Annotated in this window: 205 protein-coding genes, 3 pseudogenes and 1 riboswitch (2 of these 209 running past the window's edge); of the genes and pseudogenes, 92 read left to right on the forward strand and 116 right to left on the reverse strand. The window is 72.7% G+C overall.

The genetic code is table 11. The features are described from left to right. Window positions 1-9 carry the 3' end of a hypothetical protein gene (locus ACZ58N_RS05775; protein ID WP_471156039.1) on the forward strand. It extends 177 nt beyond the left edge of the window, so 9 of the gene's 186 nt are visible here — the last part of the coding sequence; the start codon falls outside the window, past its left edge; it ends in the stop codon at window positions 7-9. A 137-nt stretch (window positions 10-146) separates the two neighbouring features. Beyond that, window positions 147-572, forward strand: a pseudogene (locus ACZ58N_RS05780) (peptidylprolyl isomerase); the annotation flags it as partial. Here the strand turns inward: ACZ58N_RS05780 and ACZ58N_RS05785 are convergent. Continuing rightward, complete coding sequence (locus tag ACZ58N_RS05785) at window positions 509-1594, reverse strand: LysR family transcriptional regulator (protein ID WP_471156042.1); 1086 nt, start codon at window positions 1592-1594, stop codon at window positions 509-511. The pseudogene ACZ58N_RS05780 and the gene ACZ58N_RS05785 sit on opposite strands and share 64 nt — an antisense overlap. A 109-nt stretch (window positions 1595-1703) precedes the next feature. On the opposite strand from ACZ58N_RS05785, the gene ACZ58N_RS05790 reads away from it, so the two are divergent. Then, window positions 1704-2195 carry a nitroreductase/quinone reductase family protein gene (locus ACZ58N_RS05790; protein ID WP_471156044.1) on the forward strand — a complete coding sequence of 164 codons (492 nt, stop codon included), beginning with the start codon at window positions 1704-1706 and terminating at the stop codon, window positions 2193-2195. 11 nt (window positions 2196-2206) lie between these two features. Here ACZ58N_RS05790 and ACZ58N_RS05795 read toward each other — a convergent pair whose 3' ends face one another. The 3 genes and pseudogenes from ACZ58N_RS05795 to ACZ58N_RS05805 form a co-directional block, all read right to left on the reverse strand. Next, complete coding sequence (locus tag ACZ58N_RS05795; RefSeq protein WP_471156047.1) at window positions 2207-2563, reverse strand: hypothetical protein; 357 nt, start codon at window positions 2561-2563, stop codon at window positions 2207-2209. Window positions 2564-2734: 171 nt separating this feature from the next. Next, window positions 2735-3139, reverse strand: coding sequence for an SgcJ/EcaC family oxidoreductase (locus ACZ58N_RS05800; RefSeq protein WP_471156049.1), 405 nt, complete (start codon window positions 3137-3139; stop codon window positions 2735-2737). A gap of 33 nt (window positions 3140-3172) precedes the next feature. Then, a pseudogene (locus ACZ58N_RS05805) lies at window positions 3173-3529 on the reverse strand (macro domain-containing protein); the annotation flags it as partial. A gap of 166 nt (window positions 3530-3695) precedes the next feature. On the opposite strand from ACZ58N_RS05805, the gene ACZ58N_RS05810 reads away from it, so the two are divergent. From ACZ58N_RS05810 to ACZ58N_RS05820, 3 genes are all read left to right on the forward strand, one after another. Next, window positions 3696-3968 (forward strand): hypothetical protein, encoded by a 273-nt coding sequence (locus ACZ58N_RS05810; RefSeq protein WP_471156052.1) that lies wholly within the window; start codon window positions 3696-3698, stop codon window positions 3966-3968. Window positions 3969-4194: 226 nt separating this feature from the next. After that, complete coding sequence (locus ACZ58N_RS05815; RefSeq protein ID WP_471156054.1) at window positions 4195-5406, forward strand: pyridoxal phosphate-dependent aminotransferase; 1212 nt, start codon at window positions 4195-4197, stop codon at window positions 5404-5406. A 100-nt stretch (window positions 5407-5506) separates the two neighbouring features. After that, a complete protein-coding gene (locus ACZ58N_RS05820) occupies window positions 5507-5899 on the forward strand; it encodes an SCO4983 family protein (RefSeq protein WP_471156057.1) in 393 nt (130 codons plus the stop codon). A gap of 134 nt (window positions 5900-6033) precedes the next feature. On the opposite strand, the gene ACZ58N_RS05825 is transcribed toward ACZ58N_RS05820, so the two are convergent. Together ACZ58N_RS05825 and ACZ58N_RS05830 are read right to left on the reverse strand one after the other, a co-directional pair. After that, a complete protein-coding gene (locus tag ACZ58N_RS05825; RefSeq protein WP_471156059.1) occupies window positions 6034-6600 on the reverse strand; it encodes a hypothetical protein in 567 nt (188 codons plus the stop codon). Window positions 6601-6938: 338 nt separating this feature from the next. Further along, window positions 6939-7388 carry a hypothetical protein gene (locus tag ACZ58N_RS05830; protein WP_471156062.1) on the reverse strand — a complete coding sequence of 150 codons (450 nt, stop codon included), beginning with the start codon at window positions 7386-7388 and terminating at the stop codon, window positions 6939-6941. A gap of 116 nt (window positions 7389-7504) precedes the next feature. Between ACZ58N_RS05830 and ACZ58N_RS05835 the strand changes: the two genes are divergently transcribed. Genes ACZ58N_RS05835 through ACZ58N_RS05850 form a run of 4 tightly spaced genes read left to right on the forward strand, consistent with a single transcriptional unit; the run spans window position 7505 to window position 12072 of the window. After that, complete coding sequence (locus ACZ58N_RS05835; RefSeq protein WP_471156065.1) at window positions 7505-8632, forward strand: hypothetical protein; 1128 nt, start codon at window positions 7505-7507, stop codon at window positions 8630-8632. Beyond that, window positions 8629-9822, forward strand: coding sequence for a toxic anion resistance protein (locus ACZ58N_RS05840; protein WP_471156068.1), 1194 nt, complete (start codon window positions 8629-8631; stop codon window positions 9820-9822). Before ACZ58N_RS05835 ends, ACZ58N_RS05840 begins: the two co-directional genes overlap by 4 nt. A gap of 59 nt (window positions 9823-9881) precedes the next feature. After that, window positions 9882-11480, forward strand: coding sequence for a substrate-binding and vWA domain-containing protein (locus tag ACZ58N_RS05845; protein WP_471156565.1), 1599 nt, complete (start codon window positions 9882-9884; stop codon window positions 11478-11480). After that, window positions 11467-12072, forward strand: coding sequence for a hypothetical protein (locus ACZ58N_RS05850; protein WP_471156070.1), 606 nt, complete (start codon window positions 11467-11469; stop codon window positions 12070-12072). The genes ACZ58N_RS05845 and ACZ58N_RS05850 overlap by 14 nt, the downstream gene beginning before the upstream one ends. 88 nt (window positions 12073-12160) lie before the next feature. On the opposite strand, the gene ACZ58N_RS05855 is transcribed toward ACZ58N_RS05850, so the two are convergent. After that, complete coding sequence (locus ACZ58N_RS05855; protein WP_471156071.1) at window positions 12161-14029, reverse strand: phosphoenolpyruvate carboxykinase (GTP); 1869 nt, start codon at window positions 14027-14029, stop codon at window positions 12161-12163. 253 nt (window positions 14030-14282) lie between these two features. Here ACZ58N_RS05855 and trhA point away from each other — a divergent pair, with 253 nt between their 5' ends. Next, a complete protein-coding gene (gene trhA / locus ACZ58N_RS05860; RefSeq protein WP_389704493.1) occupies window positions 14283-14993 on the forward strand; it encodes a PAQR family membrane homeostasis protein TrhA in 711 nt (236 codons plus the stop codon). Window positions 14994-15069: 76 nt separating this feature from the next. Here trhA and ACZ58N_RS05865 read toward each other — a convergent pair whose 3' ends face one another. Together ACZ58N_RS05865 and ACZ58N_RS05870 are read right to left on the reverse strand one after the other, a co-directional pair. Then, complete coding sequence (locus ACZ58N_RS05865; RefSeq protein ID WP_471156074.1) at window positions 15070-16275, reverse strand: glycosyltransferase; 1206 nt, start codon at window positions 16273-16275, stop codon at window positions 15070-15072. 302 nt (window positions 16276-16577) lie between these two features. Then, on the reverse strand, window positions 16578-18647 hold the full coding sequence (locus ACZ58N_RS05870; RefSeq protein ID WP_471156075.1) for a thioredoxin domain-containing protein: 2070 nt from the start codon (window positions 18645-18647) through the stop codon (window positions 16578-16580). Window positions 18648-18859: 212 nt separating this feature from the next. Here ACZ58N_RS05870 and ACZ58N_RS05875 point away from each other — a divergent pair, with 212 nt between their 5' ends. Continuing rightward, complete coding sequence (locus tag ACZ58N_RS05875) at window positions 18860-22234, forward strand: tetratricopeptide repeat protein (protein WP_471156077.1); 3375 nt, start codon at window positions 18860-18862, stop codon at window positions 22232-22234. Between the two features lie 230 nt (window positions 22235-22464). Here the strand turns inward: ACZ58N_RS05875 and ACZ58N_RS05880 are convergent, their stop codons facing one another. Together ACZ58N_RS05880 and mca are read right to left on the reverse strand one after the other, a co-directional pair. Further along, on the reverse strand, window positions 22465-22707 hold the full coding sequence (locus ACZ58N_RS05880; protein WP_471156079.1) for a hypothetical protein: 243 nt from the start codon (window positions 22705-22707) through the stop codon (window positions 22465-22467). Between the two features lie 2 nt (window positions 22708-22709). Continuing rightward, entirely contained in the window at window positions 22710-23591 is an 882-nt protein-coding gene (gene mca / locus ACZ58N_RS05885; protein WP_471156080.1) for a mycothiol conjugate amidase Mca, read from the reverse strand. 107 nt (window positions 23592-23698) lie between these two features. Here mca and ACZ58N_RS05890 point away from each other — a divergent pair, with 107 nt between their 5' ends. Both ACZ58N_RS05890 and greA read left to right on the forward strand, forming a co-directional pair. Continuing rightward, window positions 23699-24115, forward strand: coding sequence for a DUF4307 domain-containing protein (locus tag ACZ58N_RS05890; RefSeq protein ID WP_471156082.1), 417 nt, complete (start codon window positions 23699-23701; stop codon window positions 24113-24115). Between the two features lie 173 nt (window positions 24116-24288). Continuing rightward, the gene (gene greA, locus ACZ58N_RS05895) at window positions 24289-24786 is read left to right on the forward strand and encodes a transcription elongation factor GreA (protein ID WP_389704358.1); all 498 of its coding nucleotides are present in this window, start codon (window positions 24289-24291) and stop codon (window positions 24784-24786) included. Window positions 24787-24867: 81 nt separating this feature from the next. Here greA and ACZ58N_RS05900 read toward each other — a convergent pair whose 3' ends face one another. The 3 genes from ACZ58N_RS05900 to ilvA all read right to left on the reverse strand — a co-directional run bounded on the left by ACZ58N_RS05900 (window position 24868) and on the right by ilvA (window position 28183). Further along, window positions 24868-25746, reverse strand: coding sequence for an ABC transporter permease (locus ACZ58N_RS05900; RefSeq protein ID WP_471156084.1), 879 nt, complete (start codon window positions 25744-25746; stop codon window positions 24868-24870). Beyond that, entirely contained in the window at window positions 25743-26774 is a 1032-nt protein-coding gene (locus ACZ58N_RS05905) for an ATP-binding cassette domain-containing protein (protein ID WP_471156087.1), read from the reverse strand. The genes ACZ58N_RS05900 and ACZ58N_RS05905 overlap by 4 nt, the downstream gene beginning before the upstream one ends. Window positions 26775-26950: 176 nt before the next feature. Further along, on the reverse strand, window positions 26951-28183 hold the full coding sequence (ilvA, locus tag ACZ58N_RS05910) for a threonine ammonia-lyase (RefSeq protein ID WP_389704252.1): 1233 nt from the start codon (window positions 28181-28183) through the stop codon (window positions 26951-26953). A gap of 246 nt (window positions 28184-28429) precedes the next feature. Between ilvA and ACZ58N_RS05915 the strand changes: the two genes are divergently transcribed. The 3 genes from ACZ58N_RS05915 (at window position 28430) to ACZ58N_RS05925 (ending at window position 29756) form a co-directional block, all read left to right on the forward strand. Then, entirely contained in the window at window positions 28430-28951 is a 522-nt protein-coding gene (locus ACZ58N_RS05915) for a MarR family winged helix-turn-helix transcriptional regulator (RefSeq protein ID WP_471156090.1), read from the forward strand. Between the two features lie 62 nt (window positions 28952-29013). Continuing rightward, entirely contained in the window at window positions 29014-29511 is a 498-nt protein-coding gene (locus ACZ58N_RS05920; protein WP_471156093.1) for a sigma-70 RNA polymerase sigma factor region 4 domain-containing protein, read from the forward strand. After that, the gene (locus ACZ58N_RS05925) at window positions 29508-29756 is read left to right on the forward strand and encodes a hypothetical protein (protein WP_471156095.1); all 249 of its coding nucleotides are present in this window, start codon (window positions 29508-29510) and stop codon (window positions 29754-29756) included. Before ACZ58N_RS05920 ends, ACZ58N_RS05925 begins: the two co-directional genes overlap by 4 nt. 93 nt (window positions 29757-29849) lie before the next feature. Here the strand turns inward: ACZ58N_RS05925 and ACZ58N_RS05930 are convergent, their stop codons facing one another. After that, window positions 29850-31007, reverse strand: coding sequence for a cystathionine gamma-synthase (locus ACZ58N_RS05930; protein ID WP_471156096.1), 1158 nt, complete (start codon window positions 31005-31007; stop codon window positions 29850-29852). Between the two features lie 148 nt (window positions 31008-31155). On the opposite strand from ACZ58N_RS05930, the gene ACZ58N_RS05935 reads away from it, so the two are divergent. From ACZ58N_RS05935 to ACZ58N_RS05960, 6 genes are all read left to right on the forward strand, one after another. Further along, a complete protein-coding gene (locus tag ACZ58N_RS05935) occupies window positions 31156-32274 on the forward strand; it encodes a hypothetical protein (RefSeq protein WP_471156097.1) in 1119 nt (372 codons plus the stop codon). Window positions 32275-32526: 252 nt separating this feature from the next. Further along, a complete protein-coding gene (locus ACZ58N_RS05940; protein ID WP_471156099.1) occupies window positions 32527-33558 on the forward strand; it encodes a DUF4034 domain-containing protein in 1032 nt (343 codons plus the stop codon). 66 nt (window positions 33559-33624) lie between these two features. Then, the gene (locus ACZ58N_RS05945) at window positions 33625-35223 is read left to right on the forward strand and encodes a M48 family metallopeptidase (RefSeq protein ID WP_471156100.1); all 1599 of its coding nucleotides are present in this window, start codon (window positions 33625-33627) and stop codon (window positions 35221-35223) included. After that, a complete protein-coding gene (locus ACZ58N_RS05950) occupies window positions 35220-36389 on the forward strand; it encodes a hypothetical protein (RefSeq protein ID WP_471156103.1) in 1170 nt (389 codons plus the stop codon). The genes ACZ58N_RS05945 and ACZ58N_RS05950 overlap by 4 nt, the downstream gene beginning before the upstream one ends. Window positions 36390-36509: 120 nt before the next feature. Continuing rightward, window positions 36510-37184 carry a peptide-methionine (S)-S-oxide reductase MsrA gene (gene msrA / locus ACZ58N_RS05955; protein ID WP_471156105.1) on the forward strand — a complete coding sequence of 225 codons (675 nt, stop codon included), beginning with the start codon at window positions 36510-36512 and terminating at the stop codon, window positions 37182-37184. Continuing rightward, window positions 37177-37638, forward strand: coding sequence for a hypothetical protein (locus tag ACZ58N_RS05960; RefSeq protein ID WP_471156107.1), 462 nt, complete (start codon window positions 37177-37179; stop codon window positions 37636-37638). The genes msrA and ACZ58N_RS05960 overlap by 8 nt, the downstream gene beginning before the upstream one ends. A gap of 20 nt (window positions 37639-37658) precedes the next feature. Here ACZ58N_RS05960 and ACZ58N_RS05965 read toward each other — a convergent pair whose 3' ends face one another. After that, window positions 37659-39833 (reverse strand): sulfatase-like hydrolase/transferase, encoded by a 2175-nt coding sequence (locus ACZ58N_RS05965; RefSeq protein ID WP_471156110.1) that lies wholly within the window; start codon window positions 39831-39833, stop codon window positions 37659-37661. Window positions 39834-40017: 184 nt separating this feature from the next. Between ACZ58N_RS05965 and ACZ58N_RS05970 the strand changes: the two genes are divergently transcribed. After that, on the forward strand, window positions 40018-40413 hold the full coding sequence (locus tag ACZ58N_RS05970; RefSeq protein ID WP_471156113.1) for a hypothetical protein: 396 nt from the start codon (window positions 40018-40020) through the stop codon (window positions 40411-40413). A 188-nt stretch (window positions 40414-40601) separates the two neighbouring features. Here ACZ58N_RS05970 and ACZ58N_RS05975 read toward each other — a convergent pair whose 3' ends face one another. Then, window positions 40602-41648 (reverse strand): NAD(P)-dependent alcohol dehydrogenase, encoded by a 1047-nt coding sequence (locus tag ACZ58N_RS05975; protein ID WP_471156115.1) that lies wholly within the window; start codon window positions 41646-41648, stop codon window positions 40602-40604. 201 nt (window positions 41649-41849) lie between these two features. Between ACZ58N_RS05975 and ACZ58N_RS05980 the strand changes: the two genes are divergently transcribed. Further along, window positions 41850-42770, forward strand: coding sequence for a helix-turn-helix transcriptional regulator (locus ACZ58N_RS05980; protein ID WP_471156118.1), 921 nt, complete (start codon window positions 41850-41852; stop codon window positions 42768-42770). A gap of 82 nt (window positions 42771-42852) precedes the next feature. Here the strand turns inward: ACZ58N_RS05980 and ACZ58N_RS05985 are convergent, their stop codons facing one another. The 3 genes from ACZ58N_RS05985 to ACZ58N_RS05995 form a co-directional block, all read right to left on the reverse strand. Then, window positions 42853-43827 carry a GNAT family N-acetyltransferase gene (locus ACZ58N_RS05985; protein WP_471156119.1) on the reverse strand — a complete coding sequence of 325 codons (975 nt, stop codon included), beginning with the start codon at window positions 43825-43827 and terminating at the stop codon, window positions 42853-42855. Window positions 43828-44021: 194 nt separating this feature from the next. Continuing rightward, on the reverse strand, window positions 44022-45266 hold the full coding sequence (locus ACZ58N_RS05990) for a L,D-transpeptidase (RefSeq protein WP_471156121.1): 1245 nt from the start codon (window positions 45264-45266) through the stop codon (window positions 44022-44024). Between the two features lie 159 nt (window positions 45267-45425). After that, on the reverse strand, window positions 45426-45710 hold the full coding sequence (locus ACZ58N_RS05995) for a hypothetical protein (protein WP_471156123.1): 285 nt from the start codon (window positions 45708-45710) through the stop codon (window positions 45426-45428). A 164-nt stretch (window positions 45711-45874) separates the two neighbouring features. Here ACZ58N_RS05995 and ACZ58N_RS06000 point away from each other — a divergent pair, with 164 nt between their 5' ends. After that, window positions 45875-46300, forward strand: a complete 426-nt coding sequence (locus ACZ58N_RS06000) for an LPXTG cell wall anchor domain-containing protein (protein WP_471156125.1) — start codon at window positions 45875-45877, stop codon at window positions 46298-46300. Between the two features lie 85 nt (window positions 46301-46385). Here the strand turns inward: ACZ58N_RS06000 and hutH are convergent, their stop codons facing one another. From hutH to ACZ58N_RS06025, 5 genes are all read right to left on the reverse strand, one after another. Further along, complete coding sequence (gene hutH, locus ACZ58N_RS06005) at window positions 46386-47927, reverse strand: histidine ammonia-lyase (RefSeq protein WP_471156567.1); 1542 nt, start codon at window positions 47925-47927, stop codon at window positions 46386-46388. A gap of 125 nt (window positions 47928-48052) precedes the next feature. Next, window positions 48053-49168 carry a GGDEF domain-containing protein gene (locus ACZ58N_RS06010; RefSeq protein WP_471156128.1) on the reverse strand — a complete coding sequence of 372 codons (1116 nt, stop codon included), beginning with the start codon at window positions 49166-49168 and terminating at the stop codon, window positions 48053-48055. 63 nt (window positions 49169-49231) lie between these two features. Then, the gene (locus ACZ58N_RS06015; RefSeq protein WP_471156570.1) at window positions 49232-50035 is read right to left on the reverse strand and encodes an enoyl-CoA hydratase/isomerase family protein; all 804 of its coding nucleotides are present in this window, start codon (window positions 50033-50035) and stop codon (window positions 49232-49234) included. A gap of 29 nt (window positions 50036-50064) precedes the next feature. Then, on the reverse strand, window positions 50065-51222 hold the full coding sequence (locus ACZ58N_RS06020; RefSeq protein WP_471156130.1) for an adenylate/guanylate cyclase domain-containing protein: 1158 nt from the start codon (window positions 51220-51222) through the stop codon (window positions 50065-50067). A 228-nt stretch (window positions 51223-51450) separates the two neighbouring features. Continuing rightward, complete coding sequence (locus tag ACZ58N_RS06025) at window positions 51451-52317, reverse strand: biotin--[acetyl-CoA-carboxylase] ligase (protein WP_471156131.1); 867 nt, start codon at window positions 52315-52317, stop codon at window positions 51451-51453. Window positions 52318-52448: 131 nt separating this feature from the next. Between ACZ58N_RS06025 and ACZ58N_RS06030 the strand changes: the two genes are divergently transcribed. From ACZ58N_RS06030 to ACZ58N_RS06045, 4 genes are all read left to right on the forward strand, one after another. Beyond that, window positions 52449-54044, forward strand: a complete 1596-nt coding sequence (locus tag ACZ58N_RS06030; RefSeq protein WP_281205635.1) for an acyl-CoA carboxylase subunit beta — start codon at window positions 52449-52451, stop codon at window positions 54042-54044. Between the two features lie 21 nt (window positions 54045-54065). Then, on the forward strand, window positions 54066-54278 hold the full coding sequence (locus ACZ58N_RS06035; RefSeq protein ID WP_389704213.1) for an acyl-CoA carboxylase epsilon subunit: 213 nt from the start codon (window positions 54066-54068) through the stop codon (window positions 54276-54278). Window positions 54279-54392: 114 nt separating this feature from the next. Next, the gene (mmpB, locus tag ACZ58N_RS06040) at window positions 54393-54527 is read left to right on the forward strand and encodes a morphogenic membrane protein MmpB (protein WP_389704212.1); all 135 of its coding nucleotides are present in this window, start codon (window positions 54393-54395) and stop codon (window positions 54525-54527) included. A gap of 23 nt (window positions 54528-54550) precedes the next feature. Continuing rightward, entirely contained in the window at window positions 54551-55183 is a 633-nt protein-coding gene (locus ACZ58N_RS06045) for a nucleoside triphosphate pyrophosphatase (RefSeq protein WP_471156135.1), read from the forward strand. Here ACZ58N_RS06045 and ACZ58N_RS06050 read toward each other — a convergent pair. Continuing rightward, entirely contained in the window at window positions 55164-55649 is a 486-nt protein-coding gene (locus ACZ58N_RS06050; RefSeq protein WP_471156137.1) for a hypothetical protein, read from the reverse strand. The genes ACZ58N_RS06045 and ACZ58N_RS06050 overlap by 20 nt on opposite strands. Window positions 55650-56006: 357 nt before the next feature. Here ACZ58N_RS06050 and ACZ58N_RS06055 point away from each other — a divergent pair, with 357 nt between their 5' ends. Next, a complete protein-coding gene (locus ACZ58N_RS06055) occupies window positions 56007-57770 on the forward strand; it encodes an acetyl/propionyl/methylcrotonyl-CoA carboxylase subunit alpha (RefSeq protein ID WP_471156140.1) in 1764 nt (587 codons plus the stop codon). A gap of 225 nt (window positions 57771-57995) precedes the next feature. On the opposite strand, the gene ACZ58N_RS06060 is transcribed toward ACZ58N_RS06055, so the two are convergent. After that, window positions 57996-58955: a DeoR/GlpR family DNA-binding transcription regulator gene (locus tag ACZ58N_RS06060; protein ID WP_389706192.1), complete on the reverse strand. Its 960-nt coding sequence runs from the start codon at window positions 58953-58955 to the stop codon at window positions 57996-57998. A gap of 186 nt (window positions 58956-59141) precedes the next feature. Then, complete coding sequence (locus ACZ58N_RS06065) at window positions 59142-60581, reverse strand: NAD(P)H-quinone dehydrogenase (protein ID WP_385585437.1); 1440 nt, start codon at window positions 60579-60581, stop codon at window positions 59142-59144. Window positions 60582-60754: 173 nt separating this feature from the next. Here ACZ58N_RS06065 and ACZ58N_RS06070 point away from each other — a divergent pair, with 173 nt between their 5' ends. From ACZ58N_RS06070 to ACZ58N_RS06080, 3 genes are all read left to right on the forward strand, one after another. Next, complete coding sequence (locus ACZ58N_RS06070) at window positions 60755-61192, forward strand: gamma-glutamylcyclotransferase (protein ID WP_281205642.1); 438 nt, start codon at window positions 60755-60757, stop codon at window positions 61190-61192. Between the two features lie 141 nt (window positions 61193-61333). Beyond that, entirely contained in the window at window positions 61334-62140 is an 807-nt protein-coding gene (locus tag ACZ58N_RS06075) for a purine-nucleoside phosphorylase (protein ID WP_471156143.1), read from the forward strand. A 28-nt stretch (window positions 62141-62168) separates the two neighbouring features. Beyond that, window positions 62169-63830, forward strand: a complete 1662-nt coding sequence (locus ACZ58N_RS06080) for a phospho-sugar mutase (RefSeq protein ID WP_471156145.1) — start codon at window positions 62169-62171, stop codon at window positions 63828-63830. A gap of 57 nt (window positions 63831-63887) precedes the next feature. Here the strand turns inward: ACZ58N_RS06080 and ACZ58N_RS06085 are convergent, their stop codons facing one another. The 3 genes from ACZ58N_RS06085 to afsQ1 are packed head-to-tail and all read right to left on the reverse strand — an operon-like array spanning window position 63888 to window position 66662. Then, entirely contained in the window at window positions 63888-64508 is a 621-nt protein-coding gene (locus ACZ58N_RS06085; RefSeq protein WP_471156147.1) for a hypothetical protein, read from the reverse strand. Then, window positions 64492-65988: a sensor histidine kinase gene (locus tag ACZ58N_RS06090; RefSeq protein WP_471156149.1), complete on the reverse strand. Its 1497-nt coding sequence runs from the start codon at window positions 65986-65988 to the stop codon at window positions 64492-64494. Before ACZ58N_RS06090 ends, ACZ58N_RS06085 begins: the two co-directional genes overlap by 17 nt. Then, complete coding sequence (afsQ1, locus tag ACZ58N_RS06095) at window positions 65985-66662, reverse strand: two-component system response regulator AfsQ1 (protein WP_180291024.1); 678 nt, start codon at window positions 66660-66662, stop codon at window positions 65985-65987. The genes ACZ58N_RS06090 and afsQ1 overlap by 4 nt, the downstream gene beginning before the upstream one ends. A gap of 175 nt (window positions 66663-66837) precedes the next feature. Between afsQ1 and ACZ58N_RS06100 the strand changes: the two genes are divergently transcribed. Further along, window positions 66838-67533, forward strand: coding sequence for a SigE family RNA polymerase sigma factor (locus tag ACZ58N_RS06100; protein WP_471156152.1), 696 nt, complete (start codon window positions 66838-66840; stop codon window positions 67531-67533). A gap of 168 nt (window positions 67534-67701) precedes the next feature. On the opposite strand, the gene ACZ58N_RS06105 is transcribed toward ACZ58N_RS06100, so the two are convergent. Continuing rightward, window positions 67702-68337 (reverse strand): uridine kinase family protein, encoded by a 636-nt coding sequence (locus ACZ58N_RS06105; protein ID WP_471156153.1) that lies wholly within the window; start codon window positions 68335-68337, stop codon window positions 67702-67704. A gap of 154 nt (window positions 68338-68491) precedes the next feature. Here ACZ58N_RS06105 and ACZ58N_RS06110 point away from each other — a divergent pair, with 154 nt between their 5' ends. Next, window positions 68492-68842: a hypothetical protein gene (locus ACZ58N_RS06110; RefSeq protein WP_471156155.1), complete on the forward strand. Its 351-nt coding sequence runs from the start codon at window positions 68492-68494 to the stop codon at window positions 68840-68842. Between the two features lie 80 nt (window positions 68843-68922). Here the strand turns inward: ACZ58N_RS06110 and ACZ58N_RS06115 are convergent, their stop codons facing one another. Genes ACZ58N_RS06115 through deoC form a run of 3 tightly spaced genes read right to left on the reverse strand, consistent with a single transcriptional unit; the run spans window position 68923 to window position 72253 of the window. Further along, on the reverse strand, window positions 68923-69828 hold the full coding sequence (locus ACZ58N_RS06115; RefSeq protein WP_471156158.1) for an aldehyde dehydrogenase family protein: 906 nt from the start codon (window positions 69826-69828) through the stop codon (window positions 68923-68925). Beyond that, the gene (locus ACZ58N_RS06120) at window positions 69828-71285 is read right to left on the reverse strand and encodes an aldehyde dehydrogenase family protein (protein ID WP_471156160.1); all 1458 of its coding nucleotides are present in this window, start codon (window positions 71283-71285) and stop codon (window positions 69828-69830) included. Before ACZ58N_RS06120 ends, ACZ58N_RS06115 begins: the two co-directional genes overlap by 1 nt. Window positions 71286-71290: 5 nt before the next feature. Continuing rightward, window positions 71291-72253, reverse strand: coding sequence for a deoxyribose-phosphate aldolase (gene deoC, locus ACZ58N_RS06125; RefSeq protein ID WP_471156573.1), 963 nt, complete (start codon window positions 72251-72253; stop codon window positions 71291-71293). Window positions 72254-72382: 129 nt separating this feature from the next. Between deoC and ACZ58N_RS06130 the strand changes: the two genes are divergently transcribed. From ACZ58N_RS06130 to ACZ58N_RS06140, 3 genes are read left to right on the forward strand one after another with little or no spacing between them, the layout of a single operon-like run. After that, window positions 72383-73009, forward strand: coding sequence for a PH domain-containing protein (locus tag ACZ58N_RS06130; protein WP_471156162.1), 627 nt, complete (start codon window positions 72383-72385; stop codon window positions 73007-73009). A gap of 39 nt (window positions 73010-73048) precedes the next feature. Beyond that, entirely contained in the window at window positions 73049-73615 is a 567-nt protein-coding gene (locus ACZ58N_RS06135; RefSeq protein WP_471156164.1) for a VanZ family protein, read from the forward strand. Between the two features lie 52 nt (window positions 73616-73667). After that, on the forward strand, window positions 73668-73883 hold the full coding sequence (locus ACZ58N_RS06140) for a PspC domain-containing protein (RefSeq protein WP_471156166.1): 216 nt from the start codon (window positions 73668-73670) through the stop codon (window positions 73881-73883). A gap of 9 nt (window positions 73884-73892) precedes the next feature. On the opposite strand, the gene ACZ58N_RS06145 is transcribed toward ACZ58N_RS06140, so the two are convergent. From ACZ58N_RS06145 to ACZ58N_RS06155, 3 genes are all read right to left on the reverse strand, one after another. Continuing rightward, window positions 73893-74660, reverse strand: a complete 768-nt coding sequence (locus ACZ58N_RS06145; protein ID WP_471156168.1) for a hypothetical protein — start codon at window positions 74658-74660, stop codon at window positions 73893-73895. 124 nt (window positions 74661-74784) lie between these two features. After that, window positions 74785-75048 carry a hypothetical protein gene (locus tag ACZ58N_RS06150; RefSeq protein ID WP_281205656.1) on the reverse strand — a complete coding sequence of 88 codons (264 nt, stop codon included), beginning with the start codon at window positions 75046-75048 and terminating at the stop codon, window positions 74785-74787. 139 nt (window positions 75049-75187) lie between these two features. Next, a complete protein-coding gene (locus ACZ58N_RS06155) occupies window positions 75188-76336 on the reverse strand; it encodes an adenosine deaminase (protein ID WP_471156170.1) in 1149 nt (382 codons plus the stop codon). Between the two features lie 114 nt (window positions 76337-76450). Here ACZ58N_RS06155 and ACZ58N_RS06160 point away from each other — a divergent pair, with 114 nt between their 5' ends. Next, a complete protein-coding gene (locus tag ACZ58N_RS06160) occupies window positions 76451-77170 on the forward strand; it encodes an alpha/beta hydrolase (protein ID WP_471156172.1) in 720 nt (239 codons plus the stop codon). A gap of 107 nt (window positions 77171-77277) precedes the next feature. Here ACZ58N_RS06160 and ACZ58N_RS06165 read toward each other — a convergent pair whose 3' ends face one another. Further along, window positions 77278-78555: an ATP-grasp domain-containing protein gene (locus ACZ58N_RS06165; RefSeq protein ID WP_471156175.1), complete on the reverse strand. Its 1278-nt coding sequence runs from the start codon at window positions 78553-78555 to the stop codon at window positions 77278-77280. Between the two features lie 168 nt (window positions 78556-78723). Between ACZ58N_RS06165 and ACZ58N_RS06170 the strand changes: the two genes are divergently transcribed. Beyond that, the gene (locus ACZ58N_RS06170; protein WP_471156178.1) at window positions 78724-79776 is read left to right on the forward strand and encodes a helix-turn-helix transcriptional regulator; all 1053 of its coding nucleotides are present in this window, start codon (window positions 78724-78726) and stop codon (window positions 79774-79776) included. A 50-nt stretch (window positions 79777-79826) separates the two neighbouring features. Here the strand turns inward: ACZ58N_RS06170 and ACZ58N_RS06175 are convergent, their stop codons facing one another. Then, window positions 79827-80765, reverse strand: coding sequence for a LysR family transcriptional regulator (locus tag ACZ58N_RS06175; RefSeq protein WP_471156180.1), 939 nt, complete (start codon window positions 80763-80765; stop codon window positions 79827-79829). Window positions 80766-80863: 98 nt separating this feature from the next. Here ACZ58N_RS06175 and ACZ58N_RS06180 point away from each other — a divergent pair, with 98 nt between their 5' ends. The 3 genes from ACZ58N_RS06180 to ACZ58N_RS06190 all read left to right on the forward strand — a co-directional run bounded on the left by ACZ58N_RS06180 (window position 80864) and on the right by ACZ58N_RS06190 (window position 84121). Further along, on the forward strand, window positions 80864-82180 hold the full coding sequence (locus ACZ58N_RS06180; RefSeq protein ID WP_471156182.1) for an MFS transporter: 1317 nt from the start codon (window positions 80864-80866) through the stop codon (window positions 82178-82180). A gap of 144 nt (window positions 82181-82324) precedes the next feature. Then, window positions 82325-83032: a L,D-transpeptidase family protein gene (locus tag ACZ58N_RS06185; RefSeq protein ID WP_471156184.1), complete on the forward strand. Its 708-nt coding sequence runs from the start codon at window positions 82325-82327 to the stop codon at window positions 83030-83032. A gap of 84 nt (window positions 83033-83116) precedes the next feature. Further along, on the forward strand, window positions 83117-84121 hold the full coding sequence (locus ACZ58N_RS06190) for a sigma-70 family RNA polymerase sigma factor (protein WP_471156185.1): 1005 nt from the start codon (window positions 83117-83119) through the stop codon (window positions 84119-84121). On the opposite strand, the gene ACZ58N_RS06195 is transcribed toward ACZ58N_RS06190, so the two are convergent. From ACZ58N_RS06195 to ACZ58N_RS06250, 12 genes and pseudogenes are all read right to left on the reverse strand, one after another. Then, window positions 84017-84352, reverse strand: coding sequence for an STAS domain-containing protein (locus tag ACZ58N_RS06195; RefSeq protein ID WP_471156188.1), 336 nt, complete (start codon window positions 84350-84352; stop codon window positions 84017-84019). The two genes, ACZ58N_RS06190 and ACZ58N_RS06195, sit on opposite strands and share 105 nt — an antisense overlap. 146 nt (window positions 84353-84498) lie before the next feature. Next, entirely contained in the window at window positions 84499-85776 is a 1278-nt protein-coding gene (locus tag ACZ58N_RS06200; protein ID WP_471156191.1) for a thymidine phosphorylase, read from the reverse strand. A 106-nt stretch (window positions 85777-85882) separates the two neighbouring features. Continuing rightward, window positions 85883-86281 (reverse strand): cytidine deaminase, encoded by a 399-nt coding sequence (locus ACZ58N_RS06205; RefSeq protein ID WP_471156193.1) that lies wholly within the window; start codon window positions 86279-86281, stop codon window positions 85883-85885. Further along, window positions 86278-87543, reverse strand: coding sequence for an ABC transporter permease (locus tag ACZ58N_RS06210; protein ID WP_471156195.1), 1266 nt, complete (start codon window positions 87541-87543; stop codon window positions 86278-86280). Before ACZ58N_RS06210 ends, ACZ58N_RS06205 begins: the two co-directional genes overlap by 4 nt. Next, on the reverse strand, window positions 87540-88655 hold the full coding sequence (locus ACZ58N_RS06215) for an ABC transporter permease (RefSeq protein WP_281205671.1): 1116 nt from the start codon (window positions 88653-88655) through the stop codon (window positions 87540-87542). Before ACZ58N_RS06215 ends, ACZ58N_RS06210 begins: the two co-directional genes overlap by 4 nt. Beyond that, the gene (locus tag ACZ58N_RS06220; protein ID WP_471156576.1) at window positions 88652-90376 is read right to left on the reverse strand and encodes an ABC transporter ATP-binding protein; all 1725 of its coding nucleotides are present in this window, start codon (window positions 90374-90376) and stop codon (window positions 88652-88654) included. Before ACZ58N_RS06220 ends, ACZ58N_RS06215 begins: the two co-directional genes overlap by 4 nt. A 204-nt stretch (window positions 90377-90580) precedes the next feature. Then, window positions 90581-91645, reverse strand: coding sequence for a BMP family lipoprotein (locus tag ACZ58N_RS06225; RefSeq protein WP_471156199.1), 1065 nt, complete (start codon window positions 91643-91645; stop codon window positions 90581-90583). A gap of 352 nt (window positions 91646-91997) precedes the next feature. Next, window positions 91998-93254, reverse strand: a complete 1257-nt coding sequence (locus ACZ58N_RS06230; protein WP_471156579.1) for an amidohydrolase — start codon at window positions 93252-93254, stop codon at window positions 91998-92000. Between the two features lie 137 nt (window positions 93255-93391). Then, window positions 93392-94582, reverse strand: a complete 1191-nt coding sequence (locus ACZ58N_RS06235; RefSeq protein WP_471156581.1) for a hypothetical protein — start codon at window positions 94580-94582, stop codon at window positions 93392-93394. Beyond that, window positions 94579-95490, reverse strand: a complete 912-nt coding sequence (locus tag ACZ58N_RS06240) for an N-acetylneuraminate synthase family protein (RefSeq protein WP_471156584.1) — start codon at window positions 95488-95490, stop codon at window positions 94579-94581. The genes ACZ58N_RS06235 and ACZ58N_RS06240 overlap by 4 nt, the downstream gene beginning before the upstream one ends. Window positions 95491-95862: 372 nt before the next feature. Next, window positions 95863-96288 (reverse strand): annotated as a pseudogene (locus ACZ58N_RS06245) (acylneuraminate cytidylyltransferase family protein); the annotation flags it as partial. Further along, window positions 96285-97673 (reverse strand): DUF6716 putative glycosyltransferase, encoded by a 1389-nt coding sequence (locus ACZ58N_RS06250; protein ID WP_471156201.1) that lies wholly within the window; start codon window positions 97671-97673, stop codon window positions 96285-96287. The pseudogene ACZ58N_RS06245 and the gene ACZ58N_RS06250, both read right to left, overlap by 4 nt. 155 nt (window positions 97674-97828) lie before the next feature. Between ACZ58N_RS06250 and ACZ58N_RS06255 the strand changes: the two genes are divergently transcribed. Together ACZ58N_RS06255 and ACZ58N_RS06260 are read left to right on the forward strand one after the other, a co-directional pair. Further along, on the forward strand, window positions 97829-98830 hold the full coding sequence (locus ACZ58N_RS06255; RefSeq protein WP_471156202.1) for a glycosyltransferase family 2 protein: 1002 nt from the start codon (window positions 97829-97831) through the stop codon (window positions 98828-98830). Next, entirely contained in the window at window positions 98827-100191 is a 1365-nt protein-coding gene (locus ACZ58N_RS06260; RefSeq protein ID WP_471156205.1) for a polysialyltransferase family glycosyltransferase, read from the forward strand. Before ACZ58N_RS06255 ends, ACZ58N_RS06260 begins: the two co-directional genes overlap by 4 nt. Window positions 100192-100213: 22 nt before the next feature. Here ACZ58N_RS06260 and leuE read toward each other — a convergent pair whose 3' ends face one another. Then, the gene (gene leuE / locus ACZ58N_RS06265) at window positions 100214-100864 is read right to left on the reverse strand and encodes a leucine efflux protein LeuE (RefSeq protein WP_471156207.1); all 651 of its coding nucleotides are present in this window, start codon (window positions 100862-100864) and stop codon (window positions 100214-100216) included. 231 nt (window positions 100865-101095) lie between these two features. On the opposite strand from leuE, the gene ACZ58N_RS06270 reads away from it, so the two are divergent. Continuing rightward, entirely contained in the window at window positions 101096-101953 is an 858-nt protein-coding gene (locus ACZ58N_RS06270) for a L,D-transpeptidase family protein (protein ID WP_471156209.1), read from the forward strand. 215 nt (window positions 101954-102168) lie between these two features. Here the strand turns inward: ACZ58N_RS06270 and ACZ58N_RS06275 are convergent, their stop codons facing one another. After that, complete coding sequence (locus ACZ58N_RS06275; protein WP_471156212.1) at window positions 102169-103236, reverse strand: hypothetical protein; 1068 nt, start codon at window positions 103234-103236, stop codon at window positions 102169-102171. Continuing rightward, window positions 103236-103946 (reverse strand): RNA polymerase sigma factor, encoded by a 711-nt coding sequence (locus tag ACZ58N_RS06280; protein ID WP_471156587.1) that lies wholly within the window; start codon window positions 103944-103946, stop codon window positions 103236-103238. Before ACZ58N_RS06280 ends, ACZ58N_RS06275 begins: the two co-directional genes overlap by 1 nt. Window positions 103947-104354: 408 nt before the next feature. Here ACZ58N_RS06280 and ACZ58N_RS06285 point away from each other — a divergent pair, with 408 nt between their 5' ends. The 10 genes from ACZ58N_RS06285 (at window position 104355) to ACZ58N_RS06330 (ending at window position 111764) form a co-directional block, all read left to right on the forward strand. After that, the gene (locus ACZ58N_RS06285; protein ID WP_471156214.1) at window positions 104355-104981 is read left to right on the forward strand and encodes a 2-oxo-4-hydroxy-4-carboxy-5-ureidoimidazoline decarboxylase; all 627 of its coding nucleotides are present in this window, start codon (window positions 104355-104357) and stop codon (window positions 104979-104981) included. Window positions 104982-105133: 152 nt separating this feature from the next. Beyond that, complete coding sequence (sdhC, locus tag ACZ58N_RS06290) at window positions 105134-105514, forward strand: succinate dehydrogenase, cytochrome b556 subunit (protein WP_385585528.1); 381 nt, start codon at window positions 105134-105136, stop codon at window positions 105512-105514. A gap of 5 nt (window positions 105515-105519) precedes the next feature. Further along, the gene (locus ACZ58N_RS06295) at window positions 105520-106002 is read left to right on the forward strand and encodes a succinate dehydrogenase hydrophobic membrane anchor subunit (RefSeq protein WP_389706361.1); all 483 of its coding nucleotides are present in this window, start codon (window positions 105520-105522) and stop codon (window positions 106000-106002) included. A 23-nt stretch (window positions 106003-106025) separates the two neighbouring features. Beyond that, a complete protein-coding gene (gene sdhA, locus ACZ58N_RS06300; protein WP_471156218.1) occupies window positions 106026-107780 on the forward strand; it encodes a succinate dehydrogenase flavoprotein subunit in 1755 nt (584 codons plus the stop codon). Further along, the gene (locus tag ACZ58N_RS06305; protein ID WP_388888328.1) at window positions 107780-108547 is read left to right on the forward strand and encodes a succinate dehydrogenase iron-sulfur subunit; all 768 of its coding nucleotides are present in this window, start codon (window positions 107780-107782) and stop codon (window positions 108545-108547) included. The genes sdhA and ACZ58N_RS06305 overlap by 1 nt, the downstream gene beginning before the upstream one ends. A gap of 127 nt (window positions 108548-108674) precedes the next feature. Further along, window positions 108675-109196: a hypothetical protein gene (locus tag ACZ58N_RS06310; protein WP_471156220.1), complete on the forward strand. Its 522-nt coding sequence runs from the start codon at window positions 108675-108677 to the stop codon at window positions 109194-109196. Between the two features lie 76 nt (window positions 109197-109272). Further along, the gene (locus ACZ58N_RS06315; RefSeq protein WP_471156223.1) at window positions 109273-110040 is read left to right on the forward strand and encodes an alpha/beta fold hydrolase; all 768 of its coding nucleotides are present in this window, start codon (window positions 109273-109275) and stop codon (window positions 110038-110040) included. 147 nt (window positions 110041-110187) lie between these two features. After that, on the forward strand, window positions 110188-110592 hold the full coding sequence (locus tag ACZ58N_RS06320) for a hypothetical protein (protein ID WP_471156225.1): 405 nt from the start codon (window positions 110188-110190) through the stop codon (window positions 110590-110592). A 3-nt stretch (window positions 110593-110595) separates the two neighbouring features. Further along, window positions 110596-111021: a thiol-disulfide oxidoreductase DCC family protein gene (locus ACZ58N_RS06325; protein ID WP_471156227.1), complete on the forward strand. Its 426-nt coding sequence runs from the start codon at window positions 110596-110598 to the stop codon at window positions 111019-111021. An 11-nt stretch (window positions 111022-111032) separates the two neighbouring features. Further along, complete coding sequence (locus tag ACZ58N_RS06330) at window positions 111033-111764, forward strand: TetR family transcriptional regulator (protein WP_471156230.1); 732 nt, start codon at window positions 111033-111035, stop codon at window positions 111762-111764. Between the two features lie 52 nt (window positions 111765-111816). Here ACZ58N_RS06330 and ACZ58N_RS06335 read toward each other — a convergent pair whose 3' ends face one another. Beyond that, a complete protein-coding gene (locus tag ACZ58N_RS06335; protein ID WP_471156233.1) occupies window positions 111817-113142 on the reverse strand; it encodes an MFS transporter in 1326 nt (441 codons plus the stop codon). A gap of 104 nt (window positions 113143-113246) precedes the next feature. Here ACZ58N_RS06335 and ACZ58N_RS06340 point away from each other — a divergent pair, with 104 nt between their 5' ends. Further along, window positions 113247-113759, forward strand: a complete 513-nt coding sequence (locus ACZ58N_RS06340; RefSeq protein WP_471156236.1) for a MarR family winged helix-turn-helix transcriptional regulator — start codon at window positions 113247-113249, stop codon at window positions 113757-113759. 37 nt (window positions 113760-113796) lie between these two features. On the opposite strand, the gene ACZ58N_RS06345 is transcribed toward ACZ58N_RS06340, so the two are convergent. The 3 genes from ACZ58N_RS06345 to ACZ58N_RS06355 form a co-directional block, all read right to left on the reverse strand. Further along, window positions 113797-115353, reverse strand: a complete 1557-nt coding sequence (locus tag ACZ58N_RS06345) for an ABC transporter substrate-binding protein (RefSeq protein WP_471156238.1) — start codon at window positions 115351-115353, stop codon at window positions 113797-113799. A gap of 99 nt (window positions 115354-115452) precedes the next feature. After that, entirely contained in the window at window positions 115453-116853 is a 1401-nt protein-coding gene (locus ACZ58N_RS06350) for a metallophosphoesterase (RefSeq protein ID WP_471156241.1), read from the reverse strand. Continuing rightward, entirely contained in the window at window positions 116850-117095 is a 246-nt protein-coding gene (locus tag ACZ58N_RS06355) for an SCO4848 family membrane protein (RefSeq protein ID WP_389706381.1), read from the reverse strand. The genes ACZ58N_RS06350 and ACZ58N_RS06355 overlap by 4 nt, the downstream gene beginning before the upstream one ends. A gap of 178 nt (window positions 117096-117273) precedes the next feature. On the opposite strand from ACZ58N_RS06355, the gene ACZ58N_RS06360 reads away from it, so the two are divergent. After that, window positions 117274-118476, forward strand: a complete 1203-nt coding sequence (locus ACZ58N_RS06360) for a D-alanyl-D-alanine carboxypeptidase family protein (RefSeq protein ID WP_471156589.1) — start codon at window positions 117274-117276, stop codon at window positions 118474-118476. Window positions 118477-118532: 56 nt separating this feature from the next. On the opposite strand, the gene ACZ58N_RS06365 is transcribed toward ACZ58N_RS06360, so the two are convergent. The 4 genes from ACZ58N_RS06365 to ACZ58N_RS06380 form a co-directional block, all read right to left on the reverse strand. Beyond that, the gene (locus tag ACZ58N_RS06365; RefSeq protein WP_471156243.1) at window positions 118533-119498 is read right to left on the reverse strand and encodes a YhjD/YihY/BrkB family envelope integrity protein; all 966 of its coding nucleotides are present in this window, start codon (window positions 119496-119498) and stop codon (window positions 118533-118535) included. Between the two features lie 157 nt (window positions 119499-119655). Then, window positions 119656-120252 carry a 2'-5' RNA ligase family protein gene (locus ACZ58N_RS06370; protein WP_471156244.1) on the reverse strand — a complete coding sequence of 199 codons (597 nt, stop codon included), beginning with the start codon at window positions 120250-120252 and terminating at the stop codon, window positions 119656-119658. A 139-nt stretch (window positions 120253-120391) separates the two neighbouring features. Next, window positions 120392-121405, reverse strand: coding sequence for a tryptophan--tRNA ligase (gene trpS / locus ACZ58N_RS06375; RefSeq protein ID WP_471156246.1), 1014 nt, complete (start codon window positions 121403-121405; stop codon window positions 120392-120394). Between the two features lie 301 nt (window positions 121406-121706). Beyond that, window positions 121707-122975 (reverse strand): serine hydroxymethyltransferase, encoded by a 1269-nt coding sequence (locus tag ACZ58N_RS06380; RefSeq protein ID WP_471156248.1) that lies wholly within the window; start codon window positions 122973-122975, stop codon window positions 121707-121709. Between the two features lie 36 nt (window positions 122976-123011). Beyond that, window positions 123012-123102, reverse strand: a riboswitch (ZMP/ZTP riboswitch). Window positions 123103-123212: 110 nt separating this feature from the next. Between ACZ58N_RS06380 and rocD the strand changes: the two genes are divergently transcribed. Continuing rightward, window positions 123213-124418 carry an ornithine--oxo-acid transaminase gene (rocD, locus tag ACZ58N_RS06385; RefSeq protein WP_471156250.1) on the forward strand — a complete coding sequence of 402 codons (1206 nt, stop codon included), beginning with the start codon at window positions 123213-123215 and terminating at the stop codon, window positions 124416-124418. A 69-nt stretch (window positions 124419-124487) separates the two neighbouring features. On the opposite strand, the gene ACZ58N_RS06390 is transcribed toward rocD, so the two are convergent. Both ACZ58N_RS06390 and ACZ58N_RS06395 read right to left on the reverse strand, forming a co-directional pair. Continuing rightward, window positions 124488-125690, reverse strand: coding sequence for a glutathionylspermidine synthase family protein (locus ACZ58N_RS06390; RefSeq protein ID WP_471156252.1), 1203 nt, complete (start codon window positions 125688-125690; stop codon window positions 124488-124490). Between the two features lie 4 nt (window positions 125691-125694). Further along, the gene (locus ACZ58N_RS06395; RefSeq protein ID WP_471156254.1) at window positions 125695-125997 is read right to left on the reverse strand and encodes a hypothetical protein; all 303 of its coding nucleotides are present in this window, start codon (window positions 125995-125997) and stop codon (window positions 125695-125697) included. Between the two features lie 138 nt (window positions 125998-126135). Between ACZ58N_RS06395 and ACZ58N_RS06400 the strand changes: the two genes are divergently transcribed. The 3 genes from ACZ58N_RS06400 (at window position 126136) to ACZ58N_RS06410 (ending at window position 128945) form a co-directional block, all read left to right on the forward strand. Beyond that, the gene (locus tag ACZ58N_RS06400; RefSeq protein ID WP_471156592.1) at window positions 126136-126978 is read left to right on the forward strand and encodes a DMT family protein; all 843 of its coding nucleotides are present in this window, start codon (window positions 126136-126138) and stop codon (window positions 126976-126978) included. Window positions 126979-127071: 93 nt separating this feature from the next. After that, the gene (locus tag ACZ58N_RS06405) at window positions 127072-128460 is read left to right on the forward strand and encodes a serine hydrolase domain-containing protein (RefSeq protein WP_471156255.1); all 1389 of its coding nucleotides are present in this window, start codon (window positions 127072-127074) and stop codon (window positions 128458-128460) included. A 134-nt stretch (window positions 128461-128594) separates the two neighbouring features. Further along, window positions 128595-128945, forward strand: coding sequence for a hypothetical protein (locus ACZ58N_RS06410; protein ID WP_453439818.1), 351 nt, complete (start codon window positions 128595-128597; stop codon window positions 128943-128945). 20 nt (window positions 128946-128965) lie between these two features. Here ACZ58N_RS06410 and pdxR read toward each other — a convergent pair whose 3' ends face one another. Further along, a complete protein-coding gene (pdxR, locus tag ACZ58N_RS06415; protein WP_471156258.1) occupies window positions 128966-130369 on the reverse strand; it encodes a MocR-like pyridoxine biosynthesis transcription factor PdxR in 1404 nt (467 codons plus the stop codon). 46 nt (window positions 130370-130415) lie between these two features. Here pdxR and ACZ58N_RS06420 point away from each other — a divergent pair, with 46 nt between their 5' ends. Then, entirely contained in the window at window positions 130416-130922 is a 507-nt protein-coding gene (locus ACZ58N_RS06420; RefSeq protein WP_471156595.1) for a carboxymuconolactone decarboxylase family protein, read from the forward strand. A gap of 75 nt (window positions 130923-130997) precedes the next feature. Here ACZ58N_RS06420 and ACZ58N_RS06425 read toward each other — a convergent pair whose 3' ends face one another. The 3 genes from ACZ58N_RS06425 to ACZ58N_RS06435 form a co-directional block, all read right to left on the reverse strand. After that, window positions 130998-131996, reverse strand: coding sequence for a hypothetical protein (locus ACZ58N_RS06425; protein WP_471156260.1), 999 nt, complete (start codon window positions 131994-131996; stop codon window positions 130998-131000). A gap of 132 nt (window positions 131997-132128) precedes the next feature. Further along, window positions 132129-133118, reverse strand: coding sequence for a malate dehydrogenase (locus ACZ58N_RS06430; RefSeq protein ID WP_471156263.1), 990 nt, complete (start codon window positions 133116-133118; stop codon window positions 132129-132131). A gap of 193 nt (window positions 133119-133311) precedes the next feature. Continuing rightward, window positions 133312-133932 carry a short chain dehydrogenase gene (locus ACZ58N_RS06435; protein WP_471156265.1) on the reverse strand — a complete coding sequence of 207 codons (621 nt, stop codon included), beginning with the start codon at window positions 133930-133932 and terminating at the stop codon, window positions 133312-133314. A 71-nt stretch (window positions 133933-134003) separates the two neighbouring features. On the opposite strand from ACZ58N_RS06435, the gene ACZ58N_RS06440 reads away from it, so the two are divergent. Continuing rightward, on the forward strand, window positions 134004-134918 hold the full coding sequence (locus ACZ58N_RS06440) for a LysR family transcriptional regulator (protein ID WP_471156268.1): 915 nt from the start codon (window positions 134004-134006) through the stop codon (window positions 134916-134918). Window positions 134919-134971: 53 nt separating this feature from the next. Here the strand turns inward: ACZ58N_RS06440 and ACZ58N_RS06445 are convergent, their stop codons facing one another. Together ACZ58N_RS06445 and ACZ58N_RS06450 are read right to left on the reverse strand one after the other, a co-directional pair. After that, a complete protein-coding gene (locus ACZ58N_RS06445; RefSeq protein ID WP_471156270.1) occupies window positions 134972-135655 on the reverse strand; it encodes a DUF3017 domain-containing protein in 684 nt (227 codons plus the stop codon). Further along, window positions 135645-136505 (reverse strand): bifunctional methylenetetrahydrofolate dehydrogenase/methenyltetrahydrofolate cyclohydrolase, encoded by an 861-nt coding sequence (locus tag ACZ58N_RS06450; RefSeq protein ID WP_319188830.1) that lies wholly within the window; start codon window positions 136503-136505, stop codon window positions 135645-135647. The genes ACZ58N_RS06445 and ACZ58N_RS06450 overlap by 11 nt, the downstream gene beginning before the upstream one ends. A 247-nt stretch (window positions 136506-136752) precedes the next feature. Between ACZ58N_RS06450 and ACZ58N_RS06455 the strand changes: the two genes are divergently transcribed. Continuing rightward, window positions 136753-137334, forward strand: coding sequence for a hypothetical protein (locus ACZ58N_RS06455; RefSeq protein ID WP_389706404.1), 582 nt, complete (start codon window positions 136753-136755; stop codon window positions 137332-137334). Window positions 137335-137406: 72 nt separating this feature from the next. Here ACZ58N_RS06455 and purH read toward each other — a convergent pair whose 3' ends face one another. Then, complete coding sequence (gene purH / locus ACZ58N_RS06460; protein ID WP_471156598.1) at window positions 137407-139002, reverse strand: bifunctional phosphoribosylaminoimidazolecarboxamide formyltransferase/IMP cyclohydrolase; 1596 nt, start codon at window positions 139000-139002, stop codon at window positions 137407-137409. Between the two features lie 14 nt (window positions 139003-139016). Then, on the reverse strand, window positions 139017-139640 hold the full coding sequence (purN, locus tag ACZ58N_RS06465; RefSeq protein ID WP_471156273.1) for a phosphoribosylglycinamide formyltransferase: 624 nt from the start codon (window positions 139638-139640) through the stop codon (window positions 139017-139019). Between the two features lie 247 nt (window positions 139641-139887). On the opposite strand from purN, the gene ACZ58N_RS06470 reads away from it, so the two are divergent. Then, window positions 139888-140562, forward strand: a complete 675-nt coding sequence (locus tag ACZ58N_RS06470; RefSeq protein WP_471156275.1) for a hypothetical protein — start codon at window positions 139888-139890, stop codon at window positions 140560-140562. A gap of 67 nt (window positions 140563-140629) precedes the next feature. On the opposite strand, the gene ACZ58N_RS06475 is transcribed toward ACZ58N_RS06470, so the two are convergent. Beyond that, window positions 140630-142294, reverse strand: a complete 1665-nt coding sequence (locus tag ACZ58N_RS06475) for a cell division protein PerM (protein ID WP_471156277.1) — start codon at window positions 142292-142294, stop codon at window positions 140630-140632. A gap of 120 nt (window positions 142295-142414) precedes the next feature. On the opposite strand from ACZ58N_RS06475, the gene ACZ58N_RS06480 reads away from it, so the two are divergent. Further along, window positions 142415-144067: a helix-turn-helix domain-containing protein gene (locus ACZ58N_RS06480; protein ID WP_471156279.1), complete on the forward strand. Its 1653-nt coding sequence runs from the start codon at window positions 142415-142417 to the stop codon at window positions 144065-144067. A gap of 288 nt (window positions 144068-144355) precedes the next feature. Here ACZ58N_RS06480 and sucD read toward each other — a convergent pair whose 3' ends face one another. The 5 genes from sucD to ACZ58N_RS06505 all read right to left on the reverse strand — a co-directional run bounded on the left by sucD (window position 144356) and on the right by ACZ58N_RS06505 (window position 151611). Further along, complete coding sequence (gene sucD, locus ACZ58N_RS06485; protein WP_356870875.1) at window positions 144356-145246, reverse strand: succinate--CoA ligase subunit alpha; 891 nt, start codon at window positions 145244-145246, stop codon at window positions 144356-144358. A gap of 21 nt (window positions 145247-145267) precedes the next feature. Then, window positions 145268-146446 (reverse strand): ADP-forming succinate--CoA ligase subunit beta, encoded by a 1179-nt coding sequence (sucC, locus tag ACZ58N_RS06490; protein WP_385579966.1) that lies wholly within the window; start codon window positions 146444-146446, stop codon window positions 145268-145270. 288 nt (window positions 146447-146734) lie between these two features. After that, window positions 146735-147925: a VWA domain-containing protein gene (locus ACZ58N_RS06495; protein ID WP_471156281.1), complete on the reverse strand. Its 1191-nt coding sequence runs from the start codon at window positions 147923-147925 to the stop codon at window positions 146735-146737. 195 nt (window positions 147926-148120) lie between these two features. Continuing rightward, window positions 148121-150508, reverse strand: a complete 2388-nt coding sequence (locus ACZ58N_RS06500; RefSeq protein ID WP_471156284.1) for a DUF5682 family protein — start codon at window positions 150506-150508, stop codon at window positions 148121-148123. Continuing rightward, window positions 150505-151611: an ATP-binding protein gene (locus ACZ58N_RS06505; protein WP_385691948.1), complete on the reverse strand. Its 1107-nt coding sequence runs from the start codon at window positions 151609-151611 to the stop codon at window positions 150505-150507. Before ACZ58N_RS06505 ends, ACZ58N_RS06500 begins: the two co-directional genes overlap by 4 nt. 134 nt (window positions 151612-151745) lie before the next feature. Between ACZ58N_RS06505 and ACZ58N_RS06510 the strand changes: the two genes are divergently transcribed. Together ACZ58N_RS06510 and ACZ58N_RS06515 are read left to right on the forward strand one after the other, a co-directional pair. After that, entirely contained in the window at window positions 151746-153092 is a 1347-nt protein-coding gene (locus tag ACZ58N_RS06510) for an SWIM zinc finger family protein (protein ID WP_471156286.1), read from the forward strand. A gap of 180 nt (window positions 153093-153272) precedes the next feature. Further along, on the forward strand, window positions 153273-154862 hold the full coding sequence (locus ACZ58N_RS06515; protein WP_471156288.1) for a DUF5691 domain-containing protein: 1590 nt from the start codon (window positions 153273-153275) through the stop codon (window positions 154860-154862). 58 nt (window positions 154863-154920) lie between these two features. On the opposite strand, the gene ACZ58N_RS06520 is transcribed toward ACZ58N_RS06515, so the two are convergent. After that, window positions 154921-155322 (reverse strand): cobalamin B12-binding domain-containing protein, encoded by a 402-nt coding sequence (locus ACZ58N_RS06520; RefSeq protein WP_281209601.1) that lies wholly within the window; start codon window positions 155320-155322, stop codon window positions 154921-154923. A gap of 210 nt (window positions 155323-155532) precedes the next feature. On the opposite strand from ACZ58N_RS06520, the gene ACZ58N_RS06525 reads away from it, so the two are divergent. Together ACZ58N_RS06525 and ACZ58N_RS06530 are read left to right on the forward strand one after the other, a co-directional pair. Beyond that, window positions 155533-156477: an esterase/lipase family protein gene (locus ACZ58N_RS06525; protein ID WP_471156290.1), complete on the forward strand. Its 945-nt coding sequence runs from the start codon at window positions 155533-155535 to the stop codon at window positions 156475-156477. Window positions 156478-156725: 248 nt separating this feature from the next. Further along, complete coding sequence (locus ACZ58N_RS06530) at window positions 156726-158369, forward strand: M23 family metallopeptidase (RefSeq protein ID WP_471156292.1); 1644 nt, start codon at window positions 156726-156728, stop codon at window positions 158367-158369. Window positions 158370-158396: 27 nt separating this feature from the next. Here ACZ58N_RS06530 and pcrA read toward each other — a convergent pair whose 3' ends face one another. The 3 genes from pcrA to ACZ58N_RS06545 form a co-directional block, all read right to left on the reverse strand. Next, window positions 158397-160937, reverse strand: a complete 2541-nt coding sequence (gene pcrA, locus ACZ58N_RS06535) for a DNA helicase PcrA (protein WP_471156295.1) — start codon at window positions 160935-160937, stop codon at window positions 158397-158399. A 164-nt stretch (window positions 160938-161101) separates the two neighbouring features. Continuing rightward, complete coding sequence (locus ACZ58N_RS06540) at window positions 161102-162595, reverse strand: peptidoglycan DD-metalloendopeptidase family protein (protein ID WP_471156297.1); 1494 nt, start codon at window positions 162593-162595, stop codon at window positions 161102-161104. Between the two features lie 219 nt (window positions 162596-162814). Next, complete coding sequence (locus ACZ58N_RS06545) at window positions 162815-164257, reverse strand: C40 family peptidase (protein ID WP_471156300.1); 1443 nt, start codon at window positions 164255-164257, stop codon at window positions 162815-162817. A gap of 922 nt (window positions 164258-165179) precedes the next feature. On the opposite strand from ACZ58N_RS06545, the gene ACZ58N_RS06550 reads away from it, so the two are divergent. After that, entirely contained in the window at window positions 165180-165536 is a 357-nt protein-coding gene (locus ACZ58N_RS06550; RefSeq protein ID WP_471156302.1) for a hypothetical protein, read from the forward strand. A gap of 109 nt (window positions 165537-165645) precedes the next feature. Further along, window positions 165646-166704, forward strand: a complete 1059-nt coding sequence (locus tag ACZ58N_RS06555) for a C40 family peptidase (protein WP_471156303.1) — start codon at window positions 165646-165648, stop codon at window positions 166702-166704. Window positions 166705-166719: 15 nt separating this feature from the next. Here ACZ58N_RS06555 and ACZ58N_RS06560 read toward each other — a convergent pair whose 3' ends face one another. The 3 genes from ACZ58N_RS06560 to ACZ58N_RS06570 all read right to left on the reverse strand — a co-directional run bounded on the left by ACZ58N_RS06560 (window position 166720) and on the right by ACZ58N_RS06570 (window position 169909). Further along, window positions 166720-167832, reverse strand: coding sequence for an alpha/beta hydrolase (locus tag ACZ58N_RS06560; protein ID WP_471156305.1), 1113 nt, complete (start codon window positions 167830-167832; stop codon window positions 166720-166722). Between the two features lie 98 nt (window positions 167833-167930). Further along, on the reverse strand, window positions 167931-168620 hold the full coding sequence (locus ACZ58N_RS06565) for a LuxR C-terminal-related transcriptional regulator (protein WP_281209609.1): 690 nt from the start codon (window positions 168618-168620) through the stop codon (window positions 167931-167933). After that, window positions 168617-169909, reverse strand: coding sequence for a PspC domain-containing protein (locus ACZ58N_RS06570; RefSeq protein ID WP_471156307.1), 1293 nt, complete (start codon window positions 169907-169909; stop codon window positions 168617-168619). Before ACZ58N_RS06570 ends, ACZ58N_RS06565 begins: the two co-directional genes overlap by 4 nt. 131 nt (window positions 169910-170040) lie before the next feature. Between ACZ58N_RS06570 and ACZ58N_RS06575 the strand changes: the two genes are divergently transcribed. Beyond that, the gene (locus ACZ58N_RS06575; RefSeq protein ID WP_471156310.1) at window positions 170041-171354 is read left to right on the forward strand and encodes a PspC domain-containing protein; all 1314 of its coding nucleotides are present in this window, start codon (window positions 170041-170043) and stop codon (window positions 171352-171354) included. Further along, the gene (locus tag ACZ58N_RS06580) at window positions 171341-171595 is read left to right on the forward strand and encodes a hypothetical protein (protein ID WP_471156312.1); all 255 of its coding nucleotides are present in this window, start codon (window positions 171341-171343) and stop codon (window positions 171593-171595) included. The genes ACZ58N_RS06575 and ACZ58N_RS06580 overlap by 14 nt, the downstream gene beginning before the upstream one ends. Here the strand turns inward: ACZ58N_RS06580 and ACZ58N_RS06585 are convergent. The 4 genes from ACZ58N_RS06585 to guaA all read right to left on the reverse strand — a co-directional run bounded on the left by ACZ58N_RS06585 (window position 171511) and on the right by guaA (window position 175961). Continuing rightward, the gene (locus tag ACZ58N_RS06585) at window positions 171511-172044 is read right to left on the reverse strand and encodes a DoxX family protein (protein ID WP_471156315.1); all 534 of its coding nucleotides are present in this window, start codon (window positions 172042-172044) and stop codon (window positions 171511-171513) included. The genes ACZ58N_RS06580 and ACZ58N_RS06585 overlap by 85 nt on opposite strands. 24 nt (window positions 172045-172068) lie before the next feature. Then, window positions 172069-173334 carry a hypothetical protein gene (locus ACZ58N_RS06590; RefSeq protein WP_471156317.1) on the reverse strand — a complete coding sequence of 422 codons (1266 nt, stop codon included), beginning with the start codon at window positions 173332-173334 and terminating at the stop codon, window positions 172069-172071. Window positions 173335-173436: 102 nt separating this feature from the next. Next, a complete protein-coding gene (locus tag ACZ58N_RS06595; protein WP_471156319.1) occupies window positions 173437-174216 on the reverse strand; it encodes a class II aldolase/adducin family protein in 780 nt (259 codons plus the stop codon). Window positions 174217-174368: 152 nt separating this feature from the next. Then, window positions 174369-175961: a glutamine-hydrolyzing GMP synthase gene (guaA, locus tag ACZ58N_RS06600; protein WP_471156321.1), complete on the reverse strand. Its 1593-nt coding sequence runs from the start codon at window positions 175959-175961 to the stop codon at window positions 174369-174371. Window positions 175962-176217: 256 nt separating this feature from the next. Here guaA and ACZ58N_RS06605 point away from each other — a divergent pair, with 256 nt between their 5' ends. Next, entirely contained in the window at window positions 176218-176523 is a 306-nt protein-coding gene (locus ACZ58N_RS06605) for a chorismate mutase (protein ID WP_471156324.1), read from the forward strand. A gap of 334 nt (window positions 176524-176857) precedes the next feature. Here ACZ58N_RS06605 and ACZ58N_RS06610 read toward each other — a convergent pair whose 3' ends face one another. The 7 genes from ACZ58N_RS06610 to ACZ58N_RS06640 form a co-directional block, all read right to left on the reverse strand. Then, window positions 176858-178612: a hypothetical protein gene (locus tag ACZ58N_RS06610; protein ID WP_471156326.1), complete on the reverse strand. Its 1755-nt coding sequence runs from the start codon at window positions 178610-178612 to the stop codon at window positions 176858-176860. A 165-nt stretch (window positions 178613-178777) separates the two neighbouring features. Beyond that, window positions 178778-180628, reverse strand: a complete 1851-nt coding sequence (locus tag ACZ58N_RS06615) for a GMC oxidoreductase (protein WP_471156329.1) — start codon at window positions 180626-180628, stop codon at window positions 178778-178780. A 75-nt stretch (window positions 180629-180703) separates the two neighbouring features. After that, on the reverse strand, window positions 180704-182335 hold the full coding sequence (locus ACZ58N_RS06620) for a succinic semialdehyde dehydrogenase (protein ID WP_471156331.1): 1632 nt from the start codon (window positions 182333-182335) through the stop codon (window positions 180704-180706). 104 nt (window positions 182336-182439) lie between these two features. Further along, window positions 182440-184074 carry a serine/threonine-protein kinase gene (locus ACZ58N_RS06625; protein WP_471156333.1) on the reverse strand — a complete coding sequence of 545 codons (1635 nt, stop codon included), beginning with the start codon at window positions 184072-184074 and terminating at the stop codon, window positions 182440-182442. 125 nt (window positions 184075-184199) lie between these two features. Beyond that, window positions 184200-186968 carry a serine/threonine-protein kinase gene (locus tag ACZ58N_RS06630; protein WP_471156336.1) on the reverse strand — a complete coding sequence of 923 codons (2769 nt, stop codon included), beginning with the start codon at window positions 186966-186968 and terminating at the stop codon, window positions 184200-184202. A 92-nt stretch (window positions 186969-187060) separates the two neighbouring features. Beyond that, entirely contained in the window at window positions 187061-189625 is a 2565-nt protein-coding gene (locus ACZ58N_RS06635) for a serine/threonine-protein kinase (RefSeq protein WP_471156339.1), read from the reverse strand. An 890-nt stretch (window positions 189626-190515) separates the two neighbouring features. Then, window positions 190516-192222, reverse strand: a complete 1707-nt coding sequence (locus ACZ58N_RS06640; RefSeq protein ID WP_471156341.1) for a glycerol-3-phosphate dehydrogenase/oxidase — start codon at window positions 192220-192222, stop codon at window positions 190516-190518. Window positions 192223-192490: 268 nt separating this feature from the next. On the opposite strand from ACZ58N_RS06640, the gene ACZ58N_RS06645 reads away from it, so the two are divergent. The 4 genes from ACZ58N_RS06645 (at window position 192491) to ACZ58N_RS06660 (ending at window position 197312) form a co-directional block, all read left to right on the forward strand. Continuing rightward, entirely contained in the window at window positions 192491-193720 is a 1230-nt protein-coding gene (locus tag ACZ58N_RS06645) for a nucleotide sugar dehydrogenase (protein ID WP_471156343.1), read from the forward strand. Between the two features lie 191 nt (window positions 193721-193911). Beyond that, entirely contained in the window at window positions 193912-194400 is a 489-nt protein-coding gene (locus ACZ58N_RS06650) for a hypothetical protein (protein WP_471156345.1), read from the forward strand. Window positions 194401-194563: 163 nt separating this feature from the next. Further along, window positions 194564-195532, forward strand: a complete 969-nt coding sequence (locus ACZ58N_RS06655) for a hypothetical protein (protein ID WP_471156347.1) — start codon at window positions 194564-194566, stop codon at window positions 195530-195532. Window positions 195533-195542: 10 nt separating this feature from the next. Then, a complete protein-coding gene (locus ACZ58N_RS06660; protein WP_471156348.1) occupies window positions 195543-197312 on the forward strand; it encodes a M16 family metallopeptidase in 1770 nt (589 codons plus the stop codon). A 70-nt stretch (window positions 197313-197382) separates the two neighbouring features. On the opposite strand, the gene ACZ58N_RS06665 is transcribed toward ACZ58N_RS06660, so the two are convergent. From ACZ58N_RS06665 to ACZ58N_RS06680, 4 genes are all read right to left on the reverse strand, one after another. Further along, a complete protein-coding gene (locus ACZ58N_RS06665) occupies window positions 197383-198507 on the reverse strand; it encodes a GuaB3 family IMP dehydrogenase-related protein (protein WP_471156351.1) in 1125 nt (374 codons plus the stop codon). A gap of 157 nt (window positions 198508-198664) precedes the next feature. Further along, window positions 198665-200173 carry an IMP dehydrogenase gene (gene guaB / locus ACZ58N_RS06670; RefSeq protein WP_471156354.1) on the reverse strand — a complete coding sequence of 503 codons (1509 nt, stop codon included), beginning with the start codon at window positions 200171-200173 and terminating at the stop codon, window positions 198665-198667. A 131-nt stretch (window positions 200174-200304) separates the two neighbouring features. Continuing rightward, window positions 200305-200934: a sigma-70 family RNA polymerase sigma factor gene (locus ACZ58N_RS06675; RefSeq protein ID WP_471156356.1), complete on the reverse strand. Its 630-nt coding sequence runs from the start codon at window positions 200932-200934 to the stop codon at window positions 200305-200307. Between the two features lie 392 nt (window positions 200935-201326). Next, the gene (locus tag ACZ58N_RS06680; RefSeq protein WP_003948568.1) at window positions 201327-201938 is read right to left on the reverse strand and encodes a response regulator transcription factor; all 612 of its coding nucleotides are present in this window, start codon (window positions 201936-201938) and stop codon (window positions 201327-201329) included. Window positions 201939-202317: 379 nt separating this feature from the next. Here ACZ58N_RS06680 and ACZ58N_RS06685 point away from each other — a divergent pair, with 379 nt between their 5' ends. Further along, window positions 202318-202644 carry a WhiB family transcriptional regulator gene (locus ACZ58N_RS06685; protein ID WP_471156358.1) on the forward strand — a complete coding sequence of 109 codons (327 nt, stop codon included), beginning with the start codon at window positions 202318-202320 and terminating at the stop codon, window positions 202642-202644. A gap of 137 nt (window positions 202645-202781) precedes the next feature. On the opposite strand, the gene ACZ58N_RS06690 is transcribed toward ACZ58N_RS06685, so the two are convergent. After that, a complete protein-coding gene (locus ACZ58N_RS06690; protein ID WP_471156360.1) occupies window positions 202782-203681 on the reverse strand; it encodes a LysR family transcriptional regulator in 900 nt (299 codons plus the stop codon). A 182-nt stretch (window positions 203682-203863) separates the two neighbouring features. On the opposite strand from ACZ58N_RS06690, the gene ACZ58N_RS06695 reads away from it, so the two are divergent. Both ACZ58N_RS06695 and ACZ58N_RS06700 read left to right on the forward strand, forming a co-directional pair. Next, window positions 203864-204637: an SDR family NAD(P)-dependent oxidoreductase gene (locus tag ACZ58N_RS06695; protein ID WP_281204266.1), complete on the forward strand. Its 774-nt coding sequence runs from the start codon at window positions 203864-203866 to the stop codon at window positions 204635-204637. Between the two features lie 85 nt (window positions 204638-204722). Then, window positions 204723-205436 carry an ester cyclase gene (locus ACZ58N_RS06700; RefSeq protein ID WP_471156363.1) on the forward strand — a complete coding sequence of 238 codons (714 nt, stop codon included), beginning with the start codon at window positions 204723-204725 and terminating at the stop codon, window positions 205434-205436. A gap of 68 nt (window positions 205437-205504) precedes the next feature. On the opposite strand, the gene groL is transcribed toward ACZ58N_RS06700, so the two are convergent. Together groL and groES are read right to left on the reverse strand one after the other, a co-directional pair. Then, window positions 205505-207133, reverse strand: coding sequence for a chaperonin GroEL (groL, locus tag ACZ58N_RS06705; protein ID WP_471156365.1), 1629 nt, complete (start codon window positions 207131-207133; stop codon window positions 205505-205507). 132 nt (window positions 207134-207265) lie between these two features. After that, the gene (gene groES / locus ACZ58N_RS06710; protein WP_055418319.1) at window positions 207266-207574 is read right to left on the reverse strand and encodes a co-chaperone GroES; all 309 of its coding nucleotides are present in this window, start codon (window positions 207572-207574) and stop codon (window positions 207266-207268) included. Window positions 207575-208061: 487 nt separating this feature from the next. Here groES and ACZ58N_RS06715 point away from each other — a divergent pair, with 487 nt between their 5' ends. The 4 genes from ACZ58N_RS06715 to ACZ58N_RS06730 all read left to right on the forward strand — a co-directional run bounded on the left by ACZ58N_RS06715 (window position 208062) and on the right by ACZ58N_RS06730 (window position 212994). Then, entirely contained in the window at window positions 208062-208742 is a 681-nt protein-coding gene (locus ACZ58N_RS06715) for a response regulator transcription factor (RefSeq protein WP_471156367.1), read from the forward strand. Continuing rightward, window positions 208735-210231 carry a sensor histidine kinase gene (locus ACZ58N_RS06720; protein WP_471156370.1) on the forward strand — a complete coding sequence of 499 codons (1497 nt, stop codon included), beginning with the start codon at window positions 208735-208737 and terminating at the stop codon, window positions 210229-210231. Before ACZ58N_RS06715 ends, ACZ58N_RS06720 begins: the two co-directional genes overlap by 8 nt. A 121-nt stretch (window positions 210232-210352) precedes the next feature. After that, window positions 210353-211594, forward strand: a complete 1242-nt coding sequence (locus tag ACZ58N_RS06725) for an LCP family protein (protein ID WP_471156373.1) — start codon at window positions 210353-210355, stop codon at window positions 211592-211594. Next, complete coding sequence (locus ACZ58N_RS06730; protein ID WP_471156376.1) at window positions 211582-212994, forward strand: FtsW/RodA/SpoVE family cell cycle protein; 1413 nt, start codon at window positions 211582-211584, stop codon at window positions 212992-212994. Before ACZ58N_RS06725 ends, ACZ58N_RS06730 begins: the two co-directional genes overlap by 13 nt. 524 nt (window positions 212995-213518) lie before the next feature. Here the strand turns inward: ACZ58N_RS06730 and ACZ58N_RS06735 are convergent. Beyond that, a complete protein-coding gene (locus ACZ58N_RS06735; protein WP_471156601.1) occupies window positions 213519-214262 on the reverse strand; it encodes a GntR family transcriptional regulator in 744 nt (247 codons plus the stop codon). 187 nt (window positions 214263-214449) lie between these two features. Here ACZ58N_RS06735 and ACZ58N_RS06740 point away from each other — a divergent pair, with 187 nt between their 5' ends. Then, complete coding sequence (locus tag ACZ58N_RS06740) at window positions 214450-214584, forward strand: hypothetical protein (protein ID WP_471156379.1); 135 nt, start codon at window positions 214450-214452, stop codon at window positions 214582-214584. After that, the gene (locus ACZ58N_RS06745) at window positions 214577-214816 is read left to right on the forward strand and encodes a hypothetical protein (protein ID WP_471156381.1); all 240 of its coding nucleotides are present in this window, start codon (window positions 214577-214579) and stop codon (window positions 214814-214816) included. The genes ACZ58N_RS06740 and ACZ58N_RS06745 overlap by 8 nt, the downstream gene beginning before the upstream one ends. Window positions 214817-215288: 472 nt before the next feature. On the opposite strand, the gene ACZ58N_RS06750 is transcribed toward ACZ58N_RS06745, so the two are convergent. Both ACZ58N_RS06750 and ACZ58N_RS06755 read right to left on the reverse strand, forming a co-directional pair. Continuing rightward, window positions 215289-216173 (reverse strand): polysaccharide deacetylase family protein, encoded by an 885-nt coding sequence (locus ACZ58N_RS06750; RefSeq protein ID WP_471156383.1) that lies wholly within the window; start codon window positions 216171-216173, stop codon window positions 215289-215291. After that, window positions 216170-217117, reverse strand: coding sequence for a polysaccharide deacetylase family protein (locus ACZ58N_RS06755; protein ID WP_471156386.1), 948 nt, complete (start codon window positions 217115-217117; stop codon window positions 216170-216172). Before ACZ58N_RS06755 ends, ACZ58N_RS06750 begins: the two co-directional genes overlap by 4 nt. A gap of 90 nt (window positions 217118-217207) precedes the next feature. Here ACZ58N_RS06755 and ACZ58N_RS06760 point away from each other — a divergent pair, with 90 nt between their 5' ends. Beyond that, window positions 217208-218392, forward strand: a complete 1185-nt coding sequence (locus ACZ58N_RS06760) for a class I SAM-dependent methyltransferase (protein WP_471156389.1) — start codon at window positions 217208-217210, stop codon at window positions 218390-218392. Window positions 218393-218420: 28 nt separating this feature from the next. On the opposite strand, the gene ACZ58N_RS06765 is transcribed toward ACZ58N_RS06760, so the two are convergent. The 5 genes from ACZ58N_RS06765 to tsaB form a co-directional block, all read right to left on the reverse strand. Further along, window positions 218421-219083, reverse strand: coding sequence for a hypothetical protein (locus ACZ58N_RS06765; protein ID WP_471156392.1), 663 nt, complete (start codon window positions 219081-219083; stop codon window positions 218421-218423). A 191-nt stretch (window positions 219084-219274) separates the two neighbouring features. After that, entirely contained in the window at window positions 219275-219547 is a 273-nt protein-coding gene (locus tag ACZ58N_RS06770) for a hypothetical protein (RefSeq protein ID WP_471156395.1), read from the reverse strand. After that, window positions 219544-220695 carry a tRNA (adenosine(37)-N6)-threonylcarbamoyltransferase complex transferase subunit TsaD gene (gene tsaD / locus ACZ58N_RS06775; protein ID WP_471156398.1) on the reverse strand — a complete coding sequence of 384 codons (1152 nt, stop codon included), beginning with the start codon at window positions 220693-220695 and terminating at the stop codon, window positions 219544-219546. The genes ACZ58N_RS06770 and tsaD overlap by 4 nt, the downstream gene beginning before the upstream one ends. Beyond that, a complete protein-coding gene (rimI, locus tag ACZ58N_RS06780) occupies window positions 220688-221170 on the reverse strand; it encodes a ribosomal protein S18-alanine N-acetyltransferase (protein ID WP_471156603.1) in 483 nt (160 codons plus the stop codon). The genes tsaD and rimI overlap by 8 nt, the downstream gene beginning before the upstream one ends. A 26-nt stretch (window positions 221171-221196) precedes the next feature. Beyond that, entirely contained in the window at window positions 221197-221859 is a 663-nt protein-coding gene (tsaB, locus tag ACZ58N_RS06785; protein ID WP_471156400.1) for a tRNA (adenosine(37)-N6)-threonylcarbamoyltransferase complex dimerization subunit type 1 TsaB, read from the reverse strand. A 137-nt stretch (window positions 221860-221996) separates the two neighbouring features. On the opposite strand from tsaB, the gene ACZ58N_RS06790 reads away from it, so the two are divergent. Beyond that, window positions 221997-222554 carry a hypothetical protein gene (locus ACZ58N_RS06790; protein ID WP_471156402.1) on the forward strand — a complete coding sequence of 186 codons (558 nt, stop codon included), beginning with the start codon at window positions 221997-221999 and terminating at the stop codon, window positions 222552-222554. A gap of 80 nt (window positions 222555-222634) precedes the next feature. Here ACZ58N_RS06790 and ACZ58N_RS06795 read toward each other — a convergent pair whose 3' ends face one another. From ACZ58N_RS06795 to alr, 4 genes are all read right to left on the reverse strand, one after another. Next, entirely contained in the window at window positions 222635-222820 is a 186-nt protein-coding gene (locus ACZ58N_RS06795) for a hypothetical protein (protein ID WP_471156404.1), read from the reverse strand. A gap of 194 nt (window positions 222821-223014) precedes the next feature. Then, a complete protein-coding gene (gene tsaE / locus ACZ58N_RS06800) occupies window positions 223015-223563 on the reverse strand; it encodes a tRNA (adenosine(37)-N6)-threonylcarbamoyltransferase complex ATPase subunit type 1 TsaE (RefSeq protein WP_281204276.1) in 549 nt (182 codons plus the stop codon). Then, a complete protein-coding gene (locus tag ACZ58N_RS06805; RefSeq protein ID WP_471156406.1) occupies window positions 223520-224707 on the reverse strand; it encodes an alpha/beta fold hydrolase in 1188 nt (395 codons plus the stop codon). The genes tsaE and ACZ58N_RS06805 overlap by 44 nt, the downstream gene beginning before the upstream one ends. A gap of 17 nt (window positions 224708-224724) precedes the next feature. Continuing rightward, a protein-coding gene (gene alr / locus ACZ58N_RS06810) for an alanine racemase (RefSeq protein WP_471156407.1) crosses the window boundary here: on the reverse strand, window positions 224725-225418 show its 3' portion. The gene runs 455 nt beyond the window's last position; 694 of the gene's 1149 nt are visible here — the last part of the coding sequence; the start codon falls outside the window, past its right edge — the gene reads right to left on this strand; it ends in the stop codon at window positions 224725-224727.

Genomic DNA, 225418 nt, shown 5'->3' on the forward strand with positions numbered 1-225418 from the left:
CTGCCGTAGCCGGCCCCGCCCCCCGCGGGCGACCGATGGCGCTGTTGTGGGTCCCGGCCCGGGGTGCACACCCCGGGCCGTGGCCTTCCGGTCACCCTCTGCGATGCTGTGTGGCACGTTCCAGCCCCAGAAGGGACCCGACCCGCATGCCTCAGGTGAAGCTGACCACCAGCCTCGGCGCCTTCGTCATCGACCTCTACGCGGAACAGGCTCCGGCCTCGGTCGCGAACTTCCTCGCGTATGTGGAGAGCGGCCACTACGACGGCACGGTCTTCCACCGGGTGATCCCCGGCTTCATGAACCAGGGTGGCGGACTGACCGCGGACATGCGGCAGAAGCCGACCCGTGAGCCCGTCCGCAACGAGGCGGACAACGGGCTGCGGAACACCCGGTACACGGTCGCCATGGCCCGTACGAGCGCACCGCATTCGGCGACCTCGCAGTTCTTCGTGAACACCGCGGACAATCCGGCGCTGGACCACACCTCGACCACCCCCGGCGGGTACGGCTACGCGGTCTTCGGCGTGGTCACGGAGGGCCAGGACGTGGTGGACTCGATCGCCGCGGTCCGCACCGGCCGGGCCGGCGGGCACGGCGACGTCCCGCTGGTCCCCGTCGTGATCGAGAAGGCCGCCGCACTGGGCTGACCCCCGGCCGCGGCCCCCCGCCCGGTCGCGGGGGCCGTCGCCGAGGCCGATCTGGCCAGTGCGTCCGCGTGCGCGGCCCGGGCGTGCTCCAGTACGGCCGCGGCCCGGGTCGCGGCGGGCGCCGCCGGATGCCAACCCAGCAGGTGCCGCCACACCAGCGGGCTCCCGGCGAGCGGCCGGGTCAGCACCCCCGGGGTCACCGGGAACGTGGCCCGGCACAGTCCCACGGCCCGCCCCACCTGGACGAGGTGCACGCACGACGCGGTGTCCGTCTCGTACACGCAGGCGGGCGTGAACCCGGCGCGTACGCACGCCGCCGAGAAGCAGTCCCCGAAACAGCCGTCGCCCGGCACGTCGGCCCAGGCCTCGGCCGCCAGCTCCGCCAGCTCGATCTCCGCCCGGTGGGCCAGGGGATGGTCCTCGGCGAGCATCACGTGCACCGGGTCGCGCGCGACCTCCATCCAGGCGAGCCGCCCCGGCTCCGGCGGCGGGCTCTCCCCGCACACCCCGACCAGGGCGAAGTCGAGCCGCCCGGCTGCGACGCCCGCCGCGACCTCGCGCTCCGACCAGGACGTGTACGTCGTGACGGAGACCCCGGGCTCCCGACCGGCGATCCGGTCGACGAGCCCGCCGAGCAGCGGCCCGTGCGTCCCTCCGAGCCGGTAGCCGGCCGCCCCCTGCCGGGCGAACCGCACCGCTTCCTCCTGCAACTCGCACACCGCCGGCAGCACCACACGGGCCCGCTCCAGCACGAGCTCCCCGAGCGCGGTGACCCGTACGCCGTCCCGCCCGCGCAGGAACAGCGCCCCGCCCAGGGCCCGCTCGATCCGCTTGAGCTGCGCGCTCAGCGCGGGCTGCGCGAGCCCGAGCGCGGTGGCGGCGCGGGTCAGGCTCCCGGCGTCGGCGACGGCCCTGACGATCTTGAGGTGCCTCAACTCCAGATCCATGGTCCGAGCTTGGTCCAGACCTGTGCGCATGCGCTACGGGTGTGCCGCATCCAGAATCGAGGGAGGCTCGTTAGCCGTCCGGGGGGCCGCCCTACGGAGGTCAGGAAAGATGAACAGCGTCACCGTCGCAGTCGACTGGGACCACCCCACGGACCCGCGCCCCGGACCGCGGCTCGACCACGTGCGCACCTACGTGAACAGCGGCGGCGCCGACGGCCACCTCTGGCACGGCGTCCCCACCCTCCTCCTGACCACCGTCGACCGCGCCACCGGTCGCACCGCGCGCACCCCGCTGATCTACGGACGGGACGCCGGCCGGTACCTCCTCGTGGCCGCCGCCTCGGGCGGCCCGCACCACCCCGCCTGGTACGAGAACCTCACCGCGCACCCGGAGGTCCGCCTCCAGGTGGGCCCGACCGTCCTCGCCGGCCCGGCGCGCACGGCGAACCGGGCGGAGCGGGAGACGTACTGGGAGGCCATGACCGCCCTGTGGCCCCTCTTCGACGACCACCAGGACACGGCGTGGCCGCGCGAACTGCCGCTGGTGATCGTCGAGGGCGTCCGGGTGCGCGCGGCCGGGCTTCAGGCGGCCGGGCTTTAGGCAGCCGGGCTTCAGGCGGCCGGGGCGTCGAAGCGCACCGAGCGCACCTCCAGCTGGTCCGTGGTCGGGCTGCCGTTCGCCCGGAGCCGCCACTCGCGACCCGTGCAGAGCGCGCCGGAGTAGACGGTCACCGGGGTGTTCGTCCGGTTGTGCGGGCCGTAGCCGGGCGGCACGTCGTCGTCGCCGACGGCGAAGAGGTTGATGCACTTGCCGCTGTGCGGGTCGTGCAGGGTGACGCGCTCCTCGTGGCCGAGGTCGGTGACGTACTTGTAGCTGAACTCCCCCGTGGCGGCGAGGGCCGAGCCGGGCAGCGAGAGCACGAGGACGAACGCGCCGAGGGCGGCGGCGACGGTGTTGCGGAGCTTCATGACGGGTGGATCCCTTCCGGGGACGAGCAGGCGGGGAAATGCTGCGGCCCGACCCTAGGAGGGCCCACCCGCGGCGAATCGATCCGCCGCCGACATCCCGCCCGGCGCGCCCCCGCCCACCACCCGTTCGGCCGGGGGCGCGGGGCGGTCACGACATGCGCCGGGCACGACCTAGTCGGCTACGACGCCCGTGTTCTGGCAGGCGGTCAGGAGCCAGCGATCGTCGTCCTGCTTCGAGACCACGTACAGCGGGGCGCCCCGGCTCTCGCCGTCCGCGGACCGGTAGGTCTGGGTGACCTTGACGGCCGCCACGTCCGGTCGGATGAACAGGACGTGGGCGACCTCGTAGCTGACCTCGCCGTCCCAAGCGGCGGCCGGCAGCACGCTGCGGGTGAACTCCGCGATGGCGTCGAAGCCGAGCAGGATCTTGCCGTGGGCCGTCGTCCAGATCGCCTCGGGGTGGAAGAGGGAGAGGAACTCCTCGGGGTCCTTGTTCCGCTGGGAGTGCTCGACGGTGGCGACGAGCCGGTGGATCGCTTCGATGTCCGTCACGCGCGACGTGGATTCCGTGGTCATGACCGAATCCTCTTACCTCAAGCCGAGTTGAGGTCAAGGGCCGTGGTCGTAGACCGTCACCTCGACGTCACGGGCGCACAGTTGGCCGGTGATCAGAGGCTCGATCCGGGACCACTTCCCGCCCGCCAACCCGCACCCGATGCGCGGCATGTGCACGCTCGCCCCCAACGCCGGCGCGTGGCCGGCGAGCGCCCCGAGACACCGCTCGACGGCGTCGTAACGGATCGGCGGCCCACCGGTGCCCGTGCGCATCCCCCGCTGACCGACCATGTTGGCCACCCACACGTCGGGCCGCACCCGCACCAACCGCACGGCGCCGAGACCGAAGTCGTTCCCGGACCGCTCCCGGTGCCAGGCCCGGTACGAGGCCTCCGGCTCGGGCCACCGGCGCCCTGAGCAGGGAGGACGTCGCGACGGAACGCGGGAACGTCGGGTCAGCGGGTGCGTGCGGCAGAGGGCTGTTCTAGCGTCGAAGGCAGGGGGAAAGCCTGTCGAGCCGGATCCGGCGCCTCCAGGTCCCGGGCCGCTCGACGATCCCGGAGAGCAGGTGCGTCCCATGCGCACGTCCACCCGTATCGCAGGTGTACTCGGCGGGCTGGCCCTCGCGGTCGGCGGCGTGGCCTTCACCGCCCCCGCGGCCCACGCGGACGTCACGGCCTGCATCAACCAGGTCGAACGGGAGCTGCAGGGCGGCGAGGCCCCCGACTCCATCCGCATGGCGTGTTACGTCGGTCTGACCGGCGACCAGGCGAAGTGCGTCACCGGACTGACCGACAGCGGCGTGACCAACGGAACCGCAGCGTCCGCCTGCCGCGTGGCCCCCAAGTAGGCCCGACCCCGACGGGCTCCTCGCCCCCCGGGGTGACGAGCGCAACACCGCCGTCGCTCCCGCTCCCCCCTCCTTCCATTCCGTAGGCCGTGGCCGTCGCCCGGTCGCCGTTTCCAAGGGGGGAGCGCGGCGCCACCCTCCCATTGCGCGAAACGGGACAATTACCTCCCCCCGTCCGCGGCGGAAAGGTCGAGCGGGGTGGCGCGGAGCCCCGTAAGCTCCCGTCATGCAGGTGATCCAGTCAACGAAACTCGCCAATGTCTGCTACGAGATCCGCGGACCCGTCCTCGAAGAGGCGATGCGGCTCGAAGCGGCAGGTCATCGCATCCTCAAGTTGAACACCGGCAACCCCGCGGCCTTCGGCTTCGAGTGCCCGCCGGAGATCCTTGAGGACATGCTCCGCAACCTGGGCACCGCCCACGGCTACGGGGACGCGAAGGGGCTGCTCTCCGCGCGCCGCGCGGTCATGCAGCACTACCAGACCAAGGGCATCGAGCTGGACGTCGAGGACATCTACCTCGGCAACGGCGTCTCCGAGCTGATCCAGATGTCGATGCAGGCGCTGCTCGACGACGGCGACGAGGTGCTGGTCCCCGCGCCGGACTACCCGCTGTGGACCGCCTCCGTCTCGCTGGCCGGCGGTACGGCCGTGCACTACCGGTGCGACGAGCAGTCCGACTGGATGCCGGACCTCGCCGACATCGAGCGCAAGATCACCGACCGCACCCGCGCCATCGTGATCATCAACCCGAACAATCCGACCGGCGCCGTCTACGACGACGAGATGCTGCGCGGGCTGACGGACATCGCGCGCCGCCACAACCTGGTCGTCTGCTCGGACGAGATCTACGACCGGATCCTCTACGACGGCACCACCCACACGAACACGGCCGCCATCGCGCCCGACCTGCTGACGCTGACCTTCAACGGGCTGTCGAAGAACTACCGCGTCGCCGGCTTCCGGTCCGGCTGGCTGGCGGTCTGCGGCCCGAAGAAGCACGCCTCCTCGTACATCGAGGGCCTCACGATCCTCGCGAACATGCGCCTGTGCGCGAACATGCCGTCCCAGCACGCCGTGGCCACCGCCCTCGGCGGCCGGCAGTCGATCGAGGACCTGGTCCTGCCGGGCGGACGGATCCTGGAGCAGCGCAACGTCGCCTACGACCTGCTCACCCAGATCCCCGGTGTGACCTGCGTGAAGCCGAAGGGCGCGCTGTACGCGTTCCCGAAGCTCGACCCGTCCGTCTACAAGATCAAGGACGACCGGCAGATGGTCCTGGACCTGCTCCGGGCCGAGAAGATCATGGTCGTGCACGGCACGGGCTTCAACTGGCCCGAGCCGGACCACTTCCGGATCGTGACCCTGCCGAACGCGAAGGACCTGGCGGACGCGGTCACCCGGATCGGCAACTTCCTGGACGGATACGGCCAGCCGTAGCGGCCTTCCCGGCCCGGACCCGAACCCCGTTCCGGATTCAGCTCAACTTTAGAACGGATCCAATGTAGGATGGTCTCCTGACCACGCAGGAGGCCTCCTCATGTACGAGCCGAGCCGCACGAAGCCGGTCGTCCACCGCATGGGCGCCGACCGGTCCGACTACCCGCACAGCAGTCGGGGCGAAGCCCTCGACACGCAGCTGGCCGGCCACCTCGCCGCCCTGCTCGCCGTCACCGACGAGCTCGGCCTCGACGAGAGCGCCACGCGCATCGCCGACCAGGTGGCACGCCTGCGCGGGTCCCGGCCCACCCGGGCCGCGCACGGTTCCCCCGAGAACTCCCCCGCACTGCACCGCCGGGCCCATGACCTCGCCGCCCGCGCCCTCCTCGTCGCCGCGTCCCGCGCCGACACCACCGCCGCGATCCTCGCCGCCCAGCGGATGGACGCGCACGCCGCCGCCCTCGACTCCGTCGACCTGGCCGGCGCCCACTGACGGCCCCGGTCCGGGGCCGCGGAGGCTCCGGACCGGGTGCCACGAACCCTTGCGGGGAACCTCCGGCCGCCCCCGGACCGCCTCGCGGGAGGGTGCCCGCCGCTCGAAGTCGACGGACACCCAACCCGTACCGGTCAGAAGCTCCTGACGAGCACAGCCACCGCGAACGGCAGCACGACGATCAGGAAGTCGAGCAGCCCGAAGTGGACCATCTCCCGGCCCGCCGTCGCCCCCGACCCATGGGCGCTACTCGGAGAAGCCCTCCACTCGGCGAGGACCTTCTTCGCCGATCGGGTGGACCGGTGTCCCATCCAGCTCGGCGAAAACGCCCATATCGCTCGTTCCGCGCCGTCCTCGCCGGTCAGCCACAGCCCTCCGCTCCTGCTCACAACGGATCGGATCTCCGAGGACGGAATGCTCCTCGTCCCCACGGGCTTCACCTCCCGGACGATGCCATCGGATCCCAACACGAGGCGGGGAGAGAGCGCGGCGCGACGGGCCACCATCCCGAACATGCAACCGGTCACCATGAGCCCGAGCCCTTCGGTGAGGTCGTCGTCGGCCGAACTCGCTCCCATCAGCGTCAAGAACGGCACCAAGAGGGCGATCAGGATCCAGGCCCCAACGACCGTACCGAACCGTCGCAGATGCAGTGAACCGTCCCTCTTGCGGGAGACGAGCAACCCGTCGCGCCCTCTCACGGGCAGTACCCCGCATTGTTGCCCAGGGCGGCGGACCCTCCGCAGGTGGCGCCGGCCAGTGTGCCGTTCAGCATGTAGTTGTTCACGGTCGGCCCTCCTTGTGTCTTGCTGCGTGCCGCATGGGGTGAACGTCCCGCCGCGTGCCGGGGACCGGGCACCTTCGTCGTCACCCGGGGTGACTTGAACCAGGCTCGGCTCCAACGCGCAGCGTTGGCTCGCCTCCGGTCTGGAATCGCCGCTGGCCGGACCGGTCTGACCGAACGGCGTCCGGCACGTCCCGGCCCCTCCCCCCGCCTCCGCGGGAGGAGGGGCCGGTGTCGTTCCCCCGGCCCCTCCCCCTACCGGCCCGGAGCCGGTTCCGCGGAGGGTGGTGGGGTGGCCGGTTCGGCCGAGGCCACGCCGCACCAGGGGACCGTCGCCGGGGGCCAGACCGGGCCGAGGGCCTCGCCGCGTTCCGTGGCGCCGGGGGCCACCCCGGGGATCTTCACCAGCGCCTGGGCCGCCCGCCCGCCCGGCTCCTCCCGATCGCGGAACTCCACCGTGACGACGTAGCCGCCCGCACCGGCGTCCCGGCGGCCCGTCACCTCGACGACGGCCAGCACGCGCCGGCTCGTCGGATCGACGCGGCACGCGGTGACCCGTACGTCCTGGAGGACCGGGCCCGGGGCCGGCGGGGCGGGGCGGTCCTCGCCGCTGGCCCATACGTAGAGCCCCAGCGGGGCGAACACCAGCAGCCCCGCCAGCCCCACCAGACCGACGAGCCAGCCCTGCCACTTCAATGCCGTCACGCCCATGGGTCGATCCTCCCGGCAGGCAGCCCCGCCCACCAGCACCCGCGGGCCCACACAGCATTTCGAAGTGGGACCGCCCGGACACCCGGCGTTCACCCGACGCCGCGCGGAATGTGGGTTTCCGCGAGCACGCTGCACCCGTGAGACGCATCCTGGGAATCGCTCTGGCGGTCCTCCTGATCGGCGGCGTGATCGCCGTCATCGCCATCGGGGGACGCGCAGCAGAGGGCACGGCAACGAAGACCGTGCGTGGCGTCATCGGATCGGAGAAGTCCGACTTCTTCCGCGATCCGGACGTCGTCAAGGCCCTTGCCGCCAAGGGCTGGACCGTGAGGACGGAAACCTCGGGCTCCTGGGCCATGGACCAACTGGACCTCAAGGAATTCGATTTCGCGTTCCCCGGCAGCAGTGAACCCGCGAAGGAGATCGAGGTCGCGGCCGGCGTCACGGGCGCGCAGACCAGCAAGCCCTTCTTCTCGCCGCTCGTCGTCATCGCCCGCGCCGACGTCGCGAAGGTGCTGGCCGACAGCGGGCTCGCGAGGATGACCGGGAAGAACTCCGGCACCCTCCTGATGGGCCCCTACCTGAAGGCGGCCGGCGAGGACCGGACCTGGCAACAACTGCCGGGCGCCGCCGCCCACGCCGAGCTGACCGGCACGGTGTTCATCAGGACCACCGACCCGGCCACCTCGAACTCGGGCGCGCTCTTCCTCGCCGCGGCCTCCAACGTCGCCAACGGCAACACCGTCGTCGCCGACGACGCGGGCATCGCCCGGACCGCCCCGCTGATGCGGAAGCTGATCTCCGTGCAGGGCGCCCTGGAGCAGAGCACCGACGACCCGTTCCGGGCGTTCATCAGCGGCAGCGGGGAACCGCTGATCCTGGCGTACGAGTCCCAGGTCGCCTCGCTCATGCTCCGGAAGCAGGCGGTGGGCAACGCCGCCGACATGGTCGTCCTCTACCCGGACACCACGGTCAACTCCCCGCACACCTTCGTACCGATCAGCGAGGCGGCCAAGGACCTCGGGACGCTCCTGGTCGACGATCCGAAGCTGCGCGAACTGGCCGTGCGCCACGGGTTCCGTCCGCAGCAGGGCGTCGCCGAGTTCACCGCCGCGACCGCTCCGCACTCCGGCTTCCTCAACCCGGGGCTGACCGGCATCCGTCAGGTCGGCACGCCGACCGTGAAGGTCCTGATGGCGCTGGCCGCCCGCGCCAAGGGGCAGGGGGACACACCGTGACGCTCACACCACCCGTCGGCGACGACGCCCCGCTCGTCCTCACCGCACCCGGGCCCGTCGCCCCCGTCCGCCGGGAACAGGCCTCCGGTCTCGTCCCGCTGCGGGACGGGGTCCGCGAGGAGATGGCCCGCCGGGCCGGGGAGTACGTCGACTCGCTCGCCGCGATCGACGCCCGCTCCCCCGAGTTCGCGGTGCGGATCGGGGAGATCGCCGGGCTCGGTTCCGCCGACGTGCGCGGCGCCGCCCAGCAGTCGAACCGGATGCTGGAGCGGGCCGTGCGCTCGCTCGGCCGGGACGGCGACGGCGACGCCCCGGGCCGCGTCGCCTCCTCGCTCGTCGAGCTGCGTCGCACCGTCGAGGACCTCGACCCGCGGGACACTCCCGCCAAGGGGGCCCGCCGGCTGCTCGCCAAGCTCCCTGGCGGCAACAGGCTGCGCGACCACGTGGCCCGGTACGCCTCCTCGCAGACCTCCCTCAACCGGATCGTCGGCGCGCTGCGCGGCGGCCAGGACGAGCTGCGCCGCGACAACGCGGCGCTGCACACGGAGCGGGCCCGGCTCTGGGAGACGATGGGCAGGCTCCAGGAGCACGCCGTCCTCACCGAGGCCTTGGACGCGGCCGTCGAGCAGCGGATCGCCGAGGTCGGGCACGCGGATCCGGGAGCGGCGGACGTCCTGCGGGCGGACGTGTTGTTCCCGGTGCGGCAGAAGCACCAGGACCTGCTGACCCAGTTGGCCGTGTGCGCGCAGGGTTATCTCGCGATGGACGTGGTGCGGCGCAACAACGACGAGTTGATCAAGGGTGTCGACCGGGCCGCGACGACGACGGTCTCGGCGCTGCGGATCGCGGTGATGCTGGCGTCCGCGCTGGACAACCAGCGTCGGGTGACGGAACAGGTCGACGCCCTGCGGGGGACGACGGAGGACCTGATCCGCGGCAACGCGGACATGTTGGCGACGCAGAGCGGGGAGATCCAGCGGATCTCCGCTGATCCGGCGGTCGGCGCGGAGACGCTGCGGGCGGCCTTCGCGCAGATCCACCGGACGCTCGACGCGATCGACTCCTTCAGGGTGACGGCGACCGAGAACATGGCGGCGACGGTGGAGTCCCTGACCGGGGAGTTGCAGTCGGCGTCGGCGTACCTGGCCCGTACCCGTACGGCAGGCGCGCTGGAGGGCGGGGACCGGTGAACGGCCGTACGGGAGGACAGCGCGCCGCGCACCTGCGTGCCGCGCACCTGCGCAGGCGGATGGCGGCGGTGGTCGCGCTCGCCGCGACCCTGCTGGGCGCGGCGGCGTGCACGTCGGACGATTCCGGCGGAGGGCCCGGTGGTTCCGGCGGGTCGAAGCCGACGGCGTACCGGGAGGGCCGGCTGCGGGTGCTGGCCTCCAGCGAGCTCGCCGACATGGAGCCGGTCCTGAAGGCGGCGAGGGCGGCGACCGGGGTGTCGGTGGACTTCACCTGGTCGGGGACGCTGGACGCGGTCGAGGAGGTCGCCTCGGGGAAGGCCGACGGGCGGTACGACGCGATCTGGCTGTCCTCCAACGACTACCTGCGGCTGCGGCCGGAGGCGTCCGCGAAGCTCGCCAACGAGACCCCGGTGATGTCCTCTCCGGTGGCGGTCGGGGTGAAGCCCCAGGCCCTGGCGCGGCTGGGGTGGAAGCCGGAGGACGTGACCTGGTCGGCGGTCGAGGAGGCCGTGGCCACCGGGAGGCTGACGTACGGGATGACGGACCCGGTGCGCTCCAACTCGGGTTTCTCCGCGCTGGTCGCGGTGGCCTCGGGACTGTCGGGGGCGCAGGCGGCGCTGACGGAGGAGGACGTGCGCAAGGCGCAGCCGAGGCTGAAGGGGTTCTTCAAGGGGCAGAAGCTGACGTCGGGTTCCTCGGGCTGGTTGGTGACGGCGTACGCGAAGCGCGGCGACGTGGACGCGCTGGTGAACTACGAGTCGGTGCTGCTGTCGATGAACGACCGGGCCGAGCAGCCGTTGACGGTGGTCCGCCCGAAGGACGGCGTGGTCACGGCGCACTATCCGCTGACGTTGCTGACGTCGGCCCCGGCGGGGGCGCGGGAGTCGGGGAGGGCCCTGACGGAGCACCTGCGGAGCGCCGGCGTGCAGGAGGCGATCACCACGGGGACGTTCCGGCGTCCGGTGGCGGCGGGGGTGGCGCCCGCGGCGGGGTTGGATCCGGCGGTGCGGCGGGAGTTGCCGTTCCCCGGTTCGCGGGCGGTCGCGGACGGGCTGCTGGCCTCGTACGAGAACGAGCTGCGGCGGCCCTCACGGACGGTGTACGTGCTCGACACCTCCGGGTCGATGGCGGAGGGGGACCGGATCGGGCGGTTGAGGTCGGCGCTCACCGACCTGACGGGTACGGGGAGTTCGGGTCCGGGTCGAAGATTCAGGGACCGCGAGGAGGTGACGCTGCTGCCCTTCGGTGACAAGGTGAAGAAGGTGTTGACGCACGTCGTCGAGCCGGGGAGCCCGGGGGCCTCCCTGGACGCGATCCGTGGTGACGTGGCGTCCCTCCGGCCGGAGGGGGGCACGGCCGTGTACGGCAGTCTGAAGGCCGCGTACCAGCACCTGGGGCAGGGGAACGCCGACGCGTTCACCTCGATCGTCCTGATGACGGACGGGCGGAGCGGTGACAAGGTGCAGGATTTCGACTCCTTCTACGCCGGCCTTCCGGAGGGCCGCCGGCACACGCCCGTGTTCGCGGTGCTGTTCGGCGACTCGGACCGCAAGGAACTGACCCACATCACGGAGCTGACCGGCGGGCGGCTGTTCGACGCGACCGACGGGAACGGCTCGCTCGACGGGGCCTTCGAGGAGATCCGTGGCTACCAGTAGGGCGCTCGGCTGGCTGGAGTCGAGGAAGAACCTGGCCGGCTCGGCCTGCGGGCTGCTCGGGGTGGGGCTCGCGCTGGTGGGGGTGGCCGGCCCGTACTGGCCGGTGGTGGTCGCCGGGCTGTACGCGGCGGGTGCGCTGATCGCCCCGCCGGCGCGGGTGCCCCTGCCGACGGTCCCGGACCCGGCGGAGCAACTGGACGTGCTGCGGGAGGATTTCGGGCGGCTGCGGGAGTACCTGGCGGAGGTGGGGCTGCCGGCCGCGGCCGGGGGGAGGCTGTCGGAACTGACCGGACTGTACGGGGCGCTGCTCGCGCCGGGTTGGGTGGCCGAGGTGCTGGCGGGTGATCCGGAGGCGGTGCACGCGCTGTCGCGGGCGATCCGTACGGACGTCCCGGAGTGCGTGGACACCTACGGCCGGACCCGGTGGTGGACCCGACCGGCGGCGGGCGGTGAACCGCCGGAGCGGCACCTGGAGCGGCAGCTGTCGGTGCTGGTCGACGAGGCGGAACGCCTGACGGCGGACCTCCGCGAAGCAGAGGCCCGCCGTCAGCAGACGCACACGACCTATCTGGAAGAGCGCGGACGCTCCTGACAGACCAGGCAGGTCGGTGTGCAGCGGTGGGAACCGCTTGGTCGGGGGCTCCCACGTTCGTGGCCCCGGCAGTGGCGGGGCGGGGCGGTCAGCCCAGGCGCTCGACGAGCGCGTGGTACTGGTCCCACAGTTCCTTGGGGGTGTGGTCGCCGTAGGTGTTCAGGTGCTCGGGGACCAGGGCGGCCTCGTCGCGCCAGATGTCCTTGTCGACCGTGAGGAGGAACTCCAGGTCGGCGGCGGGCAGGTCCAGGCCGTCGGTGTCGAGGGAGCCGACGGTCGGCAGGACGCCGATCGGGGTCTCGACGCCTTCGGCGGTGCCGTCGAGGCGGCCGACGATCCACTTCAGGACGCGGCTGTTCTCGCCGAAGCCGGGCCACACGAACTTGCCCGCGTCGTTCTTGCGGAACCAGTTCACGTAGTAGATCTTCGGGAGCTTCGCCTGGTCCTTGCCCTTGGCGACGTCGACCCAGTGGCCCATGTAGTCGCCCATGTTGTAGCCGCAGAACGGCAGCATGGCGAAGGGGTCGCGGCGCAGTTCGCCGACCTTGCCCTCGGCGGCGGCGGTCTTCTCGGAGGCGATGTTCGAACCGATGAAGACGCCGTGGTTCCAGTCGAAGGACTCGGTGACCAGCGGAACGGCGGAGGCGCGGCGGCCACCGAAGAGGATCGCGGAGATCGGGACGCCCTTGGGGTCCTCCCACTCGGGGGCGATCGTCGGGCACTGCGAGGCGGGGACGGCGAAGCGGGCGTTGGGGTGGGCCGCCGGGGTGTCGGACTCGGGGGTCCAGCGGTTGCCCTTCCAGTCGACGAGCTCGGCGGGGGCCTCCTCGGTCATGCCCTCCCACCAGACGTCGGAGCCGTCCGGGGTGAGCGCGACGTTGGTGAAGACGGTGTTGGCGTACATCGTCCTCATGGCGTTGGCGTTGGTGTGCTCGCCGGTGCCGGGGGCGACGCCGAAGAAGCCGGCCTCGGGGTTGATGGCGTAGAGCCGGCCGTCCTCGCCGAAGCGCATCCAGGCGATGTCGTCACCGACGGTCTCGACGGTCCAGCCGGGGATCGTGGGCTCCAGCATGGCGAGGTTCGTCTTGCCGCAGGCGGAGGGGAAGGCGGCGGCCAGGTACTTGGCGGCCTCGGCCCCGCCCTCGGCGGCCGGCGGGGTGAGCTTGAGGATCAGCATGTGCTCGGCGAGCCAGCCCTCGTCGCGGGCCATGACGGACGCGATGCGCAGGGCGTAGCACTTCTTGCCGAGGAGGGCGTTGCCGCCGTAGCCGGAGCCGTACGACCAGATCTCGCGGGTCTCGGGGAAGTGCGAGATGTACTTGGTGGTGTTGCAGGGCCACGGCACGTCGGCCTGGCCCTCGGCGAGCGGAGCGCCGAGGGTGTGGACGGCCTTGACGAAGAAGCCGTCGGTGCCGAGCTCGTCGAGGACGGCCTTGCCCATGCGGGTCATGGTGCGCATGGCGACCGCGACGTAGGCGGAGTCGGTGATCTCGACGCCGATCGCGGAGAGCTCGGAGCCGAGGGGGCCCATGCAGAAGGGGACGACGTACATCGTGCGGCCCTTCATGGAGCCGCGGAAGATGCCCTGCTCGCCCTGGCCGTCCTGGCCGTCCTTCGCGCCGATGAAGAGTTCCTTCATCTCGGCGGGGGCCTTCCAGTGGTTGGTCGGGCCCGCGTCCTCCGCCTTCTCGGAGCAGATGAAGGTCCGGTCCTCGACGCGCGCGACGTCGGAGGGGTCGGACGCGGCGTAGTACGAGTTCGGGCGCTTGGTCTCGTCGAGCTTCTTGAACGTGCCCTTGGCGACGAGCTCCTCGCACAGGCGCTCGTACTCGGCCTCGGAGCCGTCACACCAGACGACGCGGTCCGGCTGGGTGAGGGCCGCGATCTCGTCCACCCAGGAGATCAGCGCCTCGTGATTCGTCGGTACGGAAGTGGGAGCCGCGTTGTCGCGCGCCACGATTGCTCCTTGTTGAGGGGTTTGTTTGGTGTTTGCCCCGTGGGGGCTGCGACCCGGACGCTTCGCGCTCCGCTCATCCGGTGCCGACCGCACTCATCTGATCATCCGGTGGATGTGCGCATATGTCCAGGGGGCCTCTCACGTGAGCATGGCCACTCCCGTCAATCTTCCGTAAAGACGGGGTTCCGAAGATCGTGGGAAGACGGTCGGACGACTACCGGCTACCTACGGACCCGTAGGTAGCATGTGGGCCATGACTTCAGACGCCGCTGTTCCGGCCGCCGAGCCCTCCCCGGTCGTCGAGGCCGTGGAGGCGGTCGAGTCCGCCCTGGAGGCCAAGCCGTTGCTGCGCGGCTGGCTCCACCTGGGCATGTTCCCCGCCGTGCTCGTCGCGGGGCTGGTGCTGATGGCCTTCACCGACACCACCGAGGCGCGGGTGGCCTGCGGGGTGTACATCCTCACGGCCTGCCTGCTGTTCGGCGTCAGCGCCGTCTACCACCGCGGTACGTGGGGTCCGCGCGGCGAGGCCATCCTGCGGCGCCTCGACCACGCCAACATCTTCCTGATCATCGCGGGCACCTACACCCCGCTCACCGTGCTGCTGCTGCCGCCGTCCACGGGACGGACCCTGCTGTGGGCGGTGTGGATCGCGGCCGCGGCCGGCATCGCCTTCCGCGTGTTCTGGGTCGGCGCCCCGCGCTGGCTCTACACCCCCTGCTACATCGCGATGGGCTGGGCGGCGGTCTTCTTCCTGCCCGACTTCATGCGGACCGGCGGCATCGCCGTCCTCGTCCTGGTGATCGTCGGCGGACTGCTCTACAGCGTGGGCGGCGTCATCTACGGGATGAAGCGCCCCAACCCCTCCCCCCGCTTCTTCGGTTTCCACGAGGTCTTCCACTCGCTGACCCTGGCCGCCTTCGTCGCCCACTACGTCGGCATCTCCATGGCGGCCTACCAGCACTGACGGACGGCACGTGCGGGGGCCCGGTCGCGTGGTCGCGGCCGGGCCCCCGTCGTCCCGCGCTCCCTTCCGTCGCGGCTCAGCTCCTGGTGGGGGGCGCCGCGCGACGGCCCCGCGGCAGGTAGACGAGCGCCTCGGTGGCGACGAAGCGCAGGACGAAGGTGGTGGCGAGGGCGAGGGCGGTGGCGGGCAGGACCGCCAGGCCGAGCCGGCCGACGAAGAGCGCGATCAGCGGGATGCGCAGCAGCAGGTCGGCGTTGGCGAGGAGGGCGAACCGGCCCAGCCGGTCCGCCCAGTGGCGGTGCCGTCGGTCACGGAAGAGGAGTTGCTCGATGAGGAGGAAATTCCACAGGACCCCGGCCTGGTTGGCGACGATCTCGGCCGGGAGGTAGTGCATGCCGGCGTGGGTCAGCAGCCACAGCGCGAACAGGTTGGGGACGAACCCGGAGAGCCCGATGAGGCCGAAGCCGACCATCCGGGCGAGGGGGGCCGCCGAGCGCAGGAGGGCCAGGTGCGCGAGGAAACGCAGCCCCGCGCGGACGGCGCCCGTGGACTCCCCCGCGTGCCGGTCCTGGAGGACGTAGGACACCTCGGCGGTCCGCGCGGGGCGGCAGCGGACGGCGAGCTCCAGCAGGATCCGGTGGCCGAAGGGTCGCAGGGCCTCGGCGGTCACGGCGGTGCGGCGCACCGCGAAGAAGCCGCTCATGGGGTCGCCGATGCCGCGCAGGGCGCGCGGGAAGAGGCCCTTGGCCAGCCACGTCGCGCCGCGGGAGACGGCGCCGCGGTGGCCGCCGGCGAGTCCGGCACGGCTGCCGTCGGGGAGACGGCGGGAGGCGACGACGAGGTCGGCGCCGGTGCGCTCGCCCTCGCCGACGAGTTCGGCGACCAGGTACGGCGGGTGGGGGAGGTCGGCGCCCATGACGACGATCCAGTCGGAGGCGGCCCGTCCGATGCCGGCGACGACGGCCCCGCCGAGGCCGCCGTCCGGGCTCGTCCGGTGCAGGACCCTGACGGGGAACGGGCAGTCGGCGGCGGCCTTCTCGATCACGGCGGGGGTGCCGTCGGTGGAGTCGTCAGTCGAGTCGTCGGTCGAGTCGTCGATGAACAGGACCTCGCAGGGCGGGTGGGCGGGCAGGGACGTGGCGAGCCGGGCCAGCAGCTCCGCGATGGTCGCGGACCCGTCGGAGGTCGGGATGATCAAGGTGACGCCGCCACCACCGGAAGCCCCTGGAGCAGGAGCTTCCGGTTCGTCCAGGGCGTGCGGGGGCCCCAGGTCCTCGCTCATGGCGCTTCAGCTCCCACTCTCGGCGTCGGTGCGGCGGATCTCGATGCGCTGCTCCCCGGCGCCGGGGGACGGCCACCGCGGTCGAGCGCTCCGGTGCGGCCCTCGCGGTGGGGGGCCGTGGCGTCGCGACGCGCGCACCACGGGTCCGCTCCGACGCGCGAGAACCGGAATCGACGGGCGGAACTCCGGTTGCCCCAGGTGCTCCTAGAGCTCCAGGTGTTCCTGGAGCCATGGGGATCCAGGAGCCCTGGGGATCCCCAGGACCCCCAGGGGCCTCAGGAGCCTCAGGAGCCTCAGGAGCCTCAGGAGCGAAGCGTTCCCACCTGCTCGGCCAGCTCGCCCGGTTCGGTCGTGGGTCGGGCGCAGACGAAGTGCCGGCACACGTAAGCCGTCGGAAGGTCGTCGACGAGGGTGCGGTCGGCCAGCAGGGGGAACTCTCCTCCGCTGCCGTCCGCCGCGCGCGGCATGCCCGTCGCCACCACCGCCCCGGGCGCCGTACCCAGCAACGCCGTCCGGTGCAGCACGGCCCGCGCCCGGTCCTCCGGATGTCCGACGACGGCCACCTCCCGCGGCCCGTCGACGAGCGCCTCGGCGACCGCCAGGCCGTGCCCGATGAAGCGCGGGGCGCGCGGCCCGAGGGCGTGCACCACCCCGAGCGCCCGCTCCGCCGCCGTGCGGTGGGGCTCCGAGCCGGTGTGCGCGGCGTACGACAGCAGCGCCCCCGCGGCGGCGGTCCAACCGGAGGGGGCCGCCGTGTCGGTGGGGTCCTGCGGACGCCGGATGAGCTGCTCGGCGTCGTGCGCGGTGTCGTAGAGCGAGCCGTCCTCGGCGGTGAACCGGTCCAGCACCAGGTCGACGAGGAAGCCGGCGAATTCCAGCCACACCCCCTCGCCGGTGACGGCGGCCAGCGTCAGGAAGCCCTCGGCGACGTCGCCGTAGTCCTCCAGCACCCCGGCGTTCGGGCCGACCTCACCGTCCCGACTGGTCCGGGCGAGCCGGGCCTTGCCGTCCATGTGGACCCGTACCAGGAGGTCGGCGGCCTCGGTGGCCCGTTCGATCAGGTCCGGGCGCTCGAAGTACGCCCCGCACTCGGCGAGGGCTGCGACGGCCAGGCCGTTCCAGGCGGCCACGACCTTGTCGTCCCGCCCGGGCGCGGGCCGTGCGGCGCGGGCGGCGAGCAGCCGCTCCTTGATGCCGGCCAGCCGATCGGCGTCCACGTCGGGCCCGCCCTCGGGGAACTGCAGGACGGAGGAGCCGTGCTCGAAGGTGCCCTCCTCGGTCACCCCGAAGTACGCCTGCGCCAGAGCCCCGTCCTCCTCGCCGAGCACCTGCGCCAACTGGGCGGGCGTCCAGGCGTAGTACACCCCCTCGACGTGCTTGCCGGTGATCGGGTCCGCGCTGTCCGCGTCGAGCGCGGAGGCGAAGCCGCCCTGGTCGGTGCGCAGTTCGCGGACCATGAAGTCGGCGGTCTCCAGCGCGACGCGGCGGGCCAGGTCGGATCCGGTGCTGCGCCACAGGTGTGCGTACGCGCGGCACAGCAGGGCGTTGTCGTAGAGCATCTTCTCGAAGTGCGGGACCAGGGCCGCGCCCGGCCGCGGGCGCAGCACGTAGCGGTGGAAGCCGCCTCCCACCTGGTCGAACAGGCTGGAGCGGACCATCGCCTCGCAGGTGCCCTCCGCCATCTCGCGGGCGCCGTCGGAACCGGTGCGGGCGTGGTGGCGCAGGAGGAACTCGACGACCATGCTCGGCGGGAACTTCGTGTCGCCGCCCCCGAACCAGCCGCTCTCCGGGTCGTAGTCCCGGGAGAGCTGGAGCAGGGCGTTGGCCTGGGACTCGGCGGTCGGCAGGCCGGATCCGGCGCCCGAGCCGAGTTCACGGTCCGCCAGGTCGCGGGTGATCTTCTGCGCGACCTCCGCGACCTCGTCGCGGCGGCCGGTCCAGGCGGCCCGCACCCCTTCGAGGACCTGCATGAAGGAGGCCATGCCGTGGCGGGGCTCGGGCGGGAAGTAGGTGCCGAAGTAGAACGGTTCGCCGTCGGCGGTCATGAACACGGACATGGGCCAGCCGCCCTGTCCGGTGGCCGCCTGCACGGCCTCCATGTAGACGGAGTCGACGTCCGGGCGTTCCTCCCGGTCGACCTTGACGTTGACGAAGTGCTCGTTCATGTAGGCGGCCGTCAGCTCGTCCTCGAAGGACTCGTGCGCCATCACGTGGCACCAGTGGCAGGAGCTGTACCCCACGCTCAGGAACACGGGCACGTCGCGCCGGCGTGCCTCCTCGAACGCCTCGGGCTCCCAGGGCCGCCAGTCGACGGGGTTGTCGGCGTGCTGGAGGAGGTACGGGGACGTGGCGTGCGCGAGTCGGTTGGACATGTGCACATCCTTACGCACGCCACCGTGCCCCGCGTGGGTGCCACGAGGGGACGGCGGGGCGGAGGGGATGTGCGGGGCGGACGGTGCGGTTGCCCACCGGTGTGATCGGTTGCACGCCAACTCCCTCTGAACTAGCTCAGATTCACTCGCGTTCGGGATCGTCGAGCAGGACACTTGGCGCACGTTTGCGGAGCTCTCCGAGGAGGATGCCGATGCGGGACAGCCATCGTGTCGAGGCCGAGCGCCTGCTGGCCCGGGCCGTCGACGAGGAGGCCCGGCGCGGTGCGGCGGGCGCGCCCCTGTCGCCGGCCGACAAGGAGGCGCTGTTGGCGCGCGGGCTGGAGGCCCTGGACTCGATGGCCGCGGCGGCGGCCGAGGAGTACGGGACGTACGTCCGCGCGCTGGACGAGGCCGCGGCCGGCGAGCTGTCCCTGGGGGAGGCCTTCCGCCGGGGGAACACCTCGACGGCCCTGCTGGTGACGGCGGTCGCCGCCGTCGCCGCCGCGGGCGCGGACCTGGCCCTCGGGGTCCCGTCCGGGACGGCGCTGAGCGCGGGACTCGTCGTGGGCGTCGCGGGGGCGGCCACGACCGTGGCGAAGGTGACCGCGCTGCACGTACCGGCCGCGAACCGGCGCGCCGGCGCCGCCGGCCGCCCGGGCGGCCCCGAGCAACTGCGGCTCCAGTGGCTGTCGGTGTTGGAGGTGCGCGGGGTACGTCCCTTCCTGGAGCGGGAGCGCGCCGCGGCGGCGGCCGTACGGGTTCCCCCGCGCGGCCGGGCCACGATCGGCGGCGGGACCTCGGCCGGGGCGGGGGCCGGTCCGGGGGCGGACTTGAACGGCAGCGGCACCGGCAGCGGCACCGGACCGAAAGCGGGACCGGGCACCCGGGCCGGTGCGGGTGCGGGCGTCGGTCGCGCGGGACTCGGGGTCGGGGCGTCCCTCGGCAAGCAGCCCGCCGGCGGGGTCGCCCCGCTGCGCGGCACGGACCGCAGCGCGGAGGCCCGTCGGCGCAGCATGCTGGAGCAGTCGTTCGGGCAGCTCCCCGACTCCGGGGCCCTGTTCACGGGCCGGCGCGCGGAGCTGACCCGGATCGCGCAGTGGGTGCAGGCGGCCCGCGCGAGCACCGAGACCCGGCCGGTGGTCGTGGTGCTGCACGGCGAGCCCGGATCCGGGCGCACGGCCCTGGCGTTGCGGGCGGCGCACGCGCTGCGGGACCAGTTCCGGGGTGCGTGCCTGGTGGACCTGCGGGGCGGATCGGCGGCGCCGGAGGCCCCGCTGCCCACCCGGGAGGCGCTGCTGCACCTGCTGAACCGGCTCGGCGCCCCGCGCGAGCAGCTGCTGTTCCGGGAGGGGGCCTCCGCGGACCAGCAGGTGCGCCGGCTCGGCGAGCTGTACCACCAGCACCTGAGGGGGCTGCCGGTGACGGTGGTGCTCGACGACGCGGTGGACGCGGCGCAGGTGCGCACGCTGGTGCCGGAGCGCTCCGAGAGCCTGGTGCTCGTCACCGCGCGGGAGCCGTTGGAGCTGCCCGAGGACCTGTCGGCGTGGGTGCACCAGCTCCCGGTGGCGCGGCTGGCGGAACCGGAGGCGGCCCAGGTGCTGCGGGAGGGGGCGCGGGCGGCGGGCGAGGCGGCGCCGGGCCCGGAGGCCGAGGCGGGACTGCTGGAGCTGGGGGCGGGGCTGCCGTTGGCGCTGCGCGTGCTGGCCCCGCTGGGGGCGGCGCGGGCCTCCGACAGCGGGGACGGCTCGCTGGCGCACGCCCTGGACCTGGCGTACGTACGGCTGCCGCAGGAGCGGCGCCGGCTGCTGCGGCGGCTCACGCTGGCCGGGCGGACCTCGCTCGGCGCGTCCGCCGCGGCGGCCCTGACGGGCTCGGACCGGGCCGAGGCCGGGCGGCTGCTGCGCGAGTTGGCGCAGGCGGGCCTGCTGGACCTCGTGCGCGGGGAGCGGTACCGGATGCACGACGCGGTGCGCGCGTTCGCGGCGGCGCGGCTGGCGGCGGACGAGGACCGGGCGGAGGCGGTGGCCGCCCAGGAGCGGCTGATCCGGGACTACGCGCAGCTCGCGGACTCGGTGATCCGGATGGTCGACGGGAAGATGTCGACCCGGGCTAACCACTTCGGCGGGCACGGCTTCGCCTCCCTGGACGCGGCGCTGCGCTGGCTGGACGAGGAGTCCAGCTTCATCACGGCGGCGCTGCGCCACGCGCAGGACGTGGACCAGCAGGCCGTCCTGGACCTGTTGGGCGCGCTGTGCGACTTCTGCCTGCTGCGCGGGGACCTGTACCGGCTCGGGGAGATCAACGAGCTGACGCGGGCCGTGGACGAGGGGCGGGTGGCGCGTTCGGTCCAGTGGCGCACCGGTATCGCGGCGCGTCAGCTCGGCGAGCTGGACAAGTCGCGGACGACGCTGACCTCGCTGGTCGACCAGTACCGGGAGGCCCGGCAGGAGGCGGGGGCGGGAATGGCCCTGGTGTCGCTCGGGATCACCCTGCACCACCAGGGCAACCTGCCGGAGGCCGCGACCCGCATCCGGGAGGCACTGGCCCTCCAGGAGGCGCCGGAGCTGGCGGGCGACCGGGCCTGGGGGCTGCACGCGCTGGCGGCGGTGGAGCGCGACCGGGCGCACCTGGCGGAGGCGCTGGCCCTGCTGGAGCGTTCGTTGGTGCTGCACCGGGAGAACGAGAGCGTGCACGGCGAGGCGTGGGCGCACTTCCAGTTGGGGCAGGTGCACCTGCGGCTCGGTGACGTGCCGCGGGCCGAGGCGGAGCTGGGTCGGGCGCTGGACCTGTACGGGCGCACGCGGGACGACCGGGGCCGGGCGTGGGCGCTGACCCAGCTGGGCCGGGCCCGGGTGGTCGACGGGGATCCCGGTCCGGCGCAGGAGCGGCTGCGCGACGCCCTGGCCCGGCACCGGCTGGCGGAGGACACGCGCGGGGAGGCGTGGACGCTGTACTACCTCGGGCAGGCGCTGGAGGAGGGCGGCGAGCGGGACCGGGCGGTCCGCGAGCTGGAGCGGGCGCGGACGATGTTCTCGCGGATGCGGGACGTGTACGGGCTGGCGCACGCCCGGCACCACTCGGGCCGGGTCACCCGCGACCAGCGGGCGGCGCAGACGGGGAACCTGCGGAACTCGGGCTTCGCCCGTCAGCTGCTGATGGACGCGAGGGCCGATTTCCGGCGGATCGGGCTCGCCCACGGCGAGGCGTGGACCTGCCTGGAGCTGGCGGTGGTGGACGCGGGCAACGCGCGGACCGCGCAGGCGGTGGGTCTGTGCGAGGAGGCGGCCCGCCTGTTCGTCTCGTACGGGGACCTGCGGGGCGAGGACTGGGCCCGCTTCCTGCGGTGCACGCTGCTGCCGTACGCGGACCCCGCCGACCCGGACGGGGCGCGGGCCGAGCTGTCCCGGCTGGTGGCGGCCCCGCATCCGCTGCGCGACGGACGGCTGGACGACTGCCTGGAGACGTACGGGGTGATCCTGGGGCGGGGCGTGGATCCGGCGGAGGGCTGGCAGGCGTGGCGGTTGGGCATGGTCCCGAACCTGCGCTCGCGCGAGGTCATGGGGGTTCCGGTCCCACCGCCCGCGTGAGCGGACCGGACACACCGTCCGCGGGCCGGCTCCACCCGCGTGCGCGGACCGGACGCCGTCCGCGGGCCCGCTCCACCCGCGTGCGCGGGTCGCCGCACCGACGCGGGAGCCCGACCGGCCCGGCCGGCACGAACGGTTCCGCGGGTCGGGACCCGGCCGGCAGGGGTCACCGGCGCGGGACGCGCCGCCCCACCGGTGCTCCGGGCGGGGCGGCGTTCGCGTGCGGGGTGTCAGCCCGTGCTGTCCGGCTTGGCCGTCGGCGTGCCCTTGGGGCCCGCGGCGGCGGGCTCCGGGGCCTCCTGGAAGTCCACCCGGCCCATGTGGCGGTTCATCGACTTCATCAGGAACCACACGCCGAGGGCGAGGGCCGCGAACACGATGAAGCCCAGGATTCCGGGGGTCACCTTGTTCTTGTCGAAGGTGTCGCCGGCCAGGGGGAGGAGCTGGGTCAGGGCTGACTGCGTAGCGCTCATAGCTACGCATTCTCCCGGATGCCCGCGAAGAGGTCGGACTCGGGGAGGGAGGTGTCGACGAACGACTTCGCCAGCTCGTACTCCTCGGTCGGCCAGACCTCCCGCTGGACCTCCATCGGGACGCGGAACCAGCCGCCGTCCGGGTCGATCTGGGTGGCGTGCGCGAGGAGGGCCTTGTCACGGATCTCGAAGAAGTCCGCGCAGGGCACGTGCGTGGTCAGGGTCCGCTCGGTGCGCTCGAACTCCTTCCAGCGCTCCAGCCACTCCCCGTACGGCGATTCCAGGCCGCGCGCGAGGAGCGCCTCGTGGAGGGCGACGGTGCGCGGCTTGTTGAAGCCCTGGTTGTAGTAGAGCTTCTGCGGCTGGTACGCGGCGCCGTACTCGGCCTCGGGGAACTTCTCGGTGTCGGCCGCGCCGTCGAAGGCCACCATCGTGATCTTGTGGGTCATGATGTGGTCGGGGTGCGGGTAGCCGCCGTTCTCGTCGTAGGTGGTGATGACCTGCGGCTTGAAGGCGCGGATCTTCTTCACCAGCTCGCCGGCGGCCTCCTCGACGTCCGCGAGGGCGAAGCAGCCCTCGGGGAGCGGCGGCAGCGGGTCGCCCTCGGGCAGGCCCGAGTCGACGTAGCCGAGCCACTCCTGGTCGATGCCGAGGATCTCGCGGGCCTCGTCCATCTCCTTGGCGCGCACCTCGTGGATGTTCTCCTCGATGTACTTGTCGCCCTGGAGCTTGGGGTTCAGGACGGAGCCGCGTTCGCCGCCGGTGCAGGTCACGACGAGGACGGGCACCCCCTCGGACACGTACTTGGCCATGGTGGCCGCGCCCTTGCTCGACTCGTCGTCGGGGTGGGCGTGGACGGCCATCAGTCGGAGCTGCTCGGTCAAGGCGGGATCCTCTGTGATTCGGCGCGACGGTCGGCTTCTATAGTGACCGAACGGGGGGTCGGAAAATTCCAACGGGTGCCTCACCCTCCCCACTGAGAGGAACGATCATGAGCGCGGTGCGCGAAGGGCTCCCCGAAGGCCGGTACGGCCGGTCCGAGGACGAGCGTGCGGACCGCCGGCTCAAGGTGGTCGGTTCGGTGCTGGGCGTCGGCCTGCTGGCCGTGGTCGGCTGGATCGGCTGGGACTACGTCGGTGGGCAGACCGTGAGCGCCGAGATGATCAAGTTCCAGATCCTGTCGGACACCGAGGTCAAAGTGCACCTGGAGGTCCGCAAGGACGCCGGGGTGACCGGTGTCTGCACCCTCAGCTCCCAGGACGAGGGGCACGGCGAGGTGGGTCGTGCCGACTTCACGTTCCCGCAGCGCGACACGCGCGTGGACGAGGTCGTCACCCTGCGGACGACGGGGCGCGCGACCGCGGTCGAACTGGTGGGCTGCCAGACCGCCGCGACCCCGGCCGGCTGACCCGGGCCCTCTCGAACGCCCTTCCTTCGGTTCCTGATGCCCGGCGGGTATCCGGAACGCGATGACACACTTCACCCACCGGGTGTCCTCCCCCTTTTCTTCCCGAATTGTTAGGCTCGTGGTTTCGCCCGCCGCCGGCGGCTTGTATTCCCCTGTACCGACGAGGAGCACCCGTGACCCAGACGAGCGATAACGTCACCTGGCTGACGCAGGCGGCGTATGACCAGCTGAAGGCCGAGCTGGACTACCTCTCTGGTCCCGCACGCACGGAGATCGCCACGAAGATCGCAGCCGCCCGCGAGGAGGGCGACCTGCGTGAGAACGGCGGTTACCACGCGGCCAAGGAGGAGCAGGGCAAGCAGGAGCTCCGGGTGCGCCAGCTCACGCAGCTCCTGGAGAAGGCCAAGGTCGGCACCGCCCCCGCGTCCGACGGCGTGGCCGCTCCCGGAACCCTGATCACGATCGCCTTCGACGGCGACGAGGACGACACCCTGGAGTTCCTGCTCGCCTCCCGCGAGTACGCGTCGTCCGACTTCGAGACCTACTCCCCGCAGTCCCCGCTGGGCAGCGGCGTGAACGGCAAGAAGATCGGCGAGGACGCCCAGTACGAGCTGCCGAACGGCAAGCAGGCGACCGTCAGGATCCTGGCGGTCAAGCCCTTCAACGGCTGATCCCCCGCGCGCGGGCGCGCACGCGCACGGGAGCCCCCGTCCGGAACGGTCCGGACGGGGGCTCCCGCACGTGCGGCGGCCTCAGACGGTGGCCGAGCGGTACTTGCGGACCGCGAGGGTGCGGAAGACCACGATGATCAGCACCGACCAGATGATCGACGCCCACACGGGGTGCTGCATCGGCCAGGCGTCCGCGACCGGGTAGCCCTCCGGCAGGTTGCCGAACAGTTCCCGGGACGCCTGGACGGTGGCGCTGAAGGGGTTCCACTCCGCGATGTGCCGCAGGAACGTCGGCATGTTGTCGGAGGGGACGAAGGCGTTCGAGATGAACGTCAGGGGGAACAGCCAGATCAGCCCGCCCGAGGTGGCCGCCTCCGGGGTGCGCACGGACAGGCCGATCAGGGCGCCGATCCAGGAAAAGGCGTAGCCGAGCAGCAGCAGCAGCGCGAAGCCGCCGAGGACCTCGCCGATGCTGGTGTGGGTGCGCCAGCCGACGAGCAGGGCCACGACCGCCAGGACGACGAGGGTGAGCGTGGTCTGGACGAGGTCGGCGAGGGTACGGCCGGTGAGGACCGCGCCGCGGGCCATGGGCAGCGAGCGGAACCGGTCGATCAGGCCCTTGTGCATGTCGTCGGCGATGCCCGCGCCCGCGCCGGCCGTGGCGAAGGTGACGGTCTGGGCGAAGATGCCCGCCATCAGGAATTCGCGGTAGTCCGCCGGGGAGGTGCTGCCGCCGACGCTGATCGAGCCGCCGAACACGTAGCTGAACAGGACGACGAACATCACCGGCTGGATCACACCGAAGATGATCATCTCGGGGATGCGGGACATCCGGATGAGGTTCCGCTTGGCGATCACCAGGGAGTCGTTGACGCCCTGGACGATGCCGCCCCGCGGCCGCGGTGCCGCGAGCTCGGGGGTGGTCGGGGAGGTACCCGGGTTCGGGGACGTGAGGGTCACTTGGCCGTCTCCTTACGCGCCTTGCGGCCCTTGGCGCCGGTGTCGCCCTTGCCGTCGGCCGGCGCTGCGCCGTCCTCCTCCGCGGCGAGTTCGGCCGCGTGTCCGGTCAGGGAGATGAACACGTCGTCGAGGGTGGGGCGGCGCAGGCCGATGTCGTCGATCTCGATGCCGCGGCCGTCGAGTTCGCGGATGACCTCGGCGAGCAGCTTGGCCCCGCCCGCGACGGGAACGGTCAGCTTGCGGGTGTGCTCCTCGACCGTGGCCTCCCCCTTGCCGAAGCCCGAGAGGACCTCGCGGGCGGTGGCGATGTGGGCGCGGTCGTGGACGACGACCTCGACGCGCTCGCCGCCCGTGCGGGCCTTGAGCTGGTCGGAGGTGCCGCGCGCGATGACCTTCCCCTGGTCCACCACGCAGATGTCGTGCGCGAGGTGGTCGGCCTCCTCCAGGTACTGGGTGGTGAGCAGCAGGGTGGTGCCACCGGCGACCAGTTCCTGGATGATCCCCCACAGTTGCTGGCGGTTGCGCGGGTCGAGGCCGGTGGTCGGCTCGTCCATGAACATCACGGGCGGGCTGACGACGAGGGCCGCCGCGAGGTCGAGCCGCCTGCGCATGCCGCCGGAGTAGGTCTTGGCGGTACGGTCGGCGGCGTCGGCGAGGTTGAAGCGTTCGAGGAGTTCGTCGGCCCGGGCCTTCGCGGCCTTGGCCTTCATCTGGTAGAGCCTGCCGACCATCCGGAGGTTCTCGCGGCCGGTCAGGTATTCGTCGACGGCGGCGAACTGGCCGGACAGGCCGATGGCCCGGCGGACTTCGTTGGGCTGCTTGAGGACGTCGATCCCGGCGACGACGGCCCTGCCGCTGTCGGGACGGAGGAGGGTGGTCAGGACACGGACGGTCGTGGTCTTGCCCGCGCCGTTGGGGCCGAGGAGCCCCAGCACGGTGCCTTCGGGGACATCGAGGTCCACGCCGTCCAGAGCCCTTACGTCGCCGAAGGTCTTGACGAGTCCTTCGGCATAGATGGCGCCTGGCATACGGATTCTCCCAGAGCAATTCAGGCCGGATGGTTTCGGGCCAGAAGAATCAGGACTTTCCTGCACGAATCCTAGGTGACCTCGGATCGGCGGTGTTCCCGACGGCCGTCACACTATCGCGTTATATCGCGTCCCGCCATGCTTTTTCCCGGACCCCGAGCGGGCGGCCCCCGCGCTCAGCCGATGACCGCGTACCCAGCACTGTGCAGGGAACGCGCCACCTCCGCACAGTGTTTGGGCCCCTTGGTCTCCAGGTGCAGTTCCACCTCGACCTCGGTGAGCCCCAGCCGCGGGTCGGTGCGCACGTGGCTGACGTCCAGCACGTTCGCGTCCAGCGCGGACAGTACCCCGAGCAGTCCCGCCAGCGCGCCCGGACGGTCGGTGACCCTCAGCCGCAACGACAGGTAGCGGCCCGCGGCGACCATGCCGTGGCGCAGGATCCGCTGGAGGAGCAGCGGATCGACGTTCCCGCCGGACAGGACGGCGACCACGGGGCCGCCGCCGTACAGTTCCGGCTCGCTCAGCAGCGCCGCCACCGGACTGCACCCGGCCGGCTCGACGACCAGCTTCGCCCGCTCCAGGCACAGCAACAGGGCGCTGGAGAGCGCGTCCTCCGAGACCGTACGCACGTCGTCGAGGAGCTCGCCGATGATTTTGAAGGGGACGTCTCCGGGGCGGCCCACCTTGATCCCGTCCGCCATCGTCGTCGGGTTGTCCACCGACACCGGGTGACCGACCTTGAGCGAGGGCGGGTAGGCGGCCGCGCCCGCCGCCTGCACCCCGATCACCTTGACGTCGGGGCGCAGGGCCTTCACCGCGACCGCGACGCCCGCGGCCAGCCCGCCACCGCCGATGCCGACCAGGATCGTGCGGACCTCGGGGCACTGCTCCAGGATCTCCAGGCCCACCGTGCCCTGGCCGGCGATGATGTCCCGGTGGTCGAACGGGTGGATGAACTCCGCGCCGGTGCGGTCCGCGTACTCCTGGGCGGCGGCCAGCGTCTCGTCGACCACCTCGCCGTGCAGGCGCACCTCGGCGCCGTACTCCTGCGTCGCGGCCACCTTCGGCAGCGGCGCCCCGACGGGCATGAACACCGTGGAGCGGACCCCGAGGAGCGAGGAGGCCAGCGCCACGCCCTGCGCGTGGTTGCCGGCGCTCGCCGCGACCACGCCGGCCGCCCGCTGCTCCGGGCGCAGGCCGGCGATGCGCACGTACGCGCCCCGCAGCTTGAAGGAACCGGTCCGCTGGAGGTTCTCGCACTTGAAGTGGACCGGGGAGCCGGTGAGGGAGGAGAGGTGCCGGCTGCCTTCCATCGGCGTGACCCGGGAAACCCCCGACAGCATCTTCTGGGCCCCCCGGACGTCGTCGAGGATGACCTGGGGGACGGGCTGGGGCACGCGGTAGTTCATACCGCCAGTCTCGCAGCCCCCGCAGGTCACGGCGCAGGGACGACCAGGGGGCGGACAGCCGCCCCACCCGCTCCGCGGAGGTCGCGGGTCCCTGCGGACAGGGGCGGGATCTCGCCATCCGGGACGTGCCCGGGGCGGCAGGACCGATGGGCCGCACCAGTTCTCGTACGCGGCGTACGGGCCGCCGCACGGCCGCGTACTCTGTCCCCCATCCTTGTCGGCCCCACGCGAAGAGAGCCCACGGCCATGCCCTCCATCCCGGCCAGTTCCGACCTGCCCACGGCGGCCGAAGCGCCCGCCGGAGCCGGTCTCCTCGACTCGCTCCAGCACCAGGTCGCGGTGTTCGCCCGCCGGGCGGAGCAGACCCGCCTCGGCGGCGTCGGCCAGGCGCGCAACTCGATGGACCGCGCCGCGTACCTGCTCCTGAACCGGCTCGACCTGGAGGGCCCGATGGGCGTCAAGGCGCTGGCCGGCGGAATGGGCATCGACTCGTCCACGGTCACCCGCCAGGTCGCCCCGCTCGTCGACACCGGTCTCGTCAAGCGGACCTCGCACCCCGAGGACGGCCGGGCCGTGGTCCTCGCGCTGTCCCCGCGCGGGCTGGCCCGCCTGGAGGAGGTGCGGTCCTCGCGGCGCGAGTTGATGGCCCGGGTGACCGAGGACTGGGCGGAGGAGGAGCGCGAGTCCTTCACGGTCCTGCTGACCCGCTTCAACCTCTCCCTGTCGGAGCTGATGGCGGCCGCCGTCGAGGGCGGCCCCGCCTCCTGACGTCCGCGCTCCGATCCCGGCCCGTCCGACCCCTTGACCGGGGTGGTGGCACCGGCCGCAAGATGTGGGCTGTGGACCGGCGTTCGGGGCGCGACCCGGAGTTCGAGGCCTTCGTCGCGGGCGCGGCGGGGCGGCTCCTGCACGTCGCCGTCCTGCTGACGGCAGAACCGCCGTCCGAGGCCGGTGCGGCCCGTCGGCTGCTCGCCGGGGCACTGGCCCGTACGTACGCGCACTGGAGCCGGGTCCGCGACGACGACCCGTACGACCACACCCGCCAGGAACTGTGCGCGGCGTACGCCCGCACGGCCTGGCGGCACCCCGGCGGCACCGGGGTCCTCGCGCGGTTGAGCCCGCTGGAGCGGCTCGTGCTGGTCATGCGGGTCCACGAGGGCGTCGCGGAGGAGGTCACGGCCGCGCAGCTGGGGCTGCCGCCCGAGCGGGTCGAGGCCGTCTGCAACCGTGCCGTCGCCACGATGCGGGCGGCATCGGGGACGGGTCGGGACGCGGGGCCCGGGCGGCGCGCGGCGCCGGGTGCCGACTCCGGGCGGGGGGCCGCGTGAGCCCCGACCGCAAGGAGGAGCAGGTCAGGAAGATGCTGGAGGGCCCGCACCCGATGGTGCCGGCCGGGCTCGCGGCGGCGGCCGCCACGCACGGAAGGCGGCTGCTGCGCCGCAGGCGGGCCCTGCGCCGGCTGGGCTGGTCGGTGCTGTTCGCGGCGGCGGTCGCCTTCACGGTGTGGGCCTCGCTGACCCGGCCGTGGGTGACTCCGTCGAGCGGCATCTCCCCGCCCCTGGAGGGCTGGTAGCGCTCCGGGGACGGGGAGATCGCGGCCGTGACGGGCCGGGGTGCGGCCGTACGGGCCGGGGTCGGACGGCCGTGCGGGCCGTGCCGGCCGGGACTAGCCGAGGGCGCGGGTCAGGTCCGCGATGAGGTCGTCGGCGTTCTCGATGCCGACCGAGAGGCGGATCAGGTCCGCCGGGACCTCCAGGGCCGAGCCGGCCACCGAGGCGTGGGTCATCCGACCCGGGTGCTCGATGAGGGACTCGACGCCGCCCAGGGACTCGGCGAGGGTGAAGATCTTCGTACGACCGCAGACCGCGACGGCCTCCTCCTCGCCGCCCTCGACGCGGAAGGAGATCATCCCGCCGAAGTTGCGCATCTGCTTCGCGGCGACCTCGTGGCCCGGGTGCTCGGGCAGGCCCGGGTAGAGGACCTGGCTGACCTTCGGGTGGCGGGTGAGCACCTCCACGATCTTGGCGGCGTTCTCCGCGTGCCGGTCCATGCGCACGGCCAGCGTCTTGATGCCGCGCAGCACGATCCAGGAGTCGAAGGGCCCGGCGACCGCGCCCATCGCGTTCTGGTGGTAGGCCAGTTCCTCGCCGAGGGCCGCGTCGGCGGTGACCAGGGCGCCGCCGACGACGTCGGAGTGGCCGCCCATGTACTTCGTCAGGGAGTGCACGACCACGTCCGCGCCGAGCGCGAGCGGCTGCTGGAGGTAGGGGGAGGCGAAGGTGTTGTCGACGACCAGCTTGGCGCCGGCCGTGCGCGCGATGTCGGCGACCACGGCGATGTCGGTGATGCCGAGCAGCGGGTTGGAGGGGGTCTCGACCCAGATGACCTTCGTCTTCGGGGTGATGGCGGCGCGCACGGACGCCGGGTCGGAGGTGTCGGCCACCGACCACTCCACGCCCCAGCGGGACACGACCTTCGCGAAGAGCCGGAAGGTGCCGCCGTACGCGTCGTTGGGGATGACCACGTGGTCGCCCGGCGCGAGCAGGGTGCGCAGCAGGCAGTCCTCGGCGGCGAGACCGGACGCGAAGGCGAGGCCGCGTCGGCCGCCCTCCAGCGCGGCGAGGTTCTCCTCCAGCGCGGTCCGGGTGGGATTGGCGCTGCGGCTGTACTCGTAGCCGCCGCGCAGCCCGCCCACGCCGTCCTGCTTGTACGTGGACACCTGGTAGATCGGGGGTACGACCGCGCCGGTCTGCGGGTCCGCCGTGTTGCCCGCGTGGATCGCACGGGTCTCGAAGCTCTGGTGCTCGTGGCTGTCGTCGCTCATGGGCAGATGCTATGCCCCGTCCGGGCTTCGGTCCTCTTCCGGCCTGACGGGTGGACGACGGGCCGCTGACCTGCCTTCCTGACCTGGAGCGCGGCCCGGAACGCAGACCATTGGCCATGGCCCCGGTGTGTCTGGTTCGCTTGGCGGCATGGAGATTCTCGTGGTCCTGATGGCCGTGGTCCTGCTGGTGGCCGTCGTGATGCCGTACGTGCGCCGCAGGCGGGGTGGTTTCTCGGGCGGCATCCGCCAGGTGGCGCCCGGCAGCCCCGACGCCGCCGACCCCGCCGACTACGGGTTCGTGCGGGAGGAGCAGCTGGACATCCGGGTGCCCGGGCCCGACCAGGACCTGATGGACGCCCTGGGCAACGTCCAGCGCAGCGGTCACTGGCAGGCCGCGTCGGCCCTGCTCGCGGGGACCCCGAAGGAGGGCGAGCAGCGCTGGCAGCGGGTGCAGTCCTTCGGCGGGGCGGCGGCGCTGGAGCTCGTACGGGAGCCCGGGGCCGGGGCGCGGTGGTTGAAGTCGTGGCGGCTGGAGGCGGAGAAGGACGCGGGCGGCGCGCAGGTCCACGCGGAGCTGCTGGTGCAGCAGGCGTGGCGGCACTCGGGCGGCGTGGGCTCCACCGACCACCGGATCATCCTGGAGGAGGCCCGCGACGCGTGCCGCCGGGCGACGCTGCTGGCCCCGGGCGACCCGGTTCCGTACATCACGGAGCTGGCGGTCGCGCGGGCGCTCGGGTACACGGAGGCGGACTTCGACATCCTGTGGGCGCGGATCATCGACCTGGCGCCCCAGCACATGGGCGCGCACCTGGCGGCGCTGCACTACTGGTGCGAGAAGTGGCACGGTTCGCGGGAGAAGGCCGACGCCTTCGCGCACGCCGCGGCCGCCCGCGCCCCGCAGGGCTCGCTGCTGGCGGCGCTGCCGCTGTTCGCCGTCTACGAGCACCTGCCCGAGGTCAACCTGGTGCAGAGCTTCTACCGGAGCGCGGTCGTGACGCGGGCGGTGGAGGGCGCGATGTACGCGGTGCGCACGGCGCGCCAGGACGACCCGATGCTGGCGCACGTACGGCACCTGCTGCTGGTGTTCCTGGTGAACATGGAGCGCTGGGCGGAGGCCATGGAACAGGTGCGTCACGTGGACGGGTACGTCGGCGCGCTCCCCTGGTCGACGGCGCCGGACCCGGCCGCGACGTACGCGGTGTACCGGGCGCTGGCGGTCGCCGGGTACGAGGCGAACGGCGGGTCCCCGGCGACGCTGCCGCACTGATCCGGCTCCGGCCGCGGGGCGGGCGGGAGCGGTGGGTGGCCGGGTCGGGGGATGGCCGGGTCGGTGGGTGGCCGGGTCGGTGCGTGGCCGGGTCGGTGCGTGGCGGGCGGGTCCCGTGGGCGGGCGGGGCTCCGGAATCTCCGGCGGTCGGCGGAAAAGTCCCCGCCGGGTGCGGGGGCGCACCGCCCCGCACCCCTGACCGTTGGCCAATAGAGTTGCCGTAAGTGATGATCAGGCCGCATGATTCCGGCCGTGATCGTCAATCGCGCCGCACGCGCGCTCGCCACCCGCTGGGCCCGTACGCGCTTCGACCCGGCGGCCTTCGGCCTCCTCCCCCGTGAGGCGCTCGACCCGCGCACCGCCGGCCCCGAGGCCGATCCCGGGCGCGCGGCCGAGCGCCGCCGCGTCATCGCCGCCGCCCACGAGGGCGAGTGGCGGCCCGCCGCCGCGCACGTCCGCGCCGCCGGCGCGGACTGGGACGAGCGCTGGACCCGGCTGGAACTGCTGATCCGGCTCGCCGACGCCGACGACCGCTGGCTCACCGACTGGCGCACGGCCGAACCCGCCGACGGCGACGCCGGCACCGTCCACTCCCACCTGCTGGTCAGCCGGGCGTGGGCGGTGCGCGGCTCGGCCGTCGCCCGCGAGGTGCCGGACGCCGACATGCGCGCCTTCCACGCCCAACTGCCCGCCGCCGTGGCCGCCGCACAGCGTGCCGCCGACCTGGCCCCCGAGGACCCCGGCCCCTGGGTCGTCATGATCACGGCCGCGCGGGCGCTGTCGTACACGCACAGTCAGTTCTCCGACCTGTGGCGCAACCTCACACTGCGGGCACCCCACCACACGGCCGCCCACTGGCAGGCCATGCAGTACTGGTGCGCCAAGTGGCACGGCTCCGACGAGCTGATGACCGAGTTCGCCGCGCGGGCCGTCGCCCAGGCCCCGGCGGGCAGCCTGCTGCCCGGCGTCTACCTCCAGGCCCTGGACGAACTGCGCGGATCGCGCGCCTCCCGTACCGCCCGCTCCGATGCGCACCGGGCCCTGCTCGGCGCCGTCGCGCAGCGGCTGGAGTCCGTACGGGCCGACCACGAGGGCCTGCCCCGGCTGCGCCACCTGCTCGCGCACCGCCTGGGCGAGGCCGGCATGCACGCGGCGGCCCTCGACCAGTTCCGCGCCATCGGCCCGCACTGCGGCGCCGCGCCCTGGAACGCCGACGCGGCCGGTCCCGTCGCGGCCTTCGACCTGGCCCGGGGCCTCGCCGCACACGGCGCACGCCGCGACTGACCCCGCGCGGGGCGGAGCCCCGCGCCCGTCACCACACGCACCACATCCCTGGGGGGACACGTCCTGATGGGCGCTTCACTTCGCGCGCTGCGCGCGCTCGTCCTGCTCGCCGGCTTCCACCTGCTCGGCCTGATCCTGCTCGGCGTCCTCGGGCTCCTCGACCTGGCCGCCATGACCTGGGTGTCGGGACCCGTGGCGGCCAAGGTCGTCATCGTGTCGGTGGTCCTCGCGATCCCGATCGTGCGCGGCATGTTCATGCTGCGCACCCCCGAGCCGGAGCCGCTGCCGGGCATCCCGGTCACCGAGGCGCGGGAACCGGCGCTGTGGCGGGCCGTGCGTGACATCGCCGCCCGGGTCGGCACCCGCGCGCCCGACGAGATCCTGCTGACCGACGAGGTCAACGCGGCCGTCTCGGAGGACTCCCGGATGCTGGGCCTGCTGCCCGGCACCCGCCGCCTGCACCTCGGCCTGCCCCTGATGAGCGGCCTCGACGAGATGCAGCTGCGCGCCGTCCTCGCCCACGAGATGGGCCACTACGCCAACCTCGACACGCGCCTCACCCCGCTGATCGCCCGCGGCCGGGCCCAACTGATCCGTACCATCGGCCACTTCAACGACCGCGCCGACACCAAGGTCGCCAAGGAGCGCGCCAAGCAGGAGAAGCGCGCCGCGAAGCGGACCGCCAAGGGCAGGAAGGCGAAGGAGGTCGACACCACCGGCGAGGGCTTGACCTACCGCGCCATGGCCCACGTCTACACCGCCTACGCGAAGTTCTACATGCGGGCCACCCTCTCGGCGTCCCGCCGCCAGGAATTCGCCGCCGACCTGGCCGCCGTCCGCGTCGCGGGCCGCGACTCCACGGCCTCCGCGCTGCGCGAGCTGAACGCGCTGGGCAACGCCCACGACTTCTACATGGAGTCCTACGCGACCCTCGGCGTCAATGCCGGGCTGCTGCCGCTGCCCGGGCAGGTCTTCGGCGGCTTCCGCCACCTCCTCGACGCCCGTTCCGAGCAGTTGGACGAGCTGCGCACCGAGCTGTCCACCGAGCCCGCCTCCCCGTACGACTCGCACCCCGCGCTCGCCGAACGCGTGGCCCGCATCGAGGCCCTGCCCGATGACGGGCGGGCCGAAGGGGCCGTCCGCCCGTCGATGGCACTGCTGTCGGACGCGGACGCGGCCATGGTCGCCCTGGAGCCCGTCGTCCTCAGCCCGGAGGCCCTCGCCCTGAAGCGGCTGGACTGGCCCGACCTCGTCCACGAGAGCATGACGCTGTACGTGGGGCAGGGCTCGCGGGAGATCCGCGAGGCCGTGGCCGCCGAGGGCGCGGGCGACGGCCTCGCCCCGCTGCTGGACGCCGTCGACGCCGACCCCCCGCTGCGGTGGCGGCTCGCCGCGCACTTCCCGACCTCGGAGCAGGCGGCGGCCGCCACCGGCCGCGCGGCCCGCGAGTTCGCCCGCCCGGCCTTCCGTCGGATCCTGAACCAGCTCGTCACCACCGAGCTGACGGCCCGCGGCACCGCCCGCTGGCAGCTGTCCTGGTCCGACCCGGCCGGCCTGGCCTACCCGGCCGGAGACTTCGAGGACCGTCTTGAGGCCGCCCTCGACGCGGCCGTCGCCGACCCGTGCGCCACCGAACCTCTGCGGAAGCTGGTGTTCAACCCGTGATCGTCCTTCTCCTCGTCCTCGGCACCCTGCTCCTCGCGGGCGCCCTCTGGGTCGCCCGCGGCTTCCTCATCATCCGCAAGGCGCGGAAACTGACCGAACGGATCGAGGGCCTGGAGTCGGCGGGCGCCGAGCTGCGCGCCCGCACCGACGCCCTCAAGGCCGACGGCAGGGCCGAGGAGGCGGCCGCGGTCGTCGCCCTGGGCTTCGTACCGGAGGAAGCCCTCGACACCGACCACCCCGCGCCCGTCCCGGCCGCGCGGACGGCCGCGCTGGCCGCCGTCCGGTCCGGGGACTGGGAGACGGGGGCCGCCCACCTGGAGGCCGCCGGCACCGACTGGGAGGAGCGTTGGCACCGCGTGCGCGCCCTCGCCGAGGCGGCCGTCGAGGACGACGCCTGGCTGATGGCCTGGCGCGCCGCCCGGCCCGGGGACCCGGCCGCGGCCCTCGTCCTCGCCGACAACGCCGTCCTCGTCGCGTGGGAGGTCCGCGGCTCCGCCTGGGCCCGCCACACCTCGGAGGAACAGTTCGACCTGTTCCACAAGCTGCTGCGCGGCGCACAGGCCGCCGTGCACGAGGCGCAGCAGGTGGCGGACCCGGCCGACCCGGTCCCGTACATGGTCGAGCAGGCCGTCGCACTGGGTCTGATGTACCCGCACGAGCGGTACGAACGGTTGTGGACCGAGATCGTCTCGCGCGCCCCGAAGCTGCTGAGCGCCCACACCAACGCCGTGCAGTACTGGGCCCGCAAGTGGCGCGGCTCGCACGAGGAGTGCCTCTCCTTCGCCCGGAAGGCGACCGCCGGCGCCGCCCCCGGTGAGCTGCTGACGCTGCTGCCGCTGCTCGCGTACGTGGAGCAGGAGAACTACGAGGAGGACCTCGCGGCGGAGACCTTCTTCGCGCGGGAGGAGGTGCGGACCGCAGTCGACGAGGCACTCGTGGACCTCGCGGCGGCCGACCCGGCCGACACCCGGGCGGTCCATCTCCGGCACGTGCTGGCGTACCTGCTGTTCTGGCAGGACCGGGACGCGGAGGCCGTCGAACAGTTCCGGCACGTCGACGGCCACATCGGGGCGGTGCCCTGGTACTACGCCGGCAATCCGAAGCAGCGCTACCTCTACGCCCGGAACTGGGCGGTCCGCGTAACCCTGCTGAAAACCGAGGACTGATCCCGCCGGACGACGGCGGGCCCGGCACCGGACAGCGGATCGGGGCGGGGCCGGTCGGGGACGGGTCCGGGGAATCCCGGCCCGCCCCCGGCCGTTGTCAGGACTACAAGGAGGGAATCCATGTTCTCGTACCGCCGCACGCCCGAGCTGCCCACCCGCGAGGAGGCCCTGAAGGGCCGCGCGCACCCGCTGTTCTCCCTGCCGGAGCGCCACACCGTCCTCGGCAACCCCCTGACCGGCCCGTTCCCCGCCCACCTCGAAACCGCCGACTTCGGCCTCGGCTGTTTCTGGGGCGCGGAGCGCAAGTTCTGGCAGACGCCCGGGGTGTGGACCACCCTGGCCGGCTACCAGGGCGGCTTCACCGAGAACCCGTCGTACGAGGAGGTCTGCTCCGGCCTGACCGGGCACACCGAGGTCGTCCGTGTGGTCTTCGACCCCGCGCTCGTCTCCTACGAGACCCTCCTCAAGGTGTTCTGGGAGGCCCACGACCCCACCCAGGGCTTCCGGCAGGGCAACGACGTCGGCACCCAGTACCGCTCGTCGGTCTACACCCACTCCCCCGCCCAGCAGGCCACGGCCGAGGCCTCCCGAGCCGCATACCAGCGCGTCCTCACCGCCTCCGGCCACGGTGAGATCACCACGGCCGTCCTGCCCGCCGCGGAGCGCCCCTTCTGGCCCGCGGAACCGGAGCACCAGCAGTACCTCGACAAGAACCCCGGCGGCTACTGCGGCATCGGCGGCACGGGCGTCTCCTGCCCGATCGGCGTCGCGGCGGCGCCGTCGCCGGATGCCTGACGGTCCCCGCACCGTCCTCCACCGGGTCCTGCGGGGCCCGTGGGGCATCCGGATCGAGCTGACGGCGTCGGCGGCCGTCGGCGCGGCGCCGCCCGACCGGGGCGAGCGGGTCGCGGACGGGGTGTGGCTGGACACCGCCCCCGTCCGCACGCATCCGCCGTCGGACCGCCGGGGCAAGCGGCTCGACGCCGCCGAGGCCGGATGGCTGCGCCACGGCGCGGCGGTGGCGGCGCCGGCCGTCGCCGCCCGGCACCCGGGCGCGCACGTCCTGGTCACGGTGGACCGCGTGCTGTTCCCGGAGGCGCACTTCCAGCCGGAGGGCCTGGCCGCCGCGGTGCTGCGCTGGGCGGAGGAGGAGTTCTCCCTGCCCGCGCACCCCGTCGACATCACCTTCGACCGGCCGGCCGGCCGGTACGCCTACGCGTGGCCGCCGGCCCGACCCGACACGGCCTGAGCGCCCGCCCGGCCGGGCGCTCAGCGCACCGTGACGTGGGGGCGGGCCCACGAGGTGTGGTCGAAGGCGGAGTTCCCGTTGGCGTCCTCCACCACCAGGTGCAGCAGGCGCACACCGGTCACGTCCAGGTCGATGGCGGTGGGGCCGGTGGCGCCCGTGAGGGTGGACGTGGTCAGCAGGGTGCGGCCGTCGGCGCGGACCACGGCCCGGGTCGCCCCGGCCGCCGACTGCCGCGTCGAGAAGTCGTCGATGCCGACCAGGGCCGTGAAGCGGGCCGCCCGCCCACCCAGGTGGTAGACGACCTGCGACGGGGCGTGGACGCCGAGGCCCTTGGCGTGCGTCACCCCGCCGAACGCGATCGGGGTGCCGTCGCCGGCCTCCTTGCGGCCGTTGGACCGGTCCACCTCCACGGGGCCCCAACCGTTGACCGCCGAGACCCACGGCAGGTCGCTGAGGTATCCGTCCCGGGTCGGCGGGGCCGGGAGCGGGGCGAAGCGCACGGGCGCCGAGAAGCGGTACGCCGATGTCGTCGCGGACGCCGTGAGCAGGGCGGGGGCCGCCGCGGCGGGCCCGGTCACCGTCCAGACCGTGGTCAGGGTCCCTCCCGGGGCCAGGGAGGCGGCCGTCACCGGGCCGGCCGGGGTCGCCGTCCAGCCGGCCGGGACGGCCAACGCGACCCGGGCGTCCGGCCAGGCCCGGGCGGTGCCGTTGGACAGCCGGGTCGTGACGGTCGCCCCGTCCGCGTCCGGGGTCGCCGCCAGCCCCCACGCCCGGCGCGGGTAGGTCGGCGCCCAGGACCCGCGCAGCAGCGCCGTCAGGGAGGCGACCACCGACGGGTTGGCCGCCGCCACGTCGCGCTGCTCGCCGATGTCGGCCGTCAGGTCGTACAGCTCGAACTGCCACTGCGCGTCGGGGGCGTCGCGGTCGCGTCCGGGGGCGAACCGGACGCCCTTCCAGCGGTCCTTGCGGATGGCCTCGGCGACCCGCTTGGCCCGGCCGCCGTCCTGGGCGTCGGCCCGGGCGGTGACGCCCTGCTCGTCCCGGTACCAGTACAGGTGGGAGTGGATCGGGGCGAGTCCCGGGGTGCCGGCGAGCACGGTGGCGGCGGAGAGGCCGTCGATGTCGGAGGGGGCCGGGGCGCCCGCCAGGTCGGCGAGGGTGGGCAGCAGGTCGTGGAGCGGGGTGGGGCGGGAGCTGGTGGTGCCCGCCGTGATCCGGCCGGGGCCCCAGGCGATCAGCGGGACCCGTACGCCGCCCTCGTAGAGGTTGCGCTTGTAGCCGCGCAGCGGGCCGTTGGCGTCGAAGAGGTCGGGGTCCACGCCGCCCTCCTCGTGGGGGCCGTTGTCGGAGGCGACGAGGACGACCGTGCGGTCCGCGATACCGCGCGCCCGGAGCCGGTCGACGACCGCGCCGACCTGCGCGTCGAGCAGCCCGATCTGCGCGGCGTGCGCCTTGTTCGCCTTGGTCCAGGGCTTCGAGGCGTACGCCCCGAGGTCGGGGACCTCACTGGGCGCGTGCGGCAGGTTCGGGGTGAGCAGGAGCAGGAAGGGGTCGGGCCCGGCGGCGTGCGCGTCGATGAAGTCGAGGGCTCGCGCGGCGATGGCCTCGGGGGCGAAGGTGCCCGCCGCGACCGGCTCCTTGGCGTCGTTGTGCCAGAGGTACGACGGGTAGTACTGGTGGGCGTGGCCGTGGTCGATGTAGCCGTAGAACTCGTCGAAGCCGCGCGACAACGGGTGGCTCGGCTGGTCGGCGGCCTCCGGCCCGAAGCCCCACTTGCCGAACAGGCCGGTGCGGTAGCCGCGCGCCCTCAGCACCTCCGCGAAGGTCGTGTCCCCGGCACCGAGTCCGGCCTGGCCGCCGCTGCCCGGGTTGGCGCGGACGGGGGCGTGCCCGGTATGCAGGCCGGTCAACAGCGCGGCACGGGACGGGGCGCAGACGGCGGCGGCCGCGTACGCGTCGGTGAACCGCAGCCCCTCCTCGGCAAGTCGGGCGATGCGCGGGGTACTGATCAGCTTCTGGCCGTACGGGGAGAGGTCCCCGTAGCCGAGGTCGTCGGCCAGCACCACCACGAGGTGCGGGGCGCCCCCGACCTCGACCCCGGCGGCGGAAGCCGGGGCGGCGGCGGGCAGTTGGGGCAGCGCGGCGAGTCCGACGGCCGCCGCGGATCCGGCGAGGAAGTGGCGGCGGCTGGGCATGGTGAACTCCTCGGCAGCGGCGGGGCGATGAGGAGATCATCAACAGCCGGGCCACGCGAAGACCATGCACGGGACGTGAAGAACGTGTGACACGGGCCGGCCGCACGGCGTCGGCGGTCGGGGTGGCCCCAGGTGATCATCCAGGGCATACGGTGAGGCCGTTGACAGCCGGGGGAGGTAACAAGTGGAGTTCAAGCGTGCACGGTTGTTCGATGGTGTCGCCCCGGAGTCCGGGCCGTACTTCGATGAGTCCAGGCCACGCATCGTCGATCGATCCGAGCGGGACCGCCTGCTCGACTTCCTCTCGCACGGTGGCGCCGCCATCGAGCGGGCCGCGGGATTGGCTCCGGATCAGCTCGATGCGTCCAAGGGCAAGGTCGTGCCGGTCGTGACGATGACGGATGGGGTCTGGATCTGGACGGCTGCACACGCCTACTACCTGGAGCACTACGGCTTTGCCCCGGATTCGGAGTTCTACGAGTACATCAAGTCGCGGGACTATCGAGCGGATGGGCCGGACGAGGAAATCCAGAGTGCCGCTCTGGAGTTCCTGCGCCGCAACCGGACCACTCGCCGATGAAAGGGGCGGAGCAGGAGGCGGTCACGACGTCCGGGACCGTCGCCTTCTCGGGCGCACCCGCCTCGGGCACCTAGGCCCGGGGTCGGCGCGAGGCCGGCGATGAGGAGGCCGGAGCGCGCATTTCGGCGCCGGCCGCTCGGCCCGATCCCGGGCGGTGGCCCGGGGCCGGGTGCCGGTGGCGCCACCCGTCAGATCGTCGACGTGTCGATCACGAAGCGGTAGCGGACGTCGCTGGACTGGACCCGCTCGTAGGCCTCGTTGATCCGGTCGGCGGAGATGAGCTCGATCTCCGCGCCCAGGCCGTGCTCGGCGCAGAATTCGAGCATCTCCTGGGTCTCCGGGATGCCGCCGATCATCGACCCGGCGAGGGTCTTGCGGCCGCCGATGACGGAGAACAGGTTCAGCTCGACCGGCTCCTCGGGCGCGCCGACGTTCACGAGCGCCCCGTCGACCTTCAGCAGGGCGAGGTAGCGGTCGAGGCCGAGCGGCGCGGAGACGGTGGACACGATCAGGTCGAAGGTGCCGGCCAGCTCCTCGAAGGTGCTCGGGTCGCTCGTCGCGTAGTAGTGGGCGGCGCCCAGCTTCAGGCCGTCCTCCTGCTTGCGCAGGCTCTGCGACAGGACGGTGACCTCCGCGCCGAGCGCGGAGGCGATCTTCACGCCCATGTGCCCGAGTCCGCCGAGGCCGACGATCGCGATCTTCTTGCCGGGGCCCGCCCCCCAGTGCCGGAGCGGGGAGTAGAGGGTGATGCCGGCGCACAGCAGCGGCGCGGCGACGTCCAGCTCGACGCCGTCGGGGATGCGCAGGGTGTAGTTCTCGTCGACGACGATGTGGGTGGAGTACCCGCCGTAGGTGGGCTCGCCGTTCTTGTCGAGGGCGTTGTAGGTGCCGGTCATGCCCTTGACGCAGTACTGCTCCTGGCCGCGCAGGCAGTACTCGCACTCCCGGCAGGAGTCCACGAAGCAGCCGACGCCCACCCGGTCCCCGACGGCGAACTTCGTCACGCCGGGACCGACCTCGGCGACGATCCCGGCGATCTCGTGACCCGGGACCATCGGGAAGATGCCCTCGCCCCAGCCGTCGTTGGCCTGGTGGATGTCGGAGTGGCAGATGCCTGCGTACTTGATGTCTATGAGGACGTCGTGCTCACCGACCGGGCGGCGCGGGACGGTGACGCGCTCCAGCGGGGCCTTCGCGGCGGGGGCGGCGTAGGCGGGGACCTGGGTGACGGACATGGGGGTGATCTCCTCTGACGAGGACGTCGGGCTGTGACGTCGTGGTGACGCCGAGTTCGACGTCCGTACTGCGGTACTTCCACCCTGCCCCGCTCCGGGCCGCCCACCCAGACCCCTGCCGTGCCTAGGACTGGCGAACCTACCCCTGGTGGGGTCAGGCTCACCGCCGCGTCCGGTGTCCCGCCCGGGGATACTGGCGGTATGGACCAGCTTGATCAGCGAGCCGAACTCGGCGAGTTCCTGCGCAGCCGCCGCGCCCGGCTGCGCCCCGAGGACGTGGGCCTGCCCGACTACGGCCGGCACCGGCGGGTTCCGGGGCTGCGCCGGGAGGAGCTGGCGCAGCTGGCCGGGGTCTCCGTCGCCTACTACACCCGGCTGGAACAGGGGCACGGGCAGAACGTGTCGGCGGAGGTCCTGGACGCCATCGCGCGGGCCCTGCGACTGGACGGCACGGAGTCGGACCACCTGACCCACCTGGCACGCCCCCGTGCCCGCGGGCGGAGCCGGTCCCGGCGTCCGCAGCAGGTCCGCCCGGAGCTGCGCAGCCTGATGGAGGCGATGGAGGGCGTACCGGCGTACCTGGTGGGGCGGCGGCAGGACGTCATCGGGTGGAACCGGCTGGCCGCGGCCGTCTTCGGGGACTTCGGGACGCTGCCCCCGGCGGAGCGGAACCTGGTGCGGATGGTGTTCCTGGACCCGGCGACGGCCGAGCTGTACGCGGAGTGGGAGTGCCGGGCCTGCGAGGTCGTGAGCAACCTGCGGATGTACGCGGGCCAGTACCCGGACGACGAGCAGCTGTCCGTGCTGGTCGGTGAGCTGTCCGTGAAGAGCGAGGAGTTCCGCAGGCTGTGGGCGGCCCACACGGTGGCGGACAAGAAGACGCACGGGGTGAAGCGGCTGCGGCACCCCGTGGTGGGCGAGCTGGTGCTGCCGTTCGAGACGCTGGCCCTGCCGGACGATCCGGCGCAGTTCCTGGTGACGTACCACGCCGTGCCGGGCTCCCCCTCGGCGGACGCCCTGCGGCTGCTGTCGTCCTGGTCGGCGCCGGCCCACGAGCCGACGCCGACCACCCCCGCGCCGCCCTCCGGGTCGGGGACGGCCCGCACGGAGGAGACCGCCTGAGCGGTGCGGCGGGTACGGATCGGGCCACGCCACGCCACGGCAGGCCCGGCCGGCGCCGGCCGGGCCGCTCGGCGCCGCCCGGTCAGAGCGTCAGCTGGAAGACGGCCGCACCGCGCTCGCGTCGGTGGCCCAGGGCCTCGTTCACGGCCAGCATGGGGGTGTTCTCGTCGGCGACGGTCGTACCGATCCGGCGCAGCTCCGGGTACCGTACGGCCGCCTCGGCCCGCATCCGGAGTTTGACGGCGCGGCCCAGGCCCCGGCCCCGGTGCGCGGGGACGACGACGGTGTCGTACTGGAGGGCCCGCGGCCCGTCCGGGTCCGGGAGCACCAGCGTCGTGTACGCGGCGATCTCGCCGGCGGGGGTGACGGCGGCGACCATCAGCAGCTTCCCGCCGCGGTCCAGCACGAGCCGCTGCGCGGCGATCACCCGCTCCGGCGTCCAGGCGGTGAACCGCTCGTCGGCGTCGCCGGAGGGCGCGTCCTCCATCGCACCGTGGGCGGCCGCGGCGGCCGGGGCCCAGGCGTCGGGGACCAGTCCGGCCCAGGTGAGGAGCTCGTACCCGGGGACGTCGGGGTGGGCCTCCGCGGCCGGGTCCTCCCCGAGTTCCTGGACGTACCAGGCCATCGGCAGCACGTTCTCGAAGCCGACGGATTCCAGGAAGGCCTGTCCGGGCCCGCCCGTGTCGGCGACGGTGGAGACCGAGGTCCGGCCCCGGTCGAGCAGCTCGGCGCGGACCCGCTCCCACAGGGCGGTGCCCACGCCCCGGCGGCGGGCGTCGGGGCGCACCGTCAGCTCGTCGAGGAAGGCGGTGTGGGTGTTGGCCTCCTCGGTGAACAGCAGCAGGGCGGCGTGGCCCTCGCCGGCCGCCCCGGCCCAGTGGACGAACCGGCCGCGGGCGGGCGGCACGCGCAGCCGGCCGGCGACCTCCGCCCGGGTGGGCGCGGGTACGTCGGGCAGGGCGGCGGTGTCGGCGGCGTGGGCGGAGACCTGCACCGCCCACCAGGTGTCCACCTCGTCGTCGGTCGGGGGCACGGTCAGCGTGTCGATCTTCGTCATGCCACGACCCTAGGGCCTGTCGTCAAAGTCCCGTCGTCGCCCGGAGGGCGGCCTCGCGGCGTCCCGACCCCGCGGCGTCGCACCGCCCCTGCGTCGCACCGTCGCGGAACGCACGGACGGCGGGGAGCCCGTCGTGGGCTCCCCGCCGTCCGGGGTTCGGTGGGCGGCGCCGCGGGCGGCGCTCACCGGGGGTGTCAGGCGGCCGAGCCGGCCTTCCACTCCGCCCAGTCCATGTTCCAGCCGTTGAGGCCGTTCTCCGGCTTGATGGTCTTGTCCGGGGAGTTCTGCACGGTGACCACGTCGCCGATCAGCGAGTTGTCGAAGAACCACGCGCCGGGCTGGTCCGGGTCGTTCGCGCCCTTGGCGTCGTTCAGGCCGACACAGCCGTGGCTGGTGTTCACCTTGCCGAAGATCGAGTCGGCGCCCCAGTAGTTGCCGTGGATGAAGGTGCCGGAGGTCGACAGCCGCATCGCGTGCGGGACGTCCTTGATGTCGTACTCGCCCTTGCCGTCGTTGCCCTTGAAGCCGACGGTGGCGCCGTCCATCCGGGTCTCCTTGAACTTCTCGGAGATCACCATCTGGCCGTTGTACGTGGGGTTCTCCGGGGAGCCCGCCGAGATCGGGATGGTCTTGAGGACCGCGCCGTCCCGGGTGACCGTCATCGTCTTCGCCTTCACGTCGACCGTGGAGACCTGGCTCCGGCCGACCTTGAAGGTGACGGTCTTGTTCTGCACGCCCTGGATGCCGGGTGCGCCCTGCACGCCCTGGAGCGCGAGCTTCAGGGTGACCGTGGAGTTCGCCTGCCAGTACGCCTCGGGGCGGAAGTCCAGGCGCTGGTTGCCGAACCAGTGGCCGACGACTTCCTGGTTGCTGCTGGAGCTGACCTTGATCGCGGCCTGGACGGCCTTCTGGTCCTTGATCGGCTTGTTGAACGTGATCGACACGGGCATGCCCACGCCGACCGTCTGGCCCTCGTCCGGGACGAACGAGCCGACGAAGCTGTTCTCCGGCGAGAGGGTGGTGAACGAGGCGTTCTCGTGCGCCTCGCGGCCGGCCTCGTCCTTCGCGGTCGCGGCCAGCGCGTACTTCGTGGAGCGCTTGAGGGCCGCGTCCGGCTTCCAGCTCTTGCCGTCGGCGGCTATCTTGCCCGCGACCACGGCACCCTCGGAGCTCTTCAACTCGACCTGGGTGAGCTTCCCGTCGCTGACGGTGACGTTCGCCGCGTCGTTCAGCGCTATGTTGGTGGAGCCGTCCTTCGGCGTGATCTCTATCTTCGCCTTGGACGCGTCCTTGGCCGCCGCCGCGTCCACGTCCGCCTGTGCCTTGCCCGTTTCGGCGCTGCCCTGAGGCTTCTCGGTACCCCCGTCATTGCAGGCCGAGAGCATCAGTACGCCGCCGAGCACGGCGGATACGGCCACCAGGGACCTTCTCCGCCGCATGCTGTACGTCCTCACACGTCACTCCATCGTTGCCGGAAACCCCGAGGCTGCATTCCCGGGATTGGGCCGGGCAGGGGGCATCACCCCCTGCTCGTCCTGACAACGCGTTAACGACGCGGGTCGGTTCCACACTCCGTTCGAATGTGTGCAACCCCACGGTCAGGCGTTGTCCGCCTCTTCCTCGAAGTCACCATCTTCCTCGTCCAGGTCCCACTCCAGTGACTCGGGGTCGTATTCGACCGGTTCGCTGCTCCAGGAGGCCTGCGCCAGCTCGATTCCGGGCAGTTCCGCGACCAGGTCCGTGGGGTCCACCAAGTAGGCCAGCGCCTCCGATTCGTCCTGTCGGACGGCGGCTTCCGCATGGCCGCGCTCCTCGTCCGGCATGAACTCGTCGGCCTTGATGTGACCGAGGGCCGCGCCGATGAGTGCGTCGGAGTCCGACACTTCGAGGATCAAATCCACCCGAAGTCGTACGAATCGTGATGTCTCAGAAGGGTTCATACGACGGAGAGTAAGCCCGTGACAGCCTCGACTTTCCCACGACCCGCCCTGTTCACTAGCATCGGCGCACACGGCCAATTCGCTGCTGCCACAAGGGGGATCGCACCGTGTCCGCACGTCGACCGCTGCTCACCGCTCTCGGAGCGACCACCCTCCTCGCCGTCCTCTGGTTCGTCCCCTCGGCGAACGCAACCGCACCCGGTCAGGACGCGACGAGGTCCTCCGGCGGCCCCGCCGCCGCCAACACCGGGACCGTGAACGGCGTTTCCGCCCAAGAGGCCGCACGTTCCGGTTCCGCCCGCTCCGACACCGCGGATCCCGCCGCCGCCGACTCCGGTTCCCCGGAATCAGCCGGCGGCGACACCCGCTCCTCCGACGGCGTGTCCGCCGGGGACCGCGCCTCGATGGTCACCCTCACGCTCGCCGACACCGGCAGCGCGGACACCACCCCCTACGTCCTGGGCGGCACGCTCTGCCTGGGTCTGGGCGCCGGGTTCGTCGCCTTCTCCGTACGCCGCTCCCGCACCCAGTAGCGGCGTACGGAAGAACGCGGAAGGGGCCGGGCCCCGGGGAGCGATCCCCGGGGCCCGGCCCCTTCCGCGTCGGGTGCGCCGTCCGTCAGGCGAGGGGACCCGTCACCGGCTCCACCGCGGCGACGAGCCCGCCCGCGCGGACGAACGCGTCGGCGGCGGCCAGGTCGGGGGCGAGGAAACGATCCGGCCCGGGGCCCTCCACGCCCGCCGCGCGCGCCGCCCCGATGGCGGCCCGGCTGGCCGGCGCCGGGGTCAGCCCGTGGCGGAGCTCGATGGCCCGGGTGGCCGCGTAGAGCTCGATCGCGATGATCCGGGTCAGGTTGTCGATCGCCGTGCGCAGCTTGCGCGCGGCCGACCACCCCATCGAGACGTGGTCCTCCTGCATGGCGGAGGAGGGGATCGAGTCGGCGGAGGCCGGAACCGCGAGCCGCTTCATCTCGCTGACCAGGGCCGCCTGCGTGTACTGGGCGATCATCAGGCCGGAGTCGACACCGGCGTCGTCCGCGAGGAACGGCGGCAGGCCGTGGCTGCGGTTCTTGTCGAGGAGCCGGTCGGTGCGGCGCTCGGCGATCGATCCGAGGTCGGCCGCGGCGATGGCCAGGAAGTCCAGCACGTACGCGACGGGCGCGCCGTGGAAGTTGCCGTTGGACTCCACGCGCCCGTCGGCCAGGACCACCGGGTTGTCGACGGCGGCGGCCAGCTCGCGGGAGGCGACCAGGGCGGCGTGCGCCATGGTGTCCCGGCCCGCGCCGGCGACCTGCGGGGCGCAGCGCACCGAGTAGGCGTCCTGGACGCGCGGGGCGGACTCCTCCTGGAAGTGCCCGGTCAGCCCGGAGCCCTTCAGCACGGCGGCCATGTTCGCGGCGGAGGCGCCCTGGCCCGGGTGCGGGCGGATGGCGTGCAGCTCGGGCTGGAGGACCTTCTCCGTACCGAGCAGCGCCTCCAGGGTGAGGGCGGCGGTGATGTCGGCGGAGGTGTACAGCGTGCCCAGGTCGGCGAGGGCCATGATCAGCATGCCGAGCATGCCGTCGGTGCCGTTGAGGAGGGCGAGGCCCTCCTTCTCGCGGAGCTCGACGGGCTCGATGCCGGCCTCGGCGAGCAGCTCGCCCGCGGGGCGGACGACGCCGTCGGGACCCTCGGCGTCGCCCTCGCCCATGAGCGCGAGCGCGCAGTGGGAGAGCGGCGCGAGGTCGCCGGAGCAGCCGAGGGAGCCGTACTCGTGGACGACGGGGGTGATCCCGGCGTTCAGCACGTCGGCCATGGTCTGCGCGACGGAGGGGCGGACGCCCGTGTGCCCGGAGGCCACGGTCTTCAGCCGCAGGAACATCAGGGCGCGCACGACCTCGCGTTCGACGCGCGGGCCCATGCCGGCGGCGTGCGAGCGGACGATGTTGCGCTGGAGCTGGGCGCGCAGCTCGGGGCTGATGTGCCGGGAGGCGAGGGCGCCGAAGCCGGTGGAGACCCCGTAGACGGGCTCGGGCTTGGCGGCCAGCGCGTCGACGACGGCGCGGGCGCGGGCGAGGGCTTCGAGCGCCTCGCCGGACAGCTCGACCCGCGCGTTGCCGCGGGCCACGGCGATGACGTCCTCGGCGGTGGTTCCGGACGTCCCCACCACGACAGTGTGCATATCCATATTCAGCACCCTACGGACTGAATCTCTTCATGTCACCACCCGGAATCGTCACGATCGAGCCGCACGACCGCCCCTTACTTCCGTGCCCGCCCCGCGGTCGCCCCCGCCGCCCCCCGCCGTCACCCCCTGCCGCGGAACCGGCGCCGTTCGCCCGGGCCGTCCTGCGGGGCCGTGTCCGCGAGACGCACCACGGCGGTGTCGCGACCCGCGACGACGGGCTGCGGCGAGCGGGCCGCCTTGGCCTTGTACTGGGCGGCGTCGGCGAGCCGGAACAGCCGCCGGGAGGACTTGACGAGCCCGATGGGGTCCCCGGTGGAGGCGACCCCGCAGGCCACGCCCTCCCCGAGTTCGAGCGCCGCGGCCCGCCGGCACACCTCCTCGGTGACGCGGACGACGTCGTCGGCGGACGGGCCGACGCTGACGAGGCAGAACTCGTCGCCGCCGAGCCGCGCCACGAGGGTGCCGGCGAGCATCGCGCCGCACAGGCTGAGGACGGATCCGAAGCGTTCGAGGAGCCGGTCGCCCATGGCGTGGCCGAGCGTGTCGTTGACCTTCTTCAGCCCGTTGAGGTCGCACACGACGAGGCTGACGACGACCCCGGTCCGCCGGTGTTCCTCCAGGGCCTCGTCCAGGCGCATGTCCACGGACCGGCGGTTGGCGAGACCGGTGAGGGGGTCGGTGAAGGCCAGTCGCCGCGCCTCCTCCAGGCGTTCGTTCTGCGCGAGCCCGGCGGCCACGACCGCGGCGAGCACGGTCGCGAACTCCGCGTCGTCCTCGTCGAAGTCGGGCAGCCCTTCGTCCCGGGCGACGTACAGCTCCCCCCAGGCCCGGCCGCTGAGCACGATCGGCGCGACCACGCAGGTCCCGCGACCGCGGCGGCGCAGCGCCGCGCCGCGCCGGCCGGGTCGCTCGCCGACGGCGCTCTCGACCCAGGCGTGCGGCCCGCCGCCGCCGACCCAGCGTTCGTGGAGGAACTCGGTGATCTCCGGGAAGTCGTGCACCGGGTAGGACTCGTCCTCGGGGAACTCCTCCTCCCCGGCCCGCCGCTCCCCCTCGTTGACGAGGACGCGCAGGCGGCCCCGCTCGCGTTCCCAGGCGGAGATCGCGGCGAAGGAGCCGTCCATCGCCAGGCGCGCGCCCCTCGCCGCCGCCCGGACGCTGTCCCGCGGCGCGCAGGCGGCCGCCATGGCCTGCGCGAGGCCCACGACGGCTCTCAGCCGCCCGTCAACTCCCATCACTCCAGATTAGGGAGTTTTGTCCGATTCGGTGATGGTCGGTGCGTCATTCGGCTGCGTCGGCTACCGCCCGGGCCAGTTCGGCTTGCGCTTCTCGTTGAACGCGGCCACGCCCTCGGCCCGGTCCCCCGAGAAGGCGACCGTCCGCCAGGCCGCGTCCTCGATCTCCAGTCCCGCCGCGAGGTCCATCCCGTGTCCCAGCCGCAGCGCCCGCTTGGCCGCGCGCAGCCCGACCGGCGAGTTCGCCGCCATCCGGGCGGCCAGCGCCAGGGCCTCCGCGCGGTCCTCGCCCTCCGGGGCCAGCGAGTCCACCAGGCCCAGCGAGAGCGCCTCGGCGGCCTCCACCCGGCGCGCGGTGAAGATCAGCTCGGCGGCCCGCGCCGCCCCGACCCGGCGCGGCAGGAGCTGTGTGCCGCCGCCGCCCGGGATCACGCCCACCGACACCTCGGGCAGGCCGACCACGGCCGTCGCGTCGGCCACGATGACGTCGCAGGCCAGCGCCAGCTCGAAGCCGCCACCGAGCGCGAAGCCGTGCACCGCCGCGATGGTGGGCATCGGCAGCTCCAGCACGCCCCCGTACGCGCCGCGGGTGGTGGGACGCTGGCGCACCAGCTCGGCGTCGGAGAAGGAGTTGCGCTCCTTGAGGTCGGCGCCGACGCAGAAGGCCCGCTCGTGCGTCGAGGACAGCACCACGACCCGCACGGAGGCGTCGGCGGCCAGCGCCGCGCACGCGGAACCGATCGAGCGCGCCATCTCCGTCGACACGGCGTTCATCGCCTTGGGACGGTCCAGCACCAGCTCGGCGACGGCACCGCCGTCGCCGTGGCGCCGCACCGCGACGAACTCCCCGAACCGGACCTCGTCCACAGCCACGCCACCCTCCCGGTTAACGAACGTTACCCGGGGATCTTAGGCTTCCGCCGCGTCAACGACCAGGGCTCCACGACGCCCAGTCCGCGGACGGGCCGCTGCCACATCGGTTGGAGCGCGAACCGGTAGGCGCCGCCGCCCTCCTCCAGCTCCGCGGACTTCTCCGAGAGCGGCGCCGCTCCGGTCCGGCCGAGTTCCTCGGCCATCGCCCCGTCGACGAGGACGGCGTCCTTCGGCGCTATGGAGGTGAGCCGGCTCGCCAGGTTCACCGTGGTCCCGAAGACGTCGCCCATCCGCGTCGTCACCGTGCCGAAGGCGATCCCCACCCGCAGCTCGGGCATCTGCGGATCGGCCTCCATCGTCTCGATCAGCCGCAGCGCGATCTCCGCGGCCGTCGCCGCGTCGTCGGCGCAGTACAGCACCTCGTCGCCCAGGGTCTTGATCAACCGGCCGCCGTGCGCGGCCACCAGGTCGGCGGCCGTCGTCTCGAAGGCCTCGACGAGCTCACCGAGCTCCTCCTCCTCCAGGCGCCGCGTCAGCCGGGTGAAGCCGACCAGGTCCGCGAAGCCCACCGCCAGGCGCCGGTCGACCATCTCCTCGTCGTCCGCGACCTGCACGACCCGCCCCGTCGCGGCCGCCAGCTGGCGCCGCCACACGTAGACGAGGAACTCCTCCAGCTCCGGCAGCAGCAGCTCGACCAGCGGGTACGTGACCTCGGTACGGGTCATGCCCGGCTCGGGCGGCTCCGTCAGCCCCTCCAGGAAGGAATCGATCTGCCATTCGGCCAGTCGGGCGGTCGTCTGCCCCGTGGACCGGGCCACCTGCACCGCCATCGGCTCGGACAGCAGCCCCGCCTCCACCAGACCCGCGAGCCGCCGCAGGGCCAGTACGTCGGCCTCCGTCAGCGCCTTGGCCTGGCCGATGTCGGCGAATCCCATGGCCCGCCAGAAGCGCGAGGCCAGCTCCATCGACACACCGGCGCTACGGGCCGCCTGGAAGGGCGTGTACCGGCGCTCGGCGCCGAGGATCAGCTGCTCCAGCCGGATGGCCAGCGGATCGGCCGTCGGCTGCGCCGTGTGGTCGACCTCGTGGAGCGGCGTGTGCCGGTCCCGCCCGATGGGGGTCCCCGGGCCGCTCGCGGAGCCGGCCCCGGACGCGCCGGACGTAGGGTCGTCGACGGTCAAGGGCCGCCTCCTGTCCATTCCGTGCGCACTGCCGAACCGGGTGATCACCGGGAGGACCGGGATCGCCTAAACCATACGGCAGGTGTGCCGTAGCTCACTCCCCCACTTCCCGGCCCCCCACCGCCGGCGTCCGGGGCGCGGGGGTCCGGGGGCGTCGCCCCCGACGACCCGGCCGCGCCCCGCGGCCCGGCGGGCCGGGAGCGGGCCCCCGCCGCCGCCGGGTCGGGGTCAGTGCACCGACCTCAGGTGCACCACGTCGCCCGCGCCCACGGCCTCCCGCTCGCCCTCGACCGTCCGGATCACCAGGCGCCCGTCCGCGTCCACCGCTTCGGCCGTTCCGGTGAGGGTCCGCCCTCCCGGCAGGTCGGCCCGGACGTGCTTGCCGAGGGTCGCGCAGCCCGCCGCGTACGCCTCCTGGAGCCCGCTGGCCCCCGGGTCGCCCGCCGCCTCGCGCCAGTTCCCGTACCACTGCTCCAGCGAACGCAGCACGGCCTTCAGCAGCGGGTCCCGGTCCGTCGCCGACGCCTTGGCCAGCAGCAGCGAACCGGCCGTCGGTACGGGCAGCTCGTCCTCCGTGAGGGTCACGTTCAGGCCGATCCCGATGACCACCCCGTCCGCGACGCGCTCCGCGAGGATGCCGCCGGTCTTGCGCTCCTCGCCGTCCACGACGACCAGCAGGTCGTTGGGCCACTTGAGCCTGGTGTCCACGCCCGCCGCCCGGGACAGGCCGGTGGCCGTGGCCACGCCGGCCAGCAGGGTCAGCCACCCCCACTGCTCCTCCGGCACGCCCGGCCCCGGCTTGAGCAGGACGGAGAAGAACAGCCCGGACCGGGCCGGCGCCGTCCAGCTGCGGTCGAGGCGACCGCGCCCCGCCGTCTGCTCCTCGGCGACGAGGACCGCCCCCTCGGGCGACGAGGCGGCCCGCGCCGCGAGGTCGGTGTTGGTCGACCCGGTGGCGGGGACGATCTCCAGGGAGGTCCACAGGCCCCCGTCCGTCACGAGGGCGCGTTGCAGGGCTGCGGTGTTGAGGGGAGGACGGTCCAGGCTCGACCAGCGTCCCGCGGAAGCTCCGGTTGGAGCATCTGATGGCGTCATGCAAGTCAATGTAGGTGTGTCAAACGCCGCACTGCCGAGCGCCATGCCCGCCGATACGCTACGCACCAGTAGCCAGCAGCAGTCAATCAATTGACCAGGCAGTTGACACCACACAGGGAGCCGCGACCCCGATGTCCCAACCCTCAGAGCCGATCGACATCCACACGACCGCGGGCAAGCTCGCGGATCTGCGGCGCCGCGTCGAGGAGGCCACCCACGCAGGTTCCGAACGCGCCGTGGAGAAGCAGCACGCCAAGGGCAAGCTGACGGCACGCGAGCGGGTGGCACTGCTGCTGGACGAGGGGTCCTTCGTAGAGCTCGACGAGTTCGCCCGGCACCGGTCCACCAACTTCGGGCTGGAGAAGACCCGGCCGTACGGCGACGGCGTCGTCACCGGCTACGGCACGGTGGACGGCCGCCCGGTGGCCGTGTTCTCGCAGGACTTCACCGTCTTCGGCGGAGCCCTCGGCGAGGTCTACGGCCAGAAGATCATGAAGGTCATGGACTTCGCGCTGAAGACCGGATGCCCGCTCGTCGGCATCAACGACTCCGGCGGCGCCCGCATCCAGGAGGGCGTCAGCGCGCTCGGCATGTACGGCGAGATCTTCCGCCGCAACGTCCACGCGTCCGGCGTGATCCCGCAGATCAGCCTGGTCGTCGGCCCCTGCGCGGGCGGCGCCGTCTACTCGCCCGCCATCACCGACTTCACCGTGATGGTCGATCAGACCTCGCACATGTTCATCACCGGCCCGGACGTCATCAAGACCGTCACCGGCGAGGACGTCGGCTTCGAGGAACTCGGCGGAGCCCGTACGCACAACAGCACCTCCGGCGTCGCCCACCACATGGCGGGCGACGAGAAGGACGCCATCGAGTACGTCAAGTCCCTGCTGGCGTACCTGCCGTCGAACAACCTCTCGGAGCCGCCCGCGTTCCCGGAGGAGGCGGACACCGAGGTCTCCGGCACCGACCTCGAACTCGACACGCTGATCCCGGACAGCGCGAACCAGCCGTACGACATGCACACCGTGATCGAGCACGTGCTCGACGACGCGGAGTTCCTGGAGACGCAGTCGCTGTTCGCGCCGAACATCCTCACCGGCTTCGGCCGCGTCGAGGGACATCCGGTGGGCATCGTCGCCAACCAGCCGATGCAGTTCGCCGGCTGCCTGGACATCAACGCCTCCGAGAAGGCTGCGCGATTCGTCCGTACGTGCGACGCTTTCAATGTGCCCGTGCTGACGTTCGTGGACGTGCCCGGCTTCCTGCCCGGCACCGACCAGGAGTACAACGGCATCATCCGGCGCGGCGCGAAGCTCATCTACGCCTACGCCGAGGCCACCGTCCCCCTGATCACCGTCATCACCCGCAAGGCCTTCGGCGGGGCGTACGACGTCATGGGCTCCAAGCACCTCGGCGCCGACCTCAACCTGGCCTGGCCGACCGCCCAGATCGCCGTCATGGGCGCCCAGGGCGCGGTGAACATCCTGCACCGGCGGGCCATCGCCGAGGCGGAGCAGGCCGGCACCGCCGACGAGACCCGCGCACGGCTCATCACCGAGTACGAGGACGCCCTGCTCAACCCCTACACGGCGGCCGAGCGCGGCTACGTCGACGCGGTGGTCATGCCGTCCGAGACCCGCGCGCACGTCGTGAAGGGCCTGCGGCAGCTGCGCACCAAGCGGGAGTCCCTGCCCCCGAAGAAGCACGGCAACATCCCCCTGTAAGCCCCCGAGGAGGTCTCTGTGGTGATCAAGGTCGTCAAGGGCAATCCGACCCCCGAGGAGCTGGCCGCCGCACTGGCGGTGGTCCAAGCGCGCGCGGCGGCGCTGGCCTCGGCCCCGTCGGGCGCGCCCCGGGTTCCGGACGAATGGGCCGCGCCGGGCCGGGTGGCCCGCCACCGGCTGCCGCGGCCGGGGCCCCGCGCCTGGGGTCGTACGTACTGGCCCGGCCAGGGCTGAACCCCGTCCCGGACCCGGCCGCGGGACGGGTCGGGCGAGGATGACGTGAACGCACGGTGGCGCCTGAGTACGAGTACTCAGGCGCCACCGCCGTACCGGCGCCAGGATCGAAGCATGCTCTGGTCAGACCCGAAGGACGAGCCGCCGAAGGACATGCGCGACGCGCAGGCGATGCTCCGGCGACTGCTCGTGCTCCTCGTCCTCGCGATGGTGGTGGGCGTGTACGTGCTGGGCGTCGCCCCGTTCTAGGCGGTCCCCGGGGCCGCCCTACGATGGCCCCCATGACCGCAACCCCGCTCCCCGCGAGCCCGCGCCGCACGCTGGTCCTCGCCTCCGCCTCCCCCGCCCGGCTGAACCTGCTGCGGCAGGCCGGCCTCGCCCCGCACGTGATCGTCAGCGGCTTCGACGAGGACACCCTGGACCACGACGAGCCCGCCGCCCTCGCGCTGGCCCTCGCCGAGGCCAAGGCCGCCGTGGTGGCGGCCCTCCCGGAGGCCGCGGGCGCCCTGGTGATCGGCTGCGACTCGGTGCTGGAGCTGGACGGGGAGGCGCTCGGCAAGCCGGCCGACGCAACGGAGGCCACCGCCCGCTGGAAGTCCATGCGGGGCCGGTCGGGCGTGCTGCGCACGGGCCACTGCGTGGTCGACACGGCCGCCGGCCGTCAGGTCTCGGCGACCGCCTCCACCACGGTCCGCTTCGGCGAGCCCACGGACGCGGAGGTCGCCGCCTACGTGGCGAGCGGGGAACCGCTGCACGTCGCGGGGGCGTTCACCCTGGACGGCCTGTCGGCGCCCTTCATCGACGGCATCGACGGCGACCCGGGCAACGTCATCGGCCTGTCGCTGCCGCTGCTGCGTTCCCTGCTGGGCGAACTGGACGTGTCCATCACGGACTTGTGGGCCTGAACTCCCCCACCGGGCCCGGCGGCGCCTTCGGCCGGGCACCGGGGGCGTCCCGGTCGGTCCTGGCGTAGAGCAGCAGGCACAGGACGAGCAGGCACAGGACCAGCATCAGCGCTCCCCAGACGGGCCAGCCGGCCAGTCCGACGGCCAGCGTGCCGAGCAGCGCGTGCACGACGGCCGCGACGATGAGCAGGATGCGGCCCGCACGGCCCGGCGGCCGGTCCCGTACGGCGGCGACGGCGAGCACGACGGCGCACAGCAGCAGGAACACGCCGATGCCGGCGCCCATCGCGTAGGTGGCCGTGGACATCAGCTCCGGGTCGCTGCCCGCGATGGACATCGACTGGTTCTCGGTGGTCCGGCCCAGCACCAGGTGGACGAGTACGAGCAGCGCCGCCTCGGCGGCGAGCACGACCGCGGCCAGCCCGGCGACGAATCTGCGCAGCACGACGTCCCCATCCCCCGACACGGCACAAGCGTGTTCGACGTCGTGGAGGCTACTAACGAGTAAACCTGCGGACAAGGGGTCGGGGCGGCTTCGTTACGGAGGCCCTCCGTGACGGCTCTCACGCAAAGAATGCATAGGCCGTTCGTAGGGACTCCACAAAGAATCAGCGGGGGCGGCTGACCCGCCGAACAGAGACCTTCGCCGTCCATCAGGGTTACTGTGCAGTCTGGGATCTCCCTGACCTGGGGCGACACAAGGGTTTTCGGACTAGAGCCTGCCTCGAATCACGCTCCGTGTGGGCAAGCTCACCTCCGGGAAAGGGTCGAAAGGCCGTGTCGACTATCCCTAAACTCAGCTTGTTTCAAGGAGGGAGCCATCGTGCGCAAGGTGCTCATCGCCAACCGTGGCGAAATCGCTGTCCGCGTTGCTCGGGCATGCCGGGATGCAGGGATCGCGAGCGTAGCCGTCTACGCCGATCCGGACCGGGATGCCCTGCACGTCCGCGCGGCAGACGAAGCTTTCGCGTTGGGCGGTGACACCCCGGCCGCCAGCTACCTCGACATCGCGAAGGTCCTGCAGGCCGCCGCCGATTCCGGGGCCGACGCCATTCACCCCGGCTACGGCTTCCTGTCGGAGAACGCCGACTTCGCGCAGGCCGTCCTCGACGCCGGACTCACCTGGATCGGTCCGCCGCCGCAGGCCATCCGCGACCTCGGTGACAAGGTCGCCGCCCGCCACATCGCGCAGCGCGCCGGGGCACCCCTCGTCGCGGGCACGCCCGACCCGGTCTCCGGGTCCGACGAGGTCGTCGCGTTCGCCGAGCAGCACGGTCTGCCGATCGCGATCAAGGCGGCGTTCGGTGGTGGCGGCCGCGGCCTGAAGGTCGCCCGCACCCTCGAAGAGGTGCCCGAGCTCTACGACTCGGCCGTCCGCGAGGCCGTCGCCGCCTTCGGCCGCGGCGAGTGCTTCGTCGAGCGCTACCTCGACAAGCCGCGTCACGTCGAGACCCAGTGCCTCGCCGACTCCCACGGCAACGTGGTCGTCGTGTCGACCCGTGACTGCTCGCTCCAGCGCCGCCACCAGAAGCTGGTGGAGGAGGCCCCGGCCCCGTTCCTCTCCGAGGCCCAGAACGCCGAGCTGTACGCCGCGTCGAAGGCCATCCTCAAGGAGGCCGGCTACGTCGGCGCCGGAACCGTCGAGTTCCTCGTCTCCGCCGACGGCCTGATCTCGTTCCTGGAGGTCAACACCCGCCTCCAGGTCGAGCACCCCGTCACCGAGGAGGTCGCGGGCATCGACCTGGTCCGCGAGATGTTCCGGATCGCCGACGGCGAGGAGCTCGGCTACGGGGACCCCGTCCTGCGCGGGCACTCCTTCGAGTTCCGCATCAACGGCGAGGACCCGGGGCGCGGCTTCCTCCCCGCCCCGGGCACCGTCACGAGGTTCGACGCGCCGTCAGGCCCCGGTGTGCGCCTCGACGCCGGCGTCGAGAGCGGTTCGGTGATCGGCCCGGCCTGGGACTCCCTCCTCGCCAAGCTCGTCGTCACCGGCGCCACCCGCGAGCAGGCCCTCCAGCGGGCCGCCCGCGCGCTCGCCGAGTTCAACGTCGAGGGCATGGCCACGGCCATCCCCTTCCACCGCGCGGTCGTCGCCGACCCGGCGTTCGCCCCCGAGGGCGGCAACCCGTTCACGGTCCACACCCGGTGGATCGAGACCGAGTTCGTCAACGACATCAAGGCGTTCGTCCCGCCCGCCGCCGAGGAGACCGAGGACGAGCCCGGCCGCGAGACGGTCGTCGTCGAGGTGGGCGGCAAGCGCCTGGAGGTCTCCCTCCCGTCCTCGCTGGGCATGACCCTGGCCCGTACGGCCGCCGCCGGCGGGGCCAAGCCCAAGCGCCGCGCGGCGAAGAAGTCGGGCCCGGCCGCCTCCGGTGACACCCTCGCCTCCCCGATGCAGGGCACCATCGTCAAGGTGGCCGTCGAGGAGGGTCAGCAGGTCAACGAGGGAGACCTGGTCGTCGTCCTGGAGGCCATGAAGATGGAGCAGCCGCTGAACGCGCACCGTTCCGGCACCGTCGTCGGGCTGAACGCCGAGGTCGGCGCGTCCATCACCTCCGGCGCCACCATCTGCGAGATCAAGGACTGACGTCCGCGACACGCCGTACGCGAAGGCCCCGCCCGGTCCGCCCGGGCGGGGCCTTCGCGCGTCCGTGGGGGCGCGTCCGGGGCGATCGCCCGCGCAGGGCGTGCCGGTGTGCCGTGCCGGCGCCCGGCCGGGCTCCGGCGCCACCCCGCGCACCGGACCCTGCCGACGTTCCGGTCCGGGTCGCCCGGCCGCCGCTTCGGAGCGGCGGCCGGGCGACCCGTCCGGTCAGCGTCGGCGCAGGTCCGCGACCCTCGCCCGCTCGCTCGGCTCGGCCATCGCGGCCGATCGGAGCGTGCCGGGGCCGCCGCGCCGCTGGACCGGGAGCGGGGAGTCACGCCGGGGCCTGCGCCCCTGCATCCCGTCGCCGCCCGCCCCGCCGCCGGGACCTCCGCCCGAGGCCACGGCCGCTCCGGCCACGGTGATCTGGACACCCTGGTCGGCGAGGGCCTGGAGCTCGGTGCCCGCCCGGTCGTCGTGCGGCGGGGGCTCGTCCGTGACCAGCCGGGTCATGACGTCCGTCGGCACGGTCTGGAACATGGTGTCGGTGCCGAGCTTCGTGTGGTCGGCGAGGACCACCACCTCGGCCGCGGCCTGCACCAGGGCCCGGTCCACGCTCGCGGAGAGCATGTTGGAGGTGGAGAGACCGCGTTCGGCGGTCAGGCCGCTGCCGGACAGGAAGGCCCGTGAGACCCTCAGCCCCTGGAGGGACTGCTCCGCGCCACTGCCCACGAGGGCGTAGTTGGAGCCCCGCAGGGTTCCGCCGGTCATCACCACCTCCACCCGGTTGGCATGCGCCAGCGCCTGGGCGACGAGCAGCGAATTGGTGACCACGGTCAGGCCGGGCACCCGCGCGAGCCGGCGGGCCAGCTCCTGGGTCGTGGTGCCGGCACCGACGACGATGGCCTCGCCCTCTTCGACGAGTCCGGCCGCGACATCGGCGATGGCGGTCTTCTCGGCCGTGGCGAGATGGGATTTCTGCGGAAAGCCGGATTCCCGCGTGAAACCACCCGGCAAGACCGCACCGCCGTGCCGGCGGTCGAGGAGTCCTTCTGCCTCCAGCGCCCGCACGTCCCGCCGTACGGTCACTTCGGAGGTCTGGACGACGCGGGCGAGCTCCCGGAGCGATACCGCTCCGTTGGCCCGCACCATTTCGAGGATCAATTGGCGACGTTCTGCAGCGAACACGAAACTGACAGTAACCCGGGTGACCGTCTGCTTTCAGCTCCTTGCACCGGAATACCGAAGTTGTCCGTAAAACCGGTCGACAAGTGGTATACGCCGCCGGACGGGACCGCGCCCGCCCGGCGGAAATCCGGACCACCGCTCCGCGTTCACCCCAACCTCCATGTGAGGAGGGGTGGTTGGCGGTTCCTACGCCTCGCCCGCCGCCTTGCGCGTGTGCAACTGACGGGCGACCTCGGCGATCGAACCGGACAGCGAGGGGTACACGGTGAACGCGTTTGCGATCTGCTCGACCGTCAGGTTGTTGTCGACGGCGATCGAAATCGGGTGGATGAGCTCGCTCGCGCGGGGCGCGACGACCACGCCGCCGACGACGATGCCGGTGCCCGGCCGGCAGAACATCTTCACGAAGCCGTCGCGGATGCCCTGCATCTTGGCCCGCGGGTTGCGCAGCAGCGGAAGCTTCACCACACGGGCGTCGATCTTCCCGGAGTCGACGTCGGCCTGGGTGTAGCCGACGGTGGCGATCTCCGGGTCGGTGAAGACGTTCGAGGAGACCGTCTTGAGGTTGAGCGGGGTCACCGCGTCGCCCAGGAAGTGGTACATCGCGATCCGGCCCTGCATCGCCGCCACGGACGCCAGCGCGAAGATGCCGGTGACGTCGCCGGCCGCGTACACGCCGGGCGAGGAGGTGCGGGAGACCTTGTCGGTCCAGATGTGGCCGGACTCCTTGAGCCGGACCCCGGACTCCTCCAGGTTCATGTCCTTGGTGTTCGGGATCGCGCCGACGGCCATCAGGCAGTGCGTGCCGGTGATGACGCGCCCGTCGGACAGCGTGACCTCCACCCGGTCGCCGACCCGCTTCGCGGACTCGGCGCGCGAGCGGCCCACGACGTTCATGCCGCGGCGCCGGAAGACGTCCTCCAGGACGGCGGCGGCGTCCGGGTCCTCGCCCGGCAGCACGCGGTCGCGGGAGGACACCAGGGTCACCCGGGAGCCGAGGGCCTGGTAGGCGCCGGCGAACTCGGCGCCGGTGACGCCGGAGCCGACCACGATGAGCTCCTCGGGGAGCTCTTCGAGGTCGTAGACCTGGGTCCAGTTGAGGATCCGCTCGCCGTCGGGCATCGCGTCCGGGATCTCACGGGGGTGCCCGCCGGTGGCGATCAGGACGGCGTCGGCGGTGAGGATCGTCTCGGTGCCGTCGGCCGCGGTGACGATGACGTCGCGCGTCCCGTCGATGCCCTGCGGCCCGCCGAGCTTGCCGCGCCCGCGCAGGACGCGGGCGCCGGCCCGGGTCACGGAGGCGGTGATGTCGTGGGACTGGGCCAGCGCGAGGCGCTTGACGCGTCGGTTCACCTTGCCGAGGTCGACGCCGACGACGCGCGCGGCCTGTTCTATGTGGGGGGTGTCGTCCGCGACGACGATCCCGAGCTCCTCGTACGACGAGTCGAAGGTCGTCATGACCTCGGCGGTCGCGATGAGGGTCTTCGATGGCACGCAGTCGGTGAGTACCGACGCCCCGCCCAGACCGTCGCAGTCGACGACGGTCACCTCCGCGCCGAGCTGGGCCCCCACCAGGGCCGCCTCATACCCGCCGGGTCCGCCGCCGATGATCACGATCCGGGTCACGAAAAGTCCGCCTCACGTCTACCCGGCCGGCTGCCGCCCCGGCCGGTGTTCCGGGGGGTCTCCCCGGGGGATGCATTCCGTGCCCCATTGTCCCGCACGCTTCACGGTGCTTCGCGCCCGGTCCCGCCATCCGGGCACGCGCGGCGGGCCGGCCCTCCCGTACCCTCGACCACATGTCGCTCTACGCCGCGTACGCCGGCAACCTCGACCCGCGGCTGATGACGCGCCGCGCTCCGCATTCGCCGCTGCGCGGCACGGGCTGGATCAACGACTGGCGGCTGACCTTCGGCGGCGAGCAGATGGGGTGGGAGGGCGCCCTCGCCACGATCGTCGAAGCCCCCCGCCACCAGGTCTTCGTCGCCCTCTACGACATCGCGCCCCTGGACGAGGACTCCATGGACCGGTGGGAGGGCGTCGGGATGGACATCTACCGTCGGATGCGGGTGCGCGTGCACACGCTCGACGGCGAGGAGGCGGCCTGGGTGTACGTCCTCAACGGATACGAGGGCGGACTGCCCTCGGCGCGCTACCTGGGCGAGATCGCCGACGCGGCCGAGGCCGCGGGCGCCCCGCACGACTACGCGATGGAACTGCGCAAGCGCCCCTGCTGATCCCGGACCGGATCCCGGCCCCGCCTCGACCCGCTCCCGACCGCGCCCGGGACGATTCGGCGGAAACGACAAGGCAACGATCCGAACACCGTGAGCTGTGCCATCTACGCGCGTAGGCCGAGAGCGGTTACGCTCGTCCGCGTGAACGCATCTGTTACCGACCCCTTCGCCGCCGCCGACGCCGCCGCCACCCGCCTGCGCGAGCTGACCGGCGTCGATTCCCACGATGTCGCCCTCGTCATGGGCTCCGGCTGGGCCCCCGCCGCAGAGGCCCTGGGCGCCCCCGAGGCCGAGTTCCTCGTCACCGAGCTGCCCGGCTTCCCGCCCGCCGCGGTCGAGGGCCACGGCGGCAAGATCCGCTCGTACAAGATCGGCGAGAAGCGCGCCCTGGTCTTCCTCGGCCGGACCCACTACTACGAGGGCCGCGGTGTCGCCGCCGTCGCCCACGGCGTGCGCACCGCCGTGGCCGCCGGCTGCAAGACCATCGTCCTCACCAACGGTTGCGGCGGTCTGCGCGAGGGCATGAAGCCCGGCCAGCCCGTCCTGATCAGCGACCACCTCAACCTGACGGCCACCTCGCCGATCGTCGGCGCGAACTTCGTCGACCTCACCGACCTGTACTCGCCGCGCCTGCGCGCGATGTGCAAGGAGATCGACGAGAGCCTGGAAGAGGGCGTCTACGTCCAGTTCCCCGGCCCGCACTACGAGACCCCGGCCGAGATCAACATGATCCGCGTGATGGGCGCCGACCTGGTCGGCATGTCCACCGTGCTGGAGGCCATCGCCGCCCGTGAGGCCGGCGCCGAGGTGCTCGGCATCTCGCTGGTCACCAACCTGGCCGCCGGCCTGTCCGGCGAGCCGCTGAACCACGAAGAGGTCCTCCAGGCCGGCCGCGACTCGGCTGCCCGCATGGGCACGCTGCTGACGCAGGTCCTCGCCCGCATCTGATCGACGTACGAGAGGTAAGGCGGAAGCAGTGCAGGAACAGGCACAGGACGACCTGATCACCCGGGCGCGGGCCTGGCTCGCCGAGGACCCGGACCCGGAGACGGCGGCCGAACTCGCCGGGATCATCGAGGCGGGCGACACCGCCGAGCTCGCGGACCGGTTCGCCGGGACGCTCCAGTTCGGCACCGCCGGACTGCGCGGCGAGATCGGCGCGGGCCCGATGCGGATGAACCGCGGTGTGGTCATCCGGGCCGCGGCGGGCCTCGCCGCCTACCTGTTGGCCCAGGGCCACACGGACGGCCTCGTCGTCATCGGTTACGACGCCCGCTACAAGTCGGCGGACTTCGCCCGCGACACCGCGGCCGTCATGACCGGCGCCGGGCTCCGCGCGGCCGTCCTGCCGCGCCCGCTGCCCACGCCCGTCCTCGCGTACGCCATAAGGCACCTGGGCGCCGTCGCCGGCGTCGAGGTGACCGCGAGTCACAACCCGCCCCGGGACAACGGCTACAAGGTGTACCTCGGCGACGGCTCGCAGATCGTCTCCCCGGCCGACGTCGAGATCGCGGCGCAGATCGACCGCGTCGAGACCCTCGCCTCCGTGCCGCGCCCGGAATCGGGCTGGCAGGAGCTCGGCGACGACGTCCTGGAGGCCTACCTGGCCCGTACGGACGCCGTCCTGACCCCCGGCTCCCCCCGGGGCGTGCGGACCGTCTACACGGCCATGCACGGCGTCGGGAAGGACGTCGTCATGGCGGCCTTCGCCCGGCACGGCTTCCCGGAGCCGGTCCTGGTCGCCGAACAGGCGGAGCCGGACCCGGCCTTCCCGACGGTCGCCTTCCCCAACCCGGAGGAACCGGGCGCGATGGACCTGTCCTTCGCGAAGGCCGCCGAGGTCCGCCCCGACATCGTGATCGCCAACGACCCGGACGCCGACCGCTGCGCGGTGGCCGTGCCGGACGCGTCCACCCCCACGGGCTGGCGCATGCTGCGCGGTGACGAGGTCGGCGCGCTGCTGGCGGCCCACCTGGTCCGCAAGGGCGTCAGCGGCGTCTTCGCCGAGTCGATCGTCTCGTCCAGCCTGCTGGGCCGGATCGCCGAGGCCGCGGGCGTCGGCTACCAGGAGACCCTGACGGGCTTCAAGTGGATCGCCCGCGTCGAGGGCCTGCGCTACGGCTACGAGGAGGCGCTCGGCTACTGCGTGGACCCCGAGGGCGTCCGCGACAAGGACGGCGTCACCGCCGCCCTGCTGGTGGCGGAGCTGGCCTCCGAGCTGAAGGAGCAGGGCCGCGGCCTGACCGACCTGCTGGACGACCTGGCGCTGGCCCACGGGCTGCACGCCACCGACCAGCTCTCGGTCCGCGTCTCCGACCTGTCGGTGATCGCCGACGCGATGGCCGCGCTGCGCGCGGAGCCCCCGGTCTCCCTCGCGGGCCTGCGGGTCGTCTCGGCCGAGGACCTCACGGTCGGTTCGGCCGCGCTGCCGCCCACGGACGGCCTGCGCTACCACCTCGACGGCGACCACAAGGCCCGGGTGATCGTCCGCCCGTCCGGCACGGAGCCGAAGCTGAAGTGCTACCTGGAGGTCGTGGTCCCCGTGGCGGGGGCCTCCGACCTCGCCGCGGCCCGAACCCGCGGCCAGGGCGTCCTGGACGCGATCAAGAAGGACCTCTCGGCGGCTGCCGGGATCTGACCCGCCGCCCCGTCCGACGGCCCCCCGAGCTCCGGCCCGGGGGGCCGTCGGCGTCCGTCAGGAGGGCGAGGGCCGGACCAGCTCGCCGAGCGTCGGCACCGACTCCGGGCGGGAGCGGACGGCCTCCGTGCACTCCCAGGCGCGCGGCGGGTCCGCGTCCGGCCCGCCGAGGACCACCGGCCCCGGCCCGGCCGAGATCGCGTCGCTGCCGGCCAGGGTGCACACGATCTGCGACAGCGCCACCGGCGGCAGGTCCTCGGGCCGACGGGTCAGCCGGACCGTCCCGGCCGGGTCCCCGGTCCGCGGCGGGGCGACCGCCAGCCCGCCGCTCACCCCGGTGGTGAACCCGGCGCTCCGCTCGTCCGCCGTGGTCCGTTCCAGCTGCTCCAGCAGCGCCTGCGCCACCAGGACCTCGGTCTCCTTGGCCGGCCTCTTCTCGGGCACCGGAACGATTCGCTCCACGCCCACCAGCTGTGATCCGCAGACCAGTTCCACCGTGGCCCGGAACCCCTGCACACCGCTCTGTCCGGCGGGTCGCTCCGGGGTTTCGCACGACACCCGGGACGGGGCCGCGCCCACGTCCACGGGCACGGTCGTCGCCCTGATCCCGCACGCCGAGGTCCCGCACAGCAGCACCGCCGCCACGACCTTCGGCAGGGCCCTACGCGTCCACGTCACCGGTGATCACCTTTCCCACGTCCCCCGGCAGCCGCAGGGTGAAGACGGCCCCGCCGTCCGCCCCGTTCTCGGCCGTGATGTCACCGCCGTGGATGTGCGCGTTCTCCATCGCGATCGACAGGCCCAGACCGCTGCCGTCCGACTTCGGCCGGGACGCGCTCGCCTTGTAGAACCGGTCGAAGACGTGCGGCAGGACCTCCTCGGGGATGCCCGGCCCGTTGTCCCGGATGGTCACCACCAGCCAGTCGGCGTCGGCGCTCTCCACCGCCACCGACACCCGCACCGGCGAACCGCCGTGCTTGAGCGCGTTGCCGATCAGGTTCGCCAGGATCACGTCGAGGCGCCGCGGGTCCAACCGCCACACGATCCCCCGCCCGGCGTCGAGTTCCACCGCGTCCAGCCAGGCGCGCGCGTCGATGCACGCCGTGACCTGGTCGGCGACGTTCACGTCGTCCAGCACCAGGCGCGCCGTGCCCGCGTCGAAGCGGGTGACCTCCATCAGGTTCTCCACCAGGACGTTCAGCCGTCGCGTCTCGCTCACCACCAGCCCCACCGCGGGCGCGATCATCGGATCGAGGTCGTCGACCTCCTCCTCCAGCACCTCGGCCACCGCGGTCAACGCCGTCAGCGGCGTGCGCAGTTCATGGGACATGTCGGCGACGAAGCGGCGGCTGGCCTCCTCGCGGGCGCTCATGTCGGCGACCTTCTTCTCCAGCGCCTCGGCCGTCTTGTTGAACGTGTGGGACAGGTCGGCGAGTTCGTCCGTGCCCGATACGTCCAGCCGGTGGTCGAGTTCGCCCTCGCCGAGCCGGCGCGCGGCGTCACCGAGGCGCTGGATCGGCTTCAGCACGGTCCGCGCCGCCGCCTGCGCCAGCAGCGCCGACCCGAGCAGGGCCAGCCCGGTGGCGATGGTCAACGACCAGCCCAGCGCGTTGAGGTCGTCCCGCTCGGTCGCCAGCGACTTGTACATGTAGCCCGTCGGCCCGCCGCCCACGATCCGCGTGCCGCCCACCAGGTACGGATTGCCCTGCGGCTTCGTCCGCTGCCAGTACATGTGGTACTCGGCGTCGTTGGCGGCCGTGGTCTTCTGGCGGTCGTTCACGGCGTCCTGGAGGGACTTCGGTACGTCGTCCAGCCCGAAGGTGGCCGCCCCGGCCGCGCCGAACACCTTCCGGCCGTCCTTGCGCTCGTGCACCAGCAGCACGCTGTACCCGGGGCTGCTGCCCGCCATCAACTCGGCGGTGCGCTGCATCTCCTGGGGCGTCGGCTCGGTGGGCAGCCCCGCGGCCCGGAGCTGCATCTCCTGACGGAAGTCGCCGAGGGCCGCGTCCTGGGTACGGGTGAGCACGGCCTCGCGGTTGAGCCAGTAGGCGATCCCGGAGGCGGAGACGGCGGCCGTCAGCGCGACCAGGCAGAACACGACCAGGAGCCGCAGCCGCAGGCTGGTCCAGCGCCTGCCCGCGAACAGGGCTCGGATCATTGCGGCGAGTCCAGCCGGTAGCCGACGCCCCGGACGGTGCGGATCAGGGTGGGCGAGGACGGGACCTCCTCGACCTTGGCGCGCAGCCGCTGCACGCAGGCGTCGACGAGTCGCGAGTCACCGAGGTAGTCGTGCTCCCAGACCAGGCGCAGCAACTGCTGGCGCGACAGGGCCTGGCCGGGCCGGCGGCTGAGTTCGAGCAGCAGCCGCAGCTCGGTCGGGGTGAGCTGGAGGTCCTCGCCGTTCTTCGTCACGGTCATCGCGGCCCGGTCGATGACCAGGGACCCGAAGACGGCGGAGTCGCTCGCCTCGCGTTCGCCCCGGCGCAGCACGGCCCGGATCCGGGCGTCGAGCACCCGGCCCTGGACGGGCTTGACGACGTAGTCGTCGGCTCCCGACTCAAGGCCCACGACGACATCGATGTCGTCGCTGCGCGCGGTCAGCAGGATGATCGGCAGCTGGTCGGTGCGGCGGATCCGCCGGCACACCTCGAAGCCGTCGATACCGGGCAGCATCACGTCGAGCACGATCAGGTCCGGCCGCTGCTCGCGCAGCAGTTTCAGGCCGTCCTCGCCCGTCGCCGCGGTGGCCACACGGTGGCCTTGGCGGGACAGGGAGAGTTCGAGGGCCGTGCGGATGGCGTCGTCGTCCTCGATCAGCAACAGGAAGGGCACGCGCTCATTCTGTCCCATCGGCCGTTGGGACTTCGACCGTCGGGCACCCCGGATCCGGCCGCGGTCCGCTGTGACAGGCCTGTGACAGTCGAAGGACACCCCGGTTATGTCCGGCGGGCAGGCTTCTGTCATCGCAACACGGACCGAAGCCAGACTCCACGACGGGGGGCGCGAGATGAACACGCTGCACAGCACCACGACCAGCGCGGTTGTCACGCGGCTGCACGATGTGAACCGCCGGGCGGGTGTCCGTACGGCGCCGGTCGCCCGTCCGCGGCCGGTGCACGTCACAGCCATTGACGCGAACCAGTACCGGACGGTTCCCGCACCGCGTACTCCTTCCTCCGCCTCGGAGGCCGAGTTCACGGCGTACGTCCAGGAGCGCCGCGCGGCCCTCTTCGCCACCGCCTTCCACCTCACCGGTGACCGGCACGAGGCCGAGGACCTGTTGCAGAGCGCCCTGTTCTCCACCTACCGGGCCTGGGACCGGATCAGCGACAAGGCGGCCGTCGGCGGCTACCTGCGGCGCACGATGACGAACCTGCACATCAGCGCGTGGCGCCGGCGCAAGCTCAACGAGTACCCGACCGAGGAACTGCCGGAGACGGCCTCCGACACGGACGCGATGCGCGGTACCGAACTGCGCGCCGTGCTGTGGCAGGCGCTGACCCGGATCCCGGAGCCGCAGCGCACGATGCTGGTGCTGCGCTACTACGAGGGCCGCACCGACCCGGAGATCGCCGAGATCCTGGGCATCAGCGTCGGCACCGTCAAGTCGAGCATCTGGCGGTCGCTGCGGCGCCTGCGGGAGGACGACGCACTGAGCTTCGGACGTGACGAGGCGGAGTCCTTCGGGGAGCTCGTCGCGTAACCGATGACCATGGGCCACGGGGGCCGTCCTACGGGGGTGGGACGGAGGCCTGCGGGGGGAGAAGGGGCGGGATCAAGCGGCCGGGGGTCCGCGTGATCCCGCCTTTTCGTGCGCCCGGGCCCTGCGTGGGCCCGGGCCTTTTCGTGTGCCCGGGCGCGGGGCTCCGGGTCAGGCCGGGGTGGTCGCGGTGCGGTGGCGGCCCGCCGCGGCGGCGGCCAGCCGGCCGAGGGCCTCGTCACGACCGCAGGCGTGGGCGCCGAGGGCGGTGTGCCGGGCGACGATGCCGCGTTCGGCCCGCATCAGGCGCCAGCCGCGGCGCAGCAGGAAGGGCAGGGACTTGCGGCCCTCGCGCAGGTCGCGGGCCAGGCGCCGACGGAAGGTGGTCGAGGGTCGGCCGCGCAGGCAGAGCGCGTCGGCGAGCAGGCCGAGTTCCTGGCAGCGGGCCACGACGTCGGCGGCGAAGATGCCCTCCGCGATGAACAGCGGGGTCCGCGCTATGTCGAGGGTCTCGGTGCCGGTGCGCGAGGACAACGCGAGGGAGTACTCCGGGACCTCGGTGCGGCCCGTGGAGCAGAGTTCCGCGATGGCGGCGACGGCGGCTGCCGCGTCCCACGACAGCGGGGAGTCCCAGTCGATGTCGGAGCTGCCCTCGACCAGCGGGAGGGTCGGGTCCGTCCCCTCCTTGTAGAAGTCGTCCAGGCGCAGGACGGGCAGCCCGGAACGGGCCGCGAGCGAGGACTTTCCGGATCCCGAGGGACCGGTCAGCAGCACGACGCGCGTGGGAAGAGGAGATGAACAGCTCACGGGACACCAGTGTGAGGCATGACCGGCCGTAAGGGCACACCCGCGACGGCGGCTGCGACGACCCTCACACGGGGCGCGGTCCGCCGGTTGGAATCGGGGAAGCCGGCTCGACTACCCTGTGTGCGCACGCGACTACGACCACAGGCGGGAACCCATGGCACGTCACGCAGCTCCCACCCCTCCGAAGCGCCTCCGCGCCGCCGGGCTGACCCTGTCCATGGCCGGTGCGGCCCTGGCCATGGCGGCGGGCGGGGCCCAGGCCGGTGAACTCTCCGTCCCCGCGGCGCTGGCGGGGGTGACCGACCCGATCGCGAACCTGAAGGTGAACCCGCTCGCGAACACCGGCGTGGATCCCCTCGACAACGGGGTCGCCACGCAGGTCGCGGACTTCCCGTCCGTCGGCACGGGCATGGTGACGGGCACCCTGACGCGGGGTCCGTCGGTCGGCGAACTGCCCACCGCGGCGGTGTCCTCGCTGCTGGGTCCGGTGCTCCCGAAGGCGTAGGCGCACCGCGGGACCCGGGGTACGGGAAGGCCCCGACAGCGCGGGGGTCGCTGCCGGGGCCGGTCCATGGGCGGGTGTTCCTAGTAGGAGGAACCGCCCGCGCCGAGCGAACCCGTCGGGTGCCAGACCGTCTTGGTCTCCAGGAAGGCGGTCATGCGGGCCGTCCCCGGGTCGGCGGTCCAGTCGTCCACAGGCTGTGGACGCAGGACGCGCTTGAGGTTGTCGGCCGCCGCGATCTCCAGCTCCTTGGCGAGGTCCGCGTCGGCGCCCGCCAGGTCGATCGCGTTGACGTCCTGGTGGGACGCCAGGTGCGGGCCCATCTCGGAGGCCTTGCCGGACAGGATGTTGACCACGCCGCCGGGCAGGTCGGAGGTGGCCAGCACCTCGCCCAGCGACAGGGCGGGCAGCGGGGCCTTCTCCGAGGTGATCACGACGGCCGTGTTGCCCGTCGCGATCACGGGGGCGATCACCGAGACCAGGCCCAGGAAGGACGAGTCCTGCGGGGCCACGACGGTGACGACACCGGTGGGCTCCGGGGTGGAGAGGTTGAAGAACGGGCCCGCGACCGGGTTGGCCCCGCCGACGATCTGGCCGATCTTGTCGGTCCAGCCCGCGTACCAGACCCAGCGGTCGATCGCCGCGTCGACGACGGCCGCCGCCTTCGACTTGGACAGGCCCTCCGCCTCGCCGACCTCGCGGACGAACTGCTCGCGGCGGCCCTCCAGCATCTCGGCGACGCGGTAGAGGACCTGACCGCGGTTGTAGGCGGTGGCGCCGGACCAGCCGCCGAACGCCTTGCGGGCGGCGACGACCGCGTCACGGGCGTCCTTGCGGGACGACAGCGGGGCGTTGGCCAGCCACTTGCCCTTCGAGTCGGTCACTTCGTACACCCGGCCGCTCTCGGAGCGGGGGAACTTGCCCCCGACGTACAGCTTGTAGGTCTTGAAGACGTTCAGACGGGTCACAGCGGACTCAACCGTTCCCATTAGCGCTCACCCTTCGGGCTCGACGGGGCGAGGTAGCCCTCCAGGCCGTGGCGACCGCCTTCGCGGCCGAAGCCCGATTCCTTGTAGCCGCCGAAGGGCGAGGTCGGGTCGAACTTGTTGAACGTGTTGGCCCAGACGACGCCGGCACGGAGCTTGCTCGCGACCGCGAGGATGCGCGACCCCTTCTCCGTCCAGATGCCGGCGGAGAGGCCGTACTGGCTGTTGTTGGCCTTGGCGACGGCCTCGTCCGGGGTCCGGAAGCTCAGTACGGACAGCACCGGGCCGAAGATCTCGTCACGGGCGACGGTGTGCGCCTGGGTGACGTTCGTGAAGAGCGTCGGGGCGAACCAGTAGCCGGCGGACGGCAGCTCGCAGGCCGGGGACCAGCGCTCGGCGCCCTCGGCCTCGCCGGTCTCCGCGAGCGCGGTGATCCGGGCGAGCTGCTCGGCGGAGTTGATCGCGCCGATGTCGGTGTTCTTGTCGAGCGGGTCGCCCAGGCGCAGCGTGGACAGGCGGCGCTTGAGGGAGTCGAGCAGCTCGTCCTGGATGGACTCCTGGACCAGCAGGCGGGAGCCCGCGCAGCAGACCTGGCCCTGGTTGAAGAAGATGCCGTTGACGATGCCCTCGACGGCCTGGTCGATGGGGGCGTCGTCGAAGACGATGTTGGCGCCCTTGCCGCCCAGTTCCAGGGTGGCCTTCTTGTCGGTGCCGGCGATCTGGCGGGCGATGGCCTTGCCGACCGCGGTCGAGCCGGTGAAGGCGACCTTGTCGACGTCCGGGTGCGCGACGAGGGCGGCGCCCGCGTCGCCGTGGCCGGTCAGGATGTTGACGACGCCCTTGGGCAGGCCCGCCTGGCGGCAGATGTCCGCGAAGAAGAGCGCCGACAGCGGCGTCGTCTCGGCGGGCTTCAGGACGACGGTGTTGCCGGTCGCGAGCGCCGGGGCGATCTTCCACGCCAGCATCAGGAGCGGGAAGTTCCAGGGGATGACCTGGCCGGCCACGCCCAGCGGGCGCGGGTCGGCGCCGAAGCCGGCGTGGTCGAGCTTGTCGGCCCAGCCCGCGTAGTAGAAGAAGTGCGCGGCGACGAGCGGAAGGTCCGCGTCGCGGGTCTCCCTGATCGGCTTGCCGTTGTCCAGGGTCTCCAGGACGGCCAGCTCGCGGCTGCGCTCCTGGATGATCCGGGCGATGCGGAAGAGGTACTTGGCGCGCTCGGAGCCGGGCAGCGCGGACCACTTCTCGAAGGCCTTGCGGGCCGCCTTCACGGCGCGGTCCACGTCGGCGGCGCCCGCCTGGGCGACCTCGGCGAGCACCTCCTCGGACGACGGCGAGACGGTCTTGAAGACCTTGCCGTCGGCGGCGTCGGTGAACTCGCCGTCGATGAAGAGGCCGTAGGAGGGGGCGATGTCGACGACCGAGCGGGACTCGGGGGCCGGTGCGTACTCGAAAACAGAACCCATGGTGATCAGTCCACCGTCACGTAGTCGGGACCGGAGTAACGTCCGGTGCTCAGCTTCTGCCGCTGCATGAGCAGGTCGTTCAGGAGGCTGGAGGCGCCGAAACGGAACCAGTGGTTGGACAGCCAGTCATCGCCGACGGTCTCGTTGACCAGGACGAGGAACTTGAGGGCGTCCTTGGTGGTGCGGATGCCGCCGGCGGGCTTCACGCCGATCTGGATCCCGGTCTGCGCCTTGAAGTCGCGGACGGCTTCGAGCATGAGCAGCGTGTTGGCGGGGGTGGCGTTGACGCCGACCTTGCCGGTGGACGTCTTGATGAAGTCCGCGCCCGCGAGCATGCCGATCCAGGAGGCGCGGCGGATGTTGTCGTAGGTCGACAGCTCGCCGGTCTCGAAGATCACCTTGAGTCGGGCGGCCGTGCCGTCCTCGCGGACGCAGGCCTCCTTGACGGCCTTGATCAGCTCATACGTGTCCAGGTACCGGCCGGCGAGGAAGGCACCCCGGTCGATGACCATGTCGATCTCGTCGGCGCCTGCGGCGACGGCGTCACGGGTGTCGGCGATCTTCACGGGCAGGGCGGCACGGCCCGCCGGGAAGGCGGTGGCGACGGAGGCGACCTTGACGTCGGCGCCGTTCAGGGCCGCCTTGGCGGTGGCCACCATGTCGGGGTAGACGCAGACCGCGGCGGTCATCGGCGTCGTGCGGTCGGTCGGGTCGGGGTGGACGGCCTTCGTGGAGAGCGCCCGGACCTTGCCCGGGGTGTCAGCACCCTCAAGCGTCGTCAGGTCGATCATCGAGATGGCCAGGTCGATGGCGTACGCCTTGGCCGTCGTCTTGATCGAGCGGGTGCCGAGGGAGGCCGCACGGGCCTCCAGGCCGACTGCGTCTACGCCGGGCAACCCGTGCAGGAAGCGGCGCAGCGCGCTGTCGGACGTCGTCACGTCAGCGAATGCGGTGAGGGTGGTGGGCATGGTCACCAGAGGAGCATATCTACGCGCGTAGCTGCCTGTCACCCCCCACGGTGCACATATGGGCGTGACATCCGTCATCGGTGCGGAGCCCTTGTCGCGCTCGCGCGTGCGTACGGCACAATCGGCGGCATGACTACGCCCTCCCCCCACGAGCCGGTCTACGACGACCGCGTCTACCGCTCCCCCATGGCCGTCGTCACCGGGGTGCTCATGCTCGCCGTGATCGCCTGGTTGTGCGGGGACGCCGTCGTGCGGGGCGAGGGCCCGGGCCGCTGGATCGGGCTGGCCATCGCCCTGTTCGCGGTGCCGCTGACCGTGGCCTTCACCATCCGGCCGGCCGTCTTCGCCAATGACGACCGGATGCGGGTGCGCAACCCGTTCCGCGTCATCGAGCTGCCCTGGGCCGCCGTGGACGCGGTGCGCGCCGGGTACTCGGCGGAGGTCCTGGCGGAGGGGTCGAAGTACCAGCTCTGGTCGGTGCCGGTGTCGCTGCGCGAACGCAAGAAGGCCAGTCGGCAGCTCAGCCGGCGCGAGGCGCTGAGCGGCAGGGGGCTGGAGAAGGACGGCGCCGCCGTGCCGAAGGGGCCGGAGCGGGCCGCGGCCGACAAGGTCGTCGACGAACTCCGCGAGCTCGCGGAGCGCGGTGCGGCCAGGCCCGGCGCACAGGGTTCCGTCAGCGTCACGTGGTCCTTCGAGATCATCGCGCCGGCCGTCGCGGGCGCGGTGCTGCTGATCGTGCTGCTCGTCACCGGCTGAGGCGGAACCACCGCCACCGGGGGGCGCGTCCTCGCAGGTGTGCACCGTCATGAGGGCAGCGGCAGCGCCGCCACCGCCACACAGCTCCCGCTCCGGCCCCGAATCCTGAGCGGGGCCCTGCTGGCCGCGCATCTGGTCCTCGTGGCATGGCTGACCCTGCGTCCGCTGGACGTGCCCTGGGCCGCCGCCGCCAATCTGACCCCGCTGGAGGGGATCCGGGCGGACCTGGCGTACGGACCGCTGGAGGCGGCCCGGCGGATCGGTGAGGGGCTGGCCCTGCTGGCCCCGCTGGGGGTGCTGCTGCCGCTGATCGGGGGGCGGCTCGCGCCGACACCGCTGTCCGCGTGGTCCTCGCTGGCCCGGACCGCGGCCGCCGGCGTGCTGGTCTCCCTCACCATCGAGATGTTGCAGACGGCCGTCCCCGGGCAGGTCGTGGACGTGGATTCCGTGCTGCTGAACACCGCCGGAATGGTGCTCGCGCACCTCGCCGTCGTACCGGCCCTGAGGGCCAGGATGAGGCGGTCTCAGGGGCCCACCCCGAGAATTACCAGGGTCGGGCTCGGCCGCTGGACCGAGGTTCTTTCCGCGGTGCCGCGCGAGTATTGAGGCATCGCGCAGGGGCTTCCCGGGGCGCGATCACCCTACGAAGGAGAAAGCCATGAGCGCGATTGCCCGCCCCCGTGACGGACGGATGATCGGTGGCGTCTGCGCCGGTCTCGCGCGACGTTTCGGCATGAAGGCGAAGACGATGCGGATCATCTTCGTGATCTCGTGCCTGCTGCCCGGCCCGCAGTTCCTGATCTACCTCGCGCTGTGGCTGCTGCTGCCCAACGAGAAGTACGCGACCACGGGCGCCGCCGGCACCGCCTGGTAGTTCCGCCGGTCAGCCGGCCTTCCCCACCTTCTCCAACTGCTTGTCGGCGACCTCCTGCGGGACGGTCGCCTGCTGACCGGCGCCGGTGACGTTGAGCGCCATCAACCGGACGACGGTGTCGCCCTTCCGCGCGACGACCAGGTGGACCTGGGCCGAGACCCCGCCCGCGGCGGCGACGGTCGTCCAGCTGACGGTCTCGTCCGCGGCGGTCCTGTACGGGACCGCCTTCACGTCCCGGTAGCTGCCGGTCTGCTTCTCCACCGTGGCCGCGAATCCGGTGCCGCAGGCGGCGACGGCGTCGCGCAGCCGGGAGACGAGCCGCTTGGCGTCGCCCTCGGAGTAGGAGCTGACGGAGGCGGAGACGGCGAGGCCGACCTGCTTCTGGGAGCCGATGCCCCGGTTCACGGTCTCCCGCGCGGCCGGGTCGGGCTTGTCGCCCATGATGTCGGCGAGGGGCTGGCAGGCCTTCTTGTCGGCCTGCGGCTGGCCGTCGGGGGCGTTGGGGTTCTTGCCCTGGGCGGACACCTGGTAGCCGGGCAGGTCGCCCTGGACGAGCGCGGCCCGCTCCAGTCCGACGGGCGCGGCGCCGGACGGGGTGGAGCCGGACGCCGACGCGCCGGGCGCACCCGGGGCGGGGGCCGCGGCGGAACCCTTGGGATCAGGGACCTTGTCGGACGCGGGGGAGTCCGCGCTGCTGCATCCGACGGCTGCGAGGAGCAGCGCGGGAAGCAGCGCGATCGTCGTCACCGGCGCTGTGAATCGAGTCTTGATGCGCATGACGGAACCTCATACCCCGTACGTCGAGCGGCAGTTAGGGGCGATCGTGGCACACCGCGCGGCGCGACGCACACCTCCTCGAAGAGGCGTGCGCCAGCCGCACACGTGTACGCGTCGCAGCAGGTCAGCCGCCGACGGGCAGACCGCCGGCCAGCGCGGGGAGACCGCCGAGGAGACCGGTGACGGGGGCGGCGGGGTCGGACGACTGGCCCTCCTGACCCTCCTGGGTCTGGTTGGTGACCGAGCTGGTGGCGCTGGTGACGGCGCCGAGGGCGTCCGTCAGGTTCGCGGCCGGAAGACCGGCGGCGGAGGCGGTGCCGGCGGCACCCGCGGCGAGGGCGGCACCAATGACAGCGACACCGAGGGACTTGGCAGCAGACTGCTTCATGAAAGATCGTCCTTGCGACGGGGAATTGAGCGGCTCCGCAAACTAGTCACTTGAAACCCCCGACCGCAAACATCATCAAATACGAGAAAGCGCCCGGGAATTGCTCCTCCCGGGCGCTTTCAGTACGTCATGTCGTGGCCTAGGCCGAGACGGAACCGCTGGTCGAGACCGTCTGGCGGAACAGCCATTCCGACTTCAGCTCCGCGTAACCGGGCTTGATGACGTCGTTGATCATGGCCAGTCGTTCATCGAAAGGAATGAACGCGGACTTCATCGCATTGACGGTGAACCACTGCATGTCGTCGAGCGAGTAGCCGAAGGTGTCGACCAGGTGCTCGAACTCGCGGCTCATGCTGGTGCCGCTCATCAGCCGGTTGTCGGTGTTCACGGTGAGCCTGAAGTGCAGCTTCCGCAGCAGACCGATCGGGTGCTCGGCGTACGAGGCGGCCGCGGCCGTCTGGAGGTTCGAGGTCGGGCACATCTCCAGGGGGATGCGCTTGTCCCGGACGTACGAGGCCAGGCGGCCCAGCGTGACCGAACCGTCCTCGGCGACCTCGATGTCATCGATGATCTTCACGCCGTGGCCGAGCCGGTCGGCGCCGCACCACTGCAGGGCCTGCCAGATCGACGGCAGGCCGAAGGCCTCGCCCGCGTGGATCGTGAAGTGGTTGTTCTCGCGCTTGAGGTACTCGAAGGCGTCGAGGTGACGGGTGGGAGGGAACCCGGCCTCGGCGCCGGCGATGTCGAAGCCGACGACGCCGTTGTCCCGGTAGCGGTTCGCCAGCTCGGCGATCTCCAGCGCGCGGGCCGCGTGGCGCATCGCGGTCAGCAGGGCGCCGACGCGGATGCGGTGGCCGTTGGCCTTGGCCCGGCGCTCGCCCTCGCGGAAGCCGTCGTTCACCGCCTCGACGACTTCTTCGAGGGTCAGGCCGGCCTCCAGGTGCTGCTCGGGGGCGTACCGGACCTCGGCGTACACGACGCCGTCCTCGGCCAGGTCCTCGGCGCACTCGGCGGCGACCCGGAAGAGCGCCGCCTTCGTCTGCATGACGGCGCAGGTGTGCGCGAACGTCTCCAGGTAGCGCGGGAGGGAGCCGGAGTCGGCGGCTTCGCGGAACCAGACGCCGAGCTTGTCGGCGTCGGTCTCGGGGAGGTTCTCGTAGCCGACCTCGCGGGCCAGCTCGATGATGGTCCCGGGGCGCAGACCACCGTCGAGGTGGTCGTGCAGGAGCACCTTCGGGGAGCGGCGGATCTGGTCCGGCGTGGGCAGGGTGGGGGTCTCGCTCGTCATCTGCGCACTCTAGCTCCTACGCGCGTAGAGCGTAGCCCCGGCAACGGTCGCCGATATGTAACAGTGACCGTCCGGACGGGTGGCGTACACCTGACGGTCTGAGACTGTTCCGCCATGGCACAGCATGCGCCGCCGGCGCGCGGGGCCCGCCTGGGGCGGCCCGCCGGAGCGAACGGTTCGGTTTCGACGGTCAGTGGTGTGGTGCTCCTGCTCCCCGGGGCGTCCAGATTCTCCCCCGGTCCGCTGCGCCCGCTCGCGCGGGCGCTGGCCCGGGCGGGCGGGACCGACGGCCTGGTCGCACACACCGTCCAGCACGGGTCGGGGCCGCAGGAGGAGGCCGCCGGCTGGGCGGCGGACGAGGCCCTGCGGAGGTACGGGGACGTCCCCGTGTGCCTGGCCGGGTTCGGGGCGGGCGGCCGGGCGGCGCTGCGCGCGGGGGGCCACGACGCCGTCAACACCGTCCTGGCGCTCGCCCCTTGTCTCGGGAACGCGGGAGGCGAGGACTCCCCCGAACCGGTGAAGCACCTCGCGGGGCGCCAGGTGCTGATCGTGCACGGGACGAACGACGCGCGCAGCGACCCGGAGTCGTCCTTCCTGCTGGCGGTCAGGGCGAAGAAGGCGAACCGTTCGACCTGCCGCTTCGAGGTGCACTCCGACGGGCACGGGCTGCGCGAGCACCAGGCCGAGGTGGTCGCCCTCGGGGTGGACTTCGTGATGGGCGCGATGGTGTCGGGGCGGTACTCGCGACCGGTGACCGACGCCCTCGCCGCGCCGCCCCCGCTGGGCCTGCGGATGCCGCTGGCGTCGGGCTTCGGCCGGTCCCTGCGGGGCTGACCGGGCCGGGCCGCGGCGGTGGCGCGTCCGGGCGGTGGGTCGCTGGGCGGGGTGCGGGGAGCGGCGCGGGCAGGTGGCGCGGGCCCGGTCCGGACGGGGTCCGGGGTCTACGCCGAGCCGCGGTCGGTCCGCAGGGGCGGCCGGCAGGGCCTCGGAACCGGGGCGTGCGGGTCCCGCGGGTCCCCCGCGAGCAGGTCCGCGGCGTCGTCGAGGGTGCTCCTCAACAACGCGGCCGTCGGCGCGGTGGCCAGGAGTTGGGCGTGGTGCCGGCCGCCGGTCGGGGCGGCCCGGACGATCGTGTCCGGCGGCACCGTCAGCCGGGCCCGGACCACGCCGGGGACGGCGCGGGCCGCCGCGAGGCGGAAGCCGGCCTCGGCCGGGCTGCGACCGGGCGGGAAGTCCACGTACCGCAGGCCCGCGTGGGCGGCGCGGGGTCGGCGCACCGGCTCCGGGAGGCCCAGCCCCTCCGCGAGCGCGAGGGCGAGCACGTCGGTGCCGTGTGCGAGGCGCAGCAGCTGCGTCAGCTCCTCGGAGCCGGGCCGGGCGTGGGCCTCGATCAGGCGGGGGCCGCGGGGGGTGAGGACGACCTCGGTGTGGGAGGGCCCGTCGTGGTGGCCGGTGAGGTCCAGTACCCCGCGCACGAGGGCCCGTACGGCCCCGGCGGTGGGCGGGTCGAGGGCGACCGGCAGGTCGTGGCCCGCCGCGGTGAGGCCGGCGCCGGGACCGGGAAGGCGCCGGGTCCAGCCGAGGATCCGGTGGCGACCCGCGCGGGAGAGGGCCGCCACCGCGAGCTCGGGGCCCTCCAGGTACTCCTCGACCAGCAGGTCGGTGATCTCCGGGTAGTACGGAGCGGCGGCCTCCGCCGCGGCGGCGTCACCGACGAGCCGCACCCCTTCTCCATCGGCGCCCGCGCGGGGCTTGATGACGCAGGGGTATCCGATGAGGGTGGTCAGGAAGGGGAGCAGCGCGGCCCGGCCGCAGCGGACGAAGGAGACCGGCCGGTCGGGGTGCAGGGCGTTGGAACGGGCGCGGAGGGCGGCCTTGTCCATGAGGGCGGTGACGGCGGTGGTGGGGGTGCCCGGCAGGCCGAGGGCCTCGTTGGCGCGGGCCGCCGCCAGGGTCGCGGCGGGGCCGAAGCCGAAGACGCGGGCCCGGCCGTCGCGGACCTCCGCCAGCCGGCCGACGTCCTCGACGAGGCGGAGGTGGTCGCGCCAATCCGTTCGTACCCGCCGCTCCGCCCCCTCACGGTCGGATGGCACCGATGGATCCGGCGCGACCACCACGGTGCGCACGCCCGCGCGGCGGGCGGCGGCGACCTCGGCGGGGCGCGGGCTCAGCAGGACTGCCACGGGCTGGTGCCGTTGGCCGGTCGGTCCTTGCCGCATACCGCGCTCCCCCCGTCACGCCGTGCCCCCACTGTGCCGGTTCGGCATATGCCGGGAGCGCCCGCGCACGCGTCGAGTTGCCGCCTTGCGGGAACACGAGGGGTTTATAAACGGTCACATGCAGGGACGAATACGCATATGCCAGCCGATGCCGACGGAGTCGATGGGGTGAACGGGACCGAGGACCTCCACGGAGGACGAGGGGACCACCGTGACCACCGGGATCGCCGGGACCACCCGGGCGATCTGAGTCCCGCCGCACGGCGCGTGTACGCGTACGCCGTGGAGCGGCACGCCTTCACGGCGGCGGAGGCCACCGCGGCGCTGGGTGCCCGGGCGGGCGCGGCCATCACCGAGCTGGCCGCGGCGCAGTTGCTCCAGCGGGCCCCGGGCGGCGGGCCGGAGCGGTGGAGCGCGGTGGCGCCCCGGGCGGCGGCGGCGCGGGTGCTGGCCCCGCTGGCCCTGCTCGTACGGGAGACCCACGACGAGATGGACCGGCTGCGCGGGCGGCTGGAGGCGCTGGTGCCGGCCTACGAGGCGGGCGCCGCGTACCGGGAGCTGAGCGGTTCGGGGCACCTGGAGCTGGTGACGGACCTGGGAGCGGTGCGGGGGCTGATCACCGAGCTGGTGGCGGGGTGCGAACAGGAGCTGCTGACCTCCCAGCCGGGCGGGGGCCGGCCGTTGGAGACGCTGGAGGACGCGGTCGGGCGGGACGAGTCGCTGCTGGCGCGCGGGGTGCGGATGCGGACGATCTACCAGCACACGGCCCGGTACTCGCGGCCGACTGCGGCGTACGTCGAGCGGGTGACGGCGCTGGGGGCGCAGGTGCGCACGCTCGGCGACGGGCTGATGCGGATGCTGATCTTCGACCGGCACACGGGGCTGATGGCGGTGCCGGACCGGACCGGGGCGGCGTTGGTGGTGCGGGAGCCGAACGTCGTGCACTTCATGACGGCGGCCTTCGAACGTTCCTGGCTGGGGGCCGAGCCGTTCCCGACGACGGTGGGCCCGGACGCGGCCCGGTCGATCTCGGACGAGCTGCGGCAGACGATCGTGCGGCTGCTGTCGGAGGGGCTGGAGGACAAGGTGATCGCGCGTCGCCTCGGCATGTCCGAGCGGACCTGCCAGCGGCACATCGCGGAGATCATGCGGGCGGTGGGCGCCAAGTCCCGTTTCCAGGCCGGGTACTTGTTGTCCCCGACGGCCACGCCGCCCCGGTAGGCGGGCTGCCGTCGGGGCCCGACCGGGGCCGGCCGCAGGGCGTCGGCCGGTCAGGCCGGGGGCTCCGGCTCCACGATCAGACGGCCGCGCCGGGACAGCAGGAAACGCTTGAACTCCGCGACGGGCGGGGTGTCCGGGTGCCCGTCGAGCCAGGCGACGCCGATCTCGCGCACCGCACGCGGGGCCGTGACCGTCAGCTCGACCACACCCGGCCGGGGCACCGCCGGCGGGGGCAGCAGGGCCACCCCCAGGCCGGCCGCGACGAGGCCGCGCAGGGTTTCGGCCTCCTCGCCCTCGAAGGCGACCTTGGGGGCGAAGCCGGCCTCCGCGCACAGGTCGTCGGTGATGCGGCGCAGGCCGTACCCCGCTTCGAGGGTGACGAAGGTTTCCTCGGCGGCCTCGGCGAGCCGGATGCGCTTGCGCCCGGCGAGGCGGTGGTCGTCCGGGACGACCAGGCGCAGCCGCTGCTCGTCGAGCCGGCGGGCGACCAGGTCGGGGGCGTCGGGCAGCGGTGAGGTGAGGCAGAGGTCGAGTTCACCGGCCCGGAGCTTCTCCAGCATGGCCTCGCCGTAGTTCTGCACGAGGGAGAACCGCACGCGGGGGTGGTCGGACCGGAAGGCGCGGATCAGTCCGGGCACGGTCTCCGGCCCCAGGGTGTGCAGGAACCCGAACGCGACCTTGCCGTAGGCCGGGTCGGCGTCCTGCTGCACGGACTCGGCGGCCCGCGCGATCCCTTCGAGGGCCTGTTCGGCGGAGGCCAGGAAGGTGCGGCCGGCCGTGGTGAGGGCGACGGTGCGGCCCTTGCGGGCGAACAGCGTGACGCCCAGGTCCTGTTCGAGGCGGACCATGGCCCGCGACAGGGTGGACTGGGGAACGCCCAGCTCGTGCGCGGCGCGCGTGACGTGCTCGTGCCGGGCGACGGCCACGAAATGGGCGAGCCGGGGGGCCAGCAGGCGTGTCACGGCCATGTCTTCTTCGTAACGGTTCATTGACATCCGCCGCCCTGAGCTGTGGTGATGCGTGAGTGGATCGATTATGGCGAATCTGTGCATTGGACGCATGAAAAAGTCGGGCCTACGGTTTTCGTATGCCTCCCGCTCATACCGGGGCACCCGTCACCTCGGGTGCCTCCACTCCGTCGTCCCCGCTCGCGCCCGCACCCGGCACCTCCGCCGACACCGCGGACGGGCCCCTCTCCCCCGGCCGCCCCGGCTACCGCCGGATGAGCCTGGCGCTCTTCGCCGCGGGACTGGCGACCTTCGCCCTCCTCTACTCCACCCAGGCCCTGCTGCCCGCGATCTCCGCCGGGTTCGGCGTGACGGCGGGTCGGGCCAGCTGGACGGTGTCCGCGGCCACCGGCGCCCTCGCCCTGTTCGTGCTGCCGCTCAGCGCGCTGTCCGAGCGGTTCGGGCGGACCCGGATGATGACCTGGTCGATGGTGCTCGCCGTCGGCGTCGGCCTGCTGGTGCCGTTCGCGCCGAACCTGGAGTGGCTGGTCGTGCTCCGCGCGGTCCAGGGTGCGGCGATCGCCGGCATCCCGGCCTCCGCGATGGCGTACCTGGCGGAGGAGGTCCGGCCGAAGGCGCTGGTCGGCGCCATCGGCCTGTTCGTGGCGGGCAACTCCATCGGCGGGATGAGCGGTCGCATCGTCACCGGCTGGGCGGCGCAGCTGTGGGGTTGGCGAGCCGGGCTGTTGACCGTCGGTCTGATGGCGCTGGCCTGCGGGGTGGCCTTCCTGGTGCTGTTGCCCCGGGCCCGGTTCTTCCGGCCGGCCTCGCTGAACCCGCGCGCGGTGGGACGTACCGTCGCCGATCACCTGCGCGATCCGCTGCTGCTGCGGCTGTACGGGATCGGCGCACTGTTCATGACCGTCTTCGGCGCGGTGTACACGGTGATCGGCTTCCGGTTGGTGGACGCGCCGTTCTCGCTGGGGCAGGGCGTCGTCGGCTCGGTGTTCCTCGTCTACCTGGTCGGTACGGTCTCCTCGGCGGCCGCCGGGAAGCTGGTGGCCCGCACCGGGCGGCGCGGCGCGCTGTACCTGGCCGTCACGACGACGGCCCTGGGCCTGTTGCTGTCCCTCGCGGACTCGCTGGCCGCGATCGTGATCGGTCTGGTGCTGATCACGGCGGGGTTCTTCGCGGGCCACGCGGTGGCGTCCGCCGCGGTCAGCCGGACGGCGCGGACGGGCCGCGCCCAGGCCTCCGCCCTCTACCAGTCCGCGTACTACCTGGGATCCAGCGCCGGCGGCACGCTGGGGGCGCTGGCCTACCACGCCTCCGGATGGGCGGCCACGGTCGGCATCGCGCTGCTCGCGGTGGTGGGCGTCGCCTCGATCACCCTCTACGGGTCCCACAAGGCCCGCGTCGAGCGGCGCATCTCGCTCTCGGCGGCGACCGCCCGCTGAGGCGGGAGGCACCTGGAGGGGCCAGGAGGAGACAAAAGGGGTCCCGGTGCGGTCGGCGCCGGGAAATCCCAGGTCGTTACACAACTTCCCCTGTCATTGCGGCCCCGCATCCCCCAATATGCGGTGCAGGACAGGGGAGGGCGAATGGCCGCGATACACACGCGTGCGAAAAGACGGGCTGCAGTGGTGTTCGGTGGGGCGTTGGCACTGGCCGCGCCGCTGGTGGTCGCGGGCGGTGGGGCGGCACAGGCCGCTTCCTGCAACGTGACCACGGGGCCGTACCAGAAGCAGGTGGAACAGTTCCTGGGCAGGCCGGTGGACGGCGTGCAGTCGGCGGCCGACTGCAATGCCATCAAGTCCTTCCAGGCGACCCACGGAATCACCCCCACCGCGGGGTACGCGGGACCGCTGACCTGGCAGACGATGAACACGATGCTGGCCCAGCGGGCGGCGGGGAAGAACCCGAACGCCGACCGGAAGTGCCCGACCAATCTGGGTCGGATCGCCTGCGTCGACCTGACCCGGCAGCTGACCTGGATCCAGGACGGCGCGACGCTGAAGTACGGGCCGGTACCGGTGCGCACGGGCAAGGCCGAAACCCCGACGCGGACCGGCCTGAAGAAGATCTACTACCGCAGCATCAACCACTGGTCGACGCTCTACAACGTCGCGATGCCGTACTCGCAGTTCTTCGACGGCGGGATCGCCTTCCACTCCACGCCGAAGAGCATGTGGAACCCGCCGGGGTCGGGCGGCTGCGTCAACATGACCACCGCCGACGCCAAGGCGTACTGGAGCATGCTGACCAACGGCGAGGACGTGTACGTGTACGGGCGCAAGCCCGGAACCTGATCCGCCGGTCCGCTCGCGGCTGCCGTTGTCGGTGCCCTCGGGTAGTTTCCGAAGCATCGGAATCCTTCTGGGGAAACGGCAGCCATGAGTGACCTCGCGACGACACCACCGGAAGCGGACCTCGACGCCGCGATGGACCGCTACCGGGTGGAACTGACCGGATACTGCTACCGGATGCTCGGCTCGTCCTTCGACGCCGAGGACGCGGTGCAGGACACGTACATCCGCGCCTGGCGCGGCTTCGCCACCTTCGAGGGCCGCTCCTCGCTGCGTTCGTGGCTGTACCGGATCGCCACGAACGTCTGCCTGGACCTGCTGAGCGCCGGGAACAAGCGGGCCCGCCCGATGGACCTCACCGCCCCGCAGCACCAGGCCTCCGCCGTGCTCGGCGAGCGGCCCGAGGTGACCTGGTTGGAGCCGGTGCCCGACGGGCGGGTGCTGCCGCAGCACGCCGACCCGGCGGAGATGGCGCTGGCCAAGGAGTCCGTCCGGCTGGCGTTCGTCGCGGCGCTCCAGCACCTGCCGGCCAAGCAGCGCGCCGTGCTGATCCTGCGCGAGGTGCTGGCGTGGAAGGCCGACGAGGTCGCCCGGCTCCTGGACACCACGGTGGCCTCGGTGAACAGCGCGCTCCAGCGGGCCCGGGCGACGCTGGCCGACCTGCGGGTCCGCGAGACCGAGTCGGTGGACCCCCTGGACACGGACCAGGCGAAGCTGCTGGCGCAGTACCTGTCCGCCTTCGAGGCGTACGACATCTCCCGGCTGACCACTCTGCTGCACGAGGACGCGGTGCTGTCGATGCCGCCGTTCGACCTGTGGCTCCGGGGGCCCGCGGAGATCGCCGCGTGGCACCTGAACCAGGGCATCGGCTGCAAGGGCTCCCGGCTGATACCGACCACGGCGAACGGCATGCCGGCGTTCGGCCAGTACCGGCCCGACCCCTCGGGGAAGGGGCACGCTCCGTGGGCGCTCCAGGTGCTGGAGGTCTCACAGGGGCGGATCGTCGGGCTGAACGCCTTCCTGGACACCGCCAGGTGGTTCCCGCTCTTCGGGCTCCCCGAGCAGCTCGACGAGACCGACGAGGCCCAGTAGACCGCGCAGCGGCGGGCCCGCCCCGGTGACACGGAACGGGCGGTCGCGGGCGGTGAGCCGCAGCCGGGCCAGGGCCTCGACGGCGCCCAGGCCCGGGGCGGTGACGGCCGCGGCGTCGCACACCACCGCGGCGGCCCCTGCCTCGTACAGCAGCTCCAGGCGGGCGCACAGCCCGGCCACGTCCTGCGGGTCCGGGCCGGGGCCGGGCAGGACGATACGCATGATCTCCACGCAGGGGTGACTGCCGGGGCCGGCCGAACTCATCGGCGGCGGGCCCCCGGTTCGCGGCGCGGGGAGGGCGGAGCCGCGCGGGCCGAAGCCGAACGGGACCGGTGGGTGTCCACCGGTCCCGTTCACCCGAAGAGGGAAGCCGCAGGTCAGGCGATGCGGTCCAGGACGATCGGGGTGGCCTGGAAGGCCGTGCCGGCCGGGGCCACGTCGTAGGAGCCCTCCAGGGAGGCCAGGGCGTACTCGAACTTCTCCGGGGTGTCCGTGTGCAGGGTCATCAGGGGCTGGCCCGCGGTGACCGTGTCGCCGGGCTTGGCGTGCAGCTCGATGCCGGCGCCGGCCTGGACCGGGTCCTCCTTGCGGGCGCGGCCGGCGCCCAGGCGCCAGGCGCCGACGCCGACGGCGTACGCGTCGAGGCGGGTCAGGACGCCCGAGGCGGAGGCGGTGACGACGTGCTGCTCGCGGGCGACGGGCAGGGCCGCGTCCGGGTCGCCGCCCTGGGCGGAGATCATCCGGCGCCACACGTCCATCGCGGAACCGTCGGCCAGGGCCTTCGCCGGGTCGGCGTCCTTGATCCCGGCGGCGTCGAGCATCTCGCGGGCCAGGGCCAGGGTCAGCTCGACGACGTCGGACGGGCCGCCGCCGGCGAGGACCTCGACGGACTCGCGGATCTCCAGGGCGTTGCCGGCGGTGAGGCCGAGCGGGGTGGACATGTCCGTGAGCAGGGCGATCGTCCTGACGCCGCTGTCGGTGCCGAGCGCCACCATCGTGGACGCGAGCTCGCGGGCGTCCTCGATGTTCTTCATGAAGGCGCCGGAGCCGACCTTGACGTCGAGGACGAGCGAGCCCGTGCCCTCGGCGATCTTCTTCGACATGATCGAGGAGGCGATCAGCGGGATGGCCTCGACGGTGCCGGTGACGTCGCGCAGGGCGTAGAGCTTCTTGTCGGCCGGTGCCAGGCCGTCGCCCGCCGCGCAGATGACGGCGCCGGTGGTGTCGAGGACGTTCAGCATCTCCTCGTTGGACAGCAGCGCGCGCCAGCCGGGGATGGACTCCAGCTTGTCGAGGGTGCCGCCGGTGTGGCCGAGGCCACGGCCCGACAGCTGCGGTACGGCCGCGCCGCAGGCGGCGACGAGCGGGGCGAGCGGGAGGGTGATCTTGTCGCCGACGCCGCCGGTGGAGTGCTTGTCGGCGGTCGGGCGGGAGAGGGAGTCGAAGTTCATCCGCTCGCCGGAGGCGATCATCGCGGCGGTCCAGCGGGCGATCTCGGCCCGGTTCATGCCGTTCAGCAGGATGGCCATCGCCAGCGCCGACATCTGCTCGTCGGCGACGACACCGCGCGTGTACGCGTCGATGACCCAGTCGATCTGCTCGGGGCTCAGCTCACCGCGGTCCCGCTTGGTCCGGATGACGGAGATGACGTCCATGAGGTGACTTCCTTCTACGCGCATAGAGATGAGGGGTTGGAACGAGGAGGAGGAGGAGAAACCGACGGCCCTCCGCCCCGGCGGGGGCGGAGGGCCGTCGGCTCGGCTATCTCAGGTGGTCGGGCCCGAAGGCCTGCGGGAGCATCGCGCTCAGCGGCAGGATGCCGGCCGGCGTCTCCACGAGCAGCTCCGGCCCGCCGAACTCGAACAACAGTTGGCGACAGCGCCCGCACGGGACGAGGATCTCGCCCTTGCCGTCCACGCACGTGAAGTGCGTGAGCCGGCCGCCGCCCGTGGCGTGGAGCGAGGAGACCAGACCGCACTCGGCGCACAGACCGAGGCCGTAGCTGGCGTTCTCGACGTTGCAGCCGGTCACGACGCGGCCGTCGTCCACCAGGGCCGCGACGCCGACCGGGAAGCCCGAGTAGGGGGCGTAGGCCCGGGTCATCGCTTCCCGGGCGTAGGTCCGCAGGGCTTCCCAGTCCGCTGCCTGGGGCGGGGTCACTTGCCCTGACCCTTGCGGTACGGCATGCCGTCCGCCTTGGGCATGCGCAGGCGCTGCGCCGACAGGACGAGCACGAAGAGCGTCGTCAGGTACGGGGCGGCGTCGACGAACTGGCTGGGCACCTGGTCGGTGAAGGCGTACCAGAGGTACAGGAGCACGGCGAAGGCACCCGAGATGCCGGCCTGGACGTACTTCTTCTTGTACAGCTGCCAGACGAGCAGGAGCGTGAGCAGGATCGCGACCAGCAGCAGCATGGCGTGGACGTTCTCCGCGCCGCCGCGCAGCTTGAGGCTGTCGGTGAAGCCGAAGAGGCCCGCGCCCAGCGCCATGCCGCCCGGCATCCAGTTACCGAAGATCATCGCGGCGAGACCGATGTAACCGCGGCCGCCGGTCTGCCCCTCCTGGTAGATGGGGCTGGCGACGATCGACAGGAACGCGCCGCCGAGGCCGGCGAGGCCGCCCGAGACGATCACGGCGATGTACTTGTACTTGTAGACGTTGACGCCGAGCGACTCGGCGGCGACGGGGTTCTCACCGCAGGAGCGCAGCCGCAGGCCGAAGGTGGTGCGCCACAGCACCCACCAGGTGCCGGGGATCAGCAGCAGCGCGACGACGGTCAGCAGCGACAGCTCGGTGACCAGGCCGCCGATGACGCCGGCGAGGTCGGAGACGAAGAACCAGTGCTTGCCCTGGAGGTCCTTCATCCAGTCGGACAGCCCCGGCACCGTGATCTTGTAGATCTCCTCGACGCGCGGCGACTGCTTGGAGGAGCCGCCCTCCGCCTCGGCGAACGTGAAGTTCGACAGGTACTGGGTGAAGCCCAGCGCGAGGATGTTGATGGCCACACCGGAGACGATGTGGTTGACGTTGAAGGTGACCGTGATGATCGCGTGGAGCAGGCCGCCGATGGCGCCGCCGGCGATGCCGACGAGGACGCCGGTCCACGGGCCCCACTGGTAACCGGCCCAGGCACCGAACCAGGTGCCGAGGATCATCATGCCTTCGAGGCCGATGTTGACGACGCCCGCGCGCTCGGCCCACAGGCCGCCGAGGCCGGCGAGGCCGATCGGGACCGCGAGGGAGAGGGCGCCGGAGACCTGACCGACCGAGGTCAGGTCGTCGGCGCCGCTGATGAGGCGGACCAGGGAGACCAGCGCGAGCCCGCCCGCGATGATCAGCATGATCCAGGGCAGGGTGAGCTTCTTGCGGCCGCCCGGCTTCTTCGGGGCGGCGGATTTCGCGGAAACGGTGCTGGTGCTCACGCCGCGACCTCCTTGTCGGTCTTGATGGCGTGGCCCGCGGCCAGTTCCGCGCCGACCTTCTGCTGCTGGCGGCGGATTCCGTAGCGGCGGACGAGTTCGTACGAGACGACGACCGCGATCACGATCAGGCCCTTCATGATCGTGCCGATCTCCTTCGCGTATCCCTCGGTGTCGAGCGAGGCCGAGGCCTTGTCGATGAAGGCCATCAGGAACGCGGCGAAGAGGATGCCGACCGGGCTGTTGCGGCCGAGCAGCGCGATGGTGATGCCGGTGAAGCCGACGCCCACCGGGAAGGACAGGTTGTACGTGTGGGTCTCGCCCAGCAGCTGCGGCATGCCGGACAGGCCCGCGACCGCGCCCGAGATGAGCATCGAGGTGATGATCATCTTCTTGGCGTCCACACCGGAGGCCTGGGCGGCGGACTCGCTGGCGCCGGTGGCGCGCAGGTCGAAGCCGAAGCGGGTGCGGTTGAGGACGAACCAGTAGACGATGCCGAGCGCGAAGGCGACGAACGTGAAGCCGTAGACCTCCAGGCCGTCACCGATCGTCAGGGCCGGGAACCAACCGGACTGGGCGATGTCGCCGGTCGTCAGGTCGTTGGAGCCCTCGGGCTGGACGCCCAGGTTCGTCGGCAGGATCAGCCAGGCGATCAGGCTGGTCGCGATGGCGTTCAGCATGATCGTGGAGACGACCTCGCTGACGCCGCGCTTGGCCTTGAGCACGCCCGCGATGCCGGCCCAGAACGCACCGGTGAGCATGGCGACGACCACGATCAGCAGGATGTGCAGCGGACCGGGCAGCGCGACGGCGGTGCCGACCACGGCGGAGACCATCGCGGCGAGGCGGTACTGGCCGTCGACGCCGATGTTGAAGAGGTTCATCCGGAAGCCGATGGCCACGGCCAGGGCTGCCAGGTAGTACGTGCCGGCCTGGTTCAGGATCAGGACCTGGACGTCCTCGTAGCCGGCGTTCTCCACCATGAGGCGCAGCGGCTCGATCGGGTCGATGCCCGTCGCGGCCAGCACGATCACGGTCAGCAGGAAGGCGCTCACCAGGGCGAGCACGGGCCCGGCGAAGCCGAGGAGCAGCCGGTCCTTGTCGAATTTCTTCATCGGGCCTCGTCCTCCGGTGCAGCGGTACCCGCGTCGGTACCGGTGGCGGAGTGGTTGTCGGTGGCTTCCAGGTGCCCGGAGGCGGCGCCCGTCATGGCGGTGCCGAGCTCTTCCGGGGTGACGGTAGCGGGGTCGGCGTCCGCGACCAGGCGGCCGCGGTAGATCACGCGCAGGGTGTCGGACAGGCCGATCAGCTCGTCCAGGTCCGCGGAGATCAGCAGGACGGCGAGGCCCTCGCGTCGGGCCTCGCGGATCGCGTCCCAGATCTGCGCCTGCGCACCGACGTCCACGCCACGGGTGGGGTGGGCGGCGATGAGGAACTTCGGGTTGTGGCTCATCTCGCGGCCGACGATCAGCTTCTGCTGGTTGCCGCCGGAGAGCGAGGAGGCGGTGACGTCGATCCCGGGCGTGCGGACGTCGTACTCGCGCACGATCCGCTCGGTGTCCTTGCGGGCGGCCTTCGGGTCGAGGATGCCGTTCTTGGAGTTCGGCGCCTCGGTGACGTGGCCCAGGATGCGGTTCTCCCACAGCGGGGACTCCAGCAGCAGGCCGTGCCGGTGGCGGTCCTCGGGGATGTAACCGATCCCGCCCACGCGGCGCTTGCGCACCGTGTCCTTGGTGATGTCCCGGCCGTCCAGGGTGATGACGCCGTTGTCGGCGGTGCTCATGCCCATGAGCGACTCGATGAGCTCGGTCTGGCCGTTGCCCTCGACGCCGGCGATCCCGAGGATCTCGCCCTTGTGGATGGTGAAGCTGACGTCGTCCAGCAGGAGGCGTCCCACCGCGGTGTGCTCGCGCAGGGCGGAGTCCTCCGGGTCCGCGCCCGTCATGGTCTCCGGCTCGGCGGTGACGACGTCGCCCGCGGCGACGGTCAGGTTCGACACCGTCAGCATCGGGACGGTCGTCACGGTCGACTCGCGGGTCTCCGGCGAGGGCAGTTCCGCGCCGACCATCAGCTCGGCGAGCTGCTTGGTGGTGGCGGTCTTCGGGTCGGCGGTGCCGACCGTGGTGCCGCGCCGGATGACGGTGATGTCGTCGGCGACCTTCTTGACCTCGCCCAGCTTGTGCGAGATGAAGATGACCGTCAGGCCCTCGGACTTGAGCTCGCGCAGGTTGTCGAAGAGGGCGTCCACCTCCTGCGGCACGAGCACGGCGGTCGGCTCGTCGAGGATGAGGATCCGCGCGCCGCGGTAGAGGACCTTGAGGATCTCCACGCGCTGCCGGTCCGCGACGCCGAGGTCCTCGACGAGGGCGTCGGGGCGCACGCCGAGGCCGTAGGCCTTCGAGATCTCCAGGATCTTCTTGCGGGCCTTGGAGCCGATGCCGTAGAGCTTCTCGCCGCCGAGAACCACGTTCTCCAGGACGGTGAGGTTGTCGGCGAGCATGAAGTGCTGGTGCACCATGCCGATCCCGCGCGCGATGGCGTCGCCGGGGCTGGAGAAGGTGACCTGTTCCCCGTCGATCGCGATGGTTCCCTCGTCCGGCTTCTGCATGCCGTAGAGGATCTTCATCAGGGTCGACTTGCCGGCGCCGTTCTCGCCGATCAGGGCATGGACCGTGCCCTTGCGAACGGTGATCGCGATGTCTTTGTTGGCGACGACGCCGGGGAAACGCTTGGTGATGCCGTGCAGTTCTACGGCGGGGGGCGGGCTGGACGCGTTGATGACGCACTCTCCTTGGCGCGGAAGGAGCTGGAGGCAGGGGGGGACAGGGCGGTCGATCGGCCGAGCGGGTGGGCGGGAGCTGGACGGTATCGCGTCCCCGATGCCTCTACGCGCGTAGCACTGTCGAAAGTGAAAACTTGCGACCAACTGGCCACGAGTGAACACGGAACGTGTCCGACGCGGTGCGGGGCCCGGGAGCGGCAGAAACCGCTTCCCGAACCCCGAGCACCACAACGAGCTGTCGGACTGTCGGACGGAACCCTACGGGGTGGTCTTGACGGTGATCTTCTTGGCGATGATGTCGGCCTTGGCCTTGTCCACCGCGGAGATGACCTCGGTCATCTTCTTGTACTCCGGGTTGGAGTCGGCCAGGCCGACGCCGTCCTTGTCCAGGCCGTAGCGGATCTCACCGGTGGTCGGCTTGCCGTCCTTGACCGACTTGATCAGGTCGAAGACGGAGTCGGAGACGTCCTTCGTGACCGAGGTCAGGATGGCGTTCTTGTACTTCGACAGACCGGCCTGGTTGTACTGGTCGGAGTCGACGCCGATGGCCCACTTGCCCTTGGCCGAAGCGGCCTCGATGGCACCGGAGCCGGCGAGGCCCGCGGCCGCGTAGACCACGTCGGCGCCGCCGTCGATCTGGCCCTGCGCGGCGGCCTTGCCCAGGTCGGGCTTGGCGAAGCCGTCGAAGTTCGGCGGCTGGGTCAGGTAGGTGGAGAGCACCTTGGCGTTCGGGTTGGTGTCCTTGACGCCCTGCTCGAAGCCCGCCTGGAACTTCTTGATCAGCGGAACCTCGACGCCGCCGATGAAGCCGACCGTGCCGGTCTTCGAGACCTTGGCGGCGGCGACGCCGGCCAGGTAGGAGCCCTGCTCCTCGTTGAAGACCAGGTTGGCGACGTTCTTGTCCTGCACCGAGGTGTCGTCGATGATGCCGAACGTGGTGTTCGGGAACTTCGGGGCGACCTTCTTGATGGCCGGACCGTAGGCGAAACCGACGCCGATGACCGGGTTGTTGCCCTTGCGGGCCAGCTCGGTGAGGCGCTGGACCTTGTCGGCCTCGCCCTCGCCGTCCGTGGGCTCCGCCTCGGCGCCCTTGATCTTCAGTTCCTTCTCGGCCTTTTCGAGGCCCGCGAAGGCGGCGTCGTTGAACGACTGGTCGCCGCGGCCACCGATGTCGTACGCGATGGCGGCACTGGCCTCGGCGGAGCCGGAGCTCGACGAGGGGGAGGTGCTGTCCGAGGACTTCTTACCGCCACAGGCGGTGGCCGAGAGGGCCAGCGCCGCGGACGCGATGCCCACGGTGGCGATCCTGGTGATCCGGCGCAAGGGGAGGCTCCTTCAAAACCTGACCGAAGCGCCACGACCGGCGCTGGTTTCGCGGCGATCGTAACGCGCGTAGATGTCAGTTAAAGGCCCGTTCATGAGTCGTTATCGGATCGTCGCGAACCGGACAGTGACCGATCGGTAACTGAGTCGTGGCCCAGCCCTTGCGTACCAAGGGCTGGACACCTCCACCGGATCTCCGGCGGTTGTTGTAGGGACCTCCGTCGGTCATCGAGCCGGCCGGGGCCGACGGGCGATCGACGGCCCCGTCGAGCGGGTTCGGCGACCGCTCCGGAGCCCGGTCCTTCGACCGCTGCGGCGACCGGCCCTTCGCCGCTTCCTTTCGGCCGGCCGGCTAGCGGGTCGCGCCCGTGGCCGTCCCCGCGCGCAGGCCGTCGAGGAGGACGGCGGCGGTGAAGAACTCCACTCCGACACCGATCGCGGACTCGTCCACGTCGAAGTCGCCCCGGTGCAGGTCGCGCTTGGTGGTGTCGCCGGGCTTGCGGGTGCCGAGGCGGGCCATCGCGCCGGGGACGTGCTCCAGGTACCAGGAGAAGTCCTCGCCGCCCAGGCTCTGCTCGGTGTCCTCGACCGCGTCGGCGCCGCGGCGGACCGCCATGGCCTCGCGCAGCAGCTCGGTGACCACCGGGTCGTTGACCACCGGCGGCACCCCGCGGACGTGGTTGATCTCGAACTTGGCGCCGTGCATGGTCGCGACCTCGTCGATCGCCGCGTGGATCATGTCGGGGGCCTCGTGCCAGGCACCCAGGTCCAGGCAGCGAACGGTTCCGGACAGTTCGGCGTGCATCGGGATGACGTTGCAGGCGTGCCCGGCCTCGATCCGGCCCCAGGTGACCGACATGCCCGAGCGGGCGTCCATCCGGCGGGTGAGCAGCGCCGGGACGTCGACGGCCACGCGGGCGGCGGCCGTGACCAGGTCGGTGGTCAGGTGGGGGCGGGCGGTGTGGCCGCCGGCGCCGGAGAGGCTGACCTCCAGGCGGTCGCACGCCGAGGTGATCGGGCCGGGGCGCAGCCCGATCCGGCCCGCGTCGACGCGGGGGTCGCAGTGCACCGCGATGATCTTGCCGACGCCGTCCAGCACGCCGGACTCGATGGCGTCGCTCGCCCCGCCCGGCAGCACCTCCTCGGCGGGCTGGAACAGCAGCCGCACGGGCCGGGGCAGCAGACCCTGCCGATCGAGCTCGGCGAGCACCAGGCCGGCGCCGAGGACGACGGCGGTGTGGACGTCGTGGCCGCAGGCGTGCGCGCGGTCGGGAACGGTCGAGCGGTACGCGACGTGCGTCTTGGCATCGGGAATGGGCAGGGCGTCGATGTCCGCGCGCAGGGCCAACATGGGCCGTACGCCGTCCCACGTCCCCACGTCACAGATCAGTCCGGTGCCGGACTTCAGCACGCGGGGGCGCAGGCCGGCCTTCTCCAGCCGGGCCTTGATCGCGGCCGTGGTGCGGAACTCCTGGTGTCCTAGCTCGGGATGCATGTGCAAGTCCCGTCGGAAGGCGATCAGTTCGGCACGCAGGTGGTCCGGAAGTTTGCCGGGCAGCTCGGGCCGGTCGGGCGTGCCGGGCAGGGCGGTCTGGGACTCGCGGGACATCAACTGGTTCACCCGTTGAAGGGTAGGCCCACGAACGGGTCAACTGGCTGGAGATCACAAAAAGTTCATGCCGTCAGGGGAAAGAATCCCCGCCTCTGGACGCATGACCGGATGCGCCCGGGGGTAAACTCGCGCGCTCATCCGGCGGCGGGAGCGGCCTGCGCGGGCAGTCTGCGCACATCGCGGGCGGTGTCGGTGACCCCGGCGAGGAAGCCGCGGGCCCTGGGCGAGGCGGTCCCGGTGAGCCAGGCCGGATCGACGGCGCGGACGGCGACCGTCACCCCGGTACCGGCCAGGGCGTACGGCAGCGTGTGGACGACCGTGGACGGAAAGCTGACGACGGTCCGGGCGATCGGACCCCGCCGGGCGATCAGTTCCAGCGGCAGGTCCGGCCGTACGATCTCCAGCCCGGCCGCCTCGCTCAGCGCGCGCAGCTTCTCCGGGGACTCCCGGCGGTGCGCGAAGTAGCGGGTCACGCCGTGTTCGCGGGTCAGGGCGCGCACCGCCTCCAGGTAGCGGTCCGGGTCCACCACGCCGGTCTCCACCAGGGAGGTGCCGACCAGGTCGGTGCCCCTGGTCAGGCGCGGCGGCCCGAACCGGGAGCGGGTCCAGGCGAAGTCGTTGACCCGCAGGTCCATGCCGGGGAGGGCCTCGACGGGCATCGACGTGAACACCTCGACCCGGCGGTGCTTCCCCGGGGTCAGCCGGCGGCGGGCCGCGCCGGACACCGGGGCGTGGACGAGCTCGCGCGCCCGGGCTGCGGGGCCGCCACCGGCCCGGTGCCAGCGGCGCAGTCGTTCGCCCCGCCCCAGTTGGGCGACGAACTCCATGGTGGCGGTGCCGTCGTCCACGACGACGAGTTCGGTGGCCCGGGCCGGGGCCAGGAGGAGCTGTACGAAGCGGGAGAACGGGTCGCCCACGACGATCCGCTCGGCGCCGCGCACGGCGGCGGCGAGCGAGGCCAGGGCCTTCAGGGGGGCACCGGAGCCGCCGCGGGCCTCCTGCCAGTGGACGTCGTACCCCTCGTCGCGGGCGAGGGAGGCGACGCGGCGCAGCTGGCCCCGGGACATGGGGTCGGTGGGGGGCAGCACCACGATCCGCGGCGGGTCGGCGGCCGGGGTCGGGCCGGGGCGGCGGTCGCGCTGGGGCGGTACGCCGTCGAGCAGCGGGGCGGCGCCGGTCGGGCGCACGCCGGGGGCGGCGTCGTGGGCGTACGCCCACTCCAGCACGTTCAGGAGCTGGACGGGACTCTCGACGAAAGCCAGGGTGGGGGCTGAGCGGGACACCACGTACTCCTCGTCAGGGTGCGGGGTCGGAGCGGAGGTCAGACGGCTGCGGGGACCGGGGCCTGGACCCGGCGGAGCTTCTTCATCGGGGCGTGTTCGGAGTCGTAGACGCGCTTGACTCCGTCGCCGAGGGCGGTCTCGATGGTGCGGATGTCGCGGACGAGGCGGGTGAGGCCGCCGGGTTCGACGGAGGCGGCCTGGTCGGAGCCCCACATGGCCCGGTCGAGGGTGATGTGCCGTTCGACGAAGGTGGCGCCGAGGGCGACGGCGGCCAGGGTGGTCTGGAGGCCGGTCTCGTGGCCGGAGTAGCCGATGGGGACGTTCGGGTACTCCTCCTGGAGGGTGTTGATGACCCGCAGGTTGAGCTCCTCCGCCTTCGCCGGGTAGGTCGAAGTGGCATGGCAGAGCAGGATGTTGTCGCTGCCCAGTACCTCGACGGCGTGCCGGATCTGCTTCGGGGTGGACATGCCGGTCGACAGGACGACGGTGCGACCGGTGGCGCGCAGGGTGCGCAGCAGTTCGTCGTCGGTGAGGCAGGCGGAGGCCACCTTGTGGGCGGGGAGGTCGAACTTCTCCAGGAAGGCGACGGCCTCGGTGTCCCAGGGGGAGGCGAACCAGGCGATGCCGCGCTGGGCGCAGTGCGCGTCGATGGCGAGGTAGTCGGCCTCGCCGAACTCGACGCGGTGGCGGTAGTCGATGTACGTCATCCGGCCCCAGGGGGTGTCGCGTTCGATGTCCCACTGGTCGCGGGGGGTGCAGATCTCCGGGGTGCGCTTCTGGAACTTGACGGCGTCGCAGCCGGCTTCGGCGGCGGCGTCGACGAGGGCGAGGGCGGTGCCGAGGTCACCGTTGTGGTTGATGCCGATCTCGCCGACGACGTAGACGGGCCGGCCGGGGCCGGCGGTCCGCGAACCGAAGGCGCGGAGGCGGGAGTCGGGGGTGACGGTCATGGCGGGGGATGCCCTTCGTTCGGTGCGCGGGGTCCCGGCGGGCGCCGGGGGTGCGGGGAGCTCGGCCGCAGCCGTGGGAGTGGTGTCGAAGAGGGGGGCGAGGAGGCGGGCGCGGGCGAGGTCGTGGGGGTCGTCGATCTCCAGGACCCGCGCCGGGTCGGTGGTGACGGGGAGGATCCGCCCGAAGAAGCGGTGCCCGGCGGCGCGGAAGCCGGGCACGGACATCGCGTAGGCGGCGCCGGTCTCCAGCAGTTCCGCGGACCGGTCCTGACGGCGGGGCCGGTGCGCGGCGTCGTGGTTGACCCCCGTCCCCGAACCGTCGGGTCCGCGCCGCCAGAGGAACCCGTGGAACGGGGCCGCGGTCAGGGCCGAGTCGGCCGCCCCGGACGCGACGGCGGCGGCCACGGACTCGACGTCCGAGGGCGTCAGGAACGGGCTGGTGCACTGGACCAGGACGACGACGTCGACGGGGGCGGAGCGGCTCCCCTCCACGCCGTCCGCGTCGTTCGCCGTGTCGAAGGCGTCGAGGGCGTCGAGGGCGTGCAGGACCGCGGCCTCGCTGCTCGCGGTGTCCCCGGAGATCGCGGCCGGGCGGCGGATCACCCGGGCCCCGGCGGCGCGGGCGGCTTCGGCGACCGCGTCGGAGTCGGTGGAGACGGCGACGTCGGTGACGGTGGGCGCGGCCAGGCAGGCGCGGACGGCGCGGGTGACGAGCGGTACCCCGCCGACCGGGGCGGTGTTCTTCCCCGGCACCCCCTTGGAGCCGCCCCGGGCCGGGATCACCGCGAGGACCCTCACAGCTCCCCCAGCCTGCGGATGACGGGGGCGACGCGCTGGACGCCGTGCCGGTAGGTGCCGCGGGCGGTCTCGCGGAGTCGGGCCCGGACCCAGCGGCCCGGCCCGGACCCGGTGGACGCCTGTCGGGCGGCCCCGGGCAGCGGGGTCCCGTCGACGTCGAGGTGGTGGCGGGCCAGGATGCCGGGGAGGTACCCGGGCGCGGTGGCCGCGGTGTAGTAGGGGGCGACGGCGGGGAGCCGGTCGTGGGACAGCAGCTCGGCGAGGCGGGTCCGGGCGGCGGCGTGGGCGTCGGGGGCCCCGTCGGACGCGGGGACGGGACCGGGCGGGCCGGCGGTGACTCCCTGGGCGGCGAGCCAATGCGGGTCGGCCCGGGGCAGCAGGCCCTCGTCGAGGCGGTCCCACGAGGTCAGGCAGCCGGAGCCGAGGAAGTGGTGGTTGCCGAGCGCCTCACGGATCCCGAGGTCGGTCAGGACAGCGGTCGGGATGCCCCGGTGCAGGGACTCCAGGGCCGCGGTGGAGGACACCGTGACCAGCAGGTCGGCGCCGTCCAGGACCTCGCCCATGTTCCCGTGGACCGGGCGGCAGTTGGCCGGCAGCCCGCCGGGGAGCCGGTCGGCGAGGCGCTGGTACGGGTGCTCCTCCAGATGCGTGGTGTGCTCCCCCGGCCTGCTGCGCAGTTTGATCAGCACCTCGCGGTCCGGGTGGAGCCGGGCGTGCCCGGCGGCCCGCCGCAGGAGGTACGTACGGTCGGCGCGGGACTCGGGGACGGAGGGCTGCACGGCGAAGACGACGGTGTGGGCGCGGCTGCCCGCGGGGGCGTACGGGGCCCCGCCGAGGAAGGGCAGGGCGGTCTCGGTGACGGCGCCCGGATCGGCGCCGACGCCCTCGTACACGGCGCGGAAGCGGCCCGCGTCGTGGCGGGAGTTGGCGAGGACGAGGTCGGCGCCGTGGCGCAGCAGCAGTCCGTCGGCGAGCTTCTCGTAGACGACCCCGACGTACCCGGTGACGAGGACGGGGCGGGCGGCCGGGCCCGGCCACAGGGCGCGGGCCCCGTGCAGGACGGCCTGGACGGCGCCGCCGACGAGGGCGAGGACGACCACGTCGAACCGTTCGCGCCCGAGGACGTCGAGGAACTCCGCGCAGGTCACCTCCGTCGGCAGGCCGTCGACCGCGACGCCCACCTCGTCGAGTTGACGTGGTGTCGGGGTGGCCCGGCCGCGCAACAGGTAGCCGGTGACCCGGCGGTGTTCCGGGTCGGGGGCGAGACGGCGGGCCGTGAGCGCGCCCCATTTCCACCGCGTGTCGGAATCGGCGATGACGGCGATGCGGAGATCGGCTCGGCTGCTGCTGAATGGCACTGGCACCCGGCAGAAGCTATTCCGCATTTCCGGTGTTCGGCCCAACGAGCGCACAACGGTGGGTTAACAACCCGTCGACGAAATGCGAAAGCGCGCGGGTTAACGCGCCCGCCGCTCTTCGTTCACGTGGAATCCGCGTACGAGCCACGGCGAATGACGCACCGCCCCCTAAGGTCTCACAGGTGCCCAAGCTCTCTGTCGTCGTGCCGTTCTACAACGTGCAGACATACGCACCGGATGCCCTGAAGAGTCTCGAACTGAACGCCCGTGAGGATTTCGAATTCCTGCTGGTCGACGACCGCTCCACGGACGGGACACCCGAGCTGCTGGAACGGGCCGCCACCGCGCTGCCCGGGGCGGTGCACCTGAGACGGGACCGCAACGGCGGGCTGGCCGCGGCGCGCAACACCGGCCTCGACGCGGCCCGCGGGGAGTACGTGACGTTCCTGGACGGCGACGACTGGCTGGAACCGGGGCACCTCGCCCGTACGTTGGCCGCCATCGAGGCCCTGGGCTGCGACTTCGTCCGGACCGACCACGTGCAGGTCACCGGCCGGACCCGGAGCGTGCAGCGTGTTCCGTACGGGCCGCAGGGCGTGCCGGCCGATCCGCGCGCGGCGATCCTGCCGGTCTCACGGGCCACCGGGGTGGACTACGCGTACGCCTGGGCCGGGATGTACCACCGGCGGCTGTTGGACCGGGGGTTGCTGCACTTCACGGACGGGTTGCGGACGGCCGAGGACCGGCCGTGGATCTGGCGGCTGCACCGGGAGGCGCGCTCCTTCGCCGCGGTCGGAATGCCCGGGATCTTCTACCGGCGCGGCATTTCCACGTCCTTGACGCAGATCGGTGACGAACGGCAGCTCGATTTCATCCGCGCATTCGATCAGGTCCTCGCGGACACCGCCACCGATCCGGAATGCGACCTCTTGATCCACAAAGCGGTTCGAACGTATTGCGCGATCATCGCGCACCATATCGGGTCGATCGAAAAATTCGAACCGGCCGTGGCCGGAAAACTCAGGGCCATGAGCGCGGACGCGCTCGACCGCATGCCCGGGCCGGTGCTGGACCGGGCGCTCGACTCGATGGACGCGGAACGTTCGGCCCTCCTGCGCAGACTGCGCCGCCGCGCCTCCGTACGCCCCGGGCGCACCGCCCGGACCGCGGGAGCCGCCGCGTGAACGGCACCGGCGTGACCCAGGTGTTCCTCGCCTCGACCCTCTACGGGACGGCCACGCTCGCCGCCGCCCTGGACTCCGGCGCCCTGCCCCCGGCCGCCCGCCGGATCCTGCTGACCAGCAACCACTCCCCCACCCCCGAGATCAGCCCGGGCCTGCCCGCCCGGCCCGGCTTCGCCGCGCTGCGCACCCGCTTCGACGAGGTGCTCGACTGGAACGCCGTCATCGCCCCGCAGCACCCCGGCACCTGGGCCCCGCGGCCCGAGGACGTCCCGATGTGGGAGCGGCAGTTGCGCGCCCTGTGGGGGCTCGGCGAGGACCGGGTCGAGCTGATCGTCGAGTCCCTCCAGGTGCCGCCCGCGCAGAGCCTGTGCCGGCTCTTCCCGGGCGCCGCGGTCGAGGTCTACGCGGACGGGCTGATGTCCTACGGACCGACCCGCTTCCGGCTCGACCCGCAGATCGGGATGCGGGTGCGGCGCGTCCTGCACCTGGACCTCGTACCCGGTCTGGAACCGCTGCTGCTGACCGAGTTCGGGGTACCGGCGGAGGTGGTCCCGACGCCGGCCGTCCTCAAGGTGCTGGCGGAGCTGGCGGAGGAACCGGGCCCGCCGCCGCCCGGACCGGCCGCCGCCGAGGACGGCGGGGGCCCCGCGCTGCTGCTGGGCCAGTACCTCTCCGCGCTGGAACTGCTGTCCCCCGCCGAGGAGGAGGAACTGCACGCGGAAATGGTGCGGGGAGCCTTCGCCCGGGGCCACCGGGACCTGGTCTTCAAACCGCATCCCAGCGCCCCCGCGGCCTACTCCCGGCGGGCGGAGGCGGAGGCCGCGCGCCTCGGGGCGCGCCTGACGGTGCCGGACGCCCCGGTGCTGGCCGAGACCCTGTACCAACGGCTGCGCCCGGCACTGGTGGTGGGGTGCTTCTCGACGGGGCTGCTGACCGCCCGGGCGCTGTACGGGATCCCGGTGGCCCGCACCGGGACGGAGGCGGTGCTGGCCCGCCTGAGCCCGTACCAGAACAGCAACCGGATCCCGCTGACGCTGGTGGACGCGCTGGTGCCGGACCTGGCGGCCGGGTCGACGGCTCCCGCGGCGGCCCCCGCCGATCTCGCCGGGCTCGTCGCCGCGGTCGGGTTCACCATGCAGCCGAAGGTGCTGGCGGAGCGGCGCGCGGACGCCGAGCGCTACCTGGCCCGGCGCCTGGACGACACCACCCGGCGGTACTTCGGGCGCCGCCGGCTGACCGCGCTCGGTCTGCCGGGAGGGATCCCCGCCCGGCTGGCCTTCCTGCCCCGCAGTCCGGCCGTGCGCCGGGTGGCGCACCGCCTGCGGCGCCGGTTCGGGGCGCCGGCCGGGGGCCGTTCGTAGCCGGGGTGCCCGAGGCGCCCGGTCAGCTGGTGGCGAGCTTGGCGGCGAAGCCGAGGAAGAGCACGCCCGCCGCCGAGGTCGCCCCGGCCGAGAGGCGCTTGCGGCGGCGGAAGGCGGCCGACAGCCGGGTCCCGGTGAAGATCAGGGTCGACAGGTAGAGGAGGCTCACCAGCTGCGACACCACGCCCAGCAGCAGGAACGACAGCGCCGGGTACGCGTAGCCGGGGTCCACGAACTGCACGAAGAACGACAGCAGGAACAGGATCGCCTTGGGGTTGACCAGACTGACCACCAGCGCCCGCCGGTAGGGCCGCTCGGCGATGCCCGCCGGCGCCTCGCCGGACAGCAACTCCTCCTGGTGGACCTTGCGGTCCTTCCACATCCCCCACGCGGCCCGCATCATCCCGACGGCCAGCCAGCCCAGGTATCCGGCGCCGAGGAACTTGACGACGGTGAACACCAGCGGGCTCGCCTGGAGCAGCGCGCCCGCGCCGGCCGCGGTCAGCACCATGAGGACGGTGTCCCCGGTGAACACCCCGGAGGCCGCCTTGTAGCCCTCCTTCACCCCGCTGCGCGCGGCGACGGACAGCACGTAGAGCGAGTTCGGCCCCGGCAGCAGAACGATCAGCACCAGGCCGGCGAGGTACGTAGGAAGGTCTGTGACACCCAGCATGGGCAGGAGTGTCGCACAGGTACGCACCTGTACCGCCAGTGGGTTTCACGGGTTGGTACGAGGCCCCGTGAGGGCCGTCGGGGCGCCGCCGCGCCGACGGGTGCGGAGGCTGGTACAACCGTCCCTCGACGGCCTCTGGTCACAATGGCGCAACATCCGGGAACCCTCCGCAACTCTCCGCGCCCCCGAAGCATCACTTGCATACACAGACGTTGAAATCGGGGGACCGCGATGTACCGCCAGAAAGTCATGATCCGCACGCTCGGCCTGGCCGCGTCGGTCGTGCTCGCCGCGACCGCTTGCAGCCCGCAGGGCTCCGCACCGGCCGCACCGGGCTCGTCCACGTCGGGCCCGGCGGCCTCCCCGTCCGGGCCGGACAACAAGCCGGGCGGCGGCGGGTCCTCGCCGGCTCCGGGCACGTCCGCCTCGGCCGGGCAGCCCTCGGCGCAGGGCGGCGCGAAGCCGATCATGGCGAACGGCGACGAGAGCGACCGGATCCGCGAACTCCAGGCCAGGCTGCGGCAGCTCAAGCTGGTGTCGGTGGCCCCCACCGGCTTCTACGGGTCGAAGACCACGGCCGCCGTCAAGACGTTCCAGTCGAACAACGGGCTCCCCGCGACGGGCGCGGTCGACGAGGCCACCTGGCAGAAGGTCCAGAGCCTCAGCAAGCCGCCGACCGAGCAGGAGCTGCGCCCGCCGACCAGCAACGAGCCGGCCGCCCCGGACCCGCGCTGCATGGAGGGCCGGGTCATGTGCATCAGCAAGGAGAGCCGCACCCTCGTCTGGATGGTCGACGGCAAGGCGGTCTCGTCGATGGACGTGCGCTTCGGGTCGGAGAACACCCCGACCCGCGAGGGCCTGTTCAAGGTGGACCGCAAGGAGCGGACGTGGAAGTCGACGCTCTACCACACGGACATGCCGTACTCGATGTTCTTCAGCCACGGCCAGGCCGTGCACTTCTCGCAGGACTTCGCGAACCGCGGCTACAGCGGTGGCTCCCACGGCTGCGTGAACGTCCGGGACATGGCCAGGCTGTCGGCCCTGTTCGACCAGGTGCAGGTGGGCGACAAGGTCGTCGTCTACTGGTGATCGACGCCCGGTGATCCACCGGGCGGAAGTTGAGGGCGCGGGCAGGGCCGGGGGAACGTGCCCCGCCCGCGCCGGTTGCGCAGAGCCCAGGGGTACGGGGGGAACCCCGGCTCATGCGCGGCCGATGACCAGTCGGCTCGTTATGTACTGCGCCGGCGGTTCGAAAAGTGTTACTGGGGGGTGTGCCGAGCCGTTCCCGGCGGCGCCCCGGCGGTTCAGCGGCGGTGGCGGGAGCCGAGCGAGACGCCCGGAGCCGGGGTCGGGGTCGGGGCCGGAACCTTCAGGACCTCGCCGCCCACCCCGTCCCAGCCGCCCTGCGGGAGACCGTCACGGGGACCGTCCAGCACGAACTCGCAGTACCGGGGGATCTTCGCGAGGGCCCCGGCGAGCTTGCTGAGGCGCGAACGCCGGTCGTCGTTCATCCGGCCCGCGCGGTAGTCCTCGCACAGATCGGCGGCCCGCGCCTGCCTGTCACGGTCGCGGTCCTTGCCGCTGCCGCCGCCGCTGCCGTCCGCCTTGTCCGTCCGGTCGTTGAACAGTTCCCGGCCACCGTCGGCCGTCTCGTTCGCGCCCGATCCGGTACTGGTGCTCATGCCGGTGCCCGCCCCGCCGGTGGGGAAGTGGGATCCGGATCCGCTGCCCGAGGTGGTGCCGGGAGTCGTACGGCTGTCCGTGCCCGGCATCCGCGAGGTGCCCGGGGAGGTGGCGAAGCCGTCGCCGCCGCGCTGCGGGCTGGTGGGGTCCGGGCGCGGGATGAGCGGGGCCGGGCCGTCGCTCGCCCCGCCGGCCGGGCCGTCCGTGTCGGCGCTGACCGAGACGGCCGGGGCGGGGGCCGCGGTGTGTCCGGCCTCACGGTCCAGCAGGCCACTGCTCGCGACGGCCGCGATCCCACCGACGGCGACGCCCGCCAGGGCCGCCGCGAGGCCGAAGCGGACCGGGGCGCTCGCCCGCCGCTGCGCCGGGATCCGTACGGTCGCCGCCGGGGTGAGGGAGACCAGCTGTTCGTGGGCGGCGGGTTCGTGGGCGGCCGGCGCGGCCGTGGGGCGCCGCGGGGCCGGGGCCGTGCCGCGCGCCGCGCGGAAGGCGGCCAGGGCGGCTTCCTCGCCGGGCAGTTCCCGGTCGGGCCGCGGGGTCACGCCAAGGGACTCCAGGGCGGCGCGCAGCCGGGCCTCCCCGGCACGGTCCCGCGGATCGGCGCCCGGTCCGGCCGGGTCGGCGGGTTCTCCGCGCAGCAACCTGTCCGCCGCGGCTGCGTCCAGCCACCCGTTGTGCTCGTCGGCCATCACATGTCCTTCTGCGTCCGCCAACGTGAATGCGTCACACCGGTTTGTTCTACGAGGCCCCCGGCGCGGCCGCGTTGCGCCGGTACGGCGTCCAGATCGCGCTCCCGTGCCTGGTCATCGGCATTATGGCCGACGCAGGGGCCGGGTTCCGCTTCGTTTTCGGCACTGCCCAGCAGTTCCGCGAGTCTCTTCAGCCCCCGGTGTGCGGCGGTGCGGACCGCGCCGGGCCGCTTCCCCAGGGTCTCGGCGGCGCTCTTCGCGTCGAGGCCGACCACCACGCGCAGCACGACGGCCTCGGCCTGGTCCTGCGGGAGCTGGGCTATCAACGCCATGGTGCTGCCGGTGGACAGGGCCTCCATGGCGGCGCCCGCGGTGTCGCTGTCGGCGGCGTGGCCGGTGAGTTCGCTGTCGTCGCCGCCGATGGCGGGCCGGCGACCGCGCATCCGGATGTGGTCGAGGGCCCGGTTGCGGGCGATGCGGGCGGCCCAGCCGCGGAAGCGGTCGGCGTCACCGGTGAAGGAGTCGAGGTCGCGGGCGATCTGCAGCCAGGCCTCGGAGGTGACGTCCTCCGCGTCGCCGTCGCCGACGAGCGTGCGTACGTATCCGAGCAGGCGCGGGTGCACGGCGCGGTACACAGTCCGGAACGCGTTCTCGTCGCCGTCCTGTGCCGCGAGCACCGCGGCGGTCAGCTCCGCGTCGTCCCCCAGCAAAGTCCCCAACCCGTTCACTGTCCTGTACGTGTGGCGCAAATCCGCACGTTACGGCTTTCAAGCACCTCTCGTCCACGAGTTGTACAACCTGCAACCAACCCTGCGCGGAGCGGGGTGTGACACAAAACGCACTCGCGGCGCTGACAGGGGTACGGGCTTGTCGCACGAGTCCGTATCGGATGGCGACCGGGGCCTCTCCTGTGGGGGGTGGCGGCCTCGGTCGTCCTCCTCTTCGCACATCCTCCCGCGCAGCCTGCCACGCACCGGCCCGATCCGGCCACGGGGCATCGCGGGACATCACCGGACACCGGCGGACGGCCGGGCCGGCGCGACACAACTCATCCTTTCGGCTCACTTCCGGGTGAAATCCCCTCACGGGTACGACACTCCCCGCCCGAGGTGACTAGCGTGGCGGTACACCCCCGCCACGCCCCGAGGAGACCTCCGCTGTCCAGCCACCTTCCGGCACAGGTCCGCGGCACGGCCTCCGGCTCCGGGCCGGCGCGGTTCAACGCGCTGGCCCCCGAAGCCGCCCAGGCGGCCCTGCTGCACTGCTGCGGCAGTCGCCGCTGGGCGCACCGGGTGGCCACCCACCGCCCCTACCCGGACACCGCCTCGCTGCTCGCCGCCGCGGAGGAGGCCTCGTACGACATGTCGCAGGCCGACCTGACCGAGGCGCTCGCCGCGGAGACCTCGGCCGAGCTCGGGCACGGGGCCCCGTACGCGGCGATGCTGGCCCTGGACGCGGCCCGCGCCGAGTACGAGCGCACCTTCCGACACGCCTTCGTCATCTGCCTGGACGGCCACCCGCCGGAGGAGCAGGTGGACCAGCTGCTCGCCGCGATCCGTCGGAGAATGGCTCACGAGATCGACGAGGAACGCTCGATCTCGGCCGAGGAACTGCGCCTCGTCGCCCGCGGCCGGCTCGTCCGCCTGTTGGACAGGTTGCCCTCACTGCCGGAGGGCGCGACCGGGGCGGCCCCCGACGGTGGACCATATGAGGCCGATTTCGGGCTATTCGCCCCTGTGGGATAGTCCGTCCGTGCCTGTTTGATCACACCGATGGCCCCCGCGCAAGGGAACCGACAAAGCGTCGCTACGATGTCCGGGGCCGGAGGACCGTACCCGGCCGGGCCCGACCGACAAAGAAGCCGGCTGGCCCCCGCCCCGCTTCCGGAGGGTTTTCCGTGCCGGCTGGAACGTTGTACCGCGGCCGGGAAGGAATGTGGTCCTGGGTGGCTCATCGAGTCACCGGCGTCCTCATCTTCTTCTTCCTGTTCGTACACGTCCTCGACACCGCTCTCGTCCGCGTCTCCCCCGAGGCGTACGACGATGTCGTGGCTACCTACAAGACTCCGATCGTCGCGCTGCTGGAGTACGGCCTCGTCGCCGCAATCCTGTTCCACGCGCTCAACGGTCTCCGTGTCATCGCTGTGGACTTCTGGTCCCAGGGCCCCCGTCACCAGAAGAAGATGCTCTGGACCGTCGTGGGCATCTGGGTCGTACTGATGGTCGGGGCGCTGTACCCCGTCCTCGGCCACGCCTACCTCGAACTGTTCGGGAAGTGACACGCATGTCTTCTGACACTTCTTTCGAAAAGGGCATCGGCGACGTCGAGGGCGTGTCCCTCTACGACGTCGACAACCCGGCGCCGTACATCGAGGCCCCGCGCAAGCGGACCGGCAAGACCCCGCGCTCGACGCGGGGGAACTTCGAGATGGTCGCGTGGCTCTTCATGCGCCTCTCGGGCATCGTCCTGGTCGTGCTCGTCATCGGCCACCTGCTCATCCAGCTGGTGCTGGACGGCGGCGTCTCCAAGATCGGCTTCGCCTTCGTGGCGGGCCGCTGGGCGTCACCGTTCTGGCAGATCTGGGATCTGCTGATGCTGTGGCTGGCCATGCTGCACGGCGCCAACGGTCTGCGTACCGTCATCAACGACTACGCGGAGCGCGCCAACACGCGGCTGTGGCTGAAGGGCCTGCTCTACGCCGCCACGGTGTTCACCATCCTTCTGGGCACGCTGGTGATCTTCACCTTCGACCCGAACATCCGCTAGGCAACGGGGCTGAGGCGAATCCCATGAAGATCCACAAGTACGACACCGTCATCGTCGGCGCAGGTGGCGCCGGCATGCGCGCCGCCATCGAGGCGACGAAGCGCAGCCGCACCGCGGTGCTGACGAAGCTCTACCCCACCCGCTCCCACACGGGCGCCGCGCAGGGCGGCATGGCCGCCGCGCTGGCCAACGTGGAGGACGACAACTGGGAGTGGCACACCTTCGACACGGTCAAGGGCGGTGACTACCTGGTCGACCAGGACGCCGCCGAGATCCTGGCGAAGGAGGCCATCGACGCGGTCCTGGACCTCGAAAAGATGGGCCTGCCGTTCAACCGCACCCCGGACGGCACCATCGACCAGCGCCGCTTCGGCGGGCACTCCCGCAACCACGGCGAGGCGCCGGTCCGCCGGTCCTGCTACGCCGCGGACCGCACCGGTCACATGATCCTCCAGACGCTGTACCAGAACTGCGTCAAGGAGGGCGTGGAGTTCTTCAACGAGTTCTACGTCCTGGACCAGCTCCTGGTCGAGGAGGACGGCGTCACGAAGTCGGCCGGCGTGGTCGCGTACGAGCTCGCCACCGGCGAGATCCACGTGTTCCAGGCGAAGTCCGTCATCTACGCCTCCGGCGGCACCGGCAAGTTCTTCAAGGTGACCTCCAACGCGCACACCCTCACCGGTGACGGCCAGGCGGCCTGCTACCGCCGGGGCCTGCCGCTGGAGGACATGGAGTTCTTCCAGTTCCACCCGACGGGCATCTGGCGCATGGGCATCCTGCTGACGGAGGGCGCCCGCGGTGAGGGCGGCATCCTCCGCAACAAGGACGGCGAGCGCTTCATGGAGAAGTACGCGCCGGTCATGAAGGACCTCGCGTCCCGTGACGTCGTCTCGCGCTCCATCTACACGGAGATCCGTGAGGGCCGCGGCTGCGGTCCCGCCGGTGACCACGTGTACCTGGACCTGACGCACCTGCCGCCGGAGCAGCTCGACGCGAAGCTCCCGGACATCACCGAGTTCGCCCGTACGTACCTCGGCATCGAGCCGTACACGGACCCGATCCCGATCCAGCCCACCGCGCACTACGCCATGGGCGGCATCCCGACCAACGTCGAGGGTGAGGTCCTGCGCGACAACACCACCGTCGTCCCCGGCCTGTACGCGGCCGGCGAGGTCGCCTGCGTGTCGGTGCACGGCGCGAACCGTCTGGGCACGAACTCGCTGCTGGACATCAACGTCTTCGGCAAGCGCTCGGGCATCGCCGCGGCGGCGTACGCCCACGCGCACGACTTCGTCGAGCTGCCGGAGAACCCGGCGCAGCAGGTCGCCGACCTGGTCGAGCGCCTGCGCAACTCCACGGGCCACGAGCGGGTCGCCGACCTGCGTCTGGAGCTCCAGGAGACGATGGACGCCTGCGTGATGGTGTTCCGCACGGAGCAGACCATCAAGACGGCGGTCGACAAGATCGCGGAGCTGCGCGAGCGCTACAAGAACGTGTCCGTGCAGGACAAGGGCAAGCGCTTCAACACGGACCTGCTGGAGGCCATCGAGCTGGGCAACCTGCTCGACCTGGCCGAGGTCATGGCCGTGTCCGCGCTCGCGCGCAAGGAGTCCCGCGGCGGTCACTACCGCGAGGACTACCCGAACCGCGACGACGTCAACTTCATGCGCCACACCATGGCGTACCGCGAGGTCGACGCCGACGGCAAGGACTCCGTCCGGCTGGACTACAAGCCCGTCGTCGTCACCCGCTACCAGCCGATGGAGCGTAAGTACTGATGGCCACCCCGACCCTGTCCAAGACGGACCAGATGGAGGCGGCGGCCGCCGCCTCGCCGTTCATCACGGTGACGTTCCGGATCCGCCGGTTCAACCCGGAGGTCTCGGAGGAGTCGACCTGGCAGGACTTCCAGGTCGAGATCGACCCGAAGGAGCGCGTGCTCGACGGTCTCCACAAGATCAAGTGGGACCTCGACGGCACGCTGACCTTCCGTCGTTCGTGCGCGCACGGCATCTGCGGTTCCGACGCGATGCGGATCAACGGCAAGAACAGGCTCGCCTGCAAGACGCTGATCAAGGACATCAACCCGGAGAAGCCGATCACCGTCGAGGCCATCAAGGGCCTCACGGTGATGAAGGACCTCGTCGTCGACATGGAGCCCTTCTTCCAGGCGTACCGGGACGTCATGCCGTTCCTGGTCACCAAGGGCAACGAGCCGACGCGCGAGCGCCTGCAGTCCGCCGAGGACCGCGAGCGCTTCGACGACACCACCAAGTGCATCCTGTGCGCCGCGTGCACGTCCTCGTGCCCGGTGTTCTGGAACGACGGCCAGTACTTCGGCCCGGCGGCGATCGTCAACGCCCACCGCTTCATCTTCGACTCGCGCGACGAGGCCGGTGAGCAGCGGCTGGAGATCCTGAACGACAAGGACGGCGTGTGGCGTTGCCGCACGACCTTCAACTGCACCGACGCGTGCCCGCGAGGCATCGAGGTCACGAAGGCGATCCAGGAAGTCAAGCGCGCCCTCATCACGCGCCGCTTCTGATCCCCGATCGACGTGACGGAGGCCCGCACCCCTCGGGGGGTGCGGGCCTCCGTCACGTCGCGGCGAGCGGCGAAGCCGGCCTCCGGGCGGGTACGGGGGCACGGGCCGCTGTGGAAAGATCGGCCGTATGAGTGAGCAGCAGCCGAATCCGTATGCGGGCGGGCCGGGCGGGCAGCCCGGACCGGGTGACTACACGTGGGGCCCGGGCGAGCCCAGTTACGGTTACCCGCAGCCCTATCCGACCACGCCGCCGCCGTACCAGCCCACCATGGGCGCGGGCCTGCCCGCTCCCCTTCCCGGCCCGATGGGCGGCATGTTCGCGCTGGGCGACATCACCATCTCGGGCGACCAGATCATCACGCCCTCGGGGACGATGCCGCTCCGGGGCGCGGTGTGGAACGCCACCGACTTCTCCCGGACGGAGGAGAAGATCCCGACGCACGCGATCGTGCTGGCCATCGTCTTCGCCCTGTTCTGCCTGGTCGGCCTGCTGTTCCTGCTGATGAAGGAGAAGGTGACCACCGGCTACATCCAGGTCACGGTCACCAGTGGCGGCCGCCATCACTCGACGATGATCCCGGCGACCGACGCGTACGCCATGCAGTGGGTCATGGGGCAGCTCAACCACGCCCGGTCGCTGAGCATCTGAGGCCGGGCCGGCCCGACCGCCGTGCCCGCGCGCAAACGCGGTGGCGGCGGGGTCCCGGCCACGGGAGGATCGCGCCATGATCCTTTCCCATGACGTGACCGGGCCCGTCGGCGCGCCCGCCGTGGTCCTGCTGCACTCCTCCGTCTGCGACCGGCGCATGTGGGACCCCCAGTGGGTGCCGCTCGCCGAGGCCGGTTTCCGGGTCGTCCGCGCGGACTTCCGTACCTGCGGGGAGTCGCCCGCCGCCGACGCCCCCTACAGCGACCACGGCGACGTGCTGGCCCTGTTGGACCGACTCGACATCCACCGCGCCGCGTTCGTCGGCTCCTCCTACGGCGGCAGGGTCTCCCTGCGGATCGCCGCCCTGCACCCGGAGCGGGCCTCTCGCCTGGCACTGCTCTGCCCGGGCCGGCCGGGGCTGTCGCCGGACGGACCGGAGGTGCGCGCGTACGGCGCGGCCACGGACGCCCTCCTGGCCGCCGGGGATCTGGAGGGCGCGGCGGAGTTGAGCGCCCGCACCTGGCTCGGCCCGGAGGCCGACGCGGCGGCGCACGCCGCCGTCCGGGACATGGAACTGGGCAACATCAAGGGCGCCCTGGCCGACACCGGGGACCACGAACTCCCCGAACCCGGGATCGACCTGGGTGCCGTCACCGCACCGGTGCTCGCGATCGGCGGCGCCCACGACCTCCCCGACTACCGCCGCATCCCGGCCGACCTGCCCGCCCTCGTCCCGGGCGCGGAGCACCGCGAACTGCCCTGGGCGGGGCACCTGCCGTCACTGGAGCGGCCGCGGGAGATCACCGCCCTGCTGCTCGACTTCCTCGGCGACGCGGGCCGGTAGGGCCGCTCCGGCCGGAGGCGCCGGCGTCGTGGGCGCCTCCACCCACCCATAACCCTGAACCCGTTCAAAATTTAGCTTGAACCTGTTCAAAAAGAGGTCTACAGTCAACGACGTCAGCAGTTGAACACGTTCAAAGGGGCTGGGGCAATGGACCTCACCGTGGTCGCGTACGTCATCTACCTGCTCATCAGCATCGGACTCACCGTCTGGGTGGCCCGTACGCTCAGCCGCAACGGCCGGGTCTTCATCGGCGACGTCCTCCAGGGGAACGAGAAGCTCGCCGACGCCGTCAACCAGCTCCTGGTGGTCGGCTTCTACCTCGTGAACATCGGGTTCGTGACCCTGTACCTGCGGTCGAGCGAGGACATCACCGCGGCCCGCGACCTCTTCGAGGCGCTGTCGGTCAAGCTCGGCGTCGTCCTGCTCGTGCTCGGCGTCATGCACCTCGGGAACGTGTGGGTGCTCAACAGGATGCGCCGCCGGGGCGTCATGGAGCGCCAGCACACCCCGCCGGTCGCCCCGCAGGGTTGGACCCCGCAGGCCGGGGTCTGAGCGATGGGACCGTCGTCGGCGCCCGTCCGGCACCTGACCGTCCTCTACGACGCCAACTGCCCGGTCTGCGTCCACATCCGGCACTGGCTGCTGTCGCAGCGGTGGCTCGTACCGCTGCGGCTGGTGCCGGCCGCGTCCTACGAGGCGCGGCACCGCTTCCCGCGACTGGACCACGCGGCGACCCTCCGGGACATCACGGTGGTCGGTGACAGGGGACAGGTGTGGAGCGGCACGGACGCCTTCATCGTCTGCCTGTGGGCGCTCGCCGAGCACCGGCCGAAGGCGAACTGGCTGGCCACACCGGCCGGCCGGCCCTTCGCCAAGGCGGCCATGCACACGGCAGCCGCCGTACGGCACGCGGTACGGACCGATCCCGGGGCGGAGCCCGGAGGCGCACTCTGTGACGAGCAGTGCCCCACACCCCGATAAGGTCGGACACCGTGACAGATCAGAAGGCGCCCAAGAGCGAGCAGACCCGGACGCTCATCCTGGAAACCGCGCTCCGGCTCTTCCAGGAGCGCGGGTTCGACAAGACGACCATGCGGGGCATCGCCAAGGAGGCGGGGGTCTCGGTCGGCAACGCCTACTACTACTTCGAGTCGAAGGAACACCTGGTCCAGGGGTTCTACGACCGGATCGGCGCCGCCCACCAGGCAGCCGTCCGGCCGATCCTGGACCAGGAGACCGACCTGCAGAAGCGGCTCGCCGGGGTACTGACGTCGTGGTTGGACATCGCCGCGCCCTACCACGAGTTCGCCTCCCAGTTCTTCAAGAACGCGGCGGACCCCGAGAGCCCGCTCAGCCCCTTCTCACCGGAATCCGAGCCGGCGCGCAAGGCGGCGATCGACATGCACCGCGAGGTGCTGGCCGGCGCGAAGACGAAGGTTCCGGACGAACTGGCCGACGTCCTGCCCGAGCTGATGTGGCTCTCGCAGATGGGGCTGGTCCTGTACTGGGTCTTCGACCGCTCGCCGGACAGCCGGAAGACCAGGCGGCTCGCGGAGCGCGGCGCGCAACTGACGACCCGGGGCATCGTCCTGGCCCGGTTCCGGGTGCTGCGCCCGCTGGTGCGCGAGGTCCACGAGTTGTTCGCGGACTTTCTGCCGGGCATGGCCCAGACGGCCGTTTCGCGCGGCAAGCGGGCCTCGGACCCGTACCCCGACGAGGCGTAGCCGCCGAGGCACGGCCGATCCGGGAGGGTCGGGGCCCCGGGACCCGGGGACTTCACGCCCCGAGCACCAGAAGACCTGCGGCGGCCGGGCCGAAGGCGCCGCCGAGCTGGTAGGCCAGGGTGAACAGGCCGATGGCCGCGGGTCGTCGCCCCGCGTCCGGGGCGGCGGCCACCGCGTGCGTGGACAGGACGGCGTTGGCGGCGGTGGCGGTGAACACGCCCGCCGCCGTGGCGGCCAGCAGCAGGGGGCCGGAGTCCGCGAGGACCGCCGTCAGGGCGGAGGCGGCCCCGGTCGCGGCCAGCACCGTGCGGACGGCCGCGCGGCTCATGCGGGCCGAGGCGGCGGCGAGCGGCCAGGACAGGGCGGATCCGGCGAGCAGCGCGAGGAGTTGCCCGGTCCCGACGGCGCCCGGATCCCAGCCGGCGCGGTCGGCGAGCAGCCGGGGCACCGACAGGAGCACCGTGAAGTAGGACGTCGACACGGTGAGGGCGAGCAGCGCCGAGACCACGAAGACCGGCCTGCGGAGCAGGGCGACCGGTACGAAGCCCTCGGGGCGGCGGCGTACGTGCAGGACGAGCAGCACGGCGGCGACGAGGGCCGCGCCCAGGGCGGCGAGCGGGGCGGTCGCCAGCAGCGCGAGGGCGGTGACGAGGGCGGTCAGCAGGGCGGCGCCGCGGGCGTCGAAGCGGCCGGGGGCGGGCGCGGACGCGGCCCGCACCTCGGCGGCGCGGCGGCCGACGGCCGGGACGGCGAGCAGGGCGACCACCGGCAGGGCGAGGGCGAGCCGCCAGGAGGCGTTGTCCGCGAGGGCCCTGCCGAGGAGCGGCCCGGACGCCCCGAGCACGCCGAAGCCGGCGCTGACGACGCCCATCCGGCGGGCGGTTCCGGCGAGGCCGATGGCGACGGCGACGAACCCGGCGCCGCCCGCGGCCTGGGCGCAGCGGCCGAACAGGGTGAGCGGCAGCCACGGGGAAACGACGACGACCAGGGCTCCGACCGCGACCAGGGCGGCGGACAGCCGCAGCAGGGCGGACGTGCCGCGGTGGCGCGACAGTCCGGCGAGGAGCGGCGTGGCGACGGCCACGGCCCAGCCGAAGGCGGTGAGCAGTTGGGCGACGGCGCCCGCCGGGACGCCGAGGGAGCCTGCGATGTCGGGCACGATCAGCACCGGCGCGTTGGCCCCCGCGGCCAGGGGTGCGGCCAGCAGGGCGAGCAGGAGCGCGGGAACGGGGCGGCCGGCGGGAGTGGTTGCGGTGGGCGCGGCAGCCGCGACCGGGGCGGTCCCCGCGCCGCGGGCGCCGGGGATGGCCGGTGCGGTGTCCGGGGAGTGGGTGGCGGGGGTGGCCGCTGCGGTGCGTGGGCAGTGGGTGGCGGACATGGCGCCGACCTCGCTTCTCTCAACATTGATCATCTCAACGTTGAGATAAAAACAGACCCACTACCTCAACGTCAAGTCTCTTAACGTTGAGGTATTCTTCGGGCATGGAGAACGACATGGTGGCCCACGTCATCGACCAGTGGACCGCGGAGCGCCCCGACCTGGCGGACGACCTGTGGCCGGTGGAGGCGGTGGGGCGGATCCAGCGGATGACCCGGATCATCGACAAGCAGCTCAAGACCTTCATGGCGGAACACGGCCTGGAGGTCGGCGAGTTCGACGTGCTGGCAAGTCTGCGCCGGTCGGGCCCCCCGTACGCGCTGACCGCCGGGGCCCTGCTCCCCGCCGCCATGGTGACCTCGGGCGCCATCACCAACCGCATCGACCGGCTGGAGGCCAAGGGGCTGGTCGAGCGGGTGCGCGACGACGCCGACCGGCGCTCGGTGCGCATCCGGCTCACGGAGCGGGGCCTGGAGACCAGCGGCAAGGTGATGGAGGCCCACCTCCGGCACTACGCCCGACTGCTGGACCCCCTGGGCCGCGACGGGACGGCCGCCCTCGCCGAGGCCCTGCGCACCCTCCTACTGGCCCACGGGGACACCCCGGCGCTCGACTGACCGGGTGCCGTCCGGGACCCGCCCGGGAGCCGGCCCGTCAGAGCCGGTTCAGCTCCCACAGGCGCCACACGCCCGTGCCGTCGGAGAGGTACTGCGCGCCGGCGACCGCCTCGCGGGACAGGACGTAGTCCTTCTTCTGCCAGATCGGCAGCATCGGGACCTGCTGGGCGACGACCTTCTGCAACTCGCGGAAGTCCGCGGCGGCCCCGGCCCGGTCCGAGAAGGACTGGGTACGGGTGATCAGGTCGTCGACGGCCTTGTCGGAGAAGCCGTTGTTCATGCTGGACCCCGCGCCGACGAGCGGCGCGAGGAAGTTGTCGGCGTCCGGGAAGTCGGCGATCCAACCGATCGTGTAGGCGTCGTACTCCCCCGCCGCGTAGCCCTTCTGGAAGTCGGCCCACGCCTCGACCGGCTTGACGGTCACCTGGAAGAGGCCGGTGGCGTCCAGCTGCCGCTCGATCTCCGCGGCCTCGGCCACGTTCGCGCCGCGCGCGTTGACGCCCAGCGTCAGCGGGACGGGCGCGGTGATCCCGGCGTCCTTGAGGAGCTTGCGGGCGAGCGTCCCGTTCGGTGAGGGGTACGCGTCGAAGAAGGGCGTGCTGTGCGCCGCGATGCCCGCCGGGACGAGGGAGTACAGCGGGGTGACGGTGCCCTTGTGGACGTCCCCGGAGATCTTCGAGCGGTCCAGCACGGCGGCCACGGCCTGGCGCACGGCCGGCTTGGCCGCCGCCGAGCCCGGTCGCACGTTGAAGACCACACCGCGGGTCTCCGTACCGCCGGAGGCCTGGTAGCGGGTGTCCTTCATGCCCGGATCGAGGCCCGCGAGGACCTCGGGCGGCATGTCGCGGTGCGCGACCTCGACCTTCCGCTCCCGCCAGGCCTTGTCGAGGTCGGCGGAGTCCTTGAAGTACCGGACGGTGACGTTCGCCCGCGCGGGCCTGCCCTGTCCCTTGTACGCCCGGTTCGGCTTCAGCTCGGCGCTCGCGCCCGGCTCGTACGCGCCGAGGGCGTACGGGCCGCTGCCGTCGACCGCGTCACCCTCGCGGAGCGCGTCGGCCGGGTACTTCTCGCTGTCGACGATCGAGGCCGCACCCGTAGCGATCTTGAAGGGGAAGGTGGCGTCACGGGCGGACAGATTGAAGGTGACGGTGCGCCCCTCCGCGTGGACCGACGCCAGGGTGTTGAAGAGCGGGGCCGGTCCCTGCTCGGAGTTGATCCGCTTGATCCGGTCGAACGAGAACTTCACGTCCTCGGCGGTGATCGCGCGCCCACCGAAGAACGTCAGGTCCGGGCGGAGTTCGCACTGGTAGGTCGTCAGCTTCTGCCCGACGAACTTGCAGGAGGAGGCGGCGTCCGGGACGGGGATGTCGGAGCCCGGCTTGATGGTCAGCAGCGACTGGTACACGTTGCTGAACAGGGCCCAGGAGCCGGCGTCGTAGGCGCCGGCCGGGTCGAGCGCCGACACGACGTCGGTCGTCCCGACCCGGATCACCGCCTTGCCGTCGTCCCCGGTGGGCAGCAACTGCCACCCGCCGACGCCCGCGGCGGCCAGGACCAGACCCGCCGCAATCACCTTCGAGCGGACAGACCGCATCCCTTGAACCCCGCTATTCGAACCAGGTATCCGACTATCGGTCACCCAATCACGGAAGATCAACGGGCGGAAGGGTCGCGATGAACCGATCGGCCCTGGTCAGGCCTGGTATGAGGCGAGTTCGACGACGGTGATGTCGGACGGCGCCCCGACCCGGACGGGCGGGCCCCAGGCGCCTGCGCCGCGGGACACGTACAACTGGGTGTCGCCGTAGCGCTCCAGGCCCGCGACGGTGGGGTTGGCCAGCTCGGCGAGGTACTTGCCGGGCCAGAGCTGTCCGCCGTGGGTGTGACCGGACAGCTGGAGGTCCACCCCGTGCCGTACGGCGTCGTCGATCACGATCGGCTGGTGGGCGAGGAGCACCGAGGTCCGGGAGCGGTCGCGGTCGCCGAGCGCCGCCACGAAGTCGGGGCCCTGCCCCTCGGTCTCCCCGGCGATGTCGTTGACCCCGGCGAGGTCGAAGTACGGCAGTTCGCGACGGGCGTTCTCCAACGGGTTCAGGCCGAGTTCGCGGACGTGGTCCACCCACTGCTGGGCGCCGGAGAAGTACTCGTGGTTCCCGGTGACGAAGAAGGTTCCGTGCCGGGACGTCAGTCCGCGCAGCGGCTCGGCGGCGGGGCCGAGGTCCGCGACGTCACCGTCGACGAGGTCGCCGACGATCGCGATCAGGTCCGGCTGCGTGCGGTTGACGGTGTCGACGATCCGCTGCGCGTGGGCCCGGCCGAGGACGGCCCCGAGGTGGACGTCGCTCACGACGGCGATGCGGAAGCCGTGCGCGGCGCGGGGCAGCCGGGCCAGCGGCACCTGGACGCGCTTCACGCGCGGCCCGCGGAGCACCCCGTACGTGCCCGTGCCGACGGTCGCGGCGGTGGCGACCAGGGCCGCGCCGCCGAGCGCCCGCGAGACGAACAGTCGGCGGGTGACCCCGTCGGGCCCCTCGCCCGGGGCGCCCCCGGTGACCGGCGAAGGGGCCGTGGCCACGTCGCCCGGCCCGGATCCGGCGGCGCCGGTGTCACCCGAGGCGGAACCCGTGCCCGTGCCCGTGGCGGCACCCGTTCCCGCGCTCGTGCCCGTGGCGGCACCCGTTCCCGCACCGGTTCCCGCACCCGTGGCCGCGTCCTCGCGGACCAGGGGCTCCGGGTCCTGCGGGGAGGCGGCCGGGGCGGTCGGGGCAGCGGTGCGCGCGGGGCGGCGCAGCCAGACGCGCCGCACCACCTCGGCCACCAGCATGGACAGCGTCAGGTACAGGAGGACCGCCAGCCACATGAAGCCCGGCCAGGCGACCAGCTGCTGGAGCCAGAAGGGCGCGCCGGCACGGCCGGCGGTGAGGGCGGCCACCGCCAGCACGGGCAGGACGAAGGCGGCGACGGTGCCCGCGCGACGGACCGCGGACCCCGGGCGGGTCGTGTCGCGGACCAGCCGGACCCAGAGCCAGCGGTGCACGGACGCCAGCAGCGCGAGCACCGCCAGGACGATCAGCACAAAGACAAATACGGTCATCTTGATTCCCGACGCAGAGTCATCACGCTACGCAACCCGATCACACCAACGGCCGTCCCCAGGAGAAAGGAGGCCACAGCGAGGAGAAGGTGGACCCAGAAGTACCCCGTAGGGTCACCGGCCGTGTCGAAGGACAGGCCGCTGCCGTTCTTCCACAGGTTCCGGACGAAGGAAATCCAGATGAACCAGCTCCACACTCCGAAGGCGAGCAGGAACCAGGAGGAGGTTCGGCTGAGTTTCATGACCCCAGTATCGGTTCGGTACCCAGGACGGACGCGCCGGGGTGGGCTGTCCCGGCGGTGGTTGCGGCGGGTTGGCCGGTCCACGACGGCAGACAGTCCATCAGGATGTACTTTCACCTGCGTGTCTGCCAAGAAGACCGCGCTGACGGTCCTGTCCGCCGCGCTGCTGGTGCCCGCGATGCTCGCCGCCCCCGCCCACGCCACCCCGCAACCGGCACCGCCGACCGCGGACGGCAAGGGGCGTCCCTTCAGGGCCAAGGCCGCTCCCGCGCCCCCCGCGTCGATGTCCACCGTCGGCGGGGCCTCGCTCGGGCAGCCCGGCACCCAGGTGAACCTGCTGCCCGGCGCGCCCGCCCTGCCGGCGAACCTCACCGGACGGTCCTGGATCGTGGCCGACGCCGAGACCGGCGAGGTCCTGGCGGCCCACAACGCCCACTGGCGGCTGCCGCCGGCCTCGACGATGAAGATGCTCTTCGCCGACACGGTGCTGCCGAGCCTGCCCAAGGAGCAGGTCCACAAGGTCACCTGGGAGGACATGGCCGACGTCGGGCCGGGCAGCAGTCTCGTCGGGGTGAAGGAGGAGCACGAGTACACGGTCCACGACCTGTGGCTCGGGGTGTTCCTGAAGTCGGGCAACGACGCCGTGCACGTGCTTTCGGCCATGAACGGCGGCATCGACAAGACCGTCAAGGACATGCAGGCGCACGCCGAGGAGCTCCAGGCGCTGGACACCCACGTGGTGTCGCCCGACGGGTACGACGCCCCGGAGCAGGTTTCGAGCGCCTACGACCTCACCCTCATCGCCCGCTCCGGCCTGCAGAAGCAGGACTTCCGGGAGTACTGCGGCACGGCGACGGCGCAGTTCCCCGGTCGGCAGGAGGGCGGCAAGCCCCGCGAGTACTTCGAGATCCAGAACAGCAACCGGCTGATGACGGGCGCGGGCGGCATCAGCCCGTACAAGGGCATCGCCGGGGTGAAGAACGGCAACACCACCATGGCGGGCTCCACCTTCACGGGCGCCGCCCAGCAGGGGTCGAAGAAGCTGCTGGTCACGGTCATGAACCCGGACACCGGCGGAGCCAACTCGGTCTACGAGGAGACGGCCGCGCTCTTCGACTGGGGGTTCTCGGCGGCCGGGAAGGTCAAGCCGATCGGCGAGCTGGTGCCGCCGAAGAGCGCGGACACCAAGTCGCACGGCTCCCCCGCCCAGTCCCACGAGAACAACCCCTCCGCGGGCGGCGACGACTCGGGGAGCAGTGGGATCGGTACGGCGATGGGCATCGCGGGCGGGGTGCTGGCCGTCCTCGCGGGCGGGGCCTTCGTGGTGAACCGCCGCTGGCCGCGCGGACGCCGCGGCCCGGGCGGCGGCCGGAGCGCCTGAGCCCCGGCCGGGCGGGAGACGGTGGGCGGGGCCCGGGCGGTCGGGCGGTCGGGTGGTCAGGTGGTTCGCGGCGTGGGCCGGGAGCCGGGATCCGCGACCGGTGTCGGTGCCGGGTCCCCCTCGCCGTCCCCGGCCGTGTCCTCGCCACCGGCGCCGGCCTCGACCGGGTCGTCGCCGTCGCGGGTCGCGGTCCAGGCGGAGCAGTAGAGCAGCAGCTTGGCCATGAAGTTGATCCACAGCAGCAGGGCGATCGGCACGCCGAAGGCCCCGTACATGCTCTTGCCGGCGACTTCCCGGATGTAGCCGCTGAGCAGCAGCTTCAGCAGCTCGAACCCGGCGGCGCCGATCAGGGCGGCCTGGATCAGACGGGCGCGCGGGGGTTCGACGCCGGGCAGCAGGGTCAGGACGTAGAGCAACAGCAGGAAGGCCGCGACGACGCCCACCAGGAAGGCGGCGGTGCGCAGCAGCACGCCGCCCGCGCCGGCGGAGGACAGGCCGAGCGCCTCGCCGGACTTGCCGACCGCGCTGGCCCCGATGATCGACGCGGCGGCGGAGGCGAGGCCCGCGCCGCCGAGTCCGAGGAGGACGAGGGCGTCCTTGCCCTTGCGGGCGATGGGGTTGCCCTCGTCCTCGTCGTCCTTCTCCCAGACCGCGCGCAGGCAGTCCCGCATCGAGCCGACCCAGCCGATGCCGGTGAGGAGCAGCAGGGCGGCGGCGACGAGGCCGACCGTCCCGGCGTTGGCGACGAGTCCGTTGATGTCGAGCTGGTCCGAGATGCCGGGGACCTGGTCGGAGAGGTTCTTCTGGAGCCGGTCGAGCTGTTCCTGGCTGAGCAGGCCGGCGCCGACGGCTGCCGCCACGGTGATCAGCGGGAAGAGCGCGAGGAAGCTGATGAAGGTGATGGCGGCAGCGAGCCTGGTCCAGTGCACGCGGTCGAGCCGTTCGTACGAACGCCACGCGTGCGTCCGCATGGCGGCGGACACCAGGGGCCCGATCACCGGGAGTTTCGTCAGCCAGTCCATGGGGCCACCGTAATTGAGCTGCCGGAAATAGCGGGGATTGCCCGTTTCGGGTACTACGGTCGTCGATTGTGACTTTTTGCCCGACGGCCCGTCCGTTCCACGTCCTGGTCCTGCGCAGCCTCAGGTTCCGCACCGTCCAGGCCCTGCGACCGCTGCGTCAGGAGCGACGGCCCGTCGCCTCGGCGGCCGCGCCGGCGGGTGACCCGGACTGCGCGGGGATGCCCGTCGGGCCCGTTCCGAACGGGTACTCGCGCAGCTTGCGCCACACGCCGTCCGAGCCCTGCTCGTAGAGCGCGAAGCCCTCGCACAGCCACTCGGCGGCGTAGTCGGCGAGCTCCGTGTGGGCCCGGTCCATCGCCTCCTCGGAGATCCCGTGGGCGACGGTGACGTGCGGGTGGTACGGGAAGGCCAGCTCGCGGCTGATGGGGCCGTCGGGGTCCCGGACGCACCCCTGGAGGCGGGTGCAGCCCGCGGCGCCCTCGGCGAGCTTGACGAAGACGACCGGCGAGAGGGGACGGAAGGTTCCCGTCCCGGCCAGCCGCATCGCGAAGGGCCGGAAGGACAGCGCGACCTCGGCCAGGTGGGCCCGGATCTGCGGCAGCCGGTCCGTGTCCACCTCGGTGGGCGGTACGAGGGTGACGTGCGTGGGGATGCCGTGCGCGGCGACGTCCCCGAAGCCCGCGCGCAGCGCCTGGAGTCGGCTGCCGTACGGCTCCGGGACCGCGATCGAAACGCCGAGCGTTGCGGTCCCCACGTGTGTCTCCTCCGTATGTCTGCGGGCGCGGTGGCCGGACGGTGCGAGCGCCGGTCGGGCCGGTGCGGCACCGCCGGTCGTGCGGTGCTGCCGCCAGTGTGGCGGCAGCACCCCCCCTACCGCCAGGGGCGTCGGCGCGTCAGTGCTTGGCGGGCAGGAAACCGAGGCGGTCGTACGTCTGTGCCAGGGTCTCGGCGGCGACCGCCCGGGCCTTCTCCGCGCCCTTGGCCAGCAGGGAATCCAGGGTCTCCGGGTCGTCCAGGTACTCCTGGGTGCGCTGCTTGAAGGGTGTGACGAAATCGACCATCACGCCGGCCAGATCGGTCTTCAGCGCGCCGTACCCCTTGCCCTCGTAACGGGCCTCCAGGGCGGGGATCGTCTCGCCGGTGAGGGTGGAGTAGATGGTGAGCAGGTTGCTGACGCCGGGCTTCTCCACGGCGTCGAAACGGATCTCCGCCTCGGTGTCCGTGACCGCGCTCTTGATCTTCTTCTCGGTGACCTTGGGCTCGTCGAGGAGGTTGACCAGGCCCTTGGGGGACGAGGCCGACTTCGACATCTTGATCGCCGGGTCCTGGAGGTCGTAGATCTTCGCGACCTCCTTGACGATGTGCGCGGCGGGCAGCGTGAAGGTCGGGCCGAAGCGGGTGTTGAAGCGCTCGGCGAGGTCGCGGGTCAGCTCGATGTGCTGGCGCTGGTCCTCGCCGACCGGGACGGCGTTCGCCTGGTACAGCAGGATGTCGGCGACCTGGAGGATCGGGTACGTGAACAGGCCGACGGTCGCGTTGTTGACGCCGCCCTTGGCGGACTTGTCCTTGAACTGCGTCATCCGGGAGGCCTCGCCGAACCCGGTGATGCAGTTCATGACCCAGCCGAGCTGGGCGTGCTCGGGCACGTGGCTCTGGACGAAGAGCGTGCAGCGCTCGGGGTCCAGGCCGGCCGCGAGGAGCTGGGCGACGGAGAGGCGGGTGTTCGCGCGGAGGTCCTTCGGATCCTGCGGCATCGTGATCGCGTGGAGGTCGACCACCATGTAGAAGGCGTCGTGCGTCTCCTGCAGGGCGACGTACTGACGGATGGCTCCGAGGTAGTTCCCGAGGTGGAACGAACCGGAGGTGGGCTGGATACCGGAGAGCGCGCGAGGACGATCAGAAGCCATGGCCACATTCTCTCAGGTGCGGGGGCACGCTCCGGCCCCGCGCCGGCCGGAACCGGTCCGCGGCGTTGGCGTGCGGGCGACGGTCGGGGCACCCCCGCCCTGACGTGCGGCGGGGCCCGTCCGGGTACCGGGCGGTAGCGGGGCGGCCGGATCCCGCCCCGGCCGAGCGACCGCTTTGCGCCGCCGGTCTGCGCTGCCCGCACCGGCCGGACGACCGCTCCCGCCGCCCGCACGCCCGCCCCGTTCCCGGGCGGGCGGCGGACGGGACGACGGCCGACCGGGGAACGGGGCGGGCGGTCCGTCAGGCGGTCGGCAGGCCCGGCGCCGGGAAGGCCGCCATCAGGTCGGTGACCTCCGCGCGGACCGCCGCGAGGGCCGCCCCGTCGCCCTTCGCCGCGGCGTCCACCGACCGGGCGATCCACTCCGCGACCAGCGGCATGTGCCCGGTCGACAGGCCGCGCGAGGTGAGCGACGGGGTGCCGATGCGGATGCCGGACGGGTCGAACGGCTTGCGCGTGTCGAACGGGACGGTGTTGTGGTTGACGACGATGCCCGCGCGGTCCAGCGCCTTGGCCGCGACCTTGCCCGGCACCTCGCGCGAGGTCAGGTCCATCAGGATCAGGTGGTTGTCCGTGCCGCCGGACACCAGGTCGAAGCCCCGGGCCGACAGTTCACCGGCCAGCGCCTTCGCGTTGGCCACCACCGCGTGGGCGTACGCGGTGAACGACGGCTGGGCGGCCTCGTGCAGGGCCACCGCGATGCCCGCGGTCGTCTGGTTGTGCGGGCCGCCCTGGAGGCCCGGGAACACGGCCTTGTCGATGGCTTTGGCGTGCTCCTCGCGGCACATCAGCATCGCGCCGCGCGGACCGCGCAGGGTCTTGTGGGTGGTCGTGGAGATCACGTCGGCGTGCTCCGCCGGGGAGGGGTGCGCGCCGCCGGCGATCAGGCCCGCGATGTGGGCGACGTCGGCGACGAGGACCGAGCCCGCCTCCTTCGCGATCGAGGCGAAGGCCTCGAAGTCGATCGTGCGCGGCAGGGCGGTACCGCCGCAGAAAATGATCTTCGGGCGCTCGGCGAGGGCCAGTTCGCGCACGGCGTCGTAGTCGATCCGGCCGGTCCCGGCGGAGACCCCGTACTGCACGCCCCGGAACCAGGAGCCCGTCGCGGAGACGCCCCAGCCGTGGGTGAGGTGCCCGCCCATCGGCAGGGCCATGCCCATGACGGTGTCGCCGGGCTTCGCGAACGCCAGGTAGACGGCCAGGTTCGCCGGGGATCCCGAGTACGGCTGCACGTTGGCGTGGTCCACCCCGAACAGGCCCTTCGCCCGCTCGACGGCGAGGGCCTCGACACGGTCGATGTTCTGCTGGCCCTCGTAGTAGCGGCGGCCCGGATAGCCCTCGCTGTACTTGTTCTGGAGCACCGTGCCGGAGGCTTCGAGCACGGCGGCGGACACGTAGTTCTCGCTGGGGATCAGGCGCAGGGTCTCGGCCTGCAGCGCTTCCTCCGCCTCGACGAAGGACGCCAGTTCGGGGTCGGTCGAGAAGAGGGCGGGGTGGCGGCGCGCGTTCATGGCGGCTCCTCCGGGGTCGATGTCGACATCTCGTCCCCGCGAGGCCCAGGCGAGCGGCCCTGTGTGCGGTCGTGCGCGCACGACTCCCCCGGAGTCCGTTCTCCGTGCGCCAGTCGCCGTGCGTGCCGCCCACCTTAGCGGGCGCGCCGCAAGAAAGGTTTCTCCGTCCGGTCCGCGAGCGAGGATGGACAGTGACGCCACCCTCGTCACAGGCCCTGACGGACGATCGGAGACCCCGTGTCGACTACTGCTGATGCCATCCGCTCCGCCGACGCGCACAGCGCGCACAACTATCACCCCCTGCCCGTCGTCATCGCCTCGGCGGAGGGCGCCTGGATGACCGACGTGGAGGGCCGCCGGTACCTCGACATGCTCGCCGGGTACTCGGCGCTCAACTTCGGTCACGGCAACCGCCGGCTGATCGACGCCGCCCGCGCCCAGTTGGAGCGGGTCACCCTGACCTCCCGCGCCTTCCACCACGACCGCTTCGCCGACTTCTGTACGGAGCTGGCGGCGTTGTGCGGCAAGGAGATGGTCCTGCCCATGAACACGGGCGCCGAGGCCGTGGAGACGGCGGTGAAGACCGCCCGCAAGTGGGGCTACCAGGTCAAGGGCGTGCCGGACGGCCACGCCAAGATCGTGGTGGCCGCCGACAACTTCCACGGCCGCACGACCACCATCGTGTCCTTCTCCACCGACCACGAGGCCCGCGACCACTTCGGCCCCTACACGCCGGGCTTCGAGATCGTCCCGTACGGGGACCTCACGGCACTGGCCGACGCCGTCACCGAGAACACCGTCGCCGTGCTGCTGGAGCCCGTGCAGGGCGAGGCCGGGGTCCTGGTGCCGCCCGCCGGATACCTGCCGGGCGTACGGGAACTGACGCGCGAACGGAACGTCCTGTTCATCGCGGACGAGATCCAGTCGGGCCTCGGTCGGACGGGGAAGACCTTCGCCTGCGACCACGAGGGGGTCGTGCCCGACATGTACGTCCTGGGCAAGGCGCTCGGCGGCGGCGTCGTGCCCGTGTCCGCGGTGGTGGCCGACCGCGACGTCCTCGGGGTGTTCCGGCCCGGCGAGCACGGGTCCACCTTCGGCGGGAACCCCCTCGCCTGCGCGGTCGCCCTGGAGGTGGTCGCGATGCTCCGTTCGGGCGAGTACCAGCAGCACGCCGCCGAACTGGGCGACCACCTGCACCGGGAGCTGAACCTGCTGGTCGGCGGCGGCGCGGTGACCGCCGTGCGGGGGCGCGGGCTGTGGGCCGGTGTGGACATCGACCCGGCCCGCGGGACGGGCCGGGAGATCTCCGAACGGCTGATGGAACTGGGGGTCCTGGTGAAGGACACGCACGGCTCCACGATCCGCATCGCGCCGCCCCTGGTGATCTCCAAGGAGGACCTGGACTGGGGGCTGGACCAGCTCAGGTCCGTCCTCGCCGGCTGACCGGCCGACCCCGCCGACCGGCCCACCGGTCGGCGGGGCGCGGTGCCCGCCGACCGGCCGGCCGACCGGTCAGAGGATGACGTGGGGCAGGAAGCGGGCGTACTCGTCCGTGACCGGCCCCGCCGATTCCCGGATGCCGAGCCCCGCCGACTCCTCCTCGACGACCCACGCGCCGAGGACGACCCGGTTGCCGTCGAAGTCGGGCAGCGGCGCCAGCGCCTGGAAGACGTACGTCTCCCCCTCGGTCGGGACGAACGGCTCGCCCTCCGCGCCCGCCTCGTGGAGCGTGACCCCGGCGCCCTCGCGGCCCAGCAGCGGCTTGGCCACGTAGCCGGTGGAGCCCGGTTCGGCGAGCTCGCGGGGGCCGTCGAGGTAGGCGGGGAGGAGGTTCGGGTGCTCGGGGAACAGCTCCCACAGGATCGCCAGGAGCGCCTTGTTGGCGAGCAGCATCTTCCACACCGGCTCGATCCAGGCGGTGGTACCGGAGCCGCCGCCGTGGTCGTAGGTGCCCAGCACCTGCGGGCCGAACTCGTCGGTGGCCAGCCACTCCCACGGGTAGAGCTTGAAGCAGCCCCGGATGAACCGGAGCTTGTCGTCGACGAAGCGGCCGGACAGGCTGTCCCAGCCGATCTGTTCCACCGACAGGGCGTGCGTGTCGATCCCGGCCTGCTCGGCGGTCTCCTGGAGGTAGGCGACCGTCATGAGGTCCTCGCCCAGCTCGTCCGTCTCGGAGTGCGCGAAGTGCAGCGTGCCGGGCGGCAGCAGTTCGGCCTGGCGGCGCCAGGCCTCGACGAGCCGCTCGTGGAGGGAGTTCCACTGGTCGGCCCCGGGGAAGCGCTCCTCCATCCAGAACCACTGCGGGCTCGCCGCCTCCACCAGGGAGGTGGGGGTGTCGGCGTTGTACTCCAGCAGTTTCGCGGGGCTGCCGGAACCGTCGTAGCGCAGGTCGAAGCGGCCGTAGAGGGAGGGCTGCTCGGCCCGTCGCCGCCAGGACTCCTTGATGAGCGCGACCAGCTTCGGGTCGGTGAGCCCGAGGTCGGCGAAGCGGTCCCGCTCGACGATGTGCGCGGCCGCGGCCAGGCACATGGCGTGCAGTTCCTCGACGACCCCCTCCAGCGCCTCCACCTCGGGAAGCGTGAAGGAGTAGTAGGCACTCTCGTCCCAGTAGGGGCGCAGGGAGTCGTCCGGGAACCGGGTGAGGGGATAGATCAGGCCCTGCTCCTCGACGGTCCTCTGCCAGTCGGGGCGGGGTTCGATGGTGTGGCGTTCCACGGGATCAGCCGCCGCTGGAGCCGGAGTTGCTGTGCCCGCCGATGCCGCCGCGGGTGACGGCCGACTTCTCGAAGCTGCCGCCGGCCACCTTGCCGGCGCTGACGTAACCGCCGTAGTAGTACGAGCCGGACCCGCCGGTCTTGCAGTCCTTGTTGTTCAGGTGCTTCAGCGTGGTGCGGGACGCGCAGCGCTTGTCGGGCTCGTCGCTGCTTCCGCAGGCCACGAGGGTGGCGGCGAGCAGACCCATGCCGCCCAGGGCGACCGCTCCCGACCGCATCCGGCGCCGGGTGGTGTTGCTGGTGTCCATGTGAATTTCGCTCCCCCTGTGTGACGTGTACTGCCGAAGGCTGCCGACAGCGTAGAGCGGGGGCGCGCGGGGATGGAATCCGGCCGCCGTCACACCCTTGTCACGGTCGTGACCTAGAGTCGCTTCGTGCTGATTGGGATGATTTGCGCACCGGGTGCGGCGGTCTGCTTCGGTACGGCGTCGGTTCTCCAGGCGGTGGCGGCGCGGGCGGCGGAGCCGGGTACCGGCTCCGGTGTGGACGCCGCGCTGTTCCTGCGGGCGGTCCGACAGTGGCGGTACCTGCTGGGGCTCGGGCTGGACGGGGCGGGGTTCGTGCTCCAGATCGTGGCCCTTCGGCACCTCCCGATCTACGCGGTGGGGGCGGCGATGGCCTCCAGCCTGGCGGTGACGGCGGTGGTGGCGGCGCGACTGCTGCACGTGCGGCTGTCGGGGCGGGAGTGGGGTGCGGTGGCCGTGGTGTGTGCGGGGCTGCTGATGCTGGGCCTGGCCTCGGGGGCCGAGGGCTCGGGCACCGGGTCGACGGCGCTGGCGTTCGGACTGCTGGCCGCGGCCGCGCTGGTGCTGCTGGTGGGCGCGGCGGCGGGCCGACTGCCGGACGGGCCGCGCGCGCTGGTGCTGGGCCTGGCGGCGGGTACGGGGTTCGGGGTCGTGGAGGTGGCCGTCCGACTCATCGATTCCCTGTCGCTCCGCGAGTTCGCGAACCCGGCGTCGTACGCCCTGCTGCTGGGCGGGGCCGCCGGGTTCCTGCTGCTCACCTCGGCCCTGCAACGCGGCTCGGTGACGGCGGCGACGGCCGGGATGGTGCTGGGCGAGACGATCGGTCCGGCGCTGGTGGGGGTGATCTGGCTCGGCGACCGGACCCGGGAGGGGCTGACCTGGGCGGCGGTCCTCGGCTTCGCGGTGGCGGTGGCGGGTTCGCTCGCGCTGTCGCGCTTCGGGGAGCCCGGGCCGGCGGCTGCGGCACCGACCCCGACGAACTGATTTCACTTAGTTCAACAACCCTCTTGCACTTAGTTCAAGGAGCGGGCTAACTTCCTCTTGAACAAAGTGCAATTCCAGAGGAGGGGACGGAACATGTCGCAGGTAACACTGGCCGGTTTCATCGCGGACGCAGCCGCGGAGTTCGGCGTTCCGGGAGCAGCCGTCGGGGTGTGGCACGGCGGCCGGGAGACGCTCGCCTGCCACGGCGTGACCAGCACGGAGAACCCGCTGCCCGTGGACGGCCGCACGCTGTTCCAGCTGGGGTCCGTCACCAAGACGTACACGGCGACCGCCCTGGTGCGGCTGGCCGAGGAAGGCCTGGTCGACCTCGCCGCCCCCGTCCGCCGCTACGTCCCCGAACTCGCGCTCGCCTCCGAGGAGGTCGCCGGGCGGATCACCGTGCGGAACCTGCTCAACCACACCGCCGGGCTGGACTGGAACCTCGTCGACGACACCGGCGAGGGCGACGACGCGCTCGCCGCCTTCGTCGCGGGCCTGGCCTCCCTCCCCCTGATCGCCGCCCCGGGCAGCCGGGCCTCGTACAGCCAGGCCGGGTACAACCTCGCCGGCCGGATCATCGAGAACGTCACCGGCGTGACCTACGAACAGGCCGTCACCCGGCTCGTCCTCCAACCACTGGCCCTGGACGACACCCTCTTCGCGCCCGGTGACGTCATGACCCGCCGCTTCGCCGTCGGCCACGAGCTCGACGCCGACGGCGCCCCGACCGTCACCCGGCCCTGGAAGGGCACCCGCGGCAACAACCCGGGCGGCGGCATCAGTTCCTCGGTCGTCGACCAACTGCGCTGGGCCCGCTTCCACCTCGGGGACGGCCGCGGCCACGACGGCGCGCCCGTCCTGCCCGCCGCCGCCCTGCACCGGATGCGGCAACCCACCGTCCCCCTGGTCGCGAGCACCCTCGGCGACGCCATCGGCACCGGCTGGTTCCTGCGCGACGTGGACGGCGTGCGCACCGTCGGACACGGCGGATCCGGCTTCGGCCAGTTCGCCGAGCTGCTCATCGTCCCCGAGCGGGACTTCGCCGTCGTCGTGGCCTCCAACGCCGGTCCGGACGCCGGCCTGCTGTTCAACCGGGCCGTCGTCCGGTGGGTCCTGGAACACCGCCTCGGGGTCGTCGACCGCGATCCGGAGCCGCTGCCCCACGACGCCGAACGCGCCGGCGAGATCCTCGGCGACTTCGAGAACGACGTCATGGCCCTGACCATCACCACCGACGGACGGTCCCTGGCCCTCGACGTCCGGATCAAGCCCGCGATCCGCGCCGCCTCGGACACCGACCTGCCCCCCGACCTCCCCCCGGCCGACCTCGGTCTCCTGCCCGGCGACGCGGACGAGTACGTCCTGACCAGCGGCGGCCTCAAGGGACAGCGCGGCTGCTTCACCCGCGACGGGAGCGGCGCGGTCATCGGCGTCGACCTCGCCGGCCGCCTCTTCACCCGGACCGGCCCCACCGCCGGGTGACTCCCCCGCCCGGCACGCCGGGCGGGCTCCCCGGCCCCGTTCATCCGGCCGGCCGCGCACCGGATGCCGGCCGCGGCCGGCCGGTGCAGGCTGCGGGCAAGGACAGCCATCACCGCACAGACGAGGACCGTGCCATGTCCCACCTCCGGCGCATCGGCGTCATCACCGGGGCGGCCGCGCTGCTGCTCACCGCCACCGCCTGCTCGGGCCTCGGCCGGAGCACGGTCGGCACCCTCACCTTCCGCGGCCACGACTCCCCGCTCGAAGTGACCTACACCAACACCCCGGTCAAGGGCTGCCACCGCATCAAGGTGCCGGACGGCGCCACCCACGTCGAGAACAACACCCTCGTCGACGTCGTGCTGTACCGGACGCCGGACTGCAAGAAGCTGGAAGCGGAGGGCGGCATCTACGTCGCCACCACCCTCTCGAACGTCACCGCCCCCCACAGCCTGCCCTGGCGCAGCTTCAGCGTCATCCACTGAGCCCCGGCCGGCCGGGACGCTCAGGGGAGGGTGGCCAGCAGGGCGGCGAGGGCCGGGGCCCAGGCGCTGTCGGACGGGGTGCCGTACCCCACCACCAGCGCGTCCCGCGCGGGCAGGTCGGAGTCCGGGTGCCGGTAGCGCGCGAGGCCCTCCAGGGCCAGGTCCTGCCAGGCCGCGGCCTGCACCAGCGAGCGTTCCGCCCCCGCCGGGAGGTCCAGGACCGCGTGCAGCCCCGCCGCGATGCCGGACACCGGGACCCGCCCGGCCAGGGCGGCCACCAACTCGTCCCGGCGGCGCCGGTAGCGCAGCCGCATGCCGCGCACGTGACGGTCGTAGGCCCCCGAGGTGATGAACCGCGCCAGCGTCAGCTGGTCCAGGGCGCTGGAGGTCCCGTCGGCGGGACCCTTGGCCGCCAGTACCTCGTCCAGGAGGCCGGGCGGGACCACCATCCAGCCCATCCGCAGCGCCGGGGACAGGGACTTGCTCGCCGTGCCCAGGTACACCACCCGGTCGGGGTCCAGTCCCTGGAGCGCTCCGACGGGCTGGCGGTCGTACCGGAACTCCCCGTCGTAGTCGTCCTCCAGGATCAGCGCGCCGCTCGTGCGCGCCCAGTCCACCGCCGCCGCCCGCCGGCCCGGGGTGAGGGCCGCCCCGGTCGGGAACTGGTGCGCGGGGGTGAGCAGCACCGCTCCGGTGCGGGCGCCGAGGTCGGCGAGGTCCGTGGTGCGGGCACCGTCCCCGTCCAGTCGGAGCGGGCGGGTGGTGAGGCCGGCGCCGGTGAGGAGGTCGCGGTGGATGTCCAGGCCGTACCCCTCGACCGCCACGTCCCGGACCCGCCTCCCCCGCAGCACCCGGCCCATCAGCGCCAGCCCGTGGGAGAAGCCCGCGCACAGCACGATCCGGTCCGGGTCGGCGTACACCCCGCGCGCCCGTGCCAGGTAGCCGGCGAGCGCCTCGCGCAGCTCCACCCGGCCGCGGGGGTCCACCGCGTACCCGAAGGCCTCGTTCGGGGCGTCGGTCAACGCCCGCCGGGCCGCCGCCGCCCAGGCCGTACGGGGGAACCCGCCCAGGTCCGGCGAGCCGGGCAGCAGGCTGTACGCGGGCCCACCGCGCGCGGGGCGGCGGGCGCGGGCCGTCGCGGCCGCCCGGCGCGGTCGGGCCCGCTCGGCGACCCGGGTGCCGGAGCCCTGCCGGGCCGTCAGCCAGCCCTCGGCAACGAGTTCGGCGTACGCCTCCGCGACCGTGTTGCGGGCGATCCCGAGATCGACCGCGAAGGACCGGGAGGACGGCAGGCGGGTGCCGGGTGCGAGCCGTCCGCTGCGCGCCGCCTCCCGCAGCGCCTCGGTGAGGGCGGCGCGCAGACCCCGTCCCGCCGCGAGGTCGAGGTGCAGGTCGGCACCGAAAGTGGCCCATGATCCCGTCATGAACATGGACCATAGCGGCGGGCCGCCCGATGCCTACGGTGGAGACATGAACAACCGCACCGGTACCACCGCACTCGCCGCCGAACACGCCCCCCGCATGCAGATGGCCAAGCTGGCCCCCGAGGTCCACAAGGCCGTCCTGGGTCTGGAGATCGCCGCGCGCAAGGGCCTGGACCCGTCCCTGGTCGAGCTGGTGAAGATCCGCGCCTCGCAGGTCAACCACTGCGCCTTCTGCCTCGACATGCACACCAAGGACGCCCTCGCGGCGGGCGAGAGCGTCGAACGCGTCGTACAGCTCGCCGCCTGGGAGGAGTCGCGGCACTTCTACACGGAGAAGGAGCTGGCGGCGATCGAGCTGACCGAGGCCGTCACCGTCCTGACGGACGGCTTCGTGCCCGACGAGGTGTACGCGCGGGCCGCCGCGCAGTTCGAGGAGGCGGAACTGGCCCAGCTGATCGCCGTGATCGCGACGATCAACGTCTGGAACCGGATCGGCGTCACCACCCGCATGACCCCGGGGCACTACACCCCGGGTCAGTACAAGCAGGGCTGAGGAACTCCCGGCCCGGGACGCCACGGGGCGCCCCGGGCGGGGTCGGCGGGTCCGACGGCGGGTCCGTCCGGCGGGTCACTCCGGCCGGAACGACTCCACGGCCGCCGTCAGGTGCGCCCGTACGGTCCCGCCCTCGGCGGCCGGACCGGCCGCCAGCAGCGCCCACCGGTCGCCGCCCGGCGTGGTGACGATCCGCTCCACGCCCCGGCGGCGACCGCCGCTCTCCGCGCTGTCGTACTCGTAGACCAGCTCGCAGGCGCCGCCGGCGACCGGTTCGAGGGAGACCTGCCGGTAGCCCGGGTTGGCGCCCAGCGTCCGGGAGGACGTCCGCAGCAGCTCGCACGAGCCCGTCGAGGCGGGCTCGGTGACCCGGAAGACCTGGAGCAGGGCGCTGCGGTCGCCCGGCGGGCGGTAGAAGGTGCCGCTGCCCATCTCGTCGTGGCTGCGCTGCCAGCCGTCGGGGACGGCGACCGAGAAGCCCGCGCCGTCGCGCACCACGCCGCGGCCGCTGGCGCCCGCGGACGGTTCGGCGCCCGCGCCCGGGGCGGCGCCCGGCGCCGGCGTCGCGCTCGCGGTCGGCGCCCGGCTCGCCTCCGGGTTCGGGTCCGTGCTCGGGGCCGTGCTCGGAACCGCGCTCGGCGCGGGAGCGGCACCGGTCGGGGCCGCCGACGGCTCCCCGGAGGTGGTGAGCGAGACGGCCGGGCCGGGTCCCGCCGCGTTCCCCGACTCCCCCTGCCCGGTCAGTACGTACCACCCGGCGGCGAAGGCCCCGGCGGCCACGACGGCCAGCGCCCCGACCAGCAAGGGACCCCGCGGCCTCGAAGCCGCCCGGGCCCGCGGCGGCGGCGCGGCGACCACGGGCGGCTCGGGGGCCCAGGCCACGTACTGGGGCAGGGGCGGAAGCGGGAGTCCGGGCGGCGGCGCGGCGGACGCGGCATCGGCCCCCGCCGGCGGCACGGGCGGCAGCGACGGGTACGGGGGCTCGGGGTGCGCGGATCCGGGGTGCGGGGGCTCGGCGGGCCGCGGGCCCCAGTCCCACCGCTGCGACTGCCGGTTCCGCTCGTCCTCGCTCACCGGGCGACCCTATTTTCGTCCCGCGTGCACCCGACAGCCGAATTCACGCCAAAGCGCCCCGACCAGGTTTGGCCGGGGCGCTCGGACGTTCGAGGGATCGGCGGTCCGGACGAACCGGACCGACCGATCGGATCAGATCAGGCCGAGCTCGCGCACCGCGTCGCGCTCCTCGACGAGCTCCGCCACGGACGCGTCGATGCGCGCACGGGAGAACTCGTTGATGTCCAGGCCCTGGACGATCTCGTACCGGCCGTCCTTGGTGGTGACGGGGAAGGAGGAGATGATGCCCTCCGGGACGCCGTAGGAGCCGTCCGACGGAATGCCCATCGAGGTCCAGTCGCCCGCGGCGGTGCCGTTGACCCAGGTGTGCACGTGGTCGATGGCGGCGTTGGCGGCCGAGGCGGCCGAGGACGCGCCACGGGCCTCGATGATCGCGGCGCCGCGCTTGGCGACGGTCGGGATGAAGGTGTCGGCCAGCCACGCCTCGTCGCCGACGACCTCGGCGGCGTTCTTGCCGGCGATCTCCGCGTGGAAGATGTCCGGGTACTGGGTCGCCGAGTGGTTGCCCCAGATGGTGAGGCGCTTGATGTCGGTGACGTCGGCGCCGGTCTTCTTCGCGAGCTGCGAGATCGCCCGGTTGTGGTCCAGACGGGTCATCGCGGTGAAGCGCTCGGCCGGTACGTCCGGAGCGGCGGCCTGCGCGATGAGCGCGTTGGTGTTGGCCGGGTTGCCCACGACCAGGACCTTGATGTCGTCCGCGGCGTGCGCGTTGATCGCGGCGCCCTGCGGCTTGAAGATGCCGCCGTTGGCGGAGAGCAGGTCACCGCGCTCCATGCCCTTGGTGCGCGGGCGGGCGCCCACGAGCAGCGCGACGTTGGCGCCGGCGAAGCCCTGGTTCGGGTCGTCGAAGATGTCGATGCCCTTGAGCAGCGGGAAGGCGCAGTCGTCGAGCTCCATGGCGGTGCCCTCGGCGGCCTTCATGCCCTGGGGGATCTCCAGGAGGCGGAGCTTGACCGGCACGTCCGCGCCGAGCAGGTGGCCGGAGGCGATGCGGAAGAGCAGCGCGTAACCGATCTGGCCGGCAGCGCCGGTCACGGTGACATTCACGGGAGTGCGGGTCATGGCCTTCTCCGTTAGACAGCTGGCGGTGGGGCGTCCCTGCCCCATGTGCTGGGACCCCGCTTGCGGGGAGGACGCCGCTTCGCAGCCTGTGAATCTTGACGTGAAGAGACATCCGCCGTCAGGCTATCCGACCCGCGGGGCCCCCAACCCCCGACCCCGTGTGGTCCACGGCACACGGGGCCCGGTTCCGGGGCTATTCCACGCGGAAGACCTCGCCCGTCCGGTGCCCCTCCACGGACCTGACGTAGGCGTTGGCCGCGCGGGCGACCGGGACCGGATCGAATCCGGCGAAGGTGTCCCCGTAGACGTCCATGGACTCGGTGAAGACGGTCGGGCTGACCGCGTTGATCCGCTGCCGGCCGGGCAGCTCGATCGCGGCGGCCCGCACGAAGGCCTCGACCGCGCCGTTGACCAGGGAGGCCACCGAGCCGGTCAGCAGGGGCTCACGCGCCAGGATCCCGGTGATCAGCGTGTACGAGGCGTGCGCGGGCAGCCGGGGGGCGCCCTGGCGGACGAGCTCGATCTGGCTCACGACCTTGCCCTCCAGCCCGGCGCGCACGTCCTGGACCGTCAGTTCTCCCAACGGGCGCCACGGCACGCTGCCCGCCGCGCACGCCACCGCGTCCACGGATCCGACCGCGTCGTACATCGCCCGGACGGATTCGGGGTCGGTGATGTCGACGTGGACGTCCGCGCCCTTGCGGGAGGCCGTCACGACCTCGTGGCCGCGCTCGCCCAGCGCCGCGCGCACCGCCCGGCCGAGCGTGCCGTCCGCACCGATCAGGAGCACCTTCTGGTGGTTCGCAGTGTTCATGGCCCGAGCATCCCCGCACCGGGAAGGTTAAGTCCAGCTACCTCTCCTACATGGACCCTTAAGATGAACTCATGCTTGATGTGAAGCGGATGGTCATCCTGCGGGACCTGGCGGAGCACGGGAAGGTGACCGTCGTCGCCGACCTGCACCGGGTCACCCCCTCCGCCGTCTCCCAGCAGCTGCGCGCCCTGGAGGCCGAGGCGGGGGCGGTCCTCGTCGAGCGCGAGGGCCGCGGCCTGCGGCTCACCCCGGCCGGAGCCGCTCTGGCCGCCGCCTGCGGGCCGGTGCTCGCGGCCCTGGAGCGTGCCGAAGGGGCCGTACGGGCCCTGGACGACGGCCCGGTCGGGGAGGTCCTCGTCGGCTGCGCCCCGAGCGCGCTGGCCACGGTCGCCGCCCCGCTCGTCGCCGACCTCGCCGCACGCCACCCCGGACTGCGCCCGCGCGTCGTACAGGCCGACCCGGAGGACGCCCTGCCCCTGCTGCGGCAGCGCCGCCTGGACCTCGCCGTCACGTACGCGTACCCGCTGCTCGGCGCCCCGCCCGCGAGCGGTACCACCGCGCTGCCGCTCTTCGACGACCCGCTCTGCCTGGCACTGCCCCGGGACCTGCTCCCCGCGTACCGCCGGGACGGGTTGGCGGCGCTGCGGGAGGCCGACTGGGTCTCGGCACCCGCCCCGAGCAGCTGCCGGGAGATGCTCGTGCACGCCTGCCGCAACGCCGGCTTCACGCCGCGCATCGCGCACGAGTGCGCGGACCTGCGGGCCGGGCTGTGGCTGGTCGACACCGGGCGGGCCGTGTCGATCCTGCCGAAGCTGCTGTGCGACGCGCCGCCTCCCGGCACGGCGGTGGTGGAGCTGCCGGGCCGCGGGCGGACCCTGGAGGTCCAGGTCAGGACGGGCACGGAAACCCGTCCCGCCGTCGCGGCGACCCTCGGCGCCCTGACGGGCCTCACCGCGGACCGGGGCCCGGCGGCGCGGCGAGGGTGACGGCGGGAAGGCACCGCGGGCACCGCGACCTCGCCGCGGCCGAGCCGGTCCGCTCAGCGGACGGTGAAGCGGACCGCGGTCTCCAGGAACGGGATCGTCAGCCACGGGCTGGGCTCGATGACCATCGCGAGCAGCGTGATCGCCACGCCCAGCAACCCGTACGTGACCATGTCCGTGAAGCGGGAGCGCACCGCCAGCATGCCCACCGAGGGCAACGCGCGCCGCATCACGGCCGCCGCGATCAGGGCGATGCCGATCGCCAGGCAGCCCGCGCGGGGACGGCCCGTCGCCGTCAGCAGCAGCCCCACCGCGGTCGCGGCGAGGACGCCGAGCATCGGCCACTGCCGGGCGGGAGTGGACACGGCTCCCGGTATGGCACGGCCGCCCCCCTCGGGGCGGGCCGTGTCCTGGGTGACGGCGGGAAAGCGCCGCGACCTCGCCGCGGCGGCGCCGGCCCGCGCCCGGTCCGTCGCCGGGCCGTCGACCCGCTCGGGCCCGGCACCCCCGGACCCGGGCTCCACGGCCCCGGCCGCCGACCCGGGGCCGCCGTCCGCGCCCGTTCGCACGCTCCCGTCCGCATCCGCACCGGCACCCGCGTCCGGACCCGCACCGGCACCCACACCCGCACCCACACCCGCCGGAGCGTCCGGGCCCGGGGCCGGACCGTCGCCCGGGCCGGCCTGCTCCGGCTTGCTCCCGGCGGCCGGGCCGCCGTCCGCGTCCTGCTCAGCCCGCACTGGTGATCCGTTCCGCCGCCTCGACCACGTTCACCAGCAGCTGTGCGCGGGTCATCGGACCGACGCCGCCCGGGTTGGGGGAGATCCAGCCCGCCACCGCGGCGACGCCCGGGTGGACGTCCCCGACGATCTTGCCGTTCTCGTCGCGGCTGACGCCCACGTCGAGCACCGCCGCGCCCGGCTTCACGTCCTCCGGCTTGACCAGGTGCGGCACGCCCGCCGCCGCGACGATGATGTCCGCCTGGCGCAGCAGCCCGGACAGGTCGCGCGTACCGGTGTGACACAGGGTCACGGTGGCGTTCTCCGACTTGCGGGTGAGCAGCAGGCCGATGGACCGGCCGACGGTGATGCCGCGGCCCAGGACGACGACGTGCGCGCCGTTGATCGCGACGTCGTGGTGGCGCAGCAGCTCGACGATGCCGTACGGGGTGCAGGGCAGCGGACCCGGCTCGTTGAGCACCAGGCGGCCGAGCGACATGGGGTGCAGGCCGTCCGCGTCCTTGGTCGGGTCCATCAGTTCGAGGACCCGGTTGGTGTCGATGCCCTTGGGGAGGGGGAGTTGGACGATGTAGCCGGTGCAGTCGGGGTTGGCGTTGAGCTCCCGCACGACCTCCTCGATGTCCTCCTGCGAGGCGGTGGCGGGCAGTTCGCGCTGGATCGAGGCGATGCCCACCTCGGCGCAGTCCTTGTGCTTTCCGTTGACGTACCAGCGGCTGCCCGGGTCGTCGCCGACGAGCAGCGTGCCGAGGCCGGGGGTGATGCCCCGGTCCTTCAGCGCCGCCACCCGGGCGGTCAGTTCGGACTTGATCGCGGCTGCGGTGGCCTTGCCATCGAGAATCTGGGCGGTCATGTCGCCATCCTCCCGGATGGAGTGGCCCCGGTTCCAGTCAAGGTGCTCGGCGGTGGTCCTCCGTTGATTGCACTTGCACAACAAGTAAGGGGCCCCGCGGCAACCGGCTGGACAAGGAACCACCCGCCCGACGACGATGCAACGACCAGAGTGCCGCGGGCAGTGCCGGGGGGCGGACCGCAAGTTGCAGAGTTCCTCCGCGCGTGTTGCCGTGCGTCCCCGCACTTCCACGGAGGAACACCCAAAGATGAGCTTCGGCGACCCGAACAACCCGTACGGACAGCAGCCCCAGGCCCCGCAGGGTCAGCCCGGCTACGGCTACCCGCAGCAGGCCCCGCAGGGCGTCCCCGCCCAGGCCGGCTACGGCTACCCGCAGGGCACCCCCGGCGGTGGCTACCCGGGCACGCCGCTCACGATGCCCGGTGGCGTGACCGCCTCCCGCGTGCTGCTGTTCGTGATCGCCACGCTCCAGATCATCGGCGCGGGCATCTTCATGGTCGCCGGTGCGGCCGTCCAGAAGCTCAAGGACGACCCGACGCTCCAGGCCGACGCGCAGTTCGAGCAGCTCCAGGACTTCCCGACCGGGGCGCTGTACGCGTTCGCCGTGCTGATCCTGGCCTGGGGCATCCTCGCGATCGTCCTCGGCGTCAAGTTCGGCAAGGGCGGCAACGGCATCCGCGTGACGACGATCGTCTTCGCGTCGATCACGGCCATCGCCGGTATCTGGCCGTTCGTCGGAATCGGTCTGCTGCACACCATCCTCGCCATCCTGATCATCGTCTTCGTGGCGAAGTCGGACGGCGCGGCCTGGTTCAACCGCCAGCGCTGATCCTCCCGCTCCACGGCGAAGGCCGCGTCCCGCAGTGCGGGGCGCGGCCTTCGTTTCGTGGCGGGTGCGGGATCAGTGGAAGAAGTGGCGGGTACCGGTGAAGTACATGGTCACGCCGGCCTTCTTCGCGGCCTCGATCACCTGCTCGTCGCGCATGGAACCACCCGGCTGGACGACGGCCCTGATGCCGGCGGCGGTCAGGATCTCCAGCCCGTCCGGGAACGGGAAGAAGGCGTCGGAGGCGGCGTACGAGCCCTGCGCGCGCTCGGCCCCGGCCCGTTCGACGGCCAGCTTCGCCGAGTCGACGCGGTTGACCTGGCCCATGCCGACGCCGACCGAGGCGCCGTCCTTGGCGAGCAGGATCGCGTTCGACTTGACGGCCCGGCAGGCCTTCCACGCGAAGGCGAGCCCGGCCAGTTCCTCGCCGGACAGGGCGTCACCGGTGGCCAGGGTCCAGTTCGCCGGGTCGTCGCCCTCGGCCTGGAAGAGGTCGGACTGCTGGAGCAGCGCGCCGCCGCTGATCGGCTTGAGGTCGCCCGGCTGGTGGGGCGTGCCGTCGACCTTCAGGACGCGGATGTTCTTCTTCTTCGCGAGGACCTCGACGGCGCCGTCCTCGTAGGCGGGCGCGGCGACGACCTCGGTGAAGATCTCCGCGATCTGCTCGGCGAGTTCCACGGTCACCGGACGGTTCACGGCGATGACGCCGCCGAACGCCGACAGCGGGTCGCAGGCATGCGCCTTGCGGTGGGCCGCGGCCACGTCGGTGTCCACGGCGATCCCGCACGGGTTGGCGTGCTTGATGATCGCGACGCAGGGCTCGTCGTGGTCGTAGGCGGCCCGGCGGGCGGCCTCCGTGTCGACGTAGTTGTTGAAGGACATCTCCTTGCCGTGCAGCTGCTCGGCGTTGGCGAGCCCGCCCGGCTGACCGTCCGTGTAGAGCGCGGCGGCCTGGTGCGGGTTCTCGCCGTACCGCAGGGTCGACTTGCGCTCCCAGGCACCGGCGAGGAACTCGGGCAGCGCCGCGTCCTCCGACTCGGGCGCGTACGCGTTCGTGAACCACGAGGCGACGGCCACGTCGTAGGCGGCGGTGTGCTGGAAGGCCTCGGCCGCGAGCCGCTTGCGGGCGGTCAGGTCGAAGCCGCCGTTCTTCGCCGCGTCGAGGACGTCGGCGTAGCGGGCGGGGCTGGTGACGACGGCGACCGACGGGTGGTTCTTGGCCGCGGCGCGGACCATCGAGGGGCCGCCGATGTCGATCTGCTCCACGCACTCGTCGGGCGTGGCGCCCGACTGGACGGTCGCGAGGAAGGGGTAGAGGTTGACGACGACCAGGTCGAAGGGCTCGACGCCCAGCTCGGCGAGCTGGTTGCGGTGGTCCTCCAGGCGCAGGTCCGCGAGGATGCCGGCGTGCACGCGCGGGTGCAGGGTCTTGACGCGACCGTCGAGGCACTCGGGGAAGCCGGTGAGCTCCTCGACCTTGGTGACGGGCACCCCGGCCGCGGCGATCTTCGAGGCCGTGGAGCCGGTGGAGACGAGCGCGACGCCCGCCTCGTGCAGGCCGCGGGCCAGCTCTTCCAGTCCCGTCTTGTCGTAGGCGCTGACGAGCGCACGACGGATCGGCCGCTGGGTCGTGGTCGGTTCGTTGCTGTTCGCGCTGGCTGCGGGCTCCACGCGCTCTGCGGCGGTCACTGGATCGTTACCTTTCGTCCCTCAATGCGATAGCCGTGCCGGGCCAGGCGCCCCACGACGTCGACGAGCAGCTGGCGCTCGACTTCCTTGATCCGCTCGTGCAGAGCGGATTCGTCCTCCGCGTCCCTGATCTCCACGACACCCTGGGCGATGATCGGCCCGGTGTCCACGCCGCCGTCCACGAAGTGGACCGTGCAGCCGGTGACCTTCGCGCCGTAGGCGAGGGCGTCCCGTACCCCGTGCGCGCCGGGGAAGGCCGGGAGGAGGGCGGGGTGGGTGTTGATGAACCGGCCGCCGAAGCGGTCGATGAAGCTCTCCCCCACGATCTTCATGAACCCGGCGGAGACGACGAGGTCGGGCTCGTGGGCGGCGGTCGCCGCGGTCAGCGCGACATCCCACTCCGCACGGGTGCCGTAGGCCTTGACGGGGCACACGAAGGTGGGGATCCCGGCCTTCTCCGCACGTTCCAGGCCGGCGATGTTCTCGCGGTCCGCGCCGACGGCGACGACCTCGGCGCCGAAGCCGTCGGCTCCGCCGGGGTGGGCTTCGATGGCGTCGAGCAGGGCCTGGAGGTTGGTGCCGGAGCCGGAGACCAGCACGACCAGGCGGGAGGCGGGCATGGGAGGCCCTTTCTTACGGGAATGCCGTTGTTGGTCTTGTGTGGTCGTACGAAACTACGACGTGCCGACTCATGGGCAACCGTACGAAGCCACCGACCGCCTGCAACGATACCTGTACACCCGACCGCCCCCGAGGGACGGGGGGACGGGCGGGCGGTAGCGTCTGCATTGAGCCGCGCATGCCGCGGAGCGCGCCGCCGGACGCGGCACGGACCGCGTCCACGACACAGGGGAAGTAACGCACTCGATGCCGGACCGCCGTCAGCCCGACTCCTCGACCGACGACAACCCCTTCGCGGCTCCCCCCGAGGGCCGGCCCGACCAGCCGTGGAAGCCGCGCGGCGGCGGTCCGGGTGACGCCCCCGGCCAGGGCCCCGGGCAGGGTCCCGGCCCCGGTGGCGGCCCCGGCCAAGGCCCCGGTGGGGGCCCCGGCGGCTCCCCCGGCGGAGCCGGCGGCCCGGCGCGCTGGGACCCGATGGACCCCTTGCAGCGCCGGGCGCGGTACGCGCTCCTGGCCGGCATGTGGGGCTTCTTCTTCGGCATCTTCGGCATCCCCTCGATGGGGCTGCTGCTGGGCGCGCTCGCCATGTACTGGGGCATCAGCGCGCTCCGGGGCGGACCCGCGCCCGAGTCCGGTGCCGCCCGGGCGGCCGGGGCGGGGACCGGCACCGGCGTCGCGGGGAAGCCCGACCGCCTCGCCGCCCTGGGCCCCGCGGCCCGGCCGCAGCGGGCGGCGGCCGTCAGCGGCCTGGTGACGGCCTCACTGGCACTGCTGCTCGCGGCCAGTTCGTACGCGCTGCAGATCGCGTACAAGGACTTCTACGTCTGCCGCGACGACGCCCTGACGCGCACCGCGGAACTCCAGTGCAACACCCTGCTCCCGGACAACGTGGTGGGCGACATCCTGAAGGTCCAGCGCTGACGCTCCCGCCCGAACGCACGCGGCCGGCCCCATCGGGGCCGACCGCGTGCGTTCGGGCGAGGTGACGTCACTCCTCAGGGGGGCGCCGCGACAGGATCCGCGCACCGCCCACCGGCGGGAGCAGGGGCACCGGGGGCACCGGGCCGGCGGGAATCCGCGGCGGCGACGGAGCCGCGGCCTCGAACACCTCCGCCGCTCGCGCGCCCGGCGCGGGATCGGCATCCGTGCGGGACGCCGAGGTCGCCGGGGCCGCCGGGTCCAGCGGGGGCACGGCGGCCGGCGGGGCCGTCGTGCCCGGGGCGGGCGCCGCGGCCGGGGCGGTCTGCGGGACGGGCGCCGGGACGGGGGTTCCGCCTCGGGTCGGGGGCGTGACCAGGGGCTGCGCCGCGCCGCGCAGGGCCTGCCAGCGCAGTTCCCGGACCCCCGAGTCGTGCCAGGCGTCGGCCGCCACCTCCTCGGCGGCCCCCCGCGCCGGTCGCGTCCGCCACGCGTGCACCCCGACCGCCAGCGGCACGGCCAGCACCAGGGTCCAGGCGGTGGCCGCGGCCCCGACGGCCCACCACACGGGCCCGAAGCTCGCCAGCGCGGCCGTGCCCATCGGGCCGCCCGACACCGCCGCCAGGGCGGCCATCGCCAGCCCGCACACCACCGAGCCCAGGGCCGCCGTCAGCGCGGTCTCCCCGTACGGGACCTCCCGCGCCCGCCGGACCGCGAACCATCCCACCGCCAGCCCGGCGGCCACCGGAACCCCGGCCGCCGCCCAGGTGACCGGCGTCCCCGCCCCTTCCGGCGGCAGCGCCGCCAGCAGCGGGAACCTGGGCAGCGCCGCCGCGCCCTCGAAGCCGAGCGGGGTCGCCGTGGCGCCCGCGCCCAGCGCGAAGCCAGGGCCGAGCCCGTAGGCCGCGCCCCACACCATCGCGTTCGGGATCAGGGCCACCGCCAGCAGCAGCACCGCGAACCGCCCCGACCAGACCCCGGTCAGCGTCAGGAACGACGCCTGCACCTCCGACCCGTGCCAGGCCAGGGAGGCACCGACGAGCAGCGTCCCCCCGCCCAGCAGGACCAGCACCCCGGCCGTCCCGGAACGCAGCGCCAGCGCGTACCGGGGGCGCGTGATGGCCTTGCGCACGCCCCTCGGAACCCAGTCCGGCAGGGGTCCCAACGGCCGGCCCTTGGCCGCCCACACCCCGCCCGCCGCGGCGAGCGCCGCCACCAGCGGCAGGTGCCAGGCCGCACTCAGCGGATCGGCCGGCATCGGCCCGCCGGCGGCGTACACGGTGGCCATCGCACCGACGGTGAGGTAGCCGCAGAGCACCGCGGAGAACACGGCACCGGCCGGCAGGACCTCCTCGCCGTCAGCCCCCGCGGCGTCCCCGGAGGCGCTGCCCAGGCGGGCGGCGCGCCGCATCAGCAGGGCGGGCAGGGCCACCAGGAGCAACGGCGTCACGCCCACGGGCGCGGGCACCCCGGACAGGGTCTCGTAGCGCACGAGCTCCGTCCCGTGGGCCATCAGCCACAGGCCGGCGGCGAGGTGCAGCGCACCGCCCGGCCCGCTGTCCGGATAGGGGGAACTGATCCACAACACGATCACGAGCACGGCGAGGAAGCCGAGCCCCAGTCCGGCGGCCACGACGCCGCCCAGCACACAGGCGGCGGCGGCCGGTGAACGGCGCCGCACGCCGGGGCGAAGGGCCGCCGGCAACGGGGTCCCGAGTTCAGTCACTTGGGTCACCCCGCCCATGGTGCCAACGACACGCGCTATGGGCGGGTAACAGGCGAATGCCCGTGGTGTCGCTCAATATACGTTTATGTACTTTATCGCCCAAGGCTGCCGGGTCGCGGGGAGTGTGGCATGACACAAGGCGTCGATACGACCTCCGGCTCGGAACTGGGCCTGCCCTCCCCCAAGGAGCGCCGCAGGCTCCGCGAGGCGGGCGAATTGAGCCACGAGCAGGTCGCGGAGGCCATCGGGGTCACCCCGGCCACGCTCCGCTCGTGGGAAACGGGCCGCACCGAGCCGCGCGGGCGCAAGCGCGAGGTGTACGCCGAGATCCTGGCCCGCCTCGCCGCGGCCGACGCCGTCCCGGACGCGGACACGCCGGACGTACGGGTCACCCCCGCCGCGCCCCCGCGGCCCGCGCACCCCCCGGAGCCCCACGCGCGCGAGCCGGAACCGGAGCACGCCCCGGCCGCGCCCTTCGCCGGGTGGGCCCCGCGTGCCTCCGGGGGCACGCGGGCGAGCGCCGGCGGTGGCCAGGGAAGGCCCGGCGGGCCCGGTACCCGGCCCAGGTCGGCCGCCAAGCGCGCCGCCAAGCCGCCGGTCGGCGCGGCCCGCCACGACACGAAGACGCCCGTCCGCACCGGGAGCGGCGGCTCCACCGCGGGCCCGGGCCCGCACGCCGCCCCGGGCGGACCTGCCGGCCCCACCCCTCCCCCCGAGCCCGCCGGGCGCCCGGCCGGCCCCGACGCGCCCGCCGTCGGTGCCCGCACCCCCGAACCGACGGACCCCGCACCGGGCGCGGCACAGGACGCGGTAGCGGCCGGTGCGACGGCCGAGCCGGCACCGCCCCCGGCCGCGACCCCGTCGCGGGCGACCGGACCGGAGGTGGAGGTGGCCGAGCCCGAGGCCGCCGACGCGGCAACGGCACCGGCGGCGCCCGAACCGGCGCCGGAGCCCGCCGACGCGCCCCCGGACGATCCCGTCCAGGCCTTCGAGGCCCTCTACGCCTACGCCGCCCCGGCCCTCACCCGGCAGGCGTACCTCCTCACGGCCCGCCGCGCCCTCGCCCACGAGTCGGTGGAGCGGGCCTTCCAGCAGGCCTGGGACCGCTGGCCCGAGGTCGCCACCGACCCCGACCCCATCGGCTGGGTGCGCGCGGCCGTGTACGAGTACGCGCTCTCCCCCTGGCACCGGTTCCGCCGAGCCCACCGCCACCCCGACAAGCCGCCGGCGGACCCCGCCGACCGGGTCCTGCTCGACGCCCTGCTCGCGCTGCCCCCGGTGCACCGCCGGACGGTGCTCCTCTACGACGGCGTCGGCCTCGACCTGCCCGACACCGCCGCCGAGACCGAGGCCACCACCCCGACCGCGGGCAGCCGCCTGCTCCGCGCGCACGACGAACTCGCGGACCGCGTGCCCGAGCTGGCCGACGTCCCGCCGGAGAAGCAGTCGGCCGTGCTGCGCGAACTGCTCGGGGCGGTCCGGCCCTCCGTACGGCTGGAGCCCCGCCCCGCAGCCGTCGTCCGCGCCGCCGGGGAGCACCGGGGCCGGCGGTGGACCCGCGCCGGTCTCGTCATGACCGCGCTGATCGCCATCGCGACCGCCTACACCACGGCCACCGCGCCACGGGAGTACGAGCCCCCCAGCTCCCCCGGGACGAGCGTCTCCGGCGTTCCCCCGCACAGCGGACCGCAGCGGCTGACCGAGCAGAGCCGGGAACTCCAGGACAAGCTGCGTGCCGACCCGGCCGCGGGACCCGCCCGGGTCTCGCCCGGACTGGAGTGAGCCGACCGGCGGAACGAGCACGGAAACGGGCGTGGGGGGGGGGGGGGGGGGGGGGGGGGGGGGGGGTGGTGGGGGAGGGGGGGGGGGGGGGGGGGGAGAAGCGAACCACCAACAAAACCACATCCCCCTCCCCACCCCCCCCCCCCCCCCACAAAAAACGAGACCCCACCACACCCCCCCCCCCCCCACCCCACCCCCCCCCCCCCCCCCCCCCCCCCCCCCCCCCCCACGCCCGTGCTCGCCGCGCGCACCCGCGCACTCGCGTGCGCACGTGCCGACGGCGACTGCCTACTTGGCGGCGTTCAGGATCTCGCGCGCCAGCTTCGCGGTCTCGGTCGGCGTCTTGCCGACCTTGACGCCCGCGGCTTCGAGGGCTTCCTTCTTGGCCTGTGCGGTGCCGGAAGAACCCGAGACGATGGCGCCGGCGTGGCCCATGGTCTTGCCCTCGGGGGCGGTGAAGCCCGCGACGTAACCGACGACCGGCTTGGTGACGTTCTTCGCGATGAAGTCCGCCGCACGCTCCTCGGCGTCGCCGCCGATCTCACCGATCATGACGATCAGCTCGGTGTCCGGGTCGGCCTCGAAGGCCTCCAGGGCGTCGATGTGCGTCGTGCCGATGACCGGGTCGCCACCGATGCCGACGGCGGAGGTGAAGCCGATGTCGCGCAGCTCGTACATCATCTGGTAGGTCAGCGTGCCCGACTTGGACACGAGACCGATCTTGCCGGGCTTGGTGATGTCGCCCGGGATGATGCCGGCGTTGGACTGGCCGGGGGTGATCAGACCCGGGCAGTTCGGGCCGATGATCCGGGTCTTGTTGCCCTTGGCGGTCGCGTACGCCCAGAAGGCGGCGGAGTCGTGCACCGCGATGCCCTCGGTGATGACGACGGCCAGCGGGATCTCGGCGTCGATGGCCTCGACGACGGCGGCCTTGGCGAAGGCCGGCGGCACGAAGAGGACGGAGACGTTGGCGCCCGTCTTCTCCATCGCCTCGGCGACGGAACCGAAGACCGGTACCTCGGTGCCGTCGAAGTCGACGGTGGTGCCGGCCTTGCGCGGGTTAACGCCGCCGACGATGTTGGTGCCGTCAGCCAGCATCAGCTTGGTGTGCTTCATGCCCGTGGCACCGGTCATGCCCTGGACGATGACCTTGCTGTCCTTGTTGAGGAAGATAGCCATGTGAGTCTGTGACCTCTGCCCTTACTTCGCAGCCGCGAGCTCGGCGGCCTTGTCGGCCGCGCCGTCCATGGTGTCCACGCGCTGAACCAGCGGGTGGTTGGCGTCCGACAGGATCTTGCGACCCAGCTCGGCGTTGTTGCCGTCGAGGCGGACGACCAGCGGCTTGGTGACCGCCTCGCCCTTGTCCTCAAGCAGCTGGAGCGCCTGGACGATGCCGTTGGCGACCTCGTCGCACGCGGTGATGCCACCGAAGACGTTGACGAACACGGACTTGACGTCCGGGTCGCCGAGGATGATCTCCAGGCCGTTCGCCATGACGGCGGCGGAGGCGCCACCGCCGATGTCGAGGAAGTTGGCGGGCTTGACGCCACCGTGGTTCTCACCGGCGTACGCGACGACGTCGAGGGTGCTCATCACGAGACCCGCGCCGTTGCCGATGATGCCGACCTCACCGTCGAGCTTGACGTAGTTGAGGTTCTTCGCCTTGGCGGCGGCCTCAAGCGGGTTCGCGGCCGCGTGGTCCACGAACTCCTCGTGGCCGGGCTGGCGGAACTCGGCGTTCTCGTCGAGCGAGACCTTGCCGTCGAGCGCGATGATGTCGCCGTTGGCGACCTTCGCGAGCGGGTTGACCTCGACGAGGAGCGCGTCCTCGGCGATGAAGGTCGCCCACAGGGTCACGAGGACCTCGGCGACCTTCTCGGCGACCTCGGCCGGGAACTTCGCCAGGGCGACGATCTCGCGGGCCTTCTCGATCGTGACGCCCTCGTTGGCGTTGACCGGGACCTTCGCGAGGGCCTCGGGGGTCTTCTCCGCGACCTCCTCGATGTCCATGCCGCCCTGCACCGAGGCCATGGCCAGGAAGGTGCGGTTGGTCCGGTCGAGGAGGTACGAGACGTAGTACTCCTCAAGGATCTCGGGAGCGGTCTCGGCGATCATCACCTTGTGGACCGTGTGGCCCTTGATGTCCATGCCCAGGATGTCCGTCGCACGGGCGACGGCCTCGTCCGGGGTGGCGGCGAGCTTGACGCCGCCGGCCTTGCCGCGACCGCCGACCTTCACCTGCGCCTTGACTACCGACTTGCCGCCCAGCTTCTCGGTGGCCTCGCGAGCCGCCTCAGGCGTGTCGATGACTTCACCGGCCAGCACCGGTACACCGTGCTTGGCGAAGAGGTCCCTCGCCTGGTACTCGAACAGGTCCACGCGCGTCCGTCCCTTGTCTTCAAAGATTCGCAGTGATTCGCGGTTGTCTGCTATCTGCGTGGGCGTGCCGCGGAGGGCAACGTGACGGCGCTGTCACAAGGAAGGCGCACACGGTGACCGTGGACGCGGCATGTCCGTCCCGCAGGTTATCCCCGTGGGCCGTGGGTCCCTAAATCGCAGATCACACCTGAGCGGTGATACCTGTCACAGATCGCCTCAGGGTTGAACTGCGTCTTCGTGTGATCTGCCGATTTACGACCGCACGGTGCGCGACCGCGCCCGGTCCCCTCAGGGGACCGGCAGGGGCCGCTTCTCCAGTGCCGCCGCCATCACGTCCGGGAACAGGTCGGGGGTGCAGGCGAAGGCGGGCGCCCCGAGGGCGGCGAGCGCCGCCGCGTGTTCGCGGTCGTAGGCGGGGGCGCCTTCGTCGGAGAGGGCGAGCAGGGTCACGAACTCCACCCCGGCACCCTTCATCGCGGCGACCCGCTTGAGCATCTCGTCACGTATGCCGCCCTCGTAGAGGTCGCTGATCAGGACGACGACCGTGTCGGCCGGCCGAGTGATCTTCGAATGGCAGTAGGCCAGCGCCCGGTTGATGTCGGTGCCACCGCCCAGCTGGGTGCCGAAGAGCACGTCGACGGGATCGTCCAGTTGGTCGGTGAGGTCGACGACCGCGGTGTCGAAGACGACCAGCCGGGTCGCGATCGACCGCATGGAGGCGAGGACCGCGCCGAAGACGGAGGCGTAGACGACGGACGCCGCCATCGAACCCGACTGGTCGATGCAGAGGACCACCTCCTTCTTCACCGACTGCGCGGCCCGGCCGTGGCCGACGAGCCGCTCCGGGACGACCGTGCGGTACTCGGGCAGGTAGTTCTTCAGGTTGGCCCGGATCGTCCGGTCCCAGTCGATGTCATGGTGGCGGGGCCGGTTGATCCGCGCGGACCGGTCCAGGGCTCCGGTGAGCGTGGCCCGGGTGCGGGTGGCCAGGCGCTTCTCCAACTGCTCGACCACCTTGCGGACGACGGCCCGGGCCGTCTCCTTCGTGGTGTCCGGCATGGCCTTGTTGAGCGAGAGCAGGGTGCCGACCAGGTGGACGTCCGGCTCGACGGCCTCCAGCATCTCCGGCTCCAGCAGCATCGACGCCAGTCCCAGCCGCTCGATCGCGTCCCGCTGCATGACCTGCACCACCGGGGACGGGAAGTACGTACGGATGTCCCCGAGCCAGCGCGCCACACTCGGCGCGCTGCCGCCGAGGCCCGCCGACCGCGCCCCCGAACTCCGCCGGGCGCCGGCGGAGCCGCCGCCGTACAGCGCTCCCAGTGCGGCGTCCATCGCGGCGTCCTGCCCGGTCAGGGTGCGGCCGGTGCCGTCGGCCTCGCCGCCGCCGAGCACCATCCGCCACCGCCGCAGCCGCTCCGCGTCCGCGCCGCCGTCCCCGCCGCCGGCGCTCTCCGCCGGACTCTCCACTGCCCTCATGTCCCCGTCCCCTCCCACTCGTTTCCCCTTCCTTGCGTACTCCGCCTCCGGAGTCGAACCGGGCCGTCCGGCCCGTGCCGTCCCCTCCTGGCTCCGCGCCCGGGACGCACCCGGGTGCCCCGACCGTGCGGCGGGGCGCCGTACCCGACGGCGCGGGCCCGGCGGGATCCGGAAGCGACCCCCCAGGACCTGTCGTCAAACTCCCGTCTGCTGGCGACGACGGGACTTTGACGACAGGCCCTGGACCGGCACCGGAGCGGGCTCCGTGTCGGCCGGTGTCGCGGACAGCAGCAGGCGGACCAGTTCGGCCGCCGCGTCCGCCCGGACCGGGTCGAGTTCGGGGGCGAAGCCCGCCGGGGCGCCGCCCGGTGCTGCGTCCTCGGCCCGGCCTCCCGATCCGCGCCGGACCAGCTCGCCCAGGGTCCGCCTCACCCCCGGCTCGTACGCCCCGAACGTCCGCCGCAGCAACGGCAGTACGTCGATGAAGGCTCCCTCCGGCACCGAGATCAGCCAGGCGTCGATCAGCCCCAGCAGGCGGTCGTCGTGGACCAGCAGCGTGCCGCCGCCCGCGCTCCCGCCGACGAACCCCTCGATCCAGCCCGCCGCGTCGGCCGGGGCGGACGCCGGGGACAGGGCGAGCCCCATCAGCCGCGCCGTCTCCTCGGCCGCGAGCCGGCCCTCGTCCAGCAGCAGCCGCGCGGCCCGGCCGCGTATCAGCCCGGGCACGCCGTCCCGCCCGGCCAGGGCCCGCAGCACCGCCGCCCAGCGCTCGCGCAGCCCCCCGGCCTCCTCCGCGTCCGCCAGCAGGGCGACCGCCCCGTGCACCCCGTCCACGTGACCGCGCAGTTCCGCCGCCCCGTCGGCGTCCAGCCCGGCCCCGCAGGCGGGTGGCAGCGCCACGCAGATCCGCTCGGCCAGCCCGGAGGCGACGGTGCCCAGCGCCGCCGCGTCCGTCCCCCGCACGTCCCCGTACCGCAGCGAACGGGCCAGCGCCGGCAGGGCCTTGGCCAGGCCCGCCACATCGGTGGCGAGCGCCGCCCGGTCGGCGAGCGCCCGCAGCACGGCCGGCAGCGCCTGCGACAGCCCGGCCTGAAGGCACCGCTCGGCCAGCGCCGTGACCTCGCCGAGTTCCACGGCGCCGGCGGCGTCGGCCTCGGCCCTGGCGGTGGCGGCGCCCAGGACGGTGGTGCCCCAGATCCCGGCCTCGGCGACCCGTACGGACAGCTCCGGCTCCCAGCACAGCCGCCAGGTCTCCCGGAAGGTTCCGGTGCTGCTGCGGGACGCGACGGGCACCCCCCAGTCGATCCCGAGCAGCCGCAGCCGGTGCAGCAACAGCGACTTGGCCGCGTCGGTGTCCTTGCGCAGGTCGAGCTCCAGTTCCCGCTGCTGCGCCTCGGCCTTGAGCCGCAGCGAACGCAGGCTGCGGGTGAGGTCCCGCTGGAGCGGTACGACGGGCGCGGCGTCCGGTACCTCGCCGAGGACGTCCCCGACCACGAGCCGGTCCTCGACCAGCGTCAGCGGCACGTCGGAACCGTCGCACATGACGGCCCGGACGGCCTCCAGGGTCTCGGTGAGCCCCGGCAGCGGGCGCCCGCGCACGGCGGCCAGGGTCCCGGCCAGTCGGACCGCCTCGATGACGTGGGCGGAGGAGACCTGGAAGTCCTCCTCCCGCAGCAGCCCGGCGACCTTGGTCAGCCACCGCTCGACGGGCCGGTCCCGGGCCGCGAAGAGGTGGGCGTACCAGCCGGGAGAGGTGATGCCCGCCCCGTACCCGCCGGCCCGGGCGAGCCTGCGGTGGGTCCAGGGCACCCAGGTGGTCTCCACCTTCACCTTGGGCAGGCCCGTCAGCAGTGCCTTGTCGGCGGTGGCCGTCACCCGGGCCGCCAGCGCCGGGACGTGCCAGGCCCCGCAGACCACGGCGTAGTCGTCGCCGAACTCCCTGCGGGCGGCCCGCATCCGCTGCCGCATGTGCGCCTCGCGGACCGGGTCGCGGGGGTGGCCGCCGTCCCCGTAGGCCTCGCGCAGGGCGCCCATGGCCTCCGCGAGGGCCTCGAAGGCGGCGAGCGGATCGCGCCCCGCCCCGGCGTCGCGGTGCTCGACGACGTCCTCCCACCAGCGTTCCGGGTCGTCGTACCCGGCGGCCCCGGCCAGCGCCCCGAGCGGGTCCAGGCGGACGTCCCCGGTTTCCTCCCCCTCGTCCGCGCCGCCTCCGGCGCCGGGCTCCGGCCCGGGCCCCGCGGCCGGGTCCGGCACGGCGAGCGTCTGCGCGGCCGGCAGGTCGATGAAGCGCACCGGCACGTCCCGGGCCTGCGCCCAGCGGATGGCGACCCACTCCGGGGAGAACGCGGCCAGCGGCCAGAACGCGGCCCGGCCCGGATCGTCGGCGGCGTGCGCGAGCAGGGCGACGGGCGGACGCATCCCGGGATCCGCCGCCAGCGGCAGCAGCGCGTCCCCCTCGGGCGGGCCCTCGATCAGCACGGCCCGCGGCTGCGCGGCGTCGAGCGCGGCCCGCACCGCCCGCGCGGAACCCGGCCCGTGGTGACGGACGCCCAGCAGCAGCGGCCCTGCGGCGGCCGGGCTCATGCCGAGACCTCCCGGCAGGCGCGGTAGAAGTCCTTCCAGCCGTCCCGCTCGCGGACCACGGCCTCCAGGTACTCCTGCCAGACGACCCGGTCGGCGGCCGGGTCGCGGACGACGGCGCCCATGATCCCGGCGGCCACGTCGGAGGGGCGCAGGACGCCGTCCCCGAAGTGGGCGGCGAGGGCGAGCCCGCCGGTGACGACGGAGATGGCCTCGGCGGTGGACAGGGTCCCGCTGGGCGACTTCACCTTCGTCCGGCCGTCGCCGGTGATCCCGTCGCGCAGCTCGCGGAAGACGGTGACGACCCGGCGGATCTCCTCCAGGCCCTCGGGCGCCGCGGGCAGGTCGAGGGAGCGGCCCATCTGGTCGACGCGGCGGGCGACGATGTCGACCTCGGCGTCGGCGGTGGCGGGCAGTGGCAGGACCACGGTGTTGAAGCGCCGGCGGAGCGCGCTGGACAGTTCGTTGACGCCGCGGTCGCGGTCGTTGGCGGTGGCGATGAGGTTGAAGCCGCGCACGGCCTGCACCTCCTGGCCGAGCTCCGGTATCGGGAGGGTCTTCTCGGACAGGACGGTGATGAGCGTGTCCTGGACGTCGGCGGGGATGCGGGTGAGTTCCTCGACGCGGGCGGTCATGCCGTCGGCCATGGCCCGCATGACGGGGCTGGGGACGAGGGCCTCGCGGCTCGGCCCGTGGGCGAGGAGGCGGGCGTAGTTCCAGCCGTATCGGATGGCTTCCTCGGGGGTGCCGGCGGTGCCCTGGACGAGGAGGGTGGAGTCTCCGCTGACGGCGGCGGCCAGGTGTTCGGAGACCCAGGTCTTGGCGGTTCCGGGGACTCCGAGGAGGAGCAGGGCGCGGTCGGTGGCGAGGGTGGTGACGGCCACTTCGACGATGCGGCGCGGACCGACGTACTTGGGCGTGATGACGGTGCCGTCGTCGAGCGTGCCGCCGAGCAGGTACGTCGCCACGGCCCACGGGGAGAGTTTCCAACGGGTGGGCCGGGGCCGGTCGTCGGCGGCCGCCAGGGCTTTCAGTTCGTGTGCGAAGGCGTCCTCGGCGTGCGGTCGCAGTGCTTCTGCGGGGCTCTCGTTCTCGGTCGTGGTCATGGTCCCCCTCCAAGGCTCTCCAGCCGCTTCCGGCTGCTCCACCCAAGGTGCACCATGCCACTGACAACACCCCCTGTTCATAGCGTTGTTGCAGGTCAGAGCGATTGTCAGTGGGGGTCCCTACGGTTGTTCCCATGACTGAGCAGGGGGTTCGCTGGACGGCGGAACAAGTACTCGCCCTGGCACCTGACGACGCGTCGCGCAAGGCGGGGGGCAGGTTGGGCGGGGCGGGTCCGTGGTCGCAGACCGGAGGTTCCGCTTCCGGTGCGGTGTGGGGGTTGTGCAAGGGCAGCGGCAGCAAGCCGTACCGGACGGTCGTGGACCTGACGGGCCCGGCTTACAAGTGCTCCTGCCCGAGCCGGAAGTTCCCGTGCAAGCACGCGCTGGGACTGCTGTTGCTGTGGGCGGCGGAGGGAGCGGGGGATCCGGTCGAGGCACCGGACTGGGCGGGGGAATGGTTGGCGGAGCGGGCGGCGAAGGCCGCCCGGCCGGCGGCCGCGGCGACGGGACCGCTGGACGAGGAGGGAGCGCGGCGCCGTGCGCTGCGGCGGGCGGAACGGATCGGCGCGGGGGTCACCGAGCTGGAACAGCGGCTCGTGGACCTGGTGCGCGGCGGCCTGGCGGGCCAGGAGCAGACGGGATACGCGCCGTGGGAGGAGGCGGCGGCCCGGATGGTCGACGCCCAGGCTCCGGGACTGGCCGCCCGCGTAAGGGAGTTGGGGACAATACCCGGTTGCGGCCCGGGCTGGCCCGCCCGGATGCTTGAGGAGTTCGCGCTGCTGCACCTGCTGGACAGGGCCTGGTTGGGGGTGTCCGGGCTGCCGGAGCCGCTGGCCGCGACCGTTCGGAGCCGGGTGGGGCTGCCGTCCTCGGGGGAGGGCGAAACCGTACGGGACCACTGGCTCGTCCTGGCCCAGTACGACTCGGCGTCCCCGGACGGCCGGCTCACCACCCGCCGCATATGGCTGCACGGGCTGGGGAGCGGGCGCCCGGCCCTGGTGCTGGACTTCGGGCCGCCCGGGCGACCGCCGGGGTTGGCCCTGCCGGTCGGGCTGGTGCTGGAGGCGGAAGCCCGTTTCCGGCCCGGCTCGGCGGGGCTGCGGGCCGACCTCGGGGAACGGTTCGCGGCGGCGGTACCGGCCACCCGGGTTCCGGCCGGGGTGGGCACGCGGGAGGCGCTGGCCTCCTACGGGGACGCGCTGGCACAGGACCCGTGGCTGGAGTCGTGGCCGGTGGTGTTGGGTCCGGTGATCCCGATACCGGGGGAATCGGGTGACGCGGGTTGGCAGCTCGCGGACGCCGAAGGGGCGTCCGCACTGCCGGTGAACCTCGCCGGGGGCAGTTCACGGTCGGGCCTGTGGCAACTGGCCGCCCTCTCGGGCGGCGGTCCCGTCACGGTGTTCGGCGAGTGCGGCCACCGCGGGTTCACCCCGCTGACGGCATGGCATCCGCAGGGGGCGGAGCCGATCGCCCTCGGGTGACGTCGGGCGGGAAGCAGGGGGGGCGACGGCGCGGGGGCGCCGCCGTAAAGAACGAGGAAGCCGGGGGGCTTTGTGAACGACAACCACGCGAGCTGAGGAACTGACCGATCCGAACACGGACGCTCCGGTCCCGCGGAGGGGGCGGGACCGGAGCACGGAACACGACGAGGGAGGGGTCCGATGAACGGCACGGCCGAGGCGGACGAGAAGAACACCGTGGCACCGGAGGCCTGGGAGGAACTGGTCGCCGCCGCGCTGCTCGGGACCGAGCGGCGCGGCGGCGCACCGCAGGCCCTGCTCGACGCGGCGGCCGTGCAGACCCTGCGCCGCCGCGCCGGGCTCCGGCCGGCTCCGGCGGGCCGGCTGCCGCAGCCCGCCCCGCGGGATCCGCGTCCCGTCCCGCCGGACGCGGCCCGGCGCCGGCTCGCCCAACTCCTGGCGGGCCGCGCGGGCGCGGGCGGCTCCGGCGGGCGGCGCGGGTCCTCCCCCGACCTGACGGAACTGCTGCCGCAGTGGCTCGCCACGGCGGCCCGGCACGGCTACCGGGCCCCGTCGTCGTTGGTCCCGGCGCTGCTGGACGCGGCCCGGGCCCGGACCGACCTGCGCCCCCAGGCGCTGGCGCTGGCCGGGGCGCGGGGTCTGTGGCTGGCCCGCTTCAACCCGGACTGGCGGTTCGCGCTGCGCGGCGGGACGGGGGGTGCGGGCGAACTGCCCGACCCGGCCGACCGGGAGGCGGTGGCCCGGCTGTGGGAGGAGGGGCTGTTCGCCGAACGGGTCGCCCTGCTGGGCGTCGTACGGGCGCACGAGCCGGCGGCCGCACCGCGCCTGCTGGCCACCACCTGGTCCACCGAACGGGCCGAGGACCGCCTGATGTTCCTGGATTCGCTGCGGGCGGGCCTCTCCCCCGCGGACGAGCCGTTCCTGGAATCCGCGCTCGGGGACCGCAGCCGCACCGTACGGGCGACCGCGGCCGAACTGCTGTCCGCCCTGCCCGGGTCCGCCCTGGCCGGCCGGATGGCGGAACGCGCCCTGGCCTGCGTCGGTCCGCGGTCGGTGACCCCGCCGGCGGAGTGCGACGCGGGGATGCTCCGCGACGGGGTGGTAAAGCGCCCCCCGGCGGGCCGCGGCGAGCGGGCCTGGTGGCTCGGTCAGCTGGTGGAGGCTGCTCCGCTGGACCGCTGGCGGGAGCGGTTCGGCGGACTCGGCCCGGCGGAGATCGTCGCCCTGCCGGTGACGGAGGGATGGGCGGAGGAACTGCACGCGGCGTGGTGCCGGGCGGCCGTCCGTCAGGGCGACGCCGAGTGGTCGAAGGCGCTCCTCGGCCCGCCGTCGGCGCCGCCGGCAGCGGGGCCGGGCACCGCGTCCCTGGCGGAACGCGCGAAGTTGCTGGAAACCCTACCGGAGGACGAACGGGCCTCATGGGTGGCCGAGTTCGTGCGGGCCCACGGCCTCTCCGAGGCCTTCCAACTGCTCGGCGTCTGCGTGGTCCCGTGGTCCGGGGCGCTGGGCCGCGCCGTGGTCGAGGCCCTCGACTCCGCCCGCGAGGCGGGCAGCTACCCGTGGAGCTTCAGCGGGGTGATGGGCCTGGCCGAGCGCTGCCTGGACCCCACCGGGGCCGCCCATCTGGAGGCCCTCACGGCCGGCTCCCAGGATCCGCCGGACGCCTCACCGGGCGCGGCGGCCTACTGGGCGGAGGCCTTCCAACGCCTGGTGGCCACGCTGCGCCTGCGCGCCACGATGCTCGCCGAACTCGCTCCCACCGACGGCTGACTCGGCCCGGGCGGGAGGCGCCTCGGGTCGGGGCCGACCCGAGGCCGCCCGCGGGGGCCTACTGGCGGACGTTCCCGTTGACCCATTCCACGATCGCCGTGGTCGTCGCACCCGGCGTGAAGATCTCGGCGACACCCTTCGCCTTGAGCGGCGCGATGTCGTCCTCCGGGATGATCCCGCCGCCGAACACCTTGATGTCCTCGGCGTCCCGCTCCTTCAGGAGTTCCAGGACGCGCGCGAACAGCGTGTTGTGGGCACCGGAGAGGATCGAGAGGCCGATCGCGTCGGCGTCCTCCTGAATGGCGGTGTCCACGATCTGCTCGGGGGTCTGGTGGAGGCCGGTGTAGATGACCTCCATGCCGGCGTCGCGCAGTGCACGTGCGATCACCTTGGCACCCCGGTCGTGGCCGTCGAGACCCGGCTTGGCCACCACCACACGGATCGGACCGGTCACACCCATCGCACTGCCTCCCGAGTGAACGAACGTTAAGTACAGCATCGCGCACCGCACCGTTTCACGGTCAAGCGGGAGGGGGAAATCACACGTGGGACACAGCGGATCCATCACCGCCGAGTCGCCCCGCCACCGCGCCGACAGCCGCCCGGCACGGTGGCGGGGCCGCGTCGGCGGTGCGGTCGTGTCCCCGAGGGGTCCAGGGGAGGGCCGTCCATGGGGCTGTCGATCACACCACTGCCGCTGTCGATGACCGGGGCCGCGCTGCGCGCCGCGGTCCTGGAGGCCGTCGTACTGGCCGGGCACCTGCTGCTCTATCCCACCGGGCTCCTCGACGAGCGCCCCGCGCCGGCCGACGCCGACACCGGCCGCGACACACCGTCCGGGTCCCGGGGGCAACGTCCCCCCGTGCTGCTGCTGCACGGGTTCACCGACAACCGGTCGGTCTTCGTCCTGTTGCGGCGCACCCTCGGCGCGGACGGGCTGCGCCGGGTGGAGACGTACAACTACTCGCCCTTCACCCGCGATCTGCGCGTCACGGCCCGCCACCTGGCCCGGCGCGTCGAGGAGCTGTGCGAGCGCAGCGGGCAGGACCGGGTGGATCTCGTGGGGCACAGCCTCGGCGGCCTCGTCGCCCGTTACTACGTGCAGCGGCTCGGTGGCGACGCGCGGGTCCGGACACTGGTCACGCTCGGCACCCCCCATGCGGGCACCCGGGTGGCGCCCTTCATGGACGCGCACCCGCTGGTCCGGCAGATGCGTCCGGATTCCGAGGTGTTGGCCGAATTGGGCGCGCCCTCGCCGGACTGCCGGACCAGGATGGTCGCCTTCTGGAGCGAGTTCGACGCGCTGATGGCGCCTACGGGTACGGCCAGGATCGAGCACCCGGACCTTGACGCCACGAACGTGCAGGTCACCGGCATCGGTCACCTGGCCCTGCCGGTGCATCCCGCCGTGATCACCGCGGTCCGGCGCGCCCTGGACGGCCCGGTCGGCGCCACCGCGGCGCCCTCGGTGGCGTCCGTCGGGGCGCCCTCCGGATCCGACGCCACCTCACCGAGCGCACCCACCGCACGCCCCGCACCCACCCCGCGCGCCGTACCCACCGCAACCGGTACCGCCGATTCCGCGGGAGCCGAGGGCCAGGGCCTGGCCGTCTGAGCCCCGGCGCCGGAGGCACGCTCGTCCTCCCGCACAGCTCCAGTCGAACTAATTTCGAACTCAAGGCCAAGGCTCGGTGTTCGGAGGACCGAAAGGCCGCCGAATGCCCCGTTCCCGAAAGAACGGAACCCGCCGAAGATTGTCGTGCCGTGTAACCGGCGGGTACAGTCACGCCACTGCTCTCCTCCGGTGAACCTTGAGTTCCCCGGCCACCCAGGCCCCCCACTGCCGAGGCGAAAGAGAAGTTGGTGAACGACCGCCCGACGTCGGGCCAGTACCCCGAAACCGGGTACGACGGCCTTTCCACCACCACTTTCGCTGGTGACCAGGCCTACGTTTCCTACGAAACGCAGGGCCAGGGGTATCAATACCCCACTGATTACACGACTTCCGGGACGTACGACGCCTACGGCTCGTACCAGTCGACCGGTTCGTACGACACCACGGCGTGGTCCGCGCCCGAGACCTACCTGCCGACCGTGCCCAGCCAGGGCGTCCCCGACGACAGCACCGGCCAGTGGGACGCGAGTGCCTGGAACGCGACCGGAACCGGAACCGGCTTCGAGCCGGCGTCCTTCGGTTACGACCCCACCTCCTCGCAGCAGACCGGCAACTGGACCCTCCCGGGATACGGGCAGGAGACCGGCACCTACGACGCCACCGCGTGGAACGGCGGAGGGACCACCGAGCCCGTCGCCGACGCCCACACCTACACCGGCGTCACTTCCCAGCCGGGTGCCTACGGTTACGAGGCCACGACCGTCGTCCCGGTCGTGCCGGGCTCCGACGCCCCTGCCCCGTACGCCGACACCTACCCGGACTCCTACTCCGATCCGTACGCCGAGTCCTACGCGGGCGCCTCACCCGGCTCCTACGCCGACCCGTACTCCGAGGCGGACCTGCACACCGCCGAGACCTCCGTCTTCGAGGCGGTGGCCGCTCCGTCCGCGAACGAACCGGTCTTCATCGACGGTGTGCACGACCTGCCCACGCAGGCCATGCCGGTCACCCCGGGCGAACCGCGCTCGGCGCGTCGGGCCGGGGCCAAGGGTTCCGCCAAGGGTGCGTCGGCCTCGGCGGCCAAGAGCGGCGGCAAGGGCACGTCCCGGACCAACGCCGCCAGGACGACCGGCGGCTCCGTCGGCAACACCCGTCGTCGCACCCCGGCCAAGCGGTCGGCCCTGCTGACCGTCGCCGTGCCCTCCGCCTGCGTGATGGGGGTCGCCGGAGTGGCCGCCGCGTCCGTCGGCGGACTCACCGGCGGCGCCGAGAAGCCCGCCGAGGAAACCACCACGATGGCGGCGCCCGACCCCGCCTCGGTGAAGCCGGTCGCCGCGAACAACAAGCTCGACACCCAACTGGCCGCGCTCAGCGCCGACGCCGGTGACTTCGCGGACCGCGCGAGCCGCACGCAGGAACGCATCGACCTCCGGCAGCGCCAGGAGGACGAGAAGAAGAAGCGGGCCGAGGAGGCCGCGGCCAAGGAGGCCGCCCGCCCCAAGTTCGCGGTGCCCGTCGCCCAACACGGTCTCTCCGCCAGCTTCGGCCAGTCCGGCGGCATGTGGATGTCCGTGCACACCGGCATCGACTTCCCGGTCTCCTACGGAACCCCCGTCATGGCCGCCACCGACGGCACCGTGCGCACCCAGTGGAACAGCGCCTACGGAAACATGGCCATAGTGACCTCGCCCGACGGCACCGAGACCTGGTACTGCCACCTCGGCAGCACCAAGATCCGGTCCGGCAAGGTCAAGGCCGGCGACGTCATCGCCTACTCCGGCAACTCCGGCAACTCCACCGGACCGCACCTCCACTTCGAGGTGCGACCGGGTGGCGGTTCCGCCATCGACCCCCTGGCCTGGCTCCGCAGCCAGGGCCTGGACCCGAGGTAACGCACCCCAGGCCCGGGGGCCCGGGGCCTAGAGCTTCTGCACCGGTGCGTACCGCAGCAGCAGCCGCTTCGGCTTGTCGTCACCGAAGTCGATCGTGGCCTGCGCGTCCGCGCCGGCTCCCCTGACCTCCATGACCGTGCCCAGGCCGAACTGGTCGTGCGTGACCCGGTCCCCGACGGTCAGCGCGATGACCGGCTTGTCGGAGGCCCGGCGCGTGGCGAACCCCGACGGGCCCGCCTTCGTACGGGACGAGGAGAGGAACGCCTCGGGCGAGGTCCCGAAGGTCGCCTTGCCGGAGCTCGAACCGGATCCGTACCCGGAACCGCGCATCGGCCCGGCCGGCTTCTGGGTCGCTCCCGTCCGCTTCCACTGGAGGTACTCGGTCGGGATCTCCTCCAGGAACCGTGACGGCGGGTTGTAGGAGGGGGTTCCCCAGGCGCTGCGCATGCCGGAGCGGGTGAGGTACAGCCGCTCGCGCGCCCTGGTGATGCCGACGTAGGCGAGGCGGCGCTCCTCCTCCAGTTCCTTGGTCTGGCCGAGCGCGCGCATGTGCGGGAAGACACCGTCCTCCATGCCGGTCAGGAAGACCACGGGGAATTCGAGGCCCTTGGCGGTGTGCAGCGTCATGAGGGTGATGACGCCGCTGCCGTCCTCGTCCTCGTCCGGGATCTGGTCGGAGTCGGCGACGAGCGCGACCTGCTCCAGGAACTCGGAGAGGGTGCCCGGACCGGCGGCGGCGGTCGCCGCGGCGCCGGTCTCGGTCTCGTCCCCGGCGGCCGGCGTCGCCGCCTCGCCGCGCGCCTGCTCGAATTCGAGGGCGACGGCCGCCAGCTCCTGGAGGTTCTCGATCCGCGTCTCGTCCTGCGGGTCCGTGGACGCCTGGAGTTCGGCGAGGTAGCCCGTCCGCTCCAGGACCGCTTCCAGCACGACCGCCGGACCGGCGCCGGAGTCGACGATGGTGCGGAGTTCCTCCATCAGCACGTTGAACCGCTTGACGGCGTTGGTGGAGCGCGCGGCCATCCCGAAGGCCTCGTCGACGCGCTTCAGCGCCTGCGGGAAGGTGATCCTCTCGCGCATCGCGAGGGCGTCGATCATTGCCTCGGCCCGCTCGCCGATGCCGCGCTTGGGCACGTTCAGGATCCGCCGCAGCGGGACGTTGTCCTCGGGGTTGGCCAGGACGCGCAGGTAGGCCAGGACGTCCCGGACCTCCTTGCGCTCGTAGAAGCGGACTCCGCCGACGACCTTGTAGGGCAGTCCGACACGGATGAAGATCTCCTCGAACACGCGTGACTGGGCGTTCGTCCGGTAGAAGATCGCGACGTCGCCCGCCTTGGCCTCCTTGGCGTCGGTCAGGCGGTCGATCTCGTCGGCGACGAACTGTGCCTCGTCGTGCTCGGTGTCGGCGACGTAGCCGGTGATCACGGAGCCGCTGCCGGCCTGGGTCCACAGGTTCTTGGCGCGCCGGTTCTGGTTGCGTTCGATGACGGCGTTGGCGGCGGACAGGATCGTCTGCGTGGAGCGGTAGTTCTGCTCCAGCAGGATCGTGGTCGCGTCCGCGTAGTCCTCCTCGAACTGGAGGATGTTGCGGATGGTCGCGCCGCGGAAGGCGTAGATCGACTGGTCGGCGTCACCCACGACGCACAGCTCGGCGGGCGGCAGGTCCGGGTATCCGGTGCCGACCAGCTCGCGCACGAGCGTGTACTGGGCGTGGTTGGTGTCCTGGTACTCGTCGACCAGGACGTGCCGGAACCGGCGGCGGTAGTGCTCGGCGACGTCCGGGTGGGACTGGAGCAGGTGCACCGTGGTCATGATGATGTCGTCGAAGTCGAGGGCGTTGGCCTCGCGCAGCCGGCCCTGGTACATCGCGTACGCCTGGGCGACGGTCTTCTCGAAGCCGTCGACGGCCTGGGCCGCGAAGGCCTCCTCGTCGATCAGCTCGTTCTTCAGGTTGGAGATCTTGGCGTTGAAGGACTTCGGCGGGAACTTCTTCGGGTCCAGGTCCAGGTCGCGGCAGACGAGCGCCATCAGACGCTTCGAGTCGGCGGCGTCGTAGATCGAGAACGACGAGGTGAAGCCGAGCAGCTTCGACTCGCGGCGCAGGATGCGCACGCACGCGCTGTGGAAGGTGGACACCCACATGGCGTTCGCGCGCGGGCCGACGAGGCCCTCGACGCGCTCCTTCATCTCGCCGGCGGCCTTGTTGGTGAAGGTGATCGCCAGGATCTGACCGGGGTGGACGTGCCGCGCGGACAGCAGGTGTCCGATGCGGTGGGTCAGCACCCGGGTCTTGCCGGAACCGGCGCCGGCCACGATGAGCAGCGGGGATCCCGCGTGCACCACGGCGGCGGCCTGCTCCACGTTCAACCCGTCGAGGAGCGTCGCCGGGTCGATGACGGGCCTGGGGGCGCCATCCCGGTAGTACGCGTCCCCGCTCATGGGTGCGTCGAAGCGGCCCCCGAAGAGGTCGTCCGCGTCCGGCTCCGGGGCAGCGTGTTCCTCGGGCGGCGGCGGGACCTCGTCGGAGGGGGTCAGGTCCGCCAGGAAACTGTCGTCAAAGAGGCTACTCATCGCCTTCCGAGTCTAGGGGGCCGCACCGACAACCGGTCCCGTCCCCGGTGAATCGGCGGGATCCGCCGGCCCCCGGACGTGGCGGTGGCCCGCCCCCCTGCCGGGGGACGGGCGGGGGCGGGCCACCTGTGAGGTGTGGTCGGGTCGCCTGGTGGGCGGGGGGACTACCAGCCGGCGGAGCCGATCTCGGTGCGGGCGCCGAGGCCGGTACCGGTGCCGGGGTAGAGGAAGAGCTTGCCGGTCGAGTTCTGGACGGCGATCAGGTCGTCCGGACCGTTGGAACCCTTGAGGTCGCCGCCGATGAGGTCGGACATGCTGTTCCAGCCGCCGTTGCCGATCAGGATGCGGGGGCTGAGGTAGCCGCGGTCACCGGGGTAGAGGAAGAGGTCACCGGTGGACTCCTCGACCGCGACGAGGTCCTGCTTGCCGCTGTTGTTCACGTCCATGCCGGTGAGGTTGGACATGCCGTTCCAGCCGCCCGAGCCGATCTCCTTGCGGGAGCCGAGCTGGCCCGACGTCGAGCCGGGGTAGAGGTAGAGCTTGCCGGTGGACTTCTCGACGCCGGCGAGGTCGGAGACGGCGTCGCCGTTGAGGTTGAGCGCGGTCAGGTCGGACATGCCGTTCCAGCCGCCGGTGCCGATCAGGACGCGGGTGCCGCCACTGGCGAGGGTCGAGTTGTCGGCGCCCTTGTACAGCCACAGCTTGCCGGTGGACTCCTCGACGCCGACGATGTCGTCCTTGCCGTCGCCCGTGAAGTCGCCGCCGGTCAGGTTGGACATGCCGTTCCAGCCGCCCGAGCCGATCTCGACGCGGGTGCTGCCGCCGGCGATCGTCCCGTTCGCGTTGCCCTTGTACAGCCACAGCTTGCCGGTGGAGGCCTCCACGGCCACCACGTCGACGACGCCGTCGCCGGACAGGTCGGCCGACGCCAGGTCGGTCATGCCGGCGCCCGGGTTGCCGGGGCCCGGCTTCGGGGGCTGCGGCTTCGGGTCGGGCTCCGGGTTGGCGCAGTTCTTGCTGGTCAGGCTGCGGTCGGGGTAGAACGCGGTGCCGTTGAAGACGGTGCGCTGGTAGCTGCCGTTGTAGCGCTGTTCGTAGTGCAGGTGGGCGCCGGTCGATCCGCCGGTGCTGCCGACGAGGCCGATCAGTTCCCCGGCGTCGACCTTCTCGCCCTCGGACACCTTGAAGGCGTTGAGGTGGGCGTAGAGGGTGCTCCAGCCGTTGCCGTGGTCGATGGTGACGAACTTGCCGTAGCTGGTGTTGCCCTTGTCCTTGATGTGGGCCGTGCCGCCGGCGCTGGCCAGGACGGGCTTGTTCGCGGTGGTGGAGCCGTGCGTCCAGTCGATCGTGTTGGGGGAGGGTCTGTGGTGCGAGCGGGAGTCGCCGAACCAGCTCTCACCACAGGTGAACGGCATCTGGAACTTGGGTCGGCCGCCGTCGGTGGTGGCGGACGCGGCCATCGGCGCGGCGATCGGGGCGTCGGGCAGGCCCATCTCGGCCGGGGTCAGGACGGGCAGGTCGCCGTGGTGGTCCTCGCCCTCGGCCTGGGCGCCGCCGATGGAGAGGGCGGTGGCGGCCAGGGTGGCGCAGATGAGGCCGGTGGCGATGGCCACGCGCTTCGACATGCGGCGGGCGAGCGGGGTGGTGGAAGCAGACATGGGAGTGGTCCAAACCGGCACGCGGGTGCCTGGGGAAGGTGGGAAGGCTTCGGAAGTGCTCCGGGTGCGGGAACCCGTCGGAGCGGCTGCTCGGGGCAGCGGTACCGCGGAGGTTTCGGGGGCCGCCGGTGCCGGCGGCGGGGCCGCGCGGGGTGCGCGGCGGGGGTGGCGCGGGGCCGGGCGGGAGGGCGGCGGTGCGGGCCGCCCTCCCGGACGGGGCTACCAGCCGCCGTTGCCGATCAGCTTGCGGGCGCCGAGGCCGGAGCCGTTGCCCGGGTAGAGGAAGAGGTCGTTGTTCGCCTTCTCGACACCGATGAGGTCGTCGTAGGCGTTCGAGGTGAAGTCGCCGCCGATGAGGTCGTTCATGGTGTTCCAGCCGCCGTTGCCGATCAGCTTGCGGGCGTCCAGGCCGGAGCCGTTGCTCTTGTAGAAGAAGAGGTCGCTGCCGGCGGTCTCGACGCCGACGACATCGGTCCGGCCGTCGTTGTCGACGTCCATGCCGACCAGGTCGTGCATGCCGTTCCAGCCGCCGGTCCCGATCAGGACGCGGGTGCCGCCGCCGCCGATCGAGCCGGCGCCGTTGCCCTTGTACAGCCACAGCTTGCCGGTGGACGTCTCGACGCCGACGACGTCGGCCTTGCCGTCACCGTTGAAGTCGCCGCCGATCAGGTCGTGCATGCCGTTCCAGCCGCCGGAGCCGATCTCCTTGCGGGAGTTCAGACCGCTGCCGTTGCCCGGGTAGAGGTAGAGCTTGCCCGAGTCCTCCTCGGTGGCGACGATGTCGTCCTTGCCGTCGCCCGTGAAGTCGCCGCCGGCCAGGTTGGTCATGCCGTTCCAGCCGCCCGAGCCGATCTCGACGCGGGAGCCGCCGCTCGCGATGGTCCCGTTCGTGTTGCCCTTGTACAGCCACAGCTTCCCGGTGGAGGCCTCCACGCCCACCACGTCGTCCACGGAGTCCCCGTTGATGTTGGCGGCGACGAGGTCGGTCATGCCGGCGGGCTTCGGCGGCTTCGGGGTGGTGGAGTCGTCGACGATGTTCTTGTAGCGGACCGGGTAGAAGGGGCCGTAGTTCCCGTAGTACGGGTAGTCGTACACGCGGTAGTGCACGCCGCTCGGGGTGAAGTCGAAGCCCCAGTACTTGGTCTTCTCGCTGTTCGCCCACTTCTCGAAGAGGGCGATGTGGCCACTGGCGCCGCTGTCGTTGTCGAGGAGGGCGTCTCCGGCCTTCAGTTCGGACTTGCTGATCGATTCGACGACGCCGCGGGACTCGAAGGTGTTGGTGACGAGCGAGTCGTCCAGGTCCCAGGCCATCGAGACGAAGCCGGAGCAGTCGGTGCGGTAACCGCCGTGCTTCGTACCCCAGTTGTAGTCGAGTCCGATGCCGACCCAGCTCTTCGCCCGGGCTATCACCTGGCTACGGGTGATCGTCGACGCGGAGGCGGCGAACGTGGAGGCTCTCAACTCGCTCGGGGCCTCGGCTCCCTGACCGGTGCTGCCCCAGTCGGGGTTGGGCGCCGGGTCGGCGAGCGGGGCGGCGGCGGGTGCGGCGGCCGGCGCGGCGAACGCCGCCGAGTCGATGCCCGCCACGGTGCCCATGGCGACGGCGGCGGTGATCAGGGTGGCGACGGCGGTGTTGCGGGTGCGGCGGGTGCAACGAGGCATGACGGAACTCCGGTTCGCGTTCGATGAGGTGTGAGGGTCGGGAGCGGGCGCTCGACCGACCGGCGTACGCGGTGCGCGGGGAGCCGCGCGGGGCGTGCGGGAAGTACGGGGCGTGCTGGGCGTGCGGGAAGTGCGGGGTGTCGCGCGGATGGCGAGCAGGTGCTACGAGGACTGCGGGTGGTGCGCGAAGTGCTGGGCGCGCGCCGGGCGTTCGGGCCGGGTGGCCCGGTGCGGCGGGCGGGGCGCGCCGGTGTGACCGGGGGACAGCTGTCCTGCAGGTACAGCGGTCCGGTGGAGCACCGTGGCGGGTCGGCGCGGGAAGTCGGCCGACGTGGGGAAGTCGGCCGACGTGGGGAAGTCGGTCGGCTCGGGCGGTCAGCCCGGGCTCACGATCCTGGCGGCGGGTACTGCGGAGGCGACGGGGGCGATGGCGGTGATGCCGAGGGTGAGGGCGACGACCGCGGCGGCCCGTGCGAATCCGATGCGCATGACGAGGGTTCCTTCCGGTGCAGAACGGGTGGGGCTGGGTGGGTGTCCTCCCCCGCCGCATCCCGTACGTCCCGCGGTGACGTCTCTCAGGCTTCGAGGGGGTGTCCCCGGGGTTTCCCTCGGCGACAGGCATTGGCTTCGCCGCCCGGCGAAGGTCGCGGAAGGGGATCCCGGGGGCCCGAACCGGCCATGGCCCGTTCGGGCCGCGCCGCCCGGTTCCGGGCCTCCCCGACCGCCCTCCGGAGCTCCTCCGCACCCCGTTGCCGGAGTCCTGCGCCGCCCGTTCCCGGGCTCCCGACCAGCCGTTCCCGAGCTGCGCCACCCCCCGTTCCCGAGCTTCCCCACCACCCGTTCCCGGACTGCGCCGACCGCGCGTTCCCGGTCGTCGGGACCGGTCGCGGGAGGCCGCGGAGGGCCCCGTAGGCTCGGCCGCATGGACGTACTGATCAATGTCTTCGTCGGCCTGCACATCATCGGGATCGCCTCGCTCCTGGGCGGTTTCCTGACCCAGATGAAGGCGATGGGCGCGGGCACCGCCCGCTTCGTGCCCGCGATGCTGCACGGCGCGCTGACCATGCTCGTGACGGGCGTCCTGCTCGTCGGTTTCCGTGAGATGGGCGACGGCGCCCCGCTGAACCACGTCAAGATCGGCGTGAAGCTCGCGATCCTCTTCGTCGTCCTCGCCCTCGTGTACGTGAAGCGGGACGACGAGCACGTCGACAAGGGACTCTTCGCGGCGGTCGGCGCACTGACCACGGCCAATATCTTTATCGCCGTCCTCTGGCACTGACCGGTCGGTCCCGATCACGAACGGCCATTTCGCACCATCTCGTCACCGTCCCGTTACCTGCGGGTCTAGCGTCCTCCCCCGAGACCGACCGGAAGGACGTGAGGCCCCCGTGGCCAGTCATCGAAAGCCCAGGCAGCGCCCGTTCAGCGGCGGCGGCGTACGGACCGCCGCCACCCTCGTGCTCGCGGGCGCTGCCACCGCCACCGCCTTCGAGGGCACCTCGCACGCCGACCCCCGACAGAGCCCCGCCGAGGTCAGGACGGAGGTCGACCGGCTCTACGAGGAGGCCGAGGCCGCGACCGAGCAGTACAACGGGGCCAAGGAGAAGGCCGACGAGGCCGAACGGGCGCTCACCGGACTGCGCGAGGAATCCGCCCGCCGCACGGACCGGCTGAACACCGCCCGCACCGCGCTCGGGTCGCTGGCCGCCGGCCAGTACCGCAGCGGCGGCCTGGGCCCCGCGTTCCACCTGGTGATGGCCACCGATCCGCAGGACTACCTCGACCGGGCCTCGCTCCTGACCCGGGCCGGCAAGCGGACCGCCGCGGAGGTGTCCTCCGTACGCCGCGGTCTGGACGACATCGGCAGGCTGCGCGACCAGGCTTCCGGACGCCTATCGGACCTGCGTGCCCGGCAGGCCGACACGGCCCGTCACAAGGCCACCGCCGAGGCGAAGCTCAGTTCGGCGAAGCGCCTGCTGGCCCGGCTCACCTCGGAGGAACGGGCCGCGTACGAGGCACAGTCCGGGACCGCGAACGGCAACACCGCCGCTCCCGCCCGTACGCCCGGCACTCCCCCGCCGCCCGCGCCCGCCGACGGCTCCCGCGCGGCCCGGGCCGTGGCCTTCGCCTACGGGGCGATCGGCAAGCCGTACGTCTGGGGCGCGACGGGCCCGGGCTCCTTCGACTGCTCCGGGCTGACGCAGGCCGCCTGGCGCGCCGCCGGGGTGTCCCTGCCGCGTACGACCTACACCCAGATCAACGCCGGGCAGCGCGTCACGCGCGGCCAACTGGCCCCCGGAGACCTGGTCTTCTTCTATTCCGGCGTCACGCACGTCGGCATGTACGTCGGCAACGGCCAGATGATCCACGCCCCGCGCCCCGGCTCCACGGTCCGCCTCGCGCCGATCGACTCCATGCCGTGGGCGGGCGCGACCCGGCCGGCGTGACGGTGTCCGGTCCCGCTACGGCGCCTTGACCGTCCGGCTCAGCCAGTCGAAGGTCTGCGGGAGCTGCTTCGACCAGGAGTCGAGGTTGTGGCCGCCGGTCACCTTCTCCGCGTGGACGACGGTGGGGCTCTGCGCGATGCCCTTGAGGTCCGTGCCCGAGAGGTAGCCGTCGTGTTCGGCGCCCGACATCCACAGGGACACCGGCGGGGGCGTGGGCGCGGACTTCAGGAGGTGCTTGAGGTTGTGGGTGCGGCGCAGTTCGGGGTCCTGTGCGACCAGCGAGGAGGGTTCCTGCCCCGGGTCGTTGTAGCCGGACAGCGAGACGGCGGCGGCGTAGCGGTCGGGGTGGGCGATGGCCAGTTTGGCGGCGCAGTACGCGCCCGCCGAGTACCCGGCGACGCCCCAGGTGCGGGCCTCGTCCGTGGCCCGGAAGTTGTCGGTGACCATCTTGCGGACGTCGACGCTGAACCAGCTGTCCGCGTTGACCTTGCCGGGGATGTTGGCGCAGCCGGTGTCGGCGTTGCCGAGCAGCATGGCGCGCGGGGAGACGAGGATGAACGGTTGGACCTTGCCGCTCCTCATGAGCGGTTCGAGGACCTCGTGCGCCTTGACCCCCTGGAACCAGGACTTGCCGGTGCCGGGGATGCCGGGGATCAGTTCGACGACGGGGAACTTCTTGTCCTTGAACGCGGGGTCGTCGTACTGCGGGGGCAGCCACACCATGACGTCGCCCTTGACTCCGGAGACCTTCCCGTCGAGTTCGGTCTTCTGCACGCGTCCGCCGAGGCCGTCGACGGGCTCGAACTTCTGCCGGACCTTGGGCTCCTCGCGGACCTGTTCGGCCTTCTTCCCGCCGAGCCCGTCGGGGCCGAGGTCGGGGGCGGCGGTGACGTACGTGCCGGTGCCCAGGAGGTCGCCCCAGGACGCGTAGAAGTTCATGTCGCGGTTGACCGCGACGAACACCAGGGCCACGGCGGTGACCTGGGCGAAGAGCACCATCAGGGCGCGCGCGGCGACGCGTGCGACGGCGGGGCCGCGCACCTTGCTCCACACGGCCAGCGGCAGGACGACGGCGATCGCCGCCAGGGCGACCACGGTGGCGAAGAAGGGGGTCCCCGTCAGGCTCATCACGCCCCCGAAGAGGGCGTGCGCCTGTTCCCCGGTTGCACCGACCGCCCGCGATGTGGATCACATCGCGGGCGGTCGGTGCGCGGGGTTCCCGCGCGTCAGACCAGCCGGCGGGCGGTCGCCCAGCGGGTCAGCTCGTGCCGGTTGGACAGCTGGAGCTTGCGCAGCACCGCCGAGACGTGCGATTCGACGGTCTTGACCGAGATGAACAGTTGCTTGGCGATCTCCTTGTAGGCGTAGCCGCGGGCGATGAGCCGCAGCACCTCGCGCTCGCGCTGGGTGAGCCGGTCGAGGTCCTCGTCGACGGGCGGGGCGTCCGTCGAGGCGAACGCGTCGAGGACGAAGCCGGCCAGGCGGGGCGAGAACACCGCGTCGCCGTCCTGGACCCGGAACACGGAGTCCACCAGGTCGCTGCCGGTGATGGTCTTGGTGACGTACCCGCGGGCGCCGCCGCGGATCACCCCGATGACGTCCTCGGCGGCGTCCGACACCGACAGCGCGAGGAACCGCACCGGGTTCTCGGCCGCCGCCATCAGCGGGGCGCAGCGGCGCAGCACCTCGACGCCGCCGCCGCCGGGCAGGTGCACGTCGAGGAGCACCACCTCGGGGCGGGTGGCGGTGATGACGGTGACCGCCTGGTCGACGTCGGCCGCCTCGCCGACGACCTCGACGCCGGTGCGCGCGGTCTCCCCGATCTCGGCCTGCACTCCGGTGCGGAACATCCGGTGGTCGTCGACGAGCACCACCCGGACCCGCCTGGCCTCCGTCACCGCGTTGTCCTCGGTCATGCCGCCCTCTCCATCTCCAGCTCGACTTCGGTGCCGCCGTCGGGCGCGGACCGCAGTCGTGCGGTCCCGCCGTTGCGCTGCATCCGGCCGATGATCGATTCTCGTACGCCCATCCGGTCGTCCGGTACGGCGTCGATGTCGAAGCCCGGTCCGCGGTCCCGTACGGAGACGAAGACGGTGTTGCCCTCGACCTCCGCGTAGACCTGTACCGGGCCCCCCTCGCCACCGTACTTGGCCGCGTTGACCATTGCCTCGCGCGCGGCCTGGATCTGTGCGGCCAGCTTCTCGTCGAGGGGGCAGTCGCCGACGACGACGACCTCGATGGGGACGCCGTGGTGGTCCTCGACCTCGGCGGCGGTCTTCTTCACGGCCTCGGCGAGGGTGGTGGGCTCCTCGGCCTCGTCCTTGCCGGTGCCCTCGGGCTTGTACAGCCAGTTCCGCAGCTCGCGTTCCTGGGCGCGGGCCAGTCGGCGGACCTCGCCGACGTCCTCGGCGTTGCGCTGGATCAGGGTCAGGGTGTGCAGCACGGAGTCGTGGACGTGGGCGGCGACCTCGGCGCGTTCCTGGGCGCGGATGCGCATCAGTCGTTCCTCGGAGAGGTCCTGGGTCATCCGGATCAGCCAGGGTCCGGCGAGCAGGGCGACGCCGACGAGGACGGCGAGGGTGGCGGTGAGGACGTTGCCCAGCTGGGCGGCGGAGCCCCGTACGACGATGAAGAGGGTCAGGCCGACGCCGACGAGGGCGACGCCCGCGAGGGCCCGGACGACCTGGAAGAGGCGGCCGTGCCGGCCGGCCGCGGCGGTCCAGTGGGCGCGGCGGGCGTTGTCGGCCTGCCGCCAGACGAGGACGACGCCCGCGCCGACGAGCAGGGTCGGCCAGACGTAGCGGCCGTTCTCGCCGCCGACGCGGAGCTGGGAGAAGAAGATGCCCGCGCCGACGGCGAGCGCGATCAGGCCGGAGATCTGTCCCTTGCCGGGCTTGCGCAGCCGGCGGGTGCCGTCGGGGAGGGTCTCGAAGAAGGAGTGGTGTCCGGTGCTGCCGCCCACGCCGAGCGGTACGAACACCCAGAACGCCGCGTAGAGCAGCACGCCGAGCCCGTCGCCGAACATGAACATGCCGAGGAAGGCGAGTCGGACCCAGAGCACGGGCAGCCCGAGGTGCCCGGCCAGGCCGCGGGCGACTCCGCCGAGCATCCGGCCGTCGGCACTGCGGTAGAGCCGGCGGTGCGGGATCGAGGGATCGGCGGGGTCCGGTGCGTGCGGGGTGCGGGAGGCGGCTGCTGCGGGCATGTCACCGATGGTCACACGCGCGCGGGACCGCGGGCATCAGGGCATCCCCCCAGTTCCGGCCGGGGGATATCAGGGTTGCGCCAGGGTAGGGCCGGGTGCCGCGGGGACGCACGGGCCGTCACCATGGACACATGACCGAAGTACACGACGCCCCGGCCGCCGGCGCCGGGGCCCCCGTCACGGCCCAAGCCCCGCGGCCTCCCCTGCGCCGCAGCAAGCGCGACAAGGTCCTCGCGGGCGTGTGCGGTGGTCTCGGCCGGTACTTCGACCTGGACCCGCTGGTGTTCCGGATCGTGCTCGGCGTGCTCGCCGTCACCGGCGGCGTCGGTCTGATCTTCTACGGGTTCGCCTGGCTGTTGCTGCCCCAGGAGGGCGAGGACGACAGCGAGGGCAAGCGGCTGCTGACGGGCCGCGTCGAGGGCGCCACCCTGGCCGCGGTGTTCAGCGCGCTGGTGGGCTGCGCGCTGTTCCTGTCGATGATGGACAACGGGGTGATGGGGGTCTTCTCGGTCCTGGTCATCCTGGCGCTCGGCGGCGCCTCGTACTGGTCCCAGCGGCTCCGGCACACCTACGCCCCCGAGGCCGAGGCCCCGGTGCCGCACCGGCCCGCGTCCCCGGCACCGCCCGAGACGCAGGCCCCGCCCGTGCCGGGCAGCCCGTCCTGGTGGCGCGATCCCCTGGTGAAGGACGGCACGACGGGACCCGTCGGCGCGAGCGGCTACCTGTGGGGTCCCGACGACAGCCCGGGCGCGGCCGGCGGGGCCGGGCCGGCCGCGCGGGAGCCGAGCGCCCCGGCGACGGTGCGCGGGTTCGGCGGGGGCATCGGCGGCCGGGTGTTCGTCCTGGCCCTCGTCGCGGCGGGCATCGGCGCGGGCTCGGTGTGGGAGGACAGTTCCCTGGGGCACGCCCTCCAGGTGGGCCTCGCCTGCGCCCTGACCGTCTTCGGGGTGGGCCTCGCGGTCAGCTCGGTCAAGGGCCGGACCGGGTTCGGCACGATCCTGCTCGGCCTGATCACCGCGGGACTGCTCGCGGGGGCCACCGCGTTGCCGAGCGAGATCGGCACCGACTGGCGGGAGGTCGCCTGGCGGCCGGCGGCGGTGGCCGACGTCCGGCCGTCGTACGCGTCGGGCACCGGGCTGGCCACCCTCGACCTGAGCCGGCTGGACGTGCCGAAGGGAACCACGGTGTCGGTCGGTGCCTCGATCGAGGCGGGACGGCTGAAGGTGCTCCTCCCCCGGGAGGTCACCGCGAAGGCCGTCGTCACCGTCCGGCTGGGTGACATCCGGATGCCCGGCGAGAGCGGTGAGGACGTGCGCATCAGACGCGGCGGCGAGACCCGGGAGGCGACGCTGTCGCCCCCCACCGGCACCGAGGCCGGTGGGACGATCGAGCTGCGGCTGAGCGCGGCCGTGGGACAGGTGGAGGTGGCCCGTGCGGCGTCATGACTTCCAGCCGGGACGGCTGCTGGCCGGGCTCGTCCTGATCGCGGCGGGGGTGCTCTACCTCCTCGACGCGGCCGGGGAGGCCGACGTGCCCTGGTTCCTGGTGGTGCCGATGGCCATGGGCGGGCTGTCGCTCGCCGCGCTCGTCGGCATGGTGACCTACGCGGTGCGCCGCGACAGGCGCCACCGGCTCGACGCGCCCTCGGAGCGCCGGGCGAGCGCGAGCGCGTCCAGCGACAGGTAGGGGGCGCCGGCGAGGACCAGCGGGAGCCAGGCGACCAGGTAGACGAGGTCGTTGCCGTAGTAGTACGGGGTGACCGCCCAGGAGACCGTGAGCCACAGGCTGAGCGCGATCAGCGCTCCGCCGGCGGCCGCGAGCCGGGTCAGGAGCCCTGCCAGCGTCGCGAGGCCCACCAGGAGTTCACCGACGGCCAGCACCACGGCGAAACCGACGGGTGCCTTCAGGGCCGTGTCGACCAGGGCGGGGATCGCGGAGGTGTCGCGCACGCCGCGCATCATGTCGCCGATGGAACCGTCGCCGGTGGCGGACAGGAACGCGGAGTCGGTCAGCTTGTCCAGACCCGCGTACACGAAGGTCACGCCGAGGAACAGGCGCAGGGGCAGGAGCGCGTACCGGGCGGCTCGGTCCCGCAGGCCGGAGGGGGCACCGGAAAGGACGTCAGTTCGGGTCACGCCCCATGCATACCCCGTCGTCGTTCACTCCGCCACGTCGATGCTGTAGCGGTTCGATTCCACTCCGGCGGCGGTCACCACCTGGACGTCGGTGCGCCCCGGTTCGACCTCCGCGGGGATCGGCACGGTCAGCACCGCGTCCGACGGGTTGGTGAAGCCCCCGGCCACGGGCACCAGCGGCACGTGGACGTGCACCTGCCCGATCCGTACGACCAGCCGGGCCAACATCTCCGGGGTGTGCGCCCCCGGCGGTACGAAGCCCACGCCGCGGATCTCGATGTCGTCCCCGGGGCGGACGGCGGAGTCCAGGTCCCCGGGCTCCCGTCTGCGCACCACCGACAGCACGAGCGGGCGGCTGCCCTCGGCGTACTTCGCGGCCAGGTAGACCACCGCCGACAGGGCGACGAGCAGGGCGAGCGACCACGGCAGTCGCGGCAGCCGGTCCGGGAAGCGGGCCAACGTCACCGCGGCGTACGCCAGCACGACCGTGGAGACCAGGATGTACTGGGCGTCGGGGAAGCTGCCCCGCCCGGCGTCGTCGGTCAGCAGGTCGGCCCCGGCGGGTCGGTCGGCGGGCAGCTTCTGGAGCCGCTGGTTCATGATCCGTACGGTGACCACGCGACGCACCAGCACCGCGACGCCCGACGTCAGTCCGAGCACGGCCAGCAGCGGCAGCGCGCGACCGAGCGCCAGCCCGGCGTACAGGGTGTCCCGTTCGGGCCCGGGGGCGGAGGCCGCGAGCCGCAGCGCGGGCAGCAGCGCGGCGAACGCCGTCAGCACGAGCCAGGCCGCGGGGACGGCCTTGGAGGTGGACAGCCGGTTGTCCTCGCCGACCAGCGGGGCCAGCAGCCCGCCGCGCAGCGACTGGGCGCGGGCGGCGACGGTGAGCAGGCCGGCCAGGACGAGGACGGCCAGCAGTCCGGCGGTGCGGGCGGTGGTCCAGCCCGTACCGAGCGCGGTGCCGACCTGCACCACGAGCAGGACGCCGGCGGCGATCCACAGGGTGAGGACGGCCCGCCGGGAGAGGAGGTACAGCCAGGAGTGCCCGGCCTCGCGGCCGCGGTCGGCGGCGTTGCGGGCGGACAGCGTCAGTTCGTCGGACACCCACTGGCGGGAGGCGCCGAGAGAGTGGGCCACGGCGGCCGGCACCCCCTGGCCGGCGGCGAACTCGTCGCGCTTTTCCAGGAAGGCGGCCACCGCCCGGCGGTGTCCCTCCCGTGCGCCGTGCGGGCAGTCGTCGCAGGTGCAGGCGCCGCCGTGGGTGGTTCGGGGGATCTCTTGGACAGCCACGTGCGTGCCGCCTCTCTGAACTCCGGTGCAATGCCAGCGAATTGTGCACCACTGCGGCAGTGCTCCGGATTGCGCACGATGTCAGAGCAGGTGATTAACCGTTCATGATGTTGACGCCATCGGCGCGTCGCCGCCGTGGCGCAGCGGCTGGTAGCTCACCCAGGCCGCCAGATCGGAGCCGAACCGCTCCCGTGTGAGGACGGCGTTGCGGTGATCGACGGGTACGGGCCTGCCCGCGGCCCGCGCGATCAGCTGGACCCGGGCGGCCCGTTCGGCGGCGACGAACCACCAGACGGCCGCGTCGACCGAGCCGCCGACGGTCAGCAGGCCGCGGTGGCGCAGGATCAGCGCCTTGTAGGGGCCCAGCGCCTGCGCGATCCGGGCGGCGGCGACGGGCCCGTCCTCGGTGAACTCGTCCAGCAGGGCGTGGTCCTCGTAGAACGCGCAGGCCTCGGGGGTGAGCGGGGCCAGCAGTTCACCGAGCACCGCGAGCGCGCGCCCGTACGGGCCCTGCGTACGGACGACGGCCACCGCCCCGGGCCGGGCCCGGTGGACCGCGACGTGCACGGCGAACGCCAGCTCGTTGAGCCGGCGGCTGCCCCGGAGGACCCGCCCGTCGCCGTCGGCGAGCAGCAGGTCGTCGGGGGTGATGCCGGCGAAGGCCCGGCCGAAGGGGTTGACCCAGTAGCAGTCCTCGAAGCCCGGGTCCCGGACGGTGACCAGTCCGGCCGGCCCGTCCTCGTGGTCGAGCCGGGCCAGCAGCCGCAGCGCCTCGGCGAGGCGTTCCTTGCGGTGGGCCCGCTCCTCCTCGACGGTGTCGTGGACGGGGGGCATCTCGAATCGCAGCCGCTCCACGGGCACGGGTCCGGGTCGCTCGGCCATGGCACCTCCTCCGGTCGCGGCGCAAGGTACCGGCGGCCGGTCGAAGAGGCCAGGGGCGCGGGCGGGAGAGAGGCGCGGGCGGGCGGAAAACGGCGGAGCCGCCGCCCCGGTGAGGGGGAGACGGCTCCGTCGGACGGTGCGGGCGGGGAGTCCTACTCCCACTCGATGGTGCCCGGGGGCTTGCTCGTGCAGTCCAGGACCACGCGGTTGACGTCCGGGACCTCGTTGGTGATCCGGGTGGAGATCCGGGCGAGCACCTCGTACGGCATGCGCGTCCAGTCCGCGGTCATCGCGTCCTCGGAGGAGACGGGGCGCAGCACGATCGGGTGGCCGTAGGTGCGACCGTCGCCCTGGACGCCGACGCTGCGGACGTCCGCGAGCAGGACGACCGGGCACTGCCAGATCTCCCGGTCGAGGCCGGCGGCGGTGAGCTCGTGGCGGGCGATGGCGTCGGCCTCGCGCAGCAGGTCCAGGCGCTCCTTGGTGACCTCGCCGACGATGCGGATGCCGAGGCCGGGGCCGGGGAACGGCTGGCGCTGGACGATCTCGTCCGGCAGGCCGAGCTCTTGGCCGACCATCCGGACCTCGTCCTTGAACAGCTGGCGCAGCGGCTCGACGAGCTCGAACTCGATGTCGTCGGGGAGACCGCCCACGTTGTGGTGGGACTTGATGTTCGCGGTGCCGGTGCCGCCGCCGGACTCGACGACGTCCGGGTACAGGGTGCCCTGGACGAGGAAGGCGACCGCGGGGCCGTCCTCCTGGAGGATCTCCAGCTGGGCCTGCTCGAAGACGCGGATGAACTCGCGGCCGATGATCTTCCGCTTGGTCTCCGGGTCGGAGACGCCGGCCAGCGCGGTCAGGAAGCGCTCCTGGGCGTCGACGACCTTCAGCTGGACGCCGGTCGCGGCGACGAAGTCCTTCTCGACCTGCTCGGTCTCGCCCTTGCGCATCAGGCCGTGGTCGACGTAGACGCAGGTCAGCTGCGAGCCGATGGCCTTCTGGACGAGGGCCGCGGCGACCGCGGAGTCCACGCCGCCGGAGAGGCCGCAGATGGCGCGCTTGTCGCCGACCTGCTCGCGGATGGCCGCGATCTGCTCCTCGACGATGTTGCCGGTGGTCCAGGTGGGGGCCAGGCCGGCGCCGCGGTAGAGGAAGTGCTCAAGGATCTGCTGGCCGTGCGTGGAGTGCATGACCTCGGGGTGGTACTGGACCCCGTACAGCCGCTTCTCGTCGTTCTCGAAGGCCGCGACCGGGACGACGTTCGTCGAGGCGGTGACGGTGAAGCCCTCGGGGGCGGCGGAGCAGGCGTCGCCGTGGGACATCCACACGGACTGGTTCGCCGGGGTGCCCTCGAAGAGGGTGGAGCCGGCCTTGGAGACGGCCAGCGGGGTGCGGCCGTACTCGCGCGCGCCGGTGTTGTCGACGGTGCCGCCGAGGGTCGTCGCCATCAGCTGGAAGCCGTAGCACATGCCGAAGACGGGCACGCCCGCCTCGAAGAGGGCACGGGAGTCGTCCAGGCGCGGGGCACCCTCCTCGTACACGGAGGACGGTCCGCCGGACAGGATGATCGCCTTCGGGTCCTTGGCGAGCATCTCGGCCACGGGCATCGTGCTGGGCACGATCTCGCTGTAGACCCGGGCCTCGCGGACGCGGCGGGCGATGAGCTGGGCGTACTGGGCGCCGAAGTCGACGACGAGAACCGTGTCCGGGGCGCTGTCGTGGGCGGCGGAGGGTGCTTCTGGCACGGGGCGGCCTTCCGGCGGAAGAGGTGGCTGTTTTGTCGATTCTAACGGGGGCCGTAAGGCCCTTTTCGTCTCACCATCCGAACCGACTTGGCCCGGAGCGGGACGGAAGGTCATAATCCGTTCCATGCGCAAGCAGCTGAGCTTCCTCTTTACCTATGGCACCGGCCGGTCCGGTCGCCATGGGTCATCGTGATGCTCGCTTGAGCCGCTGACTTCCCAGAGCGCCCCGGTCCGACAGGACCGGGGCGCTCTCGCGTTGCCGCTCCTGTCGACCACCGACACCCACAGGAGCACCGACATGACCACGATCACCACCACCCCCGAGCAGCTGATCGCCGACTCCCGGACCCGCATCGACGCCATCGACGACCGGATCATCGGCCTGATCCAGGAGCGGATGGCCGTCTCCACCGTCATCCAGGAGGCACGCATCGACTCCGGGGGCCGGCGGGTGCACCTGTCGCGGGAGATGGAGGTGCTGTCGCACTGGAGCGACGCCCTCGGCAAGCCCGGCACCGCGCTCGCGATGACCCTGCTGGAGCTGTGCCGGGGCCGCGTCTGACCACGGGTACCGGCCGGTCGTCCGCACACGGTGCCCGCCCGTCACCCGTCCGGAGCGTGACTCCGTCCCGCGGCGCTTCGTTGGTGCGGATGACCGTGTCAGCCAGCCACGGGTCCGCAGCACCACGCGTGGCTCCGCGGGAGCGATGAGACGTGACGCCCGACGGCGTACGTCGTGGGACCTCGCTCCTTCGCGTGACCGGACGGCAGGGGACAGCAGCCCGGTCACCCCGTGAAGGACGGCCGGCCAGGGGGACGCCCCGGGCCGGCCGTTCTGTTGTGCCCCCCTCGCCCTTTCCGTGGCTCCGCGACGGGGCCTCCGGGCCGTCGCGCCGTCAGCCGCGTCCCGCGCGGCGGCGGCGGGAGACCGCGTACAGCGCGCCACCCGCCGCGACCAGCGCGGCCCCGCCGCATCCGAGCAGGCCCGTGATGCTGCCGGTGGGGGCCAGCGGAGCGCCGTCGCCGAGGCCGCCGGCGGCGGACGTCCTGGACCTCGCGCCGGGTCCGTCCGTCGCGTCCTGCGGGACCCACGGATCGGGGAGCGCGACCGGGGAGCCGGCGCCCGGGGTGAGGGCGGTGCCCGTCGCGTTCGCCAGGAACAGTGCGGCGTCGTTGGCCGGGTACGGGTCGAAGTCGTGCCGCCGGGGCTCGCCGAGCGGACCGGGACCGCCCGTGACGACGGCGCCCTGGGCGTTGGGCACCACCTTCTCGACCTTGAGCTCGAAGACGAACTCGACCCGCTCGGACTCCCGCACGGACGACCCCGTCGAGCAGAGGTGCCGGGCGGCGCCGCGGCCGGGGACGGCCCGGCAGCCCGCGGGGGCCCGGACGACCTTCAGGCCCGGCGGTACCCGGACGTCCACGACGGCCGCCGCCGCTCCGGACCGGGGGTCGAACACCCAGGCCGGCCCGTGGTTGCGCAGGACGACCGCGGCCCTGACCCGACTCCCGGCGACGCCCCTGACGGACAGGGGCTCGACCGCGAGGTCCGCCGTGTTCCGGACGGCGAGGGTGACCTCGCGCCGGTCGGCGCGGACCGCCGGTACCTGGCCGCGCGAGGCCCTGCCGGGCGCGACGAGCACGCCCGGCGCGATCGGCGCCGCCCGCCGGACGGCGGTGAGCATGCGGCCGGTTGCGGGTCCGCCGTGCGCGGGCCGTTCCGCGTACGAGCGGGCGGCGCGCCCGGGATCGGCCGGGGTGACGCCGTAGCCCAGCAGTTCGGTGCGGGCGTACGCGGCGACCCCCAGGCGGAGCGGGGCGTCCCCGACGAGCTCGTGGGCCTCGCCCGCCGCGAAGTCGCCGTCGACGGCGCACAGGGCCGTGGTCGACGTCGGGCCGGTGCGGTAGGCGCAGTTGTCGTACCGCTCCGTCAGTTCGAGGCCGCGGGTGGTGGTCAGTTCGACGACCACGCCCCGGGCCGGTCCGGTGCCCCGGTTCGCGAAGGCGAGCGGCAGCGCCTGGCTCTCGCCCGGCTTCGGGTCACGCTTGAGCCGCGGCTCCTCCACGACCAGTTCGGGGCCGCCGACCGTGACCCGGGTGACGGCCGTCGCGACGGGGACGCCGGCCACCCCGGCGGTGACCGTGACGGTGCCGGTCGCGCCGGCGACGGCGTCCCGTGCGGCGATGAGCTCCAGGTCGAGGGCGATTCCGGTGCCCGGGCGGGCGTCCCGCTCGACGCAGACGAGGTCGGCGTCGGCGACGGCGCACCTCCCCACGGGCGCCGGCCCGCCCTCCCGGACGTCGGCCACCGCCCCGACACCGCTCAGGTCGACGGTGAAGGTGACGTCACCGCCGCGGAAGCCCGGTCCCGCCGCGCCCTGCGCGCCGTGCGCCCCCTCGCTCCCGTCCGTGCCGTCCTCGTCGTACGCGCCCTCCTCGCCCTCCGTCCCGAGGCCCTCGGCCGTCCTCGGAAGGTCCAGGCGGAAGGCCAGCGGGGTCGGCTGCGGGGCACCCGTCGCGGGGTGCGCCGGGAGGGTCAGCGCGGCCGGTCCGGTCAGCCGGAACTCCGGTTCGGCGGCGTGGGCGGAGGGGACGGCCGGCCCTGCGGCGAACAGGCCGCAGACGGCCAGCAGGGCGATGCGCTGTCTCATGCGTCCTTGACCGTCGGACGGCCTTCACAGTTGCGTACTTCACCATGTGACCGACACCACAGCCGTGTGAACGGGATTCCGGTACAACCTTCTCCGGCGACCGCCTGTCACTCATGTACTGCGGTGAGTACCGCGCTCGGAGGGGGAGCGCGGTACTCACCGTCGTCATTGCTCCCGTTCCGATTGCCTGCGGGGCACGTCCGGGACCGCCAGGAACGGCAGCCGCAGCGCCCCGAAGGCCTCCTTGGGCACCGCCGGCCGGTTCGGTTCCACCGCCGCGAGGCGCACGTACGCGGCCCCCTGCGCGGGCCTCCGGTCCGGCTCCCCCTTGTTGGGCCAGTACGACATCGCCCGCTCGGCCTGCGCCGTGATCGTCAGCGACGGATTGACCCCGAGGTTCGCGGAGACCGCCGAGCCGTCGACGACCGAGATGCCCGGGTGCCCGTGCAGGCGGTGGTACGGGTCGACCACGCCCTCCTGCGGCGAGGCGCCGATGGGGCAGCCCCCGAGGAAGTGCGCGGTCAACGGGGTCCCCATCAGTTCGCCGACGTTGCTCCCCGCGAACCCGTTGATCTCCTCGGCCAGCAGGCTCGCGGCCCGCGTCGCGGCCTCGATCTGCACGGGGTTGGGTGCGCCGTGGCCCTGCCGGGCGGTCAGCAGGCCCTTGCCGATCCCGCCGGGCTTGCGGTACGTCGTCAGGGAGTTGTCCACCGACTGCATGACCAGCCCGATGATCGTCCGCTCCGACCAGCGCCGGTTGGACAGCGCGCGCATCAGCTGCACGGGGTGCCGGGCCGTGCGGGCGAGCCAGGACCGCACCCGGTGCGCGCCGTAGGGCACCTGGAGGATGGTCATGAACCCCATGGCGTTGGAGCCCTTGCCGTAGCGGACGGGCTCGATGTGGGTGTCGCCGTCGGGGTGGACGGACGAGGTGATCGCGACGCCCCGCGTGAAGTCGACCCGCCCGACGCCGCCGTGTCGCCGGCGGTAGCGGCGGTCGTCGGTCTGGGCGCCGACCAGGCCCTCGGAGTTGGTCCGGGTCAGCTCGCCGAGCCGGTCGGACAGGTGGGGCAGCTCGCCGCGGTCCTTCATGGCGTGCAGCAGGGTCTGGGTGCCGTAGGTGCCCGCCGCGACGACCACGTACCGGGCCCGGAGCACCTTGGCCCGGCCCTTGCGGCGGTGGTCGGTGGGGACGGTGCGGACCCGGTGCCCGCCGTCGGGGTGCTCGGAGAGCGCGGTGACGGTGGTCATGGGGTGGATGACGGCGCCGGCGCGTTCGGCGAGGTGCAGGTAGTTCTCGTTCAGGGTGTTCTTCGCTCCGTGTCGGCAGCCGGTCATGCACTCGCCGCACTCGGTGCAGGCGCGGCGCGCGGGTCCGGCCCCGCCGAAGTACGGGTCGGGGGTCTCCTGACCGGGTCGGACGCGTCGCTCCTCGCCGGCTCCGCCGGCTCCTCCGGCTCCTCCGGCGTCCTCGCCGTCGCCGAAGAAGACGCCGACCGGGGCCATGTGGAAGGAGTCCCCGACGCCCATCTTCTCGGCGGCCGCCCTGAGGTGGACGTCGGAGGGCGTCAGCGTCGGGTTGAGCCGCACGCCGAGCATCCGCTTGGCCTGGTCGTAGTACGGGGCGAGTTCCTCGCGCCAGTCGGTGATGGACGCCCACTGCCGGTCCTCGAAGAAGGCCGCGGGCGGCACGTAGAGGGTGTTGGCGTAGTTGAGCGAGCCGCCGCCCACTCCGGCGCCGGCGAGCACCATCACGTTGCCGAGCAGGTGGATGCGCTGGATCCCGAACAGTCCGAGGGCCGGCGCCCACAGGTAGTTGCGCAGGTCCCAGCTGTTGCGGGGCAGGCTCTCGCGGGTGAAGCGGCGCCCCGCCTCCAGGACGCCGACCCGGTATCCCTTCTCGGTGAGCCGCAGGGCCGAAACGGCCCCGCCGAAGCCCGATCCGATGACGAGGACGTCGTAGTCGTAGTCGTCCTCAAGGCCGCCTGCGCGGCCGCCGTCGTTCTCGTGCGACACTCCCGTGCCTCCCAATCGGTCGCGCCTGGCGGGGTCTCGGTGGTCGGTGCGGCCCGGAGGGCCTGGCCCGGAGGCCTAGCGCAGCCCCAGTGCCTTGAGGACCTTCAGGCTGCGCGTCATGAACTGCGCGTACTGCGCGTCGTCCATGCCCAGCGACGGGGCCATGGGCAGCAGCCGCTGGTGGGCCACCGTCTGCGCCTCGGTGTACTTGAGGATGCCCTCGGAGCCGTGGCGGCGGCCGAGGCCGGAGTCCTTCATGCCGCCCATGGGTGCCTGGGCGCTGCCGTAGGCGGGGGCGTAGCCGTCGTTGATGTTGACGGTGCCGGTGCGCAGGCGGGCCGCGACGGCGTGGCCGCGGCGGGCGTCCTTGGTCCAGACGCTGGCGTTGAGGCCGTAGCTGGTGGCGTTGGCCCGGGCGACGGCGTCGTCCTCGTCGGTGAAGCGGTAGACGGACACGACCGGGCCGAAGGTCTCCTCGGCGCAGACCGCCATCGGCGCCTCGACCCCGTCGAGGATGGTCGGCTCGTAGAACAGCGGGCCGAGGTCGGGGCGGGCGACGCCGCCCGCGACGAGGGTGGCTCCCTTGGCGACGGCCTCGTCCACGTGCCGCCGGACGGTTTCCAGCTGGCGCTCGCCGACCAGCGAGCCCATGTCCGCGCCGTAGGCGAGGGCGCTGCCGAGCCGCATGGCCCTGGTGCGGGCGGCGAAGCGCTCGACGAACTCGTCGGCGATCGAGGCGTGGACGTAGAGCCGCTCGATGGAGATGCAGAGCTGGCCGGCGGAGGAGAAGCAGGCACGGACGGCGCCCGCGGCGGCCTTCTCCACGTCCGCGTCGGCGAGGACGAGCATGGCGTTCTTGCCGCCGAGTTCGAGGCTGACGCCGACGAGGCGGGCGGCGGCGCCCTGGGCGACCTCGCGGCCGGTGCGGGTGGAGCCGGTGAAGGACACGTAGTCGGCGTGGCGGACGACCTCGGGGCCGACGACCGGGCCCTCGCCGAGCACGATCTGGAAGACCTCGGCGGGCAGTCCGGCCTCGATCAGCAGGTCACGGGCCCACAGCGCGGTGAGGGCGGTCTCGGTGTCGGGCTTCATGACGACGGCGTTGCCGGAGACGAAGGCGGGCAGGGCGTCGCCGACGGAGAGTTCGAGGGGGTAGTTCCAGGGGGCGATCTGGCCGACGACGCCGCGCGGCTGGCGCAGTTCGGTCACCTTGGTGAGGGTCGGCATCGCGCCGGTGTGGCCCTTGGGGCGCAGGTAGGAGGGCGCCTTGCGGCCGTAGTGCCGGGCGGCGACCGCGACGGCCTGGACCTCCTCGTGGGCGTGCAGGCGGGCCTTGCCCGTCTCCAGCTGGATGAGGTCGAGCACCTCGGCCTGCCGGTCCAGGACCAGGTCGTGGAAGCGCAGCAGTACGGCGGCACGCCGTCGTACGGGAACGGCGGCCCAGGCGCTCTGGGCGGCGCGGGCCCGGTCGAAGGCCTCGGCCACGTCCTCGGGCCCGGCTTCGGGCAGGTCCGCCAGCTTTTCCCCGGTGAAGGGGGTGTGGTTGGCGGTCCGGCCGGAGCCGATGACTCCGCGGGTCAGCCGGGCGACCAGGTCGGGGGTCACCACGTCGGCGGCCGTCCGGACGCCTGCCGGGGCGGGGGCGACCGGGTTGGTGGGCTGCGGTGCGCTGCGGAGGGGGGCGGCGGGGGCCTGCGAGTCCGTCATGGCGGTGAGCGTATGCCGCCGACAGGCCTTTGGGTACCCGTGGGTAACCGGATTTTGCGAAGTCCGCCAGTAATCGCTGGCGCGATGGCCGCGGTGTGGCGCGCTCAGCCCTTCTTGGGGGCCGCCTGCCAGCCGGTGAGCACGGTTTCGAACTGTTGGCGCATTCTCGACCATTCCCCGGCGGGGCCCGCCATGTAGATCGCGTACTCGACGCCGTCGGGCGTGACGTACATCTGCTCGATGGCCCGACGAGGGCCGGGATGGTTCTGCTTCTCGGTCCAGCTGAAGTCCCACAGGGCGGCCAGCGTCGTGTCCCGGAAGCTGTTGGGCTGCAACAGCTCGCGCCTGTAGTCCGCGCGCTCCTTGATCTGCCGCTCCAGGTCGAGGACGTGCGCGTACGGATCCCGGTAGTCCGGGGTCGCGTCGATGGCGATCCGCAGCAGGTGGCGGCCGTTGTCGGGGGTGTAGTCGATCTGATTGCCCATCGTCTGGCGCTGCCAGCCCTCCGGGACGAGGAGCGTGAAGCCGGCGGGGTCCTGCACCCTGGTCCACCCCGCGGGCACCGGGACCTCGTCCTTGCCGCCCTTGCCGCCCTTCGTGTCCGCCGGGGCACTGGCGGAGGGGTCGCCGCCCTTGCCGACGGTGTCGTCGCCGCGCCCGTCGAGGTAGGTGAGCACCCCGAACACGCCGCCACCGCCCAACAGCGCCGCCACCACGGCCACGACGGCGGCCCGCTTGAGACGCCCGGGGGCGTGTCCGGTGGGGACCGTCACGGGTGCCGGGGCGACGGTGGTCGCGGCGGGCCCGGCGGGCTCCGGCTCCCGTACCGGCAGGGGGGTGTCCTCCAGCGACTGGCGTTCGTCGGCGGTCACCGCGCGGGTCGGCACGTACGCGTGCGCCGCCTTGGGCTCCCGGCCCTCCATCGCCTGCAACAGCATCTGCTCGGCCTCGGCCGCCGAAGGACGCTCGGCGGGGTCCTTGCGCAGCAGGGCGGTGATGACCGGGCCCAACGCGCCGGACTGGCGCAGGGCGGGCGGTTCGTCGTTGACGACGGCCTGGAGACTGGAGATGGGCGAGGTGCGGCGGAACGGCGAGAGGGCCTCGACGGCCGTGTACAGGGTCGCGCCGAGCGACCACAGGTCGGAGGACGGGTCGGGAGTCCCGCCGGTGACCCGCTCCGGGGCCAGGTAGTCGATGGACCCGACGATTTCCCCGGTACGGGTGATGGAGGAGTCGCCCTCGATGGCCGCGATGCCGAAGTCGGTCAGCAGCACCCGACCGTCCTTGGCGAGCAGCACGTTGCCGGGCTTCACGTCCCGGTGCAGTACGCCGACCGCGTGCGCGGCGCGCAGCGCCCCCAGCACGTGCAGCCCGATCCGGGCGGCCTCCGTGGGCTCGATGCGGCCCGCCGCCTTCGCGGCCTCGGCCAGGGAGGGGCCGTCGATGTACTCCATGACGATCCACGGCCGGTCGTCGTGTTCCAGCACGTCGTGCACGGTGACGACCGCCGGATGCTGGATCCGGGCGGCGGCCCGCGCCTCCTTCTGGGTACGGGCGTGCAGGACCTCACGGTCCGCCTGGGCCACGTACAGGCCCGCCGTCAGTTCCTTGACGGCCACGGTCCGGTGCAGCAGCTCATCGTGCGCACGCCACACCTTGCCCATGCCGCCACGACCGATGGGCTCCACGAGCCGGTACCGGCCCGCGAGCACCGCACCCGCGCCTGTCTGCTGTTCCACGAAACCCCGCCGCTCTGTGCACTTCGGGCCAGATTACGGAGCCTGCGGCCAGAGCCGAAACCGCGCGGGGCGGTAGGGGCGGCACTGTGACGCAATTGCCGTATTGACAGGCCGTCAGTCCGTTGTCAACCCCCGGACCTGTAACTCGCCGTGGCCTTCTCGAAGACGTCGGTGACCTTGTCCTGGTTGTCCTCCGGGCCCGTGACCATGACGATGTGGTACTTGCCGCCCAGCGCGACGACGAAGTTCCGGGCGAACAGGGACCGGCCCGCCGCGTCGATCCAGGTGTAGCGGCCGGTGACCCGCAGTTGCTGGCCCACCTTCGTCGACTTCACGTCGCCGCCGGACGCCCAGGTGGAGTTGCGGTACGGGGCCAGTTCCGGCTCCTTGTCCTTCTGGTAGCCCACCGGATCCGGATTGCCACCCTCCACCTGGTCCCGGCCCGGCACCACGATCAGGGTGAACTGGCCCTGGACGTAGCGCACCTGACCGGCCTCGTTGATGGTCTGCCGCTCCCAGCCGTCCGGGACCGCGATCGAGAAGTGAGCGGGGTCCTGCTGGACGGTGAATCCCTGCGGCGCGGGCGCGTCCGTCTGCGGGGCGGGCTTGGACTCCGGGGTGCCGGCGGGGGTGCGGCTCGGCTCCGGCCGCGCCGATCCGCTCCCGGAGGGCGCCGGGGCCGAGGGCTTCGGGCTCTGCGCCGAGGTCGGCTGCGTTCCGCCGGCCTGCGGGTCCCCGGACCGGGGCATGAACAGCATCGCGTACGCCACCGCTCCGGCTAGCACGGTCAGGACCCCGACCAGCAGGGTCCGCCCGAGGGCGCGCGGCTTGCGCGGCGCCGCCGGATTGCGGTGCCGTCCGTGCAGTTCGCCGCGCTGACGCGGGAGCGGCAGGCGGGTCGGGTCGGCTTCCGGCATCAGGAGGAAGCCGAAGTCCCCGTCGGGCTCGGGGGCGGAGCGCACGAGCGACCGCAGCCAGCCCCGGAGCTCCTCGAAGTCGGGCCGCTCGGTGGGGTCCTGGCGCAGCAACGACTCCACGACCGGCCGCAGCGGGCCGCACTCCTCGGCGAACGCGGGAGCCTCCGCGCACACCATGTCGACGAGTTCGGCCACGCTGTCCTCGGGGTACGGTGCGTGGCCCTGCACGGCCCGGTACAGCAGTGCGCCGAGCGCCCACAGGTCGGTGGCGGGGCCGACGGGCGCGGCGAGCTGCCAGTGCCCGTGCACGGGCCCGGCCTGCTCGGGGGCCCACCGCTCGGTGACGGCCCCGACGACCGCCATCCGCGTCTGCCGCGCCCGCTCGGCGTCCAATCCGGTACGCGGACCACCCCCGTGGCCGCCGGGCGCGTCCCAGCCGGCGCCGGGAGGGGCGGGAGGCGGCACCGGCACGGACAGTCCGGCTCCGGGGCGCGGGCCGGTGGGCACCGGGCTCGGGCCCGTCGGTGCCGGGTACATCGGTGCCGGGTACGTCGGCGCCGGGTACGTCGGCTCCCGGTGCGTCGGCTCCGGGAGGCCGGTTCCGGGGCGCGGGTGCGGCGGGGCCTGGGGCTCGCCCCGGCCCGAGGTCCCGGTCTCGGCCTGGCGGTAGCCCTGGGGCAGCGCGAGCCGGGCGGGCAGCGCGGGGCGGGCCGGTTCGCCCGCCGGGGCCTGCGGTTCCGGGAGCTCCTCGTACGGCGGCTCGGGGAACCCGTCCGACGGCGGCTCCGAGAACTCCTCGTGCTGCCGCTCCCGGTGGTCCTGGTGCGGCAGCTCCGGACGCGTCGGCTCCGGGGCCCGCTCCGGCGGGGGAGCCTGCTGCCGGCGCGGGGTGGCCCCGTGCCAGGGCATGGCGGCGGCGCCGTCGGGGCCGCCGTACGGGTACGCGTACCCCTGCGGCATGTTGGCCCCCGTCGGGCGCACCGGCGGCAGCATGCCCGGGGGCGGCTCGGCACCGGGCGCGGCCCCGCGTTCCTCGGCCACCTTCGCCGCGGCGGCCCGTGCTCCGGCCCGGTAGGCGGCGATGGTCCCGGCGCGGGCGGTCGCCCGGAGGTCGGCCTCGTCGTCCTGCGGGGGCAGGGCCCGCTGCGGGGTGATGTGGTCGGAGTACCTCGGCCCGGTGTCGTAGCCGGGGGCCACCAGCGGCGCGTACGCCGGACCGGGCGCCGTGGGCTCCGGCGCGTACCCGGGATGCGGGGCGGACGGCGGCTCGACCCCGAAGCCGAGCGGGCCGGAGCCCAGCGGATCCGGCGACGGCGCCCCGCGGTCGGGTCCAGGGCCGGGGCCGGGGCCCGACGGTGGTCCCCATCCGGAGTCCGCGTCCCCGGGGTCCTCGAAGTCCGGGCGCGGCACGGGGTCGTACCCGCACAGGGCCTCCTCGGCGGCGCCGGCCGCCAGCCCGGTCAGGACGACCCGGCCGTCATCGCATATCAACACCGTCCGGACGGTGATGTTCCGGTGCGTCCAGCCGTGCGCGTGCAGCACCCGCAGCGCGGTCAGCACGTCGGAGGCCACCTCCGCCGCCCGGTACGGGCTCAGCGGTTCCTCGGCGATCAGCGCCGACAAGGGTCGCGCGGGGACGAGTTCGCTCACGATCCACAGCGAACCGCCCTCGGCGAACACGTCGAAGACCTGGTCCAGCCGGGCGTGGTCCGGTACGGACGCCGCCGCCTGCGCGGCGGCGATGGCCCGGCGCACCGCGGGCAGTTCGCCCGTCCGCTGCCCCTGCCCGGCCTGCGGACCGGACGAGCCGTCGAGCAGTTCCGCGTCCACGACCTCGGGCAACGGCACCTGCCGGACCAGGACTTCCTGCCCGCTCCGGGTGTCGAAGGCCCGGGTCTCCAGCACCTCGTACGCGTCGGTCGGCGGCAGCGGCAGACGGTAGCGGTCGGCCAGGATCCGGCCCGCGTAGTCCTCCACATCGCCTCCCCCGAGTGCGTCGGGCTCCCCATGGCCCCCGTCTTCACGATACGACGCTCAAGCCGCCCGCGTCCCGGGCCTGGCAAGGCTCGTCAGCCGAGCACCTGGAAGGTCTCGAACGCCGTGTTGCGCATCTGGGTGCATTCGGCACCGTCCCACTGGTCGGCGGCGCAGCTGATCATGATGGCGTAGCCGTGCTTCGCGTCCACCTTGAAGCCCCGGTTGAGGACCCGGACCTTGACGCCCTGCTGCTCGCGCTCGAACTCCCAGTCGGCGACGGTCGGGTAGCCGCGGTAGTCCACCGTGTCCAGGCGCAGGAGGCGGTAGCCCTTGCTGCTGCCCGCCACGGCGGGGGCGAGCTTGGCCCAGGCGAGACGGGCGTCGTCGCTCGGCTTGGCGCCGAAGTCGACCTGGATCCGGGGGAAGCCCCCGTCGCGGCTGAAGATGCCGCCCGAGTCCTCGCCTGCGGTGCCGGTCTGGTGGAAGCCCTCGGGCATCGCCATCGAGAACCGGAACCGGGGCTCCGACACCATGGCGTACCCGGCGGGCAGCCCGCCGGGGCCCCCCGGACCGGTGCCCTGGCCCTGACCTTGACCTTGACCCTGGTTCTGGCCCTGGCCCTGGCCCTGGTTCTGTCCCTGGTTCTGTCCCTGGTTCTGTCCCTGGCCGGGGTCCTGCCCCTGGCCGGAGTCCGCGCTCGCGCCGCCGGCGGGGCTGCCGTCGGTCCCCGGCGCGGGAGGACTCACGGCAGGACTCCCGGGGGTGGTGCCGCCCGCGCCCGCGCCGGGTGACGCGCCGGGCGTCGGGGTACCGGAGGAGACCGGACCCGTACCGCCCTGCCCCTGGTCCTTGCGGTCGCCGTCGTCGTCCCCCCGGACCGCCCACGCGATGAGCGAGCCGATCACGGCGAGGACCACGACGACGCCGACTATCGCGAGCACGATGGTGCGGCGCGACATCACGTCGGTGAGCGACGCCGGCGCGGAAGCGGGCCGGGTCGCCGGGGCCTCGGCCGCGGAAGCCGCGGAGGCGGTCGCCGCGGCCTCGGCGGCAGCGGCCTTGCGGGCGGACTTCAGCGCGGCGCGGGTCCGGTCGCGCTGTTCGCGCTCACGCCGGTCGCGTTCCTTCTTGGCGGCCTTCTCCGCGGCCTTCTCGGCCGCCTTCTCGGCTGCCGTGTCCGGCACGATGAGGGAGATCGCACGCGTCTCCTCCACGGCCGGCGGGGACACCGGGGCGGGCTCGGGCTCGGGAGCGTTGAGCACCGAGGTGAGCATCGTGCGGGCCTGATCGTCACCGAGCCGCAGGGCCGGGTCCTTGACCAGCAGGCCGTAGATGACCTCGGTCAACAGCGGCCCGGCGTTCTTCGGCGGGTCGACCGCTTCGGTCATCACCGCGGTCAGCGTGGCGAGGGCGGAGCCCTTGTCGTACGGGGGCACGCCCTCGACCGCCGCGTACAGCAGGCCACCGAGGGACCACATGTCGGCGGGCGGGCCCGGCTTCTGACCGCGGGCGCGCTCGGGCGAGATGTACGAGGGGGCGCCCACGAGCATGCCGGTGGACGTGATGGACGGGTCGCCCTCGACCTGCGCGATGCCGAAGTCCGTCAGGACGACACGACCGGTGCCGGCGATGAGCACGTTGGACGGCTTCACGTCGCGGTGCAGGATCCCCTGCTGGTGCGCGGCGCGCAGTACGTCGAGCACCGCGAGCCCGACCTCGGCGGCGCGGCGCGGGGTGAGGGGGCCGTTCTCCCGGATGAACTCGGCGAGGGAGGAGCCCTCGACGAGCTCCATGACGATCCAGGGACGGGCGTCCTCGTCGACCACGTCGAAGACGGTGACGGCGCCGGCGCTGCGGATGCGGGCGATCGCCTTGGCCTCGCGCAGGGTCCGGGTGATGAGGCGGCGCTTCTCGTCCTCGTCGACGCCGCTGCCGAACCGGAGTTCCTTGACGGCGACGGTCCGGCCGAGGACCTCGTCCTCGGCGCGCCACACGGTGCCCATGCCGCCCTTGCCGAGCACGGCGCCCAGCCGGTACCGGCCGGCGAGCAGGCGGCCCTGGTCCTTGCCGTCGCCCTGGCCGGGCGCGGGCGGGAAGGCGGTGGTCCGCACCGTGCCGGTCGGCCGCCGCACACCGTCGTCCCCGAGGGGCTTCGCGGCGGGCTTCACGTCCGCGGCCTCGACCCCGGCAGCGGCCGGCGCGGGCTCGGCGGGCTTCGACTTCGGCTTCGGGGCCTCGGCCTCGACGTCGACGTCGGGCTTCGACTTCGCCGACCCGGCGGCAGGCACCACGTCCGCGGCTTCGGCCTTGGCAGCAGCCGGCGCGGCGTCCGCGGGCTCGGCGGACTTCGAGGTCGCGGGCTCGGAACCGGCCTCGGCCGACGCGCCGGCAGGCGGTGCAGCGGCCTTGGCGAAGTTCAGCTTCGTGGAAGGGGAAGCGGCACCGGTGGCGGAAGCGGCACCGGCCTGCGCGGCGGGCTTCACGTCACCGTCGTCGTCGGGTGCGGCGTCGGCGTCCTCCGTGCCCGTGGCGACGGCCGACTTCGCGCCTCCGTCCCCGCCGGCCGGCTCCACGGCATCGGCATCGCCCTCGCCGGCGACGCCCGCACCGGCACCGGCACCGGCACCGGCAGACGCTGCGTCAGCGGACTCCGTCACCGGTGTATCGGACTGGTCGGGTCGGTCGGACTCGTCGGGCTCGCCGGCAACGGTCCCGGCGGCAACCGGAGTCGGCTTCGCCCCGACCCCCGCCCTCGTCCCGCTCGGCTTCTTCGTCGGGGGTACGGACCCACCGGATCCAGCCACGGGCACGTCGGCCGCAGCCGCCTCCACGTCCGGCTTCCCGTCGGGCTTCGCGTCCGACGTCCCCTCCGGCCGCGCGTCCGCGGCGGGCGACCCGGTCGTACGCGGCTTCGTCCTGGCGGGCCCGGCCTTGGAGGCACTCGGCTTCGTCCCACCCGCGCCGGCACGGGCCTTGGCCGTACCCGGCTTTCCGTCCCGCGCAACGGCCTTGGCGACGACCGGCGTCGCGTCCCCGCCCTCGGTCGCGTCGCCGGAAACAGCCGGCCGCCCGGCCTCGGAGCCCACCACGTCCGGGCCGCTCGACGCCGACTTCGGCGTCGATGCGTGAGCCGGAGTCGGAGCCGGAGTTGCAGCCGCAGCCGCAGTCGGAGCCGCAGCCGGCTTCCGCTTGGCCGTCGACGAGCCGGCCGGTTTACGACCCCCGGCACCCGATCCGGATCGGGACCTGGGCGCGGGCACGGTCTTCGCCGCCTCGGGCTTCGTGTCCTGAGGGGACGCGCTCGCGGACGGCACCGCCGAAGACGCCGCCTCGTCCGCGCCATCCCGCTTCGCCGCAGGCGCCCCGGCGGGCGCCTCGGTGTGCTCCGGCTTCGACATGCGTCCCCTCTGCGATCGTGCAGCCTGCCCCGGCTGCCCCGGCAGCCGCCGGGGGGCACGATAACCCGCCCCGGCAGAAACCTCATTGTTGCTCACTCCGCAACGGACGGGCGCCCCGGGTCTGCGGTTCCGCCTTCCGCATCGCGGAGTTACAACGGAACGATGTCGGGCGCCCCCAGCCGCGCCGCGTCCGCCGTCTGGTCGTCGGGCTGACGCTGCGACTCCCGTTCCGCCTGTACCCGCTTCTCGTAGTGCTCCACTTCCTTCTCGACCTGTTGCTTGTCCCACCCCAGCACCGGAGCCATCAATTCCGCACACTCCCGCGCGGCCCGCGTCCCCCGGTCGAAGGTCTCGATGGAGATGCGGGTCCGCCGCGTCAGCACGTCGTCCAGATGCCGCGCCCCCTCGTGCGAGGCCGCGTAGACGATTTCGGCCCGCAGGTAGTCGTCCGCCCCGGACACCGGCTCGCCGAGTCCGGGATCCTTCGCGATGAGGTCGAGCAGTTCCTCCGTCAGCGAGCCGAACCGGTTCAACAGGTGTTCCACCCGCACCACGTGAAGACCCGTCCGGGCGGCCGTGCGGGCGCGGGCGTTCCACAGGGCCCGGTAGCCCTCCGCCCCCACGAGCGGCACGTCCTCGGTGACGCAAGCCGCGACCCGCTGGTCCAGCCCGTGCACCGCCTCGTCGACGGCGTCCTTCGCCATGACCCGGTACGTCGTGTACTTGCCGCCCGCCACCACCACGAGTCCCGGCACCGGATGGGCCACCGTGTGCTCGCGCGAGAGCTTGCTCGTCGCGTCCGACTCCCCGGCCAGCAAAGGCCGCAGGCCCGCGTAGACGCCCTGGACGTCATCGCGCGTCAGGGGGACGGCCAGGACCGTGTTCACGTGCTCCAACAGGTAGTCGATGTCCGCGCTGGACGCGGCCGGATGCGCCTTGTCGAGGTCCCAGTCCGTGTCCGTGGTCCCCACGATCCAGTGGCGTCCCCACGGGATGACGAACAGCACCGACTTCTCGGTCCGCAGGATCAGGCCCGTGCTCGAATGGATCCGGTCCTTCGGTACGACCAGGTGGATCCCCTTCGAGGCCCGGACGTGGAACTGGCCGCGCTCGCCGATCAGCGCCTGCGTGTCGTCCGTCCACACCCCGGTGGCGTTGACGACCTGCTTCGCGCGGATCTCGTACTCGGCACCGCCCTCCACGTCCTGCACGCGCGCGCCGACGACCCGTTCGCCCTCGCGCAGGAAGCCGACCACCCTCGCCCGGTTGGCGCAGTGCGCCCCGTACGCGGAGGCCGTCCGCACCAGCGTCGCGACGTAGCGCGCGTCGTCCATCTGGGCGTCGTAGTACTGCAGGGCGCCGACCAGGGCGTCCTTGCGCAGGGCCGGGGCGATGCGCAGCGCCCGGGTGCGCGACAGGTGCCGGTGGGTGGGCAGGCCGCGGCCGTGGCCGCTGGAGAAGGACATGGCGTCGTAGAGGGCGACGCCCGAGCCCGCGTAGAAGCGCTCCCAGCCCTTGTGCTGGAGCGGGTAGAGGAACGGGACGGGTTTGACCAGGTGCGGGGCGAGCCGCTCCAGCAGCAGGCCGCGTTCCTTCAGTGCCTCCCGGACGAGGGCGAAGTCGAGCATCTCCAGGTAGCGGAGTCCGCCGTGGATGAGCTTGCTCGACCTGCTCGACGTGCCGGAGGCCCAGTCCCTCGCATCCACCAGACCGGTCGACAGGCCCCTGGTCACGGCGTCCAGCGCGGTGCCGGCGCCGACCACGCCCGCGCCCACGACCAGGACGTCCAGCTCCCGTTCGGCCATCCGGGCGAGCGCCTCGGCGCGCTGTGCCGGTCCCAGTGTCGCTGTCCTCACGGCTGCCTCCCGTTGGTGCGGGCCGTACCCGCTCGGCGCGGGCGGTGCCGCCCACGTCCCCCGTTCAAGATTGTGACCGTCCACGTCCACATCAGCCACCGCCTGTGGACAACACAACGGCGACCACCACCCCAGAATGCGACATTTCTGTCATATATACGCCTAGTCTGACATAGCGCCAGCTCCTGTCGGGCTCGGGACCCCCGTTGTCCACCGGACGAGCAAGCACCGCCCCCTCACGTCAGGGAAAGGGAAGGGACGGCCCCCCATGCCCGCAGATCTCGCCGTCATCGGACTCGGCCACCTCGGCCTCCCCCTCGCCCAGGCGGCCGTCGCCGCCGGAATCGAGACCGTCGGCTACGACAGCGGTCCGGCCACGGACAGCACCCTCACCGCCGCCGAGATCCGCCGGATGTCGGCGGCCGGCTTCCGCATCACCACCAATCCCGCCGAGCTCGGCCGGGTCCGTACCGCCGTCATCTGTGCCCCTACCCAGCTCGGCGCCGATCGTGCACTCGACCTCTCCGCGGTCGGGGAGGCGGGCCGTACGCTCGCCGCCCGACTGCGCCCGCACACCACCGTGATCCTGGAGTCCGCCGCCCATCCCGGCGTCACCGACGAGTACCTGAGGCCGATCCTCGAAGAGGGCTCCGGGCTGCGCGCCGGCCGCGACTTCCACCTGGCCTACTCCCCCAGTCGGCTCGACCCGGGCAACCGCAGGCACGGCATCGCCAACACCCCCAAGGTCATCGGCGGCCTCACCCCCGCGTGCACCGAGTCCGCGCACGCCTTCTACGCCCGGCTCACCGAGAAGGTCGTCCGCGCCCGCGGCCTGCGCGAGGCCGAGACCGTGCAGCTGCTGGAGACCAACTACCGGCACGTGAACATCGCCCTCATGAACGAGATGGCGGTCCTGTGCCACGACCTCGGCGTCGACCTGTGGGACGTCATCCGCTGCGCCGAGACGAAGCCCTACGGATTCCAGGCCTTCCGGCCCGGCCCGGGCGTCGGCGGCCACGGCGTCCCCCTCGACCCCAACTACCTCCCCCACACCACCCGCACCCCCGGTCACCCCCTGCGCATGGTCGGTCTGGCCCAGGAGATCAACAACCGGATGCCGCAGTACGTCATCCAGCGCTCGGCCACCCTGCTGAACGAGCACGGCAAGTCCGCCCGCGGCGCCCGGGTGCTGCTCCTCGGGGTCACATACAAGCAGGACCTCGCCGACCAGGAGGGATCCCCGGCCCGCGAGATCGCCAGCCGGCTCATCGACCTGGGGGCCCTGATCAGCTACCACGACCCGTACATCACCGGCTGGCGGGTCCGGGACCGGCCCGTGCCCCGGGCCGAGTCGCTGTACGAGGCGGCCGCCGACGCCGACCTGACGATCCTGCTCCAGCACCACCGTACGTACGACCTCCAGGGCCTCGCGGTGAAGGCCCAGCTGCTCCTGGACACTCGCGGCGCCAGCCCGGCGGGGGCCGCCCACCGCCTCTGACCCGACGGGACGGCGATCCGTTCAGATCACGACCCGATCCCTATCCGGTCACGTCCCGCCCCAACTCGGTCAGGCGAACGAAATACCCCCGTGCGGTGTCAGTGCTCCCTGTTAGCCTGCGGCGTCGCTTATCACGCGCTTATGACCGAAGGCCCCACGCGCGTACGAATCCCTGGGGGGGGATTTCCGAAATGATCCAGACCTACCGGACGCCCGCGTCCGCAACCCGCGCCACCGCGCCGACCGCCTCGACCGCCGCCCTGGCGATCCCGGTCCGGCGCGGGACCGGACTCGGCCTGGCCGCCGCGTTCGCCGCCGCCCTCGTCGGGGCCGGCGCCTACGGCGCCATCGGCTGGTCCATCGACCGCCAGGCGAGCTACGCGGCCGTCGCCGTCGGCCTCCTCGTGGGCCTCGCCGCGGGCAAGGCCGGCGGGCGCGGCCCGCTGCTGCCCGCGGCGGCGGCCGTCCTCTCGCTCGGCGCCCTGCACCTCGGACAGCTGCTCTTCATCGCGCTCGTCATCGCCGACGTCAACGCGGCGGGCCTGATCGCGGTGATCGGCGACCAGGGCCTCGGCGGCCTCTTCGGCATCTGGCAGAAATCGGCGGAGGTGACCGACTACGCCTTCCCGGTGATCGGCGCCGCCGTCGCCTTCGGAGCGGCCACGAAGGCCGGCGGCTGACCCGGCCACGTACCCGGTCGGCCCGGTCGGCCCGCACGGCCGGGCCGGGTCGACCCGCACCTCCGACCCACCACGCCGAACAGGCACGACGGGATCGGGTCGGTCACGTGAGGGCGAGGAAACGCCTGTCGGAACCGGCGGCCGTGATCATATGATCCGCCCCGTGTCTGCTCCCACGCCGCCGATCGGCCGGCCGCTCCTCGATCCCACCGAGCACTTCCCGGCCCTGGCCTCGCTGCGCTCCGCCGTGCAAGCCGGGAGCACGGAGGCGGTCCGTACCGCCTTCGCCCCGCTCACCGACGAGGACGACCGCGCCCTCGCCTCCTCCGTCGTCGCCGGGACGCCCGGCTGCGAGCCCTTCCTCCGGAAGGCGGCGGCCGAAGACCCCGACGACCCGCTGCCGCGCAGCCTGCTCGCCGACCGGATGATCCGGGTCGGTTGGGAGATCCGTACGAACCACAGGGCCAAGCACGTCAGCGCGCAGCAGTTCGAGGGGCTCCACGCGCACCTGCGGCAGGCGGAGATCCTGCTCATCGACGTGTGCGCCGCCCACCCCCGGTACGCCCTCGCCTGGTACCTGCGCCTGATCACCGCGCGCGGGCTGGAGCTGGGCGGCGGCGAGGCCCGCCGCCGGTACGACCGCCTCGCCGAGCACCACCCGCACCACTACTCCGGCCAGACCCAGTTCCTCCAGCAGCTCTGCCCCAAGTGGGGCGGCGACTGGGACACCGCCCACGCCTTCGCGCACGACCGCGCCCTGGCCGCGCCCGAGGGCGCCCCGAACGGCGCGCTCGTCGCCGTCGCGCAGTTGGAGCAGTACCTCGACCTGGCGGAGAAGCAGAACAAGGCCGCCGCGGAAACGTATCTCCGGGCGCCCGAACAGCGCACCGCCGTCCTGGAGGCCGCGGCCCGGTCCGTACTGCACCCCGCCGCCCGACCGGACGCCCACCAGTCCGTGGCCGCGCACAACGCCTTCGCCGCCGTCCACGGCGCCGCCGGCCGGCACGCCGAGGCCGCCCCGCACTTTCGTGCCCTCGGCGACCGGGCGACCGAGTTCCCGTGGGGCTACGTGGGCGCCGACCACGCCACCGCTTTCGCACGCCACCGCAAGACCGCGCTGGCCAAGGGCTGAGGAGCCCACCATGACCACCGAATCCCCGTCCGCCGTCACCGCCGCCACGGACCCCACCGGCACGACGGGCACCGCCGCCGACCTCACCCCCGACGGCATCACGCACACCACCGTCGGCGGCATCCGCACCGTCCTCGCACCCGGTTCCGGGCCCGTCACCGCCGGCCTGCTCTTCCGCGTGGGACGAGCCGACGAGACCCTCTCCACCAGCGGGATCACCCACCTCGTCGAACACCTCGCCCTGCACCGGCACGGCATGGGCGACCTGCACTACAACGGCGCCACGTCCACCACCCACACCCACTTCCACGTCACGGGCAGCCCCGCCGACGTCGTCGAGTACCTCAACGGGGTCTGCGCGGCCCTGCGCGATCTGCCCCTGGACCGGCTGGAGACCGAGAAGGACATCCTTCGCACCGAGGCCGCCGGCCGCGCCAACGGCCCGGCCCAGGGCATGGCCCCCTGGCGCTACGGCGCCCGCGGCTACGGACTGGCCGGCTTCGGCGAGGCCGGCCTGGGCCGGCTCACGGCCGCCAACGTCCGCGACTGGGCGCGCACCCGGTTCACCGCCGAGAACGCGGTGCTGTGGATGACCACCGACACCGTCCCCGAGGGCCTCGACCTGACCTTGCCGACGGGCACCTGGCACCCCGCCCCCGAGCCCACCTCGGCCCTGCCCACCACCCCCGCCCACTTCGTCGGCGGCGACGGCGGGATGGTGCTGACCTCGGTGATCCCCCGGTCCGCCGCCGCCGTCCTGTTCACCGAGGTGCTCGGCAAGCAGTTGTTCCGCGACCTGCGGCAGAAGGGCGGCTACTCCTACACGGCCACCGCCGACTACCAGCCGCGCGACGCCGACCACGCCACGGTCACCGCCTACGCCGACGCCCTGCCGCAGCAACAGGACGCGATGGTCGGCGCGTTCGTCGACGTCCTCGCCGCCCTGCGGGCCGGCCGCGTCGAACAGGCCGAGCTGGACTCCGTACGTGCCGCCGCCCTCGCGCGCGCCGACGTCCCCGAGCCGGCCGTGGCCGCGCTGCCCTCCCGGGCCCTGAACCTGCTGCTGCGCCACCCGACCCCCACCTTCGCCGAGGCGCGCGCCGAACTGGAGGCCGTCACCGTCGCAGACCTCGGCCGGATCGCCCGCGAGGTGTGGGCCGGCGCCCTCATCGACGTCCCCACCCGGGGCCTGGAGTGGGCCGGTACGACCGCCGCGCCCACCTGCTCCGAGGCCGTGGTCACCGGACCGCGCTGGTCCGCCCGGGACGACCGCCGCAACGCCCTGATCGTGGGCCGCGACGGCATCAGCCTGGTCGGTCCCGACACGCAGATCACCGTCCGCTACGCCGACTGCGTCCTGCTGCACTCCTTCCCGGACGGCGGGCGCCACCTGGTCGGCGCCGACGGCTTCACCCTCGCCGTGGAGCCCACCCTGTTCGGGATCACCGCCGCCGAACTGGCCCACCTGGACGCGGGCGTCCCGCCCGCCTCGGTGGTGCGCATGCCGGCCCGCACCCCGGACCGCATCCCGCAACCCCGGACCCCGAAGCCGGCCGGACCGGCGCCGCGCAAGGCCTGGCTCACCGCGGTGATGTGGCTGCTCGGCATCCCCGGACTGCTCATCGGCGCCTCGTCCGCCATCGTCACCCTCGCCCTGATCTCCGACGGAACGGGCGACTCCACCGACTGGCTGGTCCTCGCCTGCATCTGGATCGTCGCCTCGGTGTTCCTGATCCCCTGGGGCGTCTGCCTGCGCCGCCGCCGCAACGGCCTGGGCTGACCCCGCGCACGCCGGAGGGCCGGCACCCCGCTCGGGTGCCGGCCCTCCGGTACGCGTACGACCCGTGGGGTCAGCGGCGGTGCTGCGAGTCCGCGACGGTGACCTCGACCCGCTGGAACTCCTTGAGCTCGCTGTAGCCGGTGGTGGCCATCGAGCGGCGCAGCGCGCCGAAGATGTTCATCGAACCGTCCGGGGTGTGCGACGGGCCGGTGAGGATCTCCTCGGTGGTGCCGACCGTACCGAGGTCGACCTTCTTGCCGCGCGGCACGTCCTCGTGGACGGCCTCCATGCCCCAGTGGTGGCCCTTGCCGGGCGCGTCGGTGGCACGGGCCAGCGGGGAGCCCATCATCACGGCGTCGGCGCCGCAGGCGACGGCCTTCGGGATGTCGCCGGACCAGCCCACGCCGCCGTCGGCGATGACGTGCACGTAACGGCCGCCGGACTCGTCCATGTAGTCGCGGCGGGCCGCGGCCACGTCCGCGACGGCGGTCGCCATCGGGACCTGGATGCCGAGCACGTTGCGCGTGGTGTGCGCGGCGCCGCCGCCGAAGCCGACCAGGACGCCCGCGGCGCCGGTGCGCATCAGGTGCAGGGCCGCGGTGTAGGTGGCGCAGCCGCCCACGATGACCGGCACGTCGAGCTCGTAGATGAACTGCTTGAGGTTCAGCGGCTCGGCGGCGCCCGACACGTGCTCGGCGGAGACCGTGGTGCCGCGGATCACGAAGATGTCCACGCCCGCGTCGACGACGGCCTTGGAGAACTCGGCGGTGCGCTGCGGGGAGAGCGCGGCGGCGGTGACGACGCCCGCGTCGCGCACCTCCTTGATGCGCCGGCGGATCAGGTCGGCCTGGATCGGAGCGGAGTAGATCTCCTGGAGGCGGCGGGTGGCCGTCTCCTCGTCCAGCCCGGTGATCTCGTCCAGCAGCGGCTGCGGGTCCTCGTGGCGGGTCCACAGACCTTCGAGGTTCAGCACGCCGAGGCCGCCGAGCTCGCCGATGCGGATCGCGGTCTGCGGGGAGACGACCGAGTCCATGGGGGCGGCCAGGAACGGGAGCTCGAAGCGGTACGCGTCGATCTGCCAGGCGATCGAGACCTCCTTCGGGTCCCGGGTACGCCGGCTCGGGACGATGGCGATGTCGTCGAACGCGTACGCCCTGCGGCCGCGCTTGCCGCGCCCGATCTCGATCTCAGTCACGTGTGGTGGCCTTTCCTCTGGGTCTGCCCGTCCAGTATCCCCGACGGGCGCGGGACTGCGTTTCGGTGACCGCTGTACGGACGTACGCGGCCGTGCCCGGGCACGGCGAAGGGGCGGACCCGGCGCTCCGCCGGGTCCGCCCCTCACCTCACGCGTTTCAGCCCTTGCGGCTGTAGTTCGGCGCTTCGACCGTCATCTGGATGTCGTGCGGGTGGCTCTCCTTGAGGCCCGCCGAGGTGATCCGGACGAACCGGCCCCGGTCCTGCAGCTCGGGAACGGTACGGCCGCCGACGTAGAACATCGACTGGCGCAGACCGCCGACGAGCTGGTGCACGACCGCCGACAGGGGGCCGCGGTAGGGGACCTGGCCCTCGATGCCCTCGGGGATCAGCTTGTCGTCGCCGCCGACCCCTTCCTGGAAGTAGCGGTCCTTGGAGAAGGACTTGCGGTCGCCGCGGGACTGCATCGCGCCGAGCGAGCCCATGCCCCGGTAGGACTTGAACTGCTTGCCGTTGATGAAGAGCAGTTCGCCCGGGGACTCCTCGCAGCCGGCGAGCAGCGAACCGAGCATCACCGTGTCGGCGCCCGCGACGAGCGCCTTGGCGATGTCGCCGGAGTACTGCAGGCCGCCGTCGCCGATGACGGGGACGCCCGCGGCCTTGGCGGCCAGCGAGGCCTCGTGGATCGCGGTGACCTGCGGGACGCCGATGCCGGCGACGACGCGGGTGGTGCAGATGGAGCCGGGGCCGACGCCGACCTTGATGCCGTCGCAGCCGGCGTCGATGAGGGCCTGGGCGCCGTCACGGGTGGCGATGTTGCCGCCGATGACGTCGACCGAGGAGTTCGACTTGATCTTGGAGACCATGTCGCCGACGAGACGGGAGTGGCCGTGGGCGGTGTCGACGACGATGAAGTCGGCGCCCGCCTCGATCAGGGCCTGGGCGCGCTCGTAGGCGTCCCCGGCGACCCCGACGGCCGCGCCGACCAGCAGCCGGCCGTCCTTGTCCTTGGCGGCGTTCGGGTACTTCTCGGCCTTGACGAAGTCCTTGACCGTGATGAGGCCCTTGAGGATGCCGGCGTCGTCCACCAGCGGAAGCTTCTCGATCTTGTGGCGGCGCAGTAGCTCCATGGCGTCCACGCCGGAGATCCCGACCTTGCCCGTGACCAGCGGCATCGGGGTCATGACCTCGCGCACCTGGCGGCTGCGGTCCGACTCGAAGGCCATGTCGCGGTTGGTGACGATGCCCAGCAGCCGGCCCGCCGGGTCGGTGACCGGGACGCCGGAGATCCGGAACTTCGCGCAGAGCTCGTCGGCCTCGCGCAGCGTGGCGTCCGGGTGCACGGTGATCGGGTCGGTGACCATGCCGGACTCGGAGCGCTTGACGAGGTCGACCTGGTTGGCCTGGTCGGCGATCGACAGGTTGCGGTGCAGGACCCCGACGCCGCCCTGACGGGCCATCGCGATGGCCATGCGGGCCTCGGTGACCTTGTCCATGGCGGCCGACAGCAGCGGAACGTTCACGCGGACGTTGCGCGAGATGAGGGAGGAGGTGTCGATCGCGTCGGGCGACATGTCCGACGCGCCCGGCAGCAGCAGCACGTCGTCATAGGTCAGTCCGAGCGTGGCGAATTTGTCGGGCACTCCAGTCGAACCGCTGTCAGTCATGACACCTTCCCAAATGGTCTTGCTCATCGCGGATGTCCATGCTAACGGGATCCCGAAGCGTCTCATTCCACGACCAAGACCAAGGAGAATTTTCGTCGTTTCCTACGATGAAATCATGGGAGCGGACGGGCTCACTGCTCGGCGAGCGCCCGGAGCCTGCTGAGCGCCCGGTGCTGGGCGACCCGCACCGCGCCCGGGGACATCCCGAGCATCTGCCCGGTCTCCTCGGCGGTCAGTCCGACGGCCACCCGCAGGACGAGCAGCTCGCGCTGGTTCTCGGGCAGGTTGGCGAGCAGCTTCTTGGCCCAGGCGGCGTCGCTGCTGAGCAGGGCGCGCTCCTCGGGACCGAGCGAGTCGTCCGGGCGCTCCGGCATCTCGTCGGAGGGCACGGCCGTGCTGCCGGGGTGGCGCATCGCGGCCCGCTGGAGGTCGGCGACCTTGTGGGCGGCGATGGCGAAGACGAACGCCTCGAACGGGCGACCGGTGTCCCGGTAGCGGGGCAGGGCCATCAGGACGGCCACGCAGACCTCCTGCGCCAGGTCCTCCACGAAGTGACGGGCGTCACCCGGGAGCCTGGACAGGCGGGTCCGGCAGTAGCGGATGGCGAGGGGGTGCACGAAGGCGAGCAGGTCGTGCGTGGCCTGCTCGTCGCCGTCGACGGCCCGCCGCACGAGCGCGCTGACGGCCCCGGCACTGCCGCTCTTGGCGGCGCCGTTCGGGCCGGTGGCCGCGGGGGACCCCAGGGCCTCGTCGTCGCGCATCGATCCATGGTGCCTTGGCGCCGAAGGATTCGCGGCACCGCGGTCCGTGTTGTGCGTCGAAGCGTTATGCGGAGCGTTGGGAGCGGGTGCGCCGGAAGTCATCTCCTGCACCCTCCCCTCCGCTCGGCCCGAATCTTCCCCGAGAACTGCACGTCTCCAAGAATGCGGCACACCTCAAGCATGCGGCATCGCGCCCGAAGCGACACGTCCCCTTGATTGTGCCCCGCCAATCCCCGGGCGTGCACCGGGTTCGGCGGGACAAGGGCGGCACGCGGCTCCGCCGTCGCGGGGCACCCTCTCGGGCACACCGTCCGGGGGGCTGCCGGGAAGCGCCGCCCCGTCCGCCGGTGGCGGACGGGACCGCTCGCGGCGGCCGACCCCGGGGCCCGCCGTCAGCGGACGAGGCCCCAACGGAATCCGAGCGCCACGGCGTGCGCCCGGTCGGAGGCGCCGAGCTTCTTGAACAGCCTGCGGGCGTGGGTCTTGACCGTGTCCTCGGAGAGGAAGAGCTCTCGCCCGATCTCCGCGTTGGACCGGCCGTGGCTCATGCCTTCCAGCACCTGGATCTCGCGTGCGGTGAGGGTGGGCGCCGCGCCCATCTCCGCCGAGCGCAGCCGGCGCGGGGCCAGCCTCCAGGTGGGGTCGGCGAGGGCCTGGGTGACCGTGGCCCGCAGTTCGGCGCGCGAGGCGTCCTTGTGCAGGTAGCCGCGGGCGCCGGCGGCGACCGCGAGGGCCACGCCGTCCAGGTCCTCCGCGACCGTCAGCATGATGATGCGGGCGCCGGGGTCGGCCGAGAGGAGTCGGCGGACCGTCTCGACACCGCCGAGACCGGGCATCCGGACATCCATCAGGATGAGGTCCGATCGGTCGGCACCCCAGCGGCGGAGGACTTCCTCGCCGTTGGCCGCCGTCGTCACACGCTCGACGCCGGGCACGGTGGCAACCGCGCGACGGAGCGCCTCTCGGGCAAGCGGGGAATCGTCGCAGACGAGGACGGATGTCATGACCGCCCTCCGCAGCTGCTGATGCGCGTCACCTTGAGCCTCCAGGCTGGTACGTATCGTCACCTGTGCGGTCGATATCCCCGGACACCTGTCCGAGAACTTCTTGGTTCAACCGCCTTCGCACTCTCAACGATGGTCACTCGAAAGAGTTACGGGTCGGACGGACACCTTCGGCACCCTACGTGAGGAAGCGATCACGGTGGTGGAGGCGCGTGCCGCGTGTCCTCCATCTGGAGCTATGCCCTATTTGGCGGCTTTCCTTCCGTTTGGCACATGTCTGACGCTAGATTCCCAATGAGTCATATTTACATCTACTCCGACAGTAGGTGTGGAGACATGGACCGTACCCGCCTCAGTACCGGCACCAAGAGGACTACCAATGGCAGATTTCTCCCGCCTCCCCGGACCGAACGCCGACCTGTGGGACTGGCAGCTCCTCGCTGCCTGTCGCGGGGTCGACAGCTCCCTGTTCTTCCATCCGGAAGGCGAGCGGGGCGCGGCCAGGAGCGCGCGCGAGGCCTCGGCTAAAGAGGTCTGCATGAGATGCCCGGTGCGTGCGGAATGCGCCGCGCACGCACTCGCCGTCCGTGAGCCCTACGGGGTGTGGGGCGGCCTGACCGAGGACGAACGCGAGGAGCTGATGGGCCGCGCACGGCACCGCCTCATCCCGGCATCCAGCGCGATCGGGCCGACCGCACCCAACTGACACGCACGACCGACCCGCACGCCGAAGCAACCGAAGGAACGTTTCCTCGGATCCGTCGCCCCGCAGTGTCACGGGTCGACGGGTCCGACGGGCCACCGGGCCCGGGGCGTCACGCGTCCGGCCGTACCGCCGTACGGTCAGCGCGTGGCGGCCCGCGCCAGCTCGCCCAGGGTCGCCGCGACGGCCGGCACCCGCGCGAGGTCCGGCAGCGTCAGGGCCACGACCTCCCGCTCGACGGCCGGCTCCACGGCCAGGGTGCTGACGCCCTTGGCGCGTACGGACTCGACCGCCAGCTCCGGCAGCACCGCGACGCCGAGCCCGGCGCCGACCAGGCCCACCACGGCCGGGTAGTCATCGGTGGCGAAGTCGATCCGCGGGGTGAAGCCGACCCCCTCGCACACCTCGACGAGGTGGCGGCGGCAGCGCGGGCAGCCCGCGATCCACGGCTCGTCCGCCAGCTCGGCCATGCCCACCCGCTCGGCGCCCGCCAGCCGGTGCCCCTCCGGGACCAACCCGACGAGGCGGTCGGTGAGCAGCGGCGTGACGACGAGGTCCTCCCACTCGGACGCGGAACCGGCCGCCCCGCCGTAACGGAAGGCCAGCGCCAGGTCGCAGTCGCCCTCGCGCAACATCTCGACCGACCTGGGAGGTTCGGCCTCGACCAGCGAGATCCGGGTGCCCGGGTGAGCGGCGCGCATGGCCGCGAGCGCGGTCGGCACCAGCGTGGAACTGCCGCTGGGGAAGGACACCAGCCGGACCCGTCCGGCACGCAGGCCGGCGATGGCCGCGACCTCCTCCTCGGCCGCGGTGAGCCCGGCCAGGATCCCTGCGGCGTGCCGCACCAGGGCCTCGCCCGCCTGCGTCAGGCGCATCTCGCGGCCCGTGCGGATCAGCAGCGGGGTGCCCGCCGACTGTTCGAGGGCCTTCATCTGTTGGGAGACGGCGGGCTGGGTGCAGCCGAGCTCGCGCGCGGCGGCGGAGAAGGAGCCGGTCCCGGCGACGGCGCGCAGGACCCGGAGATGACGTGCCTCTATCACCCCTTGAGCATAAGCCCGACTTTGACCGTGCCGCGCTTACCGGGATCCTGCTTTGAGCCCGCCGGGTCGGGCATGGCCGCATCCACACCGCGCGGGCACGGTCGGTGGCGGATCGCGGGCGGGCCCGGACACCGACCCCGCCCCGCAGGACACCCCCTGACCCGGGCGGCTAGGTTGCGCCTATGACGACTGCGTTGATTACGGGATCCACGGCGGGCATCGGCGCCGCCTTCGCCCGCCGGCTCGCCGCCCAGGGCCACAACCTCGTGCTGGTGGCTCGCGACACCAAGCGGCTGGCCGAGCAGGCCACCGAACTGCACGACCGGCACGGCATCGAGGCCGAGGTGCTGGCCGCGGACCTCTCCACCGAGGAGGGCATCGCGGCCGTCGAGACCCGTCTGGAGGACCGGACGCACCCGGTGGACCTGCTGGTCAACAACGCCGGCTTCGGCAACAAGGGCCGCTACCTCGAAGTGTCCATGGCCGACGAGCTGACCATGATCAAGGTGCACATCGAGGCGGTGCTGCGGCTGACCTCGGCGGCGACCGCGTCGATGCGCTCGCGCGGTCGCGGCGGCGTCATCAACGTGGCCTCCGTGGCGGCGTTCGTCCCGCGCGGCACCTACGGCGCCAGCAAGGCCTGGGTCGTGCAGTTCACGCAGGGCGCGGCCAAGGACCTGGCGGGTTCCGGGGTGCGGCTGATGGCCCTGTGCCCCGGCTTCGTGCGGACCGAGTTCCACGAGCGGGCCGGCATGGGCACCGACAACATCCCGAGCTGGCTGTGGCTGGACGCCGACAAGCTGGTGGCCGCCGCACTGGCCGACCTGGCCCGGGGCCGGACCGTGTCGATCCCGGACCCGCGGTACAAGGCGCTGATGGGCGTGGTGAAGCTGACGCCCCGCGGGCTGCTCGGCGGGGTGTCGTCCCGCACGGGCCGCAAGTACGGGCCGCAGTGACCCGTTCAGCCCGTTCATAAACCGGCTAAACGGGTGAAATCTCCCTAAACTGGACGTGTCCCGATCCGGCCTGGGAGGCGACGCGATGACATTCGTACAGGTGATCGATTACGAAACCCGACGGTTCGCCGAGATGAACGCGCTGATCGACCGCTGGGCGGAGCAGAGCAGCGGCAGGCGCACGGCGACGCGCGCGATGCTCGGCCAGGACCGCGAGGCGCGGAACCACTACGTGGACATGGTGGAGTTCGCCTCGTACGAGGAGGCCATGGCGAACTCCCACCTCCCCGAGACCGAGCGGATGTTCCAGGAGATGGTGGCGCTGTGCGAGGGCATGCCGAAGTTCATGAACCTCGACGTGGTCCGCGACCAGCACCTCAACAAGCGGCTCGTCGAGCGGGTGTTCCAGGAAGCCGTCATGGGCGGGGACATGGGCGTCCTCGACGAGTGCGTCGCGGCGAACTACATCGGCCACGACATCGGCAAGGAGGAGTCCACCGTCATCGGACGGGAGGGCATGCGCGCCGACGTCCAAACCTGGCGCGGGGCCTTCGACATGACCTTCGAGCCGATGGCCCGACTGGCCGAGGGCGACCTGGTCACGACGGTGTGGAACTGGCGCGGGACCCACGACAAGGGCCCGTTCATGGGGGTCGCCCCGACCGGCAGGACGTACGAAATGTCGGGGAGCACCACGTTCCGGTGCACGGGCGGGGAGATCGTCGAGGGCTGGTGGCACTACAACCCCGGAGTCCTGCAGCAGCAGATGGGCGGATCCGCCGGCCCGTACGGATCCTGACGCCGCATCACGGGGAAGGCCCCGTCCCGCGACTGCGGGACGGGGCCTTCTCGGCGTGGTGCGTGCGATCAGTGGCTGTGGCCGTGACCGTGGCCGTGACCGGCGTCGGCCTCTTCCTCGGCCGGCTTCTCGACGACCAGGGTCTCGGTCGTGAGCAGCAGCGAGGCGATGGACGCGGCGTTCTCCAGCGCGGAACGGGTGACCTTGACCGGGTCGATGACGCCGGCCTTGACCAGGTCGCCGTACTCGCCGGTGGCGGCGTTGAAGCCCTGGCCCTTGTCGAGCTCGGCGACCTTCGAGGTGATGACGTAACCCTCAAGGCCGGCGTTCTCGGCGATCCAGCGCAGCGGCTCGACGGCGGCGCGGCGCACGACCGAGACGCCGGTGCCCTCGTCGCCGGTCAGGCCGAGGTTGCCCTCAAGGACCTTGACGGCGTGGACGAGCGCGGAGCCACCGCCGGAGACGATGCCCTCCTCGACCGCGGCGCGGGTCGCCGAGATGGCGTCCTCAAGGCGGTGCTTCTTCTCCTTGAGCTCCACCTCGGTGGCGGCGCCGACCTTGATGACGCAGACGCCACCGGCGAGCTTCGCCAGGCGCTCCTGCAGCTTCTCGCGGTCCCAGTCCGAGTCGGTGGACTCGATCTCGGCCTTGATCTGGTTGACGCGGCCCGCGACGTCGGCGGAGTTGCCACCACCGTCGACGATGGTCGTGTCGTCCTTGGAGACGGTCACGCGGCGCGCGGAGCCCAGGATGTCCAGACCGGCCTGGTCGAGCTTGAGGCCGACCTCCTCGGCGATGACGGTCGCACCGGTGAGGGTGGCGATGTCCTGGAGCATGGCCTTGCGGCGGTCACCGAAGCCCGGGGCCTTGACGGCGACCGCGTTGAAGGTGCCACGGATCTTGTTGACGACGAGGGTGGAGAGCGCCTCGCCCTCGACGTCCTCGGCGATGATCAGCAGCGGCTTGGAGGCGCCGGCCTGGATGACCTTCTCCAGCAGCGGCAGCAGGTCCTGGATCGAGGAGATCTTGCCCTGGTGGATCAGGATGTACGGGTCATCGAGGATGGCCTCCATACGCTCCTGGTCGGACACCATGTACGGCGACAGGTAGCCCTTGTCGAAGGCCATGCCCTCGGTGAATTCGAGCTCCAGGCCGAAGGCGTTGGACTCCTCGACGGTGATGACACCGTCCTTGCCGACCTTGTCCATCGCCTCGGCGATGAGCTCGCCGACCTGCGAGTCCTGCGCGGAGAGCGCGGCCACGGCGGCGATGTCGGACTTGTCCTCGATCGGGCGGGCGGTCGCGAGGAGCTCCTCGGACACGGCCTTGACCGCGGCGTCGATGCCCTTCTTCAGGGCGGCCGGGGAAGCACCCGCGGCGACGTTGCGCAGACCCTCGCGGACCAGCGCCTGGGCCAGCACGGTGGCGGTGGTGGTGCCGTCACCCGCGATGTCGTTGGTCTTGGTCGCCACCTCCTTCACGAGCTGCGCGCCCAGGTTCTCGTACGGGTCGTCCAGCTCGACCTCGCGGGCGATGGTGACACCGTCGTTGGTGATGGTCGGCGCGCCGAACTTCTTGTCGATGACGACGTTGCGGCCCTTGGGACCGATCGTCACCTTGACCGTGTCGGCAAGCTTGTTGACGCCGCGCTCCAGGGCACGACGGGCGTCCTCGTCAAACTTCAGAATCTTCGGCATGGGAGCGGTTCCGCCCTCTCGTTGCGATCCTCGGCCGCTCACCGCGACCGCATGGAAACGAACTACGCCCCTCGTCGCCCGGCATCAGCAGGGTGACCAGGGGCGCAGCTCACATCAAAACTGGAGAAGTGATTACTTCTCGACGATCGCGAGCACGTCGCGGGCCGAGAGGACGAGGTACTCCTCGCCGTTGTACTTCACTTCGGTGCCGCCGTACTTGGAGTACAGGACGACGTCGCCGACGGTGACGTCGAGCGGAAGACGGTTGCCGTCCTCGAAGCGACCGGGACCGACGGCAAGGACGACGCCCTCCTGGGGCTTCTCCTTCGCGGTGTCCGGAATGACCAGGCCAGAGGCCGTGGTCTGCTCGGCGTCGAGCGGCTGGACCACAATGCGGTCCTCAAGCGGCTTGATGGCAACCTTGGAGCTGGTGGTCGTCACGATCCGACCTCCCCCTTCGGAGATCCGGGGTTAACTGTCTGAGGTGGCGACCAGGTCGATCCGTCGTCGCGGGTGCCGGACCAGCCTGTCGCTGTGTTGGCACTCACCAGGGGTGAGTGCCAGGTGCGACACTATTCCGGCGATTAGCACTCGGTCAAGCGGAGTGCCAACACGCGCCGGCCGAGCCGTACGGATCAGGCCGCCCGAAGGGCGCTTCGGGGCCTGGTCACAGGGGTTCCGGCGAGGTGGCCCGACTCGACTTTTTCCGTGTACCCGCAGGTCGGCGACGCCTGCGAACCCGCCCACGAACACGCCGAGGGGACGGGCGGCGCCGCACGGCGGGCGGCATCGGCTTCGGACCTCCGGACTCGACCACCTCTCCACCGCGCGCACGGTCCGCGCCCCGGGGCGGGGCGGAGAACCCCCTCCGCGGCCCGGTCGACCACGCCCTGATGGGCGTTCCCGTCCGGTATGTGAGGCTTGAGCGGTGCGCATCCTGGTGGTCGAAGACGAAGAGAACCTGGCCGAATCCCTACGGCAGGGCCTGTCCGCCGACGGCCACCGCGTCGAGGTGGCCCACGACGGACACCGCGGCCTCGAACTGGCCCGCACCGGTGGCCCCTACGACGCCGTGGTCCTGGACCTGATGCTCCCGGGCCTCGACGGCCACGAGGTCTGCACCCGGATGCGCGCCCACGGCGACCCGACCCCCGTCCTGATGCTGACCGCCCGGGACGGGGAGCGCGACGAGGCCGACGGGCTCGACGCGGGCGCCGACGACTACCTCACCAAACCGTTCTCCTTCGTCGTGCTCGGCGCCCGCCTGCGGGCCCTCGCCCGGCGGGCCGCCGCCCCCGAGCCCACCGTGCTCCGGGTCGGGGACCTCGTCCTCGACCCGCAGGACCGGCGCTGCCGCCGCGGCACGCGGGACATCGAACTCACCGCCCGCGAACTGGGCGTCCTCGCCTGCCTGATGGAACGGCCCGGCCGGGCCGTCGCCAAGCAGGACATCCTCGACGAGGTCTGGGACGCCCCGCACGCCATCGACCCGAACATCGTGGAGGTGTACGTCTCCTCCCTGCGCAAGAAGATCGACGCGCCCTTCGGCCGCCGCTCCATCCTCACCGTCCACGGCACCGGCTACCGGATGGCGCCCGACGGTGGTTAGCAGCCTCCGGGCCCGCACCGCCGTGGCCGCCGCCCTCGCCATGACCGCCGTCCTGGCCGTCGGCGGGCTGTGGCTGCACGCCGTGCTGCGCGCCAACCTCCTCGACAACACCACCGGGCGCACCGAACTCGCCGCCCGGAAGGCCGCCGCCCAGTTCGACTCCCGGGCCGCGCCCCCCGGCGGGCGGCTGCCCGCGCCCGAGGGCGGGGTCGACCTGGTCCTCGTACGGGACGCGGCCGGCCGGACGGTCGCCGCGAGCGGTGACCCCAAGGACGCCCCGGACTTCGGCGCGCTGCTCCCCCGCCCCGGACCGGGCGACGACTCCCGTTCGACGGTCCTGCCCCCCGCCCACCCCGACGGCCAGCGCCGCGCGGTGGTGGTGGTCGCCACCTCCGGGGGCGGGGGCGGTGTGACTGCCGGAGGGGCCGGGGTCCCCGGGGAGCGCGCTCCGTACGCCGTCTACGCGATGACCGTGCTCGGCGACGTCGACGACGCCACCCGCGCCATCGCCGCCGGTCTGCTCGCCGGAGCGCCCCCGCTCGTCGCCTTCGCCGCCGCGCTGGCCTGGTGGGTCACCGGGCATGCCCTGCGTCCCGTCACCGCGATCCGTACCGGGCTGGCCTCCGTCACCGCGAGCGAGCTGGACCGGCGGGTGCCCGACCCCGGCGGCGCGGACGAGATCGCGCGGCTGGCCCGGACCGTAAACGACACCCTCGACCGGCTGGCACGCTCCGACGCGCGGCAGCGGCAGTTCACCGCCGACGCCTCCCACGAGCTGCGCAACCCACTCGCCGCCGTCCGCTCCCGACTGGAGGTCGCGCTGGCCATGGAGCGGCCCGACCGGGCCTCGGTGGCCGCCGCGCTGGCCGACACCGAACGGCTCCAGCGGATCGCCGCCGACCTCCTGCTGCTCGCCCGCCTCGACGGCGGCCCGGCGCCGCGCCCCGAGCCGGTCGACCTCGCGCTGTTGGCCGCCGAGGACGCGGCCCGCCGGCCCGCGCCCCGGGTGCCGCTGCGGCTGGAGGCGGGCACGCCCGTGGCGGCGTACGGGGACCCGGCCCGACTGGAACGGGCCCTGGCCAACCTGGTCGACAACGCCCTGCGCCATGCCGCCGGCGGGGTCGTCGTCCGGGCGCGGGCGTGCGGCGACTGGGCGGAGCTGGAGGTCGTCGACGACGGTCCGGGGATCCCGGACGCGGATCGGGCCCGGGTGTTCGAGCGGTTCGTACGGCTGGACGCGGATCGCGGCCGGGCCGGCGGCGGGACCGGCCTGGGCCTGGCCATCGCGCGGGAGATCGCCCGGGCGCACGGGGGCGACGTACGCGCCCTCCCGGCCCGGGACGGCGGTGCCCGACTCCGCCTGCGCGTCCCCGGCGCCGGTGGGGGCGGACGCGACGGCGGCTGCGATGACGGCTGCGACGGCGGTTTCGATGGGGAGGGGGAGGCCGATGGAAAGGCCCATGGGGATGGCGGCGGGCGGTCCCGGTAGCGGGTCGCCGATCCCGGCGGCCGGTCGCCGGTGGCCGTGGCCGGTCGCCAGTCGCCGTCGCCGGTCCGGTTGCCCCGGCCCTCAGGATTCCTTCAGCGGGTGTGCCCCAGCATCGGTGGGCATGAGCGCGCAACGGAGGAAGACCAGCCGCCGCCGCAGGCCCTCGCGACGCCGGATCGGCCGCACGCTGCTGATCACCGGCTGCGTGCTGACGGCGGTGGCGGGCGGCACCGCCTGGTACGTCTACCGGGACCTGGTGTCGAGCATCGGCAGCTCCAAGGCACTGGAGGGCGCCGAGAAGTCGACGCACGGCGACGTGAACGTCCTGCTCATGGGACTGGACAGCCGCCGCGACCAGAACGGCGACCCGCTGCCGGACGAGGTGCTCGACAAACTGCACGCGGGCAGCTCCGACATCGGCGGCTACAACGCGAACACCATGATCCTGCTGCACGTGCCCGCGGACGGCAGCCGGGCGAAGGCCTTCTCGATCCCGCGCGACGACTTCGTCGCGATACCCGGCCACGGCAAGGACAAGATCAAGAAGGCGTACGGGCTGGCCAAGGCCGCCAAGGAGGACCAGCTGTCGGCGCAGGGCGTCAAGGACCGGCGGCAGCTGGAGCAGGAGGGTCGGGAGGCGGGGCGCCGGGCACAGATCGACACCGTACGGAATTTCCTGGGCGTGCCGGTCGACCACTTCGCGGAGCTGAACCTGGCCGGGTTCTACCACCTCGCGGACGCCCTCGGCGGGGTCCCGGTGTGCCTGAACAAGCCGGTGAAGGACCGCTGGTCGGGGGCCGACTTCCCGGCGGGCCGGCAGCAGCTCGACGGCCGGCAGTCGCTGGCCTTCGTACGCCAGCGGCACGGCCTGGAGCGGGGCGACCTCGACCGGACGAAGCGGCAGCAGGCCTTCCTCGCGGGTGCCACGCAGAAACTGAACTCGGCGGGCACCTTCACGGATCCGGTGAAGCTGGTCAAACTGATCGACACGGCGAAGAAGGACGTCGTGACGGACTCCGGGTGGGACCTGCTGTCGTTCGTGAAGCAGGCGAAGAACCTGTCCGGGGGCAAAGTGCAATTCACGACACTCCCCATCGAAGGGTTCGGAAGGAACCATGGGGAGGACATCAACGTCGTAGATGATATGAAGATAAAGCGCCTCATAGCCGAGCAGATCGGTTCCCGGACCACTGCGACCTCCAGTGCGCCGGGCGCTTCGTCCTCATCCCCGTCCTCATCCCCGTCCTCATCCCCGTCATCGTCCTCACCGCCCGCGTCACCGCCGACGCGCGAGTCGCAGCCACAGGACTCGGAACCGCAGAAGGGCAGCATCGACGGCGGCGGCATCCCGTGCGTGGACTGAGGCCCCGCACGTCGGCGGGCCCCCGCCGACGCACCGAAGCGCTCCTGCTCGTCCTCGTCGTCGGCATCGCCGTCTTCGGCCACGTGAGCGCCGGCCTCGCCATGAACGGCGAGCTGCCGCAGCACCTGCCCAGCTTCGTCATCAGCATGAGCCTGCTGTCGCTCGTGGGACACCTGGGCATCAGGCGGTTCGCGGCGTACGCGGATCCCCTGATCTTCCCGCTGGCCATGCTGCTGACGGGGCTCGGGCTCGTGCTGATCCACCGGCTCGACCAGGGGTACATCGAGCGGTACAACTCGGACGCGAACGCGCCCGGCCAGCTGATGTGGACGGTGGTCGGCGTCGCCGCCTGCCTCCTCGTCGTGGCGCTGCTGCGCGACCACCGGCTGCTCCAGCGGTTCATCTACATCACGATGGCCGCCTCGCTGGTGCTGCTGATCGCGCCGGCGTTCTTCGGCGCGGACACGTACGGCGCGAAGCGGTGGATCAAGCTGTTCGGCTTCTCGCTCCAACCCGGCGAGTTCGTGAAGATCATGATCGCGGTCTTCTTCGCGGGCTACCTGGTCATCCACCGCGATTCGCTCGCGCTGACCGGCCGGAAGTTCCTCGGCATGCGGCTGCCGCCGATGCGCCAGCTCGGGCCGATCGTCACCGTGTGGATCGTGTCGATGCTGGTCCTGGTCTTCGAGCGCGACCTGGGCACCTCGCTGATCTTCTTCGGCGTCTTCGTCGTCATGCTGTACGTCGCCACCGAGCGCACCAGCTGGATCGTGTGCGGCCTGCTCATGGCCTCCGTGGGTGCCTTCGTCGTCGGCTCGACCGAGCCGCATGTGAAGGCCCGCGTGGCGGCCTGGCTGAACCCGCTCTCGTTCTACTGGGAGAACCGACCGCCCGGCGTCACCTCGGACCAGTCCGCCCAGGCCCTGTTCAGCTTCGGCACGGGCGGCATCTCGGGCACCGGCCTCGGGCAGGGCCACCCCGAGCTGATCGCCTTCGCGGGGCGCAGCGACTTCATCCTGACGACGGTGGGTGAGGAACTCGGCCTGGCCGGGGTCATGGCCGTCATCCTCCTCTACGCGCTCCTCGTGCAACGCGGGCTGCGGATGGCGCTGGCCGCGCGGGACCCGTTCGGCAAGCTCCTGGCGGTCGGCCTCGCCGCCGCGCTGGCGCTCCAGGTGTTCGTGGTCGCCGGCGGTGTCACGGGCCTGATCCCCCTGACCGGCAAGGCCCTGCCCTTCCTCGCGAAGGGCGGCTCGTCCCTCCTGGCCAACTGGATCATGATCGCCCTCCTGCTCCGCATCAGCGACAGCTCGGAACGCCAACGCGAGGCCGACACCCACGACCCGGCGGAAACGACGATCACCCCGATGGTGGGGGCGGGGGCGGGGGCCGGGATGTAGGCGGGAGCGGGTCGGGGGTGGGCGGGGTGCGGCTGGTCCGGATCAGGGAGGGTTTGATGGTTTCCCGCCGGTCTCATCGTCTCCCCGTGTCGGGCCGGTCCCTCAAGGGCGCTCCCTGCGGTCGCGTCGCTTCGCGATGGCCTACGGCCACCCTTGACCGACCGACCCGCCCCGGAAAGCCGAAGACCGACGGGAACCCCCCAAAAGAACGGTCACGGGTCAGAGATGGACAGGGACGGGTCCCTCAGTGACGAGACGACGGGCCGGGTGCTGCCGGATTGGGCATGCGGGGAGGTCGGAGGGCCTGCGGCCGGACCACGAGCGCGGGCACGGGCTCTACCCGCCCGTCAGGACGAAAAAGTCGGCCTGAGGCGCAGGTAGAGGGGGAAGACGCACCGGGTTCGTGGGTTCTTCGCCCGGTTCGGTGTCTGCGAGCTGCCTGGGCTGAAGGAGCAGGTTGCTTGCCGCTGTGTGGAGGCTTTCAGGCGCGGAATCGACGCGGTTTGGCGGGCCCGAGGTGGCTCCTAGGCGTCGAAGTCGTACTCCAGCACGTAGGACGCGGAGTCCAAGGTCATCTCGTTGACCTCTACGACCCGGCCGTCTTCGGTGAACGCGGTACGGATGATCTGGATGACGGGTGTGCCCATGGCGAGTGACAGTCGCTCGGCCTCATCGGCCGAAGGCATACGAGAACGGATCTCCTCGCGGAAGTGAGTGGGACGATGCCCCAGCTCGGCCAACCTCGCGTAGGTGCCACCAGGGCCGGTGTCGACCTGAGTGATGACGGAGTCGGCGACCACGTCGGACGGCAGGTACGACTTCGCGAAAAGCACCGGCTTGCCGTCGAGCACGAAGCGGCGACCACGGGTCCAGACCCGGGAGTCGGAAGGAACGCCGAGAGCGTCGGCGATGCGACTGTCGGCCCCTTCCTCCCGCACCTCGATCTGATCGACGACCAAGTCGCGATCTTCGGTGTCGGTGGACCAGATGGATCGGCCCGAGCCCCACTGTTCCTGCGCCAGCCGTTGAAGACCTCGTCGCCGTAGCGGTCTGAACGCCCGGACGAAGACGCCCGCACCCTTCCGCGCCTCGGCGAGTCCTTCGTTCTGAAGCACACCGAGGGCCTGCCGTGCCGTCATCCGAGCAACGTCGTACGCAGCCATCAGGTCGTTCTCACCCGGCAGCCGGTCCCCCGGCCCGTACTCCCCCGACTGGATGGCCGCCCTCAACGCATCAGCGATCCGCCGGTACTTCGGCTGGCCCGTCATCAAACCGATCACTCCCTCTCCTCTCTAGACACCCTAGGGCCAAAGGTCGGTCGCTGCGTCCGGCCAGAGCAACGCCCGAGTCCGTGACATCTCTGGACATGTCTTGACGGCGCGAGGTCGCATCAGCTGCAATACCTACATCTCTAGAGAGGTTCCCAGGCACCCACACGGCTGAGGAGTAGCACGTATGCGCCTGATTGCCATCGCCATCGAAACCGAAGACAACGCTGCGTCGATCGAACCCGGCGCGGAACTACTCGACCGAGCGCTGGTCGGCTGGGAGCGCTTCCTCGACACCTTCGAGGGCGCGCCCGATGAGTGAGCGCTACGAGTACCTACCGCATCGACTTCTGCGGCAGCGGGTGCGCGACGTGGCCTCCGGCACCGAGGGGGAATTGATGGCCGTGGTCAATGAAAACGTCTCGGACTCGCCCCTGATTGATCACTGGATGGAGTTGGCCTACATCCGCGCCGCATCCGGCCGTGAGTTCACCACGGCGATCCACAACATCCAGCCCGCCGTTGACCAACCACGAAAAAGTCGCAGGCAATAAGGCGTGAGGAGGACCTACGGTTCAGACGGTTCTCGGCCGCCCGACATCCCCCTGAGGTCGATTTCCTCGTCCTGACGAGCAGGTAGGGGCCCATGGCCGCGCTCGTGGTCCGGCCGCAGGCCTTCCGACCTCCCCGTATGCCCGATCTACCGGCGCCCGGCCCGTCGTCTCGTCACTGAGGGACCCGTCCCTGTTCATCTCTGACCCGTGACCGTTCTTTTGGGGGGTTCCCGTCGGTCTTCGGCTTTCCGGGGCGGGTCGGTCGGTCAAGGGTGGCCGAAGGCCATCGCGAAGCGACGCGACCGCAGGGAGCGCCCTTGAGGGACCGGCCCGACACGGGGAGACGATGAGACCGGCGGGAACCCCCCAAACCCTCCCCGACACGGATCAAGGGCATCCCGCCCACCCCCGACCCCACCAACAGGCCAACCCCGCCCCACCCCACCCCGCCCCACCCCGCCCCGCCCCGCCCCTACAGCCAGTCCTCCAACCGCCCTATGCGGTAGCCCTGCTCCTGGATGCTGCGCAGCATGCGCGTGGTCATCTGGGTTTCCGTCGCGCCCTTGAGTTCCGAAGGGCCGCGGAAGTGGGCCAGGACGATGTCGCCCGGGTGGAGGGCGGAGCCCTCGGCGTACTGGAAGTCGTTGATCTGCATCGACGCGCGCCACAGGACGACCGAGGAGATTCCGCACTCGGAAGCGGCCCTGAGGGTGTCGTCGTTGTAGTTGCCGAACGGCGGCCGGAAGAGCGGCGGGCGTTGGCCGAAGCGCTGCTGCAGGCGGTCCTGCTGACCGCATATCTCCTTCTTCTGCGCCGCGTAGGGCAGGGTCCGGAGGTTCGGGTGGGTCAGGGTGTGGTTGTTCACCGTGCTGCCGGAGCCGTTGTCGCGGAGCTTCTCGAAGTGTCCGTAGTCCGCGGAGGCCACGTTGTCGGTGAGGAACATGCTGATCGGCAGCTTGAGTTCGGCTGCCATCCTCAGGAATTCGGGGTCCTTCTCCGCGCCGTCGTCGAAGGTCAGGAACACGACCTTGTCCTGCGGCGCGACGGGTATTCGGTCCACGACCGCCGCCTTGCCCGGGGCGGCCTTCGGGAGTTGGGGTTTGCGGTCCGGCTTGGGGGCGTACTGGACGGGGGCGGTCAGCCCCCACTTGCGGTACGCCTCGTCCGAGGAACGCGTGGACGAGGAGGGGGAGGCGGAGGCCCCGACGGACGGGGAGGCCGTGGGGGTCGCCCCGTCCTGCGTGGCCTTGCGGCCGAGCCGTTCGATCGGATCCACGCTGTTCCCGCACCCCGACAGGGAAAGCGCGAGCGCGCCGGCCATCAGCGTCCCGGCCAGCAGCCGGCGCGCGTGCGTCACAGGTAGTCCTCCAGGCGGGCCACGGCGTACCCCTTGTCCGTGATGGTCTTCATCGCATGCCGGATCATGTCAGGCATCGTGCCCTTCCAGTCGTCCCGGCCCCGGAAGTGGGTCAGGATGATGTCACCGGGGTGCAGGTCACGGTCCCACTCCCGGTAGTCCATCCGGTTCACGAAGGCCTCGGCGTTCCACAGCGGAACGGCCTTGATCCCGCAGGACTTCGCCGCCTTGAGCGTGTCCTGGTTGTAGTTGCCGTACGGCGGACGGAAGAGCGTGGGCCGCTTGCCGAACTGCTTCTGGATGGTGTCCTGCTGCCCGCAGATCTCCTGGCGCTGCTCCTCGTACGACAGCGCCGGCATGTAGCGGTGGTTGAGGGTGTGGTTGTTCAAGGTGACGCCGGCGGCCTGCATCTCCTTGAAGTAGGGGTAGTTGTCGCGGACGACGTAGTCGCTGAGGAACGCCGTGTACGGGATCTTCAGCTCCTTCATCATCCTGATGAACTCGGGGTCCTTCTCCGCGCCGTCGTCGACGGTCAGGAAGACGACCTTGTCCTCCGTCGGGACCGTCGTGAAGACGTGCGGGAGTTCCTCCTGGTCCTCGACCTCGAAGCCGTCGCGGGTGGTGATCTCCGGCTTCTCCTTGGGCCCCGGCGGGGCGACGAGGGGCGGCTTGGCCAGGCCCCACCGCTTCGCGGCGGCGACCCGGGCCTGTTGGGCGGCCTTGAGCCGGTCGGCGACGTTACCGGCGGCGCCCGCCGCGGGCCCCGCCTCGGCACCCTTGGCGGGCTTGGCCTTGGCCGGCGTCTCCTGCTCCCCGGCGCCGCATCCCGTTCCGAGGGCGGCCACCAGCAGCGCGGCCACGGCCACCCCGTACCGGCCGAGCGGACGCGCCGCCGACCGGTGACCCATGTGCGCGTTCTTTCCCTTTTGTCGTACTAGCTGCATAGCTGCGGATCTTTACATCGCACAACCACCCGCCCCGGCCGACACCACGGCCGGACTCCCCCCTTCCATCGACTGGCCCACAATGGAGCGGTGACCCCCGAAGACTTCGCCGCGCTCCTCACCCCCGAGGGCCACGCGCTCCTCGACTCGCTCCGCGACCACGACCCCGCCCAGGAGCTGGCCCTCGCCACCCGGCTGCGCCGCGAGCACCCCGCGCCCCTGGTGTCGGCGGCGCTGGGGCAGGCCAGGTTGCGGCAACGGGCGGTGGCGAAGTTCGGGGCCGAGGACGCGTTCCGGATGTACTTCACGCCCGGCGGCGGCGAGATGGCCACCCGCGCACCGGTGGCCGCGTACCGTGCGGGCCGGCTCGCGGAGCTCGGCGTACGGAGCGTCGCGGACCTCTGCTGCGGCATCGGCGGGGACGCCCTCGCCCTGGCCCGGCTCGGGATCCGGGTGCTGGCGGTGGACGTCGACCCGCTGACGGTGGCCGTCGCCCGGGCCAACGCCGAGGCGCTGGGACTGGCGGACCTGATCGAGGTCCGCGAGGCGGACGTGACGGACGTGGACGTGTCCGGGTACGACGCCGTCTTCATCGACCCGGCGCGCCGCGGCGGCCGGGGCCGCGTCTTCGACCCGGAGTCGTACTCGCCACCGCTGTCGTGGGCCGTGGCCACGGCCCGTACGGCGAAGTACGCGGCCCTCAAGATCGCACCCGGTATCCCGCACGAGGCGGTGCCGGAGGAGGCCGAGGCGGAGTGGATCTCCGACCACGGGGACGTCAAGGAGGCCGTGCTGTGGTTCGGGACCACTCCCGGCACCGTACGCGCCACCCTGCTGCCCGGCCCCCGGCGGCTGCACACCACCGCCCCGCTGCCCGACCCGGAGGCCGGTCCGGTCGGCCGCTGGCTCTACGAACCGGACGGGGCCGTGATCCGCGCCCACCTGGTCGCCGAGGTGGCCGAGGAGCTCGGCGGCCGACTCATCGACCCGACCATCGCCTACGTCACCGCCGACGAGCTGCGCCCCACGCCCTGGGCGACCGCGTACGAGATCACCGACGTCCTGCCGTTCGGGCTGAAGAAGCTGAAGGCCCTGCTGCGCGAGCGCGAGGTCGGCATCCTGACCGTGAAGAAGCGCGGGTCGGCCATCGAGCCGGAGGAGCTCCGCAAGAAGGTGAAGCCCCAGGGGCCGAACTCCGCGACGGTGTTCCTGACCCGGGTCGCGGGAGCGCCCTCCATGCTGATCGGCTCCCCCGCGCAGGTGCCGGGGGCCTGACCCGCACCCGGGGCCCCGCCGGGTTCCGTCAGTACGCCGTGTCCCGGAGCACCGGGACGGCCGGGCGGGCGGCCCGTGCGGGGCGACCGGAGCACGCCAGCCGGCGGTGGTGCACGCCCGCCCTGGCCAGTCCCAGCAGACCGGTGATCCACAGGATCATGCCGAGCCCCATGAGGTAGGCGACCTCGCCGTACGTGTGCTCCCCCGGCCGCGCTCCGGCCGCGGCCGCGAAGGCCAACCAGAGTCCGGTGGCGCCCAGCGCGAGCGAACCCGTCAGCCACACCAGGCTCCGCCCGGGCGCCCGCAGCCCGCTCCCGGCGCCGGCGGGGTCCCGCCCGGCTTCGAGCCAGGCGCACAGCAGTCGGCTCAGCCGTCGTTCCTGCCGGACGCCGCGGACGAACCAGGAAGCGGCCGGTACCAGCACGCCCAACCCGATGAGGCCGAAGACGAACCCGAAGAAGCACGAGAGCGGGTCGCCGGATTCGAGGGCGGTGACGGCCATGCCGACGAAGGTCCAGCCGACCACGAACAGCGCGGAGACGGCCCAGAGCAGCAGCAGCCGCCCCAGGCCCAGGGTGCGCCGGCCCAGGTCCGCCAGGAACCGTGCCCGGTCGGCCCGTACGGCGCCCTCGTCCAGCCACTCGCGCAGGTGCGCGGGCGGCGGTGGGGGCGGGAGCTCACGACGAGACATGGACATGACCGTAGTGGTAGCCGGTACAGCCCCACCGGAGCCCCCTTCGACCCCCGATCCAGCCACCGCCCCACGGCCACCGACCCGGCCCCCGGCCCGGCCGCCGAACCGCGCGATCCGACCGGCACGATCCGAACCGCGCGATCCGAACCGCGCGTTCCGGCCCCCGATCCGCCCCGGGGCCCGCGACGTCAGCCGCCCGTGACCTCCACCGACTCGAACCGCCACCGGTGCACGGCCCGCGTGATCAGGTCGGCGGCCGGTTCCGGCAGCTCCGGAAGCTCCGTCGCCGTGCCCTCGGCGGCGTCCCACCAGGTGACCACGAGCACCCGGTCCTGGCCGGCCCGCAGCACCTCGCGGCGCACCGGCTCGCGGGCCAGGACCTGCGCCCGGGCCCACTCCAGGAGCTCGTTGCCCCGGCCCTCGACGGCCCGGGCCTCCCACATCAGCGCGACGGTGCTCACGAGTAGAGGTTGTCCTTGCTGAGCTCGTGCACATGGTCGTGATCATGGCCGTGACCGTGCGCGTGCCCGCCTTCGGAGCCGTCCCCGTGTCCGTCACCGTGCGACGCCCCCGGGACGTGCGGTTCGGTCACCGGCAGCGAGGAGTCGGCGGACAGGTCCCAGTCGGAGGCCGGCCGGTTCCGCTTGACCATCTCCGCGCCCAGTGCCGCCACCATCGCGCCGTTGTCCGTGCACAGCTTCGGCCGCGGCACGCGCAGGATGATCCCCGCGTCGTCGCAGCGCTCCTGCGCGAGCGAGCGGAGCCGCGAGTTGGCGGCGACGCCGCCGCCGATCATCAGGTGGTCGACGCCCTCGTCCTTGCAGGCGCGGATCGCCTTGCGGGTCAGCACGTCCACCACCGCTTCCTGGAAGGACGCCGCCACGTCGCGCACCGGCACCTCCTCGCCCGCCTTGCGCTTCGCCTCGATCCAGCGGGCGACGGCCGTCTTGAGGCCGGAGAAGGAGAAGTCGTACGCCGCGTCGCGGGGGCCCGTCAGACCGCGCGGGAAGTTGATCGCCTTCGGGTCGCCCTCGCGGGCCAGCCGGTCGATGACCGGGCCGCCGGGGAAGCCGAGCTGGAGCACCCGGGCGATCTTGTCGAAGGCCTCGCCGGCGGCGTCGTCGATGGTGGCGCCGAGCGGACGGACGTCCGAGGTGATGTCCGGGGCCAGCAGCAGCGAGGAGTGGCCGCCGGACACCAGCAGCGCCATGGTCGGCTCGGGCAGCGGCCCGTGCTCCAGCTGGTCGACGCAGATGTGCGAGGCGAGGTGGTTGACCCCGTAGAGCGGCTTGCCCAGGGCGTACGCGTACGCCTTCGCCGCGGAGACGCCCACCAGGAGGGCCCCCGCGAGGCCCGGCCCGGCGGTGACCGCGATGCCGTCGAGGTCGCGGGCGCTGACGCCGGCCTCCTTCAGGGCGCGCTCGATGGTGGGGACCATGGCCTCCAGGTGGGCCCGGGAGGCGACCTCGGGCACGACGCCGCCGAAGCGGGCGTGCTCGTCGACGCTCGACGCGATGGCGTCCGCGAGCAGGGTCGTGCCGCGGACGACGCCGACGCCGGTCTCGTCGCAGGAGGTCTCGATGCCGAGGACGAGAGGTTCGTCAGCCATTGCTCTCACTGCTCTCAGTTCGTGCTTGTGCGGGGTCGGTCAGTCGCATCACGAGCGCGTCGACGTTCCCGGGCTGGTAGTAGCCGCGGCGGAAGCCGATCGGTTCGAAGCCGAAGCGCTCGTAGAGCCGCTGGGCGCGGGTGTTGTCCACCCGGACCTCCAGCAGCACCTCGGCGCATTCGAAGGCGGTCGCGGCGCGCAGCAGTTCGGACAGCAGCCGGGCTCCGAGGCCGGTGCCCCAGTGTTCGCGGGCGACCGCGATGGTCTGTACGTCGGCCAGGTCACCGGCGGACGCCAGCCCGGCGTAGCCCGCCGGGCGGCCCGTCGCCGGGTCCTCGGCGACGACGTAGCGGCGGGTGGCGTGCGGGCCGCGCGCGTGCGCGAGTTCGGACCAGAACATGCCGGCGGACCAGGCGTCGTCGGGGAAGAGCTCGTGTTCGAGCTCCAGCACCGGGTCGATGTCCCACCAGCGCATTTCGCGCAGCGCGGGGGTCTCGGGGGTCACTTCGGGGTGACCACCTTGTAGTTCTTGGGCACCTGGGCGTCGGGCCGGCGCAGGTAGAGCGGGGTGGGCGGGAGGAACTCGGCGCCTGCGGCGAGCCGTTCGGCGGCCAGGGCGGCGAGGGAGGCCGCCGACTGGTGCTCGGGGGCGCGCGCGTCCGCGAACACGTCGGGGTACAGGTGGGCGCCCTGGCCCACCGCGGGCAGTCCGGCGACGTGCTCGGCGATGTCGGCCGGGCGGTCCACGGCGGGCTCGCCGGTCCGGGTGCGGGGGTCCTCGTACCGGGCCCAGTAGACCTCCTTGCGCCGCGCGTCGGTGGCGACGACGAAGGGGCCCTCGACGCCGGCGGCGCCCGCGGCGTACGCGAGGCCGTCGAGGGTGCACAGGCCGTGGACCGGGACGCCGAGGACGGAGGCGAAGGTGGAGGCGGTGACGAGGCCGACGCGGAGCCCGGTGTAGGGGCCGGGGCCGACGCCCACGACGATGCCGGTGACGGCTTCGAGCTTCACCCCGGCCTCGGCGAGGACCTTGTCGACGGAGGGCAGCAGGAGCTCCCCGTGACGGCGGGCGTCGACCTGGTTCGACTCGGCGAGGACGGACTCCCCGTCGTGCAGGGCGACGGTGACGGCGGGCGTGGCGGTATCTACAGCGAGCAAGAGCACGCGAACAGCCTACGACTCCCGGGCCCCCGGGCCTTGCGGCCGGGGCGTCGGGCGGTCCTGCTGCTACCTTTCGACCGGGGTTATCGCACCCAAGTCCGGACGCAGGTCCACACACATGTGCGGAGAGGTGGAGCAAGGTGGCACGCAGCAGCTCGGGAATCGTGGCCGGGCTCACGATCGCGGCGATCGCCGCCGTCGGATTCCTCGGCTACCAGGCCTCGGCGACCGCACCCGCGCTGCCCCCGAAGGCGGCCCCGTCCGCTCCCGCCACGCCCGCCCCCGACCAGGCGCAGGCCCAGCAGCCGGCGAAGCCGGGGGCCCTGCCGGCCGAATCCGGGGTCGGGACGCGCGTCGTGTACTCGCTGGGCCAGAAGCGGGTGTGGCTGGTCACGGAGGGTGCTCCGGAACCGCGGACCTTCACGGTGGTGCCGAGCACGGTGAACCCGGTGCCCGGCAGCTACGCGGTCACCTCGCGCTCGGGTTCGGTCACCGGCACGGACGGGGTGCCGATCGAGCACGTCGTGCGGTTCACCACCACCGAGGGCGTCGCCGTCGGCTTCAGTGCCCGCGTGGACGGCGCCACGCCGGCGCCGGACCAGGCGAAGAAGACCGGCGGCATCCGCATGGCGCGTGCGGACGGCGACGCGATGTGGGCGTTCGCCACGATCGGCGCGAAGATCATCGTCGTTCCCTGACCCGACGCCCCGACGACGACGCGCTCCGACCGACGCGCCGCCCCCGCCGTCTTCCGGCACGTTTCACCCGTACGTGGGTATCAGGCCGCTTCCGACTCCGGGGCGGCCTGTTCGCCGTGCGCGGGGGGCGCGGCGGCGGCGCGCGGCGCTTCGGGGGCCCGGCCGCGCCACGAGGGCGGTGTCGAGACCGCCGTGGCGGCCGCGCCCGCCGCGAGCAGGACCCGCATGGACAAGACGGGCGCTCGCTCTGCTCCCGCTACCGACATGGCTGCCTCCTGAACCCGGGACACCGTACTTAGGTAAACCTAACCAGTGCTGAGTACCATGTGACCACGCAGCCCGCCGGGAGCGCAATGTTTTTCCCGACGCGTTGTCGGTACCTTTTCGCGCGAGGAGCCCGGCGGGACGCCCGGGACGATCCCCGGCCGCCCGGTCCCGGGCACCGACGCGGACGCCGCCGCTACGCCAGCCCCGCCAACCCCGCCCCGACCCAACGCGCGCCGACGCCGCGCACCGCGACCTCGCGCACGTCGTCCAGGACCTCCTCGTGGCCGACCGCCCGGCCGATCACCACGTGCAGGCGGTCGTCGGAGAGCTCCTCCACCTTGCCGTCGCCCCATTCGACGACGACCACGGACTCGGGCAGCGAGACGTCGAGGTCCAGGTCCTCCATCTCGTCGAGCCCGCCGCCCAGTCGGTAGGCGTCCACGTGCACCAGCGCCGGCCCGTCGGCCAGGGGCGGGTGCACCCGGGCGATCACGAAGGTCGGGGAGGTCACCGCCCCGCGGACGCCGAGCCCCTCGCCGAGGCCCCGGGTCAGGGTGGTCTTGCCCGCGCCGAGCTCGCCCGTCAGCAGGACGAGGTCGCCGGGGCGCAGCAGGCCGGCGATCCTGCGGCCCAGGTCCTGCATGGAGGCGGGCGAGTCGACGGTGATCAGGGTTTCGGCGGCGGTTCCGGCGAGGACCTCAGCGGCCGGGCTGCGCGGCGCTTCCCGCGGCACTTCTTCCATCATGCGTCCCAACGTTAGCCGCTGCGGGAAGGGCTCCCGCGCGCGCCAGGAGGCCGGTCAGCAGCCCGGTCACGATGTCGGGGCGCTCCAGCATCATCAGGTGCCCGGTGCCTTCCAGCACCACCAGTTCGGCGGCCGGCAGCGTCTCCTTGATGGCGACGCTGTGTTCGGGCGGGGTGATCATGTCCCGGTCGGCGGCGATGACGGTGACGGGGACGTCCGCGAACCGTTGCAGCGCGGCGGTCTTGTCGTGGGTCTGGAACGCCGGGTAGAACGCGGCGACGACATCGATGGGGGTCGCCTCGATCAGCCGCTCGGCGAAGCGGGCGACGCCGGGGTCCACGTCCCGCGAACCGAACGAGTACATCTTGATCATGCCCGCGAAGAGGTCGGCGGTGGCCCGCCGGCCCCGTTCGACGAGTTCGGTCTGCGAGCCGAGGGCCCTGAGCACGCCCGGGAGCATCCGGCGGACGGCGCCCAGACCGTAGGCGGGCAGCCCGTAGGTCACCTCGTCGAGGCGTCCGCTGGAGGTTCCGACGAGCGCCACCCCGATGACGCGGTCGCGCACCAGCTCGGGGAACTGCTCGGCGAGGGCCATGACGGTCATCCCGCCCATCGAGTGGCCGACGAGCACGAGGGGACCCTCGGGCGCGGCGGCGTCGAGGACGGCCTTCAGGTCCCGGCCGAGCTGCTCGATGGTCACCGGCACGCCCTCGGCCTGGGCGACGCCCCGGCCGCTGCGGCCGTGGCTGCGCTGGTCCCAGTAGACGCTGCGGACCACCCCGCGCAGGGCGGCGCGCTGGAAGTGCCAGGAGTCCTGGCCGAGGCAGTAGCCGTGGCAGAAGACGACGGTGGCGCCGGCGGTGTCCGTGCGGCGCGGACGCCGCTTCTTGCCGTCGGGGGCCGGCCCGTCGGCCAGTTCGTCGATCTCGTAGTGGAGTTCGGTGCCGTCCTCGGCCCGGCAGGTGCCCTCGGTGCCGCGCAGGGAGCCGTAGTCGCCGGCCGCGTCGAGCGCGAGGCGCGCCTTCATCCGCAGGCCGCGTCCGACGGTGATCCGTTCGACGGCGACACCGGCCGCCGCGCCCGCCGCCAGCACGCCGATGGCCGCGCCGGCCCAGCCGGCCTTGCGCCAGTTCTCGCTCATGCCGTCGCCGTCCTCACTCAGCCGCCCAGGTACACCCGGGGGACCCGGCCTCCGATACGGGTGACGATCTCATACCCGATCGTATGTGCCGCTTGAGCCCAGTCCTCGGCGGTGGGTTCGCCCCGTTCGGCGTCACCGAACAGGACCGCCTCGTCCCCGGCCCGGACCGGCGCGGCTCCCGGGTCGGAGCCGAGGTCGACGACGAACTGGTCCATGGCGATCCGACCGGCCGCGTGGTGGATCCGGCCGCCGACCAGGACGGGCCCGGCGTCGGAGGCGTTCCGCGGGAAGCCGTCGGCGTATCCGGCGGGGATCAGCGCGAGCGTCGTCTCGGAGTCGGTGACGTGGTGGTGGCCGTAGCTCACGCCGTGTCCGGCGGGGACGGTCTTGACCAGGGCGACGGACGCCCTGACGGTCATGGCGGGGCGCAGGCCGAGCTGGGCGGGGGTGCCGAGTTCCGGCGCCGGTGAGACGCCGTAGACGGCGAGGCCGGGGCGGACGAGGTCGAAGTGGCTCTCGGGGAGGGTGAGCGTGGCCGGGGAGTTGGCGATGTGCCGCACCTCGGGGTCGACGCCCTCCTTCTCCGCGTAGGCGAGCATGTCACGGAAGGCGGTGAGCTGGAGCTGGATGGACGGGTGTCCGGGCTCGTCGGCGCAGGCGAAGTGCGACCAGACGCCGGTGACGTGGACGGTGCCCTCGGCCTGGGCGGCG

The sequence above is a fragment of the Streptomyces sp. NPDC040432 genome, from assembly GCF_055595445.1.

Excerpts from the sequence above, each read along its gene's own strand:
- ACZ58N_RS05905 (WP_471156087.1), bottom strand. The coding sequence starts at position 26,774 with ATGCCAGGCGCCATCTATGCCGAAGGACTCGTCAAGACCTTCGGCGAC.
- ACZ58N_RS06175 (WP_471156180.1), bottom strand. The coding sequence starts at position 80,765 with ATGAACCGTTACGAAGAAGACATGGCCGTGACACGCCTGCTGGCCCCC.
- rimI (WP_471156603.1), bottom strand. The coding sequence starts at position 221,170 with ATGCGCTGGTGGGACATCGACCCGGTGCTGGAGCTCGAACACGAGCTC.
- ACZ58N_RS06650 (WP_471156345.1), top strand. The coding sequence starts at position 193,912 with ATGATCCAGACCTACCGGACGCCCGCGTCCGCAACCCGCGCCACCGCG.
- ACZ58N_RS06295 (WP_389706361.1), top strand. The coding sequence starts at position 105,520 with ATGTCTTCTGACACTTCTTTCGAAAAGGGCATCGGCGACGTCGAGGGC.
- ACZ58N_RS06595 (WP_471156319.1), bottom strand. The coding sequence starts at position 174,216 with ATGGCCGAGCGACCCGGACCCGTGCCCGTGGAGCGGCTGCGATTCGAG.
- ACZ58N_RS06740 (WP_471156379.1), top strand. The coding sequence starts at position 214,450 with ATGCGCCTGATTGCCATCGCCATCGAAACCGAAGACAACGCTGCGTCG.
- ACZ58N_RS06470 (WP_471156275.1), top strand. The coding sequence starts at position 139,888 with ATGCCGGACCGCCGTCAGCCCGACTCCTCGACCGACGACAACCCCTTC.
- ACZ58N_RS06455 (WP_389706404.1), top strand. The coding sequence starts at position 136,753 with ATGAGCTTCGGCGACCCGAACAACCCGTACGGACAGCAGCCCCAGGCC.
- ACZ58N_RS06660 (WP_471156348.1), top strand. The coding sequence starts at position 195,543 with ATGACCACCGAATCCCCGTCCGCCGTCACCGCCGCCACGGACCCCACC.
- ACZ58N_RS06240 (WP_471156584.1), bottom strand. The coding sequence starts at position 95,490 with ATGACCGTCACCCCCGACTCCCGCCTCCGCGCCTTCGGTTCGCGGACC.
- ACZ58N_RS06115 (WP_471156158.1), bottom strand. The coding sequence starts at position 69,828 with ATGGGAACGGTTGAGTCCGCTGTGACCCGTCTGAACGTCTTCAAGACC.
- ACZ58N_RS06270 (WP_471156209.1), top strand. The coding sequence starts at position 101,096 with ATGTACCGCCAGAAAGTCATGATCCGCACGCTCGGCCTGGCCGCGTCG.
- ACZ58N_RS05865 (WP_471156074.1), bottom strand. The coding sequence starts at position 16,275 with ATGAGCGAGGACCTGGGGCCCCCGCACGCCCTGGACGAACCGGAAGCT.
- ACZ58N_RS06350 (WP_471156241.1), bottom strand. The coding sequence starts at position 116,853 with ATGACCGTATTTGTCTTTGTGCTGATCGTCCTGGCGGTGCTCGCGCTG.
- guaB (WP_471156354.1), bottom strand. The coding sequence starts at position 200,173 with ATGACTGACAGCGGTTCGACTGGAGTGCCCGACAAATTCGCCACGCTC.
- ACZ58N_RS06145 (WP_471156168.1), bottom strand. The coding sequence starts at position 74,660 with ATGCGCATCAAGACTCGATTCACAGCGCCGGTGACGACGATCGCGCTG.
- hutH (WP_471156567.1), bottom strand. The coding sequence starts at position 47,927 with ATGCACACTGTCGTGGTGGGGACGTCCGGAACCACCGCCGAGGACGTC.
- ACZ58N_RS06275 (WP_471156212.1), bottom strand. The coding sequence starts at position 103,236 with ATGGCCGACGAGCACAACGGGTGGCTGGACGCAGCCGCGGCGGACAGG.
- tsaE (WP_281204276.1), bottom strand. The coding sequence starts at position 223,563 with ATGGAAGAAGTGCCGCGGGAAGCGCCGCGCAGCCCGGCCGCTGAGGTC.
- ACZ58N_RS06520 (WP_281209601.1), bottom strand. The coding sequence starts at position 155,322 with ATGGGTGTGACCGGTCCGATCCGTGTGGTGGTGGCCAAGCCGGGTCTC.
- ACZ58N_RS06340 (WP_471156236.1), top strand. The coding sequence starts at position 113,247 with ATGGAGAACGACATGGTGGCCCACGTCATCGACCAGTGGACCGCGGAG.
- ACZ58N_RS06365 (WP_471156243.1), bottom strand. The coding sequence starts at position 119,498 with ATGGACTGGCTGACGAAACTCCCGGTGATCGGGCCCCTGGTGTCCGCC.
- ACZ58N_RS05785 (WP_471156042.1), bottom strand. The coding sequence starts at position 1,594 with ATGGATCTGGAGTTGAGGCACCTCAAGATCGTCAGGGCCGTCGCCGAC.
- purN (WP_471156273.1), bottom strand. The coding sequence starts at position 139,640 with ATGCCCGCCTCCCGCCTGGTCGTGCTGGTCTCCGGCTCCGGCACCAAC.
- ACZ58N_RS06250 (WP_471156201.1), bottom strand. The coding sequence starts at position 97,673 with ATGCGGAATAGCTTCTGCCGGGTGCCAGTGCCATTCAGCAGCAGCCGA.
- mmpB (WP_389704212.1), top strand. The coding sequence starts at position 54,393 with ATGCTCTGGTCAGACCCGAAGGACGAGCCGCCGAAGGACATGCGCGAC.
- ACZ58N_RS06405 (WP_471156255.1), top strand. The coding sequence starts at position 127,072 with ATGTCGCAGGTAACACTGGCCGGTTTCATCGCGGACGCAGCCGCGGAG.
- ACZ58N_RS06310 (WP_471156220.1), top strand. The coding sequence starts at position 108,675 with ATGAGTGAGCAGCAGCCGAATCCGTATGCGGGCGGGCCGGGCGGGCAG.
- ACZ58N_RS06725 (WP_471156373.1), top strand. The coding sequence starts at position 210,353 with ATGAGCGCGCAACGGAGGAAGACCAGCCGCCGCCGCAGGCCCTCGCGA.
- ACZ58N_RS05975 (WP_471156115.1), bottom strand. The coding sequence starts at position 41,648 with ATGTCCGTCACCCAGGTCCCCGCCTACGCCGCCCCCGCCGCGAAGGCC.
- ACZ58N_RS06380 (WP_471156248.1), bottom strand. The coding sequence starts at position 122,975 with ATGAACGCGCGCCGCCACCCCGCCCTCTTCTCGACCGACCCCGAACTG.
- ACZ58N_RS06355 (WP_389706381.1), bottom strand. The coding sequence starts at position 117,095 with ATGAAACTCAGCCGAACCTCCTCCTGGTTCCTGCTCGCCTTCGGAGTG.
- ACZ58N_RS06130 (WP_471156162.1), top strand. The coding sequence starts at position 72,383 with ATGACTACGCCCTCCCCCCACGAGCCGGTCTACGACGACCGCGTCTAC.
- ACZ58N_RS06510 (WP_471156286.1), top strand. The coding sequence starts at position 151,746 with ATGACTGAGCAGGGGGTTCGCTGGACGGCGGAACAAGTACTCGCCCTG.
- ACZ58N_RS06545 (WP_471156300.1), bottom strand. The coding sequence starts at position 164,257 with ATGCCTCGTTGCACCCGCCGCACCCGCAACACCGCCGTCGCCACCCTG.
- ACZ58N_RS06610 (WP_471156326.1), bottom strand. The coding sequence starts at position 178,612 with ATGAGACAGCGCATCGCCCTGCTGGCCGTCTGCGGCCTGTTCGCCGCA.
- ACZ58N_RS06795 (WP_471156404.1), bottom strand. The coding sequence starts at position 222,820 with ATGTCGGTAGCGGGAGCAGAGCGAGCGCCCGTCTTGTCCATGCGGGTC.
- msrA (WP_471156105.1), top strand. The coding sequence starts at position 36,510 with ATGTTCTCGTACCGCCGCACGCCCGAGCTGCCCACCCGCGAGGAGGCC.
- ACZ58N_RS06190 (WP_471156185.1), top strand. The coding sequence starts at position 83,117 with ATGAGTGACCTCGCGACGACACCACCGGAAGCGGACCTCGACGCCGCG.
- ACZ58N_RS05890 (WP_471156082.1), top strand. The coding sequence starts at position 23,699 with ATGAGCGCGGTGCGCGAAGGGCTCCCCGAAGGCCGGTACGGCCGGTCC.
- ACZ58N_RS05820 (WP_471156057.1), top strand. The coding sequence starts at position 5,507 with ATGTACGAGCCGAGCCGCACGAAGCCGGTCGTCCACCGCATGGGCGCC.
- ACZ58N_RS06440 (WP_471156268.1), top strand. The coding sequence starts at position 134,004 with ATGCTTGATGTGAAGCGGATGGTCATCCTGCGGGACCTGGCGGAGCAC.
- ACZ58N_RS06430 (WP_471156263.1), bottom strand. The coding sequence starts at position 133,118 with ATGACCCGCACTCCCGTGAATGTCACCGTGACCGGCGCTGCCGGCCAG.
- ACZ58N_RS06230 (WP_471156579.1), bottom strand. The coding sequence starts at position 93,254 with ATGTCCCGCGAGTCCCAGACCGCCCTGCCCGGCACGCCCGACCGGCCC.
- leuE (WP_471156207.1), bottom strand. The coding sequence starts at position 100,864 with ATGCTGGGTGTCACAGACCTTCCTACGTACCTCGCCGGCCTGGTGCTG.
- ACZ58N_RS05875 (WP_471156077.1), top strand. The coding sequence starts at position 18,860 with ATGCGGGACAGCCATCGTGTCGAGGCCGAGCGCCTGCTGGCCCGGGCC.
- sucD (WP_356870875.1), bottom strand. The coding sequence starts at position 145,246 with ATGGCTATCTTCCTCAACAAGGACAGCAAGGTCATCGTCCAGGGCATG.
- ACZ58N_RS06570 (WP_471156307.1), bottom strand. The coding sequence starts at position 169,909 with ATGCCCGCAGCAGCCGCCTCCCGCACCCCGCACGCACCGGACCCCGCC.
- ACZ58N_RS06150 (WP_281205656.1), bottom strand. The coding sequence starts at position 75,048 with ATGAAGCAGTCTGCTGCCAAGTCCCTCGGTGTCGCTGTCATTGGTGCC.
- ACZ58N_RS06685 (WP_471156358.1), top strand. The coding sequence starts at position 202,318 with ATGGCAGATTTCTCCCGCCTCCCCGGACCGAACGCCGACCTGTGGGAC.
- ACZ58N_RS06400 (WP_471156592.1), top strand. The coding sequence starts at position 126,136 with ATGATTTGCGCACCGGGTGCGGCGGTCTGCTTCGGTACGGCGTCGGTT.
- ACZ58N_RS06155 (WP_471156170.1), bottom strand. The coding sequence starts at position 76,336 with ATGACGAGCGAGACCCCCACCCTGCCCACGCCGGACCAGATCCGCCGC.
- ACZ58N_RS06805 (WP_471156406.1), bottom strand. The coding sequence starts at position 224,707 with ATGAGCGAGAACTGGCGCAAGGCCGGCTGGGCCGGCGCGGCCATCGGC.
- ACZ58N_RS06395 (WP_471156254.1), bottom strand. The coding sequence starts at position 125,997 with ATGGACACCAGCAACACCACCCGGCGCCGGATGCGGTCGGGAGCGGTC.
- ACZ58N_RS06100 (WP_471156152.1), top strand. The coding sequence starts at position 66,838 with ATGAACACGCTGCACAGCACCACGACCAGCGCGGTTGTCACGCGGCTG.
- ACZ58N_RS05985 (WP_471156119.1), bottom strand. The coding sequence starts at position 43,827 with ATGACGAAGATCGACACGCTGACCGTGCCCCCGACCGACGACGAGGTG.
- ACZ58N_RS05800 (WP_471156049.1), bottom strand. The coding sequence starts at position 3,139 with ATGACCACGGAATCCACGTCGCGCGTGACGGACATCGAAGCGATCCAC.
- ACZ58N_RS05920 (WP_471156093.1), top strand. The coding sequence starts at position 29,014 with ATGTGGGCTGTGGACCGGCGTTCGGGGCGCGACCCGGAGTTCGAGGCC.
- ACZ58N_RS05915 (WP_471156090.1), top strand. The coding sequence starts at position 28,430 with ATGCCCTCCATCCCGGCCAGTTCCGACCTGCCCACGGCGGCCGAAGCG.
- ACZ58N_RS06745 (WP_471156381.1), top strand. The coding sequence starts at position 214,577 with ATGAGTGAGCGCTACGAGTACCTACCGCATCGACTTCTGCGGCAGCGG.
- ACZ58N_RS06505 (WP_385691948.1), bottom strand. The coding sequence starts at position 151,611 with ATGACCACGACCGAGAACGAGAGCCCCGCAGAAGCACTGCGACCGCAC.
- ACZ58N_RS06315 (WP_471156223.1), top strand. The coding sequence starts at position 109,273 with ATGATCCTTTCCCATGACGTGACCGGGCCCGTCGGCGCGCCCGCCGTG.
- ACZ58N_RS06180 (WP_471156182.1), top strand. The coding sequence starts at position 80,864 with ATGCCTCCCGCTCATACCGGGGCACCCGTCACCTCGGGTGCCTCCACT.
- ACZ58N_RS06160 (WP_471156172.1), top strand. The coding sequence starts at position 76,451 with ATGGCACAGCATGCGCCGCCGGCGCGCGGGGCCCGCCTGGGGCGGCCC.
- ACZ58N_RS06200 (WP_471156191.1), bottom strand. The coding sequence starts at position 85,776 with ATGGACGTCATCTCCGTCATCCGGACCAAGCGGGACCGCGGTGAGCTG.
- groL (WP_471156365.1), bottom strand. The coding sequence starts at position 207,133 with ATGCCGAAGATTCTGAAGTTTGACGAGGACGCCCGTCGTGCCCTGGAG.
- pdxR (WP_471156258.1), bottom strand. The coding sequence starts at position 130,369 with ATGACGGGATCATGGGCCACTTTCGGTGCCGACCTGCACCTCGACCTC.
- ACZ58N_RS06525 (WP_471156290.1), top strand. The coding sequence starts at position 155,533 with ATGGGGCTGTCGATCACACCACTGCCGCTGTCGATGACCGGGGCCGCG.
- ACZ58N_RS05845 (WP_471156565.1), top strand. The coding sequence starts at position 9,882 with ATGGCGGCGGTGGTCGCGCTCGCCGCGACCCTGCTGGGCGCGGCGGCG.
- ACZ58N_RS05880 (WP_471156079.1), bottom strand. The coding sequence starts at position 22,707 with ATGAGCGCTACGCAGTCAGCCCTGACCCAGCTCCTCCCCCTGGCCGGC.
- ACZ58N_RS06320 (WP_471156225.1), top strand. The coding sequence starts at position 110,188 with ATGGACCTCACCGTGGTCGCGTACGTCATCTACCTGCTCATCAGCATC.
- ACZ58N_RS05945 (WP_471156100.1), top strand. The coding sequence starts at position 33,625 with ATGGGCGCTTCACTTCGCGCGCTGCGCGCGCTCGTCCTGCTCGCCGGC.
- ACZ58N_RS06735 (WP_471156601.1), bottom strand. The coding sequence starts at position 214,262 with ATGACGGGCCAGCCGAAGTACCGGCGGATCGCTGATGCGTTGAGGGCG.
- ACZ58N_RS06090 (WP_471156149.1), bottom strand. The coding sequence starts at position 65,988 with ATGATCCGAGCCCTGTTCGCGGGCAGGCGCTGGACCAGCCTGCGGCTG.
- ACZ58N_RS06110 (WP_471156155.1), top strand. The coding sequence starts at position 68,492 with ATGGCACGTCACGCAGCTCCCACCCCTCCGAAGCGCCTCCGCGCCGCC.
- pcrA (WP_471156295.1), bottom strand. The coding sequence starts at position 160,937 with ATGAGTAGCCTCTTTGACGACAGTTTCCTGGCGGACCTGACCCCCTCC.
- ACZ58N_RS05965 (WP_471156110.1), bottom strand. The coding sequence starts at position 39,833 with ATGCCCAGCCGCCGCCACTTCCTCGCCGGATCCGCGGCGGCCGTCGGA.
- ACZ58N_RS06345 (WP_471156238.1), bottom strand. The coding sequence starts at position 115,353 with ATGCGGTCTGTCCGCTCGAAGGTGATTGCGGCGGGTCTGGTCCTGGCC.
- ACZ58N_RS06765 (WP_471156392.1), bottom strand. The coding sequence starts at position 219,083 with ATGTCTCGTCGTGAGCTCCCGCCCCCACCGCCGCCCGCGCACCTGCGC.
- ACZ58N_RS06480 (WP_471156279.1), top strand. The coding sequence starts at position 142,415 with ATGACACAAGGCGTCGATACGACCTCCGGCTCGGAACTGGGCCTGCCC.
- ACZ58N_RS06560 (WP_471156305.1), bottom strand. The coding sequence starts at position 167,832 with ATGAGCCTGACGGGGACCCCCTTCTTCGCCACCGTGGTCGCCCTGGCG.
- ACZ58N_RS06695 (WP_281204266.1), top strand. The coding sequence starts at position 203,864 with ATGACGACTGCGTTGATTACGGGATCCACGGCGGGCATCGGCGCCGCC.
- ACZ58N_RS06550 (WP_471156302.1), top strand. The coding sequence starts at position 165,180 with ATGGACGTACTGATCAATGTCTTCGTCGGCCTGCACATCATCGGGATC.
- ACZ58N_RS06500 (WP_471156284.1), bottom strand. The coding sequence starts at position 150,508 with ATGAGCCCGGCCGCCGCAGGGCCGCTGCTGCTGGGCGTCCGTCACCAC.
- ACZ58N_RS05935 (WP_471156097.1), top strand. The coding sequence starts at position 31,156 with ATGGAGATTCTCGTGGTCCTGATGGCCGTGGTCCTGCTGGTGGCCGTC.
- ACZ58N_RS06335 (WP_471156233.1), bottom strand. The coding sequence starts at position 113,142 with ATGTCCGCCACCCACTGCCCACGCACCGCAGCGGCCACCCCCGCCACC.
- ACZ58N_RS06010 (WP_471156128.1), bottom strand. The coding sequence starts at position 49,168 with ATGGGAGTTGACGGGCGGCTGAGAGCCGTCGTGGGCCTCGCGCAGGCC.
- ACZ58N_RS06215 (WP_281205671.1), bottom strand. The coding sequence starts at position 88,655 with ATGAAGAAATTCGACAAGGACCGGCTGCTCCTCGGCTTCGCCGGGCCC.
- ACZ58N_RS06165 (WP_471156175.1), bottom strand. The coding sequence starts at position 78,555 with ATGCGGCAAGGACCGACCGGCCAACGGCACCAGCCCGTGGCAGTCCTG.
- ACZ58N_RS05960 (WP_471156107.1), top strand. The coding sequence starts at position 37,177 with ATGCCTGACGGTCCCCGCACCGTCCTCCACCGGGTCCTGCGGGGCCCG.
- ACZ58N_RS06025 (WP_471156131.1), bottom strand. The coding sequence starts at position 52,317 with ATGACGCCATCAGATGCTCCAACCGGAGCTTCCGCGGGACGCTGGTCG.
- ACZ58N_RS06120 (WP_471156160.1), bottom strand. The coding sequence starts at position 71,285 with ATGGGTTCTGTTTTCGAGTACGCACCGGCCCCCGAGTCCCGCTCGGTC.
- ACZ58N_RS06565 (WP_281209609.1), bottom strand. The coding sequence starts at position 168,620 with ATGACCGAGGACAACGCGGTGACGGAGGCCAGGCGGGTCCGGGTGGTG.
- ACZ58N_RS05980 (WP_471156118.1), top strand. The coding sequence starts at position 41,850 with ATGGACCAGCTTGATCAGCGAGCCGAACTCGGCGAGTTCCTGCGCAGC.
- ACZ58N_RS06140 (WP_471156166.1), top strand. The coding sequence starts at position 73,668 with ATGAGCGCGATTGCCCGCCCCCGTGACGGACGGATGATCGGTGGCGTC.
- ACZ58N_RS06305 (WP_388888328.1), top strand. The coding sequence starts at position 107,780 with ATGGCCACCCCGACCCTGTCCAAGACGGACCAGATGGAGGCGGCGGCC.
- ACZ58N_RS05795 (WP_471156047.1), bottom strand. The coding sequence starts at position 2,563 with ATGAAGCTCCGCAACACCGTCGCCGCCGCCCTCGGCGCGTTCGTCCTC.
- ACZ58N_RS06755 (WP_471156386.1), bottom strand. The coding sequence starts at position 217,117 with ATGCAGCTAGTACGACAAAAGGGAAAGAACGCGCACATGGGTCACCGG.
- ACZ58N_RS06645 (WP_471156343.1), top strand. The coding sequence starts at position 192,491 with ATGCCCGCAGATCTCGCCGTCATCGGACTCGGCCACCTCGGCCTCCCC.
- ACZ58N_RS06450 (WP_319188830.1), bottom strand. The coding sequence starts at position 136,505 with ATGACCGCCCAGATTCTCGATGGCAAGGCCACCGCAGCCGCGATCAAG.
- ACZ58N_RS06070 (WP_281205642.1), top strand. The coding sequence starts at position 60,755 with ATGTCGCTCTACGCCGCGTACGCCGGCAACCTCGACCCGCGGCTGATG.
- ACZ58N_RS06325 (WP_471156227.1), top strand. The coding sequence starts at position 110,596 with ATGGGACCGTCGTCGGCGCCCGTCCGGCACCTGACCGTCCTCTACGAC.
- ACZ58N_RS05930 (WP_471156096.1), bottom strand. The coding sequence starts at position 31,007 with ATGAGCGACGACAGCCACGAGCACCAGAGCTTCGAGACCCGTGCGATC.
- deoC (WP_471156573.1), bottom strand. The coding sequence starts at position 72,253 with ATGCCCACCACCCTCACCGCATTCGCTGACGTGACGACGTCCGACAGC.
- ACZ58N_RS06030 (WP_281205635.1), top strand. The coding sequence starts at position 52,449 with ATGTCCCAACCCTCAGAGCCGATCGACATCCACACGACCGCGGGCAAG.
- ACZ58N_RS06540 (WP_471156297.1), bottom strand. The coding sequence starts at position 162,595 with ATGTCTGCTTCCACCACCCCGCTCGCCCGCCGCATGTCGAAGCGCGTG.
- ACZ58N_RS05815 (WP_471156054.1), top strand. The coding sequence starts at position 4,195 with ATGCAGGTGATCCAGTCAACGAAACTCGCCAATGTCTGCTACGAGATC.
- ACZ58N_RS06495 (WP_471156281.1), bottom strand. The coding sequence starts at position 147,925 with ATGAGGGCAGTGGAGAGTCCGGCGGAGAGCGCCGGCGGCGGGGACGGC.
- ACZ58N_RS06575 (WP_471156310.1), top strand. The coding sequence starts at position 170,041 with ATGACCGAAGTACACGACGCCCCGGCCGCCGGCGCCGGGGCCCCCGTC.
- ACZ58N_RS06360 (WP_471156589.1), top strand. The coding sequence starts at position 117,274 with ATGCTCGCCGCCCCCGCCCACGCCACCCCGCAACCGGCACCGCCGACC.
- trpS (WP_471156246.1), bottom strand. The coding sequence starts at position 121,405 with ATGGCTTCTGATCGTCCTCGCGCGCTCTCCGGTATCCAGCCCACCTCC.
- ACZ58N_RS06420 (WP_471156595.1), top strand. The coding sequence starts at position 130,416 with ATGAACAACCGCACCGGTACCACCGCACTCGCCGCCGAACACGCCCCC.
- ACZ58N_RS06045 (WP_471156135.1), top strand. The coding sequence starts at position 54,551 with ATGGCCCCCATGACCGCAACCCCGCTCCCCGCGAGCCCGCGCCGCACG.
- ACZ58N_RS05810 (WP_471156052.1), top strand. The coding sequence starts at position 3,696 with ATGCGCACGTCCACCCGTATCGCAGGTGTACTCGGCGGGCTGGCCCTC.
- ACZ58N_RS06675 (WP_471156356.1), bottom strand. The coding sequence starts at position 200,934 with ATGCGCGACGACGAGGCCCTGGGGTCCCCCGCGGCCACCGGCCCGAAC.
- ACZ58N_RS06410 (WP_453439818.1), top strand. The coding sequence starts at position 128,595 with ATGTCCCACCTCCGGCGCATCGGCGTCATCACCGGGGCGGCCGCGCTG.
- ACZ58N_RS05990 (WP_471156121.1), bottom strand. The coding sequence starts at position 45,266 with ATGCGGCGGAGAAGGTCCCTGGTGGCCGTATCCGCCGTGCTCGGCGGC.
- ilvA (WP_389704252.1), bottom strand. The coding sequence starts at position 28,183 with ATGAACTACCGCGTGCCCCAGCCCGTCCCCCAGGTCATCCTCGACGAC.
- ACZ58N_RS05870 (WP_471156075.1), bottom strand. The coding sequence starts at position 18,647 with ATGTCCAACCGACTCGCGCACGCCACGTCCCCGTACCTCCTCCAGCAC.
- ACZ58N_RS06435 (WP_471156265.1), bottom strand. The coding sequence starts at position 133,932 with ATGAACACTGCGAACCACCAGAAGGTGCTCCTGATCGGTGCGGACGGC.
- ACZ58N_RS06515 (WP_471156288.1), top strand. The coding sequence starts at position 153,273 with ATGAACGGCACGGCCGAGGCGGACGAGAAGAACACCGTGGCACCGGAG.
- ACZ58N_RS06620 (WP_471156331.1), bottom strand. The coding sequence starts at position 182,335 with ATGACGGACTCGCAGGCCCCCGCCGCCCCCCTCCGCAGCGCACCGCAG.
- trhA (WP_389704493.1), top strand. The coding sequence starts at position 14,283 with ATGACTTCAGACGCCGCTGTTCCGGCCGCCGAGCCCTCCCCGGTCGTC.
- ACZ58N_RS05790 (WP_471156044.1), top strand. The coding sequence starts at position 1,704 with ATGAACAGCGTCACCGTCGCAGTCGACTGGGACCACCCCACGGACCCG.
- ACZ58N_RS06680 (WP_003948568.1), bottom strand. The coding sequence starts at position 201,938 with ATGACATCCGTCCTCGTCTGCGACGATTCCCCGCTTGCCCGAGAGGCG.
- sdhA (WP_471156218.1), top strand. The coding sequence starts at position 106,026 with ATGAAGATCCACAAGTACGACACCGTCATCGTCGGCGCAGGTGGCGCC.
- tsaD (WP_471156398.1), bottom strand. The coding sequence starts at position 220,695 with ATGGCTGACGAACCTCTCGTCCTCGGCATCGAGACCTCCTGCGACGAG.
- ACZ58N_RS06700 (WP_471156363.1), top strand. The coding sequence starts at position 204,723 with ATGACATTCGTACAGGTGATCGATTACGAAACCCGACGGTTCGCCGAG.
- ACZ58N_RS06185 (WP_471156184.1), top strand. The coding sequence starts at position 82,325 with ATGGCCGCGATACACACGCGTGCGAAAAGACGGGCTGCAGTGGTGTTC.